This window comes from Spirosoma daeguense (assembly GCF_054776875.1).
Genome location: NZ_BAAHBF010000007.1, coordinates 360,524 through 581,332, shown reverse-complemented (window position 1 = coordinate 581,332; position 220,809 = coordinate 360,524). Strand labels below are relative to the sequence as shown.

184 protein-coding genes, 1 tRNA gene and 1 pseudogene (1 of these 186 running past the window's edge) are annotated in these 220,809 nt (G+C 46.1%); 92 read left to right on the top strand and 94 right to left on the bottom strand.

Annotated elements, in window-relative coordinates:
• Positions 1-305: 305 nt before the first annotated feature.
• From ACYVD4_RS24060 to ACYVD4_RS24050, 3 genes are all read left to right on the top strand, one after another.
• Positions 306-506 carry a hypothetical protein gene (locus ACYVD4_RS24060; RefSeq protein ID WP_460950074.1) on the top strand — a complete coding sequence of 67 codons (201 nt, stop codon included), beginning with the start codon at positions 306-308 and terminating at the stop codon, positions 504-506.
• A gap of 241 nt (positions 507-747) precedes the next feature.
• Positions 748-918, top strand: a complete 171-nt coding sequence (locus ACYVD4_RS24055) for a hypothetical protein (protein ID WP_460950072.1) — start codon at positions 748-750, stop codon at positions 916-918.
• A gap of 85 nt (positions 919-1,003) precedes the next feature.
• Positions 1,004-1,213, top strand: a complete 210-nt coding sequence (locus ACYVD4_RS24050; protein ID WP_460950070.1) for a hypothetical protein — start codon at positions 1,004-1,006, stop codon at positions 1,211-1,213.
• A 404-nt stretch (positions 1,214-1,617) separates the two neighbouring features.
• On the opposite strand, the gene ACYVD4_RS24045 is transcribed toward ACYVD4_RS24050, so the two are convergent.
• Complete coding sequence (locus ACYVD4_RS24045) at positions 1,618-2,799, bottom strand: tyrosine-type recombinase/integrase (RefSeq protein WP_460950068.1); 1,182 nt, start codon at positions 2,797-2,799, stop codon at positions 1,618-1,620.
• A 13-nt stretch (positions 2,800-2,812) separates the two neighbouring features.
• Positions 2,813-3,376: a GIY-YIG nuclease family protein gene (locus ACYVD4_RS24040; RefSeq protein ID WP_460950067.1), complete on the bottom strand. Its 564-nt coding sequence runs from the start codon at positions 3,374-3,376 to the stop codon at positions 2,813-2,815.
• Between the two features lie 67 nt (positions 3,377-3,443).
• Between ACYVD4_RS24040 and ACYVD4_RS24035 the strand changes: the two genes are divergently transcribed.
• Positions 3,444-3,692: a helix-turn-helix domain-containing protein gene (locus ACYVD4_RS24035; RefSeq protein WP_460950066.1), complete on the top strand. Its 249-nt coding sequence runs from the start codon at positions 3,444-3,446 to the stop codon at positions 3,690-3,692.
• Positions 3,693-3,755: 63 nt separating this feature from the next.
• On the opposite strand, the gene amaB is transcribed toward ACYVD4_RS24035, so the two are convergent.
• Entirely contained in the window at positions 3,756-5,291 is a 1,536-nt protein-coding gene (amaB, locus tag ACYVD4_RS24030) for an L-piperidine-6-carboxylate dehydrogenase (protein ID WP_460950065.1), read from the bottom strand.
• 127 nt (positions 5,292-5,418) lie between these two features.
• Here amaB and ACYVD4_RS24025 point away from each other — a divergent pair, with 127 nt between their 5' ends.
• From ACYVD4_RS24025 to ACYVD4_RS23990, 8 genes are all read left to right on the top strand, one after another.
• Positions 5,419-5,853: a hypothetical protein gene (locus ACYVD4_RS24025; RefSeq protein WP_460950063.1), complete on the top strand. Its 435-nt coding sequence runs from the start codon at positions 5,419-5,421 to the stop codon at positions 5,851-5,853.
• Positions 5,854-6,022: 169 nt separating this feature from the next.
• Positions 6,023-6,577, top strand: a complete 555-nt coding sequence (locus ACYVD4_RS24020) for an RNA polymerase sigma factor (protein ID WP_460950062.1) — start codon at positions 6,023-6,025, stop codon at positions 6,575-6,577.
• Entirely contained in the window at positions 6,574-7,392 is an 819-nt protein-coding gene (locus ACYVD4_RS24015) for an anti-sigma factor (protein WP_460950060.1), read from the top strand. The genes ACYVD4_RS24020 and ACYVD4_RS24015 overlap by 4 nt, the downstream gene beginning before the upstream one ends.
• A gap of 143 nt (positions 7,393-7,535) precedes the next feature.
• Positions 7,536-8,051: a peptide-methionine (R)-S-oxide reductase MsrB gene (gene msrB, locus ACYVD4_RS24010; RefSeq protein ID WP_460950058.1), complete on the top strand. Its 516-nt coding sequence runs from the start codon at positions 7,536-7,538 to the stop codon at positions 8,049-8,051.
• Between the two features lie 274 nt (positions 8,052-8,325).
• A complete protein-coding gene (locus tag ACYVD4_RS24005) occupies positions 8,326-10,914 on the top strand; it encodes a penicillin-binding protein 1A (RefSeq protein WP_460950056.1) in 2,589 nt (862 codons plus the stop codon).
• Between the two features lie 283 nt (positions 10,915-11,197).
• Positions 11,198-11,923 (top strand): outer membrane beta-barrel protein, encoded by a 726-nt coding sequence (locus ACYVD4_RS24000; protein ID WP_460950055.1) that lies wholly within the window; start codon positions 11,198-11,200, stop codon positions 11,921-11,923.
• A gap of 284 nt (positions 11,924-12,207) precedes the next feature.
• On the top strand, positions 12,208-14,691 hold the full coding sequence (locus tag ACYVD4_RS23995) for an outer membrane beta-barrel protein (protein ID WP_460950053.1): 2,484 nt from the start codon (positions 12,208-12,210) through the stop codon (positions 14,689-14,691).
• Positions 14,692-15,640: 949 nt separating this feature from the next.
• A complete protein-coding gene (locus tag ACYVD4_RS23990; RefSeq protein ID WP_460950051.1) occupies positions 15,641-16,834 on the top strand; it encodes a PQQ-dependent sugar dehydrogenase in 1,194 nt (397 codons plus the stop codon).
• Positions 16,835-17,154: 320 nt separating this feature from the next.
• Here ACYVD4_RS23990 and ACYVD4_RS23985 read toward each other — a convergent pair whose 3' ends face one another.
• Positions 17,155-17,532: a DUF3244 domain-containing protein gene (locus tag ACYVD4_RS23985; protein WP_460950050.1), complete on the bottom strand. Its 378-nt coding sequence runs from the start codon at positions 17,530-17,532 to the stop codon at positions 17,155-17,157.
• A gap of 337 nt (positions 17,533-17,869) precedes the next feature.
• Between ACYVD4_RS23985 and ACYVD4_RS23980 the strand changes: the two genes are divergently transcribed.
• From ACYVD4_RS23980 to ACYVD4_RS23945, 8 genes are all read left to right on the top strand, one after another.
• On the top strand, positions 17,870-18,598 hold the full coding sequence (locus tag ACYVD4_RS23980) for a hypothetical protein (RefSeq protein WP_460950049.1): 729 nt from the start codon (positions 17,870-17,872) through the stop codon (positions 18,596-18,598).
• A 141-nt stretch (positions 18,599-18,739) separates the two neighbouring features.
• A complete protein-coding gene (locus ACYVD4_RS23975; protein WP_460950047.1) occupies positions 18,740-19,405 on the top strand; it encodes an RNA polymerase sigma-70 factor in 666 nt (221 codons plus the stop codon).
• A 52-nt stretch (positions 19,406-19,457) separates the two neighbouring features.
• A complete protein-coding gene (locus ACYVD4_RS23970; protein ID WP_460950045.1) occupies positions 19,458-20,456 on the top strand; it encodes a FecR domain-containing protein in 999 nt (332 codons plus the stop codon).
• 23 nt (positions 20,457-20,479) lie between these two features.
• Positions 20,480-23,869 carry a SusC/RagA family TonB-linked outer membrane protein gene (locus ACYVD4_RS23965; RefSeq protein ID WP_460950044.1) on the top strand — a complete coding sequence of 1,130 codons (3,390 nt, stop codon included), beginning with the start codon at positions 20,480-20,482 and terminating at the stop codon, positions 23,867-23,869.
• A gap of 39 nt (positions 23,870-23,908) precedes the next feature.
• The gene (locus tag ACYVD4_RS23960; protein ID WP_460950042.1) at positions 23,909-25,576 is read left to right on the top strand and encodes a RagB/SusD family nutrient uptake outer membrane protein; all 1,668 of its coding nucleotides are present in this window, start codon (positions 23,909-23,911) and stop codon (positions 25,574-25,576) included.
• A 100-nt stretch (positions 25,577-25,676) separates the two neighbouring features.
• A complete protein-coding gene (locus ACYVD4_RS23955) occupies positions 25,677-27,437 on the top strand; it encodes an FAD-dependent oxidoreductase (protein ID WP_460950040.1) in 1,761 nt (586 codons plus the stop codon).
• 55 nt (positions 27,438-27,492) lie between these two features.
• Positions 27,493-29,487, top strand: coding sequence for an FAD-dependent oxidoreductase (locus tag ACYVD4_RS23950; RefSeq protein WP_460950039.1), 1,995 nt, complete (start codon positions 27,493-27,495; stop codon positions 29,485-29,487).
• 480 nt (positions 29,488-29,967) lie between these two features.
• A complete protein-coding gene (locus tag ACYVD4_RS23945) occupies positions 29,968-32,076 on the top strand; it encodes a beta strand repeat-containing protein (RefSeq protein ID WP_460950037.1) in 2,109 nt (702 codons plus the stop codon).
• Between the two features lie 72 nt (positions 32,077-32,148).
• On the opposite strand, the gene ACYVD4_RS23940 is transcribed toward ACYVD4_RS23945, so the two are convergent.
• The 13 genes from ACYVD4_RS23940 to ACYVD4_RS23880 all read right to left on the bottom strand — a co-directional run bounded on the left by ACYVD4_RS23940 (position 32,149) and on the right by ACYVD4_RS23880 (position 51,511).
• Positions 32,149-34,278, bottom strand: coding sequence for a S9 family peptidase (locus ACYVD4_RS23940; protein ID WP_460950086.1), 2,130 nt, complete (start codon positions 34,276-34,278; stop codon positions 32,149-32,151).
• Positions 34,279-34,518: 240 nt separating this feature from the next.
• Complete coding sequence (locus tag ACYVD4_RS23935) at positions 34,519-36,870, bottom strand: NHL repeat-containing protein (RefSeq protein ID WP_460950035.1); 2,352 nt, start codon at positions 36,868-36,870, stop codon at positions 34,519-34,521.
• Between the two features lie 135 nt (positions 36,871-37,005).
• Positions 37,006-37,335: a 2Fe-2S iron-sulfur cluster-binding protein gene (locus ACYVD4_RS23930; protein ID WP_460950034.1), complete on the bottom strand. Its 330-nt coding sequence runs from the start codon at positions 37,333-37,335 to the stop codon at positions 37,006-37,008.
• Between the two features lie 106 nt (positions 37,336-37,441).
• Positions 37,442-38,446, bottom strand: coding sequence for an NAD(P)/FAD-dependent oxidoreductase (locus ACYVD4_RS23925; protein WP_460950032.1), 1,005 nt, complete (start codon positions 38,444-38,446; stop codon positions 37,442-37,444).
• A gap of 208 nt (positions 38,447-38,654) precedes the next feature.
• Complete coding sequence (locus ACYVD4_RS23920) at positions 38,655-39,794, bottom strand: amidohydrolase (RefSeq protein WP_460950030.1); 1,140 nt, start codon at positions 39,792-39,794, stop codon at positions 38,655-38,657.
• A 46-nt stretch (positions 39,795-39,840) separates the two neighbouring features.
• Entirely contained in the window at positions 39,841-42,459 is a 2,619-nt protein-coding gene (gene ppsA / locus ACYVD4_RS23915; protein ID WP_460950028.1) for a phosphoenolpyruvate synthase, read from the bottom strand.
• Positions 42,460-42,482: 23 nt separating this feature from the next.
• Positions 42,483-42,938 carry a MarR family winged helix-turn-helix transcriptional regulator gene (locus ACYVD4_RS23910; protein WP_460950027.1) on the bottom strand — a complete coding sequence of 152 codons (456 nt, stop codon included), beginning with the start codon at positions 42,936-42,938 and terminating at the stop codon, positions 42,483-42,485.
• Between the two features lie 159 nt (positions 42,939-43,097).
• Positions 43,098-44,057 carry a D-2-hydroxyacid dehydrogenase gene (locus ACYVD4_RS23905; protein WP_460950026.1) on the bottom strand — a complete coding sequence of 320 codons (960 nt, stop codon included), beginning with the start codon at positions 44,055-44,057 and terminating at the stop codon, positions 43,098-43,100.
• Positions 44,058-44,090: 33 nt separating this feature from the next.
• Positions 44,091-45,860, bottom strand: a complete 1,770-nt coding sequence (locus ACYVD4_RS23900; RefSeq protein ID WP_460950024.1) for an L-lactate permease — start codon at positions 45,858-45,860, stop codon at positions 44,091-44,093.
• Between the two features lie 57 nt (positions 45,861-45,917).
• Complete coding sequence (locus ACYVD4_RS23895; protein WP_460950023.1) at positions 45,918-48,095, bottom strand: alpha-amylase family protein; 2,178 nt, start codon at positions 48,093-48,095, stop codon at positions 45,918-45,920.
• A gap of 121 nt (positions 48,096-48,216) precedes the next feature.
• Entirely contained in the window at positions 48,217-49,251 is a 1,035-nt protein-coding gene (locus ACYVD4_RS23890) for an SO2930 family diheme c-type cytochrome (protein ID WP_460950021.1), read from the bottom strand.
• A gap of 4 nt (positions 49,252-49,255) precedes the next feature.
• Positions 49,256-50,467: a parallel beta-helix domain-containing protein gene (locus ACYVD4_RS23885; RefSeq protein ID WP_460950020.1), complete on the bottom strand. Its 1,212-nt coding sequence runs from the start codon at positions 50,465-50,467 to the stop codon at positions 49,256-49,258.
• Between the two features lie 285 nt (positions 50,468-50,752).
• A complete protein-coding gene (locus ACYVD4_RS23880; protein WP_460950018.1) occupies positions 50,753-51,511 on the bottom strand; it encodes a DeoR/GlpR family DNA-binding transcription regulator in 759 nt (252 codons plus the stop codon).
• Between the two features lie 335 nt (positions 51,512-51,846).
• On the opposite strand from ACYVD4_RS23880, the gene ACYVD4_RS23875 reads away from it, so the two are divergent.
• The 9 genes from ACYVD4_RS23875 to ACYVD4_RS23835 all read left to right on the top strand — a co-directional run bounded on the left by ACYVD4_RS23875 (position 51,847) and on the right by ACYVD4_RS23835 (position 66,433).
• Complete coding sequence (locus ACYVD4_RS23875) at positions 51,847-54,960, top strand: SusC/RagA family TonB-linked outer membrane protein (protein ID WP_460950017.1); 3,114 nt, start codon at positions 51,847-51,849, stop codon at positions 54,958-54,960.
• Positions 54,961-54,980: 20 nt separating this feature from the next.
• Positions 54,981-56,543 carry a SusD/RagB family nutrient-binding outer membrane lipoprotein gene (locus tag ACYVD4_RS23870; protein WP_460950016.1) on the top strand — a complete coding sequence of 521 codons (1,563 nt, stop codon included), beginning with the start codon at positions 54,981-54,983 and terminating at the stop codon, positions 56,541-56,543.
• A 104-nt stretch (positions 56,544-56,647) separates the two neighbouring features.
• Positions 56,648-57,136, top strand: a complete 489-nt coding sequence (locus tag ACYVD4_RS23865; RefSeq protein WP_460950014.1) for a RidA family protein — start codon at positions 56,648-56,650, stop codon at positions 57,134-57,136.
• 80 nt (positions 57,137-57,216) lie between these two features.
• The gene (locus tag ACYVD4_RS23860; RefSeq protein ID WP_460950013.1) at positions 57,217-58,440 is read left to right on the top strand and encodes an aminotransferase class V-fold PLP-dependent enzyme; all 1,224 of its coding nucleotides are present in this window, start codon (positions 57,217-57,219) and stop codon (positions 58,438-58,440) included.
• Positions 58,441-58,542: 102 nt separating this feature from the next.
• Positions 58,543-59,787 (top strand): amidohydrolase/deacetylase family metallohydrolase, encoded by a 1,245-nt coding sequence (locus ACYVD4_RS23855; protein WP_460950011.1) that lies wholly within the window; start codon positions 58,543-58,545, stop codon positions 59,785-59,787.
• 95 nt (positions 59,788-59,882) lie between these two features.
• Positions 59,883-60,353, top strand: coding sequence for a RidA family protein (locus tag ACYVD4_RS23850; RefSeq protein ID WP_460950010.1), 471 nt, complete (start codon positions 59,883-59,885; stop codon positions 60,351-60,353).
• A 165-nt stretch (positions 60,354-60,518) separates the two neighbouring features.
• Positions 60,519-61,232, top strand: coding sequence for a class I SAM-dependent methyltransferase (locus tag ACYVD4_RS23845; protein ID WP_460950008.1), 714 nt, complete (start codon positions 60,519-60,521; stop codon positions 61,230-61,232).
• 572 nt (positions 61,233-61,804) lie between these two features.
• Positions 61,805-64,918: a SusC/RagA family TonB-linked outer membrane protein gene (locus ACYVD4_RS23840; protein ID WP_460950007.1), complete on the top strand. Its 3,114-nt coding sequence runs from the start codon at positions 61,805-61,807 to the stop codon at positions 64,916-64,918.
• Between the two features lie 24 nt (positions 64,919-64,942).
• Positions 64,943-66,433 (top strand): RagB/SusD family nutrient uptake outer membrane protein, encoded by a 1,491-nt coding sequence (locus ACYVD4_RS23835; protein WP_460950005.1) that lies wholly within the window; start codon positions 64,943-64,945, stop codon positions 66,431-66,433.
• Between the two features lie 58 nt (positions 66,434-66,491).
• On the opposite strand, the gene ACYVD4_RS23830 is transcribed toward ACYVD4_RS23835, so the two are convergent.
• Both ACYVD4_RS23830 and ACYVD4_RS23825 read right to left on the bottom strand, forming a co-directional pair.
• Positions 66,492-66,953 (bottom strand): hypothetical protein, encoded by a 462-nt coding sequence (locus ACYVD4_RS23830; protein WP_460950004.1) that lies wholly within the window; start codon positions 66,951-66,953, stop codon positions 66,492-66,494.
• Between the two features lie 70 nt (positions 66,954-67,023).
• A complete protein-coding gene (locus ACYVD4_RS23825) occupies positions 67,024-68,259 on the bottom strand; it encodes a DUF2264 domain-containing protein (RefSeq protein WP_460950002.1) in 1,236 nt (411 codons plus the stop codon).
• 149 nt (positions 68,260-68,408) lie between these two features.
• Here ACYVD4_RS23825 and ACYVD4_RS23820 point away from each other — a divergent pair, with 149 nt between their 5' ends.
• Positions 68,409-70,172: an ABC transporter ATP-binding protein gene (locus tag ACYVD4_RS23820; protein WP_460950000.1), complete on the top strand. Its 1,764-nt coding sequence runs from the start codon at positions 68,409-68,411 to the stop codon at positions 70,170-70,172.
• 65 nt (positions 70,173-70,237) lie between these two features.
• Positions 70,238-70,861 carry a Uma2 family endonuclease gene (locus ACYVD4_RS23815; protein WP_460949998.1) on the top strand — a complete coding sequence of 208 codons (624 nt, stop codon included), beginning with the start codon at positions 70,238-70,240 and terminating at the stop codon, positions 70,859-70,861.
• 10 nt (positions 70,862-70,871) lie between these two features.
• Here ACYVD4_RS23815 and ACYVD4_RS23810 read toward each other — a convergent pair whose 3' ends face one another.
• The 12 genes from ACYVD4_RS23810 to ACYVD4_RS23755 form a co-directional block, all read right to left on the bottom strand.
• The gene (locus ACYVD4_RS23810) at positions 70,872-71,216 is read right to left on the bottom strand and encodes a hypothetical protein (RefSeq protein ID WP_460949996.1); all 345 of its coding nucleotides are present in this window, start codon (positions 71,214-71,216) and stop codon (positions 70,872-70,874) included.
• Between the two features lie 69 nt (positions 71,217-71,285).
• On the bottom strand, positions 71,286-73,364 hold the full coding sequence (locus tag ACYVD4_RS23805; RefSeq protein WP_460949994.1) for a fibronectin type III domain-containing protein: 2,079 nt from the start codon (positions 73,362-73,364) through the stop codon (positions 71,286-71,288).
• A 1-nt stretch (position 73,365) separates the two neighbouring features.
• Positions 73,366-79,464, bottom strand: coding sequence for a hypothetical protein (locus ACYVD4_RS23800; RefSeq protein WP_460949993.1), 6,099 nt, complete (start codon positions 79,462-79,464; stop codon positions 73,366-73,368).
• Positions 79,461-81,185, bottom strand: a complete 1,725-nt coding sequence (locus ACYVD4_RS23795; RefSeq protein ID WP_460949992.1) for a hypothetical protein — start codon at positions 81,183-81,185, stop codon at positions 79,461-79,463. Before ACYVD4_RS23795 ends, ACYVD4_RS23800 begins: the two co-directional genes overlap by 4 nt.
• Positions 81,100-81,969 (bottom strand): hypothetical protein, encoded by an 870-nt coding sequence (locus ACYVD4_RS23790; protein ID WP_460949991.1) that lies wholly within the window; start codon positions 81,967-81,969, stop codon positions 81,100-81,102. The genes ACYVD4_RS23795 and ACYVD4_RS23790 overlap by 86 nt, the downstream gene beginning before the upstream one ends.
• Before the next feature lie 32 nt (positions 81,970-82,001).
• A complete protein-coding gene (locus tag ACYVD4_RS23785) occupies positions 82,002-82,370 on the bottom strand; it encodes a hypothetical protein (RefSeq protein ID WP_460949990.1) in 369 nt (122 codons plus the stop codon).
• Positions 82,371-82,403: 33 nt separating this feature from the next.
• Positions 82,404-83,645, bottom strand: a complete 1,242-nt coding sequence (locus ACYVD4_RS23780; protein WP_460949988.1) for an RICIN domain-containing protein — start codon at positions 83,643-83,645, stop codon at positions 82,404-82,406.
• A 52-nt stretch (positions 83,646-83,697) separates the two neighbouring features.
• Complete coding sequence (locus ACYVD4_RS23775; protein WP_460949986.1) at positions 83,698-85,410, bottom strand: hypothetical protein; 1,713 nt, start codon at positions 85,408-85,410, stop codon at positions 83,698-83,700.
• Between the two features lie 177 nt (positions 85,411-85,587).
• Positions 85,588-85,959, bottom strand: a complete 372-nt coding sequence (locus ACYVD4_RS23770; protein WP_460949984.1) for a hypothetical protein — start codon at positions 85,957-85,959, stop codon at positions 85,588-85,590.
• A gap of 61 nt (positions 85,960-86,020) precedes the next feature.
• Positions 86,021-88,858, bottom strand: coding sequence for a VWD domain-containing protein (locus ACYVD4_RS23765; protein ID WP_460949982.1), 2,838 nt, complete (start codon positions 88,856-88,858; stop codon positions 86,021-86,023).
• 24 nt (positions 88,859-88,882) lie between these two features.
• Entirely contained in the window at positions 88,883-90,259 is a 1,377-nt protein-coding gene (locus ACYVD4_RS23760) for a DUF5018 domain-containing protein (protein ID WP_460949981.1), read from the bottom strand.
• Between the two features lie 65 nt (positions 90,260-90,324).
• Entirely contained in the window at positions 90,325-91,605 is a 1,281-nt protein-coding gene (locus ACYVD4_RS23755) for a DUF5018 domain-containing protein (RefSeq protein ID WP_460949979.1), read from the bottom strand.
• 448 nt (positions 91,606-92,053) lie between these two features.
• On the opposite strand from ACYVD4_RS23755, the gene ACYVD4_RS23750 reads away from it, so the two are divergent.
• Complete coding sequence (locus tag ACYVD4_RS23750; RefSeq protein ID WP_460949978.1) at positions 92,054-94,030, top strand: tetratricopeptide repeat-containing sensor histidine kinase; 1,977 nt, start codon at positions 92,054-92,056, stop codon at positions 94,028-94,030.
• A 12-nt stretch (positions 94,031-94,042) separates the two neighbouring features.
• On the opposite strand, the gene ACYVD4_RS23745 is transcribed toward ACYVD4_RS23750, so the two are convergent.
• Together ACYVD4_RS23745 and ACYVD4_RS23740 are read right to left on the bottom strand one after the other, a co-directional pair.
• Positions 94,043-94,456 (bottom strand): hypothetical protein, encoded by a 414-nt coding sequence (locus ACYVD4_RS23745; RefSeq protein ID WP_460949977.1) that lies wholly within the window; start codon positions 94,454-94,456, stop codon positions 94,043-94,045.
• Between the two features lie 21 nt (positions 94,457-94,477).
• Complete coding sequence (locus ACYVD4_RS23740) at positions 94,478-95,119, bottom strand: response regulator (RefSeq protein WP_460949976.1); 642 nt, start codon at positions 95,117-95,119, stop codon at positions 94,478-94,480.
• A gap of 408 nt (positions 95,120-95,527) precedes the next feature.
• Between ACYVD4_RS23740 and ACYVD4_RS23735 the strand changes: the two genes are divergently transcribed.
• The 3 genes from ACYVD4_RS23735 to ACYVD4_RS23725 all read left to right on the top strand — a co-directional run bounded on the left by ACYVD4_RS23735 (position 95,528) and on the right by ACYVD4_RS23725 (position 100,143).
• Positions 95,528-97,030, top strand: coding sequence for a sensor histidine kinase (locus tag ACYVD4_RS23735; protein ID WP_460949975.1), 1,503 nt, complete (start codon positions 95,528-95,530; stop codon positions 97,028-97,030).
• A 271-nt stretch (positions 97,031-97,301) separates the two neighbouring features.
• Positions 97,302-99,362, top strand: a complete 2,061-nt coding sequence (locus ACYVD4_RS23730) for a histidine kinase (protein WP_460949974.1) — start codon at positions 97,302-97,304, stop codon at positions 99,360-99,362.
• Positions 99,363-99,396: 34 nt separating this feature from the next.
• Complete coding sequence (locus tag ACYVD4_RS23725; RefSeq protein ID WP_460949972.1) at positions 99,397-100,143, top strand: LytR/AlgR family response regulator transcription factor; 747 nt, start codon at positions 99,397-99,399, stop codon at positions 100,141-100,143.
• Between the two features lie 63 nt (positions 100,144-100,206).
• On the opposite strand, the gene ACYVD4_RS23720 is transcribed toward ACYVD4_RS23725, so the two are convergent.
• Positions 100,207-101,496, bottom strand: coding sequence for a hemolysin family protein (locus ACYVD4_RS23720; protein WP_460949971.1), 1,290 nt, complete (start codon positions 101,494-101,496; stop codon positions 100,207-100,209).
• Positions 101,497-101,615: 119 nt separating this feature from the next.
• On the opposite strand from ACYVD4_RS23720, the gene ACYVD4_RS23715 reads away from it, so the two are divergent.
• Entirely contained in the window at positions 101,616-102,320 is a 705-nt protein-coding gene (locus ACYVD4_RS23715; protein ID WP_460949970.1) for an NUDIX hydrolase, read from the top strand.
• Between the two features lie 8 nt (positions 102,321-102,328).
• Here ACYVD4_RS23715 and coaD read toward each other — a convergent pair whose 3' ends face one another.
• The 4 genes from coaD to ACYVD4_RS23695 all read right to left on the bottom strand — a co-directional run bounded on the left by coaD (position 102,329) and on the right by ACYVD4_RS23695 (position 104,929).
• Entirely contained in the window at positions 102,329-102,796 is a 468-nt protein-coding gene (coaD, locus tag ACYVD4_RS23710; RefSeq protein WP_460949969.1) for a pantetheine-phosphate adenylyltransferase, read from the bottom strand.
• Positions 102,797-102,870: 74 nt separating this feature from the next.
• A complete protein-coding gene (locus ACYVD4_RS23705) occupies positions 102,871-103,758 on the bottom strand; it encodes a DUF3822 family protein (RefSeq protein WP_460949967.1) in 888 nt (295 codons plus the stop codon).
• Positions 103,759-103,898: 140 nt separating this feature from the next.
• The gene (locus ACYVD4_RS23700) at positions 103,899-104,411 is read right to left on the bottom strand and encodes an NUDIX domain-containing protein (RefSeq protein WP_460949965.1); all 513 of its coding nucleotides are present in this window, start codon (positions 104,409-104,411) and stop codon (positions 103,899-103,901) included.
• Between the two features lie 80 nt (positions 104,412-104,491).
• The gene (locus tag ACYVD4_RS23695) at positions 104,492-104,929 is read right to left on the bottom strand and encodes a CBS domain-containing protein (protein ID WP_460949963.1); all 438 of its coding nucleotides are present in this window, start codon (positions 104,927-104,929) and stop codon (positions 104,492-104,494) included.
• A gap of 168 nt (positions 104,930-105,097) precedes the next feature.
• On the opposite strand from ACYVD4_RS23695, the gene ACYVD4_RS23690 reads away from it, so the two are divergent.
• Together ACYVD4_RS23690 and ACYVD4_RS23685 are read left to right on the top strand one after the other, a co-directional pair.
• Entirely contained in the window at positions 105,098-106,591 is a 1,494-nt protein-coding gene (locus ACYVD4_RS23690) for an ATP-dependent DNA helicase (protein ID WP_460949962.1), read from the top strand.
• A gap of 15 nt (positions 106,592-106,606) precedes the next feature.
• Positions 106,607-107,239, top strand: coding sequence for a DUF4126 domain-containing protein (locus ACYVD4_RS23685; protein ID WP_460949961.1), 633 nt, complete (start codon positions 106,607-106,609; stop codon positions 107,237-107,239).
• Positions 107,240-107,306: 67 nt separating this feature from the next.
• Here ACYVD4_RS23685 and htpG read toward each other — a convergent pair whose 3' ends face one another.
• On the bottom strand, positions 107,307-109,136 hold the full coding sequence (gene htpG, locus ACYVD4_RS23680; protein WP_460949960.1) for a molecular chaperone HtpG: 1,830 nt from the start codon (positions 109,134-109,136) through the stop codon (positions 107,307-107,309).
• A gap of 147 nt (positions 109,137-109,283) precedes the next feature.
• Between htpG and ACYVD4_RS23675 the strand changes: the two genes are divergently transcribed.
• Both ACYVD4_RS23675 and ACYVD4_RS23670 read left to right on the top strand, forming a co-directional pair.
• Complete coding sequence (locus tag ACYVD4_RS23675) at positions 109,284-109,649, top strand: hypothetical protein (RefSeq protein ID WP_460949958.1); 366 nt, start codon at positions 109,284-109,286, stop codon at positions 109,647-109,649.
• 33 nt (positions 109,650-109,682) lie between these two features.
• Positions 109,683-109,988: a rhodanese-like domain-containing protein gene (locus ACYVD4_RS23670; RefSeq protein WP_460949957.1), complete on the top strand. Its 306-nt coding sequence runs from the start codon at positions 109,683-109,685 to the stop codon at positions 109,986-109,988.
• 87 nt (positions 109,989-110,075) lie between these two features.
• On the opposite strand, the gene ACYVD4_RS23665 is transcribed toward ACYVD4_RS23670, so the two are convergent.
• The 6 genes from ACYVD4_RS23665 to ACYVD4_RS23640 form a co-directional block, all read right to left on the bottom strand.
• Positions 110,076-110,333: a hypothetical protein gene (locus tag ACYVD4_RS23665; protein ID WP_460949955.1), complete on the bottom strand. Its 258-nt coding sequence runs from the start codon at positions 110,331-110,333 to the stop codon at positions 110,076-110,078.
• A 115-nt stretch (positions 110,334-110,448) separates the two neighbouring features.
• A complete protein-coding gene (locus tag ACYVD4_RS23660; RefSeq protein WP_460949954.1) occupies positions 110,449-111,378 on the bottom strand; it encodes a bestrophin family protein in 930 nt (309 codons plus the stop codon).
• A 59-nt stretch (positions 111,379-111,437) separates the two neighbouring features.
• Entirely contained in the window at positions 111,438-112,217 is a 780-nt protein-coding gene (gene dapF, locus ACYVD4_RS23655) for a diaminopimelate epimerase (RefSeq protein WP_460949953.1), read from the bottom strand.
• Positions 112,218-112,379: 162 nt separating this feature from the next.
• Positions 112,380-112,751 (bottom strand): 50S ribosomal protein L19, encoded by a 372-nt coding sequence (rplS, locus tag ACYVD4_RS23650; RefSeq protein WP_460949951.1) that lies wholly within the window; start codon positions 112,749-112,751, stop codon positions 112,380-112,382.
• 188 nt (positions 112,752-112,939) lie between these two features.
• Complete coding sequence (locus tag ACYVD4_RS23645; RefSeq protein ID WP_460949950.1) at positions 112,940-113,770, bottom strand: SPFH domain-containing protein; 831 nt, start codon at positions 113,768-113,770, stop codon at positions 112,940-112,942.
• Complete coding sequence (locus ACYVD4_RS23640) at positions 113,763-113,954, bottom strand: hypothetical protein (protein ID WP_460949948.1); 192 nt, start codon at positions 113,952-113,954, stop codon at positions 113,763-113,765. Before ACYVD4_RS23640 ends, ACYVD4_RS23645 begins: the two co-directional genes overlap by 8 nt.
• Positions 113,955-114,482: 528 nt before the next feature.
• On the opposite strand from ACYVD4_RS23640, the gene ACYVD4_RS23635 reads away from it, so the two are divergent.
• Together ACYVD4_RS23635 and ACYVD4_RS23630 are read left to right on the top strand one after the other, a co-directional pair.
• Entirely contained in the window at positions 114,483-115,988 is a 1,506-nt protein-coding gene (locus tag ACYVD4_RS23635) for an NAD(P)H-hydrate dehydratase (protein ID WP_460949947.1), read from the top strand.
• A 207-nt stretch (positions 115,989-116,195) separates the two neighbouring features.
• Entirely contained in the window at positions 116,196-116,357 is a 162-nt protein-coding gene (locus tag ACYVD4_RS23630) for a hypothetical protein (RefSeq protein WP_460949945.1), read from the top strand.
• Between the two features lie 2 nt (positions 116,358-116,359).
• Here the strand turns inward: ACYVD4_RS23630 and feoB are convergent, their stop codons facing one another.
• From feoB to ACYVD4_RS23615, 3 genes are all read right to left on the bottom strand, one after another.
• Positions 116,360-118,477 (bottom strand): ferrous iron transport protein B, encoded by a 2,118-nt coding sequence (gene feoB / locus ACYVD4_RS23625; RefSeq protein ID WP_460949944.1) that lies wholly within the window; start codon positions 118,475-118,477, stop codon positions 116,360-116,362.
• A 98-nt stretch (positions 118,478-118,575) separates the two neighbouring features.
• Positions 118,576-118,806: a FeoA family protein gene (locus ACYVD4_RS23620; protein ID WP_460949942.1), complete on the bottom strand. Its 231-nt coding sequence runs from the start codon at positions 118,804-118,806 to the stop codon at positions 118,576-118,578.
• Between the two features lie 137 nt (positions 118,807-118,943).
• Complete coding sequence (locus ACYVD4_RS23615; RefSeq protein WP_460949940.1) at positions 118,944-119,714, bottom strand: sulfite exporter TauE/SafE family protein; 771 nt, start codon at positions 119,712-119,714, stop codon at positions 118,944-118,946.
• A gap of 65 nt (positions 119,715-119,779) precedes the next feature.
• On the opposite strand from ACYVD4_RS23615, the gene ACYVD4_RS23610 reads away from it, so the two are divergent.
• From ACYVD4_RS23610 to ACYVD4_RS23560, 11 genes are all read left to right on the top strand, one after another.
• Positions 119,780-120,454 carry a heme exporter protein CcmB gene (locus ACYVD4_RS23610; RefSeq protein ID WP_460949938.1) on the top strand — a complete coding sequence of 225 codons (675 nt, stop codon included), beginning with the start codon at positions 119,780-119,782 and terminating at the stop codon, positions 120,452-120,454.
• Positions 120,455-120,547: 93 nt separating this feature from the next.
• Positions 120,548-121,207, top strand: coding sequence for a cytochrome c biogenesis protein CcsA (ccsA, locus tag ACYVD4_RS23605; protein WP_460949936.1), 660 nt, complete (start codon positions 120,548-120,550; stop codon positions 121,205-121,207).
• Positions 121,208-121,275: 68 nt separating this feature from the next.
• Complete coding sequence (locus tag ACYVD4_RS23600) at positions 121,276-121,539, top strand: CcmD family protein (protein WP_460949934.1); 264 nt, start codon at positions 121,276-121,278, stop codon at positions 121,537-121,539.
• 30 nt (positions 121,540-121,569) lie between these two features.
• The gene (locus tag ACYVD4_RS23595) at positions 121,570-122,025 is read left to right on the top strand and encodes a cytochrome c maturation protein CcmE domain-containing protein (RefSeq protein WP_460949932.1); all 456 of its coding nucleotides are present in this window, start codon (positions 121,570-121,572) and stop codon (positions 122,023-122,025) included.
• On the top strand, positions 122,022-122,219 hold the full coding sequence (locus ACYVD4_RS23590; protein WP_460949931.1) for a hypothetical protein: 198 nt from the start codon (positions 122,022-122,024) through the stop codon (positions 122,217-122,219). The genes ACYVD4_RS23595 and ACYVD4_RS23590 overlap by 4 nt, the downstream gene beginning before the upstream one ends.
• 262 nt (positions 122,220-122,481) lie before the next feature.
• On the top strand, positions 122,482-125,133 hold the full coding sequence (ccsA, locus tag ACYVD4_RS23585) for a cytochrome c biogenesis protein CcsA (protein WP_460949929.1): 2,652 nt from the start codon (positions 122,482-122,484) through the stop codon (positions 125,131-125,133).
• 54 nt (positions 125,134-125,187) lie between these two features.
• Positions 125,188-125,421 carry a hypothetical protein gene (locus tag ACYVD4_RS23580; protein WP_460949927.1) on the top strand — a complete coding sequence of 78 codons (234 nt, stop codon included), beginning with the start codon at positions 125,188-125,190 and terminating at the stop codon, positions 125,419-125,421.
• Between the two features lie 84 nt (positions 125,422-125,505).
• Entirely contained in the window at positions 125,506-126,786 is a 1,281-nt protein-coding gene (locus tag ACYVD4_RS23575) for a hemolysin family protein (RefSeq protein WP_460949925.1), read from the top strand.
• Between the two features lie 13 nt (positions 126,787-126,799).
• Positions 126,800-127,939, top strand: a complete 1,140-nt coding sequence (locus ACYVD4_RS23570; RefSeq protein ID WP_460949924.1) for an aldose epimerase family protein — start codon at positions 126,800-126,802, stop codon at positions 127,937-127,939.
• Positions 127,940-127,983: 44 nt separating this feature from the next.
• Positions 127,984-128,622, top strand: coding sequence for an orotate phosphoribosyltransferase (pyrE, locus tag ACYVD4_RS23565; RefSeq protein ID WP_460949922.1), 639 nt, complete (start codon positions 127,984-127,986; stop codon positions 128,620-128,622).
• Positions 128,623-128,739: 117 nt separating this feature from the next.
• The gene (locus ACYVD4_RS23560; RefSeq protein ID WP_460949920.1) at positions 128,740-129,192 is read left to right on the top strand and encodes a (4Fe-4S)-binding protein; all 453 of its coding nucleotides are present in this window, start codon (positions 128,740-128,742) and stop codon (positions 129,190-129,192) included.
• Between the two features lie 162 nt (positions 129,193-129,354).
• Here the strand turns inward: ACYVD4_RS23560 and ACYVD4_RS23555 are convergent, their stop codons facing one another.
• The 5 genes from ACYVD4_RS23555 to ACYVD4_RS23535 form a co-directional block, all read right to left on the bottom strand.
• Positions 129,355-129,858 carry a pyridoxamine 5'-phosphate oxidase family protein gene (locus ACYVD4_RS23555; RefSeq protein WP_460949919.1) on the bottom strand — a complete coding sequence of 168 codons (504 nt, stop codon included), beginning with the start codon at positions 129,856-129,858 and terminating at the stop codon, positions 129,355-129,357.
• A gap of 89 nt (positions 129,859-129,947) precedes the next feature.
• Positions 129,948-130,364, bottom strand: a complete 417-nt coding sequence (locus ACYVD4_RS23550; RefSeq protein WP_460949918.1) for a four-helix bundle copper-binding protein — start codon at positions 130,362-130,364, stop codon at positions 129,948-129,950.
• Between the two features lie 31 nt (positions 130,365-130,395).
• Positions 130,396-130,608, bottom strand: coding sequence for a DUF2188 domain-containing protein (locus ACYVD4_RS23545; protein WP_460949917.1), 213 nt, complete (start codon positions 130,606-130,608; stop codon positions 130,396-130,398).
• A 273-nt stretch (positions 130,609-130,881) separates the two neighbouring features.
• Entirely contained in the window at positions 130,882-132,372 is a 1,491-nt protein-coding gene (locus tag ACYVD4_RS23540; RefSeq protein ID WP_460949915.1) for a two-component system sensor histidine kinase NtrB, read from the bottom strand.
• A gap of 64 nt (positions 132,373-132,436) precedes the next feature.
• Positions 132,437-132,877, bottom strand: a complete 441-nt coding sequence (locus ACYVD4_RS23535; protein ID WP_460949914.1) for a response regulator — start codon at positions 132,875-132,877, stop codon at positions 132,437-132,439.
• Between the two features lie 449 nt (positions 132,878-133,326).
• Here ACYVD4_RS23535 and ACYVD4_RS23530 point away from each other — a divergent pair, with 449 nt between their 5' ends.
• Complete coding sequence (locus ACYVD4_RS23530) at positions 133,327-133,971, top strand: porin family protein (RefSeq protein ID WP_460949912.1); 645 nt, start codon at positions 133,327-133,329, stop codon at positions 133,969-133,971.
• A gap of 114 nt (positions 133,972-134,085) precedes the next feature.
• On the opposite strand, the gene ACYVD4_RS23525 is transcribed toward ACYVD4_RS23530, so the two are convergent.
• Positions 134,086-135,552, bottom strand: a complete 1,467-nt coding sequence (locus ACYVD4_RS23525; RefSeq protein WP_460949911.1) for a sigma-54-dependent transcriptional regulator — start codon at positions 135,550-135,552, stop codon at positions 134,086-134,088.
• An 80-nt stretch (positions 135,553-135,632) separates the two neighbouring features.
• Positions 135,633-136,013 (bottom strand): response regulator transcription factor, encoded by a 381-nt coding sequence (locus tag ACYVD4_RS23520; protein ID WP_460949909.1) that lies wholly within the window; start codon positions 136,011-136,013, stop codon positions 135,633-135,635.
• Positions 136,014-136,476: 463 nt separating this feature from the next.
• Here ACYVD4_RS23520 and ACYVD4_RS23515 point away from each other — a divergent pair, with 463 nt between their 5' ends.
• The 5 genes from ACYVD4_RS23515 (at position 136,477) to ACYVD4_RS23495 (ending at position 139,787) form a co-directional block, all read left to right on the top strand.
• On the top strand, positions 136,477-136,644 hold the full coding sequence (locus ACYVD4_RS23515) for a lmo0937 family membrane protein (RefSeq protein WP_460949907.1): 168 nt from the start codon (positions 136,477-136,479) through the stop codon (positions 136,642-136,644).
• A 431-nt stretch (positions 136,645-137,075) separates the two neighbouring features.
• A complete protein-coding gene (locus tag ACYVD4_RS23510; protein ID WP_460949906.1) occupies positions 137,076-137,327 on the top strand; it encodes a YtxH domain-containing protein in 252 nt (83 codons plus the stop codon).
• 30 nt (positions 137,328-137,357) lie between these two features.
• Positions 137,358-137,720, top strand: coding sequence for a YtxH domain-containing protein (locus ACYVD4_RS23505; RefSeq protein WP_460949904.1), 363 nt, complete (start codon positions 137,358-137,360; stop codon positions 137,718-137,720).
• Positions 137,721-137,931: 211 nt separating this feature from the next.
• Positions 137,932-138,978 (top strand): sensor histidine kinase, encoded by a 1,047-nt coding sequence (locus ACYVD4_RS23500; protein ID WP_460949903.1) that lies wholly within the window; start codon positions 137,932-137,934, stop codon positions 138,976-138,978.
• Between the two features lie 20 nt (positions 138,979-138,998).
• Positions 138,999-139,787: a LytR/AlgR family response regulator transcription factor gene (locus ACYVD4_RS23495; protein WP_460949901.1), complete on the top strand. Its 789-nt coding sequence runs from the start codon at positions 138,999-139,001 to the stop codon at positions 139,785-139,787.
• 105 nt (positions 139,788-139,892) lie between these two features.
• Here ACYVD4_RS23495 and ACYVD4_RS23490 read toward each other — a convergent pair whose 3' ends face one another.
• The 3 genes from ACYVD4_RS23490 to ACYVD4_RS23480 all read right to left on the bottom strand — a co-directional run bounded on the left by ACYVD4_RS23490 (position 139,893) and on the right by ACYVD4_RS23480 (position 146,172).
• A complete protein-coding gene (locus tag ACYVD4_RS23490) occupies positions 139,893-140,435 on the bottom strand; it encodes a DUF4833 domain-containing protein (RefSeq protein ID WP_460949899.1) in 543 nt (180 codons plus the stop codon).
• A gap of 23 nt (positions 140,436-140,458) precedes the next feature.
• Entirely contained in the window at positions 140,459-143,044 is a 2,586-nt protein-coding gene (locus ACYVD4_RS23485; RefSeq protein ID WP_460949897.1) for a DUF5686 and carboxypeptidase-like regulatory domain-containing protein, read from the bottom strand.
• Positions 143,045-143,490: 446 nt separating this feature from the next.
• Positions 143,491-146,172 (bottom strand): sodium-translocating pyrophosphatase, encoded by a 2,682-nt coding sequence (locus tag ACYVD4_RS23480; RefSeq protein WP_460949895.1) that lies wholly within the window; start codon positions 146,170-146,172, stop codon positions 143,491-143,493.
• 388 nt (positions 146,173-146,560) lie between these two features.
• Here ACYVD4_RS23480 and ACYVD4_RS23475 point away from each other — a divergent pair, with 388 nt between their 5' ends.
• Positions 146,561-149,095: a PIG-L family deacetylase gene (locus ACYVD4_RS23475; protein WP_460949894.1), complete on the top strand. Its 2,535-nt coding sequence runs from the start codon at positions 146,561-146,563 to the stop codon at positions 149,093-149,095.
• Positions 149,096-149,175: 80 nt separating this feature from the next.
• Here the strand turns inward: ACYVD4_RS23475 and ACYVD4_RS23470 are convergent, their stop codons facing one another.
• Together ACYVD4_RS23470 and nudK are read right to left on the bottom strand one after the other, a co-directional pair.
• On the bottom strand, positions 149,176-149,520 hold the full coding sequence (locus tag ACYVD4_RS23470) for a DUF4406 domain-containing protein (RefSeq protein WP_460949893.1): 345 nt from the start codon (positions 149,518-149,520) through the stop codon (positions 149,176-149,178).
• Between the two features lies 1 nt (position 149,521).
• Positions 149,522-150,112, bottom strand: a complete 591-nt coding sequence (gene nudK, locus ACYVD4_RS23465) for a GDP-mannose pyrophosphatase NudK (RefSeq protein ID WP_460949891.1) — start codon at positions 150,110-150,112, stop codon at positions 149,522-149,524.
• 54 nt (positions 150,113-150,166) lie between these two features.
• Between nudK and ACYVD4_RS23460 the strand changes: the two genes are divergently transcribed.
• Complete coding sequence (locus ACYVD4_RS23460; protein ID WP_460949889.1) at positions 150,167-150,919, top strand: DeoR/GlpR family DNA-binding transcription regulator; 753 nt, start codon at positions 150,167-150,169, stop codon at positions 150,917-150,919.
• Positions 150,920-150,943: 24 nt separating this feature from the next.
• Here the strand turns inward: ACYVD4_RS23460 and ACYVD4_RS23455 are convergent, their stop codons facing one another.
• The 4 genes from ACYVD4_RS23455 to ACYVD4_RS23440 are packed head-to-tail and all read right to left on the bottom strand — an operon-like array spanning position 150,944 to position 153,956.
• The gene (locus tag ACYVD4_RS23455; RefSeq protein WP_460949887.1) at positions 150,944-152,554 is read right to left on the bottom strand and encodes a Na+/H+ antiporter; all 1,611 of its coding nucleotides are present in this window, start codon (positions 152,552-152,554) and stop codon (positions 150,944-150,946) included.
• A 45-nt stretch (positions 152,555-152,599) separates the two neighbouring features.
• A complete protein-coding gene (locus ACYVD4_RS23450) occupies positions 152,600-153,124 on the bottom strand; it encodes a class I SAM-dependent methyltransferase (protein ID WP_460949885.1) in 525 nt (174 codons plus the stop codon).
• 56 nt (positions 153,125-153,180) lie between these two features.
• Positions 153,181-153,603 (bottom strand): nuclear transport factor 2-like protein, encoded by a 423-nt coding sequence (locus tag ACYVD4_RS23445; RefSeq protein WP_460949884.1) that lies wholly within the window; start codon positions 153,601-153,603, stop codon positions 153,181-153,183.
• Positions 153,600-153,956 carry a DoxX family protein gene (locus ACYVD4_RS23440; protein ID WP_460949882.1) on the bottom strand — a complete coding sequence of 119 codons (357 nt, stop codon included), beginning with the start codon at positions 153,954-153,956 and terminating at the stop codon, positions 153,600-153,602. Before ACYVD4_RS23440 ends, ACYVD4_RS23445 begins: the two co-directional genes overlap by 4 nt.
• A 244-nt stretch (positions 153,957-154,200) precedes the next feature.
• Between ACYVD4_RS23440 and ACYVD4_RS23435 the strand changes: the two genes are divergently transcribed.
• The 9 genes and pseudogenes from ACYVD4_RS23435 (at position 154,201) to ACYVD4_RS23395 (ending at position 166,329) form a co-directional block, all read left to right on the top strand.
• A complete protein-coding gene (locus tag ACYVD4_RS23435) occupies positions 154,201-158,076 on the top strand; it encodes a hydantoinase B/oxoprolinase family protein (protein WP_460949880.1) in 3,876 nt (1,291 codons plus the stop codon).
• Between the two features lie 26 nt (positions 158,077-158,102).
• Entirely contained in the window at positions 158,103-159,056 is a 954-nt protein-coding gene (locus ACYVD4_RS23430; RefSeq protein ID WP_460949878.1) for an ADP-ribosylglycohydrolase family protein, read from the top strand.
• A complete protein-coding gene (locus ACYVD4_RS23425; protein WP_460949877.1) occupies positions 159,028-159,771 on the top strand; it encodes a class I SAM-dependent methyltransferase in 744 nt (247 codons plus the stop codon). The genes ACYVD4_RS23430 and ACYVD4_RS23425 overlap by 29 nt, the downstream gene beginning before the upstream one ends.
• 135 nt (positions 159,772-159,906) lie before the next feature.
• Positions 159,907-161,562, top strand: a complete 1,656-nt coding sequence (gene glgP, locus ACYVD4_RS23420; RefSeq protein ID WP_460949876.1) for an alpha-glucan family phosphorylase — start codon at positions 159,907-159,909, stop codon at positions 161,560-161,562.
• 65 nt (positions 161,563-161,627) lie between these two features.
• The gene (locus ACYVD4_RS23415) at positions 161,628-162,572 is read left to right on the top strand and encodes a glycoside hydrolase family 43 protein (protein WP_460949875.1); all 945 of its coding nucleotides are present in this window, start codon (positions 161,628-161,630) and stop codon (positions 162,570-162,572) included.
• A 79-nt stretch (positions 162,573-162,651) separates the two neighbouring features.
• Positions 162,652-163,382 (top strand): annotated as a pseudogene (locus tag ACYVD4_RS23410) (endonuclease III domain-containing protein).
• Positions 163,383-163,526: 144 nt separating this feature from the next.
• Positions 163,527-164,462 carry a sugar phosphate isomerase/epimerase family protein gene (locus tag ACYVD4_RS23405; protein ID WP_460949873.1) on the top strand — a complete coding sequence of 312 codons (936 nt, stop codon included), beginning with the start codon at positions 163,527-163,529 and terminating at the stop codon, positions 164,460-164,462.
• 111 nt (positions 164,463-164,573) lie between these two features.
• Complete coding sequence (locus tag ACYVD4_RS23400) at positions 164,574-165,047, top strand: Dps family protein (RefSeq protein ID WP_460949871.1); 474 nt, start codon at positions 164,574-164,576, stop codon at positions 165,045-165,047.
• A 97-nt stretch (positions 165,048-165,144) separates the two neighbouring features.
• Complete coding sequence (locus ACYVD4_RS23395; RefSeq protein WP_460949869.1) at positions 165,145-166,329, top strand: Nramp family divalent metal transporter; 1,185 nt, start codon at positions 165,145-165,147, stop codon at positions 166,327-166,329.
• 56 nt (positions 166,330-166,385) lie between these two features.
• On the opposite strand, the gene ACYVD4_RS23390 is transcribed toward ACYVD4_RS23395, so the two are convergent.
• The 4 genes from ACYVD4_RS23390 to ACYVD4_RS23375 form a co-directional block, all read right to left on the bottom strand.
• Entirely contained in the window at positions 166,386-166,826 is a 441-nt protein-coding gene (locus ACYVD4_RS23390) for an ester cyclase (protein WP_460949868.1), read from the bottom strand.
• Positions 166,827-166,830: 4 nt separating this feature from the next.
• Positions 166,831-167,442 (bottom strand): DinB family protein, encoded by a 612-nt coding sequence (locus ACYVD4_RS23385; protein ID WP_460949867.1) that lies wholly within the window; start codon positions 167,440-167,442, stop codon positions 166,831-166,833.
• Positions 167,443-167,594: 152 nt separating this feature from the next.
• Positions 167,595-168,416 (bottom strand): hypothetical protein, encoded by an 822-nt coding sequence (locus ACYVD4_RS23380; protein ID WP_460949865.1) that lies wholly within the window; start codon positions 168,414-168,416, stop codon positions 167,595-167,597.
• Between the two features lie 29 nt (positions 168,417-168,445).
• Complete coding sequence (locus tag ACYVD4_RS23375; RefSeq protein WP_460949863.1) at positions 168,446-169,261, bottom strand: DUF6597 domain-containing transcriptional factor; 816 nt, start codon at positions 169,259-169,261, stop codon at positions 168,446-168,448.
• A gap of 351 nt (positions 169,262-169,612) precedes the next feature.
• Between ACYVD4_RS23375 and ACYVD4_RS23370 the strand changes: the two genes are divergently transcribed.
• Positions 169,613-170,422 carry a hypothetical protein gene (locus ACYVD4_RS23370; protein WP_460949862.1) on the top strand — a complete coding sequence of 270 codons (810 nt, stop codon included), beginning with the start codon at positions 169,613-169,615 and terminating at the stop codon, positions 170,420-170,422.
• 33 nt (positions 170,423-170,455) lie between these two features.
• Here ACYVD4_RS23370 and ACYVD4_RS23365 read toward each other — a convergent pair whose 3' ends face one another.
• Positions 170,456-170,785 carry a tetratricopeptide repeat protein gene (locus ACYVD4_RS23365; protein ID WP_460949860.1) on the bottom strand — a complete coding sequence of 110 codons (330 nt, stop codon included), beginning with the start codon at positions 170,783-170,785 and terminating at the stop codon, positions 170,456-170,458.
• Positions 170,786-170,917: 132 nt separating this feature from the next.
• Here ACYVD4_RS23365 and ACYVD4_RS23360 point away from each other — a divergent pair, with 132 nt between their 5' ends.
• The 3 genes from ACYVD4_RS23360 (at position 170,918) to ACYVD4_RS23350 (ending at position 173,445) form a co-directional block, all read left to right on the top strand.
• Positions 170,918-171,655, top strand: coding sequence for an electron transfer flavoprotein subunit beta/FixA family protein (locus ACYVD4_RS23360; protein WP_460949858.1), 738 nt, complete (start codon positions 170,918-170,920; stop codon positions 171,653-171,655).
• A gap of 122 nt (positions 171,656-171,777) precedes the next feature.
• On the top strand, positions 171,778-172,740 hold the full coding sequence (locus ACYVD4_RS23355; RefSeq protein WP_460949856.1) for an electron transfer flavoprotein subunit alpha/FixB family protein: 963 nt from the start codon (positions 171,778-171,780) through the stop codon (positions 172,738-172,740).
• A gap of 108 nt (positions 172,741-172,848) precedes the next feature.
• A complete protein-coding gene (locus ACYVD4_RS23350; protein WP_460949854.1) occupies positions 172,849-173,445 on the top strand; it encodes a bifunctional nuclease family protein in 597 nt (198 codons plus the stop codon).
• Between the two features lie 55 nt (positions 173,446-173,500).
• Here ACYVD4_RS23350 and ACYVD4_RS23345 read toward each other — a convergent pair whose 3' ends face one another.
• From ACYVD4_RS23345 to ACYVD4_RS23335, 3 genes are all read right to left on the bottom strand, one after another.
• Positions 173,501-174,043 (bottom strand): RNA polymerase sigma factor, encoded by a 543-nt coding sequence (locus ACYVD4_RS23345; protein WP_460949852.1) that lies wholly within the window; start codon positions 174,041-174,043, stop codon positions 173,501-173,503.
• Between the two features lie 445 nt (positions 174,044-174,488).
• The gene (locus ACYVD4_RS23340) at positions 174,489-176,489 is read right to left on the bottom strand and encodes a hypothetical protein (RefSeq protein ID WP_460950084.1); all 2,001 of its coding nucleotides are present in this window, start codon (positions 176,487-176,489) and stop codon (positions 174,489-174,491) included.
• Between the two features lie 694 nt (positions 176,490-177,183).
• The gene (locus ACYVD4_RS23335) at positions 177,184-177,633 is read right to left on the bottom strand and encodes a PaaI family thioesterase (RefSeq protein WP_460949850.1); all 450 of its coding nucleotides are present in this window, start codon (positions 177,631-177,633) and stop codon (positions 177,184-177,186) included.
• 130 nt (positions 177,634-177,763) lie between these two features.
• Here ACYVD4_RS23335 and ACYVD4_RS23330 point away from each other — a divergent pair, with 130 nt between their 5' ends.
• The 4 genes from ACYVD4_RS23330 (at position 177,764) to ACYVD4_RS23315 (ending at position 180,338) form a co-directional block, all read left to right on the top strand.
• Positions 177,764-178,528 (top strand): phosphosulfolactate synthase, encoded by a 765-nt coding sequence (locus ACYVD4_RS23330; RefSeq protein ID WP_460949848.1) that lies wholly within the window; start codon positions 177,764-177,766, stop codon positions 178,526-178,528.
• 91 nt (positions 178,529-178,619) lie between these two features.
• Complete coding sequence (locus ACYVD4_RS23325; protein WP_460949846.1) at positions 178,620-179,258, top strand: DedA family protein; 639 nt, start codon at positions 178,620-178,622, stop codon at positions 179,256-179,258.
• Positions 179,259-179,270: 12 nt separating this feature from the next.
• Positions 179,271-180,014 carry a shikimate dehydrogenase family protein gene (locus ACYVD4_RS23320; protein WP_460949844.1) on the top strand — a complete coding sequence of 248 codons (744 nt, stop codon included), beginning with the start codon at positions 179,271-179,273 and terminating at the stop codon, positions 180,012-180,014.
• Positions 180,015-180,053: 39 nt separating this feature from the next.
• On the top strand, positions 180,054-180,338 hold the full coding sequence (locus ACYVD4_RS23315; RefSeq protein WP_460949842.1) for a putative quinol monooxygenase: 285 nt from the start codon (positions 180,054-180,056) through the stop codon (positions 180,336-180,338).
• A 60-nt stretch (positions 180,339-180,398) separates the two neighbouring features.
• Here the strand turns inward: ACYVD4_RS23315 and ACYVD4_RS23310 are convergent, their stop codons facing one another.
• The 5 genes from ACYVD4_RS23310 to ACYVD4_RS23290 all read right to left on the bottom strand — a co-directional run bounded on the left by ACYVD4_RS23310 (position 180,399) and on the right by ACYVD4_RS23290 (position 184,677).
• Positions 180,399-181,172, bottom strand: coding sequence for a glycoside hydrolase family 25 protein (locus tag ACYVD4_RS23310; protein ID WP_460949840.1), 774 nt, complete (start codon positions 181,170-181,172; stop codon positions 180,399-180,401).
• 116 nt (positions 181,173-181,288) lie between these two features.
• Positions 181,289-181,534: a hypothetical protein gene (locus ACYVD4_RS23305; protein WP_460949839.1), complete on the bottom strand. Its 246-nt coding sequence runs from the start codon at positions 181,532-181,534 to the stop codon at positions 181,289-181,291.
• Between the two features lie 121 nt (positions 181,535-181,655).
• Positions 181,656-182,291, bottom strand: a complete 636-nt coding sequence (locus tag ACYVD4_RS23300; RefSeq protein ID WP_460949837.1) for a peroxiredoxin — start codon at positions 182,289-182,291, stop codon at positions 181,656-181,658.
• 147 nt (positions 182,292-182,438) lie between these two features.
• Positions 182,439-183,095, bottom strand: a complete 657-nt coding sequence (locus ACYVD4_RS23295; RefSeq protein WP_460950082.1) for a response regulator transcription factor — start codon at positions 183,093-183,095, stop codon at positions 182,439-182,441.
• A 4-nt stretch (positions 183,096-183,099) separates the two neighbouring features.
• Positions 183,100-184,677, bottom strand: coding sequence for a sensor histidine kinase (locus ACYVD4_RS23290; RefSeq protein WP_460949835.1), 1,578 nt, complete (start codon positions 184,675-184,677; stop codon positions 183,100-183,102).
• Positions 184,678-184,769: 92 nt separating this feature from the next.
• Between ACYVD4_RS23290 and ACYVD4_RS23285 the strand changes: the two genes are divergently transcribed.
• Positions 184,770-185,273: a DUF3299 domain-containing protein gene (locus ACYVD4_RS23285; protein WP_460949833.1), complete on the top strand. Its 504-nt coding sequence runs from the start codon at positions 184,770-184,772 to the stop codon at positions 185,271-185,273.
• Positions 185,274-185,416: 143 nt separating this feature from the next.
• On the opposite strand, the gene ACYVD4_RS23280 is transcribed toward ACYVD4_RS23285, so the two are convergent.
• Positions 185,417-185,490: transfer RNA gene (locus tag ACYVD4_RS23280), tRNA-Ala, on the bottom strand.
• Positions 185,491-185,641: 151 nt separating this feature from the next.
• Between ACYVD4_RS23280 and ACYVD4_RS23275 the strand changes: the two genes are divergently transcribed.
• Entirely contained in the window at positions 185,642-185,896 is a 255-nt protein-coding gene (locus tag ACYVD4_RS23275) for a GIY-YIG nuclease family protein (protein WP_460949831.1), read from the top strand.
• A 76-nt stretch (positions 185,897-185,972) separates the two neighbouring features.
• On the opposite strand, the gene ACYVD4_RS23270 is transcribed toward ACYVD4_RS23275, so the two are convergent.
• The 3 genes from ACYVD4_RS23270 to ACYVD4_RS23260 all read right to left on the bottom strand — a co-directional run bounded on the left by ACYVD4_RS23270 (position 185,973) and on the right by ACYVD4_RS23260 (position 189,137).
• On the bottom strand, positions 185,973-186,596 hold the full coding sequence (locus ACYVD4_RS23270; protein ID WP_460949830.1) for a C40 family peptidase: 624 nt from the start codon (positions 186,594-186,596) through the stop codon (positions 185,973-185,975).
• A 96-nt stretch (positions 186,597-186,692) separates the two neighbouring features.
• Positions 186,693-188,834, bottom strand: coding sequence for a Tex family protein (locus tag ACYVD4_RS23265; RefSeq protein ID WP_460949829.1), 2,142 nt, complete (start codon positions 188,832-188,834; stop codon positions 186,693-186,695).
• Positions 188,835-188,945: 111 nt separating this feature from the next.
• Entirely contained in the window at positions 188,946-189,137 is a 192-nt protein-coding gene (locus tag ACYVD4_RS23260; protein ID WP_190888703.1) for a cold-shock protein, read from the bottom strand.
• A gap of 326 nt (positions 189,138-189,463) precedes the next feature.
• Between ACYVD4_RS23260 and ACYVD4_RS23255 the strand changes: the two genes are divergently transcribed.
• Positions 189,464-190,363 carry a cupin-like domain-containing protein gene (locus tag ACYVD4_RS23255; protein ID WP_460949827.1) on the top strand — a complete coding sequence of 300 codons (900 nt, stop codon included), beginning with the start codon at positions 189,464-189,466 and terminating at the stop codon, positions 190,361-190,363.
• A 301-nt stretch (positions 190,364-190,664) separates the two neighbouring features.
• Positions 190,665-191,456, top strand: coding sequence for a M23 family metallopeptidase (locus tag ACYVD4_RS23250; RefSeq protein WP_460950080.1), 792 nt, complete (start codon positions 190,665-190,667; stop codon positions 191,454-191,456).
• 94 nt (positions 191,457-191,550) lie between these two features.
• On the opposite strand, the gene ACYVD4_RS23245 is transcribed toward ACYVD4_RS23250, so the two are convergent.
• From ACYVD4_RS23245 to ACYVD4_RS23230, 4 genes are all read right to left on the bottom strand, one after another.
• On the bottom strand, positions 191,551-191,760 hold the full coding sequence (locus tag ACYVD4_RS23245; RefSeq protein WP_460949825.1) for a hypothetical protein: 210 nt from the start codon (positions 191,758-191,760) through the stop codon (positions 191,551-191,553).
• 9 nt (positions 191,761-191,769) lie between these two features.
• Positions 191,770-193,269: a CCA tRNA nucleotidyltransferase gene (locus ACYVD4_RS23240; RefSeq protein ID WP_460949824.1), complete on the bottom strand. Its 1,500-nt coding sequence runs from the start codon at positions 193,267-193,269 to the stop codon at positions 191,770-191,772.
• Positions 193,270-193,351: 82 nt separating this feature from the next.
• Positions 193,352-193,906, bottom strand: coding sequence for an L-threonylcarbamoyladenylate synthase (locus tag ACYVD4_RS23235; RefSeq protein ID WP_460949822.1), 555 nt, complete (start codon positions 193,904-193,906; stop codon positions 193,352-193,354).
• A 117-nt stretch (positions 193,907-194,023) separates the two neighbouring features.
• On the bottom strand, positions 194,024-195,031 hold the full coding sequence (locus ACYVD4_RS23230; RefSeq protein ID WP_460949820.1) for a nitrilase-related carbon-nitrogen hydrolase: 1,008 nt from the start codon (positions 195,029-195,031) through the stop codon (positions 194,024-194,026).
• Positions 195,032-195,218: 187 nt separating this feature from the next.
• Between ACYVD4_RS23230 and bshB1 the strand changes: the two genes are divergently transcribed.
• From bshB1 to ACYVD4_RS23215, 3 genes are all read left to right on the top strand, one after another.
• Entirely contained in the window at positions 195,219-195,944 is a 726-nt protein-coding gene (gene bshB1 / locus ACYVD4_RS23225) for a bacillithiol biosynthesis deacetylase BshB1 (RefSeq protein WP_460949818.1), read from the top strand.
• A gap of 170 nt (positions 195,945-196,114) precedes the next feature.
• Complete coding sequence (locus ACYVD4_RS23220; protein ID WP_460949816.1) at positions 196,115-197,212, top strand: fatty acid desaturase; 1,098 nt, start codon at positions 196,115-196,117, stop codon at positions 197,210-197,212.
• Positions 197,209-197,799, top strand: a complete 591-nt coding sequence (locus ACYVD4_RS23215; RefSeq protein WP_460949814.1) for a hypothetical protein — start codon at positions 197,209-197,211, stop codon at positions 197,797-197,799. The genes ACYVD4_RS23220 and ACYVD4_RS23215 overlap by 4 nt, the downstream gene beginning before the upstream one ends.
• A 10-nt stretch (positions 197,800-197,809) precedes the next feature.
• Here the strand turns inward: ACYVD4_RS23215 and ACYVD4_RS23210 are convergent, their stop codons facing one another.
• A complete protein-coding gene (locus ACYVD4_RS23210; RefSeq protein WP_460949812.1) occupies positions 197,810-198,877 on the bottom strand; it encodes an acyloxyacyl hydrolase in 1,068 nt (355 codons plus the stop codon).
• Positions 198,877-199,941 carry a fatty acid desaturase gene (locus tag ACYVD4_RS23205; RefSeq protein ID WP_460949810.1) on the bottom strand — a complete coding sequence of 355 codons (1,065 nt, stop codon included), beginning with the start codon at positions 199,939-199,941 and terminating at the stop codon, positions 198,877-198,879. Before ACYVD4_RS23205 ends, ACYVD4_RS23210 begins: the two co-directional genes overlap by 1 nt.
• Positions 199,942-200,194: 253 nt before the next feature.
• Between ACYVD4_RS23205 and ACYVD4_RS23200 the strand changes: the two genes are divergently transcribed.
• On the top strand, positions 200,195-200,650 hold the full coding sequence (locus ACYVD4_RS23200) for a hypothetical protein (RefSeq protein ID WP_460949808.1): 456 nt from the start codon (positions 200,195-200,197) through the stop codon (positions 200,648-200,650).
• Between the two features lie 100 nt (positions 200,651-200,750).
• On the top strand, positions 200,751-201,281 hold the full coding sequence (locus ACYVD4_RS23195; protein WP_460949806.1) for a hypothetical protein: 531 nt from the start codon (positions 200,751-200,753) through the stop codon (positions 201,279-201,281).
• A 509-nt stretch (positions 201,282-201,790) separates the two neighbouring features.
• Here the strand turns inward: ACYVD4_RS23195 and ACYVD4_RS23190 are convergent.
• Both ACYVD4_RS23190 and ACYVD4_RS23185 read right to left on the bottom strand, forming a co-directional pair.
• Positions 201,791-204,655 (bottom strand): PAS domain-containing sensor histidine kinase, encoded by a 2,865-nt coding sequence (locus tag ACYVD4_RS23190; protein ID WP_460949804.1) that lies wholly within the window; start codon positions 204,653-204,655, stop codon positions 201,791-201,793.
• A gap of 115 nt (positions 204,656-204,770) precedes the next feature.
• Complete coding sequence (locus ACYVD4_RS23185; protein WP_460949803.1) at positions 204,771-207,944, bottom strand: ligand-binding sensor domain-containing protein; 3,174 nt, start codon at positions 207,942-207,944, stop codon at positions 204,771-204,773.
• 483 nt (positions 207,945-208,427) lie between these two features.
• On the opposite strand from ACYVD4_RS23185, the gene ACYVD4_RS23180 reads away from it, so the two are divergent.
• Both ACYVD4_RS23180 and ACYVD4_RS23175 read left to right on the top strand, forming a co-directional pair.
• Positions 208,428-209,669 carry a histidine kinase gene (locus ACYVD4_RS23180; protein ID WP_460949801.1) on the top strand — a complete coding sequence of 414 codons (1,242 nt, stop codon included), beginning with the start codon at positions 208,428-208,430 and terminating at the stop codon, positions 209,667-209,669.
• Entirely contained in the window at positions 209,666-210,406 is a 741-nt protein-coding gene (locus ACYVD4_RS23175; RefSeq protein ID WP_460949800.1) for a LytR/AlgR family response regulator transcription factor, read from the top strand. The genes ACYVD4_RS23180 and ACYVD4_RS23175 overlap by 4 nt, the downstream gene beginning before the upstream one ends.
• Before the next feature lie 169 nt (positions 210,407-210,575).
• Here the strand turns inward: ACYVD4_RS23175 and ACYVD4_RS23170 are convergent, their stop codons facing one another.
• Together ACYVD4_RS23170 and ACYVD4_RS23165 are read right to left on the bottom strand one after the other, a co-directional pair.
• Entirely contained in the window at positions 210,576-213,068 is a 2,493-nt protein-coding gene (locus tag ACYVD4_RS23170) for an alpha/beta hydrolase family protein (RefSeq protein ID WP_460949798.1), read from the bottom strand.
• Positions 213,069-213,186: 118 nt separating this feature from the next.
• Positions 213,187-213,900 carry a membrane or secreted protein gene (locus ACYVD4_RS23165; RefSeq protein ID WP_460949796.1) on the bottom strand — a complete coding sequence of 238 codons (714 nt, stop codon included), beginning with the start codon at positions 213,898-213,900 and terminating at the stop codon, positions 213,187-213,189.
• Positions 213,901-214,018: 118 nt separating this feature from the next.
• On the opposite strand from ACYVD4_RS23165, the gene ACYVD4_RS23160 reads away from it, so the two are divergent.
• The 3 genes from ACYVD4_RS23160 to ACYVD4_RS23150 all read left to right on the top strand — a co-directional run bounded on the left by ACYVD4_RS23160 (position 214,019) and on the right by ACYVD4_RS23150 (position 218,321).
• Positions 214,019-214,795, top strand: a complete 777-nt coding sequence (locus tag ACYVD4_RS23160) for a hypothetical protein (protein WP_460949795.1) — start codon at positions 214,019-214,021, stop codon at positions 214,793-214,795.
• 4 nt (positions 214,796-214,799) lie between these two features.
• Positions 214,800-215,483, top strand: coding sequence for a hypothetical protein (locus ACYVD4_RS23155; protein ID WP_460949793.1), 684 nt, complete (start codon positions 214,800-214,802; stop codon positions 215,481-215,483).
• A gap of 102 nt (positions 215,484-215,585) precedes the next feature.
• Positions 215,586-218,321 (top strand): vWA domain-containing protein, encoded by a 2,736-nt coding sequence (locus ACYVD4_RS23150; RefSeq protein WP_460949791.1) that lies wholly within the window; start codon positions 215,586-215,588, stop codon positions 218,319-218,321.
• 17 nt (positions 218,322-218,338) lie between these two features.
• On the opposite strand, the gene porG is transcribed toward ACYVD4_RS23150, so the two are convergent.
• From porG to ACYVD4_RS23135, 3 genes are all read right to left on the bottom strand, one after another.
• Positions 218,339-219,010: a type IX secretion system protein PorG gene (gene porG, locus ACYVD4_RS23145; protein WP_460949789.1), complete on the bottom strand. Its 672-nt coding sequence runs from the start codon at positions 219,008-219,010 to the stop codon at positions 218,339-218,341.
• A gap of 71 nt (positions 219,011-219,081) precedes the next feature.
• Entirely contained in the window at positions 219,082-220,062 is a 981-nt protein-coding gene (locus ACYVD4_RS23140) for a DUF6089 family protein (RefSeq protein ID WP_460949787.1), read from the bottom strand.
• A gap of 294 nt (positions 220,063-220,356) precedes the next feature.
• A protein-coding gene (locus ACYVD4_RS23135) for an NAD kinase (protein ID WP_460949785.1) crosses the window boundary here: on the bottom strand, positions 220,357-220,809 show its 3' portion. The gene runs 423 nt beyond the window's last position; 453 of the gene's 876 nt are visible here — the last part of the coding sequence; the start codon falls outside the window, past its right edge; the stop codon is at positions 220,357-220,359.

The window sequence follows — 220,809 nt, the reverse complement described above, 5'->3', positions numbered from 1 at the left end:
CTCCACTGTCGCAGGGAGCCTACCAAACGAACACTGTATGGACTCTTCACCCAACGACCATGAGGGTTGATGGATGAGAACGCTACCTTACTGAACAAAATCAGATTCCAACCTTTACACCCTCATTTGGTTGGGCTGCCAACTTTCCTTCGGGACGTGCGTCCTGTCGACCGAAAGCTACCCTGCGCGAAGCGAGCAAAACGCACTTTCCGCTTTTGGACCAGCGCGAAGCCTGACGATCCGTTTTTTGTCCAGTTCTCCGACTGGGACGTTTCCCCTGTCAAACGCTACGGGCCTAACTCGCTTTGGGCTTCCTAACTGGGGCGGCTCCCCTGTCGCAGGTGACCCAAAAAGCGGCCCATCTAAGGCGGTTCTGGTGTCGACCGAAACCCGCCCAACGAGCCAAACAGCCTGCCCTGTCGAGACGTGCGCCCTGTCGACCGAGCGACGGCAAACGAGCCATTGCTTGGACTCTCCACCCAACGACCACAGGGGTTGATGGATAAGGAGACCACTTCAAACAACAACCAGAACGTCAACCTTTACACCCCTGTTTGGTTGGGCTGTCCGGCTTCCCAACCGGCGAGCGTCCTGTCGCCCGACAGGGTGACAACGCGAAGCGAGCAACAACGCACAATCCGCTTAAAGCCCAAGCGCGAAGCCTAAAACTTGGCTGTCGGGGCGGTTACCTTGTCGCACGCTACGTAGTAATCTCACGTTTTGACTCTCCTCACCAGGACGTTTCTCGTGTCGCAGGCGACCCAAAAACTACCCAACCGGGGCGCTCACCTTGTCAACCGAAATCGCCTAACGAGCCAAACAGCCCGACTTCGGGATGCGCTTACTGTCGCACGAGAGCCCACAAATGAGCACTACTTTATGGCCTCGCACCCAACGACCATGAGGGCTGATGGATGAGAAAGCTACTCAAGGCAACAAGCAGAACGCCAACCTTTACACCCTCATTTGGTTGGGCTGCAAAGTCTCCTGCGGGAAGTGCGTCTTGTCAGCGGAGACTACCCCACGCGGAGCGAACACAACGCACAATCCGATTTTTGCACACCGTCCTAACTGGGGCGTTTCTCGTGTCACACGCGACCTGCCAAACCTATCCAAGCCCAAATTACGGGGCGGTTGGCCTGTCAGCGGAGACCCCGAAATGGAAGCCCAAAGCCCGCCTGTCGAGCCGTGCGCCCTGTCGACCGAAAGCTGACCACTGCGTTATTGGCTGTTACGTCCACCCAACATATTATTGTATGTAAAAACGCTTAATATCAATATTCTAATAATGAATGATTTGATATTAAGCAGACTCCTTTAAGGCTATCTTTACATTCTTCCAGTTCAGGTATACAACGATACGAACTATTCTATAAAAATCAACGGAAATGTCTAAAAAAATTACGCGTATTAGTACCGAATTTATTATTCGGTACTGGGATATTGAGGGATTTTCAAGTTACTTTTTTGGAGAGGATAAAAAACTTTATCGGTTCGACTCCAGAGGGCAAATTAAACAAAACAAACGTATCGTAATCGGTACGACCCAAGGCTATATTTTGAAAAGAAAATTTTATAGCCTTGCCCAACTGCGCCCGTTACTTCGTCGACATAATCCTACAGATAATCCAGTGGACTTTTGAGCGTACTGATCTTGTCTGCCGTAACATGTGTATACCGCATAGTTGTTAGAATACTTTCGTGGCCTAGTAACTGCTGAATATAGCGTATATCTGTACCAACTTCGAGCAGATGTGTAGCGAAAGAATGGCGTAAACTATGTATACCGCCTTTTTTGCGAATATTAGCCGCCTGTGTAGCCTGACTATACACGAGCTGGATTGTCCGATTCTGTAAAGGTTCACCCGTTTCCATATTCTCAAATAAGTACGTCTCCGGCCTGTATTCCTGTATATATTGGTTAATCTTCGTTTCCAGCTTTCCAGACAACATAACAACCCGATCTTTTTTGCCTTTACCTCTACGTATCGTAATCAGCCGCCTTATCTGGTCAATATCTGCCAGCCGTAGGGTAGATACCTCGCTCAGACGTAACCCGGTAGCATAGACCATTTCAAATAGTGTGCGGTATTTAAGGCTGGTTGTTGCACTGAATAACGATTTTACTTCTGCCACACTATATACAGTCGGCAGTTTTTGGGATTGACGAGGGTATTCTATATCGTAATAATTTTTTTCACGCTCTAATACCTTTTCCTGATAAAACTTCCACGCATTTATATGAACGTTAATCGTTGCACTGCTTAGCCGCTTCTTTTGAATCAGAAACAATAGGTATTGCTGATACTGCTGTTTGGTAAGCTCATCAGGTGATTTGCCTGCTAGATAGTTAAGCAGCGAAACTATGGCCTGTTTGTAGTTTTTGATCGTTTTCCGACTGTAATTCAATACGTGCATCGTTTCGGTCATGGCCGCAACAATTGGATGTCCATCGAGGGCACGTAGTGGTGGCGAATTTCGAAATGAAAGCTGGCTGGTAGTCTGTACACGATTTTTTAAGGGTGGCCAGGGCGGATTTACCGCAAGATCAACCTCTGCTACGGTCGCCTTCGGTTTATATTGTCGAACAACTGCTTCGTCGAAGCGGCAGTATTCTTTACCGAATAGTTTACCAACCAGAACAATGTTGTCACGGATATTAGGCACAACCCAGCATCGACGTGAATAACTCCACCTTCGACCTCGAATTTCTCGGATAAGATCGTTACCAATTATATCGGGCGGAAAAGAGATAGTTAATAGATTTTTATCGCGCTCGTCGATTCGAATCGTAATCATAGGCACTCACATTTTATTTGGTATAGACCTGAATTTGATTTGTTCGGCTACTCACACCAATAGCCATATAGTTAGGCATGGTCTGAATCACGTATTTACCCGATACAACCAGCCCACGGAATCGCTTCACCCAAATTTCCACATCTTCAGGCTTGTAGTATTTTGTGTTGCCAAATATGCTGACAGGATACAACCGAAATGCTTCCCGAAGCCGCTCAAAAGCTGCGGGTGTAATGTTATATTTCAGACAGATTAACGACTTACTTAAACAACCCGATACGGACACAGCTTTGGGTAGCTGGGTAAACCGAGGCTTGTATCTGATAAGAGCCTCTTGCTCCAGCCGATCCAGCTCATTTGCTTCGCAGGAATGAAAACGAACTCGTTCAAAATTCAGGCCAGCCATTCTATGTTCCAGCAACCGTGCCCGAAGGTTTGTCGACTGCCCAATATAGATAATTTCATCCTGACTGTCCATCAAAAAATAGATACACGGAAGAGCTGTCACAAGCACTGTACCGTCCATAATCTGGCCTAAACTGAGGCATTTTTGGGGTATTTTTTCGCTGATTTTCATGTATTAAATATAATACAAATAATACTTATATACAACAAATAATACATGTATTTTTTATCTTTGTTTTATGGCAGGAAGACGCGAAAAAAAGAGCATTATTCAGGGGAAATGGCTCAAGGAAGCATTGGCCGCACAAGAAATGTCGGTCTATCGGTTAGCGAAGGAATTAGGGTATAGTCGGGAAAAATTCTATCGGCATATAGGTAATAGAACCTACCTCAGTAGCGAGTCGTTGGCCGAAATAGCTACCAAATTCCCCAACATGAATATGCGCTACGTACTGACAGGAGTGGGAACTCCTAAAATGGAGAAGTAAAACACGTAGCAAGGCGATTAACGTAGTATTGTCACGTCAATCGCTTTGCTACGTGTGCGCTTTTTATAATTCAAACGTAATGCCTTGAGCTAAAGGCATGGTAGATCCGTAGTTAATGGTATTCGTTTGTCGGCGCATATACGCTTTCCAGGCATCAGAACCTGATTCCCGGCCGCCACCAGTTTCTTTTTCGCCCCCAAACGCTCCGCCAATTTCGGCACCCGACGTACCAATATTCACGTTGGCAATACCGCAATCAGAGCCAACGGCAGACAGAAATTGTTCGGCCTCGCGTATATTTAATGTAAAAATAGACGACGACAACCCCTGAGGCACAGTATTTTGCTGCTCAATTCCGTTTTCTAACGTAGTGTACTTCAGTAAATATAGAATCGGAGCGAAGGTTTCGCGCTGAACTACAGCCCATTGGTTTTCGGCTTCGGCAATAGACGGGCGAACGTAGCAACCCGACTCAAAACCGGGCCCAGTGAGTACACCGGGTTCTACCACAAACTGGCCACCTTGCTCGCGAATTTCCTGCACGGTTTGCAGATAACTTTTCACTGCATCCAGATCAATTACCGGCCCTACATGAAACGATTCGTCCAATGGATTGCCAATACGTAACTGCGCATACGCTTTTTTTAATCGATGCTTAACGTCATCGTATATACGTTCCTGAACGATTATTCGGCGCGTGGTCGTACAGCGTTGGCCAGCCGTCCCGACAGCACCGAAGACAATGGCCGGAATGGCCAGATCCAGATCGGCATGTTCCGAAACAATGATGGCATTGTTGCCGCCAAGTTCCAGCAACGTTTTCCCTAAACGACCAGCAACGTTCTCGGCTACCGCTTTTCCCATACGCGTGCTGCCTGTAGCCGACACCAATGCAATACGTGGATCACGTGCGAGCCATTCTCCCGCATCGCGGCTCCCCGTAACCAGACACGATACGCCTTCTGGTACGTCGTTATTACGTAATACGTCGCCAATGATTTGCTGACAGGCCAACGCCGTTAGCGGTGTTTTTTCGGACGGTTTCCAGATACAGACATCTCCGCAAACCCAGGCAATCATGGCATTCCAGGCCCAAACCGCTACTGGAAAGTTGAAGGCCGTAATGATACCAACAACCCCTAATGGATGCCATTGCTCCAGCATCCGGTGCGATGGACGTTCGGAATGCATCGATAACCCATAAAGCTGGCGCGACTGCCCAACCGCAAAATCGCAGATATCGATAATTTCCTGCACTTCACCCAGCCCTTCCTGAAGCGATTTACCCATTTCATAACTGACCAACGTACCAAGTTCACGTTTATAACGCCGAAACTGTTCGCCCATCTGCCGCACAATTTCTCCCCGACGTGGAGCGGGCACCAGCCGCCATTCAGTAAAAGCCGTTTGTGCGGTTTCAACAACGCGGTCGTAATCGGCGCGGCTCGACCTATGAACACGGGCAATAAGTTGCCCGTCGGCGGGTGAATATGAATCAATTACATTCAGATGATCGGTTGATTCGGTATGCCAGAAATGTTGCCCTGTGCTGGTTCCTGGCTTTACGGGTTGGGTGGGCAATGGAAGAATAGACTGCATAAAAGTCGAATTTGAGTTTGTTGAGACTGCGGCAAAGCTACCGTCTTACCGCAAGCTAATGTAAACCGATTTAAAAACTTTTTCGATAAAAACAGGTTAAAACGAAGATATCAAAATACACAACGTCATGAAAATCAAGCAAACTATTAGCCTTTTAACTATCGGCATTGCGCTGGCAACAACCAGTAGCTGGGCCCAGTCGACACCAACTGGAGTCGCTACGTCGACTACTTACCCACAAGGAGCTATTGCAACCGATTCTATACCTGAAAAAGCATCGCGGAACCAGAAGAAAGTCATGCGCGAAAACCGTAGAACAATGAAGCAAAACGTCCGATCAAATCGCTCGTCTTCCAACACGTCGATACAGGACGCTGAGTATCGGGAAAGCTCAGCAAGCGACGGAACTTCGATCAATAACAGTAATACAACAAATTATAATAGCAACAACGTAACAAATGCACCTACCGGGGCCGGTAGCAATCCAAATACGCAACGGGTTATGAGTACTACGTCTAGCTCAACAACAAGCAACAGTTCGTCAACGCCACCCAAACCCTAACAAGACAATTAAAAGCGTTTGGGGATTTTAATGTTGTCAATTTTAAATTTTACGGTACTTATAATTCCCCAAATGCTTTCATTTTAAAAAAAACAAACTATTTGCCTAACGCTTTATCCGTATACGTTTTAAATTTATATATATATTTGGCTCACTTAATACCCTCTTTGTGAAACGTCAGTCTTCTCTAGTCTCCGAAAACGTCCTGATCGAAAAGCTTGCGCGACGCGATAAACAGGCCTTTCAATGGCTTTACGATCAATATTCACCAGCGCTTTACGGTGTTGTGTTACGTATTGTTCGTGAAGAAGAACAGGCTCAGGACCTCTTACAGGATATCTTCGTTAAAATCTGGAAAAGTCTCGACGCCTACGATGCCAGTAAAGGCCGTTTATTTACCTGGCTGCTCAATATTGCACGCAATACGGCCATTGATTCGCTACGTGCCCGTAAAACTCAACCTAACAATGCAATCCGAACTGACGAAGAAAGCGTACATATAGTTGATCGCCAGCATAACACGGAACAACCTAACCCAGAACACATTGGAATCAGGGAGGTTGTCGATCAACTCAGACCCGACCGTCGGCAACTTATCGATCTGGTTTACTTTGGTGGATATACCCACGAAGAAGCCGCAGAAGAATTGAAGTTACCACTTGGAACAGTGAAAACCAGGGTTCGAGCCGCATTGCAGGAGCTAAAGCAACTATTTAAGTCATGAACGTAGCGGAATATATAGAATCAGGTATTTTAGAATCTTACGTAATGGGCGCTGTGAGCGACCAAGAACGGCGTGAGGTACAGTGCCTTTCTTCTATTTATCCTGAAATAAAAATTGAACTCGATCAGCTATCGGCCGCATTCGAGCAATATGTTCTGGTTCACAGTGTGGAACCGCCAGCATCCATAAAAACAACGTTACTGAAAGAACTGGATTTTAGCGAACAGGAGGTCGACGAGCCCGTTGTCAGGCCGATGCCCGTTGAACGCCCGCCGTTTATTAATACGTATCGCACTACCTGGATTGTAGCCGCATCGGTGGGTTTGTTCCTGTTATTATTCTCGTTGTTCTTGTTATCGGAATTACGCACAAACCAGAAAACACTGGCGTCGATTCGTGAGTCAAACACAAAAATGCAAGGCGAGCTAACCACGCTACGTGATCAGCAGGCCGAAAATAATCAGATGCTGGCTCTATTACGTCAGCCCGGCACTCGAACGCTTGAGTTACGCGGCAACGAAAAAGCTCCGCAGGGAAACATGCTGGTTTTCTGGAACACACTCACGCACAAAGTGGCAGTTCAGGTTCAATCACTCCCCACCCTGCCATCCGACAAGCAGTACCAGCTTTGGTCTTTGGTAGGTGGTAAACCTATTGACGCAGGAGTTTTCGACCCAACAAATGACGCACACATCCAAAGCCTGAATCGACTGATCACTCAGGCTGATGCATTTGCGGTAACAGTCGAAAAACGGGGTGGTAGCCCCTCGCCTACCCTTTCGACTTTGCTGGCCATGACGCCTGTCAAGAGCTGAACGTCCTTCCTATATTTCTTGTTATAAATTTGTTGGCAGCCCGTTTATACACTGTACATAGTACGGTGAAAAATTGATATATATTTTCGTTTGCCGAATCTATATCAAAGGCTAAAACGTATATCTTTATAAATAGTATCGATATGAAATTCACATCGTTAATCGTCATTTTTGCCTGCGTATTATCGGGGTTTTCATTTCTGAATGCATGGCCAAGCCGTCTATCTTCTGAAGTCAGAACCAACCGTTTGGCCGACGAAAAACCTCCTCGCCGTGTGGTTAAATCCAATGCGGAATGGAAGAAAGAATTAACCCCTAACCAATATGCGGTGCTACGTGAGCATGGCACTGAACGAGCGTTTACAAGCCCGTTGAATGACAATCATGAGCATGGAGTTTTCTATTGTGCAGCTTGCCATAATCCATTGTTCTCCTCTACTACAAAGTTCAATTCGGGAACAGGCTGGCCTAGTTTTTACGCACCCATCGCCAAAAACGCCCTGAAAGAAGAATCAGATAAATCGTATGGTATGGTACGTACTGAAGTGCTCTGTAGCGTCTGCGACGGACATTTAGGACACGTATTTAATGATGGGCCAAAACCAACGGGGTTGCGTTACTGTATGAACGGCGTAGCGTTGACGTTCGAAAAGAAATAGACGAAGCAGAAAAAGCGACGGGAAGGCGAAAAGGAATTATTATTACATCCTTTTCGGCCTTCCCGTCGTCTTTTTTATCATCCTCTCCCCTGCCCATTTATATCACATCGGCCGAAAATACGTTATATTTGGTGCCCGGTCTGGCTCAGATTGAACACGTCTGTAGCAGGCCGGTCAATCAGGTGGTTTATACCCTGCGTATTGAGTCTCCGGGCCGTTTAATAGCTTTCGAAGGACCATTTTTACAACGTAGGGGTTTTCTTCTAAAAAACGCATGAGTCAATATAGGGAGCGATTCCGCGCTGTACGGCACGCTTTTGGTGCATTCCGGCAACGTATTAAAGAACGCGGATTACGCTTAGGCGATGTGAAACGTGGCGTAGGTCGCCAGATAACTCGAATTGCTGGCGAAGAGCGCGTTAATTCATGGGCCAAGGCTTATTACGATTATCGTAATCGATTTCGCACGTTTGTTCACCAATACATCGACCCTGATTCCTGGTATTATCCATACCTGAAATTTATTACAAAAGGAACGCTCTGGACTGCGTTGCTACTCGGCATTTATGTATTTGTTCTCAACTACAACTTCCTGTATTTGACAGGCTCAATGCCTAGTGTTGAGGAACTTAAAAATCCGAAGCTGAATCAATCATCGGAAATTTATTCGCAGGATGGCGTGATGATCGGTAAGTTTTATGCCGAAAACCGAACCCCGATCAAGTTCGAAAACATTCCCAAACCCCTGATTAACGCGCTGATTGCCACCGAGGATGCCCGTTTTTACGAACACGGAGGTATAGACCCCCGTGCCATTGGCCGCGCTGTGATTAGTTTCGGGCGCGAGGGCGGTGGTTCGACCATTACGCAACAGTTGGCCAAAAACCTCTTTAAGACCCGTAGAAAATCGGAAACGGGTATTCTGACTCGTATTCCATTTATCCGAAAAGTCATCTATAAGTCGAAAGAGTGGCTAATGGCGCTTAAGCTGGAACGCAATTTTTCGAAAGATGAAATCATTACGTATTACTTCAATACAGTTGATTTTGGGAGCAACGCATTCGGGCTAAAAACAGCCGCCCGAACCTTTTTCAATAAAGTACCCGACAGTCTGAACGTACAGGAAGGTGCCGTATTAGTAGGACTTCAGAAAGCAACAACGAGTTATAATCCGCTCCGAAATCCGAATCGTTCGAAAACGCGCCGGAACGTAGTGCTGGCTCAAATGGGAAAGTATAAGTTCCTGACCAAAGCTCAGACCGATTCGATCAGTGCACTACCGCTCGAAACCGATTACACGCCCGAAAACCCTTACTCAGGTCCAGCCAGTTACCTTAAAAATGCGGTTCAGGACTACGTAAAAAAATGGGGCGAGGAAAACGGTTATGACCTCTATACAGATGGACTACGTATCATCACGACGGTCGATTCTCGTATGCAGACGTATGCTGAGGAAGCAACGAGTGAGAAGATGAAGCAGTTGCAACGTACGTTCGATAATCATTGGCGTGGCCGAAATCCCTGGACCGACGAAGATGGCAACGAGCTTCCCGGCTTTATTGATTCTGTAGCCCGCCGTACCGAACGTTACAAGACGCTGAGTCGCCGATTTTTGCCGCTTTACCCCGATTCGATCATGTATTACATGAAGAATAAAAAATACAAAATGCGGGTATTTAGCTGGAGCAACAAAAAAGGGTACGACTCAACTCAAATGACTCCTTACGATTCCATTGCCTATTATAAGCATTTTTTGCAGGCGGGTATGGTGGCTATGGACCCACGTACAGGCTACATCCGGGCGTGGGTAGGCGGTCTTGATTATGATTATTTCAAATACGATCACGTAAAACAGGGAAGACGTCAGCCGGGATCTACGTTCAAACCATTTGTTTATACAACGGCGATTGATGATACGCTTATCAATCTGAGCCCCTGCGACCGTATTCAGGACAAGCCATTCCGTAAAGAATACCGTGAAAACGGAGAGGATAAGATCTGGGAACCTCGAAACTCAATAGGCTACTATACGTATCAGAACATGACGCTACGTCGGGCCATGGCTCGCTCAGTAAACTCCATTACGGCCCAGCTAACTGATCAGGTAACGCCAGAACGTGTAGCGCAATATGCCCATCGAATGGGTATTAAAAGCCAGTTACAGGCCGTTCCATCCATTGGTTTGGGCTCGTCTGATGTATCATTGTATGAGCTGGTGGGCGCTTATTGTACATTTATAAACGATGGCGAATCTACCGAACCACTAATTGTGCAACGTATCGAAGACCGCGACGGTAACGTTATCGAGTCCTTCACCAGTACGCACAAACGAGCCATTAGCCCTGAATCGGCTTTCCTGATGCGCTTTATGCTTCAGGGCGGTCTTCAGGAATCGGGTGGAACTTCGCAAAATCTGTGGTCTTATAACCTGTTCAAAAATCGGAATGAGATGGGTGGTAAAACGGGCACTACGTCAAACAACTCCGATGGCTGGTTTGTGGGCGTATCGAATCAACTGGTAGTAGGCGCATGGGTAGGTGGCGACGACCGTAGCATCCACTTCCGCTCAACCGATTTGGGCGAAGGAGCCAAAACGGCCTTGCCACTGGTGGGGCGTTTTCTGGAAAAAGTTTACGCCGACCCCAAATTTAAAAGTCTCCAGCAACCATTTCCGAAGGCCGTAGGCATTACGAAGAACTATCTGGATTGCGGTTATGACGAAGAAGAAAGCACCGAAGAATCGGATTCGACTGACACATCGGGTGAAATGACCGATTCTACGTTATTCGAGCCAATGACTATTCCCGACGCCGTTCCGTTACAAAAAGAAACAAAAGATACCACAACAAAAGCGCAACCGTAAAGCCCTTTCTTTTCATAAAAAAGGCCATCTCATAGTTGAGATGGCCTTTTTTATGAAAATTCAACCGACGTAATATCAAAGCCAATTCACTAAAAATCAATACCTTATAAAACTTCTTCTACAAGAAAACTTCGGTATTCTTAATACGTAGCAAAAGTTTTTTAGAAAAATTTTCACGCCCGTGCAACCAACGTAGCAACGTCTTACATCTTCTGGTCAAATAACGAAAGGAATACAACCACAACACAGATAAAAATTCCTAAACCTTTATTTGACTACAACCATGAAAACGTTCAATAGCCTACTGACTTCAGCCCTGATCGCTGCCTCAACCGTTACGTTCGCTCAAACTACGGTCACCATCACCACTACCAGCGACTCGACAGCCGGAAGTACTTCACACGTGATTAAACACGAAAAAAGATACAATCGTGTTACGTCAGATTTCGGTGTATACCTTGGTCTTAACAATTTTGGTGGCTCATTGCCAGCAGGTTATGATTTCAGTCCGATTGGTTCGCGTTATATAGCGCTGGCCTGGCAAAACCGGATTCCGCTGGCGGTTAATGGCTCCACTAAATTGCGACTGATAACCGGCCCCGAAGTTGCCTGGAACAATTTTATGTTCGAAGGTAACAATACGTTGACTAAGCAGAATGACCAACTTGTAGTTGAGGCCTCAACTGCCGAATTAAGTCGTTCGAAACTAGTAACCGCTCAGCTCAATCTACCTGTGATGCTGAATGTTACGTTTCGTTCGCGATTCTCCATCAGTGCAGGTGCTTACTACGGAATGCGGCTGGATAGCTACACAAAAGTGAAACCTGAAGGTGGTAAGGCGGTTCGTACACATGATCGTTACAACCTGAATGCTACACGCTGGGGTTTCATTACCGAGGTAGGATTCCGTGGCCACTCTAAACTCTTCTTCCGCTACGAGCCTGATAGCCCATTCCGAGCAGGTATGGGTCCCGATGCCAGCGTGTGGGCAGTCGGTATCAAGCTCTGATAGAATCGGGATTTTAACTGGATTGGAAGATAAATGGTATTAAATCCTTCCAATCCAGTTAAAATTCTGGTTCTGAAAATTATTATTCGTTTCGTGCAACGTTTCGGTCTGGCGTACATCTTTTGGTAGAAGTCTTCTCATAATACCAAATCCCATTACAAAATCCACTCATCCTAGCGTTCAGACCGCTTGTGTAAGAACAGGTACTTTGCAATACACACTACCTACCTTTGCAATGTACTTCAGAAACAACAAAAAGCAACCTTCTGAACAGTCAGGCAACCATGAAAACGATTTTACATCTCTCAATCATACTTATACTGTCGTTGACAACTGCTTTTGGGCAGGTTTTAACACGCGGTACTGTTAATGGCCATGTTGGCACAACCGACGGAAAACCTCTTGAATTTGCTACGTTGATGTTATTGAAAGCCAAAGACTCAACTCTGGTTAAAGGCGCCATTAGCGATGTAGACGGAAAATACAGTTTTGAAAATGTTGGCGCAGGCAATTACCTCGTTGCGGCACAACAGGTTAGCTATAAGAAAGCATACAGTACCTCGTTTGTGATCGATGAAGCTCATCCTTCAATTGAAGTGGCAGGATTGAATCTGACGGAAGAATCAAAAACGCTGACCGAAGTGAAAGTTGTGGCGCAGAAACCATTCATCGAACAGCAGGTCGACCGCACGGTGGTTAATGTTGAAAACAGTATTGTTTCGAGCGGCAACACAGCTTTGGAAGTGCTGGAAAAAGCACCCGGTGTAACCATCGACCGCCAAAACGACCAGATTATCCTGAAAGGTAAAGGTGGGGTGATTGTGTATATAGATGGTAAACAGACCTATCTATCTCAACAGGAAGTGTCGAACCTGCTGAAAAATACGCCCAGCGACAACATTGCATCGATTGAAATTATCACCAATCCGGGCTCGAAATACGATGCCGCCGGTAATTCGGGGATTATCAATATTAAGATGAAGAAGAACAAAAACTTTGGCACGAACGGTAACGTAATTATTGGCGCTGGTTATGGCTGGGTGAACAACTTAAGCGGCTCGCGCGACGACCTGCCAAAGTTCAATTCATCGCTGAACCTGAATCACCGCGAAGGCAAACTGAATCTGTTTGGTAATTACAGCTATACCAATCGCCAGAGTGCGCAGAATAACGAGCTAAACCGGGTTATTAAATATGATGGACGTACTAGCTATTTCGATCAGGCGTCGTTCCGGCCTAACGAGTTTGTCGGTCACTCATATAAAGCTGGTGCTGATTACTTTATCAATCAAAAAAGTACAATTGGTGTACTGGTAAATGGGTTTTCGAACGACTGGCGTTCTGTTGGTCTGAACAACACCATTATCAGCAATGAAAACCATCAGATGACCAGCAAGGCAGCTACGCAGACCAGTGCCCAAAACCTTTTCTCCAACATTACCACCAACCTCAACTATAAATATGAGTTTGGTAAAGGGCGGGAATGGACAGTAGATGCCGACTATGTTCGTTACAATGGCAAAGGCAGTAACGGCCTCAGCACTACCTATGTTAATGCCGAGAACGTATCAACGCGCCCAAATCAGGATGTACAGAACAACATGCCGTCGATTATTAACATCATGGCTTTCAAAACTGACTACGTTCACCCACTGAAAAACGGAGCCAAATTCGAAGCTGGTCTGAAAAGCAGCTTTGTTAACGCCGATAACAATACCATCTATGATACGTTGCAACAGGAAACCCGTCAGTGGCTTCCTGATGCGAGCCGCTCGAACCAGTTCAAATATGACGAAAACATCAATGCCGCTTATATCAACTACGCTGGTAAGCTAGGTAAAAAGACAAAGATTCAGATGGGACTGCGGGCCGAACACACCCACTCGGTTGGTACGTCGGTAACACTCAATCAAACCGTTGACCGGAATTACCTGAACATCTTCCCCACCCTATTTTTGTCGCGCCAACTCGATACGAATAACGTACTGAATCTGTCGTATAGCCGCCGAATAGACCGACCGGATTATCAGAACCTGAATCCGTTTGTGTTTTACCTCGACCCCTATACGTATCAGCAGGGTAACCCGTTCTTACGTCCTCAGTACACCAACTCACTTGAACTGACACACGTATTCAAGAACGCCTTTACAACCTCGATCAATTATAGTCGTACCACCGACTTTATCAACCGAGAAACGCCCCGCCAGATTCCGGAGAAAAATATTACGTATGTGATTGCTGAAAACCAAGGATATATGGACAATATCGGCCTAAACCTGAGCTTCCCGGTTACAGTAACAAAATGGTGGCGGATGCAGAATAACATCAATGGCTACTACCAGCACTACCAAACGTACTATTCAGGAACGCCTTATGAAGTGAAATTGGTAGCCTACAATTTGTATACATCTCAAAACTTTACGCTGAGCAAAACTGTATCGGCAGAGGTTTCTGGCTGGTATAATTCGGCGTCGCAATATGGATTCTATCGGGCTCAGCCAATGGGAGCTTTCAACGTAGGTGTTCAGCAAAAACTGATGGATGGCAAAGCCAATCTGAAACTGAACATCAGCGATCCTTTCTGGCTCAATAAATTTAGCGGTCGGGCAGTGGTTCAGGATATTGACTTTCGTGTAATGTCGAGATGGGAAAGCCGCCGTATCATGCTAACATTCACGTATCGGTTTGGGAATCAGAACGTAAAAGCAGCCCGCCAACGTAACTCTGCTACGTCGGCCGAACAAAGCCGGGCGGGTGGACAGAACTAGATAGATGTATAATCTGGGCTATGTGATACAGAAGGTCGTTTACTGATATCGCCTATTTCTCAGCACATTACACAGATAACAACGGACTTAGTTTAGGTTAAGAAAACGTGAAAGCCATTTCCAACTTGAGAAATGGCTTTTTTGTTACCTAGCAATCAGACACTTATGTATTGAATTAAAATTAACCTCTGTTATAAACAGCCAATTTTCAAACTAGGCTGGAAGGTAAAAAGGTGAAGTCCAGACAAACTATGTTTGTTTTTGATCACAGTGCAACAACATTCACTAAATCGGTGGCCAAACGGAATGGGTAAAAGTGAGGTGATTGTTTTATAGTCCTCTACTATTAATCGCTAACTTGATTCTGTAAAAAACACCAGCTCTAAGCAGAACTGGCGTTTTTGCTTATATATTAAGTATTCCCATAAAGTAATATATATACGAGAAGAAACCTCAAAAGTCACCACTTAGCATTTTTTTTCAAACTAGCGTCATTTTGGACATACCAAATGTTAATCTAACGTCCGGTTCAGTAGGTGGTCGGGCGCTGTTTTTTACAGATCAACCTTTAACTTCTAGTACCACTTATTTTGAAAGCTCTGCTTGATACGCATCAAGTTTGTAATGCTGTTGAATAGGATGTAGACCAAATATTAGACAGTACGTCATCAAAATACATATATATACAAACGCATACCTACAATGAGTCACCCAAACTGTTAAATCCTCCAGCTTTGCCCATAATGCGCCCTGAAGCTGTGCGTATCCGTACCTGTTTAGATCAATAAAACGATGAAATCCTTTTCTGAATTGAGAAATGGCTTTTTATAGGTTGACTATTAGACATTTACAATTTCCTGCTTATGTATGTACCATCTTGCTACGTATGGTTTGAGCATCAACGTAGCAGGACGATACATCAGGATTTTTTAAGGGAAATTTCGGAATAATGACCATGCTGTTACATCAGATTCAAGTCTCTTTTCATCGTAATCGAATAGCAACCCGCATAATCGTTACGTTTATTTCGCTTGGTTTGATTTCGTCAACGAATCGAAGGCCCTATGATGGGGCCGCGTGGCAGCTCGAAAATGCGTTTCCCAAACTGACTTTTAATCGTCCGGTCGAATTGACGTTTGCCTACGATGGCAGTAATCGGCTGTTCGTACTGGAGCAGGAAGGCCTTATTCGAGTATTCGATAATAAACCAAACGCCCAAACCACCAGTATTTACCTCGATCTGAAAAAGAAAGTTTCCTCTGAAGGCGAGATGGGTTTATTGGGACTGGCCTTTCACCCCGATTTTAAGCGCAATGGCTATTTTTATGTTTATTACACCAAACGAAACCCACTCGAAACGGTGGTGACTCGGTATCAGTCCAGTTTACCCGCTTTAAAGGAGGTCAACCCATCAACCGAAACAGTTCTGCTACGTTTCCCTCAACCCTACGACAACCATAACGGCGGAAAAATAGCCTTTGGGCCAGATGGTTATCTCTGCATTTCAACGGGTGACGGCGGAGCTTGGGGCGACCCACATCAAAACGGTCAGAATCGGGCTTCCTGGTTAGGAAAAATACTACGTATCGACGTCAACAAATCGGAGAAAGGTGCTTACGGCATACCAAGCGATAATCCGTTTGCGAACAGCCATGACGGATTACGGGAAGAAATTTTTGCGTATGGTCTCCGAAATCCGTGGCGCTTTAGTTTCGATCAGAAAACGGGACACATCTGGGCGGGCGATGTCGGGCAAAACACATTCGAAGAGATCGACATCATCCGAAAAGGCGGCAACTATGGCTGGCGATTAAAAGAAGCGACCAATTGTTATACCCCTAAAAAAGACTGCGATAAGCCCGATTTGATCGATCCAATTCATCAATATCCACGTACCGACGGCGTCTCAATTACAGGTGGCGTTGTTTATCATGGTTCGCGTGTTCCTGCTTTGCAGGGAAAATACCTTTACGCTGATTTTGGGAGCGGCAAGGTGTGGGCACTGACTTTCGAGGGTGACAAAAAAGTAGATAACCAATTGCTGCTGAGCGGTGCCGGTGCTATTTCAGCTTTTGGCGAAGATGCTGCCGGAGAGGTTTATCTCCTAGACCACGCAGGAACCATAAAACGTCTGCTAAATTAGTATCTCAATTTTCTTCTCCGATTCAATAAAAAAACCCGGCTGTAATAACCGGGTTTCAACTATTATAGGTTAGGCAGTTTGTAACAATATTATAGGTTAGGTAGCTCGTGATGCCTTATAAGACGGAGCAGTTTCAAAATGGTAACATACCTTGTACTATTATTTTTTACACGTAACCTACTAATAAAAAACTATCTTCTTAGTAAGAAATGGCCATTTTCTCTATAAATCCGCGTTTTGGGCGAGAAAAAAAATAATAAAAAGCGTAAAAAGCCCGGCGGAAGTCGGGCTTTCGTTCATATGCTGTCTGTCACGCTTATTTATTGCAGGGCAATACAACGGCTCACATCTTGTACCGTCTTTGTCGACAGATTTAACTGTTTACGAATGCTGCCTTCGCTGGATTTTACTTCCAGTTCATACTCGCCATCGGCCAACTGGTCAACGTTCAGTTTCATCGCATATTTGATGTCTTTCTTACTGATACGTTGCTCATACAGCACATCGCTGTTTTTGTTACGTAGCAGAACAACCACTGGTACGTCGGCTGATTTTTTCTCGACAGATACCCGGATTTCGTGATTGATTGTTACATAAGCACTCGCATCAAATGGAAGTGTCTGAGGAGTTGTTGGATTGAAAATGGTAGAAGCACTTAACAGGAAAGAGGCAGCAATTTTGCTCATTAATGGTAACATGGTAGTATCGTGTTTACTGGTTGAAAGAGTTGTTTACTGATATATTTATTGTATTCCAAAGCCTGTGCCAACTTACAAACAACTCTAAAAATCAACCACTTACACTACGTGCCAATTCTCAGTGATGTCCGTAACTGGACAAGTCTCGTTCACTTGCGGACAAAATTAGGGTGTGCCTGATGTGCTTCGAAAACAAAAATTGGCGAGACGTGGAAATGAGTTAATAAACCGGGTAAAAGACGGGGTAAATGGTAGTGTCGATATGCTTTTCTAACCTATTACGTATCTCTTCCGCCAGAGTTATCGACCGGAAATGGACTTATAATCCAACATAACAATGAAGAACGCTTTATCAGCAACCACTACGTTCTGGTTTCCCGGCCGCTGGGTGGGTGGAATTTCACTGATTATTGCTCCGATACTGCTTTTACTGGCTGAGCTACTACGTATTCCGTTCGATTTTTTCTTTCCTCAGCAACTCAAAGCGTTTCAGGAACATCCAACACAACTAACTACAGCTTATAGCCTCTTTTTGGCTGGTAACATTCTGCTCTGGCCAGCTATTGCTACGTTAGCGCATAAAATCGGACAAACCCGACCGGGCTGGGCACTCTGGGGTGCTACGTTCGTGATAATGGGTTTATTTGCGCGCACTTTTCACTATGGTATCAATCATTTAGCCTTTCAGCTAGTTAACATACAAGGGCTTCAGCAGGCTACAAAAGCGGTTGCTGATTCGTACGGAGCTTTTCACATTGTTGCTACGTTGTCGGCAGCTATTATGGTTGGGTGGGTAATTCTGGCCATTGGAGCGTATCTTTCCGGTACGTTTGGGCTTGTTCGTTCGCTGGCTTTAGCCCTAATGTCGGCGTTGATGCTCGGTGTACTGAAAGGTAGTTCGCCCGTATCAACACTGGCTACAGCCGGCCTGTGCGTAGCGCTTATACCTTTGGGCGTAAACGTATTGAATGATGGACCGAAACCAACTGCACAACGTATTGCCGGTTGGGTATTGCTCATCATTATGTTAGTTGGGCTAATGTATTTTCTGGGTCAGGCGGGTTAGGTAGGTGGTGTTACGTTGTTATTTTGAAAAAAATAATCAGGGCGTATTGACCGGAATGAGCCTTTTTGAAAAAAAAGTAAAAAACGAGTAAGGGTAAAAATGTCCAATTAAGTCTTTGATTCGTTTAGCATTTTCGAGTCAATGGCCACTTTTACAGTTTTGTCACCCAATGCCACGCCCGACCCCTGGCCCTCGCCATCCGTAAACGAGCCAAAGCCAATGTCGACGGTATACGATTCAGAACTTTTTCTACGAAAAACCTTTGAGCAGGACCCCCGCAAAGGTTTTGAGTTGCTGTTCCGGCAGTATTACACGCCCTTGTGCAGTCATGCCGTTCGGTTTGTATATTCCCGGCAATTAGCCGAAGATCTGGTGAGTGAGGTATTTTATCAGTTCTATCGCTCCGAGGCTTACCGGAAAGTTCATTCGTCTTACATCAGTTACCTGTTCACGGCCGTTCGCAACGAAGCATATACGCACCTGCGCAAAGAATTCGGCAAAACCGACTCCATCGAATCGACCACCGAGAACCATCTGGCAGGTAATCAGCCGCAGCCCGATTCGGAAGTACACTTCAACAACCTCTTTCTGGCTGTTAATGAAGCGATTGGACAGCTCCCTGCCCAATGTCGACGGGTGTTTTTACTGAGTCGATTCGAGAATAAAAAATACGACGAGATAGCCGTTGAATTGCAGATTTCGCCCCGTACGGTGGAAGTACACATTTCCCGAGCACTGAAACACCTGCGTCAGACGCTGCGTGAAGAATGGGCGTTACTGCTGCTTCTTTTCAATCTTTTTTCTTAATGCATTAAGGGAAAAAACGGCTTTCGAAGTCTCCCGTATAAATTCTACGAATATGACTCATTCGTTATCGAAACAAAACCTGTTTGCTTATCTGGCTGGTCAGGCAAACCCGCTCGAACGGCAAATGGTGGAAGAATGGCTGAAAAATCCGGCTAATACCGAAACCTTCCATGCCTGGCTCCTAGAATGGGAAATGGGAGCAATTCAGTTCCAGCCCGATCAGGAAGCGGCTTTTGCTAAATTATCGCAACGTCTGGATCAGGTCGAAGTGCCAGAAATCCGCGAAGAACCCGTTGTAAAATCGCCGTTTCGGTTCTGGGGCTTGCGTCCGTATCTGGTGGCGGCCACTGTTTTGCTCATTCTTGGCGTAGCCCTCAGTCCACTACGTAGTAAAATCCTGTATCAAACGTATCAGACAGTAGCTGGCCAGACACAAAGCCTCCGACTCGAAGATGGTACCGACGTTACGTTAAAACCCAGTTCATCGATTCAGGTGCCACGTTTCGGTTTTGCCGATGATATTCGGCAGGTTTCTCTGACTGGTGAGGCACGTTTCTCCGTAACCCACAAGCAAAATAATCAGCGATTTGTGGTTAAAACCTCCGACCAGTTTCAGATTGAGGTATTAGGTACCGAATTTACGGTTTACGCACGTAACCAAGGCACTAACGTAGTACTGGACCGGGGGAAAATTCGGGTCGATTACAAAACCGATACAAAAAAACAGCAACTCGTAATGAAGCCCGGCGAAATGGTGATGCTGACCAAACAGGGCAATATTCATTTACGTCCGCTGGCTCCCGTAAAAGCCGTTGACGCCGACAAAGGTCACCTTTTTCAGTTCCGCGATACGTCGTTGTGGGAAGCCTGCTACCTGATCAGAGAGCATTTCGGCCAGAAAGTAGAAGTTGCCGACGATTCGCTCGCTCAACGGACCATTTCTGGCAATTTCCACGCCAGAACAGCCAACGAACTTCTTGATTTACTGACGGCTACGTTCACACTCCGCGTCGATTCGACCGGAACAACTCCCATTTTAAAAGACAACTGATTACTCCCCTCTCTTTCTTAAACATGAAGAAAACCCTACTCCATTTAGGTTTGGTGACAGCTTCACTGACAGGATTTCCGCTTGTCAGCTTTGGTCAGACGTTTGCATCAGCGCAGGTTGTGCAGCGTCAGGCAAATCGAAACACACAGACTCAGCTTAAAAACGTATTGCTTGATTTACAGCGCCATTACCGGGTCGAAATTGTTTTTGAAGACCGGATTATGGCTGGTAAAAATGTCTCTGCCGATGCGCTGAATCTGAATACATCGCTGGAGAAAAACCTGAGTTATCTTCTCAGAAACACAGGTCTGCGTGTTCGAAAAATTCGGAAAGATACTTATGTCATTACCGAAGCACCCCGCGAAAAAGCAGACGTATCAGCCAATAAAACGGAAGCGACCGAATCATTTCCGGCTCCCGTTACGCCTGACGTACAAACGGTTTTGCACGTAGCAGAGTCAGCCACCAATCGTCAGCCCGACGTAGCAGATATTGGAATTAGCGGCACGGTCATCGACGAATCGGGTGCAGGTTTGCCGGGTGTAAGTGTTGTGGTTAAAGGCACAACGCGCGGCACCACCACCGACAGCAAAGGGTTTTACCAGTTGAACGTACCTAACGAGCAGGCCGTACTGGTTTTTAGTTTCGTGGGCTATCTGCCACAGGAAACAACCGTTGGCAATCGTACTACAATTGGCATTAAGCTCGAAAATGATACAAAATCGCTGTCGGAAGTAGTCGTTGTGGGTTATGGTACGCAGAAGAAAGTGAACGTAACGGGTGCTGTCTCCAGCATTTCCAGCGAAGAAATCACCCGTCGGCCAGTTGGACAAACATCGTCGGCGTTGCAGGGTATGATGCCCGGCGTTACTGTAACGCAGCGGTCGGGCCGGCCCGGTGGCGATGCGGGCTCTATCCGGATTCGGGGCGTTGGTACGCTGGGAAACTCTGATCCGCTGGTGCTTATCGACAATATAGAAGGCTCCATGAACAGCATCGACCCGAACCTCATTGAGTCGATTACGGTGCTGAAAGATGCGGCTTCTGCATCAATTTATGGTTCACGGGCGGCCAATGGCGTTATTCTGGTGACCACCAAACGGGCGAAGGCGAATCGGATTTCGATGAGTTATAGCAACTACATCGGCTGGCAAACACCTACCAATATGCCTAAAATGGCAAACGCCATCGACCATATGCTATTAACCAACGAAGCGTATGTGAACGTTGGTCGTGCGCCCTTGTATTCCAACGATTTAATAAATAAATACCGGACAGAAGGTGCCGCCAACCGCGATTTATATCCTGACACCGACTGGCAACGTGAAGTACTGACCGGCTCCGGTTTGCAGCAAAGCCACTTTTTCAGCATCAACGGCGGTAGCGAAAAAATTCGTTTTCTAACTTCAGCCGGTTATCTCGACCAGAAGGGAATCATTGAAAACTCAAGCTTTCGGCGGTATACACTCCGTAACAACACCGATATTCAGATTTCGAAAAAGTTCAGCGCCCGCGCCGATTTACAAATTGTAGCCGCTACCACGCTCGAACCGGGGCGGGGTTCGGAAGATGTGTTTCACTGGATGAACCGGATTCCTGCCAATCAGATTGGCATTAATTCGAACGGCACCTGGGGCGACGGCTGGAATGGCGATAACCCCATTGCCATGTCGCGTGATGGTGGAACCCGGAAAAACAACAGCCCATACGTAATGCTTAACGCGGCTCTGGTCTATAAGCCCATTGAGAGCTTAACTGCCGAAGTCGCTTATTCCCCAAAATACGCCCTCTCTATCGACAAAAATTTCAACAAATCAGTACAGGCTTATAAACCCGATGGTACGTTGAGTTTTTTGGCTCCGGCACGTAGCAGCCTGACCGAAACCACCAACCGCTCGATGTACAATACGCTCCGGGCAACGTTGACCTACGACAAAGTATATGGCGATCACGGTCTGAAAATTTTGGGCGGTTTCTCGCGCGAGGATTTTCGTAACGACAACGTAACGGGTTACCGGGAAGGGTTTCTGCTACCCGATTATCAGGTGTTGAACGCAGGAGCGTCAGACCTTCAGCGGTCGTCGGGCGGTGCTTCTGAGTGGGCGCTCCAGTCGGCATTCGGACGTATCAACTACGATTATAAACAGAAATATCTCTTCGAAGCCAACGCCCGGTACGATGGTTCGTCGCGGTTTTCGAAAGGACACAAATATGGATTTTTCCCATCGGTTTCGGCGGGTTGGCGTGTCTCGCAGGAATCGTTCATGCAGCCTCTTTCGGGAACAATCAATGAGTTAAAATTCAGAGCGTCGTGGGGTCAGTTGGGTAATCAGAATATTCCTGGCGGGAATTATCCGTTTATGTCATCGCTCCAGTTTGGCCCTTACGCTCTTGGCAAACAGATTGTTAACGTAGTGGCTCTTAATACGTTAGCTAACTCCGCTATATCCTGGGAAACCACCGAAATGACAGACATCGGTATTGATGCTATGTTGTTTTCACACCTATCGCTTACGGCCGACTATTACTATAAACAGACGCGGGACATTCTGCTTGATCTTGACATTCCAGCCATTATTGGGCTAGGAAAGCCGTATCAAAATGCCGGAGTTGTTGAAAATAAAGGCTGGGAACTTGGTCTTACCTATAAAGGGGCCATCCGGGATTTCCGCTACGATGTTGGCTTCAACATTTCGGACGTAAAAAACAAAGTGGTCGATTTGCGGGGTGTGAATGGCGTATCAACGCTGGCAAACCGCGAAGGCTATCCAATCCAGTCGATCTATGGATTGCAGGCGGAAGGATTATTTCAGACCGTAGACGAAGTGTCCTCTCACGCGCAGCAATTCGGCGTTATCAAACCCGGCGACATTAAATACAAAGACCAGAACGGAGACGGTATCATCAACGCTAACGATAACATCGTATTAGGCAACACGATTCCTCGATTCACCTATGGTGCTACGTTGAATGCTTACTACAAAGGTTTCAGCCTGAACGTTATTTTGCAGGGCGTAGGCAAAGCCGATGGTATGCTGTATGAGCAGGGCATTATGCCGTTCTTTCTGGGTGGCACCGTTCAGGAACAGCACAAAGATCACTGGACGCCCGAAACCCCAAACGCTACGTTCCCACGACTGGCCTTTAGCGAAGCCAATAATGAAAAGATTTCCAGTTTCTGGCTACGTAACGCAGCTTATCTCCGCCTGAAAAATATTCAGTTTGGCTACAACATTCCTACGTCGTTGACGCAACGGATCGGTATCAACAATGTTCGCGTATTTGCCAATGGTCAGAACATCCTCACGTTCGACAAATTCTGGGATGGTTACGACGTAGAATCGCCAGTTGGTACAGGACGTAGCTATCCACAGGTTAAAATGTACAGCTTTGGTATCGACGTCAATTTCTAAGCACCAGCGGCATTTATTAAATTTCTAAAGACTTCACAGATGAAAAAAATACACTACTGGTTTCTGGCAGTTGCGTTGACGCTAAGTACTACGTCCTGCGAAGATTACCTCGAACGATACCCGCTGGAAGGCCCCGCCGATCAGTCTTACTTTGCCAATGCCAGCGAGCTGGAACTGGCCGTCAATGGCACCTACAAAGGGATGAATTTCCATCCCAGCGACGGCATGCCAACGCAGCTATTACTTGATGATGGCACTGACCTCGGCTGGGATCGGAACAACAGTGCTCTACAACAAATAGGGAAAGGTAGCCACGACAGCAATAACGGTTTCTCTAAATCGGTCTGGGATAACTCCTATCGGATTATTGGCCGCTGTAACTTCATTCTCGATAACATGGGCAAGCTCGATGGCAAGATGGACGCTACGTTGCAGGCTCGTTACCGCGCCGAAACCCGCTTTGTACGCGCGTATACGTATCATTACCTGATCGAATTATTCGGCGGTGTGCCGCTGGTTACTAAAACCATTGGTCTGGAGGAGTCTCAAATGCCGAAAAGTACCAAAGCGGAATGTGTTACGTTCATTATGAGCGAACTGGATGCAGCCGCCAAGGATTTACCCGTTAGCTATTCGAGTATAAACGTAGGCCGGGCTACGAGAGGGGCCGCTTTGGCGACCAAAGCACGGACTGCGCTATATAACGAAAAATGGGCCGATGCCGCCACTGCCGCCAAAGCTGTGATGGACCTGAATTACCATAAGTTGCATACCAATTACGGTCAACTGTTTTCGTATGCAGGTCAGACATCCAGCGAGATCATTTTCGCACTTCAGTATCTGAAAACCAGCACGGTTGTACACAGCACACCACAAAATTTTCTGTCGCGCAATGCGCAGGGAGCTTCTAACAAAGTACCCGGTCAGGTGCTGATCGATGCCTATGAATGTACGGATGGGTTAACGATTGACAAGTCACCTTTGTATAATCCGAAAGATCCGTTCAAAAATCGCGATCCTCGTCTCGATTTCACGGTGGCCGTACCGGGCTCCAACTACTTCAATTTTAAGTTCGAAACCCACAAAGACAGCGTTAAAACGATCAACTACGCTACCGGTGCCCGTGTCGATAATCAGGATGCCATTCACGCCTTTGCTACGTATACCGGCTATTGCTGGCGGAAATACACCGACCTGACCGACGCACTCGACCGTAACAACTCGGAATTGAACATCAGTCTGATTCGCTACGCTGAGGTGCTGCTGATCTACGCCGAAGCCAAAATCGAAGCTAACCAGATCGACCAGTCGGTTTATGACGCAATTAATGCGGTACGTCAGCGGCCAACGGTGAATATGCCCGCCATCAAAACCGGCAAAACGCAGGCTGAAATGCGCTCAATTATTCGAAAAGAACGCAAGTATGAATTGACGAACGAGGGCTTTCGTTTAATGGATATTCGTCGCTGGAAACTGGCCGACAAGCTATTGGCAGGCAATTTTCTGGGTCGTATTCCGAAAGGTTTACTGGCCACCGCTCCGGTCATCGACGCCAACGGAACACCTGATTATAGCGCAGTACCGAACAGAGCCGACATGCGCGTGGTGGAGGTTCGGATTTTCAAAGCTGATCGGGATTATCTGTGGCCAATACCATTCATCGAAACCGTAACCAACAAAGCACTCACCCAAAACCCTGGTTATTAAGCTTCTTATGGAACGCAGATTTTTATGATTGTTATGGTTTAGACAGATCATACGATCATAAAAATCTGCGTTCTATCAATCTATATTCTCCTTAATCCTTATGCCTACAACCCGCCGTCATTTTTTGAAAGTTTCGGGCCTGAGTGGTCTGGCTATTACGACTGGTCTTTCTGAATTACACGCCAGTATGCCAATCACTCTGGCCGACAATGAATATGATTTGATTATTGTTGGTGGTACGCCCGGTGGCATAATGGCCGCCGTGTCAGCGTCGCGAATGGGTAAAAAATCGTTGCTTCTGGAACGTACTGCCCACATCGGCGGCTTACCCGCCAATGGTCTCGGAGCTACGGATATTGCTACCCGTGGCGCTACGGGCGGTCTGTTCATCGAGTTTGTAAACCGTATCAAAGCGCACTACGTAGCGAAATACGGAGCCGATTCGCAACAGGCGAAAGATTGTTCGGATGGATATCATTTCGAGCCATCAGTAGCAGCCCAAATCTTCAATGATTTCCTAAAAGAAAGCCCGAACGTTACCGTCATGACGATGCGGCAGTTTGATTTTGAAGCTGAAAACCTGACCATTCAAAATAACCGGATTCAGGGTATAAGGGTACTCAACCGGACTACGAAACAGCCAGAAACGTATCAGGGCCGTTTCTTCATCGACGCTACGTATGAAGGTGACCTGATTGCGGCTGCGGGGGTTCCGTTTTTTCTGGGTCGGGAAGGAAAATCGGAATACGGCGAAGTCGGTGCGGGTCGGGTTTACAAATATTGGGCGGGGCCAGAAGGGCCGGGTTCGACATTCGCGGGCGACAATGCCGTGCAATCGTACAACTACCGCCTTTGCGTAACCAGCGATCCGAAGATTCGGGTTAAAATTCAGAAACCAGCTAATTATAATCGGGAAGAATACGTATCATTGATCAACGACGTCAAGACCGGTCATTACACCGGCGTGGCGATGTCGAAGTTAACCGATGCGCAGAAGGCCGAATTCGAACGTAACACCAAAGCTGGTGTCCGTCCTGATGTTCCCGGTATGCCCAAAGGCATTGCGTGGCTGACCAACATGGTGAAGCTGCCCAACGGCAAGAATGACGGCAACAACCAGCACCACGCCTTTATTTCGACCGATTTACCCGAAGAGAACTGGCCATATCCAACCTCAAGCTGGGAATGGCGCGACCGCTTCGCACAACGGCTTCGGGAGTATACCGAAGGCTTGTTTTACTTCGCCCAAAACGACTCCGAACTGCCCGATTGGTTCCGCAAAGAATGTTCAGAATGGGGCTGGGCCAAAGACGAATATACCGACAACGGCCATTTTCCTCGTCAGCTATACGTTCGCGAAGGTCGCCGGATGAAGGGAAAATACATTTTCAAAGCGCAGGACGCTCAGCCCGTAAAACCCGGCGGACGCCCACCGCTTCACGCCGACAGCATCACCGCCAGCCACTACGCGCTCGATTCGCACGCCGTTCGGAAGCGGGAGCCGGGACGTATTCATTTGGATGGATTCATCAGCTATCCGTCGGCTGTTTACACCGTACCGTTTCGCGTGCTCGTCCCCGATTCACCCCTCGAAAACCTACTGGCTCCGGTTCCGGCCTCAGCTACGCACATCGGTTTCTCGACGCTACGTATGGAACCTTGCTGGATGGCTCTCGGACAGGCCGCCGGAGCAGCAGCCGCCCTTTGTGTTCAGCAAAAGCAATCGGTACATACTTTATCGGTCCCTGACTTGCAGAAATCGTTGCTCCAGCAAAAGGCCATTTTGGTTCATACCAAGGGCATGAGCACAAGCGACCCCAATTTTGAAGCGAATCAGTTAGCCGCCTTACAAGCGAAATAAGGTAAACCCCACGACGAAACAAAAACAGTATTATTAACAAGATCACATCTAACTCATGCGATACGTATCAATCATCTGTCTTACTTTTCTTTTAACCTATTCAGCCATTGCCCAGCAGCAGGTCGATATCTGCGTTTATGGCGGCACGTCGGGGGGCGTTATAGCGGCATACACAGCCCGAAAAGCTGGTAAAACCGTTTTGCTGATCGAGCCCGGCAAACATCTGGGCGGTATGACATCGGGCGGTCTTGGCCTGACCGACATTGGCAACAAATACGCCATTACTGGCATCGCCCGCGATTATTACCGACGTATCGGCAAGCACTACGGCAAGTTCGAGCAATGGATTTTCGAACCACACGTAGCGGAAAATTTATTCAACGAATACGTCAAACGCGGTCAGGTGAACGTAGTGTATTCGCACCGGTTGGCAAGCGTGAAGAAAAACGGCGGCCAAATTCAGGAAATCGTTCTCGAAAATTCCGACAATCCATCGGCGAAACGTAGCGTTCGGGCAAAGATGTTTATCGATGCTACGTATGAAGGTGATTTGATGGCGAAAGCGGGCGTATCGTATACGGTTGGGCGCGAAGACAACTCGAAATACAACGAAACGTACAGTGGCGTTCAGCTCATGCACGGACACCAGCTTCCTGATGGTATCGATCCGTACAAAACGCCCGGCAATCCTGAATCGGGACTGGTTTGGGGCGTCAGTCCAGCCAAACTCGAACCCAACGGAACGGGCGATAAAAAAGTGCAGGCCTATAATTATCGCATCTGCCTCTCGTCTGACCCGGCCAATCAGGTGCCCATTACGCGCCCGGCGGGTTACGATTCGACGAAGTTTGAACTGCTGGCTCGGTTAATTGCGGCCCAGCCTAATAAAAAAACACTAAGCGATTATTTCATCTGGAGCGGCATGCCCAACAAAAAAACCGACATCAACAACCGGAACGGTTTCTCGACCGATATGATTGGGATGAATCACGACTATGCCGACGGTAGTTACGAAAAACGGGCGCAAATTATCCGCGAACATGAGCTGTATACCAAAAGTCTGCTCTATTTCTTCGGCCACGATTCGCGGGTACCGGAAGAGCTTCGGCAGTCGATGCTGAAGTGGGGTTATCCAAAGGACGAATACACCGATAACGGCAACTGGTCGCCCCAACTTTACGTTCGCGAGGCCCGTCGGTTGGTGGGTAGTTACGTTATGACGCAGGCTAATTGTCAAGCTAAAGAAGTAGTGACCGATGGCGTTGGTATGGCCGCTTATCAAATGGATTCGCATAATATTCAGCGCATTGTCATCGAAAAAGATGGTAAGAAAATAGCCAAAAACGAAGGTAACGTGGAGATTGGCGGTTTGGGGCCCTACCCTATTGCCTATCGTGCACTAATTCCGAAGGAGAGTGAATGTCAGAATCTGCTGGTTCCGGTTTGTATGTCGGCCTCACACATCGCCTACGGTTCGATTCGGATGGAGCCCGTATTTATGGTGCTGGGCCAATCGACGGCGCTGGCGGCTGCCATGGCTATCGATGGAAAAACCAGCGTTCAGAAAATTGACGTTGTAAAACTCCAGCAGAAGCTCAGAACCGACCCATTGGGGGATGGTAGTACGGCCGAAATTCTGATCGATAACGACAACAAAGCCAACGTAGCAACTACAGGTTCATGGCGGCTGGAAACTAAAAGCAAAGGTGGTTATGGCCCGTCGTATCTCGTCAATGAAGAATCGGCTGGTGGTTCGGTGAAGTTTACGCCTGAGATTGTCAAAGCGGGTAAATATCAAATTTACAGCTACTTGCCACGTCTGGCTAAAAGTGCCACCGAACTAGGCATTACCGTTTCGAACGGAAAGACCAGCAAAACCATCCCGATCAAACCAGCCGACATGGTAGTGGTAGGCCAAACCTCCGGCGAATGGGTTTCATTGGGTGAATATGAATTATCAAAAGGAAAAACCGCATCGGTCGAAATCGTTGCCAAACAACCCGACGGCCCTGTTGTAGCGGATGCGGTTTTGTTTGTTCCTGCGTTTTAAGAAACCGAATTAACTAAATGTAAAAAGCTCCTCGTTTCTGAAGACGAGGAGCTTTTTACATTTAGTTAATTCGGTTTCTCTTTCTGACTATAACCATGTAATGTCTCAAATCCAGAAGTTATAGACGAAAAAAGCCTGACTTAGTATGAAGTCAGGCGGTGATGTTTAGGTTAAGAAAACGTGTAATCCTTATGATACAAGTCTCCGTCAGTGCTATATTATTAACACAAATCTAATCATTTTTTAAAACATCGTTACGACTTACTATAGAAGTGAACAGATGTGTATGAACAATATAGTGACCTAATAAATACCCTCCACACTGCGATCGTTTTTCAAGCAAATAGGCAGGTAGTCTTTAATATCCTGTTTATCAAATCGCTACCGATATCTAACCTGCATTTACCGTTTGCTCAAAAATTTACTATCAGTATAGCCTCCGAATCTAACTTCATGCCCACACAACTAAGGAAACAGGCCATGAAAAATTTTTATAGTTCACTCATTATCGGGACATTGGCATTGAATGTCGTTTACGGACAGGATAACTATGTCGCCACTGCCCCAGCGGCAGCTAACCCTGGCAACTCAAATGTAATTGTTGGCATTGGAGCCGGTAGTGGTGCCAATGCCAGCACGTGGTTTAGTGTATTTGTCGGACGTAATGCTGGCCAGAATACAAGATCCGATGGGAATACATTTGTTGGTTATACATCAGGGTCAAATAACACTTTGGGCCGTTACAATACAGGGCTAGGGTATGGAGCTGGTAGCCAACTTACAACCGGGATTTCCAATATTGCCATCGGTGGCTTCTCTGGTGCTGGAACTACTGCAGCTAACAATACCGTTACGGGTTACTTTGCCGGTTATGATCTGACATCAGGACACAGTAATTCACTATATGGTCATCAGGCCGGTAATAACTTAACAACTGGCCGAATAAATGTTGCCATAGGCGCCAGAGCTTTATATATGGCTACCACACAGTTATATAACGTAATGATTGGCGACAGTGCGGGCTACTCAAATGCAGCTTCTGGCAACACCTTTATCGGCAGTAAATCTGGATACACAAATACGTCCGGAAGCTCAAACGTATTTGTCGGACAACGGGCTGGTTATGATAATACGACTGGTGGCGAGAACTCTTTTTTGGGTTATAACGCCGGAACAAATAATACAACTGGCTTCGGAAACTCTGTTTTTGGCGCTTATGCCGGTTTAAATAATACGACGGGTCTCAATAATACTTTTTTAGGAGGATATTCAGGCTATAGCAATTCCACAGGTGGCTCCAATGTGTATATTGGATATAACACGGCTTATAATAACACATCGGGATCAGAAAATTCGTTTATTGGCCGTTCGGCGGGTTATACCAACACGACTGGAGGTGGTAATGCTTTTTTTGGTTATAATACTGGCTATTATAATACTACGGGAGCCAACAATACCTTTTCTGGCTATCGGGCAGGCTACAGAAATACAATCGGTGGTAATAATGTGTTTATGGGCTATCAGGCTGGCTATAACAACACTACCGCAGCCGCTAACGTATTTATTGGTAATCAGGCCGGTTATAACAACACCACAGGCGGAAGCAACCTGTTTATAGGTCAACAGGCAGGAACTAACAGCAATGGCTCCTATAACCTGTTTATGGGGAACGGCGCTGGTAATGGCAATACAACTGGAAACGGGAATGTGGCCATCGGTGATGGAGCTTTCTACAACAGTACCACCGGCACCGAAAATACAGCCATCGGTCGCTACGCGGGATACAACAATACAGGAGGCTCTCAGAATACCTTTATTGGCGTGGCTGCTACCAATCCCCCCGGCAGTGGTAACCTCACCAATTCAACGGCCATTGGATTCAATGCCTCCGTCACCGTTTCCAATGCCATGATTCTGGGCAACAACAGCGTTAATGTCGGTATTGGCAATACCGCTCCCAACAATAAACTGGAGATTACCAAGGGGGTTGCCAATCAATCGGGGTTGCGCTTTACCAATCTAAATAACTCCTCGCCAGCCACTATGCTCAACCAATATAAATTCCTGAGTGTCAATGAGCAGGGTGACGTAGTGATGGCCAGTACCAACGGAGCGGCTCGTGAAGGCGTAGGCGAAACCCTGTGGCAGCGCAAAGGTTCGTTTCTGCAAAGTACCCAGAATGACGCCGTAATCATCGGCAACAACGTAGCGCGCACTCCGTCGGGTTACAAATTGTTTGTAGAAGAAGGAATTCTGACCGAAAAAGTGAAAGTGGCCGTGAAGAACACCTCCGACTGGAGTGATTACGTCTTTGGCGATACGTATCAGTTGAAAGACTTATCGGAAGTAGAACGCTACGTAAAAGCCAATAAGCATTTGCCCGGCGTGCCTTCGGCCAAAGAGATGGTTGCTAAAGGCAATGATCTACACAAGACCGATGCTACGTTGCTGGCTAAAATCGAGGAGTTGACGCTCTATAGCATTCAGCTTGAGAAAACGAATCAGCAGCTTCAACAAAACGACAAAAAACTACAGTCCGAAGTTGATGAGCTTAAGCAGTTGGTAAAGCAATTGCTGGAGAAGAAATAATAGATTTCTGACCAACGTAAAGGGCGCAACGTATTGATACGTTGCGCCCTTTACGTTGGCTTACTGACCGAACTATTGCCGGGGCGACATGAGTTTACGCCTGAAAAAATCGCCGGTTGCTTTGCCGAGTTTCAGCGAGTTCGTGTGCTTCATCCAGTGGTGCGTATCATCAACAATAACCATCGTTTCTATCGGAACACCTTGCTTTTCCAACCGCTGAACAAGATCAGTGCTTTGACTGAACTGAACATTGCGGTCATCGTCGCCATGAATCACGAGAACGGGCGATGTCCAGTTTTTGATCGACGAAATGGGCGACGATTCATATACTACGTTCACTGCTTTCGCTAAATCTGGTATTTTTTCGGCCCGCTCCGATTGGCTCAAACTCATTCCCGACCGTTGAGCGCTCCAGTCATGAACGCCGTGAATATCGACGCCAGCCGCAAATAATTTGGAGTCTCGGGCCAGTGCAAGCGCCGTCAGATAACCGCCATACGAACCACCGTAAATACCGATTTTAGCGGCATCGACCTGCGGTTGCCCGGACAGCCAAACCGCAGCCGCTCGTACATCCTGATATTCAGACGCGCCCGACGCTCCACCATTAGCGGGTTGATGAAACTCATACCCATAGCCAATACCTAACCGATAATTGACCGACAACACCGTAAAACCAAGGCTTGCCAAATACTGATTCGTAGCATAAGCGTTGGCGTAATAGTCAGAATAATGCCAACCCAATAGCATCTGCCGGGGTGGACCACCATGTATATAAATCAGGGCTGGTTTTTTGGACGAGTTGCCCGCAGGTTCAAAAAGTTGTCCGTGAACGGTTTTTCCATCGGGTGATTTAAAGGTCACCTGTTTGGGCGTAACCAGTTGACTCTGCGGAAAATTGGCTGGAATCAGATTCTGACCAATCACTTTCGGCATACCTTTCCCAAATGACATAACGGCCGGAAGCGGTGGCCGTTGCGACGTAGCACTGATCATAGCCAGCGTAGCACCGTCGCCCGTTACAATAGGCATCCATTCCAGCCCCGCACCCGGTGTTACAACTTCCATAGCCGCTTTGTCGACAGGTACACGTACTACGTGTCGGCGGTCGATGTCGAATTTATCAGGGCCTGTATTACCACTGAAAACGAGCCAGTTTCGATCGGAACTTAACGTAATGTGTTCGGCCATAAAATTACCCGGCGTGAGCAAAATGGGAGTTCCACCCGTTGCAGGAATCGAATATAGATGCGGCCAGCCATCTTGATACGAGAGAAAGACGATACGTTCATGCGCGGCCCAATGCAGGTTTGTTCCACCATGCGTAGTTGGTAACGAACCAGCCAGAGTTTTTGGAGTCTGCCAGAGTTGCGACGCTGTCCCCGACGCTACGTCGACCGCCCAGATGGCCCACGGACGATGCTTCCGAGCTAACAAGGAATCTAGAGCACCACCCGCACCCGGCATACGGACAAATGTAATCTTCGTTCCGTCGGGCGACCAGCGGGGCGAATCATCTTTCGAGAATGAAGGAGTTAGCCACGTAACAGGCGTCTTTTCATCGGTAAATACGCCAATGAATGCGTGATCTTTCCGGTCGCAGACAAACGCCAGCTTCGACCCATCGGGCGACCAGTTGATGGAACTGTTTGTTCCCCGCGCATGAAATAGAATTTTCGCTGCTGCGGAACCATCTACTGGTGAAATCCAGACCTGTCCGGCTTTAACAAATGCAATACGGTCACCTTTGGGCGAGATGACAGGTGCATCGCCTTCGGCTATAGCTTTCGGTTCACCACCGCCAAACGGTACGCTCCAGATTTGTACTTTCGGCGGAACTGGCGTTCCCATTGTGTTCACCGGCAGTTCATCGTCCCAGTTGGAGCCGTGGTCGCCCCCGCGCACATAAACAACCCATTTGCCATCGGCTGAAACCGACAGGCTTGTAATTTCCTGACCATCGTCGTCAGTATAATCGGTCAGTTTTCGGGGCGCAAAATCGGGGCCTTCTGCTACGTATACATTCCGTTTTCCCTGTTCATTCAGTGCCCAGGCAATACGCGAACCCTGCGCCGAAGCTGTTAGCTCGTTCGGAAATGGATAGCTTTTAATGGCTTCGAAGGCTAAATTTTGTGCTTGGGCAAAAAAGCTTTGCAGCACAAACAAACTGGCAAGAAGAAGATACGTAGTGAGTTTTTTCATGTAGTGTAAAGTAAGCTGATAATACGTAGCATACTTCATGAAATAAGCGGATTATTTTATAATCTACCAGATTAACAGAATAAAATTCTAATTATTGGTATCATAGTTATAGTAACGGCAATCAAACTTAATAAAGCCTATGATAACTAAAATACCCGTAGCAAGTCCACATCGGCCTTCAACTACGGGTATTCGGAATACTAAACGATAAAAGCTCAGGAACAATAACCAAGCTATTCTCTATTGACTAAAAAGCAGATTATTAGCCATTTTAAGTTTACCATTCACACTAATAAATCCACCAGCCGAAATGGTCTGTGGTACGTTCAGAATACATTCGCCGTTCGTTGCTGGCGCTATAATAATTCGTTTTCCACTCGGTAAAAATTGGGGCGGCATAGTGCTATTCAGCCAGTTTGATGATACGTTCCAGTTGCCGTTTCCGGTGAATGTATAGGTATTTATAGTCCCGTATGTAACTTTTCGAATTCGACAATTCGATCTTTCAGCGATCAGCAGGTTACCATCCGCATCAATAGCTACTGATATAGGAGAACCTAGCTTCGCAGATGTAGCAGGTCCACCATCACCCTGATAGCCTGAATAGCCAGTGCCGGCAACGGTTGTGATAATACCATTCGGGCTTATTTTTCGGACAAGGTTATCGTCCATTTGCGCATACACTACGTTACTTCCACCAACAATGTAAACGTTACCCTGATTGTCGACGGCACAACTATAAGGCGATATTTGGGCCGACGTAGCAGGTCCGCCATCGCCATACGTTCCAATTCCATCTTCACCAGTACCCGCTATCGTTGTAATGATGCCCGTTGCCTGATTGACTTTCCTTAAACGGTATTCACAGGCTATATAAATGTTACCACTAGCATCAACAGCAACTCCTGTGGGGTACTTTATTCGGGCGGCTGTGGCAGGACCTCCATCGCCAGTAAAGCCAGATGTGCCATTACCGGCTACGGTATTGATAATACCATCGGGCGTTATTTTACGAACCCGATGATTGGCTGCATCAGCAATGTATACCGAACCTGCTGCGTCAACAGCTACCGACAATGGGGTATTAATGCGTGCGCTGATGGCTGGCCCACCATCACCAGCATAACCGCCCGAAAACGGAAACGTATCTGTACCAGCTATTGTCCTTATAATTCCATCCGTATCTATTTTTCTAATCCTATGATTGTCGACCAAATAGATAGCATTTGAATTGTCGACGGCCAAAGCTCTTGGATTAGCGAACTGCGCTTGTGTGGCCGGGCCATTGTCACCGCCGAAGCTTCCATTAGAATTTGCATTAGACGGTTTTATACCGGCAATAGTTGTGATTATGCCCGATGGACTAACTTTTCGAACCGTATAATTGCGCCAATCGGCAATTAAAATATTGTTGTTTCTGTCTACGGCTACGCCAGTTGGTTCGAAAAGCTGGGCTACTGATGCGGCATAACCATCGCCCCCATAGAATCGTGTACCATTGCCGACCACCGTTCTGATGATATTGTCAGGTGTGATTCGGCGGATATAATTGTCGAATCCACTAGCTACATAGCCTCCATCAGCGATAAGGATATTGTTATTTGCATCAACGAATAAATCACTTATAGATGAAAAGTAGGCATTTAACGCAGGAACACCGTCACCTCCGTAACTATTACCACCCATACCTGCAATTTTCGTAAGCGTTCCGTTTGCGTTTATTCGTATAATTTTTCCAAAGTCCCCAAATAAAAGGTTTCCAGAACGATCAAATGCTAACGAATTAGGTGAAAAAGGGCTCGCTTCATTGCTGACATTATAACTGGCAACTGTTGTGACAATACCAGTAGATTTGGCTACTTTTCTGATTCGATGGTTACCATTATCGGCAATGTAGACATTCCCGTCGTTGTCAACCGCTACAGCCTCTGGTTGGGCAAATTGGGCAGATGTAGCAGGCCCATCATCGCCACTGTATCCGCCATAAAACCCTCCTCCGGGTACACCAGCAATTGTTGTAATGACCTGAGTAGCTGCATCAATTTTACGAATCCGGTGAGAAAACTTATCGCACAAATACATGTTCCCGCCGTTATCCATCTTAAAATCAAATACGCCTATCAGGGCAGACGTAGCAAGCCCACCATCACCACTGTATCCGCTGGTATTACAATTTCCGGCAACGGTTGTAATGATACCGTTTACCGCAATCTTTCGAACGCAATTGCTTTGAGCAACGTAAATATTTCCCGATGGATCTGTAATTACTTTTTTGGGACTTTCGAGGTGAGCGTTCAGGGCGGGGCCTCCGTCGCCTGTATAGCCCGGCGCCTGCGTGTAGTTTCCTATCGAAAAACCTAGCCCTGCAATGGTGGTAATAACACCAGTTGGCGTCACTTTACGAATTCGATCATGCTTACCATCCGCAATAAGAATATTGCCGGCCGCATCCACCGTGCAACCTGTGGCGTTAATACTCACATTTAAGGCCGGGTTACCATCGAGATTGCCAATGCCAACAATTGTAGAGATATTTTGCGCGTAACTCAGAGAAACAAGTAACAACAGAATGGTAGTGGTAATACTCTTCATCGCGTATGGGTAGTATAAGATTATCAAAACAGGGCAGACATGGCCTAACAATGCTTGAACGCTACCACATATATACCATTCAAAACCTGATTGTAACAGTTAATTCATGCTTTTTTAATGCAGAAAACTTTCCAATCAACTAAGTACACTTGATTCTGATTTGATACGGAATACGGCCCCTTCCAACGTATCATCAACCCGAATCTGGCAAGCCAGCCGACTGTCGGATTCAGCATCGGGCAACGTATCAAGCATATCCAGTTCAATATCCTGCGCCGATGGAAGCGCATCGAATCCGTTACGAACCTGTACATGGCACGTAGCACAAAGGGCCATGCCGCCACAGGTTGCCAGAATATCATAGTCTGAGGCTTTCAGCACTTCCATTAGGCTCAGGTTGATACCTTCCGGAATTTCTATCGGTTGCTGCGTACCGTCGCGGTCTTCAATCGTGAAATGAATCATAGTTTTATAAGAGATCGGCCCCGACAGGCTCCGGCTGTCGGAGTCGCGCTAGCGGCTAGTCATGTAGCTACAAACGACAGCCGGAGCCTGTCGGGGCCTTACTAATTTAGAATGTGGGGATGCCGTTAACGGTGGTGTATTTGAAGCTTAGTTTCTGATCGGGGAATACGTAGCGGAAGGCACTTTGACACATCAGGGCGGCTTCGTGAAAACCGCAGAGAATCAGCTTTAACTTGCCCGGATACGTATTGATATCGCCGATGGCGTAAATACGCGCTACGTTCGTAGAATAATCGAACGTATTAACAGCAATGGCCGCTTTGTCGATGGTGAGTCCCCAGTCGGCAATGGGTCCAAGTTTGGGCGTCAGGCCGAAAAGTGGAATCAGATTATCGGCCTCTAAAGTGCTTACGGTTTTGTCTTTTGCCGTAATACTCACCGTCTGCAAATGGCCGTTTCCGTGAATACTGGTGATGTTCGACTGCAAAACCAGATTGATACGTCCCTGACTGGCTAAGTGAAACACTTTTTCGGCCGAGTCGGGCGCTCCCCGGAACGTATCACTACGGTGTACGAGTGTGACTTCTTTCGCTACATCGGCCAGAAAAAGTGTCCAGTCGAGGGCCGAATCGCCACCACCCGCCAGCACCACCCGACGGTTGCGCAACTGTTCGGGGTTTTTCACCATATACGCTACGCCTTTTCCTTCGAACCGTTCGAGATTTTCGATTTCCGGTTTACGCGGTTCAAAACAACCCAATCCACCAGCAATCACCACCACCTGGCAATGCACCGACGTACCGTCATTAGTGGTTACTACGTAAGAACCATCTGACTGACGGTCAAGCTGTTCGACGCGTTCGCCGAGCGTAAAACCCGGATTGAATGGCGCGATTTGCGTCATCAGATTATCGACCAGCGTCTGCGCATTTACAGCCGGATAGCCGGGAATATCATAAATCGGTTTCTGCGGATAGATTTCAGAAAGCTGCCCGCCAACCTGCGGAAGTGCATCGATCAGGTGACAGCGCATTTTCAATAAACCCGCTTCAAAAACGGCAAACAGACCCACCGGGCCCGCGCCAATAATGCAAATATCTGTTGTTACCATCGGCTAATAGGTAATGAAACATGTAGAATGAATAATGTGAAATGGCAGGTACAAAACCTGTATGCATTAGTCAGTCTATAGTCTTCATTTCTGTGTTTGATATGCCGTAAAGGTAGAAGCAGAGTAAGCGTCGTTGGCTATCAAAAATCGGAATGAGGGATAAGCAAACGGAATGGTAATTATGATAAAGATGGCTGATTACTACGTATCACAAATGGCAAATCGCGAGCAGTTCAAGGAAGAATTGGGCGGCTGGTTCAATCAACGTATCGTCGAAATCGTAATCGTCATTGTGTAAAGCCGGGGTGTTTTCGCCAGCTCCGATACCGAACATGGCACCGGGGAATTTCTGAGTAAAAAGACCGAAGTCTTCGCCAAATTTAAATGGTGCCTGTGTTTCTATATAATCGTAGCCAAGTTTGGACGTAGCCTGTTGAATTTGAGCTACCGCTTCTGGGTGGTTTTCGTTGGCATAAAATACTTCCGTAAAAGCCGTTTCAGTTTCAATATTGCTTTGTTGACAAATATCTGATAACAAAGCCATTAGATCGTTTACCAATGCATCCATACGCTGAGCCGTCCAGGTACGTAGTGTTAAGTGAACTTCGCCGTAGCCCGCCGACGTACCGTAATCTTTCTGCCCTAATACCGAATGCACCGGCGTAATCAGGACAAACTTTTCTGACTTGGTATCCGGTAGTTCAAACTGTTGGCTACGTAGCAGAAATTCAGCCATCGCATAAGCTGGATTAATGCCGTTTTCGGGTTCGGCAGCATGTGATGTTTTACCCCGGAACGTAACGATCAGACTTTGTACAGAGGCTGTAAACGACCCCGCTTTACATATAATAGCCCCTTTCGGAAAGCCGGGCAGGTTGTGTAGCGCAAAAGCTTGGTTGGGACGTAGCGTTGCGAAAACAGGATCATTCAGTACGGCTTGTGCTCCTTGTCCGGTTTCTTCAGCGGGTTGAAAAAGCAGATAAACACGTCCTTTCAAGTCTGATTTCTGTGCCAGCAGCGACGCCAGACGTACCAGAATAGTAGTATGTCCGTCGTGCCCGCATTTATGCGAAACACCGGGATTTGCCGATTTGTAAGCAAACGTATTGGTTTCCAGAATTGGCAACGCATCCATATCCGCACGTAGCAACGTAACGGGGCCTGCTACGTCATCGCCGTATTGCAGCAACAATCCCGTTTCTGCTATGTCGTCAATACGTATCGGATTGAATTGGCGAACAACGTTTTTGATACGTTCTCTGGTCTGGAATTCCTGCCCCGACCGTTCCGGGAATCGGTGCAATTCCTGCCTGAATTGTATAAAATCGGTCATCGATTCGATTGCCATACGTAGCGTGCTTTTGGGATAAACTGGTCAAAATTTCGAACCGAATCTAATCTATTACTTCTATCCATCCGTCAGTCCCATTCACCCGAATTCGTTGCCCGTCTTTGATTAGTTTGGTCGCATTCTCTACGCCGACAACAGCGGGCAAGCCATATTCACGCGCAATAACGGCACCGTGCGTCATGAGTCCGCCGACTTCAGTGACCAGCCCTTTTATCGATACAAACAAGGGGGTCCAGCTAGGGTCGGTAAAGGCGGTGACCAATATGTCTCCTTCTTCAAGATTCGCTTCCTCCATGTTCAGAATAACCCGCGCCCGTCCTTCGATAATGCCCGATGAAACAGCCAGACCAACAATGGCTTCGGCTGGGATATTGTCGCGCTTGTAGGTACCCGTAATGATTTCACCATCGGAGGTAATCACACGCGGGGGCGTCAGTTTTTCATAGAACTTGTACGCATCTTTTCGTTGACGGATGAGATCGTAATCCAGTTGATGGGTACGCACTACGTCGCGAAGCTCATTGAACGTGAGGTAGTAAATAGCCTCTTTTTCAGGAATAACACCGTTTTTCACCAGCCGCTCGGCCTCTTTCAGTAACGCCTGTTTATACACGTAGTACCGACTGATTTTGTCGTATTTGGGATATTCACGATACCCGGCGAAGTTCCGAATTAACGCGATTTTCTGGGCGGTTTCCTTCGTTTTTTGTTCACCATCCGGTAATTGTTTCAATCGCACCAATAAGTCCTGTTCTTTCGCCAACGCTTCCTGTCGGCCCTGCTCAAATTTGCGTTTGCTGGCCCCCGGCTCCGCGTTCCGAACATTACTCAGAATCAGGGGAATAAGCGTAGTCGGTTTTTCAGCCCAGCGCGTTCTCGTAATATCGATCTCGCCAACGCAGCGCATACCGTATTTAGTCAGGAAATCGTCGATTGCCTTTCGAGCTTCCGGCCCACCGTCGACTTTTACCAGATCATCTAAAAAGGTATCGCTTTGTATGTGTTGCAGGTACGTAATCACCTCCGGGAAAGGACGTATCACATCGGCAACATCCAGTAACGCCAGCCCCATTTCTGAGGTGATATTGTCGGGCACCGATTGAGCAAGTGTATCTGCCGCGTTTTTTTCGCCCAGCCATTCCATCATTTTTTCGTTGATCCACGCCGAAGCATCAATTGCTATCATTATCAATTGAAGACTCTTCGGATCAAACAAAATCTTCTTTAACTGCTGAATATCGTCCAGAATAAAATCGAGCAATTCCGTTCCTGATTTCGACCGGATTGCCTGTTTTGTCGCTTCTAACGCCCGTTCACTTTTCTGAATCAAATCAGAAACGATTGTCGGCGGAAGGTCGGCCGGATTGGTTTTATCTGCCGTTGGCAGAACATGACTACCTTTACCGGACGCTGGATTTTCTGTATCTTCTGGAAACGATTTAAGAAAATCGCCCCGCTCCACGACGGTTGTGAGCGCATCTTTTATGAGTGGATCAGATTTGCCGAGCGTAGCCATCACCTGCTGTCGACTGGCAGCTGATTCCAGCATAGCGGTAACATCGACAAACAACCGGCCACCGGCGGTACGCATGGTTGGTGGCGCAATTAGCAGCCAAAACGCCAAACCCAACGGTTTCATAGGGTCGGTCATCATTTGCTGATGGCCAACCGATACATACACATGATTTTCGGAATCATTTGCTTCCGGAATCGGGAACAACGTAGTGATAGGGCGGCTCTGCACAATATAAATCCGTTCGTCAGCCACGCACCACTCAATGTCCTGAGGAGAACCAAAATGGGCTTCTATTTCCCGGCCCGTTTGCGAGAGCGCTAGAATTTGCGCATCGGTCAAGGCTGGCTGGTTCTGCTGCTCCGGCTCAATCTCCTGTTCGTTCGTACCACCAGTTTCTAGTGCATAAACAGCCAGTTTTTTAGCTGCTATTTTCCGGTCAATAATTGCCTCGTTGCGCACTTTATATACATCGGGATTTACCAGACCGGAAACCATAGCCTCGCCCAGCCCGAAACTGGCATCGATGGATACTACGTTCCGGTCAGACGTAACCGGATCGGCGGTAAATAGAATACCTGCGGCCTGCGGAAAAACCATCTTCTGCACCACCACCGCCAGATGAACGCTCCGATGATCGAAACCATTTTGCAGTCGATAAACGATTGCCCGCTCGGTAAACAGCGATGCCCAACACTTACGAATATGCGTTATGATTGCCTCTATCCCAATGACGTTTAGATACGTATCCTGCTGACCAGCAAAAGATGCTGTTGGTAAATCCTCGGCGGTTGCGCTGGAACGTACTGCATAAGCATCCTTTTCGCCAAGACTGACGATATGACGTATCACTTCTGCCCTGATATAGTCGGGAATGGCTGTAGCCTCAATAGCGTTGCGAATCCGAGCACTAAGCTCGGTGATTTTAGTTCGATCCTGCACCTGTAGCGTTGACAACGTATCGAGTAATTCATTGACCAATGCTACGTTTCCAACGACTCGTTTAAACGCTTCCGTAGAAATACAAAAGCCGTCTGGTACGTGGATACCATTAACTCGGGTAAGTTCGCCCAGATTCGCGCCTTTTCCGCCAACGAGTCCGAGTTTTGTTTTGCCGACTTCCTGAAAATCAAGTACGTATGTGCTCATGACGTTGGTTTGTTCTAGTGCTGTTATTTGTTGTTTAGTTCATTGGTCGAATCGTTCATAATGGCGATTGCTTTCAAAAAATAGACTTCAATAGTTTTGATTTCCTCATCTGAAAATGACGCCAAGAGTTCTGCCGACTGGCTCCTGAATGCTTTATAAAGTGGTTCTAAAAGGTCCATTATCGCCGACGTGTCCGGCTCAATAATCACCTTCCGTCTATCGTCTTCGGCATATACCCGTTTCACCAGCTTTTTCTTTTCAAAGCGATCAATTAAACCCGTAACTGCTCCGGTCGTCAGTCCTGTTAAACTGGCCAGTTCACCGGCAGTCATTTGCCCTTTCTCGATTAGGAAGCCCAAGTATTTGTGGTCTGTTCCTGAAAGCCCTGCCTTTCGGGCAACAGCCTCGTGCATTTGAATAGAGGTGTAGGCATATAATTGACTTAATTTTCTTACCCTTGTTAATACATGCTGATCCATCTTTATCTTATCAACTAAATATCTTAGCAACAAAGATAAATAACAATACTAATTCGCACCAACAGTTTTTTCAACATTGGTACGAACTAGTATTAGCACAACATAGGATTTATTCGTCTGGCGGAGAGCGATTTCAGCAGAAAACTCTTGAAATACAGCTTATTGATTCACTACGTTGATTGGATGGCCATCTAGAAAAGCCGCCAGATTCGCCACGGCAATATCCATCAATCGGCTACGTGCTTCTTTGGTGGCCCACGCAATGTGTGGGGTAATCAGGCAGTTTTTGGCTGAAAAAAGCGGGTTATCTGGAGCTGGCGGTTCAACGGACAATACGTCGATAGCAGCTCCGGCAATAACTCCATTGTTGAGCGCGTCGGCTAAATCCTGATCGACAACAATAGGCCCCCGCGCTGTATTGAGCAGGAACGCCGACGGCTTCATACGAGCCAGATTTTCTTTATTGATAAGACCCTGTGTTTCGGGCATTAACGGCGCGTGAATACTCACTACGTCCGATTGTTCCAGCAGTTCGGGTACGTCGGCCCAGCGGAAGTTTTTGCGATGCGACTGATCGGTACGGTTCCGTTTCGAGCCAATAACGTTCATTCCGAACGCCGTTGCTACGTCGGCTACGTTTTCGCCGATACTGCCGAAACCGATGATGCCCATTGTTTTACCCGCCAGTTCGATCAGCGGGTAATTCCAGTAGCAGAAATCGGGAGAGCGTGTCCATTGCCCGTCCATCACCGAATCACTGTGGTGCTGAACCCGTTGAACCAATTCGAGCAGGAGCGCAAACGTAAACTGCACGACCGACGCCGTGCCATAGCCTGGTACGTTACTGACAATCACATCGTTCTGTTTTGCTACGTCGGTATTTACTACGTTGTAGCCAGTGGCCAGCACACCAACAAATTCCAGCTTGGGCAACTGGTGTAGTATGTCTTCGCCAATTGGTGTCTTGTTCGTAAAAACGATTTCGGCGTCTTGAGTGCGTTCCAGAATTTCGCTGGCGGCTGTCCGGTCATAAACGGTCAGATCGCCCAGTTTTTCCAGTCCTTCCCAGGACAAATCGCCCGGATTCAGTGTATAGCCATCTAATACGACAATCTTCATAACAAACTCGTTTCAGTTTCAGGATGTAAAAAATCAACTAACATAATCGGGCGTTTGCTTCTCTTTTCTGCCAAAAATCAATACTGAAGACGCTATCAATGCCAGCAGAATACCCAGCAAAATCAGGTACATGTACCCTTTCGATACGTCGGCAGCGGCAGTTGTTTTGGCTGAACTTAGCATTTCATAAACCGGAATCATCCACTTGAATACGTATGCTTGTGCCAACGTAATGACGCAGATAAACGCCAGCAGAATAAAGCTGTGCTTGACCGTAAACCGAAACAATTGCGATTCCTGACCAACCAGATTACCGGCCGCAGCCGCTACTGCAATCGACTGTGGCGAAATCATTTTCCCAACCACGCCCCCCGATACGTTGGCCCCTACAGTTACTACGGGATCGACGCTAATTGACTCAGCCGTAGCGTATTGCAATTTACTAAACAGCGCATTTGCTGACGTATCGGAACCGGTAATGAAAACACCGAGCCAGCCAAGAACCGGCGCAAAAAACGGAAACATCACACCCGTATTCGCCAATACGTCGGCCAGTGTGAGGGTAATGCCCGAATCGTTCATGATATAGGCAAATCCTAAAACGGCGGCTACGGTCAGAATCGGAAAGCGAAGCTGATGCAACGTAGCACCAAACACCTGCAAGCCCTGGCGATACGTTAAGCCGACAAGCGGAATGGTAACCAGAGCCGCCGTCATGATAGCAGTTCCGGCAGCAGATAAATAATTGAATTTGAAGATTTTAGGCAGCGGTGCTCCATCAGCACCCTGAATGACGTTGTGCAAGCCGGGGAATTCGAATTGAAGTAAACCGATTGAATTGAGTACATCTTTAATCGGCTGCATTCCCCAGAAAATCACCATGATCGTGAGCACCAGAAATGTGGACCACGCCCGAAACATCTGGTGAGTCGAGTAACGTATCGACGTATCAATGGTTGGGGCGGGTTCGTTGCTGAATCGCCAGATTGTTTTCGGCTTCCAGAAACGAAGAAAAATCATCAGACAGATAATAGAGCCTAAACCCGCAATGACATCAGGCAGCGAAGGCCCCAGAAAATTCGAGGAAAGATATTGAAGTAAGGCAAACGCTACGCCACAAACGAGAGCCGCCGGTAATACTTCCCGCGCTTTCTGGAAACCCGCAATAATAACCACCAGATAAAACGGCATCATAACCGACAGAATCGGCAACGTCCGGCCAACCATCTGAGAAATAGGCAATTCTGGAATGCCCGACACCTGCGAAGCCACTGTTATGGGAATACCAATGGAGCCAAAAGCCACCGGAGCGGTGTTGGCAATCAGACAAATACCTGACGCATAAAGCGGGTTAAACCCAAGCCCGACCAGCATGGCGGCCGTAATGGCAACGGGAGCGCCAAAACCCGCCGTTCCTTCCAGAAATGAGCCAAACGAAAACGCAATGAGCAATGCCTGTAACCGTCGGTCGGAGGTGATGGACGCCATAAAATGCTTCACAATTTCGAACTGACCGCTTTTTACCGAAATGTTGAAGAGAAAAACCGCCATCACCACCAGCCAGCAAATTGGGAACAACCCGTACAACGCACCATGAGCCGCCGACAGCAACGCCAGTTTGACCGGCATACCATAGATGAGAACGGCAATAATCATGGAAATAACCGTTGCCAGCAGGCTCGCCTGATACCCTTTCATTTTTCGGATAATCAGTGCCCAGAAAATAAACAGGATCGGCACCGACGCTACCAGAACAGATAAGCCGATGTTGTTGAATGGGTCAGTAACTTGTTTCCAGATCATAAGCTAAAAGGTTATTGCACAGCAGGTTTTTTGGGAGATTGCGAATTAGCAGAAAAATCAGGCTAAGTCCAGTGCCACAATTTCGTGGTCGAGTAGTTTAGGAACCGCTACGTTTATTTTGTTGCCAATCCGTTCGAATTTGGGTTTCTGACCACTCATCAGCAACGTAACACCCGTTACGTTTGCCCCCGCCGGAACCTGTACCGAAACCTGCGCATCGACCGGAATCAACTCCCGAAATGGCCCTTTCATCATCATCGGATTCGTGAGATTGACCAGATGAACCGTCATTGATTTGGCTTGCCGCCAGACGTTTACATCCACGACACCCGGCCCTGTTATATTGACGATGGGTTCTTCATTGAGTGCCCAGTTCACTACGTTGGAAAGCAGTTGCCCGTGATCCATATTAAGCAGTTGCCAGAAGGTACGATCTAAATCTCCGGGTATGTACGCAACCCGTCCTTTACCAACCTGACGCAGATACAACTCCCGCGTATCGGTCTGTGCCACACGTGGATACACATCTTCCATCGGCAAATCAGGGTAGGTCGGAATCAACGTAACGGGGCTTGGGAACGTAGCGGTTGGCTTTACGTTCACTTTATGAATGGCGTTGATGATACGTGGCGTATCGGCTAGTCCGCGTAGAATCTGCTGCGTCTGAGCGTCTTTAGTGCCCTGTTGCAGATGCAGGTAGGAGTTACGCATTGGCCCTTCTACTTTCTGGTCGAAGGAGACGCCGAATAAACTGGCAAGCCCGAAATCATTTCGCTGTTTGCCTTCTTCGTCGTAAAGGGAGGTTTCGAACGTAGCAACAAGGCTTCCGCCAGTATCGACAAACGCCTTTAGCTGTTGGCACTGCGCATCAGAAAGTGCCGCTACGTTGGGCAGAATAAGCAGCTTAAACCGTTTCAAATCGTCGGGCGTCAGCAGGCGGTCGTTCACCATATCGAACGGAATCCGATTCTCTACTAGGTTATGGTAGAACCCGTCCAAATGGTCGCCACTTTTCTGCTGCCACGGTTTGCCGCCGTAATTCCGGTCGGTTTGTTCGGAATAAACCACGCCGACACGCGCCATCGGAGCCGTGTTACGCAGGTATTTTTCGTTCTTGTGATAGCTTTCGTAGAGTTTCGCTACCGATTCCATCCAGCGTTTGTCGTAAATATCCCCGCCAAATTTCACGAAACAAGGACGCATACCATTGGCCGTTCCTTCAGCTACCCAGATTCGAATTTCGGCATCGCTCTGCACCGAATCTTTCCAGCGAAATTCCTCTTCGATACCTACGCTGAATATGCCAATCAACGGTTTTAGTCCCAACGTAGCGCGTAACTCTTTGGCTCCTTTTCCGTTCGACCAGGGCGGAATCAAACCACGACGCGCCTGTTGGTCGGCAAAGAAAAGATCGGCTTCTTTGCCCGTCATAACTTTATCCGGAAATCCATTAGGAATGAACCGAGAGATGGGCCGTTGTTTCCGGATACCGTCATCCCAGAGCGCCCATACTTCCCGCAATCGTTTCATCCGCCATTCAGCCCATTTTCGATACGTTGGATCGAGCTTGTCGGCTTTTTGGGGCATTTCCAGATTGGCAAACGCTTTAAAATTACGCTTGCAATGCTCACAGTAACAGACGTCATGACCATGCCAGCGGTTCGAAAAAATGCCCTCTGGCTGAAATTTCTCCATGATTTCCTGATTCACTTGCGGCATAAACTCGAAGCTGTATGGCCCAAGTGCGCAGGTTACCCAAAGATCAGGATTGGCCCAGTGTCGACGTTTTTGACCGTCGGCCGTTACCGCAATCCAGTCGGGGTGAGCGTCGTAAACGTTCTGGCGAACCGCGTGGGGGTCGGTACGTAGCATGATTTTCATGCCCAGCTTTTTACAGCCTTCAACCAGATAGCCCAACGTATCGGAATTACCCATAAAGTCGCTCCGGTGATGCAGCGGAATTTTGGTCGGGTAAAACGCAACGATGCCGCCCGCGCTGAGCAATGCCCCATCGGCGTGAATACGTTTGAAGTAACTGAGCCAGAAATCGGGGTCGTAATGGCCGGGATCGCGCTCTACGAACGCAAGCTGAACCCAACGCATTGGGCCATCGAGCCAATACGTATCGGCAGGTGCTACGTTGCTGAGTAAGGGGGTAGCCATCAGCGAATTGCCCGAAAAAGCATAGGCTCCGCCAATCAGACTGCTGGTTTTGATAAAGTCTCTTCGTTCCATACGTGGGTTGACTTTATCTAAAAGGCTAAAAAGTCCAATTGCTACCGCGACGATTTTAACGCATCTGAATAAACGTAGCGTTCAGGCTAAATTTCTGAGGCAAAACAGAATTGAAATCGTATTATTTCATGGCTTTAATCCACTCGCGAATGAGGTCAAGACTCTCGGTATGAACTACTTTTCGGCCTAGTTCGGGCATCATTTCTCCGGGGTCGGTCGATGTCATTCTGTATACCAGAATCGATTCGTCAGGTTTGCCGGGGACAATATCGAACGGACGACCTCCCGATCCACGTCCGGCGGCAACGGGTGTTTTTCGGATGCCCACCGCTGTTGGGTCATTCTCCGAAATGCTCAGGTTTAGGCCCGACGTCATGGCTGGCCCTTTCGGATTATGGCAATGCGCGCAGTTAATATCGAGCCAGGCACGTGCTCTGTCGTTTATCGAACCGGTTTCCGGCTTATTCCAGACGGGTGTTTTCGGGCATTTTTCCAGAGATGGTAAATCAGAAATCATGCCCCTTCGTTTCCAGTACGTTAACTGATTTTCTTGTTTCCCCGAATATGTTACGTCGCCATTGAGTTGCCGAATTGATGGGCCAATGGGCACCAGTTGTTCATTGCGGTTGTGGCATCCTTTGCACTGGTTCAGGTTCGGTATTACGTAGTTTTGTTCCCGTTGTTTGCCATCCGTATCGACGTAGCGAACCGTTTTCGTATCGCCTGCTACGTCCAGAAATGCTTCGGTTTGCTCATCGTTCCAGACGTAATCAAATGCTTTCCAGCCTTCCGATTGATGAATTAACAAGCGCGTTTCAATCAACCGACGGCCTTTGCTGGAATCGCGAAAATCGAGCGGATAGTAGAACGTTTTGATAAGCGTAGTGCCAACGGGAAAATTCAGAACTGCCGAATCGTTATATGCTACAGACTGACCTTCAGGCAATTTTACGAAGCGCAATTTTTCGGCATAGTCCGAAAACAAGGGCGTATTCAGCGCATACGGAACCACGCCCGAACCCGGCTCCTGATTCGAAATTGCACCTTTAAACAAACCATAATCAGAGAGTTTTTCGGGGATAGCCTTGGTTTGCCAACTACCCAGAATAAGCCAGAGAATAACCAGCCCTACACACCATACTAATCCGTATCGCATTCGTTTATTTTGCATTCAACACGGTTGCTTTCAAAGGTGTCAGCTGGCAATCGAATAAGGACGTAGCGAACGTAACGTTTTTGAATCCGCGACCCGCATCAAGATTGACAAACGTCTGGTTTTTGTTATTCCGAATACAAATCCGTTTGTCGGGAAGTGGTTTCCCTTCCTTGTCTAACGTAGCGGTATCGATAATGCCATCATAAACGATATGCGGAACCTCCTGACCGGGTTTCAGAATCTGCCCGAAGATTTTGTTATACTTTCCCCGCTGACTAACCGGGCCAGCACTACGTTCATACACATTATCGTGAATGGAAATGGACGTAGCAAACGGGTAATACGCTTTGTCGGTGATGGGCAATTCGGTAAGCAGATAACTGATAATTCCCGTGCTCAGGGTCTGGTTTCGGATAAACCGATTATTGAACACTTCTACACCGTTGGCCGCCAGAATCATCAAGCCAGTTCCGTCTGATACGCTCGCTACGATATTACCGGCCGGAGCGAAATTTGGCAGATTATTGTCGTGAACGTAGTTGTTAAAAACGCGGACATTTCCGCCCTGTTTTTGAACCAGATCGGGCAAATCGAACACCAGAATTCCGCCCGTGTTTTCATACGCTTCGTTATCGAATACATCGGCGTTCCGCGAATTTTCGATCTCGATACCCGCTACGTTATGATACGCTTTGCTGTTTTTAACGATAATTCCCCGCGATTGCCCCACGTAAATACCGGCATCCGACGCACCTATGGCCGTGCATCCATCAATCACTACGTTATCGCACTGCACCGGATATAGCCCATAACCGCCATTTTCGGCTTTCGGTGGCCCCGTCCACTCCACTTTTACGTTTCGGAACGTAATGCCCTTTACGTTCATGGTTTTTATGCCATCGCCTTTTGAGTCCTGAAGGGTCAGATTCTCGATAACAATCTCTTCGGCATTGGAAACCCGCAATCCTTCAGCACCATCGGTTTGCCCTTTGAAACTGAGAATCGTTTTATCGACTCCTTTTCCTCGAATAATAATCTTCTTTTTATCCTGCAACGAAAGGGTTCCGGTGAAGGTGAACGTACCCTGATCCAGCTCAATCGTACTGCCATTTTCGGCCATGATAAACTGGGTCTGATAGCGTTTTTGCACATTCGGCTGCGCCCATGCAACCTGAGAAAGCAGAAGGATCGCAAGCAGACAAAAAGAGGATTTCATGAGGTAAGGGAGCTAGAAATGAGATGCCGGATTTCCGAACTCGTAAGCAACAGAAAATCCAGCATTTATCCAACTCCAAATAAACAAACTACAACCAGCTTGTTATTTTCTTTCTAGTACAGCTAGTATAATCGATACATAACGTTACAGAAATCACTACGTAGAGAATAAGATCAGTTCGTCTCAGACAGCATCTCGCTGTCTGGTCTGCAATCAGCAGTTAAGAAGGAAAGCCATACAACGTATAACCCAGACAGCAAGATGCTGTCTGAGACACTACCGAGCTTATAGCACAATGGTTTTGCCCGTTTGGTAGGCCGACAGTTGGGGCGAGTCGGTGGGGAGTTCAGTGATGAGGTAATCCACCTGATTGAGTTCGGCAATTTTCATCTGCATGACACTATTCATCTTTTCGGAAATAGCTAAAACAGCCAATTTTTCGGCTGCCCGAATCATGGCTTTTTTGGCCTGAACAGTTTCCCAATCTGAATCGGAAAGTCCTTCCCGCGCATCAATGGCATTGGTTCCCATAATGCACAGATCGACACGCAATTCAGATAACCGCTGGTATACTTCCCCCCCGACGCTCATCTGGCTATAGCGGGAAATCTGACCGCCAATCATAATGATTTCCAGATTAGGTTTATCCAGCAATTCTACCGCCGTTAATGGATTTACGGTGATGAAGGTAGCCTTCAGATCGACCGGAATCATCTTGATAAATTCGCGGATGGTGGTGCCTCCCCCAATCAGAATCAGCATACCATCCTGAAGCAGTGCCAGGGCTTTTTCGGCTATCGTGCGTTTGTTGAGATGCGCATACGTTTCCTGAATCAGCGACGAGTGATGATATGCCTTCGACATAGCCCCGCCCCGAATCTTGATCAGCTTCCCTTCATCCGACAAATCATTGATATCGCGCCGAATGGTATCCTCCGATACGTTTAGTGTAGCGGCCAAATCGGTCAAATTTACACGCGTATGTAAATTTATTTGCTTGACTATCAATTGTTTACGTTCGTCTTTCAGAAGAGCTATTGACATGAGAATAGGAATAATAGAGCACTAGTATTCGACATAAAAGATAAAAAACACCTGAATCTTACCCATCCGATAAAACATCGACGCGAATAAAGCATCATTTGACAGGATTTACTGCAGAATTTGCATTATTTTTTTGCACATAATACACAAAACACCATAAAACCGCAGTATTTGCACATTTTACAGCAGTAATCTGCAAGAAAAACCGAATAATAATTGCTTTTATAGCAACAAAGCCATTACATTGCGCAAATATCGCAAAATACATCTGCAAAAATTGCAATATTAAACCTCCATTAGTTAACCAAACTGAGTTTAAAACACCTATAAAGCTTATGAAACGTATGTTACTTCACAGGCCATCCCGAATGGGTTTGCTTATTGTATCGCTCTGCTGGTTTAGCCTGTCGGCTCTGGCGCAGACGATATCCGGCAAAGTAACCAACGCTACGGATGGGCAAGTCCTGCCCGGCGTAACGGTTCTGGAAAAAGGAACAACAAAGGGTACCGTAACCGATAGCGACGGGAAATATACGCTCAAGCTGAACAACGCTCAGGCTACGGTTATTTTCTCCTACATCGGCTTTTCAGCACAGGAAGTTGCCGTTGGCGGTCAGTCGGTTCTTGACGTGAGCCTGAAAGAAGGCGCTACCAGCCTGAGCGAAGTGGTTGTAACGGCGCTGGGTATTTCGAAAGAGAAGAAAGCGCTGGCCTATGCTGTTTCGGAAGTAAAAGGCAGCGATTTCACACAGGCCCGCGAAAACAACCTCGCCAATGCACTGACGGGTAAAATTGCCGGTGTAAACGCAACGGGTATGGCGACTGGCCCCGGCGGTTCGAGCCGCATCATTATCCGGGGAAATGGCTCATTGAACGGCAACAACCAGCCTTTATACGTTATCAACGGGATGCCAATGGACAACAGCATTCCGGGCGGTGGTACTACGGCCGACGGTAACGGCATGAACGTTGACCGGGGCGATGGTATCGGTGGTATCAACCCCGACGATATTGAATCGATTAGTGTACTGAAAGGTGGCCCGGCTGCGGCTCTGTACGGTGCCCGTGCCTCGAACGGCGTTATTCTGATTACAACGAAAAAAGGACGTGGTCAGAAAGGGGTTGGCGTAGAAGTGAACAGCAACACGACGTTTGAAGATATCGCCGTTATTCCAAACTGGCAGTATGAATATGGTCAGGGTCTCGACGGTAAAAAACCAACGACCGTAACGGAAGCCAAAAGTACGGGTCGTCTGTCGTATGGTGCGCGCATGGATGGTCTGCCAACGATTCAGGTTGATGGTCAATTGCATCCTTATTCTCCCCAGAAAGATAACCTGAAAAACTTCTACCGCACGGGTTCCAACTACATTAACTCGGTGGCGTTTACGGGTGGCAATGAGTCGGTCAATTTCCGGTTAGGTCTGAACAATACGCAGTCGAACAGCATCGTACCGAACTCGTCCTTTACCCGACGTATCGCCAACCTGAACCTGAATGCGTTTCTGGGCAAAAAACTGAGCATCGAAACCGTTTTCCAGTACAATTACGAGCTTGGTAAAAACCGGCCCAAAGTTGGTTACGCCGACATGAATCCACACTGGGCTACGTATCTGATAGCCAACGTAGTAGATATTCGTAGTCTGGCACCGGGCTATGACCCGACAACCGGAAAAGAAATTGAATGGAACCCCGTTCCGGCAGCACCTAACCCATATCTTGTAGTAAACAAATTCAAGAACGACGACAGCAAATCTCGCTTTATTGCGCAGGGAAGCATTCGCTACGACATTCTGGACAATCTGTCACTAAAAGGAAGCGTAAGCCAGGATTATTACAGCTTCTCGTCGGAATACGTACAGCCAACCAACAACGCGTACCAGCCACTTGGTACGTATGATGGCCGCAAAGTTACCTCGTCGGAAACCAACGGTATGCTGACGTTGAATTACAACACCAACTTTTTCAAGGATTTAAGTTTCTCGGCGCTGTTAGGTGCGAACGCACAGCAGGCGGTTTACGACCAGACGCAGATTGCGGGTAGCGAATTTACCGTACCGTATTTCTACAGCTACACCAACCTCGCTACGTCGACTACTACGCCAACGTACATGAAAAGCGCCATCAATTCGGTGTTTGGTTCGGCTGATTTTGGGTACAAGAACGTAGCGTATCTGACCGTTTCGGGTCGTCAGGACTGGTTCTCGGTATTGAATCCGAAACGTAACAGCATTTTCTATCCGTCGGTGGGTGGTTCGTTCATCATCTCCGATGCGTTCCGTCTGCCAAGTGCCATCAGCTTTGCGAAACTGCGGGCGTCATGGGCACAGGTGGGTGGTGCTACGGTGAATGCGTATCAGATTTACCAGTATTATTCGATGCAGCAGGGTGGTCACAACGGTCGTCCGGTGCAGGTTCTGTCCTCGTCGCAGGTGCCGAACCCTGATCTGAAACCACTGACGTCTACTACGTCGGAAGCGGGTATCGAAGCTAAATTCCTGAACAATCGTCTGGGTTTAGATCTGACATTCTACAACCGGAAAACCACCAATGATATCGTTACGTCGAACATTGCGCTTTCGTCGGGTTATACGTCGGCACTACTGAACGTTGGCGCACTGAGCAACAAGGGTATTGAGTTGCTAGTGACGGGAACGCCGGTTAAAACCGCTGATTTCGGTTGGGATGTAAGCTATAACATGGCGTACAATAAGAGTAAAATCGAAAAATTAGCCGACGGACTTACGGGTATCGACATCGGTACAGGTGTAGGTGGTGGCCTTGTTCGGAACGTACTGGATCGCCCTTACGGAACCGTTTGGGGTTACCGCAAGAAAACCGATGCCAATGGCAATGTAGTGTTCAATACGGCCAGTGGTTACGCCGTTCGGGGTGATCTGGAAGAAATCGGTCAGGGTACTCCTCCCCTCACGATGGGTATCACCAACAACTTCCGCTACAAAAACTTCTCGCTGAACATTCTGCTCGACGGCAAATTCGGAGCTATCGTTTACTCGAACCTGTATCAGTACGCGTACCGCTTCGGCTTACCACAGGAAACCCTGCCCGGCCGCGAAACCGGTGTAACCGTAACGGGTGTAACGCCAGAAGGTAATCCGTTCACCAAAACATGGTCGAAGGAAGATGTTGATACGTATTACGACAACGACAAGAACTACACGGCGATGTTCATGTTCAACAACGATTTCGTGAAACTACGTCAGGTTGTACTGAGCTATAACCTACCGGTTAACAAGCTGTCGTTCCTGAAGTTACAATCGGCGTCTATTTCGTTCGTAGCGCGGAACCTGGCTATTCTGTACAAAGACAAAAAGAACCAGTATTTCGATCCTGAATCGGGCTATACGAGCACAAACGCGCAAGGTCTGGAAGCCTTTGGTGTACCCAGAACCCGCAGTCTTGGTGTGAGCTTAATGGTGAAATTCTAATCTGAAAAATTGCGCTGACAATGAAACGATTCCTCAAAAAAATATACTACGTAGTACCCGCCCTTCTGCTTTTGTCGTCGTGCGACAAAGGTTTTGAGGAGATGAACGTAGACCCGAACAAATACTCGGAAGTTGTTCCCGAATACCTCTTTACGCGTGCCCTGCTCGATGGTGTAAGCACCAATTTCGCTGGAGCCGCTTACCTGACCATCGGTCAGTCGATGCAGCACTTTGCTACGTATAAGGAAGTTCCTGCGGCTGGCGATAAGTACTTCAACTTCAGCTATTCGACCGGCAACTGGAACGCCTATGCGGGCACACTCGCCGGGCAAGGCGCGGTAATTTCGATTCGTCAGGTTATTGACGCGGTTTCAACGAATCCGGTCAATATAAACAAACTGTCGGCGGCCCGTATCTGGAAAGCGTATATGTTCCACCGTCTGACCGATGTGTATGGCGATATTCCGTATTTCGACGCGGGCAAGGCGCTGTCTGACAAAAACTATTCGCCTAAATACGATACGCAGCAGGCTATTTACGCCGACTTGTTGAAAGAGCTGGAAGAATCGATCAAAGCGTTCGATGCGTCGAAAGCTACGTTCGGAGCGGCCGATCTGATGTTTGGTGGCGACGTAACGAAATGGAAAAAGTTTGCTTATACGCTCATGCTACGTCTGGGTATGCGCCTGACCGAAGTTGATCCTGCCACGGCGAAAACCTGGGTTGAAAAAGCGATTGCTGGCGGTGTAATTGTGGACGATGCCGACCGCGCTGTGATTGGCTACGTCGATGGTTCGCAGGTGGCCAGCCGGAACTTTATTTCCGCTGCACTGCTGGGTACCGATTACATCACACCCGGTGGCGACAATGTAGAAGGGGGCAAATTCGCTAAAACGTTCATCGATTATCTGAAAACAACCAAAGATCCACGTCTGGGCGTTTTCTCGATTGTCTGGACAACCACCGATAACAAAACGTTCACCGCTGATACGACCGCATCGCTTCAGAGTGGTATGCCAAACGCAGCTTTCAACAGCCTGCCTGCCAACTTCAATTCGTTTTCGGAGCCAAACCCAAACACGTTGTTGAAATACAGCGCACCGCTTATCGTGTTGGGCAACGCCGAAACAAATCTGTTGCTGGCCGAAGCATCGGTACGTGGCTGGGTTAGCGGAACCACCGCAGCAACGGCTTACGCGAATGCGGTGAGAGCGGGGATGCGTCAATGGTCATTATTTGGGTCAGCCGGTACGATCTCAGACGCCAAAATAAACGCGTATCTGGCTACGAATCCGTATAACACAAGCGGCACAACAGCACAGCAGATGGCGCAGATTCAGACACAGAAATGGGTATCGCTATTTCTGGAAGATGAGTACGAAATCTTCTCGAACTGGCGTCGTACGGGCTATCCGGTTCTTACACCGACCAACTATCCGGGCAACCTGACCGGCGGTAAAATTCCAACTCGTTTTGTGATTCCTGATACGGAAGAAATCTATAACAAAACCAATTTCCTCGAAGCACGTACACGTCAGGGCGGCACGAATACGCTTTCCAGCACAGTTTGGTGGGATAAGTAAAAAACGCCTACTAATACTTTGATAGTCAGACAATAATTCCAAATCCGAACATCCTCCCCTAATACCGGGAAAGGATGTTCGGAACAGATTACCCCGGTTCGCTTATGAAAACACAACGCCGATCGATTCTAAAACGGCTTTTCGCTTCTGCAACCACCCTGTTCGGATTAGGTACCACGTCGCTACAGGCATCTGGATTGGGCAATTCTGCCAAACCAGACGCTACATCAGCAACTGAAAAAGCAGTAATGGGCGTTGTCACCTACGAGGATGTCCCGCTTTATTCAAGCGTTACGAAACAGGGAAACCTGCTCTTTATTTTCGGCATCGGTGCCCACTTCGAAGGCGACGCAAAAGCGCATACCGACCATGTGCTGAAAGAAATGGAAAAAGAACTCATCAAAGCGGGTTCGTCGATGCAAAAAGTCCTGAAAGTAAGCGTCTTTCTTCATGATCTGGACGATTACAAAGGCATGAACGAAGTCTACAAAGGTCGATTTGGGGCTAAACCGCCCGTTCGCACAACGGTGTCGCCCCGCGCCGGAATCCCCAACGGTTCGCTGGTCGAAATGGATTGTATCGCTTACGTCTAATTACTCTTACGAAAGCTTCTCAGACCGCCAGCGGTTCGGGAAGCTTTCCTTTCTTACCGCTTTATTGCAACAACTATAGTATGCTTAACCGAAGAAGTTTACTCAAGCATTTGTCTACCATGCCGTTTGTTGGCGGTTTGTTTGGTAGCGCCACCCCTCTTGCTGCCGCCGTAGCAGCGCCCACGCTGGCTCCCCGTAACCTCGTCAAAGAGCTTGGCATTCGGACATTTATCAATGCCGCCGGTACGTATACCGCCATGACGGGTTCGCTCATGGAAGAGGACGTAGTGAATACGATTCTGGCTTCGTCGAAAGAGTTTATGATGCTCGACGATGTTCAAACCAAAGTCGGCGAAAAAATTGCAGCCCTGACCCATGCCGAATCAGCCGTTGTTACAGCCGGGTGTTTTTCGGCCATGACCCTCGGATTGGCGGGTGTGCTTACGGGTATGGATCAGAAGAAAGTAGAGCAACTGCCACATCTCGAAGGCACCGACATCAAATCGGAAGTGATAATTCAGAAGGGTCACAACGTTGGCTACTCGCACGCGCTGATGAACACGGGCTGCAAAATCGTTTTCGTGGAAACAGTCGAAGAACTCGAAAAAGCGATCAATCCAAAAACGGCGATGCTCTGGTTTCTGAACATCCAGTCCGACAAAGGTAAGATCATGCACCAGCAGTGGGTGGGATTGGGCAAAAAGCACAACATTCCAACCATGATCGATATTGCCGCCGACGTACCACCAGTTGAAAATCTCTGGAAATTTAACGACATGGGCTTTGATCTGGTTTGCGTATCGGGCGGAAAAGCCATGCGTGGCCCGCAGAGCGCCGGTTTGCTCATGGGCAAAAAAGCGTATATCGACGCAGCCCGGTTAAGCATGCCGCCACGCGGTTCGACCATCGGACGCGGCATGAAAGTGAATAAAGAAGAAGTGCTGGGCATGTACGTAGCGCTGGAGAAATTCATCGCCCGCGATCAGGATAAGGATTGGAAAATGCTGGAAGCCCGCGCGGCTCACATTGCCGATACAGCACGTAGCGTGAAAGGGGTTACTGTCGAAACGTTTGCGCCTGAACTGGGGAACCACACGCCAACGCTGAAATTTAGCTGGGATGCTACTAAAGTTAAGCTCACACCCAAGGCATTGCAGGACGGATTACGGAACGGAAATCCATCCATCGAAATCGTGCTGAACGAATCGAACGGCATCAACATGACTACCTGGATGCTCAAACCGGGCGAGGAAAAAATTGTGGCCACCCGATTGAAAGAAGAATTGATGAAGGCCGCGGTTTGATGCTTTGTATGGGCCAAGCTCCAGCTTGGCCCTAGATAACATAGCCAGTTCTCTATACGGCCAAGCTGGAGCTTGGCCCATACATAACCTAAACCTGGCCTTATGAAAAAAATCATTACGTTTATAACATGTATATGTCTGAGCTTTTTATGTAATGCGCAGACGTACACGCTCCTGATCAAGGGAGGCCGTCTGATCGATACGAAGAACAACATTGATGCCGTGATGGACGTAGCGATTACCGACGGAAAAATTACGCAGGTAGCGAAATCCATCGACCCAAAACTGGCCCGTCAGGTTGTTGACGCGAAAGGTATGCTGGTAACGCCCGGCCTGATCGACATTCATGGGCACGTATTTCACGGCACTGAAGTCAATCACTACCTGAGCAACGGTCTGTATGCCTTAGCTCCAGACGGCTATACCTTCCGGGTGGGCGTAACGACCATTGTGGATGCAGGTGGCGCTGGCTGGAAATCGTTTGATATGTTCAAACAGAACGTTATTCTAACGGCCAAAACTCGTGTGCTTTCGTTCATGAACATCGTGGGCGAAGGAATGCGCGGAGGCAAGTACGAACAGGATACAACCGACATGGATTCCCGGAAAGCAGCCGAAGTTGCGCTGGCGAACAAAAACGACGTAGTGGGTTTTAAAGTAGCGCATTATCAGGGGTCAAGCTGGGCCCCCGTCGATCATGCCGTTGCCGCTGGTAAACTCGCCGATATGCCCGTCATGGTCGATTTTGGCGGCAGTCAGCCTCCACTACCGCTGGCCGATCTGTTTCTGAAACACCTGCGTCCCGGCGACATTTTCACCCATACTTACACGCTATTGCCCAACAACGTCCGCGAAACGATTGTCGATGAAGCGACGCAGACGGTTAAACCGTTTGCGCTGGAAGCCCGTAAACGAGGACTCGTATTCGATGTTGGGTATGGTGGAGCGAGCTTCAATTTCTCGCAGGCCATTCCTGCCCTGAAAAACAAATTTTATCCCACTACCATCAGTACCGATCTGCATACGGGTAGTATGAACGGCTCGATGAAAGACATCCTGAGTATTATGTCGAAGTTTGTGGCTATGGGCGAAGATGTTCCGAGTGTGATCAAAGCCACAACCTGGTCGCCCGCACAGGTGATCAAACGCGAAAATCTGGGCCATCTGTCGGTTGGTGCCATTGCCGACGTAGCGATTCTGAGTATGCGTCAGGGCGATTTTGGCTTCTACGACAAAACCGGATTTAAGCTGAAAGGGAAACAGAAATTTGAATGCGAAATGACGATCAAAGGAGGTAAAATTGTCTATGACCTCAATGGAATCGTCAGCCCAATGGGCCTGAATTAATTAACGTAGCATTACCTCAAAACCTGCTGCTCCGGCAGGTGCCTGTGATAACGCAACAAAACCAAAGTGCTAATTATTAACCGTTAACGTATCGTATGAAAACCGAACGCCGTTCCATTTTAAAACGTCTTTTTGCTTCAGTTGCCGGAGCTGTTGGTCTGGGTGCTGCCACCAAAGCCGTAGCCGAACCAACCACAGAAACCGCCGTCCAGAAAGAAGTCTTTAATGTTGTTAACCACAATGACGTACCGCTCTTCTCTGGCTCTACCAAACTGGGAAATCTGGTATTTGTTGCGGGCAAAGGCTACCACAAAGAGGGAGACATTAAGGTTCATACCGACGAAGTGTTGAAAGAACTGGAGAAGGAGCTGATTAAAGCAGGTTCGTCGATGGAAAAAGTGCTGAAAGTAAGCGTTTTCCTACATGATCTGAACGATTACAAAGCCATGAACGAGGTCTATAAAGGCCGCTTTGGCAGTAAACCTCCCGTACGTACCACAGTGGCCGTATACGGGGGAGTTCCCGGCGATTCGCTGGTTGAGATGGATTGTATTGCCTATATATAAAACGTAGAAACGGCCCGGTACGTCTGTTCATAGTACGTGCCGGGCCAACCTTATTAACTGAACGTAGTAACGCATCGCATTTTAGATTGCTGTTAAGGATAGCTATCTAAAATGCGATGTTTTATTTTGTATCGACCAACTTTTGATAGCACAACAACTCAGCAAATGATTGAACAAAAAATTCTGGATGCCTACGAAGAATTGGCAGCAGCTTACAATAGTTTGATTGACCACAAGCCACATAACGCCTACTACGACAGACCCAATACGCTTAGTCTACTCCCCGACGTAAACGGAAAATCGGTTCTTGATGCCGCCTGTGGGCCGGGTAAATATGCAGAAATCTTACTTGCTCAGGGTGCAGACGTAACGGGTTTCGATATCAGCCCACGCATGGTTGCACTTGCTCAACAACGTAACAATGGCGCTGGTACGTTCTTCATTCATGATTTAAGTAAGCCTTTCACTACGTTAAAAAACGAATCATTCGACGTAGTGCTTTGTGCACTGGCCATGCACTATGTTCAGGACTGGACATTGACTATTCAGGAGTATTGTCGCGTACTCAAACCTAAAGGCCAACTAATTATCTCCATCGAACACCCATTCTTCGAGTTCAATTACTTTAAGTCCGAAGCCTATTTCGAGGTTGAGCCGGTGAAATGTCTCTGGTCGGGATTTGGCAAACCCGTAGAGGTGAATAGTTTTCGCAGACCGCTTTCGGCCTGTATTACGCCGTTTACCGAAAACGGATTTTATATTGATAAGCTAATTGAGCCTAAGCCGGTAGAGGAATTTCAGAAATATGACCCAAAACACTTTAATGAACTAAATGAATTCCCGGCGTTTATGTGTCTGAGAGCTTGTAAACGAGATTGAGTAATTAAAGACGTATATATTTCCTATTATTTCCTGATAATACTTTGGTGGTATTGTTTCGTCAATAATACCACCAAAGTATTATCAAATTTTTTATAGTTCTCAGATTCATTTCAATATAAATTAACCATAATCTTAATTAAACACTATAAACGCAACCAGATACTTGCTACATTCAAAAGTGACATTTAATGAAATAATTACATTTTAATTATTACTTAACATATCAAACCTATTATTGAAAATTCTCTAATCTTTATCCATTTTTAATGTTATTCTTTTCAAGAAAAACCTAAAATCCTGCAAAACGGTATAATAAAATAGGTTAACTAATTCGATTCATAGCATTATCTATTGAATAAACTCGGAATTACACAAAAGGTTAAAAGAACCAGATATGATATAAGTAGCATATATACCAAATATATTTTTCCTACAGAGCACTATCTACATATTAAATTTGTCCAATTATATTTGTGGCTTATTTTTCAAAAACTTTCTTAACTATGCACAAAACTTTATTAAGTCTTCTACTATTTATTGCAACAAGTAGTTACTTGTACGCGCAAACAATGGTACGAGGAACCGTGACCTCATCGGCCGACGGTTCAATGCTGCCCGGTGTTAGTGTTCTGGTAAAAGGCACTTCGGTCGGTACTGTCACAGACAGTGAAGGTAAATTCTCCATCAACATTCCACAAAATTCGTCAACACTCATCTTGAGCTTTATTGGTTTCGTTAGTCAGGAAGTCGACATAGCCAATAAATCAACAATCAACGTAACCCTCGCCGAGGAAAGCAGATTCCTGAACGAAGTAATGGTGGTGGGTTATGGTACCGTCAACAAAGAAACGCACGTAGGTTCGTCGGCACAGATTAAAGCCATCGACATTGGGAATCGGCCTAACTCGAACGCATTAAATGCACTGATTGGCGCTGCTCCAGGCGTTCAGGTAACTCAGGCAGGTGGTGCACCTGGTTCAGCTCCTACCATTCGGGTGCGGGGGTTTGGCTCGATTTCGGCTTCAAATGATGCGCTTTACGTTGTCGATGGTGTTCCGTACAACATGAGTACGTCCACCATCAACCCGGAAGATATTGAGTCGATTAACGTATTGAAAGATGCGTCGACAACCGCGATTTACGGTTCAAGGGGTGCCAACGGGGTGGTGATGATCACGACAAAAAAAGGCAAAAACAACCGGAACAACCTGACATTCAACGCGTCTGTTGGTGCTATTTCGCGGGGTTTGCCTGAGTATGAAACCGTTTCGGCGCAGGAGTATTATCCGCTGATGTGGGAAGTACAACGGAACACGCTGCAATATGGCTCACTGAAAATTCCTCGTGATGTTGCCAGCAGCATTGCCTCCGGCCTGACCACAACTTACGACGGACGTGCTTATACAGGCGTGTATGATCTGTTGAAATACAATCCATTTAACGTACCAAACAACCAGATTGTCGGTGTAAACGGCACGCTAAACCCGAGTGCGCAATTACTGTATCCAGAAGATCTGAGCTGGGTAAATGGGGTTCAGCAAGGCGGCAAAAGCCGACAGAACTACAGCCTTTCGTATGATGGCGGTAGTGCCAAATCAGACTACTACGTATCGATTGGCTACACCAAAGATCAGGGTTACTTACTTAAGTCTGATTTTGAACGCTTTACAGGACGTATCAGCGTCAACAGCCAGCCTACAACCTGGTTTAAGACTGGTTTGAACCTGACCGGTACGTATAGCCGTGCCAATACCGATGCTGGTAGCGATGGTGGTACGTCGTTTATCAACCCGTTCTTTATTTCCCGTTTTATTGGCCCGATTTATCCGATTCACCGGCACGACCCAACTACGGGCGCTTACGTATTGGATCAAAACGGAAATCAGATCTACGACATGGGCGATACGCGTCCTTACTCGAGCGGTCGGCACACGATCTGGGAAAACGAACTGAACGACCGCAAACAAATGCGCGGAGTGATCGGCGGACGTACCTATGCTACGTTGAATCTGTTCCCCGGTTTCAAAGCGACGTCGAACGTGAGCTTCGATTTGCAGGATACTCATTACCGCACCTACGATAACCCAATCATTGGCGATGGCGCTCCGGCTGGTCGGGCAGGCAACAATCTTTACCGCACTACTACCGTTACGTTCAACCAGTTACTCGAATACGACAAATCGTTTGGCAAGCACAACCTGAACGTATTGGGTGGTCACGAGAACTATTCGTACAAGTATAACTCGCTGACGGGTTCGCGTTCGGGCGTTATTGTCGATGGTATTACGGAACTGGTCAACTTTGCGTCGGTACTGGGCGTTTCGTCGTTCGAAGATAATTATACCATCGAAAGCTTCTTCTCCAGAGCCAATTACGATTTCGACAAAAAGTATATTCTGAGTGCTACGTTACGTAGAGACGGCAACTCAAAATTCTACAAAGACGTTCGTTGGGCTAACTTCTGGTCGGTAGGGGCTGCGTATAACCTCGAAAAAGAGAAGTTTTTCCAGGTGCCCTGGATTGATCTGTTGAAAGTACGCACCTCGTATGGCGTAGTTGGAAACGAAAACCTCGGCGACGATATCGGTCTGTATCCGTATCAGGCATTGTATACGCTTGGACGTAACAACAACGCGGAGCCAGGTTTCACGCAGGCATCTATCGCCAACAATTCGCTGACTTGGGAAACGGCTAAAAACTTCGACTTCGGTGTCGATTTCAGCTTGTTCAACAGCCGGTTGTCGGGTAGCATCGAGTATTTCAACCGAAATACGGATGGTCTGATTTTCCAGGTTCCGCTGGCGCTGTCGAATGGCGGTACGTATAGTGATGGTGGCTTTAGAATTCCAAGTAACATTGGTAGTCTGTATAACCGGGGTTTCGAAATTCAACTCGGTGGCGATGTGATCAGAACATCTGATTTCAAATATTCGGTTACGCTGAACTGGACTACGTTGAAAAACCAGATCACCAAAATGCCCGAAAACCAGAAGCTGATTCAATCGGGCACCAAAGGCTACAGCGTTGGTCACTCGATTTACGACTTCTACCTACGTGAGTTCTGGGGCGTTGATTCAGAAACGGGTACGTCACTCTACCGCACCAACACCATGACGACCAACGCCAAAATTATGAATGGTGATACGTTAACGCCAATCATAGCGGAGGCCAACTATCGGTATACTGGTTTTTCGTCGATTCCGAAGTTCTATGGCTCGATCAACAATAATCTGTCATACAAAGGATTAACACTTAGTGTTATTCTAACCTATCAGGTTGGCGGTAAAGTATACGACGGCGGTTATGCGTCGCTGATGCACGGTGGCAATTACGGAACGGCTATGCACAAAGACGCTTTCAAACGTTGGCAGAAAGAGGGGGACATCACGTCTGTTCCTCGTTTCGACAACGGTAACGTAACAAACCAGACAGGGCAAAGCACCCGTTTCCTCACCGATGCGTCATTCCTGCAAATCAATAACGTTACGTTAAGTTATGCACTTCCTAAACTGGTTCTGAACAAACTAGGTGCCAAATCGGCCAGTGTATTCTTTACTGGCGAAAACCTGGCTCTATTCTCGGCGCGGGTAGGTATGAACGTAACGGGTAACTTCAACGGTACGGTCGACAATACCTACAACTTCAACCGGGTTCTTTCGGCGGGTGCACGCTTTGGTTTTTAATAAAGACGTTAACGATTTCGAACAATGAAGAATCTAATCATAAAAGGACTTCTGGGCATTGCAGTAGCGGGTTCGCTCTTTAGCTGTGAGCCAGACTATATGGAAACAACGCCAACGAACCAGGTTTCGACGGCCGATGCTTTTACTACTACCAAAAATGCCTGGGCTGCGCTGAACGGTATTCACCGGATTATGTACTCGCAGATTTTCGGTACGCAGGCGCAGGGTGGTCAATCGGGTAACATGTTGTATATGGACATAATGGGCGAAGACGTAGTGTTCCCGAATGCCTCCAATACGTGGCTGCTCCCCGAATATCGCTGGATTAACCACCGCAACCCGTCGGCCGCGTCGGCGAACTACAATTACACGTTTTACTACGTGATTATTGGGAATGCGAACATGATTATTGCCAATATCGATAATGCTGCGGGTACGGATGCCGAGAAAAAAGCGATTAAAGCCGAAGCATTAACGTATCGGGCATGGGCACATTTTCAGGTCGTTCAGTTATACGGAGCCCGATTTGTGGCGGGGACAGCCAACGATGGATTAGGTATTCCGATTGTGCTGGAAGCGAAAACGACACCAACGCCACGTAGCAAGGTATCGGAGGTATATACCCAGATCAATAAAGATATTGACGAAGCAATCAGTCTCTTCACGGGCTACACCCGTATGAACAAATCGCACTTCGACATAAACGTAGCGAAGGGCATTAAAGCACGTATTGCGCTTACGCAACAGGATTACGCTACGGCAGCAACGATGGCGAAAGAAGCGCGCGCAAGCTTCCCGCTCATGTCGAATACGCAGTATCTGGCTGGCTTCAACGATTACACCAATCCAGAATGGATGTGGTCGTCACGGATTGTAGCCGATCAGACCAACTTCTTCTATTCGTTTTTTGCGTACATGTCGAACAACTATAGCTCTACGGTGATCCGTTCTGCCCCTAAAGTGATGTTCTCGGCCCTATACAGCAAAATCAGAGCAACCGATGTTCGTAAAAGACTATGGGATTCTACCGGCACAAACACCGTCGATTTTCCGCTACCACTTTCTACATTCCAGCGGTTCAAGTACCATCCCAAAAAATTCCGAGTGGCCGATCCGTCGCTTAGTATTGGTGACGTACCGTACATGCGTGCTGCTGAGATGTATCTAATTGAAGCCGAAGCACTTGCTCGTCAGGGTAAAGATGCCGATGCCGCAACCGCCCTGTTTCCCCTCGCTGTTAACCGTGATCCGAGTTATGTAAAATCGACCAGAACCGGCGCGGCTTTAATTGATGAAATCATGACACAACGTCGGGTTGAACTCTGGGGCGAAGGCTTCCGTTTCTACGATTTAAAACGGACGAATGCTCCACTAAATCGGAACGGTGGCAATCACAATGCTTCGTATAACAATGGCGTGTTCGAAGTTCCAGCCAACGATATAAGATGGCAATTCCTGATTCCGCAGGACGAAATCAACAATACAAACGGTGTGGTTGTGCAGAATCCGCAGTAACAATACGTTCCAGAGGTTTTCTAAATGAGAAAGGCAGCCAACTGGCTGCCTTTCTCATTTAGAACTTTTGAGCTTGTTCATCGATGCGTAAAGCCCGCTGTCGACTGCCTACTATTTTACCATCCAGCGTTTTACTAAATTTCTTCACAGTTTCGTCAACAAGCATGTTATTCCCCACATGCCTTCTCTCGACAATTTCATATTCGATCACGTCATTTATACGTAGCACCTGATAAAATGAATTCCTGTAGCATCGCCACACCCTGCCTTTCCCGTCTGAATATCCCCAGATATCTTTTTTAGAAATTTTCTTGCGCTCGCCATTTTGCAACGTAAAGCGTAACGATTTATCCAGAAAAAAGTCCCTTCCTTTTATGCGGGTAATCGAATCAGAAAGACTGGTTGTGTTCAAATCGGCGCTGGAATAGAGAATCTGATTCGGCTGCAAGGCCAATCTTGTTCCTAGTTCGGGCGCACAGCCAGCCAACGCTACCAGAACCAACAAGATAAGTTTATTCATGATCGTATAGTTAGGATTACAAGCACTCGTATGAATATAACAAAAGCAAAAATGTTTGTACCTAACCTGATTACCCTTTAAGCGCATGATCAACGTTCACGTTCTGCCCCGACCATATTTTTTTGGCCGTCCAGTCAGCCGGAGGTTCGGCCCAGAAAGTGTCCGAAGCTGGCAAACCCAGTGGTAAAAACGCAACCGAACACAGATACAAACTACCCGTTGAAATATAGGTTTCGCCGATGGCTGGCTGGTGACCACACAATCCAATCTGGAGCCAGCCTTTTGCGTCGAACGTAGCGGGAGCATCCATTGTCCGGTGCATCACGGCGGTCAATGCCGAACGTACCTGCGCGGGAGATAATTCAGATGGTAAATTTTTCTGCAACGCCACCTGAGCCAGCAACTGAAACGCCCCACACCGATACGCCAACGACCGACCAAAAGCCGCAAAGGAGCCATCGGGGGCAATCAGTCGCTCCTGAATCATAGCGTAACGCTGGGCACGCGCCAGCAACGTATCGTATAAGGTTTTATCAGCTTTTTTCGCATCGACCAGTACGTTCACTACGTCGAGCAACATCGGCTGAATCACGTAGCTGTTGTAGTAATCCCAGTGAAAATCAGGCCCATCGCCATAAGCACCATCACCTTTATACCACGCCTGATGCTGACGAATGGCGTAGTCCATCCGTAGTTCATCACCCGAACCCGTGTATTTCAACAGAGCCGCTTCGACCATGGCACTAAACAATAGCCAGTTATTATAACCGGGTTTGATAACCCGACTCGCCTGCAACGCTTTTACTACGTTAGCCTGTTCATCGGGACGTAGTGCGTTCCAGAGTTTAGGCGAACGTAGCAACCCATGCGCCAGAAATGCGGCATCGACCAACGGTTGTCCGCCTTTCGTAAAATTCAGATAATCGGGCGATTGCGGATTGACACCGTTGGCAATTGCCTGATGGGCTAGATCAAAATACCGCTTGCGTAAGCGACCTTCCGCCGAATCATCAGCATCCAATTCAAGCCAGGGAGCAATGCCAGCCAGCGTTCTACCCAACGCTTCCAGATGCGATACAAGAATCCGACTGGCTTGTTGCCCCGGTGCATACTCAATCGGCATAGTCGCTTTTAACTGATTTTTTGCCAATGCGCCCAATACCGGATCGGCAATCTTTTGTATAAGCTGTACCCAATACGTTCGGTCGTCGCTGTCGGCTGACGCAATTTCTGGATATGGCAACTTCCCAACAGAAAAACCAGCGGGCAACGTAGCAGCTAATCGGGTAAATGTTCGTCGATTCATCAGCATCAAAAGCAGAAATTTACCACTAAAAGCAGCTTTTTACCTTCTTTTTACTGGTTGAAAGGCACAATAGCTAAAGCCAGCGCAGAAGCTGAAACGTTCGTTCTGAAAACGCTGTTACGTGTTTAAACTCGCCATTTTATTTTCCTGTGAGCAACGAACAATCGCCGTCTGGTCGTATTTTCGACTGGGCTATTCTCCGCCGGTTATATGCGTTTGTAAAACCCTATCAGGTTCGGTTTTACCTGCTGATCGGCATCATTCTCCTGTCGGCCTCTTTAGCCCCACTCCTTCCATTACTCATTCGCCACACGATTGACAACGTAATAGCCATCGGTGATTATCAGAAACTTACGCTGATGTTAGTTATTATGATTGGCGTTCTGGTTGTTCAGGCAATCGTTCAGTTTTTCAATACGTATCTGTCGGGCTGGTTAGGTCAGTACGTCATTCGCGATATTCGAACACAGCTCTACAACAAAATTCTGCATCTGCGCCTGAAATTCTTCGACAATACGCCCATCGGTCGGTTAGTGACCCGCGCCATTTCGGACGTAGAAACATTGGCCGACGTATTCAGTGAAGGTATGGCAGCCATTGCGGGCGATATTTTACAGCTAATTCTGATTATCGGCGTGATGTTTTACACCGACTGGCGGCTGGCGGCCATTAGCCTTTCTACCATTCCGTTGATGCTGTTCAGTACGTATGTTTTCAAGGAAAAAATCAAGAAATCGTTCAACGAAGTACGTACTGCCGTTGCTAATCTCAACTCGTTTGTGCAGGAGCATATTACGGGCATGAACATTGTCCAGATTTTTGGCAGTGAAAAAATCGAAGCCGAAAAATTCCGGGTTATCAATGGTGAACATCGGGCGGCCAACATTCGCTCGATTCTGTATTATTCAATCTATTATCCGGTTGCCGATATTATTTCGGCGGTGGCAATTGGCATGGTTGTCTGGTACGGTTCTACCCAAATCATCAACTCCGACGTTACGTTCGGCACGGTCACGGCGTTCGTTATTTTTATCAATCTGTTTTTCCGCCCCATCCGAATGCTGGCCGACCGCTTCAATACGCTTCAGATGGGTATTGTCAGCACCGACCGCATTCTGACCTTGTTAGATAGCGATGAGTTTACGCAGAACAACGGCAAACATACCCCCGCTACGCTTCAGGGCGACGTAGCGTTTAACAATGTCTGGTTTGCTTATAATAATGAAGACTGGGTGTTACGTGACATTTCGTTTCGGGTAAAAGCGGGCGAAACGGTGGCCTTTGTAGGTGCAACCGGTGCGGGCAAATCCTCGATTATAAACCTGCTGAGTCGTTTTTATGACATCAATAAAGGCGAAATCATAGTTGATGGTATTGATGTACACGACTACGAACTGGGTTACCTTCGCCGAAATATTGGCGTCGTTTTGCAGGATGTTTTTCTGTTTTCCGACACGATTGAAAACAACATTACGCTGGGCGATAAAACCATTAGCCGCGAAAAAATTATCGAAGCGGCCAAGCTGGTTGGCGTCCACGACTTTATTGAGCGTTTGCCGGGTGGTTACGAATACAACGTAATGGAACGCGGCTCAACGCTTTCGGTTGGTCAGCGGCAATTGATTTCGTTTGTTCGGGCGATGGTTCAGGACCCGAAAATCATTGTGCTGGACGAAGCTACGTCGTCGGTCGATACCGAAACCGAAGAAATGATTCAGGATGCCATCGGTAAACTGATGAAAGGCCGAACGGCCATTGTTATTGCGCACCGACTCAGCACCATTCAGAAAGCCAATAACATTATTGTGGTCGATAAGGGACTTATCGCCGAACAGGGCACGCACGAAGAACTGCTTCAGCAGGAAGGTTTCTACGCCAACCTCTATCGGATGCAGTATAAGGAAATGGCGTAACAGAATCGTTGTTCTGCCGTTTTCTATATATTTGATAAAACGTTTTACTACGTATGCCTACTCCAATGTCAACCAAAGCTACCGCAACGTCTAAACGGAAAATCCCAGATTATCTGGTTTATGAGGTTATGGACGGCAAGCCCATTTATTACCGGGGCTATCAATCGGTGCTGAACAAAACCAAAACATTGGAGGAAATTATGGGCTGTAGCTCGCTTCAGGCGGAATTGATTAGTTATCTTCTGTCCGTTATTTATGGGTTCGTTGATCGCTCAAAATATCGCGTTTATACTAATGAAATTGGTAACCACATCGATAAAAACAACAATCTTTCGAACGACATTGCCATTTTCGACAAGGCTGTACTGACTTCAGATAAAATCAACAAAAAATATCCCGACGTACCACCCAAGATCGTTATCGAAATTGATACGGAAGCTGACGTTTCAGAATTAACGAGCTTCGGATATGTCTACAAAAAGTCAAAAAAGCTTCTTGATTTTGGGGTAGAACGTATTATCTGGATAATGATCAATACCAAAACCGTTACGGTGATCGAACCTAATCCTAGTGGAGAACCGAGCAACTGGCAGGTAAGCGAATGGGATACCGATATCACGATCATGGATGGCCATACGTTTAACATCGCTCAGTATCTGGCCGACGAAGGAATTGTTGTAGACGAATAAAACTGACGGTTCAGTTACCAAACAACGTTTTCTCTTCGTCGGTACCGGTTCCAGACGATCCCTCAAAAATGACATCGTGACCTGATACATTTGGCGTATCGTTTGTCGGACCGGGGCCTGTTCCATCGAGCGCGTAGGCAATGGATTCGGCTAGTTTATCCGGCGATTTCTCAGTTTCTTTCTGTTCACTATCAGTTTGCTCAACGGGTTTTGGATACTGTTCACCAGCCTGCTGATCAATTACTTCTTCATCAGCTTCTGGGTCATTGTCCAGCCCAGATGGTACCGTATCGACGGACCGGTTGCTTGAATCGTTACCTGTCGAATCGCTGGAGTCGGGCATGAAGTTTCGCATGGTTGTTGGGTTTTGCGTTTAGTAGTAAACTCCTAACCCAACAAGTAGTTTTATACGAACGCTTAAATATCAGCGCACCACCTGCACAAACGAACTCAGTGGCGATTCTCCCCCATCGGCATATACTATTTTTAACGCATATTGATACGTCCCTTTCTGAGCAGATCCATCCTGATAACTTTGTTGCAAAACGGGAACATTATCAATAATCCGAAGCGGCTGTTCGCCAACTTTTCGGTAAATCAGCACACGCCCTGTGCCGCTTCCTGTCCAGCGGAGTTGCACAGGCTGACCAGCCGAAGCACTAACCGTTACGTTGTTAACCCCCTTCCGAACGCCAGAGTCATACGTACGCACCCGTTGCGGAAACGACCTCGGCGACTGATTTTGACTCTCATCAACGGCCACCACTACGTACTGATACTCATGCCGGGGCAAAACCGTACGGTCCACAAACTCCGATTTCATTCTATCAACTTTTGTCAATAGCTGATAGTCAGCGTCTTTCCCTGCCTCTTTTCGGTACAGAAGCTGGCTTACTATGTCATCGCTCGATGAGTTGGCCCAATGCAACGTAACGCTACTGTCGGCAGCCAGGAATTTATCGAATACAGGACTAACGGGCGGTACCCGATCCGGCTTTTTCAGTTCAAGAATTTCAGAATACGGACTAGCCCGACGCGATTTATCAAACGCGACCACGCGGTAATAAATTTTTTCGGACAAGGTACGTAGCGTGATGCTGTCGCGATACGATTCGTCGGCCAGAAAATCGGGCGTAAGTGGCGTAAAGGCATGATCTGGCGCATTGGCTACGTAGACCATATACCCCAGCAAATCGGGTTCGGCGTTACGTTTCCAATTGAGTGCTACGTGACCTGTACTGTCAATTTTGCCACTCAATCCGTCTGGTTTGGCGGGTGCTCCCCGGTCTTTCATCGCTACGTATGCAGGCATTGTTGGTGCTACGTTACCCGCCGTATCGACCGCCGTTACTACGTAGAAATTTCGGTTAAATTCGTTCGCTGTCCGGTCAATAAACGTTGTCGCATTGGGTGGCAATGGCTTATCGGTCATTGGCAGAAAAGGGCCCTCTGAACTGGCGCTTTTACTGACGTTATAACCAGCCAGATCACCCTCACGCGCGGTTTTCGTCCAGCTAAGTTGCACCGTTGAGCCTTCCGTATTTACTGCTTTCAGATTTGTAACGGGCGATGGTGGCACCAAATCATGGCCTATAACAACCAACACCGGCGAAGGAGCAGTCAGATCGCCAAACGGTGTTATACCTATCACCCGGTACTCGTATTTTCGGTAGTTCTGCGGCAATGAATCGTTGATGGTAATCTCGCTTTTCACTTCATCCGGCACATTCGAAAACACCTGCACAAAAGGGCGCGTATTTCGTCGGCGAAACGTTCGTCCGCCATCGTCCGAACGTTCATAATAATAGCCAGTAAAACGCAAATCAGCGTAAATTCTGTTCCATTTTAACCGCACTGAACGGTCGCCGTTTTCGGCTTTTATTTCGGGCAAAGTTGGTAACGGATCGCTTTTATCAGTATCGACATAAACGAGAGCGGTGTCGGACTGAATCTTTTTCTGACTTGTGGGTGCGTAAATTTTGTACAGATATTTCTGTCCTTTCTGAACGGTATGATCCGCTAGCCGAAGCCCCATGCGTTCGGCTTGCGCCGGATAATACGACGCCATCAGCATCGACAGGAAAAAGCGGTTGTCGTTATCGTACTTCACCTGTACTATGGCTCCGAGTGAGTTTCCTGCTGATCCGGCACTACGGTTTTCGAAAGCCATGGTTGCCATCACCGCCCCCATCGTATCCGTTGGTGCATTTTTCTGCCAATCAGCTACTTGCCAGGGCTTTAACGAAAACACTTTCCTCTCCCAACGCTTTGTTGTATCCGTCGAAACAGTATAGCGTTCAACCGTATAGCCTACCTGATTGGCCACTTTCCAAAGCAATTCATTAGTCGGTTGCCAGCGTAATATGACCGAATCGGGCGTAGTTTTGGCTTTTACGATAAACGTATTTTTAGGCTCATTCCCTTTTTTGTTCTGGGCCTGTAGTTGCGGGCAACTTCCTACCCACCCCAACAGTAGCATGGTAAAAACAACGGTACGGTTCATGTTATTTACAGCGGTTGATGGTGTAGCGTTTCTGAATAGACTGACTCTTTCCTCCTTCCCATACATCGCGATAGCTGAATGTGAGTGTGGGCGTAATGGGTACTGACCGACACAACGACGGACGGGCATCCCAATTCATTAAATCCGTAACGCGCCGACGCAAATCCTGCCCATATTGCTCACGGTTTTCGCCAATGAAACCTACCATTTTGCCGCCCCACGCTGCATATTTCTTTTCCAGTTCACCACGGATGTTATTATAGCTATCGCTGGGGCAACGATATAGGCCACCTCCACAGCCATTATCCCGGTCGCGATATTGCCTGTTTAACTCCTCCGCGAACGTAGTGGCACGGGTAAACAGCAGTTGCGTATTTTCTTTCATGGTCAGGATTCGGTCGTCAATTATTTCGCTCAGGCGCGTCACTACGTAGTTCAGATTTCGGCTATGGGCTTCGCCATAACCTACGCTATTACTCTGATTTACAGCAACATCATAATAGCGTTCGTACGACTGATTACCCCGTGGCGTTTCGGGCATCAATACACCGGTCTTGCGAAGCTCATCGGCAACGTAGCGCCATTTAGGCTGAACATCCCGGCTCAGCACGTTGTCGATCCAGCCACTCCCGCTTTCATTGACCCGAATCAGCGGATCAATAAACGTAGTGCGGTTACCTCCGTTAATAGGCATACCCGTATCGAAACCATTCAGGTCAAACGTATCGAATCCTTCCTGCCCCGTAAACGATAACCGAATGGTGTTATCACCTTCGACTGATGCCGTAGTTGTAGCCGCAACGGTGTTCATTTTCTGCGTCAACGTAGTAAACTGGCTGGTCGAAAAGGAAAAATCGTAGAGCACAAACGGTTGTGGCTGTAGTTCAAGTTGCTGCGTTGACGGGTTGCGCGATAAACTCAAACCACTCTGTCGATTGAGTTCGCTTAACTTGCCAGACACCTCCTGATTCACGCCATTTTTGGTACTCACCTGCGCCATTGCCTCCGCCGAATTAACGTAGAGATTGCCCAGGCTGGACTGTTTCACGGTTCGAGTACCAGCCAGTACACTCTGTTTTAGCTGCCTGACAAGTTGCACTGCATAGCTGGTTTTGTTGGCCAGCCTGGGCATATCGAACGATACCAGATTGCCTTCGATTCGGGCTTCAACGGTCAATACGTCATTCCCAGTCAGTACGTTCTGATCGGCTTTACTAGCCAGTGGCGACTGGTTTATGGAAGCCGTTTTGGTTAGGGCTGATTGGCTGTTACCGTTAGAACTCCCCACTTTTACTACACCAAGATTGGTAGCCAGTCCGACTCCTAACGTTTGAGGCTTAAACAGTACGTAATACTCAAACGAAGGATCGCTGGTAAGGCAACTTATTTGCTTGCGGAGCATGATAGCTCCTTTTCCATTCTCGTTCTGGAGGTAGTATTTCTGGTCGTTGAACGGGAACGTGTACGCTACGTCGTTCGGGTTGAGTGCGGCCCGGCACTCGCCCGTGGTGAAACGCGTCGTTATTTCGTCGCGAACCGGCTTTTTCGGACCTTTTGGGTCTGGATCAATAAATACTTTCCCATCTTCATACACCTCAATGGCAAACGTAACGGTCTGCTTTTTACGGGGCGCATCGAAGGCACTGGGTGAATTCCAGACGATGCTTTTTTCATTCGGGAAATAAAACTGATCGGCAGGTTGCTTCACACCATTCAACGTAACGGATGGCCGCAAATCGTAGCTGTGCGAGCGCCAGTTATCGTTTCGATCCTGATACGTAACGTCGAACTGGCGGGGGTAATTGAGTAGAATTTCCGGGTTGGTCATAATATCGACGTTTGAATCGCCATCTTTCGGCGTCACGTCGGCAATGATACGTTGCTCAAACGGGTTCGTTTTGATGGTGCAACGCTCCCCTACTTTCACGGGTAACGTAAACCCAAGCGACGCGCCCAGAAAGGTCCCTTCACCCGTCAGAAATCCTTGAAACCAGGTTGGATTAGGTAAACCAGCCCCCAATAAAGCGGCCGCTTTCAGTTCCACAATTTTCACATCACCCAGAAACGCATGAACTCCCACCGCTCCCAAAAATTCGAAATAAGCCTGTCCACTGGCATACCAGCCGTTATAGCCAATTTCGCCCCCAGTTTCTTCGCAAACAGCTCCCGGCAACTGACGGATGTTGACATCGAAACCAGCTCCAGCGCGTAGTTTGGCCCAGAAAATCAGGAATTCGACATCGGGAATACCCACCCGCAACGTAGCACCGAAGGCCATACCAGCCGCCTGTTCAAAGCCCGACGGCATTCCGTCTGGTCTCACCCCAAAACCCTTATAGCCCGCTTGCACGAACTTGTTCATGGTTTCGGGGCTGATGATATCATCGGGCGGGGGCGGAATGTCGGGAATATCGCTGTTGCCCACCATAAAGTAGCCCGTCGCCTTCGCCAACCCCTTTAATCCGGCAATTTCCACCGTATTGCGCTTGGCTGGCTCCCCTACTTTTACGTAGTACTTTTTGTTCTCAAAATCGGCCAGCGCATTCAATTGGCCATTCATCGACAGCAGCGGCAGCGTGCCTTTCACGGTGGCATCGAGCGTAAAGAGCTTTTGCGGGAAGTGGTATTGCGCATTAACCGTAGCATCCAGCATTCCTTTCTGGTCGCCATCGCTGATGAGATGCCCGAGACCATTCACCCGAACCAGTTCCAGACTGCCGTTCTTCATGGTTCCTTCGATGGTTGCGCGGGCATTTAACACAAACTGACTGGCTACCGAAAAGTACAGGGCGGCTTTCAGTCCATCGGTATCTTTGGCGGGCGTATACTCGTAATTACCCTCCGTTTTTGCCGTTTCTTCGAACTGATTGGGGTCAAATTTGGGGGGCGTCATATTGTGATAAAGTCCTCCACCAATGCCGTTGACCGTAACCGGCCCAATGTTGAACAGCCCTGTTTTGCTGACCCCGGCCAGATAAAAATACCAGTACGCAAAGTCTTTGCGGCCAAACATAGCCTGCCCTTTTATCGATGTACCACCGAACGTAGTGCCCAGCGTTCCGCGAAAGCCATTCCCCATTTTCTGGTCATCGCGGAAGAATTTCACCGAACCTTCCACTTTTACGGGGCCAAGCTGTCCGCCAACCTGCACATCTTCGAGTTCGGTACGGTCGTAACTGAACACGGGTCGACCAGCCTTTGTCTCCACCTTTGCCAGAATTGCTAATCCAATACCCGCTTTGGGCGAGAGCGGCATATCGGCCAGATCAAGACTGCCGTGGAAGTAAAAACCGGCTTTAGTTGCCCCTCCGTCGCTACGTGTCACGGGCGTAAAGGCATCGACCGTAATGGGCGAACCGCCCACACTATGCTGCGGGCTGGCAAACTTTCCGACAAAATCAGCGGCCTGCTGATACATGGCTTTTCCATCCTGATACGCTTTCGACTTCGATTCACCCATGCTCAGATAGGGTGCTTTCGATTGCACGACCAGATGTTCAATATCCATCAAATCAAGTTTAACATCCGCCAGCAACCCGCCGATTTCCGGCTTAAAGGTTATGTTGCCATTGATGTCGGCTTTGGCCAGTACGTCGCCACCCGCCACCGAAACCGAAATAACCGACGACTCTTTAATGGTCATTCCGGCTTTCCAGATCGGTACGTTAATATCGCCCGTGGGTTTTATGTTGAAGAGATATTCCAGTTTGCCCGTTGTGCCATTTGGGCTAATGGTGTTGGTATAGGCCAGCGCTGACTGTTCTTTCCCGTCGGTTATGGGCAACCCAATTTTACCTTCAGCACTGGCCTTTATAAACACGCCATCGAAGAACGTAACGCCGATGTTATCGAGCGAGAAATACCAGCCATCCAGACTGCCATCGCCATAATTAATCACCTTTTCGGCGCTCAAACTTCCCGATAAACCGAGGTGCCCGTCGATAACCATATTTTTGACGGGCATGGTCGTTTTTGCGCCGTTTTTGGTTTGAAACACACTGGGCGACGTAACGCTGAGGTTTTCCATAAAGAAACCGTGCCACGTTTTGCTACGTAGGTTCGTCAGTTTTCCATTGTCTACGCCATCTTTTTCCAGACTGGTCAGCATGGTTTCGAAACCGTCGGGATTAGTTTCGTTATCGTGATCGAACGTAGCGGAACTGAGTTTGAACGTAAAATCGTCGATACCGTCCAGTTTAAACTCGTTGGCGATGCTGGCTTTGGCCGCCCAATTGTCGAAGCCTTTGGTAGTTTTGGCACGTAGCGTTGCCATCACGGGGCTATTGTCTGCTACGTAGGTTGCCTTCGGAATTTTGTATTCGGCCACAATGTTGAGTTCGCTTGTGGCCGCGTTTCCGTTTTGGGCGTTGGGCGTATAATTGAAATAGGTGATATTCTGCGCATCGGTGCCGCCCTTGAGCGTAATACCCAGATATGGAATGGGCGTATCTTTCAACAGATACAACACACTGCTAACCTGACAATTAACACTCGGCAAACAAGCCCCTTTAATACCCAGCGGAATGCTTATTTTTTCAGTACCGCCAAATGCTTCGATCACGGTCATGGCATCGTATTGGGCCGACGTAGGCGTAAACACTACGTTGTCGATAGCCAGCGTAAACACATCGGAGCCATATCCGAGGGGCGTTTCGATACCGGCACCGTTCCGTTGCTGATTAAACAACGTACTGGCTTCGCTCGAAATCTTGTTTTTAATTTTGGTCCAGGTTCCGGTGAGCGGGTTGGCAATACGTAGCATATCGTTCGCCAAATCACCCATATCGGGCGTAGCCGCTACGTTCGGACGAAAGCCGATTCCTTCTGAACTTTGAACGGACTGAATCTGTCCGGCCAGCAAAATTCCGTCTTTATTGACCTGAATATTTTCGAACGATACCCGCAACGGCAAAAATGGGCCACTACGTCCGGTGGGCGTTAAGGTAGGCGAAAAAGCGACGGTTCCTTTGCCCGTATATTTATCGCCATTGGCCGACAATTCACTGATACTTAGTTGATAACCCTCTTTCGAACCGATGTAAATGGTTTTATCATTGGTCAGGCCCGACATCGGAGTTTTATCAATTGGAGCCGGAAATTTACAGGAACAATTGCCGCCAATGGTATTGACGGGCGGCTTCTCGTCTTTCTTTTTCTCGCTCCCCACTACTTTCTCCGAACTCGTTACGAGGTCGGCAGCGGTCGTTTTTACCGCGCCATAGGTAAACGTATTGACAGTACTGAATCCTTTGTTCTGAAAATTAGTCAAGCCTTCATACTGACCTTTGCCGCGTACCTGCACCCGCCAGGCGTATTGCTGTCCGATTTCCAGACGAGGGTCGCTGGCTTTCAGAAAATAAACCGGGTTGGCATTGGGTAGTACGATTTCGGCGAAGGGCGGCCCACTTTCGAATACGTTATAGGGATTTTGTCCAGCCCGGAGTTCGGCAATCTGCAATACGTATTCAATCCGATTGGGTTGCGCTCCGGCCGGAAACGTCCATTGAAACTGAACGGGTTGGTAAGCCGCTGTCGGCGTAATAAGCGTGTCTTTATCGACGGGTGCGGTCAGGTAAGGCGGTTCGATGTTCTGAATCGTAAAATAGGTGCATACCTGATCGGATAATTGCCGCTCACCATTTCCCTCAAACACCTTGACACACAGTTCATAATCACCTTCGGGCAGCGTGAAATTACTACCAAAAACGCCGTGCTGCAGATTGATCGAACTGGTGTTTCGGCTGGGATCGCTGGAGAACAGATTACCAATATCGGCGGCAGAGATTCGTTTCGATCCCCGCACCTGAATCGGCTGAATCTCAATACTGTTGTTCCGGTAATAACTGAGTGGGTCGGGTACGGTAATCTGCACGCCCGTGTTGCTTTTGAGCGTTCCGGTCAGCCGCACATCCGCATTTCCGGTTAGCACCAACGTAATACGCCGATTAAACTCCGTTACGTAATCGCTGAGCTGGTTGGAGTAGGGCGGATTGACCGCCAACGTAGCCTGAACCGGGTAATTCTGCGCCTGAAGCCCATAGCTCGTCAGCAGGAACGAGAGCAGGAAAAAAAGTCGGGAAAAGGAACGTAGTGAAGTCATGGCCGGGTAGAAGAAAAGATAAACGTATAGTCGACAGTACCTCGAAATTCGCTGAAGTTCCGCAAGGCGGTTCCGCCACTATCGGCACTGTAGTTCTGGTAAATAGTGAGTCCTAACCGGTGTTGTTTACTGGCCTGCATTCGGGCACCGGCGGCCACACTGGTAGCGGCCAGTTGCTCGCCAATGTTGTAGCTACCGCTGAGGTTGGTACTGAGTTTGTTGTTCAGAAAACCTTTCGATACCCCCCCATTCAGCCCGATATTACTGGTTGTCCCGTTGAGGTTGGTGAGTGCGAAATAGCTCACGCCCGCATCGAACGACAGGTTCTTTTTGTCGAACGAAAGCGCGTAACTGAGCAAGCCGTTCAGCCCGCTATATTCCGTATTAGCCTTTAAATCAGCATTCCCGCTTTTATCGACAAGCTGATTGGTACCAACAGACAGCAAAATGCTCTGGCTCCGTTCGTCGTTGAAAAAGCTCAGCCGGGGCATCACCGAAATGCTGTAATTGGCCTGATTCATCAACTGAGCCGCAGCCTGCCCCGGCGTCAGCAGGGTTTGCTTGATGCCGGGCGTCTGGTTAAACGTCGAGTAATTGACATTGGCCGACAAACCAAACTGAGCTGATGGATTATATGATACGGTAGCCATGGGCAAAAAACGTTGCGTTTGCCGAATCTTATCGGCAAACAGATTGTCGCGCTGGAGCCGAAGGTTCGCATTCACAATCAGTTTGTTACGTAGCAGATTGACCCGAGGAGCCAGCGAATACACTTCCAGATCGTTATTGACGTTATACATACCCATCGTGGTAAAACCGGGGTCGATACGTTGGTAGCCCAACCGAACACCAAACCCTTTCCCGCTATAGGCCAGACTGGAACTGGCGGCCAAAAGCCCCCGCGACGATACGTTCGGATCGACCGATTTGTAGAGTACAGTGGGTAACGTAGCGGGAACCTGGGAGGAGTCGATTTTAGCCGCGTTGATGTTTCCCGTGTACATGCTCAATGCTACGTCGGCCGTGAACAGCAGTTTCGAGTCTAAAAATGATTTGTTAATAAGGCCACCGATTACGGTATTTCCCGCCGGGCTCAGGTCATATTTTTCGTAATCGACGAGCGATTCAGCATGGTCGCGACCCTGCAATACGATCAGGTCGATAAAATCGTTGGACGGTTCGTCGGAGTTGGGTTTGCGTAGATTAATGCCTAGCCGTGCGGCATATCCCGTTCGGAGAAAAACGGAAGGAATTCCTTCGGCGGTCGACGTAGCGCGGTTGAATCGGCCCATGATAAATCCGGCACGTAGCAGTCCTTTCTGCACTTCCAGCCCTCCGCCCAGCAGTGTAAAGCCGTTGAGCGTATAGTCCGAAAAACGCAGGTTTCTGTAGCCTGCGTGCAGCGTAAAGCCTTTGTAGGTCGGGCTCATGCCAAACTGGTTGAACGGCTGCGAAAACGACGTCTGCCGATTGGAGTAGGCCACCGAAAACGGCAAACTGATGCCGTTGAAAAACTTGAGCGTTACGTTGCCCGCCAGCGCATAGCCGAACGGATTGGCCCGATAGAGCGGACTTTGACTCCCGCTACTGTAATAGCTCCGCAATCCAACGCTCCCCTCGACCTGCACCGGATTTTTAGCCGAAAGCTGGCCAATATCCTGCGCCTGACCATTGAAGCCACAGACCGACAGAAACACGACAAGTGCGTATAGTTTGTTCATGAGTTGGTTCGGGTTGGTTGAGCGCGATTAGACCGAAAATGCCAGCCCAGACCGATCCGAAGGATATAAGCTGAGTGGATAAACTGCGCCATTCGTATTTAGAGTTATTCAGCGGAAAAGCTGTAAAAACCTGTACGGTCGACCGAAAACGATAGCCCCCAAAACTCGTCGTCAGCGCTGGCTCGACCCAGACATTAATTTTACTACCAAGATTGTCAAACATGTCTAGCATGGAAGATTCAACAGACGTAGCAGCGGCCGAGGTATGCGGCAGCAACGTACCATAGCCAACGCCATTCAGTTTTGCCGATAGAGCGAAGCTGGCTTTCGGTTGCCGATAACCGATGGCTGGCTGGATGAACACGTTGGTGTTTTGCACTGTAAACGGGGCATCATCTAGCGATGAAATTCCTGTACTGGGATCATACGTCCCTATTTTGTAATTCTTCCAGTACACCCAGCCTCCACCTACGCCAGCATATAGCTCATAAATCAGATTGGGATCACTTGAAGCTGATCTAAAATAGCCAGCCCCAACCTCCATGCGCCGATGTCGGGTTGTGCCTGTAGCCTTCATAAACTCTGTTCCGCTGGCATACTGGATATTGGCCAGTACGCCCACGTGTTGACTCACCGCCAGAGCCCCCTGCAAATAACTACTGCTTAGTTCCAGCCTGGCATCGCCCCGCTGCCGAAACAACGGTACGTTCTGATTCGCAGGCGAGTAAGCGCCAAAACTGCACGAAAGCAGAAGAGGTGCAAATAGAAAAACTACGTATTTCATGATGTGGAATAGTTAGGTGTTCATCAGAATCTTCACCCTCCCAAACTGTATAAAAAGGCTAATAGGATAATGCTTAATGATATACCCAGGCCAGCCGCTGCCAGTCCTTTCCTTTGGCCCTTACTCCTTATAATTCGTACAACTGCTATAACTCCTAACACAAAACCTAATACGCCCAAAACGGTAAGTAGGATCGAAGACTTACTAAAGAATCCCAAACCGGGAGCCACTAGCGACCAGACAGCCGTGGCTTCCGGTTTCTGTTTTTTCGTGCTGACTCTATTGAGTGGCACAATAGAATCAGCACAAACTTCAACGCTGGAATAACTGGCTGCTGCCAGAATCGGCGCACTATTTAGGCTACTCGCAGCCAGAAATAGCAGAAATAGTAGACGCTTCATGATGATGGGAAGCTAAAAGCAACGACCAACGAGTTACTGACTGGTGTTGGTAGCCCAGATTGGTTTGTTCCGACTGTCGTAAATAACCAGATTCCCATCGTTTTGCAGCAGCATGTATTCACCCCGCCCGTCGGTATTGGAGGCCCAGATGGGTTTATCGTTATAGCCGTAGATTACCAGGTTGCCATCGTCCTGGAATTTGTATTCCTTCACGGCCTTCCCGTTGGTGTTCGATGCCCATATTGATTTCCGGCCTCCCGCCAGCCGATACAGAACCATGTTACCATCATCCTGAAACGCAAGCTGAAACCGCCCATCTTTCGAATCCATATTACTTCCACGCGCAAATGTCATGTTCCGACGGAAAGAGCGATGTACCATTCGCGGGTCGGAAGTGGCCGGAGGGGCTTCAATACGGGCAGTATTCGAGCCCTGAGTATTGGTGGCCCAGATTGGCTTTTCGGCATTGTCGTAAATAACCACATTACCGTCATTCTGTATAGACAAATATGCCCCGCGCCCGTCGGTTCCAGAAGCCCAGACAGCTTTGTCATTTATATCATATAGCACAAAATTTCCGTCGTCTTGAAATAGGCCATATTTCACCTGACGATTAGCTGTGTTCGTAGACCAGATTGCTTTTCTGTCGCCGTTCAGATAACTATATAAAAACAGATTTCCATCGTTCAACAAGGCCAGTTGATACTGCCTATTGGGAGAATAAGCTCCTTTTTGAAGAAGCATATACGTTCCTTTCCGAATGCGTTTTTCGGTTGCTGGTGGTGCTTCGACCCGTGACGTCTGGGTTTGAGCGGTGCCCGTTTTTTCCATCCACCACTTCTGATAATTACCACCATTACGGCTCATCAGATAAACCTGACTTTCGTTGGCATCGAGTTGTTTGTCGTTTATCATCGACGTAATCCAGTACGTATCAGGCTCGCCCGTGGGCTCCAGTTTCCAGGTTTGCGACGTCAGACCACCAAACGTAGCCAACACAACCTGATCGGCTTTCACCTCCAGCGCCTTTGTTGTATTGCCGTTACGTATCGAATACGTAGCACGGCCTTGCACCTGCACATCGGTCCGCTGAACGAGCCAATTCTGATACGAGGTTCTATCGCGCGGAGACAGATAAAATCCGGCCTCATTAGCCCCCAAAAGCTTCCCCGTTGCTACCGATCTGAAGGTGTAGCCGCCGGTTGGAATCTGGCTATATGTGGGTAAAAAGCTCAGTAATAGCAGTGTAAAAAGTAATGTGATTGTCTGTTTCATCGGATTTATTAAAATCGTTTCGACCAATGATAAATGCCAATAGAAATTTTACTTAAGGAGCGTATGTATACTTCTGCACATCCGAGTAATACGTACCCTGATCGGTGGTGGCATATACCCGAACGTAGTATGTTGGCTGGGCTACGGATAAATTCGGCGTAGGGACAACAACCGATATATTGTCGGAAATTGTCTTTCCGCCAAAGAGTGATCGATCTGTAAGGGTTGTTTTAGAATCACCTATTGTAGGCGTCTGATTGGTTGTACTATAGCAGGTTCCATAGGCAGTGATAGTTGTATTACCTTCCACAATGCTGCTTGACGAGGTGAACTCCAAATACGTATTTCTAACAACACCTGCTGTTTTTGTTACGTATTTATAATTATTAGTCAGATAAGGATAAATCTGAACCTTCGGCACGACCACCTCCTTCGTTTTTACGGTATTTACTTCGCTATAAGCCACGCCCACATTCGTAACGGCGTAGGCTCGAAGGTAATACGTAGTGTTGGGGGTCAGGTTGTTCAAATATAAACTACCGTTACCGCTGCCCTGTACCTTCGAATCAGCAATAGTGGGGTTTTGATTGGTGGTGCTATAGCAAACTCCGGTTTCGGAAATAGTAGCCCCGCTCGAATTGGTTACGCTGAAATACGGATTGTAGTAAGTGGCACCAATAATTCCGCTTGGGTTTGACGGTTTTGTGAGAACAGGCAACGGCATGTCCACCGTTTTAAACGTTTTTACATCGCCATACGTAGTGCCCACTGCATTACGGGCGTAGGCTCGAACGTAGTACGTAGTGCCGGGTTGCAGGCCGGTCAGATTACTGGCAAAATCTTTGGGCGTACCGGTGGCTCCTAACTCGGTTTTACTGTCATTGTCTTTGGGGTCGTTGTTTGTACTGCTCCAGAAATGGCCATACTGCGTAACGGCTTGCGTTCCGCCCGAGCTGATGGTTCCCGTAGCCCGCGCCGAGTTTATCGTAATATTATCTACACCCTGCGTAGTAATAGTCGGCGATTGTTCACTGGCCGTTTTTACGGTTTTCACCTCGCTATAACCAGTTCCGGCAGCGTTGGTTGCGTAGGCCCGAACGTAATACGTAGTACCTGCTTTCAGGCCACCGAACGTACTTTTAAAATCCTTAGGTACAACATTCGAAGCGCCCATCTCCGTCTTCGTATCGGCCGTTGTTGGTGTCTGATTCGTGGCCGACAGTACGTGTCCATACTGCGTTACGTCGCTGGTACCCAGACCGGTCAATTTTCCGGTGATGGTAAACGTAGTGGCGGTCAGGTCGGCGGCATCGTTGGTTGTTACGTCGGGGCCTTTCAGGTTATCGGTCGTGAATTTCGCCGGGTCACTATAAGCAACTCCGCCAGTGTATTCTACGTACGCCCGAACGTAGTAGGTCGTGTTGGCGGCCAGATTGGTCAGATCGGCTATAATATCGAGCGTAGCCGATGTTTTTGTGCCCACCGCAATTTTTGAATCGGCAGTAGTCGGGTTTTCTTTCAACGAATAACAAATGCCGTAAGCATTAACAAGGCTGTTTCCATCCGTACCCGCTCCCACACTTTTAAGTGGACAAGTAGCCTTAGCTGAGTTAATTTTAATTTCAGACAACACTACAGTACCCAACGTAGGGGGCTGAGTTGCCGGTTGAGGGTTGTCTTTGGGTTTAGGACAGCCCGTACAGATGAACAGGCAGACCATCGCGCACCCAAACAAGCGCATGAATGATGTAGATAGGGAAAACATAAAATCAGATGTTTATTTTCTTTTCTATAGAGTTAATCCCGTTGAAAGCAACTAACGGTTATCTATATACGTAATTTAAATTAGGTTTATTAGCTATTGCCATCGTCAATCAATCAGGTGTCCTTTTTTATCGAGACTGACAATGACAACAAGCCCTGCATTGGTTGAAATCAGTAGCTAGCCATTCGATTGTACCTGAGCCTGATACGTTTCGCGCCCACCGCCCCAGCTATTGAGAATAATAGTAATGGTGACGCTACTGAGATCAATTTCAATTCCGGTATTATCCTTATCGCCCATAAACTGATTCCGGTAGCTAAATAGCTGCTGGTAATTGCCGGAGAGTTTATTACTGGCATAACGTAACACACACTTGGCGTAAGACGTAAATCGGTTTCCGCAATTCTTAACCGTCGTAATCTCGGCTTCAATTCGACCGCCCGATATGTATTGACGGAGTTCGGGCAGAATCTGAGCATTTGCCTGATACGTAAGCACTAGTAAACACAGGCAGAACAGGTTGGATAAAAGAAGATTTGACTTTTTCATGATCATGTAGATAGAAGTTGCCTACTCTATTGCAGGTTTTCGGCGTCGCCTGTTTGATAATTTATTTTACCACAATGGGCACAAACGTACTGACCTGATTGGGCGGACTGGCAAAACCCAACTGCCCGGCCAGATTGTCGCCCGTTGCCCAAAGCGTATTATCGGTCTTGATAATGAACGTACTGGCTTCGTTTCCGCCCCCCGTTGCTACGTAGCTCACCCCGCTCATAACCTGACCAAATGTGTTTCGGTCGGTTTGGTTACCATTACCAAACTGACCGACCTTATTACCTCCTGTTGCCCAGAGCGTATTATCAGTTTTCAGAATTAGCGAGTGATGATTACCGGCAGCTACGGCACGTACATTGTCGGCCGCTTTTGTGAATTGATACACCGTTGCACCGATGCCGACCGTACCCAGTCCTAACTGCCCCACCGAATTGTTGCCACTTACCCAGAGCGTATTGTCGGTTTTAAGTACCAGACTATGTTGATTCCCAGAAGCTATGGCCTGTACATTGTCCATGAGTTTACCGGGAGTCAGAAAATATTCCGTGCTTTGGGGCATACCGAAGGTTCCCCAGAGTTTAGCTCCCATTCCCCAGAGCGTATTATCGGTTTTAAGGATCAGCGTAGTGTAGCTTCCAGCAGCTACCGCCTTCACATTATCTGTAATCCGAACGGGGCTGAATCGGCTTGCTTTTGTTCCATCGCCCAATCGCCCATCGTTTTGTCCAAACGCCCAAAGCGAGTTATCCGTTTTGATGACAAAGCTGTTATAATCACCGACTGCCAGTGCCTGTCCATCATTCATAATTTTTACGGCGGTCAGTACACTATTGCCATCCGTGGATCCGTTGCCAACCTGCCCTTCCGAATTGTAGCCAGCGGCCCAAACCGTGTTGTCGTTTTTCAGGAAAAGCATGTGGCTGGCGTCATGGCCACTTGCAATATCCTTGATATCCGACATGATCTGAATAAATCCTTTACTCGATTCGACTTCGTGATAATTCTTTCCAATGCCGAACATGCCCTTATTGCTCCAGCCAGCCGCCCAGAGTGTACCGTCTGGTTTAAGCAGGAACGTACTGGTATTCAAATACGTAATGCGCTTTACACTAATGGCTTCGGATATAACTGGCAGCGGAATACCAGCCGGGCGCGTATCGAAGGTTTGCCCCCAGAGCGATGAACTGGCCAGAGAGGCATCGCCCGTAAGTGCTACGTCCATAATACAACCACTCAAAAACGGTTCGCTGGTTACGCCAGCCGCGCGGCAAATGGCTTCTGCTTTGGATTTCTGGTCAGACGTCAACGTAACAGGTTCTTTCGGGAAATCTTTTTTGGTATACGTATCGATATTTTTGCCCGCATCGTAATAAAAGAGCGAATTGGCCTGTGTAATTCGCCAGCTATCGGCAAACGTCGGGTACATTTCCTCGAACTTAAGCGACGCCTGACCACTCAATACCTTGCCGTTACGTACCTGCACGTCGTTGTCTTTGTTGCCATCGTAATTACCCATCAGGCCAAAGACTTTATCTTTACGGCTATCGCTGAGGTACAGGCTATAATCGAGCAAGTAAGAACCATGGAATCGTACTTTCACCAGATCGCCGTTTTTATGGCGAACATTCAGTACGTCGTAGCCGCTATCTTTTGTTTTGCTGATAGCCGCCCCCCCGGCCAATGTCAAGCTGGTTAACGTAGTTAAATCTTTTGATTGGTTATTGATAAAAAGCCGGTCGGGTTTTACGGTAACGCATACTACGTCGGTGCCAGTCTGGATAGCAACAGCCGTGTTCATCGTTGCGGTTTCGGAGTTATTGACGCTCTCTTGTCGTACCTGTACTTCAAAATTATCCGAAGTTGATTTAAGGGCTATAAACTCACCATGCCCCTGAAAATCATAGCGTAACCCATCGAGCGAAGTGAGGTGCGGATCGCCAGTAGAATGAGCGGGGTCATCAGGATCGCACAATCCTTTTGGTCCCTGAATGGCATTAGAAATAGCCTGAGGAATAACTCCTGTAGCAAAATTGGCTAAGTTTCCCGCCTGACCAACTCCCTGCATAAGTCCAACCAATGATTCGGCATAGCTAGTGGCCGAACCAATCACATCATTCGCAGACATACAAGTAACCAATGGCTGACCATCTTGAAAATTTTTAAGAGCATCATATACTCCCTTACAGTTATTGTACGTGTTATATGCAGTTAGGGGAACCAAGGCAAGCCCAACTCCACCTGCCCCTATTTCGCCAGCCAGTGCTCCTGCTCCCATTACACAACCGAACACATTTGCCGCTACCGCAGCATATTCAGCCGCAGTCACACTTCTCTTTCGCGTACCACTAGCTAAACGGCCACCTCTCAACCCGTTCGCTGATAATTTCTTTAATGCGTCGACTGATAAAAAAGCATTATCGTCAATAGCAATTTTGCTTTTTTTCAGTAGCTCTTTCCCTATTGCATATTCTGTTATGGTTACTGAAAATGTCTTGCTAACTCGGTCAAAATTGGAGATTGTCAACAGGTGGCCCGTTGAGGTGCGAACGCTTTTGGGCGTATGGTCAGAATCTAATTCATAGATCAGCCAAATCTGTTTCGCAGGATTCACACACAGTATGTAGCGAATATCAACCAAATCACCGGCCGAATCTTTGTTGCCAAAAGCTGCTAATTGCCTATTCTGATCAGGATCATTTATGAGTAGTCCTAAATCCCGTTTAGTATCCGTGACCCAGGCTATCATGTTCACTTTGGGTATCTCAGTGCCCGTCACAGGAGTAACAGGCGTTACTGGTGTAGTGGTATCCTCCGGTGCTTTCTTACAACCCAGCAAAAACACCCAGAACAATAACGTCAGGAGAGTTGACAGACGAAAAATCGATTTCATAATGGGTGGACATTAAGGTGTTTATTACTGACAATTTGCGTAGGTATAGGTGTACGTAAACGTATCGTTTGGCCGGTTCGAATACGTCCAGACGTAAGACGAAATCAAGCCGTTGGCGTTGGTTTTGATGGAGGCTCTGCTTGTTATTTTTTCCGATGTACCGTTGGTGAAATACGTAGTATCGTCCTGGCCTGTCTGAACGTATTTTGATTGAGCACCCGGACCGGTGTAGGCGGCCGTACCAGCTTTATCTAAGGGCGGAAAACCTTTAAATCCTAATGGATTCACCACCGCATCCGGTGTACCAAAATAGGTAGTAACGCTCCCTTTATCCACTAAAGCCGACGGACCATAATACCGATTCGGGATCGTGCTGTATTGATAGGTTTTATCGGAGGTCAGTACACCGGCTGCGTTGGTAGCCTGATAGCCGGCCAATTGCCCGTCAGCATCGAAGGTATATTTTGCGGTGTATTTGTCGTACGTTGTCGAATAGCCAACAACCTGACCTTTATCGTTCACAACATACGGACCCAGATTATTCACGGCGTATTTGGTCAGTACACCATCCTTGAACGTGAGTGTTCGGGTAAAACCACTACCTATACCAACGTATTGAACAGTTTTCTTCGACAAGTCTAGCCCAGTTGCCGATTCGTATTCGTAAGAAGTCGTTTCCAGCGTATTAGAAGCTGGTTGTGATGGGTATTTCAAATCGTCTGTCTTCTGCACCAGTCTGGCGTTCTGGTAGGCGTAGCTCACTTTCCGGGTAAAATTGCTGACTGCCGACGACGCCCCCGATAAGACCTGATCAATCTGAGTCAGAAAACCATCGGCATCGTATGAATATGTCGTTGTCTCTATCCCGGGGTCATCGGATGACTTTATTACCCGTTTCGTCAGTCGTTTAGTAGCATCATGGTCAAACGTTATGTCCCACTGGCGTTTAGTGCCTCCGCTACCCAACATATCTTCATAACGCAGAGTGGCTAGTATACAACCCGATGATACGTTTGTGTTCGTTGCCGCCTTTATAACGGTAGCCGTATACGCCTGCGTGGTTCCATCTTCAGCCGTAACAGTGTATGTAACCGCTTTCGAAAAATCCTGCGCGACGCCCGACGCGGGTGATACAGTGGCTTTGTCCGATGCCGTAATAGTCGGCACTAATTTCGTTACGTCGGTACCCGAGGCTACGGTAGCTGAAATGGTGTTGCCACTGATGGCTCCGGTTACGGCTGGCGTGAGCGTACTAAAGGCAAAGCCCGTAATGGCTTTAGCGGAACTTTTGGTGGTTGTAGTGCCACTACCTGGCGTAGGAGCAGGATCTTTTTTGCAGGAAATAGCTAGTACCAGGATCAGACAGAACAGCGTGGACAGAAGAGAAAATGAGGGTTTCATAGCAGCTTGTTATCAGAAAAGAATGGCTACTCTATCAGGCTTTCGAGAGGGCTCGTTTTATGTTATCAATTGGCGCTCAATTGATAAAAGCCAGCCCCATTTACAGAAAAGAAGTAGATTGATTTTCCATCCGAAACGTTCAGGTAGGCCGGATTAACAACTTGAGATGGGGATTTAATAGTTGCCCATTTATCAGTATCGGTATCATAGACGAAGGTTTCAGAATACCCTTGAGCGTACAATTTTTTCCCAATTACAAATACCGCAGCAGGTACTTCTTTCGCCACTGGCGAAGGAGCTTTACTCGTCCATTTCTTACCTACATAATCAAATTCGGCAAGTTCAAAATTAGCGAGAGCTTTGCCATCTTTATCTGAAGTACCTAAGAAGAGCAATTTTCCATTAGAAGCTCTCATAAACAAGCCTTTATCGCTATTAGAGCTAAGGCGGGCGCTGCCGGGATAAGTATCTATTTTAAAGCTAGACAATACATTCTTATCCAGATCCAATACACCCCAGCCACCACTATTTGAATAGTAATAAAGCTTGCCAGCATCATATGAGTACTGGGCTACACTGTTGGCATTACCCAGCACTCCTAACGTAGTAAAGACCGCAGGCTCCCTAGTAAAATCGCACTCACTAATTGTATTTTTAGAATCACCACTAAAGCCAACGCCTACATAACTTTTTCCGGTATGAGTAAATGATAACTCAATTCGATTTCTTCTATTCAACGAAATATCATTTTTCTTCGCCCACTTGTCCGTAGCAGGATCATATTCGTATAAGCGATCTAACGTAGTACCCGAATTAGTTTTCGAGTATGCCAGTAAATAAATCTTACCATTATTGGCTATCAATGCGCCATCGTTTGCCAAATAACTTCCAATATCAGGGTTGCTAATAAGTGCTTTGGACGACATAGTAAACGTACCTGCACTTACCACCGGCGTACTGACTACCACACTGGCCGTATACGCCTGCGTCGTTCCATCTTCGGCCGTCACGGTATACGTAACCGCTTTCGAAAAATCCTGTGCTACGCCCGAAGCTGGCGATACGGTCGCTTTGTCGGATACCGTAATAGTGGGCACGAGTTTCGTTACGTCGGTGCCGGATGCAACGGTGGCCGAAATGGTTTTGGCCGTGGCGTCAATCGTGGCCGTTACGGCGGGATTCAAGCCATTGAAGGCAAAAGCGGTGATGGCTTTGGCCGAGCTTTTGGTGGTGGTACCGGGTGTTGTTCCTCCGCCAGGTGTTGGTGGCGGGTCGCTTTTGCAGGAAATAGCCCATACAACTAGTAAACAAAGAAGGGAGGATAGAAGTGAGTTTGAGCGTTTCATAAGTACCTTTTTTAATTTAGATTATACCTGTACAGCATAGAAAATGGCAGAGACAACAATAGATTCGTTACAAAGTGGGTTGTACCCTCTTTCATTTCCACCGAAAATCAGTGATCAACTCTTAAAGTTGTACTAGCTGCCCATTTCGATACTATCCACTAAGGGTGAATAGCTGACTTTTCTGGGTGAGCAACCTGTTTTTTTGGGTAACCAATAAACTTGAGTATATGCATAGCCAGAAAGTACTGACAAATTGCGCTATAAGACGAATAGCGTTTTGAGTAATGTATGACACGTCAAAGGTCGATACAGGCCTACTAAGCCAAAATCCTTGACTATAATGATTTTATATCCTCAAATTCTAGGATATTATAGTTACTACGTACCTAAAGAGTGCTAATTGGAAATAAAAAACGACGTAGTAAGTTTGTCGTATCACCACCGTACCATGAAAAAACTGCTACTGCTCTTCTGCCTACTTACTCAGATAGGTTTTGCACAAACAACCCAGATTGATAGCCTAAAAGGAGTGCTGGCAAAACTGGATAAACAACCTATCAGCCGGAATACCGATTCAGATACCTATATGTGTATTTACAAATTGATGGAGGAGTATGCTAACAGGCAAGTCGATTCGGCACTAATGTATAATGCCCGATTAGTTCAAATTTGCCAACGCCAGAACTATCAACAATCAGTGATAGATGTTTATGTTTATGCTGGTTATTTAAATAGGATAAAAGGAAGTGATTTTGAAGGAATTAGTCAACTATACAAAGCTTTAGTAATTGCTGAACGGAAGAAATTATACCCAAAAATCGCCTATATCTATTATTCACTCGGCCATTCTTATTATAATCTCAACCAGTATACGCAATCGATGAATTTTTGTAAAAAGGGACTCGCTTTGTTGAAAAAGTATCATGACCCGATTACAGAAATGGAAATTCTGAATATCTACGGAGCTAATTATCGAAGAAAGAAAGACTACCCCTTAACACTTGAACAATACCAGCGATTTTATAAAATTGCCCAACAAGTAAAAGAAACCTGGTACGAAGCCGAAGGTCTTCATGAAATAGGCTGGACGTATCAGGCCATGCATCAATTCAAAAAAGCCTACGATCATTATCAACAAGCTCTCAAACTAGCCCGAAGTACTGGAAGCTTTGATTTAGAAGCGAGTATTTTACTAAATCTGGCTGGTTTGCTTATGGCTGAAGAAAAATGGCTGCAAGCGCAGCAGTACTGCCTGCATCTCCAGAAACGGAGTTCTCGCATAAAAAATACGAGTGTCTTACTTGACGCACATAACAAGCTATATATTATTTATAAAAAACTAGGCAGGCATAGAGAATCGCTACGTACATACGAACAATATAACGTACTAAAAGACAGCCTTAATCGAGAAACAAATGAAAAACGTATTGAAGCACTCCAAGCACAATATGAAAATAGCCAAAAAGAGAGTCAATTAAAACAACAACAGGTTTTGCTCCTGTCTCAGCAAAATAAAAATCAAGAATTATCTCAGGCCCGAAATATGCTTTTCGCTGGCTTGTTGGGCATATTACTGATTTCGGGCCTTTTATTCTGGAATAACAGACGATTAAAAGGTAAAAATCAGCAAATTATCCAACAGGCTATTCTGCTGGAAAATGCCAGAAAACAATTATCTGACTGGAATCAATCTTTAGAATCACGAGTGGAAGAACGGACAAAGGAACTATCAGAAGCCAATGATGAATTAATTCGTAAAAACCACGAAATAAAGGAAGCTCTTTTTCAAGGACAAGCCATTGAACGTAAACGTGTTGCTATTGAATTACACGATAATTTAAGCAGTCTGTTGAGTGCCCTGAATATGAGCATTCAGGGAATTGATCCTAGAGGATTAACGAGTAAAGAGCAAGTAATTTATCAAAATATTCGACAAATGATGGGTAATGCTTATGCTGAAGTACGTAATATATCACATAATATTTTACCTATAGAACTTATGCAAGGTGGATTAAATAAAGCAATGGAAAGTTTAATAACCCGATTAAATGAAAATACGAAAATTCATTTTCATTTACGAACAAACTTACTCAATGATAGGCTGCCAGCCGAAATTGAATTTAATATTTACAGTATTACATTAGAATTAATCAATAATATTATTAAACATGCCAATGCTTCTAACGCTATAATACAGTTAGAACAGCGTCAGGAAGAAATAGATTTAATTGTTGTAGATAATGGTCACGGAATAAACAATAACACTTTTCATAAAGGTATAGGCATGCAAAATATCCAAAGCCGCCTTGATGCATTGGGAGGAGCGATGAAGATCGGAACTACTCTAATGGGCGGAACTTCAATAACTATTACTATTCCTTTTGAGGCAATAGTGGCATCAATCCGAAATAGTAATAGTATTTAAAATAAAATTGTTTTACGCGAATTTATACTCTATAATCTCAATAATTTTATCATCATAAATAGTTTTCGTAGAAAATTTCAAGAAATCATCACCCGGCTTTCCTCCTCCCCCTTTAGGTGCTCCTCCAACAACTATATCTGGTTGGGGATTTGGCCCAATCTCATATATTGTTTCACTATACCGACCCGTACCCTTCTTCAACATATTAATAATTTCATCAGAATAAGAAACAAATATATTAGCGCATTGTATCAGTTTATCCCCGACCTTTATCTGTACAATTTCCTGGCTAATTATATCTTCTGAATTCACTTTAAATAAATCTCCTTGAGGTGATAACTTGAAAAGGAAATTATTTTTTTCATCCAGCTCAGTAAAGCCCAAGACTTGAATATACTTTTGTGTTTTTTCGGGCAATTTCGACATAAAAATTTATGGATTTATAAGTTAAACAAGTTGATATTTAAGAGCATATTTAACCAGACCAATCGTTGATTGAACGCCTAATTTTTGCATCAAATGTTTGCGATGGGTTTCAACGGTGGTGGGGCTAATAAATAATTTTTCGGCAATCTGCGTACCTGAATATTCCTGAGCAATTAGCTTCAGGACATCCAGTTCTCGCTGAGTAATGCTTATTTTCTGCGGTTGGTCTGTAGTAGGTAACAGCTCTACGTTTTTGTCTTTCGCCAGTTGCATAAGCACCTGTTCGCTGTAAAACTTATGGCCTTTGGCAATCATGAACAGGGCTGTTTCCAGTTCACTACGTTCCGCACTTTTCAATACGTATCCATCAGCACCGGCCCGCAACGCTTCTTTGATAGCTTCTGGCTGATCGGCTACGGTCAGCAGGCAAATTTTTACATGAGGAAAACGCTCACGAAGCTGAAGCGTCAATTCAATACCACCCATAATGGGCATTTGAAGATCAGATACAATCAGATCTATAGTAGACTCTATTTCCAACGCGGTCAGCACCTGTTTTCCATTCGTATGCTTCGACATTACCTCTACACCGTCAATACTTGACAGTAACATAGCCAGACTGTCGAGCAGAATTCGGTGATCTTCGGCAACAAGAATACGCATAGTTGAAGAAATTGGGAAACTCGCTAGTAATCTGAAAAATAAATCATCTAAAACCTAATTTAGCTCTTACATAGCCAGCACAGCCAACAACAAAGCAAATCAGTACGCAAAATTCGTAGCTTTCTGTCCACCAGCCTATCCTCAGATCATAGGTTTTATCATCCTTGAATTCAAGGATATTCGTATTGACGATCTTCTCTAAAATTCGTAACAACGGGATTCAAGCCATTGGCCAAAGGTGGTAACCACTTTGGCCGAACTTTTGGTAGTTGTTCCACCAGCTTTGGTGCTATCGATCCGTTACCTACTTAAATCTACTATTCACCCAGCTAGTGCTGCATTTTGCGTACAACGTATAGTGAAAACTAGATTTAATAAGTATGTTCGGCGCACCACCATTTCAACACTATGCTAGTGGGTCATGCTACGTTCTACCCCGAACTGTTCGATACACTTCTATTAATAGAGGGTAGCTTACTTCATTTTGGGTACTATTGCCTGATTCTGGGTCTTTTCCTGTTTTTAGGCATGTCGGCTTTTGCGCAGAGTATTTATAGCCAAGATGCTACGTATCGGCAATGGGGGCTATACCTCTGGTCTAATTTTTTGTTTTTTCTTGCTGCCCTCAATTTTACATTCAAACTCAATTTAGTGATCAGTTCCAACAAGCCCTGGACTAGTGTAGGACAGTATGTGGTTCTGTTTTATTATGTGCTTTTCGTAAGCTCTTTTCTGGACATTGACCATGCCTATCCAACGCTTCAGAAAAGCATTCAAAAACTAAAGTGGTTGCTAATTGCAGGCTGTTTATATGCTATATGGGCTGTATCAAACTATAAAATTATAGCTAGCGTTGTTGACTATGCCGACGGCTACATCTTTCTTCTCTACGGACTGATTTTCAGGCTTTTTATTCAGATAATAAAATCTGGAATTCCGCAGGCAAAACTTCTGCTTATTGGCTCTATTGGGGCTTTAACGTCAGCAATTCTGGCTGCCATCCTGGATCTTTTCTCAATCACTCATCTGGGCCCGTTCTTTTTCGATCCAGTCGTTGTCTTCTCCATTGGCGTACTCTTCGAGCTGATCTGTTTTTCGTTAGCTTTAAGCCAGCGTACTCGCCTTATTCAGCTCGAAAATCAACGACTACAGCAGGATTATACCCGGCAGCTCGAACAAGATCTGGCAACTAGAATCACTACCATACAGACTCAGAATCAGCTTCTAGAAGAAGAACGCCTGCAACGACTCATTAATGATTTCAATCAGAAAATAGCCGAAACCGAAATGGCCGCACTACGGGCCCAGATGAATCCACACTTCATTTTCAATTGCCTCAACTCCATCCAGTTTTTCACGGCTCAAAACCAATCCGAAAAAGCGTCTGATTACCTCACCAAATTCTCACGTCTCATCCGGCTCGTCTTAGAAAATTCTAAATCTGAACGGGTTACGTTATCGAATGAACTCGAAACGCTACGTCTTTATATGGACATGGAAGCCATGCGCTTTCCCAATAAACTCCAGTATCACATTCAGATAACCGAAGAAATTGATACCGATGGCATTCAAATACCGCCACTTCTACTACAGCCCTATGTCGAAAATGCGATCTGGCACGGACTCATGCACAAAGAAGAAGGTGGTAGAGTAGGAATCACGGTTAAACAAACCAGACAAAATGTTGTGGAAGTAACCATTACGGATGATGGCATTGGACGGCAGAAAGCGGCTGAGTATAAGAGCAAATCGGCTACCCGGCAAAAATCGTTTGGTATGAAAATAACCGCCGACCGGATTGCGCTCATTAATCAGCTTTACCAGATTCAGACCAACGTAGTGGTCAATGATTTAGTCGACGAAAAAGGAGAATCTAATGGCACTCAGATTGTCGTCCAGATTCCTATTTAAAGAGAGGCTTAAAATGTTTTCACCTTCATAAGCAGGCTATTCACCTACTCGTTCAGGCTATTGACGGTCAGTTTATAAACACTCTGACGCAAAACGACTATCATTAAGCCAGTAACAGGCCTGATTCATAATACTCGATATAAGGATGCACCTGCCGAAAATCATACTCCTCTTTGTATTATCTGGCATCCTGTTTGAGTGTTGGGGGCAATTACCTCGTCTCCCAATTCGAAGTAGTGTTGGCCAGCGGTATCCAATGCCGCTTTTCGATATGAATCGCGCTAAAGATACCGCCTATACATCGGCTATGGCTCGGCAGGCACATAGTTTACTGCGGATCGAAAAACTCAAACCGCACTCCCCACTTCGCGACACCACAATTCTCCGTCTATACAATTATCTGGGTGCCCTCTATCGGGAAACCCGAGAACACAAAGATAGCTGCCTGTATTACGGCAAAAAGATGGTGGAATATGCCAGTTATTGCCGTAATCTTGAATTTAAGATAAAGGGCTTGTTCCAACAATCATTTTATTACCGAAACATTAAGGTAAACCTCGAAGAAGCGTTACGTATTAACCTGAATGCCTACGCTCTTATGCAACAGGCCAACCATGATCCGCAGGTTTTCTGGCGTATTTGTTACAATATCGGGGAGTTATACGCGAACGTACGCGAATACCAAAAATCGACCCAATATTACCTACAGGCCGATACGCTTATTCAATTTGGAACGGGCATGGCCAAAACCAGCACTGAAGCATACAAAGCGGCCATTTTACAGGGTATTGCTGTCAATTACACGCGACAACAGGCGTTTGGATTGGCTGAGATTTATTTTCTGCGGGCCGTTGAGAAATATAAAAATATAAACTACAAAGCAAGTCACGCCTTTCTTAACAACGACTTTTCGGGCTTTTACCAGACCCAGCTACGATACCGGGAATCCATTACGTATGGAAAGCAGGCCGAAAAATTATGGCTTGAACTGGAACAAACCGAAAACCTGAGCATGACACAAGCCAATCTGGCCTTATGTTATGCCGGATTAAATATGCCCGATTCGGCGGCCTATTATGCCCAGTATGTCCTGAATCTGCCTAAAATAGCTTTAACGGCTGTCACCAATGCACACAAAGCACTTTATCAGGTCGAAATGCAACGTAGCAACTGGCAACGTAGTCTGATCCATTACGAAAAATACATCAGCCTGCGTGACTCGCTCGATAAGGTATTTAACCAACAGGAAACCTACAAAATTCAGAGCCGTTTTGATCTGGAGCAGGTAGCCTTAAAAAATAAACAGGCCGAAGAACTCCAGCGAAGAACGTTATTGGCGCTACGTCAGCAAAATGAATTGACCAGACTACGGTCGGAATCAGAAAAACAGCGATTGCTTGAACAAGCCACCCGCGACAAACTGAAACGGCTTATCGAAATTCAGCAACTTCAGCACCAGCAAACACGGGCGCAAGTCGAACGCACCCGACAGCAGCACTTAATTAACAAACTGACTATTAACGAATTAAATCAAAACAAAACCATAGAAACCCGTACCCGCAATATGTTGGTGCTGGGTCTGGTACTGGCGTTTGTGGTGGGGTTGATTTTACTGAACTACAATCGTATTCTGTCGAACCGAAATAATGAATTAAGAGCTAAAAACGAGCTAATCGAAGTAGTAACCCACAAGGCTCAGGCTATTGAACTGGCGGCACTACGTTCGCAGATGAACCCGCATTTTATTTTCAACTGCCTCAACTCAATTCAATATTTTACGGCCCAGAATAACGCCGAAAAAGCGTCGGCCTATCTGACCAAGTTCTCGCGGCTCATCCGGCTCGTGCTCGAAAATTCTAAATCAGATCGAGTTACGCTGACCAATGAACTCGAAACGCTACGTCTCTATATCGAAATGGAAGTCATGCGGTTCCCCAATAAACTCCACTACCAAATCCAGACCGATTCGCTGATTGATACCGATAACGTCCTACTGCCCCCGCTGTTGCTCCAGCCCTATGTTGAAAATGCGATCTGGCACGGACTCATGCACAAAGAAGAAGGCGGTACCGTATGGATTGCCGTAAGCCAGAATCCGGAAAAATCACTTCAGATTACCATTACCGATAACGGTGTTGGTCGTCAAAAAGCGGCTGAGTTCAAAAGCAAATCGGCTACCCGGCGAAAATCGTTTGGTATGAAAATAACCGCCGACCGGATTGCGCTCATTAATCAGCTTTACCAGATTCAGACCAACGTAGTAATCAATGATTTAACTAACCAGAAAGGCCAGCCTGCTGGCACAAAAGTGACGCTACGTATTCCGATTTAATATATTCACACAAATTCACTTAAACCACACCATCATGATTCGCGCTGTAATAATAGACGATGAGCCCAATGCCGTAGGCTTATTGTCACTACGTCTTTCGCAGCACTGCCCGCAAATCGACGTAGTAGCTTCCTGCACCAACAGTCATAAAGGTATTCAGGCCATTATTGATCATGAACCCGACGTAGTGTTTCTGGATATTGAGATGCCGCAAATGAATGGTTTTCAGCTTCTGGAGGCCGTATCAGGGATATCTTTTGCATTGGTATTTGTAACCGCCTACGACAAGTTTGCGCTGAAAGCATTTCGGTACAGCGCCATTGATTACCTGCTCAAACCAATTGACACACAGGAATTAATCGAAGCCGTAAATCGAATCGAGAAACAACAAAAGACAACGGCGGAGCAACTCGACCACTTGAAGCACCAACTGGCAGGTAGCACAAAACTGTTGCCCGATAAAATTGCACTTCCTTATCAGAACGGCGTTACGTTCGTAGACCTGAAAGACGTTATCTATTGCGAGTCTGACGATAATTACACAAAGTTTTACGTACTGGATGGGCCGCATTATCTGGTTACCAAGTCAATGCGCGACATTCAGGATTTACTGGAAACACGCGGTTTTATGCGCGTTCACCGACAGTATTTAATCAACCTGAATCATATCAAGAAATTCGTTAAAGGCGAAGGGAGTTATCTTATCATGAACAATCAGCAATCCATTCCGGTATCGCGCGCTCAAAAAGATCGGCTGATGGAACGGTTCGGCTGGCTATAAAATCAATCAAGCCCAAGTCATACGTAATGACTTGGGCTTGATTGATTGCTACGTATTATGAGCTTATTCTTCGGTCAGTTTTTTGACCATGATTTTGTCGATACGGCTTTTGTCCATGTCCATAATTTCGAACTGGTATTTGTGCCACACAAACGTTTCGCCCGCTTTCGGAATATCTTTCAGAATGTGCAGGGCAAAACCACCCAACGTATCGAAACCCGATAATTCTCGGCGAGTTTGGGCGTTAATTGTAATCGAAAAATAAGACAAGAAGTCTTCAAAAGGCAATTGCGCATCAATCAGGAAGCTACCGTCTTCACGTACGCGAATTTCGTAATCGGAGTCAACATCGTCGTTAATATCGCCAACCAGTACGTCCAGAATATCATTGAGCGTAATAACGCCCAACACACCACCATATTCATCGACAATCACGCCAACGTATTGCCGACGCTCCCGGAATCGTTCCAGAACCTGATAAGCCCGGTTATTTTCGGGTACAAACAGGGCGTCTCGCTTAATAGCCATCAGATTCAGCAGTTCCGTATCGAGGTCTTTACCCAAAAAATCTTTTGAGTAAATCAGCCCCACTACGTCATCGACACCACCATTGCAAAGCGGGTAAACCGAATGCCTATAGTCAAGAATTTTTGCCTTGTTTTCTTCGAGGTCATCTTCCAGATCGAGGTAAACGATTTCCTGCCGGTTGGTCATCAGCGACGTAATTTTCCGGTCTCCAAGCTGAAACACGTTCTGAACAATTTCCTGCTCAATTTCTTCGATAGCGCCACCGGTCGTACCTTCCTGAATCAGGCTTTTAATTTCCTCCTCTGTTACGGCACTTTCGTTTGGTTTTATGTTCAGGAGTTTCAGCAGTAAATCGCTCGAAATGGTCAATAAGGCAATGAAAGGCGATGTCACTTTCGACAGCAGAATCATAGGGCCAGCCATAGTTTTGGCAATGCCTTCCGGATTCGAAAGACCAATACGTTTTGGTACCAATTCTCCCAACACCAGCGATAGGTACGTTAGCATGAGCAGCACCAGCACGACTGCTACAGAATTGGCATAAGGCTTTAGAAATTCAACCTGAGCCACATACGCCTGTACATCGTCGGTTAGTTTATCGCCCGAAAAAATACCCAGTAAAATACCGATCAACGTAATGCCAATCTGTACGGTTGATAAAAAGCGATTGGGCGAATTCGATAAGTCGAGAGCTATCTGCGCCCGGCGGTCGCCGTTTTTGGCTGCCGTTTCTAATTTTGACTTACGAGAAGAGACCAGCGCAATTTCGGACATCGAAAATACGCCGTTCAGAATCGTCAGGAAAAGTATAATGAGAAGTTCCACAAAGGAATAAGATTGGCCTGTTGCAAAAATATAGAAACTGAAGCGCTTTCCAACAGGTTAAGCTGTTCAATAGATGGCTGGTTTTGTTAGTTTTGCACGCTTAATCTCGCTTTGCGCTAATGATTGTCTTTATTAACGATCACCCAATCCGGCTCGTGGGCCCTAAAGTGGCTACCCAGTTAACTACATCTACGGAACATCCGACGCTCAATGACTATGATCAAATTGTAGATGCCCGCTTGGAAACCCTTCGGGAAGAGTCGCTACAGGGCCATTTGCTCATTCTAAATACAACGCCTGCCACTGTCAACAAACTGCTTTCGCTGCTTCAAAAAGCGAACGTTAGCAATTTACTGTCGGTTACGCTCGGATGTCTGGATAAAGAAGCGTGTGAAGAAGCAATCAAGAAGCCATTTAAGGTAATTAAGGCGGCTGGCGGGGTGGTTTTCAAAGGGCAAAAAATGTTACTGATGTTTCGGCGGGGTGTTTGGGATTTACCGAAAGGAAAACTCGATGATGGCGAATCGTCGAAGCGGGGCGCTGCTCGTGAAGTGGAAGAAGAAACCGGAGTTCGGGCTGCTATTGGCGACCGGATCTGCACCACTTGGCATACGTACACACTAAATGGCAGTCGGATTCTGAAACGGACAAAATGGTACCGTATGACGATGCTGGACGAAAGCCGGATGGCCCCTCAAACTGAAGAAGATATTGAGAAACTGGCCTGGTTCGACCAACGTGAAGCCAAATTGGCACTTACGAACTCGTTTAGTTCGATACGCTACGTTATTGATTCAGTCAATAAGCTAGGCAATACGTGGTAAATCTCAATTTATACCGTTGCTTCTTCTAAACGATACGGTAAAAATTCGTCGATTTGCTGGCCGTAACGGTGCAAATCGCGGATAATGCTTGAGCTTATAGGAGCCAGATGTGGAGACGTAATGAGAAAAACCGTCTCTACATCTTCGTAAACGTAGCGGTTTACCTGAGAAATACCGTTTTCGTACTCAAAATCGGTGGTGTTACGTAGTCCACGTAGTAGAAACTTGGCTCCCACGTCACGTGCTACGTGTGCCGTTAGCCCATCGTAACTGATTACACGCACTGCCGGATAGTTGCGAAATGCACCCTCGATGAGCCGAATCATTTGCTCGAGCGGAAAATAGCGCGATTTATTCGCATTACGTCCTATGCCGATCACGACTTCATCGAACACGCGTAAACCACGTAGCACAATATCTTCATGACCTTTTGTAAATGGATCGAACGAGCCGGGAAACAGGGCAATACGTTTCATAGGTAGCGAAAGCATGAAATTGAATCGGCGGGAAAGCTACGCAAATTTTTCACTCTTTCCTGCGTTCGCTTCCATTAACCCATCAAACCAAGTCCGTATAGGCTTAAGTAGCGATGGTTCGGCAAATCGCCAAATTCGGGGGCCAGCGCCAACCCCGGAGGTGTTTGCCCAAACGCTAAATTGGGTAAAAACTGGCTCAATTCTGTATAGGCTTCGGCAAAGGGGGTAATCTCTCCATAAAGCACTGCGTGAACGCCATCGGCCCGCAAACCGATTTCATCAAACACGTAGAGGATGTAATAAGCCAAATCCTGCGCATTCTTGTAGCCAAAACGATTACAATACGTTAATTGTCCGTTACGTCGTACAATAATGGTTACGAACTCATCCTCAAAGTACAAATATACATTATCGGGAGTGAGCGCGTGACGATTCAGATCGGCCGTTGCCTGAATAAGCGAACTGGTCTGATGCACAAACGTCAGCGGCTGAAGCGGATACATTTCCGAAAAATAATTGGCCAGTGGATGTTCTAGATTGAAAATTGACAGAAATCCTTCGGCCTTGTGTGCATACGCCTGCGCAAACTCGTGGGGTGGCAAAGCTCCTCCCCGCATCAGTGCCAAATAACTTCCAGCATACTCTTTACGATAAAGTGTAGACGGTACCAGCGTAAATGACGGAGAATTAACACCGATACAGATTTCCTGCCAAGGCCCTGCCGACAACACCGGATGATCCTGAAATACATCGGGCAGAACGCCAGCCAGCGGACGATCAATTAGCAGACTCGGAAAGGTATAATCTTCCAGATACAAGCCCTGCCCCCGTTTATTCTGGACCAACATCCGAAACCGATCACGCCCGACTTCTAAACACAATACTGAAGCATCGGTTCGGCGGGGGTCGAACGAGTCAGAACTTATAGTCACATTTGGCGTGAGCGTCACAGCAGTTTGCACAACTTTATCGAATAACTAACTAAAGAAATATATACGTAATGAATACTGAAGATTAGATAATCAATACTGACAATTCACGTAACAGTTTTCAAGAGTATGTTCATTCTTTATTATTCATTTAGTATTAATTCTATTGTTTATTAACGCAGATATCCTCGCAACTGAAACACATCATCGAGCGAATCGCAATAGCGAAATAGCGCATGCACTTCTTCGGGCGGATACTGCTTAATTTCATCAAAACTCATAAGCCTGACTTCCTCAATAATCTGATCATCAAGGCTCATTTCAGGATCGATACCCTGCCGTAGCGTACCACCTGTTACGTCGACTGCAAAAAACAGTTCAATGGCATGAAGCGGAGACTGCATAAACTCATTCACAAAGAGCAACTCCCCTATTTCAACCGACAAACCTGTTTCTTCCAGAAATTCCCGCGTTAAGGCATCTGGAGCTTTTTCATTAAAATCAGCCCCTCCACCGGGCGGGCACCAGAACGTATCGGTTGGCCCGATGCCCCGATGGCGCACCATCAGCAAACGGTCATTTTCCCGATACAAACCACATACCCGTAACCGAAGGCGGTTTCCATATAATTTTTCCACTTCCTGACGGGGCGAATCCACGCCGGGCGACTCAAGCACTTTCGTCACAACTTAACCAGATTTTGAGACGCGAAGGTAGGCAATTTATATGCTAAGCTCTATCAAGATGTATGCCACAACCACGCCAATTAGTACGGACTTCCAGAAATATAACTTTCGAGTGAGTCGATACGGGTTTTTTGTTCGCCGATAATGGCCGATACTACGTCATTGATAGAAATAATGCCCATCAGTTCGCCATTTTCCATAACGGGCAGGTGGCGAATGTGTTTGTCCGACATAGTACGCATACATTCATCCAGACTTTGTTCGGGCGCTATCGTAATTACGTTGGCCGTCATAACATCAGCAATGAGCGTATCATCGGAATGTCGGTCTTTCAGAATAATCTTACGGGCATAATCCCGTTCCGAAAAAATGCCGGTTAATATACCCTTGTCAACAACCAGTACGGCGCCAATGTTCTTGTCGGCCATGACTTTAAGCGCGTCCAGTACGGTTTGATCCGACGAAACAGAATACAGGGCATTAATCGTTTTACTCTGAAGAATTTGGCGAATATTCATAGGGAGAAGGATTTTTAGTAGCGTGTGAATATAAAAAAAAGGAGCAGGGATAGCAAGGGGCAGGGTTAGCAGAGGAAAAAATAGTTTATTTTCTTACTCTACCAACCCTGCCCCTTGCTATCCCTGCTACCCTTGCTCTGTGCCTCTTTTTTTCGTATCTTTAACCATATGAACGAAACGCAAACGGCCGCTCAATTGATGGCCAAACGATTCCCTTTTAAGCCTACTTCTGGTCAGGAACAGTTCTTCGAAAAAATAGGCGCGTTCATCACTCACGAAGAATTTGAGCATTACCGAGATTGTTTTCTGTTACGTGGTTACGCCGGTACGGGTAAAACAACACTGGTTGGTACGTTGATTAAAGTACTGCCCCGATTTGGGTATAAATCGATACTTCTGGCGCCTACTGGCCGGGCTGCTAAAGTGATGACCAGTTATGCCAAAAAGCCAGCCCAGACCATTCACCGCAAAATTTATCGCCAGGTTGCCGAACCGGGCTCTGGAACGCTGGCTTTTCAACGGCAGAAAAATTACCACGAAGACACATTGTTCATTGTCGACGAAGCCTCAATGATTTCGGACGAAGCTGACTTTGGCGGCAAAGGTTTACTGACTGATTTAATTGACTTTGTATTCGAAAATCCGGGAAATAAGCTCATGCTGGTGGGCGATACCGCTCAGTTGCCGCCTGTAGGGCGAGATTTGAGTCCGGCACTAGATCAGGGGTTTCTATCTAGTTCGTTCGACATGACGGTTTATGAACAGGAACTAACCGAAGTTATGCGTCAGGACGAGGAATCAGGCATTTTATATAACGCCACTAGCCTGCGAATGCTGCTCGATAGTGATACGTCGCCAATGCCTAAGCCGGTTGGATTCGACGCATTATTAAGCGACAAGCCCACAGCAATGGCTGGCGATGCGCCCGAAATCCGGCTCAATGTTCGGTCGTTTAGTGATATTTATAAGATGCCATTGACCAAACTGGAAGATGGAATTCGCTACGCTTACGATAAATATGGCCGGGAAAATACGGCTATTATCTGTCGCTCCAACAAAACGGCGGTTCAGTATAATCAGTTTGTTCGGCGCATGATTGACCAGTGCGAAGAAGAACTCGACGCGGGCGATATGCTCATGATTGCCCGAAACAACTATACTATTCTTGACGAAGAATCGGCGGCAGGTTTTCTGGCGAACGGCGAATTTGTGGAGGTGCAAAAGATTCGAAACAAAGAAGAAATGCACGGTTTCCGGTTCGCCACCGTTACGTTGCGGCTGGTCGATTACGAAGATCAGCCCGATTTCGACGCAAAAATTATGCTCGATACGTTGCATACGCCCGTACCATCGCTAACATCTGACCAGTATAAAGCGTTGTATGAGAGCGTAATGAAAGATTACTTTTACATCAAAAGCAAAAAAGAGCGGGCCGAAGCCATGCGAAAAGACCCCTATCTGAATGCGCTACAGGTGAAATTTGCGTATGCGCTCACTTGTCATAAAGCGCAGGGGGGACAGTGGAGTGCGGTGTTTGTGGATCAGGGTTTTTTACCCGATGGGCAGGTCAACGATGAATTTGTTCGATGGCTCTATACCGCATTGACTCGTGCTACCGACGAAGCGTTTTTGATGAATTTCAGTGCGCAGTTTTTTCAGTAAAAAAATTGCTTCAGTATGACAATTGAATGGTTCATGAGCGCCTGTGTTGGCGTTGGTCTGGCAGCCTGCTGCGGATTTCGGGTTTTTGTACCGTTGCTGATCGCCAGCGTTGCTACCAAATTTGGTATTGTTGGCACAATGGAAGGCTTTGAATGGCTGAGCGGCTGGCCTGCCATTATTGGCTTATCTGTTGCTACGTTATTCGAACTAGGTGCATATTATATTCCCTGGCTCGACAACCTGCTCGATACGTTAGCTACTCCCGCATCCATATTGGCTGGTACGTTGCTCAGTACGTCGTTCCTGCATGTTGAGAGCGACGTAGTGCGCTGGGGTCTTGGCCTGATGCTGGGTGGCAGCACAGCCGGTATTATTCAGGCTGGAACCAGCCTGATACGTCTGGGATCAACCACAACCACGGGTGGACTGGCGAATCCGGTTATTGCCACAACCGAGAACGTAGCGTCGTTTGGGCTGTCGTTATTTACAGTTTTCCTGCCCTTAATCGCTATTGTTCTGGTTGTTGCTGTGTTGTTATTTATTATTAGCCGACTTGCAGCAAAACGAAAAATCTGGTTTTCGCGCCCAGTCAAACAAGCGGGCGGTTCCATTACGCAAATCCCACGTAGCAACAACGGCCGACTCTAAAAAAGTTAGGGCTTTGATTCAGGAAAGTATTCCCAATCAAAGCCCTCTTTATTATTACTACGTTCTTTTACAGGGTAGCCACCGTCCGGCGAACAAAGGCTGTCAAATCGGAGCCGGTCAGCATATTCTGCGCCAGAAGAGCCAGATCATAAACCTGTTTCACCAACGATTTCTGCGCATCAGCATCTGTTTCGGCCAGAATTTTAGCCGTGAGCGGGTGGTTAGCATTTACTGCTACGTTGTAGCTTACCGGGAAATTTCCGTAGAAAGACTGTTCGCCTGATAAGGCCGACATATCCTTCATCCGACGCATAAACTCCGGCATTGTAATCGTAACGGGCAGCTCATCCGTAGGAAGAGCTTCGATACTCACATTCAGCATTTTATTATCGAGCGCCTGTTCGAACAATTCTTTCAATTTTGTCTGATCATCTTCAGAAAGAACGCTTTCGTTGTTTAAGCCTTTGTCGATGAGTTTGTCGAGTGTATCGGCATCGACGCGAACGAAATGTACTTTCTCCAGTTTTTGTTCCAGCGCGTTGATAAAGTGTGCATCAATAACGTTATCCATCTGGAGTACGTCGTATCCGCGCCGAATAGCCGACTCTAGGTAGGCATCCTGCTGCTTACGGTCGGTGGTGTAGAGCATAACCACCATCTCGTTTTTGTCGGTCTGGTTGGCCTGCACTTTTTCCCGGTACTCATCGAGCGTAGCAAAAACGCCGTCGGTATTTTTCAGCAATACGAAATTCTTGGCTTTCTCCCAGAATTTATCATCGCTCAAGATACCATATTTAATAAATAGGCCGATGTCGTCAAATTTCTCTTCGAATGCTTTGCGGTCAGCGTTGAACAAATCGTTGAGTTTATCAGCTACTTTCCGCGTGATATACCCATTGATTTTCTTTACGTTAGCATCGGCTTGCAGGAAGCTTCGCGATACGTTGAGCGGAATATCGGGCGAGTCGATTACGCCATGAAGCATCATCAGGAAGTCAGGCACTACGTCCTTCACTTCGTCTGTAATGAATACCTGACGGCTATATAACTGAATTTTTTCCCGCTGGAACCGGAGTTCGTTTTTAACCCGTGGGAAATACAGAATTCCGGTCAGGTTGAAGGGATAATCGACGTTCAGATGAATCCAGAACAGCGGTTCTTCGCTCATCGGATAGAGTTCGCGATAGAACGTTTTATAATCTTCGTCGGTCAGTCCAGAAGGCGCTTTTGTCCAGATTGGGGTTGTGTTGTTGACCACTTTCCCATCGAACTCAACCGATACAGGCAGGAACCGCGCATATTTATCCAGAATACCCTGCAAGCGACCTTTATTCAGAAATTCTTCGGAATCGGGCGCAATGTGCAGAATAATGTCGGTACCACGTTCACTACGTTCGGCCGTCGAAATCTCGAATTCCGTCGATCCATCACATACCCAACGTACTGCTTCGGCACCATCGCGGTATGATTTCGTTACGATCTCAACCGTTGACGCCACCATAAATGCCGAATAGAAACCTAGACCAAAGTGACCAATGATTTGCCCTTTGTCGTCGGTTTTATCCTTATATTTTTCCAGGAAATCGGATGCTCCCGAAAAAGCGATCTGATTGATGTATTTCTTAATTTCATCGGCGGTCATGCCGAGACCGTTATCGCTTACGGTAATGGTTTTGGCTTCTTCATCGAGCGATACCGTTACTTTCAAATCACCCAATTCGCCCCCAAACTCACCAAACGACGATAACTGACGCAGTTTCTGTGTAGCATCAACAGCGTTTGAGACTAATTCCCGGAGAAAAATTTCATGGTCGGAATAAAGGAACTTCTTAATAATCGGGAAGATGTTCTCAGTATGAATCGAAATGGTACCTTTCTCGTTCTGTACGGCTTCCATAAAGTTAAAGTATGATTAGCTTTAATATGATATGAGTATGCCCGCTTCAAATCCTGTTCCAATACGTCTATGGCTGACAGATTGACAGTTTTTTCTGATCTCCCACAACTATTTATAGTGATTCTGGGTCTATCGAAAAAAGAATTTATGAAAGCCTTTGCCCTTTTCCTAATTGCTACGTTACTCAGTTGTCAAAAACAAGAAACTGCCGGACCCGAACAAACTAAAACAGCCTTCATCTACGATAATCAGCTTTACGTAGATGGTTGTGAGGAAAATGTACGTCTCGACAATGCCGACACAACGGGGGCTAGCACTCGCTACAAACCAACGGCTGCTACGTTGCCCATTTTGCGAAAAGCGTTGGAAACCATACCGCTAAAACCAAACACCTATGAACGTGCTGTAATTGTTCAGTTTATGGAAACCGGTCGACAAGTGGAATTACTGTGTGGCTGGGGCGCTAAACCCAAAGTTGGCGAAATCGAAATTCTTTCCATCCATCCACGCTGAACACGTAGCAATAATCCGTTGTTAGACTGGTGTATGTCAGCCAAAACGTATACCGATATTTCGCTTCAGGAGCTTGAAACGCTACGTCAACAGCCCAATACGGTTGTTATTGATGTGCGGGACGAATGGGAATTTGACGAATTTAACATAGGTGGGCTGAATATTCCGCTCTCTGACATTCGCGCCCGAAAAGCCGAACTTCTCCCCTACGATACGTTGCTTGTTATTTGCACCAACGGTGTTCGCAGCCGGGTCGCGGCTAAAGATTTACTACGTCAGCCTGAGTTCCAGGAGAAGACGATCTGCCATTTGCATGGTGGCATTGTGGAGGATGTATGAAATAGGCTTATATGATGTTTGTTTTGTCGATACCTATTCCATACTTCTCATATCATACTTTCCGCAATTCAGTTGTTTTTGATCTACCTAACCAACCGCATTTCTACGGCTTATTTCCTCCTGAACGCTCTTCAGTTTTTTTGAAAATCTGGAACCGATCAATAATGAAAAAATAAGCAAACCACTGGTGAGGATAAAACTACCTTTATGTGTAGCCGACCAGATTGCAATGCCAACCAGAAAACCAATAAACACGGCGGCAATGATTCTTTGTGATTTCATTTTTTTCTCTTCAGACACTAATTCATCCAATGTCATTTTAGAGTAATCTTTATTTGAAAGCATACGGATATTTAGGTTAAGTTAAAATCTGGAATTGCAAGTTACGTTCTCGCACTCAACTTTCAACACCATACGCGAAGCGACTTTTGCGCTTGCTTATTCACCCAACCATACACCTTTACGTAACGATTGTGAAGCCGGGTTTAGCGGCTTGTTTCTCAACAGGTGGCAGATTGATTTGCAGAATATCGTGTACGTTTACCCGAATCAATTGACTTAATTGATTCAATGGCAGGTTGTTACGTTCCAATCCGAATGGTTCTTCGATTTCTTCACCAATCATTTCTAATCCAACCAGTACGTATGACGTTAGTATAACTGCCGGAATGGTCAGGTAGCCGAACGCTGTTACAATGGTAAAGGGCAACAACACTACGTATAACATAATAAACAGCTTTATGAACAGCATGTAGGAAAATGGAATCGGTGTGCTTTTTATTCGCTCACAAATACCACAAACGTCCATCAGACTGGTTAGATACTGGTTTAGATTGATGTGCTGAGATTCGGAAATATGTCCCTGACGGTAAAGAATTTCGGTTTTTACCCAAAGCTGGTTTGAGACCCCTGCTGGTTTATGGTCGAAATTACTCAGGTCGCGCCGTTCACCTTCTTCAACAATATCCAGCTCACTCGTATTATTTACACCACGCAAATGATTCTTGAGTGCAAACGGAAAATTGGCGATGGATTTAGCAAAAAAAGCGCGACTCTCCAAATCTCCCGCCGGTAAGACAGCGTTAAAAAAAATGGACAGATTCCGGCAATTGTTGACCAGAACACCCCACGCCTGCCGACCTTCATAAAAGCGATCATAGGCCGTATTTGTCCGAAAAATGAGCAGAAGGCTCAACAAAATTCCCATTGCACTCAGAAACGACGTAGGTGTATCTTTCAGGCGAAGGTCGGTATAATGCATTTCGGCGACGGTAACCAGAATTACATAAATAGCCACAACGACTAATCGTCGCATTAATCTTTTGGCAGTTGGCCCGGTATGGAAATGCCAGATCGAAGGGAGAATACCCTTATTTTTATAAAGAATCATTAGTTGGTGTTACGTGACGTAAGCCTATTGGTTCAGCGTCTTAGTAACCGTATTTCTACTCAAATAGTTATTGTTCCGACAAAAACACGTTTGGCTGGGCCAATCAGATAGATTGAATCAAATTGATTTTCAGCCACTACGTTGAACGATATACGTAAGTTGCCACCAAGGGTATTAATTAAAACCGGCGATTGTAAGCCACGTTGCTGATGAGCTACTAGAGCCACAGCCGTTACGCCCGTGCCACAGGAATACGTTTCATCTTCGACACCCCGTTCATACGTCCGAACAAACACTGTGTTATCGCCAACTATCTGCGAAAAATTCACGTTGGTACCTCCCGGTTGAAACGTCGAACTATAGCGAATGCTACGTCCTTCGCCAACGACCTCATACGATTCCAGATCATCAACAAACTGTACTACGTGGGGCGAACCCGTATTCAAAAACGTTAAGCCGCTACGCTCCTCAACGTCTGCTACGTTGGTCATTTTCAGAAAAATATCGTCTCCTTCTACACGGGCAACATGTTCACCATCGACGGCTATGAACCGGGTTTCGCTAGCAAAAATGCCGAGATCATGCGCAAACCGAACTATACACCGACCGCCATTACCACACATGCTTCCTTCGGCACCGTCGGCATTGAAATAAATCATCTGGAAATCATAGTCGGGATGGTTCCTCAGAAGAATCAACCCATCAGCACCGATACCAAACCGACGGTGGCACAATTTCTCGACCAACGCCTGATCATTCGCAGGGAATGTTTCATCCCGATCATCGATGAGCACAAAATCGTTGCCCGTACCCTGATATTTGAAGAAATTGAACGTCATAATGGGGTTGTAAGGTTGTATAGTTATGGGTTATAAAGTTATTGGGTTTTAGAGTTTCTGAATGCGCCAGCCAACTTTATAAATTTACAACAGTATCAGGGTCAAAAAAAAAGCCGCCTGTTGAGGCAGCTTTTTATATTTTTCAGGTAAGCGCAACAGGAATTAAGCTGCAACTGCTTTAGGCTTACGCTCTTTGAGACGTGCTGCCTTACCTTGGCGACCACGTAGGAAGAACAACCGTGCCCGACGCACTTTACCCATACGTACAACTTCAATTTTGTCGATGTTTGGCGACAGAACTGGGAAAATACGCTCAACGCCAACGCCATTCGATACTTTCCGTACGGTAAATGTTTCGCCACCGCTGCTTGGGTTCCGGCGTTGGATAACCGTACCTGTAAACACCTGAATACGTTCTTTATTTCCTTCGCGGATTTTAACGTGTACGTTCACCGTATCACCTGCCCGGAATGTGGGCAACTCGGTGCGACGCTGCGCGTTGTCTGCCTCCACTAATTTAATTAAATCGCTCATGACCGTATATAAATCGCCGTATGTATTTTCGAAATGAGCCGCAAAGATAACAGTTTTATCAGTAGCAACAAACGAAACTCCGCAATCTACAGGGGTTTTGTTGGAATAACTACCTACTTTACTACGTTAATAGCTTAAATTCTGCATTTCGCACCGCCCAAAGACAGTTAATACGTGTTCAAGAAAAACTATTTCAGTGGTATTTGTACCATTGTTGAGCTTCCGCCCAATTGTGTAGTGGGCAATTGACCATTCCATTTAGCAATCCATTGCTGTTGAATAAGCATGGGAGTCAATGTTTTCTGTTTCAATTCGTTGGCACGGGCCTCAGCTTCAGCTTCAATTATTTTGGCCCGGGCAATACCGCTTGCTTTGGTAATGGCAATTTCGGCGGCAGCTTTCTCGGCCGCAACTTGATTGTTGAGTCGTAACGCATTTTGCACGGCAGTATTTTTGGCGTCAATCATCGCCTGTAACGATTCGGGCGGAGTCAGATTCGACGTAATATTTTCGAAGGCAAATCCATCATCGCCCAGCGATTTACGCAGTTTTGCTTCTACCTGTTCTTCGAAGCCAGCTCGGTTGTTTACCAGCGAATCGGGGGAGAATGAGTTTGCTACGTCACGATATGAATTATAGACAATGGTACGTAGTATATTATTCTCAATATCGGGCAGTTCTTTCCGGTACTTTCGATAGACATTGGCACCCTGCCCTTTTACAAGATGGTAGTTTAATGTTGGGTCTATTTTAAAAAGCGTACCTCCTTTCGAACTAACTGTAAATGGTTCAAAATCTTTCGTTTGTGTGAATGTAGGATACTGTTCTATAAACGAAGTAAGTGGGTTATAGAAAATCCAGCCCGTAACATTTTCAATGTCGGAAGCGCCCCGGTCAGAACCGATTTTACTCACTTTTATACCCTCGTGCGATGCATCGACGGTGGTACAGGAATTAACTAGAACCAGCACTAATAGTACGAGCGCAGCCGACCAGACTGCAATTCTTGTTTTACTCATTTTTAAAAGGGTTTACGGTGAAACATCTGGTTTTAACGGATATAATCAGTACGCCACCTAACAGAAAAAACCCAACGATATTGAGCAGGGTATCTTTCTGATTCAGAAGTCCATAGCCCGCATCGAGGGCTAGAACCGCGAATACAGCCCATATAAGAATCAGGAATGCATTTTTGGCGCTCATAGAAATTTTATTTATACCAAATGACGTAGTAAAATCAGCATATTAGATGAACTACTTATTGATTGGCGTCAGAACGTTTCAGACGGTCAAAAACAAGGTTGATTTCACTACGTTTCACAGCGATACGTAGTGAAATCGCTACAATCGGAATGCGCCTGCTGATAAACCACTATTACGTTTATATTTCTCTATTTTTATCCTTTTCCCAAAATGTGATAATTATAATTGAAATGTTTCATGATATTTGAAATAAGGAATCGGATCATCATCGACTATTTCATAAAAATTGCAGATTCCAGAAGTCAATCTGCAATTAGTTTTGATGAGATTCTGGCGCCCTTCTTCCTTCCCGTTTAATATCATTATTGCTACGGGAGACGAATAACAATACCAATATGGTTACGTTTACTACCAAACTTCGTTAACCAGTACGGTTTGCGTCAATTTATCTGCTGACTTATAATTCTGCACTGGTTTCTCCATACAGAATAGTCATGGCAAACTGTAGGTGGCACCAATAAATTATCTATGAAAATACTTAGCGTCGATCAGATAAGAGCGCTCGATAAGGCTACTATTCAGAACGAACCGATTGCACCTATCAACCTGATGGAACGGGCCGCCCTCGCTTTTGTCGATTGGTTTGTCGATCATTTTCCCAGTACAAAACCAACTAAAATTTTCTGTGGACTAGGCAATAATGGTGGAGATGGGCTGGCTATTGCCCGTTTATTACTCGAACGTTCTTATTCGGTTGAAATATATGTAGTACGATATGCTCCGCGCGAATCCGAAGATTTCATGCACAATCATCGGCGGCTCAAACTCCTTACTGAGAAAGTAAAATATATCGAGCAGGCCCATGATATTCCAGCGGTACGTCATACTGAAGTAATTATCGACGCTATTCTGGGTTCAGGTTTATCGCGTCCGGTCGATGGTATTGTTCAGAATGTAATTGAAACCATTAATCGCGCTCCGGCAACAGTTGTTTCGGTCGATATTGCGAGCGGATTGCAGGTTGATCAGCCTAATGAGCCAGAAGACGTAATTATCGAGCCTGATTATACCATCACATTTCAGCTACCGAAGCTGGCATTTGTGCTTCCTCAGAATGGCCGCTACGTTGGCGAGTGGCATGTTGTCGACATTACGTTATCGAAACGATTTATCGATCATGCTCAAACGCCTTACTATTATACACAGCCCGACGAAGCCCGGTTGCTACTTCGTAAACGCGATCGCTTTGCGCACAAAGGCTCGTTTGGTCATGCGCTTTTACTGGCTGGCAGTTATGGAAAAGTTGGTGCGGCTGTTTTGGCGGCAAGGGCCTGCCTTCGCTCAGGGGTGGGTTTACTTACCGTACAGATTCCTCGTTGTGGCTATCAGGTTATACAAACGGCCGTTCCCGAAGCCATGTGTCAGCCCGATATTCATCAGGATATTTTAACAGGAATTCGGGATAGTAACGACAGTCCGTCGCCAGCCGATTATGCGGCAGTGGGCATTGGGCCTGGGATTGGGAAAGCATCTGAAACGCTGACGATGCTACGGGAAGTGCTCACAACCGTAAAAAAGCCAATCGTTATCGATGCTGATGCATTGAATTTGCTTTCTCAAAATCGTTCGCTGCTCTCAAAATTGCCCCCCAACAGTATTCTAACTCCTCATCCGAAAGAGTTTGAACGGCTAACCCGAAAATGGGAAGATGACTACGAAAAGCTGGATATTCTCCGCGAGTTTGCTCAGAAACACCGGGTTGTTGTTGTTTTAAAAGGTGCTTATTCGGCTGTTGCTACGCCATTTGGCGAAATTCATTTTAACGCAACAGGCAATCCCGGCTTAAGCACAGGCGGTACGGGCGATGTGTTGACAGGTATTCTAACAGCACTATTGGCACAGGGGTACGACCCGGTTGAAGCTGCGGTTCTGGGGGTTTTTGCTCACGGTCTGGCTGGCGATATAGCTGCCGAGCAGCGTGGGCCAATTGGCATGATTGCCTCCGATGTTATTGATGCATTACGCTGGCGATAGCACACTTGATTGAGAGTGATAGCTGGGCGATAGTTGACTATAAAAATAAGATCGCAAAGGTTGTTACGTATGCTATGAATTAACGTCATAGTCTCCAGAGTAGGTAAAATGGGGGTTTTTACGCAGCTAAAAATGGGGTTTCACCCTGTTTTGGCTAACAGCAATCGCTCAATTTTGCCCTACCATTACAGCCCAACTATCACTTTTATGAAACCCACAGTTCAGCGTGGCTGGCAATTCGACCGTCCAGTACGTAAAATACGATCCACATTCGATATGACTACCGCTATCGGTAGCCTTACAGTAGCCTTGCTGGCCTATATTATTTACCATATTTACCCACTTGTCTCGCTGGGGTTGTTCTGGTAAGGCTATTTCATTAATTGATACGTAATAAATGCCGTTACGTACGCGAGGCTCATCATATATACAAGTTGAACAGCAGGCCATTTCCAGCTTTTTGTTTCGCGTTGCGTAGCGGCCAATGTGCTCATACACATCATAGCAAATACGTAAAAAATCAGTAGCGACCAAGCCAGTGCAGGTGTATACATTGGCCCGCCTGTTTCCGGGTTACGTTCCTGTCGGAGTCGTTCCCGAATGGTTACTCCTTCTTCGTCATCACTAGTGCCAATACTATAGATTGTCGACATGGTACCGACAAATACTTCACGGGCCGCAAACGAGCTTAATAACGCAATCCCGATTTTCCAGTCATACCCCAACGGACGAATAACAGGTTCAATAAAGTGACCAAACACCCCTGCATAAGATGACTCCAGCCGCTCGGAAGCTACTTTATTTTCCAATTCATCGGCCGGCAAACTGGCATTTTGCTGGCGAACCTGATTCTCAGCCTGATCCATTGCGTCGCCGGGGCCATAACTGGCAAGTACCCACAAAACAATCGAGATAGCCAGAATCACCCGACCAGCTTCCCATACGAACGCCCTTACGCTTTCCCAGACAGTCAATGCTACGTGATTCCAGCGTGGAAGTTTAAACGTCGGCAATTCCATAATGAAGAAGCTACGTTCTTTCGATTTAAGAACAAGCTTAAGCACAAGAGCGGCTAGTAGCGCACTGATCAAGCCGAGCAGATACAACCCCATTAAGGCCAATCCCTGTAGATTGAAAATGCCCAATACTCGCTGGCTCGGTACAACCAGCGCAATCAGGATGGTGTAAATCGGCAAACGGGCCGAACAACTCATCAGGGGGGTTACCAGAATGGTGATGAGCCGGTCGCGACGGGTGCCGATGCTGCGTGTTGCCATAATAGCGGGCACAGCACAGGCAACGCCCGAAATCAACGGAACTACGCTACGTCCGTTTAACCCGAAAGGCCGCATTAATCGGTCCATAATGACCATCACGCGCGACATATACCCCGACTCCTCAAGTAATGATACGAGCAGGAATAAGAAGGCGATCTGCGGGATAAAAACAAGGATTCCACCAATACCCGCCAGAATACCGTCAGTAAGCAAGTTGGCCAATGGTCCGGCAGGTAAGCTCTCTTTCAATTGTCCGTTTATCCAGGCCACACCTGCATCAATACCATCCATGAATGGGGTAGCCCAGGCAAAAATCGCCTGAAAGATCAGCAACAGAATTAATAGGAAAATCGCATACCCCCAAACCGGATGAAGCAAAACTCGATCTAACCGCTGACTCCAAGTAGGCTGATCATTTGAGCGTTTGTTTGTAACAACCGTGTCGACAATTGAGCCAATGTGCCGATAACGGTCAATAGTTTCGCTGGCCTGATACGTTATTTCGTTGAAATTATGTTTGTCGATAAGTGCATCTAAACCAACTCGTTGCGGCTGATTGAGAAACGTAAAGCCATCGTGTTGAATGACGTATTGCAACGCCAGATAATTGTTATTGAGCCGATACTGCGTTTTGGTATCAGCAATAAGTCCGGTGGCCGTATTTGCCGGATCGAAAAAGAGTTGCTCTGCTACGTTCGGTTGTACAAGCTGATTTATTACCGCTTTTTTAAGTTGGTCTAGCCCTTCGCCCTTACGCGCATTGATGCTCACAACCGGCACCTGCAATTGCATGGCCAGCTTCACCGCATTAACGTCTTTTCCTTCGTCTTTTGCTACGTCGAGCATGTTCAGCGCCAGCACAACCGGCACCCCCAAATCTTTTACCTGCGTGAATAACAACAGGTTACGATGAAGATTCGACGCATCAATAACGACAATCGTCACATCAGGATAATCGGAATGGTCAGGATTAGCTAGAATATCGGTAACAATCTGTTCATCAAGCGATTTCGGGTAAATCGAATAAATACCGGGAAGGTCAACAACGGTAGCCGATATAGTGCTATCAATGACCCATGTACCCGACTTCTTATCGACGGTAACGCCAGGGAAATTACCTGTTTTCTGCCGTAGTCCGGTCAGTTGGTTAAACAAAGAAGATTTACCCGCATTGGGGTTACCGACAAGGCCAATAACAGGAGACGATTTCAAAACAAACTATCAAATGAAAAATGAAAAATTAACAATGAATAATGAAAGCTGAAAAGTGGAAATTAATTGATTGTCCATTTTTCATTCTTCATTATCAATTAAACCTTATCAACAAGAATCGTAGCAGCTTCATCTTTACGCATAGCCAGTACATAACCTGCAACATTCAGACAGATTGGGTCGCCTAACGGTGCTTTGGCTGTCAGGTATATTGGTGCACCGGGCAGGCAGCCCATTTCGAGAAATTTGAGCGACATGGTTTCATCGGTAAATGATCGAATGATGGCACGCTCGCCCGTTTTGAGGTCTGCTACGCTACGTTTATGCATTCTACTTATTTAGATTCAATATAATTAACACAAGATTACAACCGAAAGTTGGGGGATACAAACAAGAACCCAACAAAAGCAGTCGGCCTTTTTACAGAATTCACACCTATTTAGCTCTGCTTTTCCCACCTAATTGGCTACGTTCTTCCGAACAAATCCCACGCGAATCGCAGGATGGTGGCGGCAATAATCAACAGGAAGAACACACGGATGAAGCGATTTCCTTTCAGAATAGCGAGTCGTGCGCCAAGAAAAGCACCCGATAGATTTGTAACCGCCATAGGTAACGCAACTGTATAAATAATTAACCCTTTGCTGGCAAAGAAAAGTACACAAGCCAAATTGGTAGATGCATTTACGAGCTTGGCATGAGCGCTGGCTTTCAGAAAATCGAAACCAATCAGGGCAATGAACCCTAATACCAGAAAGCTGCCCGTTCCCGGCCCGAAAAATCCGTCGTAAAAACCAATTATGGCCCCCATACTCCACATTCGTATCCGTTGTTGCTGTTGGGTTACAATACGTTGTGGAGCCTGACCGAAATCTTTTTTGCTGATCGTGTAGATAAACACGGCTACCAGAATAACCAAAGCAAGTGGCTTCATAAAACTGTTGGGCACGTGAGTAAGCGTAAGCGCACCAAGCCAGGAAGCCCCAAATGCAATGGCCATCATCGGCCCAATAAACCGGCCTTTTACTGCTACGTGCCGACTGTATTGAAAAGCGCCCATTAAACTCCCCGACAACGATGGAATTTTGGTGGTACCAATAAGCGATGGAATAGGATATTGCGGAAGCGTAAACAAGATTGCGGGCGTCTGAATTAGCCCGCCACCGCCAATAATTGCATCGATAAAACCCGCCAGAAATGAAAAACCACAGAGTGTTAATAGCGCACTATCATACATGATTGACAAAAGTAGCGCAAACTTTCCTCGGCCTGATGTAAATTTGCAGAATTAAGCAAACGAGTATGGCAGAATCGATACGGCAAATGAGCGCGTTGATGCGGAAGGAATTCCTGCTGGAGTGGCGCCAACGCTACGCGCTCAATGGAATGCTGTTGTACATTGCTGGAGCGGTGTTTGTCTGCTATTTGAGTTTCAATACCCGGCGCGGCCAACTCTCACCCATTGTCTGGAATACGTTATTCTGGATAATTCAGCTCTTTACGGCTATCAATGCCATTGCCAAAAGTTTTGTACAGGAACGCGCCAGCCGGCAGTTGTATTATTACACGTTGGTTAGCCCGCAATTAATAATCCTCTCAAAAATCCTATACAATACGGTATTAATGCTAATACTGGCGCTTTTAGGATTTTGTGTATATGCTTTTGTGCTGGGCAACCCGGTTCAGGACGTAGCGCTTTATTTACTGACGCTTGTTCTGGGTGCAATTGGTTTTGCGGCAGCCTTAACGTTGGTATCGGGCATTGCGAGTAAAGCCGAAAATCCGGGCACGTTGATGGCGATTTTGAGTTTTCCGGCAATTTTACCTTTGCTGCTCATGCTGTTGAAAATTTCAAAAAATGCACTCGACGGCCTCGACCGTAGTACTAGCTGGAATGAAATCGGAACCGTATTAGCCATCGATGCCATTGTGATAACCGTGTCGTGGCTCCTGTTCCCGTTTTTGTGGCGAAGCTAACGTAACGCGGTCGGACTGGCGCTCCAGCATTCCGTCCGCATTTAATTGGTCACTACGTATAACTTACCGGCGGGCATTCTGTCCGCGTTACTTATGAAGAAAAACTGGTGGAAGGCATTGGCCGTACTCATTTTAAGTTATGTGATTCTGAAAGGTTTACTGGGCGTAGTGCCGCGTCAGCCAATCCTGAACGAAAGTATTCGGAACGTTTATTTTCACGTACCGCTCTGGTTCAGCATGATTACGCTCCTACTTACCTCGGCGGTTTACTCGGTTCGTTACCTACGTAGCGGCAGGTTCGATGATGATCTGGTTGCGGTTGAATTTACAAATACGGCTATTTTGTACGGTTTTCTGGGCTGTGCAACAGGCGCTTTATGGGCTAACTTTACCTGGGGAGAGCCCTGGCCGAACGACCCTAAGTTGAACAGCGTAGCGGTTGGTATGCTGATGTATATGGCCTATCTGATACTACGTGGTTCATTCGACGATGAGCAACGACGCGCCCGCATTTCGGCGATTTATAACATTTTTGCCTTTGCCGTATTTGTTCCGCTCATTTTTGTGTTGCCCCGAATGACCGATTCACTACATCCGGGCAACGGCGGAAATCCTGCGTTTGGGAAGTACGACATGGACAGTGCGATGCGAATGGTCTTCTATCCGGCTATTATCGGCTTTACGTTGCTCGGGGTCTGGATTACCGAAGTGCGGGTACGTTTGGGCCGGGTGAAAGCCGCGCTGGATGATTAAACTCATATTTTCTCCCGGAATGATTCGGGTTAATTTTACGTTACACAATCAACTCTTTTCGTATTCAAATGCGACTTACTTTTTGGGCTAAAGCTCCTCTGGCTGCTCTGCTTTTGCTTAGTCAACACGTACTGGCTCAACAACCTGTTTCCGATGGCGTTGAAATGGCCGATAAACTCCGGGCCGACGGCAAAATCTGGGTAGTGGTGGCCGTTATTGCAGCCGTATTTGCGGGTATTATTCTTTATCTGATACGTCTAGACCGGCAAGTCAGTAAAATGGAAAAAGCGGTAAAAGAATCACAACAAGGGCAACGGGCTAAGCTCTCGTAGCCCACTCATTTATTGTTTCTCTACAAACTCATGAAAATTTCTCACATTATTGGTATCATCGTTATCGCCATCGCTATTGGTATCATTGCCAGCACAGCGGGTGATGCCAGCGTGTATACGACGTTTACCAAAGCCGAACAAATGGCGAAAGATGGCGATGATAATCAGATTCACGTAGTGGGTAAACTCCAGAAAAATGCGCAGGGGCAAATTGTCGATATGTTCTACAATCCCGCCATTGATGCGAATCACTTTGAGTTTACGCTGATCGATACGGAGAATCGGATACAGAAAGTTGTTTACAACAGTCCTAAACCGCAGGATTTCGAACGCTCGGAGCAGATTGTAATCATCGGTAAGATGCAGGGTGACCATTTCCAGTGTAACAAGATTCTGCTGAAATGCCCTTCGAAATATCAGGACGGCAAGCTCGAAACAACCGAACACGAAGCCAAGCGTGGCCCGGCCAAAACAGCGAAAATATGAGTGTTCAGGAAATCGAAAAGGCAGCCAAAGAACTACCTACAAATGAGTTAGATGGTCTTGTTACCCGTTTGTTTGACTTTTTTCACGAGCGTTGGGATAAGCAAATCGAAAATGACCTTGATACAGGCAAATTTGACTTGCTTTTCGATGAGCTAGAAGAAGAATACAAACAAGGGAAGACAAAACCTTTATGACGCATCAAACTTTCGCGCGATTCTGGAAATGTTATAATGAGTTACCGCAACCAATAAGAGACCTGGCAGATAAAAATTATGAGTTGTTAAAGGTAAATCCTTTACATCCATCACTACATTTTAAATGCTTAGGAGGTAAGAGAAAATTATGGTCCGTCCGAGTAGGAGATAGTTATCGTGCACTAGCTATTGAGCCAGAGGAAAATGTATTTGCCTGGTTTTGGATAGGTCCTCATGCAGAATACGATAGAATAATTAGTCAATGATACACACAACCGTCGGGCAACTCGGCCACTTTTTCATCATTCTCTCGTTCGTGACGGCTTTGGTCGCCACGATCGGTTATTTTATGTCGTCGCTGGGTCGGCAACGTATTGCGGTCGAATCCGAACCTGTTGAGGAACCCCAACTGGCTTATGCCGGGGAAGCTAGTTTTGGAGGTAAAGTCGCTAAAAAGAAGACAAAGGCTGCCACCAACGTAGTGCTTCCTCCCGTTAAAGACGATTGGAAAACGTTGGCCCGATGGGCGTTTTATCTTCACGCCTTCGCCATTGTAGGCGTGGTAGGTTCACTGTTTTACATAATCTACAATCATTATTTCGAGTACCACTACGCCTGGAGTCACTCGTCGAGAGCACTGCCTGTCTATTATATGATTTCCTGTTTCTGGGAAGGTCAGGAAGGTTCTTTTCTACTTTGGCTTTTCTGGAATGCGATGTTGGGCGCTATTTTGATCCCTACCAGCGGCAGTAAATGGGAAGCTCCAATGATGACAGTCTTTGCACTGGTGCAGGCATTTCTGGCGTCCATGATTCTGGGGGTGGTTTTTGGCGATACGTTTAAAATTGGCTCATCGCCGTTTCTGCTGCTGAAAGAAGCCATGCCCGATGCACCGATTTTTACAGCTGATCCTAATTATGTTCCGAAAGATGGGAACGGTTTGAATCCATTGCTTCAGAATTACTGGATGGTTATTCACCCACCTACTACGTTTCTGGGCTACGCCTTAACACTGGTTCCGTTTTCATTCTGCATAGCCGGTTTGTGGCGCAACCAACCCCTCGAATGGATTCGCCCTGCACTCCCGTGGACACTTATCTGCGCTGCCATTCTTGGTATTGCCATTATGATGGGCGGTTACTGGGCTTATGAAACGCTCAACTTTGGTGGTTACTGGAACTGGGACCCTGTCGAGAACTCCGTTTATGTACCCTGGTTAGTTCTGGTTGGAGCCATTCATACGATGCTCATTGCCAAAAAGTCGTCTACGGGCCTGAAAACTACGATCATTCTGAGCATCAGTGCTTTCCTACTGATTCTGTATTCTACCTTCATGACACGTAGCGGCATTCTCGGTAATGCTTCGGTTCACTCATTTACCGACTTAGGCTTATCGGGTCAATTGTTGATTTATCTGCTAGTCTTTGTTGGTTTGGCCATATTACTAGCAACCGTAAAGTGGAAACTTATTCCAAGCGACGAAAAGGAAGCATCCGTTTATACCAAAGAGTTCTGGTTGTTTATCGGTGCTACGGTATTATGTTTAGCCGCTTTTCAGATCATTGCCACTACGTCGATTCCGGTTTATAACAAAATTCTGGAATCGTTCGGTAAAGTATCGAATCTCGCGCTGCCAACCGATCAGATGGCGCACTACGGTAAATTCCAGACCTGGTTCTTTGTCGTTATTGCGATTCTGACGGGTATCGGTCAATTTATGTGGTGGCGTAAGATTGAAAACAAGAAGTGGGATGCCCTCATTACACCCGGCATTATAACCCTGCTTATCAGCGCGGCAATCATCGCATTCGGTTCGTTGAAAAATCCGACCTATATGGTTTTATTGGTGGCTTCGGTGTTCGCACTGACAACCAACGGGACCATTCTGCTTGGTATGGCACGAGGCAAAACGCGATTCACAGGTGGGGCAATTGCTCACATCGGTATGGCATTGATGTTGATTGGTATTCTTTATTCGTCGGGTTATTCGCGTGTTATTTCTATGAATAACAGCGGGTTAATGATTTCGAAGTCGGATGATTTTACGAAAAACGATAATAAGGAAAATAAAGAAAACCTGTTGCTCTGGTTAAATCAGCCTGAGCGGATGGATAAGTTTCAGCTTACGTATCGTGGGCAGTACGTTGAAGTACGTGACGTTCCCGGTTACGTACCACGTAACGACGTATCGGTTATCGAAGGTGATTTTCATGGTATTGCCAACCGCAATATTGAGAAAGATGGCAAGCTTTATCATAAGAAAGGTGATACGTTAGCGCTATATCCAGAAAACGTTCACTATGCCGTTGAATACCGCGAGCCAGGCGGAAAAATCTTTACACTTTATCCTCGTTTGCAGGTCAACGAGCGAATGGGCGTTGTGCTTTCGCCCGATATTACTCATTCCATGCAACGGGATATTTATACATACGTAGCAACGGCACCCGACCCAATGGCCGAGCAACAATGGGAAAAAACTGAAACGCACTCGGTGGCTATTAAAGACACATTTTTCCTGAATGACTACGTAGCAATTCTGGACGATGTAATACGTACCAACGAAATAGAGGGCGTAGAAGTTGGTCCAAACGATGCAGCAGTGCGAGCACGAGTACGGGTTCTCGACAAAAACGGGGAACGTATCTTAACACCAGCCTTTATCATTAAAAACCGGATGGTAGCTCACCCAGCCGAAATAAGCGATGAATTGGGTGTACGAATTCAATTAAATGAAATCGATCCACGTACCGGCAAATTCACCTTCGCCGTCAATCGAACACAACGCGATTATGTCGTGTTGAAAGCCTACGAAAAACCACTCATCAACGTACTCTGGATTGGTACGTTGGTTGTTGTGTTAGGCTTTGGTTTGTCTATCGTTCGACGCTATCGGGAATTCAGTCTAAGTCGTTAATTACCAGACAGTATCTAGTGTAGATGCCAATTGGCTAATAACGATTCAATGCGTATGAAATTAAAACTTTCTGAAATACTGATGCTTTCGGCAGCAGCCGGCTTTCTGATTCTCTGGATAGCTGAGTATCAGCGTACAACCTTTGCTGAAAGTTACTGGCTACTGATGTTGAGTCTGGGCTTTTTGCTGGGATTTCAGTATTTTAAAAACCGACGACTCGACCGGGAAAAAGCCATCTCTCCTACTATAAAACAGATGGTAGAAGACAGGAAAAAGAAAAAGAAATAAGTGTTTCAGGTTTCAAGTTCCGTGTTTCTCATATTGTCAACTAACTTGAACCTGAAACGCGGAATTTGAAACCTGAAGACAATTTTGGAACCTTACGCCCTTTTATTTGGAGCCCTACTTGCACTCGTACTTGCTGGTTTTTTTTCGGCGGTAGAAATGGCGTATGTATCGGTAAACCGGCTCTATTTCGAACTACACAGTAAACAGGGGCCATTAGGCGAAAAACTTGTATCGAGTTTTCTAAAAAATCCCATTCTGTTCATTGGTACTACGTTAACCGCCAACACGTTGTTTCTGGTTCTTTACGTAGTATTGGGCGTAGTGGCTCTGAATCCATTGTTGACGGCTATTTTACCTGAAACCTGGGCAACTTCGGTCTTCACGTTGGTAACGCTCGAAACACTGATTCTGACGCTGATTTTTCTTCCCATTGCCGATTACCTACCCAAAAGTCTGGCCCTTATTCACCCCGACCGATTTCTGGAATTACTGGCCGTACCTATTTGGGTCATTTACAAAACTATAGCACCTATAGTCAGACTGCTGGTTGGTACAGCTCGCTTTTTTATTCGCTACGTATTGCGGAAGAAAAACCCTGAAATTCGCCCGGTTTTTGGCCTTACCGATCTGAATCAGTATCTCCAGCAACTGAATCAGAAAGCCGACATGGAAAAAGAAGTTGAAGTCGATACACAGATCTTCAACAACGCTATCGAGTTTCGGGATGTGCGCGTACGTGATTGCATGGTGCCCAGAACCGATATTAATGCAGTGGAAGTAGACGATACGGTTGATGAGCTACGGCAGGTTTTTCAGGACAGCGGCCATTCGAAAATTGTGGTTTATCGTGATACTATTGACGATGTAATTGGGTACTGTCATGCGTTGGCAATCTTCAAAAAACCGTCCACCATCGAGGAAATCATTACCCCTCTGATTACTGTACCCGAAACCATGCACGCACAGGATTTGCTACGTCGCTTTCTCTCAGAGCGCAAAAGCATGGCACTGGTTGTCGATGAGTTTGGCGGAACTGCAGGTATTGCCACGGTTGAAGATATGGTTGAACAGATTTTTGGTGAAATTCAAGACGAATACGACACCAACGAAGATTGGGTTGAACAACGTCTGGATGAAAATACCTGGTTACTTAGTGCCCGTCATCAGATCGATGAACTCAACGAATCCTACGGCTGGTCGATTCCAGAAGGAAACTACGATACGTTAGGTGGCTTGATTTTAGCGACACATGAAGACGTACCACAAGTGGGCGAAGTGATTGAGTTATCGCCTTTTACGTTCACCATTGTCTCGATGGACGGAAGCCGAATCGATACGGTAAAAGTTCATCTTTCGCGCGAATAAACCCTCCTTATATATGAAAATCAGCGCATTACTCTTAGCAGGAATTCTCTGTATGAGCCAACCAACCAGTATGTCCGCTATGTCTCCTGAATCCAAACCCGGTATCGAAAAAACACGTTTTGGTACGTTCCCTGACGGGCGCGAAGCCGAGCTTTTCACGCTTCGGAATGCTACAGGTATGATTGTCAAGATTACGAATTACGGCGGATATATAGTCTCAATCATGGCTCCCGATAAATCGGGCAAATTAGAAGACGTAGTATTGGGTATGCCTACATTCGATGATTATCTAAAAGGTACACCTAGCCTTGGCCCCATCATTGGCCGATACGGCAACCGTATTGGGAAAGCCAAATTCACGCTCGATGGCAAAGAATATACGTTAGCTCCTAATAACAACGGTAACCATATTCACGGTGGCCCGAAAGGATTTGACAAACAACTCTGGAATGCAACAACGGTTGATGGAAAAGAGCCTGCGGTTATATTAACGTATCTATCGAAAGATGGCGAAGAAGGTTATCCGGGTAATTTATCGGTGGAGGTACGCTATACGCTCCAGAAAGACAATGCACTACGTATCGATTATAAAGCCACTACCGACAAGCCAACCGTATTTAATCCGACCAATCACGCATACTTTAATCTGAACGGTCGGAAAGACGATATTCTCAATCACATCCTGACGGTGAATGCAGATAAAGTACTGGCAACGGATAACCAGCAGATTCCAACGGGCGAATTAAAATCAGTTGCCGGAACGCCATTCGATTTCCGTAAGCCGATGGCTATCAGCGAACGAATCAACGATACCACCGACACAGATATTCGCTACGGCAAGGGATATGACCATTGTTGGGTATTTACCGATAAATCGAACAAATTGAAACTGGGCGCTACTGTTTATGACCCAACCAGCGGTCGGCAAATGGACGTATTAACTACCGAACCCGCTGTTCAGGTCTACACCGCCAATAACCTCAACGGCAAGTTTGTAGGCACCGGTGGCATTGCCTATACAAAACGTTTTGGCGTTTGCCTAGAAACGCAACACTTCCCCGATTCGCCCAACAAACCGGATTTCCCAACCACAACGCTACGTCCCGGCGAAACGTTTAAGAGCACTACAGTTTATAAATTTTCGGTTAAGTAGAGCAAGTCTGCGTATTTTTGCCCTCATACTTTCTTCTATTTTCTGTGGATTCTCTGACTGTTCAACAAACGGTAGCACGTCATCTGCTCGACGTAAAAGCCGTTCGCCTTCGTCCCAGTGAGCCCTTTACCTGGAGTTCTGGCTGGAAATCACCTATTTACTGTGACAATCGCGTTACGCTGGCTTATCCAGAAGTACGTAGTTTCATCAAAAATGCACTGACCAACGCCATCCGTCAAACTTTTCCTGACGTTCAGGTGATTGCGGGTGTAGCCACGGCTGGAATTCCGCAGGGAGCTTTGGTAGCCGATGTGCTTAACCTCCCCTACTGCTACGTTCGGCCTGAGCCAAAAGCACATGGCATGGGCAAGCAAATTGAGGGTTATCTGGAAGCAGGGCAGCGCGTAGTTGTCATTGAAGATTTAATTTCGACAGGTGGCAGCTCGCTCAAAGTTGTCGACGTATTACGATCAACGGGGGCCGAAGTGTTGGGAATGGCTGCCATTTTCACATACGGTTTTCCAATTGCTGACCAGAATTTTACTGCGAAAAATGTGCCTTACGTTTGCCTGAGCAATTATGATACGTTGGTACGTGAAGCTCAGACGCTCGATTATATTCCTGCCGAAGCCATGGATTCGCTGGCCACCTGGCGCGAGAATCCAGCGGAGTGGGGTAAATAACGAACAACGATTTCTAACAATCCAGTTCGATATGTTGGTTTATTACGTATCGGACTGGATTGTTTTTTATATCCTGCTTATTTATGCAATTTTAAAAGAAACAAACAATCGACTGTTATGGCTGAGACAATGCAGGATGCAGCCTCTGAAGGCATCACGAAAACTTATACAAACGGCGAAATTACAGTTGTCTGGAAACCGGCCGTCTGCATTCATTCCAAGATTTGCTGGACGCAGTTAATCGAAGTATTCAATCCACGAAAACGTCCGTGGGTAAACATGGACGGGGCAAATTCTGAACGTATTGCCGAGCAGGTAAACCTTTGCCCATCGAAAGCATTAAGCTATTTCCGAAACGAAGAAGCGATACAACCCGAAGATGTTCAGGCCGAAAGTATTGTGGAAGCACTCCCAAATGGACCACTATTAGTATATGGAAATTTACGGGTAAAAGATTCTAGCGGCAAAGAAATGCAGAAAAACAAGGTTACTGCTTTTTGTCGTTGCGGAGCCAGTAGCAATAAACCCTACTGCGACGGCTCACATACTAAAATTGGCTTCGTTGGATGAAGGACGAATTAGCAGGAAAATAGAATGTTTTATTACGTCTGGCCGCGATTCAGGAAAATACCAAATTGATAGCACAATCTGATACTTGATAAAAAAAGAGCGTTACGTAGTCGCTGATAATCAGCGACTACGTAACGCTCTTTAACTAGATATATCAATACGTTAATTATAAATTTTTTCGTTCTCGCCCATCTTTGGCGGGGTGCCCGTTACAAGGGCGGCTGCCTGTTGAAACAGACGTACCATTCGGCTTTCGCTGGCGCTCCAGTATTCTGCCATGTTGATATGCACTTTTAGCAATGTCAGGTTTGGATCGTCTTTTCCGTTCGGGAACCATGCTTTAGCCATTGGATTCCAGAGTTCATCAATTTTCGCCCGATCATGCCATTCGCGTGCGGTACCCGATACCGATACGTAATCGGCATCACTGACTGCCGCAAAGGATATATTCACTTTATGATCATGATGATCAATCTGATCGACTTTGGGTGATGTTCGTTCGGTAAAGAACCAGATGGTACCATCGTTGTCGATTTGCTGAACAGCCATTGGCCGACTTACCAAATTTCCGTCATCATCAACCGTAGTCATCATAGCAATGCGAATATCATTAATGATATCACGCACTTTTTTTAGCTGTGGGGTCAATTTTGTTTCAGTTTCCATAACGTGAGTGTATAAAAGCTGAGCGTCGGTGGATTGCCGTTATCAGTAGATCTACTGATAACGGCAATCCACCGACGCTCAATGTATAATTAATTATAAAGCGTTTCGCGCAGGTCGATCCCATAAAACAGGGATGTTGATGTTACGGCTGGGTTGCCAGCATCTACTTGCGCTGGTAAAGCCATGTTAACGATAGCGGCACAACTAACAATAGTTTGTTGACATATTGCATAGATCTGGCGGCACGCATCCGAATCATATTGTTTCACTTCATGACTACACTTTTCACATACTTCCATACAGGCTTTCGCCAGTAGAGGTGTGTTCTCAGAACCACGTACATAAAGTATAGAAACCTGCCGACACATATCTGCACAATCGAGAGACAGAAATATGCTACGGTACCATTTTTCAATTTCTTCGGAACGTGAACAGGCTAGAGCGAATTCATCGCACAATGTAGAACAGCTTGTTAGTGAGTCGTAGATGGGTTTCTTCCAGATCATCGAATGGTAATTTTAAAGCCAGTAAATTCTATTACATATATTGGTGAGTTCCCATCGACCATTGTGGTGCCTCCATACGTTCGAAACGAGCCAGACGACGAGCCTCATCAATACTTAAGGTTATGATATGTTGCTTATCTAGTTCGCCCTGTTCCTGCAACCGATTAGCAATTTCAATCGCTTTCATGCGGGTAGTTGGATTCAAAGAGCGCATTGCCGATGGAAAATGAGTTGCTGTCCACATAGTATTCGATGTTTTGTAGTAGATACATAGCTTTTATTATGCCACATCTTCAGTCCGTATTTCCATAAGTATATTAATAGGTTTAAATATCTGATTATCAGCCAATTAATAAACATCTTATTCATCAGATTTCAGTAAATTCTCTGCAACTATTATGAGGAATTTTGTGGAATATGTAGACGGAGGTGTGTAATATTTTACCCACTTTATTTCACAAAAAAATCCCGCCCTTTATCTGGAGCGGGATTTTGTAAAAAGCACGAATACACTATGTTAATTATCGACTCGTTTGGGGAAATAAAGTCGGAAGGTTGTTCCCTCTCCTACTTGACTTTCAACTTCAATAGATCCTTTATGGCTATTAATAATATTCTGTGTTGCCGTTAAGCCTAATCCCATACCGCCCGATTTTCCGGTAAAGAATGGGTCGAAAAGCCGCTGCCGATCCACTTCGCTGATTCCACCACCATTGTCGGTTACTTCTACACAAACGCGGTTATCTTCCAAACACATCGTCCGAACCGAGACTACGCCTTTTCCCTCAACCATGGCTTCAACAGCATTGACCAGAATGTTGAGCAGTGCCGTTTTCACCTGATCGCGGTCGAGCAAAGCAGAACAATCGTCAGTTGAATAATGTACCTCAAGGCGCATACGCTTGAGTTTAATCCGGTCGCTGATAAATTGGAGAGTTTCCTTAACTATCTGATTGAAATCCTGCTTTTTCCGATCCAGCTCACGTGGTTTCGATGAATTGAGCATTTCGGTAATCAATTGCCCTATCCGATCAACATTCCGGCCCAGAATATCGGTAAACATGGTAACATACTCGCTATCGGTATCGAGTTCGTCTTTAAGCTGCTCCAGCGCAAGACTTAAATTTGTGAGCGGGTTACGGACTTCGTGGGCAATACTACGGGCAATTTTGCCTGTCATGGTCAATTTCTCAGCCATAATCAACTCCTGCTGTGCCCGTTTCTGGTCAGTAATATCCCGAACGATTCCTTGATACCATTCTGGTTTACCGACTAAATCTTCGACCGCCCAAACCGAAATCAAACAAATTCGCTTACGGCCGTTTCGATGAATAAGGGTCGTTTCGAAATCTTTGATTTGCCCATGCTCCCGAACTTTGAAACGTAATTGACGAAGGTGATTCAGGTCGGCAAATAAACGGGCTGGATTTAATTCGCGAAGATCTTCCCGGCTGTATCCTAGCAGTTGTTCTACAGATGAGTTGGCATCCTGAAACCGCAGGTTTTCACTGGCAACAAAAATCGCATCGATTGATCGCTCGAACAGAGACCGGTACTTGTTTTCTTTCTGAGCTACTTCAGCCAACACACTTGCCTGACGAAGCGCATAGCGTATGCTACGTCCAAGCAACTGGGCATCGATACGTCCTTTAACCAAATAATCGGCAGCTCCTAACTCAAGTGCCGACTGATCAACAGTAAGATCATCCTGCCCGGTCAGCAAAATCATGGGTGCCCGACATCCTCGGCGAAAAGCTTCCTGAATCAGCTCAATTCCGGTGTATTGCCCTAGTCGATAATCGACCAGGTAGACATCATAGGCATCGGTTTCGATAGCTTTGATAGCACTTTCGTAACTATCGACCCAGTTTAGCCGGATGGCACTGTTTTCTTTAGAAGAGACAAGATTCTTTGTCAGAAGATAATCATCTTCATCGTCTTCGATAAGCAGAAGCCGAATGAATTTTTGTTTCTCAATAATGTCGAGTGAATCGGCAAGGGGCGTCATAAAAAAAATAACCTGTGGTTATAAACTACAAAATAGCCCTGTGGTATGTGTTTTATTGTAACGATTAAGGCAGCTTTACGGTATCTAGCCAATATGTTTTTAATGCCCCAACCATTTCAACCAATCGATTAAAATCGAACGGTTTTGTTACGAACGAATTTACGCCTAGATGATACGTCTTCAGTACATCTTCATCGGCTGAAGAGGTAGTCATAACTACAACGGGCAATCGACGCAAATTCGGGTCATCTTTGATTTCTTTCAAGGCCTGAAAACCATTTTTACGGGGCATATTCAAATCTAGAATCAGGAGATTGGGCCATGGCGCATTCTCCTCAGTATAACGGCCTTCATGCCGCAGGTATTCCATCAATTCTTCGCCATCTTCAACAAACAGGATGTTGTGTGTGTAACCGCTTTGCCGAAGTGCTCTTTCCATAAACAAGCGGTCATCAGTATCATCGTCAGCAATTAATATGGTTAACACAGTAAGTTTACGGTGCATACAAATCGGTATAAAAAGAAAAGTTACGGTACCGAATAATTAACAAATTCTAACTAGTAGGTTAGTATTGACAATTAACTAAAAACACATTCTGCTACTAGTTAGACCAGCTTAACCAGCTTAGTTCTTCTCCAAATGTACTTAAAAATCATCTATTTTTCGGTCTGTCTCTATCTGCATATTTTCACAAAACTGACCAAGTAGATTTATAAGTTTCGTTTTAATACAATAGCGTAATGAAAAGTGTTGAAACTGGATGTTGCACTCTACAAATTGGGGAAATTCTTTCTCGTCAGTTTACCGAATACTATTTTCACCATATCCTCTAACTACGTATTATACAAGATTATACCGTTAATTTGACGCACAAGAGGGGTTTGGCACGGTTTTACACTATTTGATGCGTAAGGCAGTATACGTATTGTCTGCCATTCATTGATAAAACCGTTATGAAAAAGTCAATTAACACATTCGTTGTTGCCGCTGTTCTGACAGCAGGTGCCGTCTTTATGAATTTGTCAGATGCCAATGCTCAAGGAAAAACGCGGGTAGGTCTGAAAGGTGGTCTGAATGCAAGTTCGTTGTTCTATGATAGTCAAGGAGCTACCGATAAGAATGAACGTATCGGATTTCATGTCGGTGCTTTTGCACAAGCCCCAATCGGTGAGTTCTTTGCCATTCAGCCTGAGCTACTTTACATGACTAAAGGTTCGTCTGCTACGTATAATACGTTCGGTTTTAATGGTCGTAATACGTTCAAACTGAATTATGCTGAACTTCCTGTTCTTGCTACGTTCAAGCTGGGTCAGGCGGTTGAATTACAGGCTGGCCCTTATGCCGCTTATCTGCTAAATTCAGGCATTAACTCGAACGGTGATTTTGGAACTGGTTCAAGTGCAATTAACCGCGACAACTTTAACAAATTTGATTACGGTATTGCTGGTGGGCTGAACATTTATTTCGGAAAAGGATTTATTGGTGCCCGGTATGAGCAAGGCTTGCAACAGATTGCAAATAGTGGTGCCGCTAAAACATTATTAGGCAATGCAAAAAATGGTGTTGGCTTGCTTTCAGTAGGATTTAGCCTGAACTAATCTTTAATAATTGAATGACAGATCTTTAATAATTGAATGACAGAGTGGTTGAATGATTGAATAAAAATTTGGCCTTAGCCTATTCAATCATTCAACCACTCTGTCATTCAATTATTAAAGATGTATATCGTACGCTTTAAGCTTGTTATAAAGCGTTTTGCGGTCAATGTTAAGTACTTCGGCAGCTTTGGTTTTATTGTAACCCGTTTTTTCAAGTACTTTCAAAATAGCAATCCGTTCGGCATTTTCAGAAACCGATTTCAGATTAGCTGCCGACTGGCTAATAACCGGAATACCAGGCCGGGCCGGATCGTAATGAACCTGCACACTTGCCGAAAGTGTCTCATCAGATGTAAAATACTGCGGGGATATAATTTCCTGAGGTAATACGTCGGCTTCAATATATTCACCCTGAGAGAGTAGCACAGATCGTTTTACTACGTTCTGAAGTTCACGTAGGTTACCATGCCAGTAATACTCCTTGAGTTTCTCTTTTGCTTCGTCATCAAAGCCCAGAATATCCTTCTCCAGTTGCTGATTAGCCAGATCCAGAAAATGCTCAGCAAAAATCATAATATCGGCCTTACGTTCGCGAAGGGGCGACAGATGAAGTTCAAACTCGGCAATGCGGTGGTAGATATCCTCCCGGAATTTACCCTGCCGAACCGCTTCGCGCAAGTCTTCGTTGGTAGCCACAATAATCCGTACATCGACCGGAATATCCTGATTGCTACCAATCCGACGAATTTTACGCTCCTGTAACACACGTAGCAATTTTATCTGGTTGTCGTACGACAGATTGCCTATTTCGTCCAGAAAAATGGTACCACCATTAGCGTACTCAAAACTACCAGCCTTGTCGGCCATAGCACCCGTGAATGAGCCTTTTGTGTGCCCAAAAAGTTCGCTACCAGCCAATTCCTTACTCAGAGCACCACAGTCGATAGCCACGAATGCTTTGTCGGCTCGTTTGCTTTTGAGGTGAATAGCATTGGCAACGAATTCTTTTCCAGTACCTGTTTCGCCGGTAATGATAACCGACATATCAGTTGGCGCAATCAGATCGATATGTTTTTGAAGCTGTTCGGCAACTCGGCTTTTACCAAAAATAAATCGTTTACCTTCGGGTGCCAGCGCTGTTTTGTGGTGAGCTTTAGAAGAACTGGCTTTAGGAGTAGCCTCGGCGGGAGCAGTTTCTTTTGGCTTATTGAGCGACTGAAGCCGCCGTTCAAGTGCACCTTTAATTGTATAGAGTATCTCGTCGGGGTAAAGAGGTTTGGTTACATAGTCATAGGCTCCATGCTTTACAGTCTGCACGGCCACACGAACATCGGAATAACCAGTAATGATAATAACGGCTGTCGACGGATTCATGACTTTGATCCGACGTAGCATTTCAAGACCGTCAATATCGGGGAGTTTAAAATCGCAGATTACTAACTCGAAAGACTCTTTTCGCAACAATACAAGCGCATCTTCGCCCCGCTGTACTGATGCTGTTTTATATGCTTGTTTAGTCAGAAAACGCTCTAACAGCAGGCATATATCATTATTATCATCAACAATCAGAATTTTTTCCATGAAGTAGCTTGCTCAGACAAACTATGCTCAGCATTAATATAACGCAAGCGGAGCTGAAATAGCTGTATAAACAAAGTTACTCAAACCTGAACGGTTTGCAAAGCCATTTCAACAGAACGCCGGGTGAAGGGTTTACCGATAAAATAATCGGCTCCTTGCTCGGTTGCTCGTCGCCGTTCAGCCTGTCCATCAAAGGCACTGATCATGACAACTTTAGCCATTTCCTGTTTCTCTCTAATCGACGGCAGCAGGTCAAACCCAAGTCCGTCTGGCAGATTTAAATCAAGAAATATAGCATCAAATTGTTGCGATTGAAGCCATTGCCTGCCCTCCTCAATAAAATGAGCACAGGTTGGCTGGTACCCTAACCGACGTAGTAAACCCGACAGAAGTAGACAAATGTCGGCTTCATCGTCAACAATTAATACTCGTTTAGATACGGCTGTATTTGTAGTTGTCACGGTAACTGGTCTAAACTGCTGTCCTGCATTAGCCCTGATCATTGTTCTTAACACGGTGATAGCGTTTTCATATACGTTATCATTTCCTATATAAAATATAGTGCCGAAATCGTGTCATGACTACATATTAAGCGGTAAAAGTTGGTGAATACATCAATTACCCCCCAAAATCGATGTAACTACGTATTGCCGCCCTGCCCAAAAAGCAATTTACAATAAACCAGATTGAGCTATTTTTCTACAATGGTTCTACATGTGTAGAGATTTATCCACAATTTCAAACCCCATCTTTATCCATCACTATTCTATCGACAACAATCCTAACAATCATTTTAGGCTCATTTCCAAGCAAATAAGGCCATAGTGAAGTAATCAACCCGTATATCGCCGAAGTTGGCACAGATTTTTCTCCTTAAGTTGTCGAATGCGAGATAGTTAAATTCTGATTTACTCACGAACGAAAATGGGCAACCTTCTTTACACAATCGCCGTAGTGCTAATTATCATCTGGCTTCTCGGCTTTTTAGGTGTCTTAGGCACTGGAATCGGTAGTAGCAGTTTAATACATGTTCTATTAGTGATTGCAGTGATTGCCATACTCCTTCGCTTGATTCAGGGGCGTGGAGTTTAAAACTGTCAATACCAGATCGTTTCGATCTATGGTTATAGAAATTTCAGCGGGTCTTTTCCGCAAAAAAGTATTTTAGGTTAAGTACAAGTTACGGTGGGTACGGAATCCCTGCGCCAGATTGAGCGCGGGGATTTTTATTTGTGAGTTTTCAATAAAACAAAGCTGTTGAGTTCAGCACTTCTTGAACAAAGTTTGTGTTCAGACGTTACTTCCATATACATTCAACGTAATAAGTATGTACCAATTGAGTAAAACGTGGACGCCCTTGTAGAAAAAAATCCTCAACGGTAATGCCACCCTATCGCTGTCAATTACATAATAAATCACTAAATAACAGCCACTTACCTGAAATTTTGCGATAATGGTACAAAATTTTCTACAGGGTTGTTAATAGTGAATTGTAAAAAGTCAATCTATAAAGAAAAGAGACCATGAAATCATTACCAGGAGTTTTAGTCGGCTTAGCAGTAGGTGCTGTTATTGGTGTTCTACTCGCCCCGGAAAGTGGCAAAAAGACTCGAAAACGCATTGCGTCTGAATCAGACTCATTCTTTAAAGACCTTCAGGATCAATTACAAACCGGCTTAGACAGTATTAAGCAACAGTATAACGATTATGTTGATACAGCAACTGGCAAAGCGCAAGAGCTGGTTGGAGAGGCTAAACGGAAGGCTAAGCACTAATGCACCATCACTTAAAACCTATAAAAAACAATGAGAAGTACACGCGATTTTTTAGCAGGCATCCTAACTGGTATTGCCATCGGCATTCTAACAGCACCACGTAGCGGCAAAGAAACCCGTGAAAAATTGTCCGACGAAGCCAACAAACGTACTGGCGATCTGAAAGATCAATGGGAAAAAGGCGTTGCTCAGGTGAAGGACGGTTACGAACAGGCCAAATCGCAGGTTAATCAATACGCCGATAAAGCTAAAGACCAATACAGCCAGTATAAAGATCAGGCTCAAAACGCTTTAAGCAAAAGCAAAGATCAATATAACGACAAAGTAGATGAGTTAGCTCACAACGCTAAAGAAGGTGTTGACGATGCTAAATCGTCGGTAAAAGTGAATTAAGGAAGTACGTAGGTATTTCCCCAATTACTCAACGTTCATGAAAAAGAGATCCCCACCGGATGCGTCCGATGGGGATTATTTTTTGGTATGTATAGGCCTACTTAAACTGCGAAATAATACAGTTCAGTCTGCTTTCTACGCAAATCGACCTACTACGTCTTTCGGCAACGTAGTACTCGTGTTTATCTTTGATACACAAACCTATTGACTTGTGTCTTCACTGAAAATTGCGAACGATAGCTGGCTGCGCCTAAGTGGCATTAGCCTGCTTTGGTTAATAAATGCTCACTCATGTGGCCTTTTTATCAGACCAGTCGACCACACTACGTTCGGTTATGTTGTTGAGTTTCTATTACTTGTAACAGTTACCTGGGAAGTTCTTCGTTGGATACTGGTTCAGCTTCGCAGGTATTATCCAAATCTCTCCCAGACCCGCAACCGTATTCTTGTCAGTATTCTCCTATGTTGGATTGCATCTATCCTGATCGACTGGATAGATATGGTGATTGTAAACCAATTTACTATTCATAAACCTTATTTGCCGATCTCTTTCGCCAATACTATACCGGGCGCCTTACTTTTTAGTGTTGTTATAGTAGGTACTCAGGAATCTGTCTATTATTTCGGCCGGTTGCTCAAATCCGAAAAAGAAGCCGAAGCGTTAAAGAAAGAAAATCTGCAAACACAACTCGATAGTTTAAAACAGCAGGTTAATCCGCACTTTCTGTTCAATAGTTTGAATACCCTCTCCTACCTGATTGGCGATGACCCCGAAAAAGCCGAAGATTTTCTGAATGAACTCTGTAAAGTGTATCGCTACCTGCTACGTTCGAACGAGCATGAACTGACCGACTTAAGTACAGAGCTTCAGTTCATTCGGTCGTATTTTCACCTCCTGAAGACCCGCTACGGTGATAATCTTCAACTAACTATTGCCATAGATTCGTCGTTTGAAGCCTATCTGTTGCCATCTCTGACCCTGCAACTACTTATTGAAAATGCAGTAAAACACAACGTCATCGACAAACGGCAGCCGTTGCTAGTGGCTGTTTCGACGCATTCAGATGGGCATCTTACAGTAAAAAATAATCTCCAAAAGAAACCACAGCATTTGCCATCTACCAAAGTTGGGTTGCGCAACATTGCCACTAAATTTCAACTGCTCAATCAGGGTAACATTCTTATTCAGGAAACCAACGATACGTTTGCTGTCACAATTCCGCTCATCATGGCCGGAAATTTTAACCCTCGCTCCTGACTTCTTTAAACACTTCTCTTATGAAAATACTGATCGTTGAAGATGAAGATATGGCCGCCAAGAAATTAACGAAAACATTAGCGATTGTTGAACCAATGGCAACGGTAATGGGCGTTACAACCAGCGTCCGCGAAACCGTTGCCTGGCTTCGTGAGCATGAAATCAACGCCACTACGTTGCCCGATCTCATTCTGATGGATATTGAACTAGCTGATGGACAAAGTTTCCAGATTTTTGAGCAGACTAACGTAGCGGCCCCGGTCATTTTCACTACGTCATACGACGATTACGCTATTAAAGCCTTTAAAGTCAATAGCATCGACTATCTGCTTAAGCCTGTCCAGAAAGATGAGTTGAGAGCAGCTCTCGACAAATTTTCGAATCAATCTGTACGTTATCAGCCGATAAATACGGCCAATTCGGTAGGTAATTTAGTCAAAGAGCTACAGAAGCAACTTCAGCCAAAAGAATATCGGCATCGGTTTCTGGTTCAATACGCGTCGAAACTTATGTCGATTGATACCCAGCAAATTGCCTATTTTTTTACCGACAACCGCATGAATCAAATCCGAACCATCGACGGTAAAAAAATGATTGTCGATTACAGCCTCGACGAACTGGAAGAAATGCTCGATCCAAAGCAGTTTTTCCGTATAAGCCGCTCATTTCTAGTATCAATTACGAGTGTCGATCAGATTCAGACCTATTTTGGAAATAGGCTCGCCATAAAACTCAATCCGAATACTGACAAAGAAGTTGTTGTCAGCCGCGAAAAACTTACTCCTTTTAAAGAGTGGATGGGCAAATAAATGTTACGTTGTTCACGAAACAGCAAAGTGGCCAGAAAGCAATTTCCTGGCACACGTTGCACACAAACTTTCCGCCCTTTGCATTTCGATACGTAGTAACTCAATTCAGGGAATGATACGTTCGTAAACAGGCTGCCCCGTTTCGAGCGTTGTTCCAAACATATCGACATACGCGACGTGCGGAATCAGATGCGGTTTTGGATCGACCTGCACGAAGACCTTCCGTAAGCAGGCTTTTTGCCCATTTATCTGCATCATAGCCACAGGTTTTCCGTGGTGATACGTTATCTGAAGTGGGCGCTCCTGAAATGCGTGGAGACTTACATTATAAGTATTAGATGCCTGTTTGGCGGCTTTGTGCGTGTAGCCATAAGCCATTCGCCACTGCACCGACGATAAATCCTCACGCTGCCCCTTCTCAGCATAACGCATCCAGTACACATCTACCGGTTTCGTAGGGTCCAGTATACGGTCGGCGGTTAAACGAGCTTCGTAAATTACAGTATTCGCATCTTTGCTACGTTGCAGATAAAACAGTTGATTGGGCGATAGTGCCGGAGTCGGAAACAAATCTTTGACTGCTTGAGAAGGAATGCCTACACACATTAGTAAGCCTACAACCATTCCGATACTATGTTTTGTTCTCATAGTTATTGCTGATTACGTCTGATTTATAAGCTAAGCTGAAAAGATAATTTAATGGCAAATGGTGTTACGTGAGGAGCCTGGCGATACGTTAGCCGATGCAATGCTTCGATACGTACCGCTTTGAATATGTTTTCAAAACCATACCCAACTTCGGCATAAGGTACCTGTCCTAACGAATGAACATGAGGAATTTCCCGGCCAGTATGGTAATGACTGGCAATGAGGTTGCGATTGGTATCGCTCAATTGTCCCCACAAAACCTTGCCCGTCATAAACGAACGCCAACCCCACCGTCGAATCAAGGGCAGTCGATTGGTAATTAACCCTTCGAATTTGTGCTCTACAGCTACCGATACGTAGCGGTCACTTACAAACTCGGCGTAGTTCATCAGGTTAAACGCATTGCGATTATAGAACGGTGTTTGATTACCCAGATGGGCTTCAAGAAGCGGATACGGCAGTTTCGATGGACTATAGCCAGCTCGAACGGTGTATTGTGTACGGCCTAAAATGCCCCAACGTAGCGCATGGTCGAACTGGAGCTGCCATTTGTGATACGTTCCAATCCGGTTTCCCTGAAAAGCGGAATTTCCCAGTGTATAACGTAACGTAACAACAGGAGCCGTTTCGGTCGACCGACGACGCAGTCGCTTATTCGTGATACGCCGGGAAGGCAATCGCCCCGGAGCGTATCGGGTTTCAAGAAATACTTCATTGCTTTGAAGGTGCCGACCAAATGTGTTTGGCTGTGCCGAATCGTCGGTTTGGTCGATGGCAAACGGAAAGAGCGGATTCATAGACCGTAATCGTACGCCAACTGTCTGTGTAAAATCGGGGCCTAAATCCCGTTGAGCTGTCAATGCGGTTTCACGCTGGTAATACGCCTGACGGTATTTACCGAAACGACTTGTGAGTCGAAAAAATGAATTATCGATCAAGTCTTCCTGACGTAAACCCAGTTGCTCCAGTTCATAACTGTGTTTCAGCGATATAAGCGTTAAAGGTCGATGTTTGGGAATAAAATTAACCTCCCAGCCCGTTTTCCAGATTTTATCCCGAGTTCCATAAGCACCATAAGCCGACAGTTGCCAGTTGCGACTAAACTGATTATTTGTTTGTAAACCCAGCCGTAATCGATTGCCTTCAACCGAGTTACGCGCCCAGAGTGAATATAGCGAACCAATATCTACGCCCCGAAATAGTGGCAAATTTCCACCGTTGAGCAGAAACTGACCTACTTTGGTATAGGTTTTCACAACCGGCAGATTCCGAACCGTATCGAGCATGGCACGAGTTTGTTCAAACCGTTGCGACAAGTCCGACTGCTCACGCTGCGACGGCCAATAATCGGCAGATGCCTGTGCTCGATCTTCGGCAATTTCAATTTCTGTTACAAAAAAATCAACGTCTTTAGGTCGGTTTACGGTTGGCTGACGTACCGTTGTCAGGAAATCGACTGTAGCGCCGAATGTATGGCTTACCAACTCGCCAACCTGTGCTGTTACGTGCGTCGACTCGGGGAGCCATGCCTTTTCAGCATCGGACCCTATCTCATACGTCTGCTCAATATCAATCTGATTGATAAAGTTGATATTAGCTTCTTTGCCAACATGTGCCTCAATCTGAACCAGTGCATAGCTCAAGGTATCGATCCACATACGCCCCCGAAATACTAAATCACGTTCGTTTTTCGGGTCGAAATCAATGCCATAGCAGGTATGTTGCCCAATCTTCGACGTATCGGCCAGAAAATACGTATAAGCCGACCGGCCACCTTCGGCCAACGGCGAAACGAATTCTTTTTTAAACAGACTGACCTGATTTTTATAAAAGTTAAGTGTATTGAAACCGGCGCCCGTAAACTGTGCTACGTAGCTGTCGTCGGTAATGCCAACGCTGTTGATATTGGTCTTTAAAATCTGCTCTTTTGTACGGTGCGGATGTTGGCGGGCATACATGCGTGAAATTGTTTCGGACAGAAAAACAGGCAATTCGGCGGCTTTTTTACCACCTTGCTTCTGCTCGAGTGCCTGCAACACCGAACGTATTGGTTTACGTTGCCGGAAACGTTCGTCAAGTTGATTGATCGTAATAGCCAATTGGCTGTATGCTTCATATTCATACCCACGTAACTGACTGAAATCGTTCTGCTTACGATGATCGTGCACAGCGCGTAATAGGCGAAAAGCCGGATTCTCTCCTGCCCGAACAGTTACTTCGGTTAACATAGCTGCGGTAGCAACTAACGCTACGTTAGTGATCGACGTAGCAGCTACTTTAGCTGCCTGATAACCCATTGCCGACACCAACAACGTATCGGCGGGCAGACGTAGTGGAAGTTGGTAATTACCATCGACATCAGCCTGTGTACCAACAGATTTACCTTTCACAGCAATCGATGCAAAGGGTACGCCCTGCCCGGTGCTACGGTCTGTAATTTTGCCGGAGATAGTTATTGAACCAGTGGTCGACTGTCCTTGAACATTGGCTCTTGGCAAAAGACTTAGTAAAACTAAACCTAGGTAAATCGGGTGAAACAGGTGCGTCAGAATACCCGATATGAGCGGATGTTTGTGGGGCTTTTTGGCAGGAAGAGGAGATACATTCATCGTGTTCATGTTGCTTACGGAGCTTCATCATACGACTATGACCATTCAGAAGGCGTTTCCCCCTATGCGAAATCATTACCGAAGTAAATGTTCGTTTCTCAAAATCTAGGCGTATGAGTAGTTGTTTGGTTGTCATGCAGTTGCATTGACACTACAAACTTCTGGCTGTATGCTCACTCCACAAGTGGACTGATACCTGAACTAGCAATATCAGCCCCTCAACAGCCTGAATACCGACATGAATTGTATCGTGTCGGGTCCTCAAACCCGACACCACCGATATTCCGGCACTTAGTTACAACAACTCAATCAGGAAATTCAGGGATTTTCAGGCCGAACAATAATTTTCATTTAGATAGCTTCTCAGGAACACAACACGTAGCAAAAACAAAAGGTCGGTACTGAGCCGACCTTTTGTAAATACACTGGCGTAAAACCAGAATAGTCTATTTTTTCGTTACACGAATGGAAATACGGCGGTTCTGCGCCTTTCCTTCTTCAGTATCGTTTGAAGCAACCGGATGTTCCTGACCATACCCTTCGGCTTCGAGACGGCCTTTGTCGATACCCATTTTTTCGAGTTCAGCACGTACAGAATTAGCCCGATCCTGCGAGAGTTTGAGGTTGCTGGCGGCATTTCCTGTGTTGTCGGTATAGCCACCTAATTTGATATTTACAGCAGGATAAGCTTTCATTATTTCGGCAATATTTTTCAACTGCTCCTGCGATTGTGGCTCCAACGTAGCACTACCTGTTTGAAACAGCAGTCGGTCGAAATCGAACCAGGTTTCTTTATCAACGGGTTTATCGCCCTTGATAAAAGCCAGCAGTTTGTTCTCAACGCCAAATTCGGGAAGGTTCAGTTCAACGCCACTCGTCAATTTCTGAAGACTGAATTCACCAAGATTTGCGTTTGGCGTACTCACTTTATCGTTGTCGGCAGCCGTCGATTCTTCGAGTGGCAATTCAGTTCCAGCGGCTTCTTTACCTTCTACATTATAGCCCGGTGTTTCAGACGATTGCACAGCGATATACGGCGCAATAACCAGCGAAACAATAGACATCAGTTTAATAAGAATGTTCATCGATGGGCCCGACGTATCTTTGAATGGATCGCCGACCGTATCGCCCGTTACCGACGCTTTGTGTGGTTCCGATTTTTTGTAATACGTCTGTCCGTTAATTTCAACGCCTTTCTCGAACGATTTTTTGGCGTTGTCCCACGCACCACCGGCATTGTTCTGGAAAATACCCATCAGTACGCCCGAAACTGTTACGCCAGCCAATAAACCACCCAGCACTTCAGGCCCAAAGATGAACCCGAAAATAACTGGAACACTGAGAGCAATAGCGCCGGGAAGAATCATTTCCCGAATCGAAGCCTGGGTCGAAATAGCTACGCATTTTTCGTACTCAGGTTTAGCAGTTCCTTCCATAATACCCGGAATCTCGCGGAACTGACGGCGCACTTCTTCAACCATGCTCATAGCGGCACGGCCTACAGCGGCAATTGCCAGCGACGAGAAAATGAACGGAATCATGGCCCCTATAAACAGACCAGCCAGTACGTCGGCTTTATAAATATCGATAGACGAAATACCCGAAATACCCACGAAAGCCGCAAACAGGGCCAGTGCCGTTAAGGCAGCCGATGCAATAGCAAATCCTTTACCCGTAGCGGCTGTTGTGTTACCAACTGCATCCAGAATATCGGTACGTCCGCGAACTTCTTCGGGCAGATAACTCATTTCGGCAATCCCCCCCGCGTTATCAGCAATCGGGCCGAAAGCATCAATAGCCAACTGCATGGCCGTTGTAGCCATCATTCCAGCCGCCGAAATAGCCACGCCATATAGACCGGCAAAATGATACGATGTGTAAATACCAGCCGCCAGTACGATGATCGGCAACACCGTCGATTCCATACCTACCGACAGACCACCGATAATGTTGGTTGCAGCACCTGTAGCTGATTGCCGAATAATCGACATTACCGGACGACGGCCCATAGCGGTATAATATTCAGTGATCGACGATACCAGTGCGCCTACAACCAAACCCGTCAGTATAGCGTAGAATACATCCATACGCGTAAATTCTACACCCCGAATTTCCATCGTTATGTCAGGCAGAATAGCTCCAACCAAGAAGTAGGAAGAAATTACAGTCAGAATAATCGAACCCCAGTTACCGAGATTCAGCGCGCTTTGTACATTGCCATTATCGTCTTTGACTCGTACCAGATAGCAGGCAAGAATCGAGAAAATAAGACCCAGACCAGCAATCAAAATTGGTAGAACAATCGGAGCGTGCCCTGTGATGTTAGCAGTTTCCGGAATACGAATTTCGCGACCAAGTACCATCGTTGCCAGAATCGTTGCTACGTATGAGCCAAACAAATCGGCGCCCATTCCTGCTACGTCGCCTACGTTATCACCTACGTTATCGGCAATGGTAGCCGGGTTACGTGGGTCATCTTCCGGGATGCCCGCTTCAACTTTACCCACTAAGTCAGCACCTACGTCGGCAGCTTTAGTATAAATACCACCACCTACGCGGGCAAATAAGGCAATCGACTCGGCACCCAGCGAGAACCCTGCCAGTACTTCAAGCGCTTTTTCCATAGGCAATCCGTTCATGTCGCCCGAATCACCTACATATGCATTATAAAGTAGGATAAATAATACGCTCAGGCCCAATACAGCCAGCCCAGCCACGCCAATACCCATTACCGAACCACCTGTAAATGATACGTCCAGTGCGCGAGTCAGGCTCGTACGGGCTGCATGTGCGGTACGGACGTTGGCTTTGGTGGCAATTTTCATTCCGATATAACCAGCCAATGCCGACGTAAAAGCGCCGAAGGCAAAGGCAATACCGATAACCCAGGAAGAGTTTTCAACTTGTGAGCCAGCAAACGAAAGCAAAGCGCCTACAATGACTCCAAAGATGATAAGGACACGCCACTCGGCTTTAAGAAAGGCAATCGCACCGTCGGCAATGTATCCTGAAATTTCCTGCATTCGGGCATCACCAGCTTCCTGCCGCGACACCCAAACGAACTTGGCGAACATTACCGCCAAACCCACCAGCCCCAGAAATGGAACGATGTAGAGACTATTATTCATTGATTTCGAAAAGGTTTGAAAAAAAATAAATTATACTCCCCAAATATAGCCTTTGACAAGCCATACGCAACGTCATAGATCTTTTAGGTTGGCTTTTTTTGAGGTTTATTACGTTTTTTTTAGGAGTCAATGTGCCATTTTTGATATTTACGATAATAGCTAATACATAAAATCCTACAAGTAATATACTAGTACGTTATAAGATTTGCATCAAGACTATTTTAACGAAAATGGTTACGTTCAGCAAAGCGAACGATACGGCTGCTACTACTTGTTGCTCAACAAAATGGCATTACGCTCTCAAATTCAGCAAGAGGCAGACACCCCGTCGCGCAGTTTGTGCATAAATTGTAAATTTGTCAGTACACCTACCTAATCATTACAACCTGTGTCGTTTCCCAAATCTATTTCGGTTCTCTTTCTTGGTTTACTATTCGCAGGCGCTACGTTCGCTCAGGTGCCTTATGGCCCCATCAAACCCGTACCCTCCGGCGAAATTCTGTCGAATCTTAAAAAACTGAACGTGCTTGGTTCGGTCTTATACGTAGCAGCCCACCCCGACGATGAAAATACGCTCATGCTGGCTTATCTAGCCAAAGAACGACTCGTTCGAACAGGGTATCTGGCCCTGACCAGGGGCGATGGCGGCCAGAATCTTATCGGTGCCGAACAAGGCGAAAACATTGGTATCATTCGTACACAAGAGTTACTGGCCGCCCGGCGTGTCGATGGGCCTGATCAATTTTTTAGCCGTGCCTACGATTTTGGCTTTTCTAAATCGACCGATGAAGCGGTACGCACCTGGGGACAGGAAAAAGTACTTGCCGACGTAGTATGGGCCATTCGAAAATACCAGCCCGATGTAATTATTACTCGTTTCCCGCCCGATGCCCGCGCCGGTCACGGACATCACAGTGCGTCAGGATTTCTGGCCGAAGAAGCGTTTAAAATAGCGAACGACCCTAAGAAATTCCCGGAGCAGCTAGCCTTTGTAAAACCCTGGCAGGCAAAGCGTATACTTTGGAACGTATTCATTCCGGGAGCTTTTCTGAGCAATAAAAAACCCGACGAAGCTGGTAATTTGATTAGTATAGAAACCGGGCTGTATAATCCTTTACTCGGAAAATCTTATGGAGAGATTGCTGCCGAAAGCCGTAGCCAGCACAAAAGTCAGGGGTTTGGTGTAGCCGCCAATCGGGGTGCTCGTGTCGATTATTTATTGTTGAAGGGTGGCGATCCAGCTCAAAAAGACCTGCTCGACGGTGTCGATATTAGCTGGAAACGTATCAAAAATAGTGATGCCGTTCAGGCGCAGGTAAATCAGCTCATTACTACGTTCCGCCCCGACAATCCGGCCGCTTCGGTTGCTGCTCTGGTGCAGTTACATAAAGCCATTAGTCAACTAGATACGACCAGTCTTTACGTAAAAACCAAGCAACAGGAAGTGCAGACGCTTATTCAGCAATGCCTTGGTTTGTATTTCGAAGCCAATCCGGTTTCGTTTGCGGCAACCGCTGGCGAAACGATCCGAATCAACAGCAACGTAGTGTGCCGGACTGATGCTCCAATTCAACTCGTTGGTATTCGCTACGTTACCAGCGAATCGTCATTGAAAGATACTACGTTTCAACTGGCGCTTAAACCCAACGACGTAACGGTGCTACCAACGAGCTTGACCATTCCGAAAACGGCCAGAATCTCGCAACCTTACTGGCTCGAAAAACCAATGGAGAAAGGTCTGTTTCAAGTTGACAAACAGCAACTTATCGGTTTACCCGAAAATCCGCCTGCTATAACGGCCAGCTTTACGTTCGAGATTAACGGTCAGGCGTTTACTTTCAATCGTCCGGTTGTTTATAAAATGACCGACCCGGTCGATGGCGAAATTTATCGTCCGTTTATTATTCAACCAGCCGTAACAGCCAATCTGACGGAACGAGTCTATTCTTTTGCCGACAACTCTCCAAAAACAGGCGATATTATTCTGAAAGCGGGTCGGGCAAACGTAGCAGGAACGCTGAAAATCAACGCACCCGCAGGCTGGCGCATCGAACCGGCTTCGCAGAATTTTTCGTTAACCAATAAAGGCGATGAACAACGTTTGTCGTTCACGATTAAGCCGGAGGGACAAGCGCAGAGTGGTCCACTACGTGCCACGATGACTACCAGTGATGGCAGTACGTTTACCACAGGGCTGCGTCAGATTGCTTATCCGCACATTCCGACGCAAACGTTATTTCCACCCGCCGAGGCTAAACTCGTTAAGTTGGATATTAAAGTAACGGCTAAAAATGTAGGTTACATTGCCGGAGCTGGCGACGAAATACCAGCCGCTTTACAGCAGATGGGTTGCCGTGTTACGTTGCTTGGTCCTGCTGAATTAAGCGGAAATTTAAGTACTTACGATGCCATTGTTACCGGTGTTCGGGCCTATAATACCAATGAATATCTGTCGATTTATCAGTCAAAACTGATGGATTACGTCAAGAATGGCGGTACGCTGGTGGTTCAATACGTAACGCCGGGCAGTGGAGGATTCATTCAGAACGGACTGAAAGTAAATCAGATAGGCCCTTATCCATTTACAGTTGGCCGCGACCGCGTAACGGAAGAAGACGCTAAAGTGACGTTTTTGAACCCTCAACATCGTCTACTGACGTACCCAAATAAAATTACTGATGCCGACTTTTCGGGCTGGATTCAGGAACGTGGTCTGTATTTCGCGCAGGATTGGGACAAAAACTATACGCCCCTCTTCTCCATGAACGATCAGAACGAGGCCGCCAAAGAAGGAAGTCTGATTTATGCGCCTTACGGAAAAGGTCACTACGTATTTACCGGGCTGGTTTTCTTCCGCGAACTTCCTGCGGGTGTACCGGGTGCCTACCGTCTGTTCGCCAATTTGATTTCGGTGGGCAAGTGACCGTTGCGTTTTCTATAGCTATAGTGAAGTCGGGTTCTCAAACCCGACTTCACAGGCAAGAACCCGACATTAGTGTATGGTTAAAGTTCGTTTAACGACCAATACGTCTGTTTACCTTTTAATTCGGCCTGTTTCATCATTTCATCAGCTCCGGCCGAAGGGCCACCGATACGTAGCACAGCATCGCAATGATCGATTAAGCGAACGGCTACCGGATGAAAAATTTCGTTGAAAACAGCATCCCCGAGTTTTGTTGAACCGGCCTGCGCAATAAGTGGTAACGCGATCCACTCACCACAAATTGGCGTGTGCCCTTTACGATATACAGCTAGAGCAGCCTCCTCCATTCGGTGCATATTCTGGGCAATCAATTCTGGATCATCGTTCGTATTGGAACGATATGGACCGGCAATTAGAATTAGCATATTAGTTAATAGACGTAGCGTTAAGTTGTTGTAAGAGAAGATGTTGCAGCAACATAATTGTTTTACCATCCATTATTTCGCCACGTTCCATCATGGCAATGGCTTCGGCAAAGGGAATCTCCAGAATATCGATTTCCTCTTCTTCAACCCCGCCACCCGTGCTACGTTCGGTATCGGTTGTATACTGGGCAATGTAGAAAAATAGCTTTTCGGTCACCGAACCGGGGCTCATATAAGCTTCCATAACTTTCTCCACCGACTGAATCCGGTAACCCGTTTCTTCCTCAGTTTCGCGAATGATAGCCGTTTCCGGATCGTCGTTATCGAGCAAACCAGCGCAGGTTTCTATTAACATGCCCGACGAATTTCCATTTACAAAAGTCGGCAAACGAAACTGCCGCGTCAGAATCACATAATTGGTTTGTGGATTATGCAATAAAATTGTGGCACCATTTCCCCGATCATAGGCTTCGCGTTGCTGAGTCGACCATTGGCCATTTTTTCCGAGATACTTGAATGTAAATCGTTTCAGAATATACCAGTTGTCAGAAAGTAATTTCTCTTCGGTTATTTGTACGCGTTCGTTAGTCATTTGTTTATTTTTGTTAAATATTGTTTATTTTTGTTCAAAACAAATCAATTCAGCATGAATTTCCAAAATCGAAAGCGACTTATTGTGCAAACGGTAGAAGAACGAGGCTCAATAGACGTTCGGGAGCTGGCCAATTTGTTGCAAGCGTCGGAAATGACCGTTCGGCGAGATTTGGTTCAACTGGCGTCGATGGGGCTTATTTACCGCACGCGTGGCGGAGCCATGAAAGTCAGTTTAGCGGCTGATTCTCACAAGTTTGCCAATAAAACTGCCGTTAATGCCGAGCGCAAGGATCACATCTGTCAGTTGGCTGCTCAGGAGATTCAGGAAGGCGATATTATTTTTATGGACTGTGGCAGCACAGTATTCCGACTCTGTCAGTTCATCCGCAACAAACGGATTACGGTGGTTACCAATTCATTGCCGGTAATGGCCGAATTGATATCATCGGACGTTTCAATTAATCTGGTTGGTGGAGAAGTCGATAAGGAGCGGCAGGCCATTCATGGGCTGATAGCCGAAGAACACATGGCTCGTTATCGGGCCAATCGGGCGTTTATTGGTATTGATGGAATTTCGCTGGAGAATGGCCTGAGTGCCAATAGCGAAAAAGAAGCCAGTACGGCCATAACAATGGCTCGCCAGAGTGATAAAGTGTACTTACTCTGTGATTCGTCGAAACTCGAAACAACTAAATACCTTCACTTTGCTCCTCTCACTATGTTCGACGTATTAATTACCGATCAGGAAGCAAAGCCCGACGTAGTGACTTCCTATCGACAGGCTGGTGTTACGTTGATAAATTGATAACGTAACACCAGCCGGGCTTACTCAGTGACCGAGGCCGCTGATACGTACTTCATTCGTATCTAGCAGTAATTCAGCCTTTCTGATTTCCTCGTCGCTGAATAGTTTTTCCTTACGTATCTTAAAAAGCTCTTTACGTTGTAGGGCGTAAATATCGATCAGTACGTGGTTGAATAGCGTGATTTCGCCCTTCTCTATTTCATTACATTCCAGCGATGCCAGCCGTTGGTTCATCAATTGAGTCTGATGCTTTAGGTCTTTCTGGAAAAGATCAATCAGCTCATTATCAGACGATTCAAATTTATATTTTTCATTTATACGCTGCAGTGCTACGTTATTTAGTCGCAACTGAATCCCTAGTCGCTGTTCATCTTCGGGAATAATCAGGTCGATTTCCTTCATTTTGATAAGCTTGATGATAAACGGCAACGTCAGCCCCTGTACTACCAACGTAATGAAGATGACAACGAACGTAATGAATATGATCAGACTACGTAATGGAAAAGCGGGACCATTTTCAGACACTAATTCAGGAATTGACAAGGCCGTTGCCAGCGATACTACGCCACGCATACCAGCCCATCCCGTAAGCAGTGGTCCCTTCCATCCAGGCGATGACTCTTTACGAACAGATGCGCTCAATAATCGGGGAACATGGGTTGCCGGGAATACCCACAAAAAGCGCAACCCAATAATAATACCACTGATAATTAAGCCATATTTAATCCCATCGCCAATTGAGTAATCGCCCAGACCATCAATAATTGCGGGCAGGGTTAATCCAATCAGAATGAACACTAATGTATTCATCACAAAAATCATTGTCGTCCAGACGCCCAGCATATTCATTCGAGTGCTGCCCGTCTGAAACACTTCGTGCGAACGATAGGAAATGAACAATCCACCACTGACAACGGCCATCACACCCGAAAAATGAAATTGCTCGGCCGCCAGAAACAAAATATAGGGTGTCATAACCGTTAAAGCCGCGTCGATAGGCGGTGTGGTGGGCAGAAACCGATGAATAACATACATGACGTGTGCACCCGCCAACCCAACCACAACCCCCATTCCGGCTACTAAAAAGAATTGTCCGGTGGCTTCATGCATCGAAAACGAACCAGTCATTACGGCTGCTAGTGCAAACCGAAACACGATCAATGATGAGGCATCGTTTACCAAGCTTTCGCCCTCCAGAATGGTCATTAGACGTTTCGGAACAGGTAACCCTTTCATCACCGTAGCCGCAGCAACCGCATCCGGGGGCGACACAATGCCACCCAACAAAAAACCCAGTGCCAGCGTAAATCCCGGAATCAACACTACGCTGGAGTAAGCCACCACTGTCGACGTAAAGAACACCAGTCCAAAAGCCAGTAAAGCAATCGGACGTTTCCATTTCCAGAAATCATTCCAGGATGTGTACCAGGCAGCTTCGTATAAAAGAGGAGGGAGAAAAATCAGAAAGATAATATCCGGATCGAGGTGTAGCCGGGGAATACCGGGAATAAAGCTAATGCCCAGACCTGCCAGAACCAGAAATATGGGGTATGCAATTTTTATCCGCTGTGCCAGCATTACCAGCAGAAAAACGGAAAACAGTAAGCCAAGAATCAGTAAAAGTGTATGATGCATATAAACGCAATGGTATCAATAAACGCGAATAAACAGGATTGATAATTAAGTCTTTAACAAGGCTGCATACATATTTCCCTGCCGGTATGCCGATGGTCGTTCACCCAACTTTATGCTGTTAGTAAATCCTACTGCAGAAAACAATTGACCTAACTGACTGAACGTAATCGGATAAGGTACCCATTGATTCGAATGTGTTGTTTCATATTCAACAATCAATATGCTGGCTTCTTCAGAGACGTATTTTTCTAACTGGCTCAGAAAACGTGGTTTATCAGCAACGTAGTGTAATGCATTGGCCATCAGAACGCCATCCAGTTTAGGGAATTCAGGCAGATTCTTTTCAAAATCCGCCTGAATAAACTCAATCTTAACCGAATGTCCGACAGGAGCTTTCAGCTCATATTGCATCTGCTGGTCAACGGCATAAATTACACTTTCGTCGGGCAAAAACGAAGCCAGTGCCCGCGTAAATAATCCACTTCCACACCCCAGATCAGCCCAGACTTGTGGAACATCACCAGATATAGCTTCGGGCCCAATCAAATCGATTGCATCTTGTAACTGCATAAGAAAATCAGATTTTACGTAATACGTTTCTGCCCTTGAAACGCTACGTCAAGCTATTAGTTCGCCTGACCAATATCGAGTCGGTCGACTTTCCCGTCGGTGTTGAGGTGAAATTTAAAGTACGTTTTAAAATCACCCCAGCTTTCTGTATGAAATTTTCCGTAAATCAATTTCCCGTCATCTTCCACTTTGTCGATACTGGTAAATCGTTCGTGGCCGCAGGCTTCCTTCACAAATCGGCGAAAGTCGCGCGCGCTCCCATCGTCATATAGCTTCGCATCAGGCGTAAAAAACGATAGCCACTTCGTAGCGTCACCTGCTTGCCAGGCATCAAAAGCTGCTTTAACGGTGGAGTTGTTTAGTTTGCTGGTATCCATAGTAGTAGTGGTTTTTGTTACGTTATTCTTCGTTCTCGCTTGTCCATAAGCAACAACGTTCATCGAGCTCGCCATCAGCAGAATCAGTACTACGTTATTCATTTAAAACCATCTTTAAACGGATGCTGTAAATAAATGATAATCAGGTTCAACAACAGAAAAGGCAGTTCAACACCAACACCTTTGATGTCTTTATCGAGCAAATGGAAACAAATAATCAGCAGAATGGTAGCCGCCATCAAAAAGTTTCCACATACAAACGTTTTCGGAAAAATAATCAGTAACGCGCTGAGCAACGTAACAGCACCTAATACCGCTACGCCCGTTTTACTGAACTCCCATTTGCCGAACATTTCCAGCATCTCGGCTTTGCCCCATAGCATAGCCCAGCCCTGTTTGAAGCCCATATAAACGGCTACTAACATCAAAATCGAATTGATAATTTTAAGAATCATACGTAGTGAAAAAGGAGAAAATCTAGCAAAATTATTGTGTCTCTATGCGACTTTAACATACAAAACAATGCACTCAATAAATTGGCGCATCTGTCCTATTTTGTTTCAGAACCATTCTATTTTTCAGTAGACGAGTCATGAAATTGACTGTTGAAAATTTATTAATCATTCACAAAACTTCAGCCCGGAAACCAGGAATAGTTACCTTCATTGGCGATTTTTGCGCTAAATGACCGAATAGCCTATGTGGAAAATATGGATTGATACGGGCGGTACGTTTACCGACGGCCTTGCACTGGATACTGAAGGTAATTTACACAGAACGAAAGTACTCAGTAGTAGTCAGCTACGTGCCCAACTTGTTGATGGCAAATTGAACGCTCCCTGGCTTACGGCACCTATTTTTGATGGGTATCAACTCCGCATTATCGAGACCAATGAAGTTTTTACAATTTCTTCGCTCAAGTTAGACGGCACGCTGGAAATTAGTAACCCATTAGCTGGCCATAAATCATACACTGTCGAGCTTTTTACGGGTGAAGAAGCACCCATTCTGGCCACTCGTTTATTAACCCAAACGCCACTAAATCAGCCTTTCCCGAAACTTGAAATGCGGCTCGGAACCACCAAAGGTACCAATGCCCTACTCGAGCGAAAAGGCGGACGCGTTACATTGTTGGTAACAAAAGGATTCAAGGATTTGCTGACGATCGGGACACAGCAACGCCCGAATCTTTTTCAACTCGCCATTCCTCCTGCCGATATCCTTTACGATTCAGTACTGGAAGTAGACGAACGTATCGCTGCTGATGGTCAACCACTTACTACGTTATCTGGCGACACCATTGCTACGTTACTGGAAAATCTTCGGCAAGTCAAACCCGATGCCGTAGCCATTTCGCTAATGAACGCGTATCGAAATCCGATTCATGAACAAAAATTACGGTATGCCCTTACAGAAGCGGGTTTTCACTACGTAACAATTTCGTCCGATGTATCGACGGCTCCGCAATACGTAGCGCGCACGCAAACGGCGGTTGTCAATGCGTATCTAAACCCCGTCATGCGGTCTTATCTCAACAACGTTCAGCAACAATTAGGTGGTACATCGGAGGGGCAAACGGTACGTATCATGAGCAGTGCTGGCGGACTGGTTCGCGCCGATTTGTTTCAGCCGAAAGATAGTTTGCTGAGCGGCCCGGCTGGTGGCGTAATTGGTGCGGCTACGATAGCCAACAGCCAGCCAATTCTGACGCTCGATATGGGCGGCACCAGTACCGATGTAGCCCGTATTCAGCAGCAACCCGATTACCGATTCACGACAAAAATTGACTCATTCGATTTACAGCTTCCATCGTTGGCAATTGAAACCGTAGCGGCAGGTGGTGGGTCAATTTGCTGGTTTGAAGAACACGGTGCGGTACTCGCTGGTGCTACGTCGGGGCAGTTGCGCGTTGGCCCACATAGTGCCGGAGCCAATCCGGGGCCAGCCTGTTATGGTGTGGGAGGGCATGGTCAGCCGTTGCTGTTGACAATTACCGATGTAAATCTGCTATTAGGCAAACTGCATCCGAAACAGTTTGGCATCCCGGTTTTTCCTGAACGGGCGCAGGCTGAACTAGAAAGTATTATTGAAAAAATTACCACCCAAACTGGCAATCGTCCCGATGCGTCAGTCTTACTACGTGGTTTCGAACGTATTGCAAACGAGACGATGGCGGGTGCGATTCGAAAGATTTCAGTAGCGCAGGGATTCGATCCTAAAGATTATGCACTACTTGTTTTCGGTGGTGCAGGTGGCCTTCACGGATGCGCCATTGCCCGATTATTGGGTATGGAACAGATGCTGTTGCCCTTCGACGGCGGTTTGCTAAGTGCATACGGCATTGGTCAGGCCCAGATTGAACGAATGGCGGCTCAATCAGTGCTACGTCCGCTCGAAGATGTTGAGCACGAATTGCCGTCGTTAATTGACAAACTGATTCAGCAAGCCAAGCAAAACTTGCAGCAGGATATAGACAATGCTACGTCTATCAGCACAAAATCGGTATCAGTTTTTTTACGTTTAGCTGGTCAGGAAGCTACTGTCGACGTTCCGTTCAATAACCAGCTCAAAGCCGATTTTCAGAAAAAATACGAGCATTTATATGGCCATTATCCAGCCAATCGCGCTATTGAAGTTGAAAGTATTCGGGCAACGGTGAGCACAATAGATCAGCCGCGTATTACAACTGATGCGCCCGTTTCGCACCGGCACGTAGCACCAGCGTTTGAAACCGCTACGTATCCGGCTTATGACTGGATTCAGTTGCAGGAAGGCGATACATTTCGAGGACCGGCGTTGTTGTTGAATACTACGTCATCAGCATTTATCGAATCTGGTTGGCGGGCGATTGTACAGTCCAATAAGAACGTAATAGTAGATTATGTGCTGGATGAAGATGAAAATACCCCACCCCAAGCCCTGCCCCTAAAAACAGGCGCAGGGCTTGCCTCTGGAAGCTTTTTAAGCCCCTCCCCTGTTTTTAGGGGCAGGGGTTGGGGCGGGGTCGAAAACGAAGTAATTCAGCTTGAATTATTCACACAGCGTTTTCGGGCAATAGCCGAAGAAATGGGCGCTCAGTTGCAGCGAACGGCGTTTTCGGTTAACGTAAAAGAGCGGCTTGATTTCTCCTGCGCACTACTGAATCACAGAGCCGAACTCGTAGCCAATGCGCCCCATATTCCGGTGCATTTGGGCAGTTTGGGCATTTGCGCCCGATTGGTGCTTGAAAAACTACCGCTCGAACCGGGCGATGTTATCATCACAAATCACCCAAAATTTGGCGGTTCCCACCTCCCCGACGTTACGTTACTCAGTGGTGTTTTTACGGACGATAATCAGCTTATTGGCTACGTCATTAATCGGGCTCACCACGCCGAAATTGGGAGTAAAGTACCCGGTTCGATGCCGCCCGATGCTACGTCGCTGGCAGAAGAAGGCGTGGTGCTGGAGCCGCAATATGTAGTGAAAGCAGGCAAATTTTTGTGGGATAACAGTAGCGACAACGTAACAGATGGCATTGCTTCCCGTTTTACGGATTGCCGCTACCCTACCCGCGCGCTGGAAGAAAATCGGGCCGATATTGAAGCGGCTCTGGCATCGCTACGTGCCGGAGAAACTGCCCTGCAAAATCTGGTACGTCAATACGGCCTGTCGACTACGCATGAGTACATGGAACGACTACATCAATCGGCAACGAATGCAATTACAGGCGTTCTTGAACCGCTTGATGGACAGTCGTATCAGGCTGAAGAATCGCTCGACGATGGGCATTTCATTCGTGTAAAATTGACCATAAACAATGGACGTGCTACGTTCGATTTTACAGGCACATCAGATGTTCACCCAAACAATTTGAACGCGAATATTTCCATTTTATACAGTGCCGTACTGTATGTATTGCGATTGTGGTGCGGAAAAGATATTCCGCTCAATGAAGGTCTAATGGCTCCTGTTACGTTCGTTCTGCCCGATTCATCATTCCTCAATCCAATTTTCCCAGACGATTATAGTCAATGTCCGGCTGTGGTTGGTGGCAACACCGAAGTAAGCCAGCGGCTGGTCGATACGTTGTTGAAAGCGTTGGGGTTAGCCGCCTGTAGTCAGGGAACGATGAACAATTTTTTGTTCGGCAATTCGACCTTTGGCTATTACGAAACCATTGGTGGTGGCACAGGCGCTACGTTAGAGTCCGATGGACGCTCAGCAGTGCACCAGCACATGACCAACACCAAACTCACCGACCCCGAAGAGTTAGAACGGCGTTATCCGGTACGTTTACATCAGTTCGGTATACGTAGCAACTCGGGCGGTTCGGGAACGTGGCGCGGTGGCGATGGTATTACTCGCGAAATTGAGTTTCTGGAACCTGTTCAGGCTACGTTGCTAAGCCAGCATCGGGTTGTTGCGCCTTATGGCCTAGGCGGTGGCGAAGCGGGTAAAACAGGCCAGCAAACACTGATTTTTCCCGACGGTCGCGAAGATGTTTTACCCGGCATTTTCACACGAGCTATGCAACCCGGCGAACGGATACGTATCGAAACGCCGGGTGGTGGTGGCGTTGGTAGTTTACCTTAATTTTTACGACAAAAATTTCTGAACAAATGTTCGAACAAATAAAAGCTGCTTTCCTTGGCGCGGCCATCGGCGACGCGCTGGGTGTTCCGGTTGAATTTTCTTCCCGAGAAGCGTTAACCCGTAATCCGGTTAAGGAAATGACTGGATATGGCACCTGGAATCAACCTCCCGGTACCTTTTCGGATGATAGTTCCATGCTGTTCTGCACCGCAGAAAGCCTGTGTAATGGCTTCGATATACGTGATATCGCTAATCAGTTCATTAAGTGGTATGAGCAGGGTTTTTGGGGTGCCCATAACGAAGTATTTGACATTGGCGGAGCTACCCGACAAGCGATTATCCGGGTAAAAAATGGCACAAGTCCTGAAGTATCTGGCGGTATGACCGAACATGATAATGGCAACGGCTCGCTGATGCGAATTCTCCCGCTGGTATTCTTTCTAGCAGACGAACCATCGATTGAGCAACGATTTAAAGCCGTTAAGCTGGTTTCTGGCATTACGCATCATCATTTCCGGTCGGTTATGGCTTGTTTTATCTACACCGAATTTGGTAGGGTGCTATTGCAGAATACTGATAAATTTGTTGCTTATCGAAACATGCAGGAGACTGTTAATCAATACATTTCGAACAGTTCATTCGCAGCAAAAGAGATTCAGCTTTTTGACCGTATTCTTCAACACGATATAGTTCATTTTGAGGAAGATACGATTCAAAGCTCTGGCTATGTACTTCATACGCTGGAGAGTAGTATCTGGTGTTTTTTAACGACCAATTCGTACTCCGAAGCGGTGTTGAAAGCCGTTAATTTAGGTGGTGATACCGACACCACAGCCTGTGTGACAGGCGGTTTAGCAGGTCTCTACTACGGTCTGCAATCAATTCCCGGCCAGTGGATACAAGGATTAGCTCGCCAGAACGATATTGTCGCCTTAGCCGAACGCTTTGCCAATGCCATTCCAGAAAGCCAAATCTCCTGACTCGATTTATGACCCTGCGTTTGTACAGGATTTATTCAATGAAATGAGTCTGACGTATGAGCGAATGAATACCATTACGTCGTTTGGCTTCTCCAATCGATGGCGTCGGCAGTGCGTTCACGAACTCGATATCCAGCCGGGTAACGTAGTGGTCGACTTAATGACCGGTATGGGCGAAACCTGGAACTATATATGCCAACGAATTGGTCCGAAAGGAACGCTGATAGGTGTTGATTTTAGCGACGGAATGCTCCGTTACGCAAACCAGAAACGCCAGCGGAATCGATTTGCTACGTATACCATCGCGATTGAGAAACAGAACGTTCTGGCAGGAACGTTACCCGCTCAGTCGGCCGACCATGTTGTTGTATCATTTGGACTTAAAACGTTTAACGCGGAGCAAATCAACTTATTAGCCAAAGAGATTTATCGGATTTTAAAACCCGGCGGGCAATTTTCCTGTATCGAAGTATCACTACCTAATCCAATTCTGCTACGTATCGCTTATCTGTTTTACCTCCGTCGTGTTATTCCCATTCTAGGTACCCTATTTCTAGGCAACCCAGAAACATACCAAATGCTGGGAATTTATTGTACTATGTTCAAAAATGCAGCAAATGTTCAGTCACTTTTTCAGGAAGCCGGCCTGAAATGTCATTCGACTACTTATTTTTTCGGATGTGCCTCGGGTCTCGTGGGTCATAGACCCCTATAAAGCTGGCTTTTACGTCCCTTCGCTGACTAAAACGTAACGCTAACCAACATATAACGAAACCTACAATTCTTTGTATTAAACTGAATAGGTATATACGTGAGTTAATTACTTTATGTGTTACTACGTATAAGACCTATGATCTCTCAACTGCCTTCCGAATTTCGGCCACCTTACGCTATCGACAGCCGTTTTAAAAAATCAGTAGCCTATTTTTCGATGGAAATTGCCGTCGATCAGGCACTGAAAACGTATTCGGGAGGGTTGGGGTTTCTGGCTGGTTCGCACATGAAAAGCGCCTACGAGCTGCGCCAGAATCTGATCGGTATCGGTATGCTCTGGAAATATGGCTACTACGATCAGACACGAAAAACTGACAACTCGATGGATGTGCAGTTTCGTGAAAAAATCTATTCGTTTCTAGAGGATACGGGCATCGAATTTTCAATCAATATATTTCACCAATCCATACGGGTACGGGCCTATTATCTTAATCCTGAGACATTTCAGACGGCGCCTTTATTTTTCCTAACCACCGATGTCGATGGTAATGATAGCTTGGCTCGGTCTATTTCATACCGCCTTTATGACAACGATGTTCGGTTGAAAATTGCGCAGTGTATGGTATTGGGCATTGGTGGAGCCAAGCTAATCGATGCACTGGGTGCTCCCCCCGACGTATATCACCTCAACGAGGCTCATGCGCTCTCGGCCGCTTTTTACCTGTACCAAAAACTAGGTTCTGTTGACGCCGTACGTCAGAAAATGGTGTTTACAACCCATACGCCAGAAGAAGCAGGCAATGAAAAACACGACATAAACCTGCTCAATGAGATGGGTTTCTTCGGCGATTTGACACTCGACAAAGTTCGTGAAATAACTAATGTTCAGGATATTACCTTCAATCATTCGCTGGTAGCGCTACGTCTGAGTCGGATGGCGAATGGTGTATCCCGGTTGCATGGCGAAGTAGCGCAGCACATGTGGGAACGTTATGAGGGTATCTGCCCGATCAGCCACGTAACGAATGCCCAAAATCAACGGTACTGGACCGATCCTGTTATTGAAACTGCCCGTCTGTCGGCCGATCCGCAGGCTGTTGCAGCGCGTAAGATCGAATTAAAAAAACCGTTGTTTCAACTGGTGGCCGATCAGGTCGGGAAGCTGTTCAACCCAAACGTACTGACACTGGTCTGGGCACGTCGGTTTGCTACGTATAAACGTCCGGCCCTGCTTATCGAAGATATGGAGCGTTTTAACCGCCTTCTTACCCAGACCGATTTCCCGGTTCAGATCATCTGGGCAGGCAAACCGTATCCTCTCGATATGGGAGCTACCGACGTATTTAATCAGTTATATTACCTCAGCCATTTATACCCCAATATGGCCGTGCTGACTGGCTACGAATTAGGCTTGTCGAAATTATTGAAAGACGGGGCCGACGGCTGGCTAAATACGCCCATCGTAAACCGGGAAGCATCGGGCACCAGTGGCATGACAGCCGCTATGAACGGAGCTGTAAACGTATCGACCAATGATGGCTGGATACGCGAATTTGCCAAGCCCGGCGAGAATTGCTTTCTGGTTCCTACCGCCGATTCGATGTTACCCGCTCATATCCGCGATGAACAGGACCGTGATAACCTTTTCGACCTGATTGAAAAGGAGATTATGCCAACGTATTATAATCGACCCAGTGACTGGCAAGCCTTAGTGCTACGTAGTATGAACGATGTAAATAACTATTTTGGGTCCAATCGGATGGCAACGGAGTATTACGAACGTATTTACTAACATAGCGTTTCCGCCAACAACAAGATTTCGTAACGTAGCGACTATCAATCACATTCGTACTAACTATGTCCTTTTCAAAAATTACGTCATGCCTTCTTCTCTGTTTACTGTTGTCAGGTTCGGCACTGGCGCAGAAATATCCGCCGATTTATCTGTTTTCGTATTTTAAGGGTAATGGCGAAGATGGTCTGCATCTGTCTTATAGCACGGATGGCTATCAGTATCAGACGCTGAAAAATGACAATTCCTTTCTAAAACCTGCTGTGGGTCAGGATAAATTGATGCGTGATCCTTGCATTATTCGGGGGCATGATGGCCGTTTTCATATGGTCTGGACGGTTAGCTGGAAAGAGAAAAGTATTGGTTATGCATCCTCTGCCGATTTGATTCACTGGTCGGAGCAGCAGAACCTACCTGTAATGGCGCATGAAGCTGGCGCGCGTAATTGCTGGGCCCCCGAAATCACCTACGATGCTACGTCAAAGCAATACATGATTTACTGGTCGACCACCATTACGGGGAAATTTCAGGAAACACAGGATACTACAGAAAATGCTTACAATCACCGGCTTTATTACACCACTACGTCCGATTTCAAAACTTATTCACCAACCAAGCTACTGTATGACCCCGGTTTCAACGTGATTGATGCGACGATCCAGAAGAATGGTAATCAATACATTATGTTTATAAAAGACGAAACCCGTACTCCACCAAAGAAAAACATTCGACTTGCGTTCAGCAACTCGCTAACCGGCCCATACAACAAAGCAGGTTCGCCGATAACCGGACCTTACTGGGCAGAAGGGCCAACGGTAACCAAACTTATCAATCGCTGGATTGTCTATTTCGACAAATATAAAGACCATGCCTACGGTGCAGTGGTGTCAGACGATTTGAAAACCTGGATCGACGTGTCAGAAAAAATCAGTTTCCCTAAAGGCACACGTCACGGAACCGTATTGACGATCACGCAGGATGAACTGAATAAACTAAAGAAGGCAGATTGACAACGCTTGCTCTACAAACATTTCCGGTAAACAGCGGTTCAACAGACACAAATTTTGCCTATGAAAGGTCTGTTGACGTATGCAAACCCAGTCTAGCTTAACTGCCAAAACATTGGTAGCACATGAACGCCTGAATGAAGCGTATGGTATTCAGGCAATTTATGGATACAGCGATCCGATGCACGAATTGATCGGCACTATTCTGTCGCATCGGACCACGCACGCGAATGAGGTAACGGCCTATAAAACCATGCGCGAACGATTTCCGACCTGGGAGGAGGTTCGCGATGCTCCTCTTTCTGAATTGATCGACGCTATCCAAACGGCGAATTACCCTGAAGTGAAAGCGCCTTATATTCAGCAGTTATTAGCCCATCTTTTTCAGGAACGCGGTCAGGCAAACATCGACTTTCTGGGCGACATTTCTACCGAAGAAGCGATGCACTGGCTCACGTCGTTGCCCGGCATCGGCTTAAAGACGGCTACGATTGTACTCCTGTTTATGTTTCACAAACCCGTTCTGCCGTCGATACGCACGTGCACCGGGTTACGCAACGGCTTGGGCTGATCGGCCCGAAGGTAAGTGCCGAGAAAGCCCACTCCCTGCTACTGTCGAATTTGCCGCAGGATGCAGTAGTCTTGTTTAACTTTCACAAGCATTTCTACTGGCATGGTCAACGGGTATGCACATGGCATCAACCTAAATGTTCGGCTTGCGTGCTACTTGATATTTGTGATTTCTACCAATCCGGCAAAACGGCCCAGCTTAGTAGCACACCCATTCGTAAACCGAAATCAGCCATTTCCTAAGTATTTTGAGGGTGGTACGTAGTTACTACGCACTGATCTTGGTTTTAAATCAACGTCATCAATACGTTTCGTTACACCTTTTCTCTATGGAAAGTAGGCACGTAGTCGTTACGTCTTTTACGAGAATACTGACAAATACGTATCATGGCTTTACTCAGGCGCCAGTTTCTCCATTCGCTGACAGCTCTTGCCGGCACTGCTTTTTTACCCGATAGCGCGATTAGCAATGCCCTTTCCCTCGCCAAATCTTGGCCAATTTCCTGTAATTCATACACCTGGCACACGTTTTATGGTCGTCAGAAAAAGACATGGATGAGCGACATCGATGCGTCATTGGCCGAATTCGCCCAAACGGGAATAACGGCTTATGAACCAAGCGTTACGTCGCCCGAAGAAGTTACCCGGCTGGCACCGTTGCTGAAGAAATATAAACTGACGATGCCATCGATTTACGTAAACAGTACGTTGCATCGGGCCGATGAATCACAAAAATCGATTGATTCGGTGCTGGCCATTGCTGAAGCGTCTCGGTCGACGGGCACCACTATTTTCGTTACTAATCCGAGTCCGCTCAAATGGGGAAGCAACGATGATAAAACCGATGCAGAATTAACGGAACAAGCTAAAAATCTCGATCGGCTGGGTGCCGAATTACGAAAACGCGGTGTTACGTTAGCTTACCACACTCACGCCCCCGAACATCGGCAGGCTGCCCGCGAATTTCACCATATGCTACTGGCTTCCGACCCAAAGAACGTAGCACTTTGTCTGGATGCACACTGGGTTTATCGCGGGTCTGGAAATTCACAGGTTGCGCTTTTCGACGTAGTAAAACTGTATGGAAAACGTATCGTCGAGATTCATATTCGTCAATCTCGGAATGGTATCTGGCAAGAAACGTTTGGTGATGGCGATATTGATTACCGGCAGCTGGCTTCTGACTTGAAAACATTAAACGTAAAACCGCTGCTGGTATTGGAGCAATGTCTGGAAAAAGGATCGCCCGATATGATGAATGTGGTTGATGCGCAGAAACAGAATCTGGCTTATACACGTACCGTTTTTGCGGGCTTAGTTTAGACTGTCACTACATTACCGACTTACGAGAACAAACTGCGCTGGGTTTAGTTAATGAACCGTCGATTCAGCAGTCGAATCGATGATTTTACCAACTTAAACTCACGTTATATCATGCAACCCAACATTGGTCTTGAAAGTGATGTATTGAAACAGGACAATGTGCTCCTGAACGATTTCCTTTCCGATTTGCACGTACTTTACATTAAAACCCGAAAATATCACTGGAACGTAGCGGGCCCCAACTTCATGGAGTACCATAAATTCTTTGAGAGCCAGTACAAAGCCCTCGAAGCCGAAATTGATGAAGTAGCTGAACGCATCCGGCAACTGGGTGGTACGCCTTTGGCAACTATGGCTGAATTTATTCATAATACCAGTCTGAAAGAAGATAACGGCAAGCCAAAAAACACAGCCGACATGTTCAAAAATCTCCTGAACGACCATGAACAGGTGGTACGCGAACTTCGGGAGGACGTTGATAAGTGCGCTGACGAGCTTAACGATGCCGGTACTGCCGATTTTCTGACTAAATCATTGGAAGATCACGAAGCCATGGCCTGGATGCTTCGGAAATACCTTTCTTAGTAAGTGATAAGTGATGAACGATAAGTGATGAGTGTGAAAATAATTCACTATAATCGCCACTCATCGTTCATCACTCATCGCTTATCGTTCAAAAAAGGTGCCTAAATCTCTCTCGATTCGTTCTGGCTTGGGCAGTGTGCTGTTCTGGTCGGTTATCTCGGCGGCTTTCATCGGGCCGGGCTCTGTTACTGCCTGTGCCATTGCAGGTTCATCTTACGGTCTTCAGTTGCTTTGGGCGCTCACCTTTGCTACGTTAGGAACTGTCTGGCTTCAGGAAGCGGCTGCACGTATTACCATTGCCACCGGGCGCGATTTAGGTCAGGTTATTGCGCTGACCTATACGAGTCCAAAAGGCCGTGTTATAACGTGGTCGCTATTTCTCGCCATTTTTCTAGGCTGTGCTGCTTATCAGGCCGGGAATATTCTAGGTGCGGTTTCTGGTCTGGCCTTACTAACGGGTCTACCCATTCCAACACTAACCGTTGTGGTTGGTGCCGTTTGCATCATTTTTCTTTGGATTGGCTCAACGCAAAATCTGGCTAACTTTCTGGGTCTGATTGTTTTTGCGATGGGCGGGGCATTTGTCTACGTAGCGTTTGGTACGCCCGTAACAACTGTTGACCTAACCAAAGCGCTGGTTGTTCCGCATACTCCTTCTGGTTCGCTTCTTCTCATTAACGGGCTCATTGGTACAACCATCGTTCCGTATAATCTCTTTTTTGGATCGAGTATTGTTCCAGGCCAATCGCTGGGCGAGATGAGGCTGGGTATTTGGGTAGCGGTTATATTGGGGGGTATTATTTCGGTGGCTCTTTTGCTGGCAGGACTGCTGATTCCCAACGATTTCTCGTATGTGCATATGGCGCAGGTACTTACCGACCGGCTTGGTAGCTGGGCCGGTTCGCTGTTTGCGTTTGGGCTGTTTGCGGCTGGTTTTGCCTCTTCCCTAACGGCTCCACTGGCGGCATCGATTACGGCTAAAAGCCTACTGGGTGTTCAGCCAAACAGTGCTACGTATCGTGGTATCTGGCTCTTTGTGATGGGAACAGGGTTAACGTTTGGTCTGCTAAATGTTACGCCAATTCCGGTAATCGTAGCTGTTCAGGCCATTAATGGCATCCTATTACCTTTTGTTACAATTTTTCTGTTCATAGCAGTAAACAATCGGGACCTGTTGGGCAAAACATACAGTAACTCATTGATGCAGAACGTAGCAATGGGCTCCGTAGTACTGCTAACAGCCGTGCTAGGTCTATGGAATGTCTGGCTGGCGTTTCAATAAAAGCGTCCATCACTACGTTGCAATGGACGCCATTTTAACCAATATTGTCTGATCAGTTAGCTACCAAGCTGCTTACAAAAATTACCGTGATCCCAATTGATACTTAGATCGGTGATGCGGTCATTTTCGTCAAATCGAAAAACAAATATGTGGTCACTGTTGAATTGTAGGCCTTTGTTGGCTATACCCATAAAATCCTGCGCTTGGGTTCCGATAATGGTGACGTGAGCCGTTACGGTGTCGCCTTCGGCGGTCAGACTATCGACTGTATTATCGACATTAGGAAAACAATCCATAATCAATTGCCACACACTCCGGCCAAATTCCCAAAATGAACCTTTACCGCCGTCGCCCATCGGCAGAAAATGCACCGTAGCATCGGGGGTTGCCAGTTGAATCATGCGGGCCGTATCCAAATCCTGATAGGCGGAGAAGAAAGCCAGACAAGCGCCTTTGCGTGTCTGCTCGGTCAGATCGGTTTTATTTAGTGTTTCCATCTGGTTATTTGGGATAATTGGGATGTTTCTTGATTTTATGAATTTGCCGCAGATGCCGATCGACATGCCCCCACTGGTAGATGTAAACCTGGTGCATGTTCCGGGGCGAATTGGTGGCTGTCAACTCAAAACAGGCTCGCATATCAGCATCTGTTTTTTCGGCGAAAGCAATGTTCTGATCTCGTAGTCTGGTAAAAAACGTGAGGTTATTCTTTCCCTGAATAAAGCCAGTTGGCCGCGAAAAATCGGGAGAGATATGTGGCTTCTCTTCCATAATAAATGTGTGATAATAACTATCGGGCTGGCTTGTTTTAATCAGTTCGGGTTGAGGTTTATTCCGGCTCCCCATACTAATCTCACGCGCCCAGATAATTTCCCAAAGAGCCAGATGCTCAACTACTTCGGCAATGCTCCAACGATCGGGCGATTCGTGGAAATGCCACTGCTCATCGGTCAGTTTTTCGGTTTCCTGAATGAGCGCATCCCGTGTACGTTTGAGATTGTCGACCGTATATTTTCGATCTTCCTCAGTCCAGAGCTTTTGACAATACGTCCAACTACCTGTGGAACAGAGCAGTATAATCAGGAGTGAATAGAAACGAGTTTGCTTTATCATCGTATTTGTTTAGTTTGATTACGATGACAAAACTACCGGCCACGTATGACCATCAATTGTAAAAATGCGACATTCTATAAATTCGGATGCAGCCATCCTTGCTGCTACGTTAGTTATCTTCCGACAACTGGCTTACTCAGCAAAGCACTACGTTATTTTGTTTTGTAGTAAAGAATTTTTTTACCCGTTTTCAGGTCGGTAATGAGCACTTTACCATTTTCGACGTAGTATTTGGAGGATGGTACGTCCTGCATCTGACCATTAACTTTTAGGCGCACATAAAATAGATTGCCTTTGGTAAACCATCGGGCTCCGGCAGCCGCCAATTGGGCATATAATTGCGAATTACCGCCCCCCGACGACGTAACAGAAACGCCCGATCCGCTGGCATAACCTGAAGAGCCGCCATCACCCAGAGTTCCATCAGCATACAGAACCATTGTCGAGGACGTACTACCGTAAAAGCCACCATCAGTAACGCCACCACCATAATTATTGTCGGTACGCCAGGCACCAATCAGATTTGGGTCGCGGTAAAGGCCGTCGCTATTTGTTGGTGGAGTTGAAGCCGTCGTTGGCTTTCCTGCCGACGTAGCGCCACTACGTATTAAAGTACCCGACAACAAAGCCGTTCCATTCTGACCAACGGCAAAAAGAAGCTGATTTTGCTGCAAAGCCGTTTCGAATTCAAAAACAGAACCATCTACCGGATACGTAGCGGTTCCTTTCCCCTGTAGCCCATTCGCTACGCCTTTCAATACGTAGAGATCTTGCTTACTACCTACCTGAACCCGCAACTCGCCACTCAACTGCTGTCCCGAAATACGTAGCACAATAGTACCGGGCAAACTGGCTGATGCATTTGCGGGAGAAACAAGTGCGCCCGTCCATGAGCCTGTTAGCCCCTGCGCCATAAGCTGATAACTGATTAATAGCAGTACTATTGAAAGAAACCATTGAGTAGTAGATTGCATACAGTAAATCCGTTCGGAACGGGGCAAAATCAGGATAAATAGTTCGTTAATTCGAAATTATCTTTTATATAGAGTGTGGGGCGTTTCCCCGTAAAATGAGTAAAATCGCGGATAAAATGTGATTGATCATAATAGCCCGACCGATAGATCAGATCCTGCCAATCAGCAATTTTCCAGCGTTTATTGGCCAGTTCAGCACACAGAAAACTAACCCGTCGAATACGTGCGTAGTATTTAGGACTTACGCCAACTTTATGCAGAAACTGACGTTCAAACTGGCGTCGACATACGTACAGCTCGTCCATCATTCCGCTAATGTTGATCTGCCCTTTTTGATCGACAATTAAGTTGGCCGCATAATCAGTACGATCAAACGCCTGCCCAACTTTCAGCAACTGTCGGTTCAGAAACAGTTCCAGCAGGTGAACTCGATCGACAGGGGATGCGGCTTCCTGAATTTGTTCGTATAAATTCGAGATCGATTTTCCAATTATATCGGTCAGACTAACCCGTTCGTCCGAAAATTCATACATAGGTAGGCCAAATAAAGACGCTATTCCAGCCGGTTTAAAAACAATTCCGACCATGCCTATACGTCCTGCTAATTCGAGTTTATATTGCTGCGTTGCCTGCCCTGTCAGAAAGGCTGAAGGAGCTATTAATAAGTCGTGCTTACCATTAGCTACCCGATAAATATCACCATAATTGAACACCATAGAGGCAAACCCTGTTGGGGGTGACTCAATCAATAGCGGGCTGGTGAGTGGGTCAGCTTTCTCCCAGACGTAGTAACATTCTACGTAAGGAGCTAAATGAGTGGCAGGATAAAACTTCCGATAATACATCTTTCTTAAACAAGGGGGTGTGTATCAACGAATTTGATGATTTTATCGATTAATCGTACTAACTTTTTATTGAAAGGTCGAAGATGCTGAGTTCATGAAGGCTCCAGTAAGTCAGTTCATGTATCGATCGATTCAGTATTTACGAATTGCCACTTATACTGAAATCGTACAAAATTACCTTTACAGGTCTCTTAACGGAAGTACCTACGTATCGTATCAAAGAATTTTGACCGTCTAGTAAACCAAATCGACCATTCATGAAAAAACGCGCTATTGCAGACACAACGAAACCGGCTTCTGCATTAACTTTACTGTTGTTGATTGGGGTTGAGCGGTTAAAGCAACTTGGTTATGAAGCACTTTACTTATTATATACATACGTTTGTAGCAGGTCTGTTAGTAATTGGTGTTACATCCTGTTCCCCAACGGCTACTATCAGCAGCTACCAGCTTGAACCCGTTTCGGGCGATGTAGCCATTATCGATGGTCGTCAGGTTACGAAAGCCGAACAAAATGGCATTGCCGTAGTAGCTTCTTTTGAGCGCGAAGATCTGGAATACGTAACACTCGATGTGGAAATTAAAAACCATACTGACCACGCTATCGAGATAAATCCAGCCGATTTTCGCTACGTAGCACTCGGAGCGGCAAAAGATACGCTTCCAGACCCTCGAAATGGTACGTTGTCGCTCACACGCGTTGCCGCCGACCCAACATACGAAGCCGGACGTATCACCCTGAAACGCCAGCAGGAGCAAAAACGCTTAAAACGAGCTAAAGTTATCAATACTGTTCTGATGGTAGCTGCCATCGCCAGCGACGTATCGTCGTCCTCAAACAGTCGTTCTTACCGCGAATATGCCAGTAACCGCGTAGCGCATAGTTTTGCTTATCAAGGTCTTGCTATCAAACGCGCTATTGATCACGGCACTTTTGCCGACCGTATGCAACGATACGATTATGAGGAATATCGTTGGCGCGAACTAGCACTAAAAGCCAATACATTAGCCCCCGGAGAATCGATTCGTGGTTTTGTTTATCTTACCAAATCTCCCGATGCTCGTTATCTGGCTATTTCTTATACACTACCTGAGCAGGCAACCGTACCACTGTTGTTCAAACAGGATTTAGTTACTCAGAAAAAAGGGCGCAAACGTTAATTTACTACGTAGCACCCACTTAGGCAGAACGTATCACCAATCATCGTCATCATCTTCAAACGCTTGTCTGGCACGTTTCAACTCCAGAAGCGTTTTCTGGTTATTTTGCTTTTGCGCTAAATCAATGCCCTTCTCGTAAATGGCAGCGGCCTTATCTCGATCCTCAAGCTCGGCGAACAAGGCTGCTGCGTGGTAATACGTAGGTAGGTAATTGGGGTGCTCAGTAAGCAATTGTTCAAAATAAAGCCTTGCCTGTTCAGGTTGATTAGTCAAAAATTCCATTGCCAACGCATAAACATTGAATGGCTCATTGGGTTCTTCTTCTATAAAGCGCAGTAATAACTGAATCCTTTCGTTATTCATATCGTTCAATAAAAATAGTATGCAAGCATACTATTTTTTCTAATTGATTTGTATTTTTGAAGCGTAAAATAGTCATCCTTTCATAAAATAAAGACTGACTAGCGACCAACACTCACAAAACCTCAAATAAGCATGAAAATTTTAGTGTGTGTAACGAGTGTACCCGACACGACTACCAAAATTGCCTTTACCGACAACAACACAAAGCTAAACAAGACTGGTGTTACGTTCATTACAGGCCCTTATGACGATTACGCGCTGGCTCGGGCGGTAGAATTAAAAGAGAAAACCGGAGCTACTATAACCGTTCTGAACGTAGGCGAAGCCGACTCTGAACCAGTTATTCGTAAATGTCTGGCCATCGGTGCCGATGATGCCATTCGAGTCAATGCAGAGCCAACAGACGCTTATTTCGTAGCCGAGCAAATTGCCGCTATTGCGAAACAAAATAATTACGACCTGATTCTGATGGGTCGCGAATCGATTGATTTTAATGGCGGTCAGGTTCACGGTATTGTAGGCGAAATGCTCAACATACCATCTATTTCTCCGGTTATGTTGCTCGACCTCGACGGTGATACAGCTAAAATTACCCGCGAGATTGAAGGCGGCAAAGAAAGTCTGGAGGCAAAATTACCGCTTGTGTTGGGTTGCCAGGAGCCTATTGCCGAATGGAAAATTCCGAACATGCGCGGAATCATGACGGCCCGAACGAAGCCGCTGAACGTAGTAGAACCCACAGGTACTGATAAGCTTACTACAATAGCTAGTTATGAATTACCTGCTCCACGCGGGGCTGTAAAAATGATTCCTGCCGACGAAGCGGAGAAACTTATCCAACTCCTGCATACCGAAGCCAAAGTAATATAAAGTTGTATAGTTATAGAGTTGAAAGGTTGTATAGTTTTTGTGATAGTCAAACAACTCTATAACCTGATAACGGTACGATTCTACAACCCTACAACTCTCCAACATTATAAAACATCAAACTCATGTCTGTCCTCATATTTGCTGAATTAGACGAAGGAAAAATTAAGAAATCATCACAGGAAGCCGTTTTTTATGGAGCCAAAGTTGCCCAAATGTTGGGTACATCGGCAACTGCTGTGGTTATTGGTAGCGCCGACGAAAACGAGCTTGCTTCGGTCGGAAACTTTGGCGCCACTAAAGTGCTTCACGCCAGTGATGGTAAACTCAACGAGGCAAATGGCATGGCCTATGCAACTGTTGTTGCCGCAGCTGCTCAACAGGAAAATAGCAAGGTAATTGTACTAGCGAAATCATCATTAGGTGATGCCATGACAGCTCGTCTTGCAGGTAAATTGAAAGCAGGGCTGGCAGCTAACGTAGTGGAATTACCTGATTTGTCGAATGGATTTCGCGTTAAGAGCAGCATTTATACTGGCAAAGCGTTCGCCCATAACGAGCTGAATGCGGACATTAAAATTCTTGCCATCAAGAAAAATACGCTTACCCCTGAGTCAACAGAGACAAAAGCTTCTGTCGAAAGCTTCTCACCAACCTTAAACGATAGCGATTTCGGCATTTCCGTTAAGAATACAGAGGTTTCCTCAGGCGATATACTCCTTCCAGAAGCAGATCTGGTGGTATCGGCCGGACGTGGCCTGAAAGGTCCTGAGCATTGGGGTATTGTTGAAGATTTGGCCAAAGCACTTCATGCCGCAACAGCCTGTTCCAAACCAGTCTCAGATCTCGATTGGCGCCCTCACTCTGAACACGTTGGTCAGACAGGTTTGAAAATTAGTCCCAATCTGTACATTGCCTGCGGCATTTCGGGCGCTATTCAACATCTGGCGGGCGTAAACTCATCGAAAGTAATTGTTGTTATCAATAAGGACGCTGATGCACCATTTTTCAAGTCAGCAGACTATGGTATTGTTGGCGATGTATTTGATGTATTACCACGCCTGACAGCAGCCGTGAAAGCATTATAGTTGTCAGTAATCTGCTGAACAGTTTTTCGGATAAGTATCTTTAATTATATGTTTTTTCTTAGAGCTACTATCTAATAACTGACGACTAAAATTTGCTAAATTTACGCCGTGGATAAAATTAAGCTGGAAATATTAGGCCTCTCTCCCAGTCAGTCGCAATCGGGATCATTTGCACTGGTATTAGGTGAAGAATATGGAAATCGTCGGTTGCCAATCATTATTGGTATGTTTGAAGCGCAGGCGATTGCAATAGAAATAGAAAAGATTGTGCCTAATCGGCCAATGACTCATGACCTGTTTAAGCAGTTTGCGGAACATTTTAAATTTACGGTGCGTGAGATCATGATTTCCGATTTACGGGAAGGAATCTTCTTCGCTAAAATCGTATGTTTCGATGGTGTTCGGGAAAGTGTAATAGATGCCCGCCCATCTGATGCCATCGCTATTGGTATACGTTTCAACGTACCAATTTATACGAATGAGTCTATTTTGTCCGAAGCGGGCATCACAGCTAATGGAAATGACGAGGAAGAAGATCAGGAGGAACTAGTTCGTTCATCGAATCGGCCCACAGCGCGTTCATTTGGCGATCAGCTAAAAAATGCCTCTTCAGAGGAGCTTCAACGTATGCTCGAGGAAGCGTTAAGCAATGAAGAATATGAGCGAGCAGCCAAAATCCGCGACGAAATGAGTAAACGGAACTGAACAATAGTCAAGTATAAACAATAAGTGCGACCTAACTCAGGTCGCACTTATTGTTTTAAATATACTCGCTATATAAAGCACGAGCTTGATCTCGGGCTCTTTTCAATCGCATTTTCATTGCACTAATACCTATTTGGTATTCTTTGGCCATATCCGCGATTTCCTTGCCCGATACGTATCGTTCCTGAAGTAACCGTCGATTTACGGCTGACAATTGGCTAAAGACTTCTTCAGCAGCCTGCCAACGCTCATCGAGTGAAATACTGTCATCTGGTACGTCGGCAAAAACTTCTCGTACATCATCAACGGGCTGATAGTTCCGTTTTGCCCTTTGTCTTACACTAATACAGTGATTGTGAGTAACTGTAAATAACCAGGTAGAAAAACGGGCTTGATGGCGAAATGCCGATAACCGTGAAAATACCTTACTGAAAACTTCCTGCATTTGATCCTGCGCGTCTTCAGAGTCACCCATTAATCGTAAGCAGGATTGGTAAACTTTACGGTTATAACGTTGGTAGAGTTCGTTAAAGCTAGCAGTTTCTCTGTCTTCAACGAATTGAGTAACTAACTCCTCATCAGTGAATGTATGTTTCATATAATAATAACGCATAGCACAGCTTTCAGGCTTTGCCAGACAGTTACAGTTTATAATAATCATACAGACCACCACGTGAGGCATGTAAGACAATAGCAGAGGCCATATAAAAAACCTGATACCACTGTCTTACGGGTGACTGCTTTATGACCAGATTAAGACGATTTACTTGCTTTAGGTAACAGTAATCAGCTAAACTTATTTATTAAGTTTATATAATCAGAAAACTATTTCATTATTCGAAATATTCTTTACTGTTCATTATTAATAACCCAAATATTGTATGCTTGTTTTATATTTCTACACACATTTTCAATGAATTCCCACAATAACCTAGCTCTTATTTTGTTTAAATTACCAAAGCCCCTAACCAACTAGTAGTGTCATAAATAACAAAAGCCGCCTAGAATTTTCTAGGCGGCTTTTGTTATTTATGACACTAATTTTATTCGACACCGAAGATAGCATCGCGACGGCCGCTATTACCAGCACGACGACGTGTTGCTTTTTTCGCTGGCGCTGGCGGAGCTAGTAACTTAGCCTTTTGAGCGTCTGTTAGTGGCTTCAGGTCAGTGATAGAATAACTATCGTCACTGATTGTGGTATTGAAGCTACCAACCGTTTGTTCAGGCTGACCATTACAAGGCAGCTTCGTAACGGTGAACACAGCGCGGAAGTACTGTACTTGCGGACGTACCCGACGGCCTTTGAAACGGATAGCGTTGCCGCTTTCGATTTTCGTTTTCTCAGCTTGAAGTTGTTGCGCAAGACCACCTGGTAGTTCACGTAGGTTCAGGATAACTGTGTTTGTATCGAACTCTACAGCAGCATCAGCCAAGCGACGGTTCAAGCCACGGTAGCGTAGGCGAGTAACTGTATCTCCAACCGACGTAATAGTACCATTACAGTAACATACATTAGCAATTTCGCGGGTGTATGGTGTACGGTAGTAAACCTCCAGACGCTCGAGTTTATGACGATATTCACAATCAGCTACAACGGTTTGTCTTGGACGGATGCTAGCAAAGCTTGTGGTCGCAACTTCACTCATACAGGTACCACACTTAGCTGTTTGCTTGTTGTGAACTGTTACATAGTAGAAGCCTGGATTCAACTGTCCGCCTGAGAAATAAGACGTTGGGAATGTTAACGTAGTATCGGTCGTATTTTCTAACTGAGCAATAACCTGATCGGTTGCACCAGCTACTACAGAATCCGGACGGTAGTATAAACGAGCGGTAAAGGTTTCATTCTTCGGACTCGGAGTTGTACTACGCCAGCTAATAACTGGGGCAGCAGCGGCAGTATTTACTGGGGCAGATTGTTGTGCATTTGTGCTATCAACAAAAGACAGTGACGCACCTTTTAACGAAGCACCATTGAAACGAACGTTCAACTCAGGCACTTGTTCGCAAGTTGGGCATGAAACCGGAGCTTTAGGAATAAGTTTCTTCTGAACAAATCCTTTACGAACTGCGATACCAGCACTGAAACCCCCGTGTTTCCTTTTGAATTCGTAAATCACAGATGGATTTTCGAATCCATTAACAATCAAATAGTTCAGTTGTGTAATAAAACCCTGTCCCTGAACACCGATGTTCCAGTTATTACGTCCAATTGGAAAGAAAACCCCTAACGAACCAATTGCCCCTAAGTGATAAAGGTTAGAACTAGGATTTACTGTCCGAATAAGAGCACCTCCAGCCACAAGTGGACCACTTGGAATGACGTTGCCTTGTGATGGAACAAAAGCAGCGATCGTTGCAGCTTCAGTACGGAAGAGACCTCCACGTGCAGTTGCTTCGATAAACGCAGTAGCATCTGGGTTTTTACGGCTACGGAATAGCGTAAACGTCAACGCAGGACCTACTGTTAGGAACATATCCTCTGAAGGCCGTTGGTTGATCGTTACCTGGTTTTGGTTGATACCCCGTGCCGAAGCCAGACCATACAGATAATCCCGGTAGATACTACGTGTTACGTAGTTCTGATAACCCAAAGCTGCTCCAAGAGCAAAACGCAGACGTCGGGTAGCTGGTGTCAGGAAATAATCAACATTAGCTGTTATGTTGAAACCAGCTCCATTGTAGAGGGTGTTATCACGTTTGTTTGGACCAAACGTATTTTCCCACGTACCGCAGTAAGCAAAGTTAGGACCTGCAAACAACCCAATGCGCCAAGGCGACAAACGACGAACCAGAATAAACGTCTGGAATGTTGTGTCACAATCATCGAGCTCTGCTACGTCACTAGCCTGCGCTTTAAAATCGTCTCGGCGTAGTGTGTCAGTATAAATACCTTTACCTAACCGATAAATATTTTCACGCGTGTAACTCCCACTGGAAGTTGTAGTTGTTGTAGCGGGTTGAACCCGGACCGTATCAGCCTGTTGAGCAAGGCTTACAGAAGGTATTGCAAAACTTAGCAACACGAGTCCAGCCAGCATCCTCATGGGGTGTTGTTGGATAAATGTTCGCATATTTATTGAGTTAATTTGACGCAATGTTTGTAACTAAATTTCTATTGTACCAAATACGGACGTATAAACTTAGGCAACGGTCACTCCATTTATCGACAGAGTTTCTCAAAGTAAGTCAGTCATAACCGCATTAAAGAAGGTATCCTAATCCTTCATTTATTATATGACTAACTTCCCCGGTAAATGTTTGCAGGTTACTCACAAAATATTTTGTGACTCTATACCAACAAACAAAATTTAACCTAAATAATACTCTTAAAACCTAGTTAACCGGATAAGAACTCTTGACAAATCGTCCATTATCCCAATTTTTTTACAATGTTAAGACTGAATCGCAAAAGTCAATTCATCCTATCAATATTTTTTCAATAACTATTTCAAAACAGCCTAGTTCTCAGCTACTCCAATCGAAGTGAACTGTTTAATCATAAACTATACTGTTACAATATCATAGGTCAATATGGTTTCTTCAGTGAGAACTAACCGATTTTTAATTATTGCCAATAATAATCATAATCGATTTATAAAAAAATATTTTACTTATTTACTCAGAGACCGTTATCACTTTCATTTTATATTATTAATCCATCCTTGTATATTACCATTAATAACCCAAGCAGTTACTGTAACAATTAATGCATATTCGCTATTTGTCTTACCATCAAAAATCGAGCTTTACAGATGTCTGAATCAGATTTGTAGCACATTTTGCGATGATCTTACCATCCGCTGACTCAATCCGCCCTTCGCAGTGAATAATGTTCTTCCCTTCCCGAATCAACTCGGCGGTTGCAGTAACAACACTATCAATCCGTGCGGCATGTAGATAATCGACAGATAAATTGACCGATGTATATGCGTAAGGGCGGCCTAGCGAAAAGACCATTGTACCCACTAAATCGTCTAAAATGGCAGCAGAAGCCCCTCCATGTAATATTCCCGCAGGATTTGTCAGTTCTTCGCGAACTAAAAATTCAATCACTAATCGTCCATAATCAACAGCAAGTATTGTTCCATTAAGCCAACGACCAAACGGTGAAATACTTTTGCTTAGACTTTGGCCTATCTGGGATCGAAAGAATTCAAGGCGTGAAGTATTATTATCGTCCATATACAGCAAAAATAGCATTAAACTAAGTTATACAGCCGTATGTCGCTTTTATTTATGGACTTTCTTGGGAGATTTTCAAGACTTATACTACTTTTGGGCGATTTTTATTAGGCCTACTTTATCGCTCCCTATGAATTATACACTTACGCAGATACCCGACCGAACCGCAAAACCTCGCCACAGCGGCCTGACAATGGTAATGGACAAAGGGCTGAGTCTGCGAGAAGTAGAAGATTTTTTGTCAACTTCTACTGATTACACTGATATTGTAAAACTAGGTTGGGCAACCTCATTTGTTACACCAAAGCTAAATGATAAATTAGCTATTTACCGCGAAGCTGGTATTCCTGTTTATTTCGGCGGTACGTTGTTTGAGGCTTTTGTCGTTCGCAATCAATTCGATGAATACCGCAAGTTGCTCGATCGATATGGTATGGCTTATGCTGAAGTATCTGATGGTTCAATCGATATGCATCAGGACGAGAAATGTGAGTACATTCGTCAGCTTGCCACTCAGGTAACTGTCTTATCGGAAGTGGGTTCGAAAGACGAAGCGAAAATTATTCCGCCTTATAAATGGATTCAGTTGATGAAAGCTGAATTGCAGGCCGGCGCGTGGAAAGTCATTGGCGAAGCTCGTGAAGGCGGTACAGTCGGTCTTTTCCGGTCTAGTGGCGAAGTACGGCAGGGGCTGGTTGAGGAAATTCTGACTCAAGTGCCGTTCGAAAGCATTCTTTGGGAGGCTCCACAGAAAGAACAACAGGTTTGGTTTGTAAAGCTTCTTGGAGCAAATGTTAACCTCGGCAATATTGCCCCCCATGAAGTTATCCCTCTGGAAACCATTCGATTAGGCCTTAGAGGTGACACATTTATGCATTTTTTAAATCAGCAGTGAATAGTACGTAGCAAGCTTTAGACATCACTAACGTGTCATCAACGTAGTATGCTTATTCCTTGTTTTTACTAACCTTGCTTTTTCATTCTTTATGGAACTTATCAAATCGCTGCTCGATTTTTTACTGCATCTCGACCGATACCTCGATATATGGGCGAATGAATACGGAATATTGCTCTACGCCATTTTATTCCTGATTGTTTTCACAGAAACGGGTCTTATTGTTATGCCACTTTTGCCCGGAGATTCTCTTCTTTTTGCGGCAGGAGCTTTGGCAGCACGCCCTACTAATGAACTAAGCGTTTGGGTTATCATTCCCCTGCTAATCGTGGCAGCTCTATTAGGCGACAACGTCAATTATTTTGTTGGGAAGTTTTTGGGTAATAAAATAAAGATGAGGGAGCGAATACTCTTTTTTAAACGGGAGTACATTGCCGAAACAGAAAAATTCTACGCCAAGTATGGTGGACGTACCGTTATCATCGCCCGCTTCATCCCAATTGTCCGAACTATTGCTCCTTTTGTAGCAGGTGCAGGTAGTATGACCTATAGTACGTATATCAAATTCTGTATAATGGGAGCCATCCTCTGGGTTGTAAGTATCTCTCTGTTAGGCTATTTCTTCGGAAATTTCCCGATTGTCCAAAAAAACTTTGAGTTGGTTGTCTTTGGGATTGTTGGATTATCAGTAATGCCTATTATTATTGAATTTATTCGGAAACGGTCTTAAATTATCACTCTTATGAACCGCTACGGTCTTATCGGCTATCCACTCACTCACTCGTTTTCTCAGCGATATTTTACAGATAAATTCGAGCGGGAGAATATTGCGGATAGCCGATATGACTTATTTGAATTACCCGATATTACTGCTCTTCCCGATTTATTAGACTTGCCAAATCTGCGTGGGCTTAATGTAACAATCCCACATAAGCAAGCTGTTCTGCCTTATCTGGATCGGTTAGACGTATCGGCCCAGAAAATAGGTGCAGTAAACGTAATTAAGCTGGAATCGGATGGTTCCCGAACCGGTTATAATTCTGATTATTATGGATTTCACCAGTCGTTAACCAACTGGCTCGAATCACTAAAACGTCCTTTGTTGGACTTACAGGCTTTAGTACTTGGCACAGGAGGAGCCTCAAAAGCGGTTACTGTAGCACTTGCTGATTTAGGCATCCCATATCGATTTGTGTCACGCTCCAAAACACCAGATCAATTTACGTATGAAGAATTAACCAACGTAGTACATGAGTACGAACTAATTATCAATGGATCACCGGTTGGAACCTATCCAGGTATTGATGAAGCGCCTGCTCTTCCGTACGAAAAACTTACCGAACGGCACCTTCTATACGACCTGGTTTATAACCCTTCTGTAACAAAATTTATGCAATTAGGTCGGGACCGTGGCGCAGCTTCTTACAATGGACTTCGAATGCTTGAATTACAGGCCGAAAAAGCTTGGGAAATCTGGCAGCAATAAAAATCTTTTAGTTATCATTCGTTTTAGATCTCCTTTTAGATGCCACTTCTCGTTTTCGCCACCATTACATCTCGCCCAGGAGAAGAACAAAACTTAAAAACTGCACTGCTTGATTTAGTACAGGAAGTACGTACTGAAGCAGCTTGCCAACTCTACGAGTTATACGAAAGCACGGAGCATCCCCAGCAATTTATCATGCACGAAATTTGGGATGATGAAGCTGGGCTACGGGCGCATTCTCAAATGCCGCACATGAAGGTTTTTGGCGAAAAAGCGAAGGACTGGCTGGCCCGCCCAGCAGAACTAACCAAGGTGATGCTCTAAATTCATTTATTTGCCTAGCAATACGTAACGCTTTTACGCTTCTAAAGCTCAATGGGAAGCTTACAAACAAATCTCCGAAATTCGCTCCTCGTCCATCAAAAACACGTTGAAATCAACCTGCCCACGAATACCCTGTACCCACCCATTCTGATTATGCTGCCATAAATACAACTGTTCAGGATTGTAGCTCTCTAAATGTTTAGTCGAGTAATCGGCAATCCAGAGCGGATAATTGTCCAGATTTCCTTTAATATATCGGCGGTAAAGGCTTCCATTGGTGTAGATAATTGGTCGAGCCTGATAGTGATCTTCAACAGTTTCCAACCATAGTCGTAAACCATTGATAATTGTATCATCCGACTGTCCGTTAATAACTTCAAAATCAACTACGGGCGCAAAATCACCGGGTTCAAGCGTTACATTCCGAATAAAATTCTGAGCTTGCTTCAACGGATCTCGTGTTGGATGATAAAAGTGATAAGCTCCACAACGTAACGGCGTTTTTTTCGCTTCACGCCAGTTTTTCCGAAATTGCTTATCGGATAACGTAGCACCTTCTGTGGCTTTTATAAATACGAACTGAAGCCGCACGCCGTTAGCTTCCATTTGCTTTACTTTTCCCCAATTTATTTGGGCATTATGCCGCGATACGTCGATGCCATGAGTCGTGAAGCGCATGGGCAGGCGAATACCAAAAGCCTCTACAAATTGCCATTTGAGTTCGTTTGGGCGACGAGCACGAACCACCCAGAAGCCAATCAAAAAAAGAAGTACTGCCGCGATCAATAAACCATATCGTCGGGAGATGATTTTGACCAAAACGCGGAATTTCATGCAAAAATCAAATTGTCGGCCAAAAGTAAACTATTCCGTCCAAACGTAATACGTCTGTAAACGAAAAAGCCCTCCGCAAAGCGTAGGGCTTAAGAGTGTTGGGCTCCTGTTTTATGTTAGTCGTGTCCTTCAAGTTTGACCAGCTTATTATAGATGCCGAGTAACAGGAAAGGAGCTGCCCATTGCCCAACAAACAAACTTCGATTTCGATGCCCAGCGGCTTGTAATGCCAGTGAAACAGCCATGGATCCTAACGAGGCCCAAAGAAAAATATCAGAAGGCAGTTTAGCCGTTTGTTCTTCAATAGCTGTTGCAACGGGACCTTCTTTGTGTTCAGGGTTTTCGTTTTCGTGCTTTGCCATAACGCAGAGTTCTTTAGTTAATAACAAGCTCGTAACGGCCTGATTAATAAAATGGTTTATAACAATGAGAGTACGGACTCGCCTTTGAGCAGACCCGTACTCTCATTGTTAACTACTAATCTTACTTATTTGGCTGGGGTGTTGTGCGAAGGTATGGCTTCACGAACGTAACACCTTTAGGAAATTTAGCCTCAAGCTGGTCGTTAGAAACCGCAGGTGTAACAATTACATCTTCACCTTCCTGCCAGTCGGCCGGTGTAGCTACCTGATAGTTAGCCGTTAGTTGCAACGAATCAATTACACGTAGCAGTTCATTGAAGTTACGTCCGGTTGAAGCCGGATAGGTTAGCGTCAATTTAATTTTTTTGTCGGGACCAATCACAAATACCGAACGTACCGTAGCTTTTTCGCTGGCATTAGGGTGAATCATATCGTAAAGTTCAGCAACTTTCCGGTCGGGATCTGCAATAATCGGGAAGTTCACTTCAGAACCTGTTACGTCTTTAATATCGGGAGTCCAGCGATTATGTGAATCCAAATCATCGACCGATACCGCGATAACCTTTACGTTACGTTTACCAAATTCATCTTTCAACAGTGCCGTTCTGCCAAGCTCGGTGGTGCAAACGGGTGTAAAATCGGCGGGGTGTGAGAAAAACATACCCCACGAATTACCAAGCCATTCATGAAAGTGGATGTGTCCCTGAGTTGTATCAGCCTCAAAATCAGGCGCGATATCTCCTAAGCGAAGTGACATAATGAAAGTGGTTTGTTAGTTAATAAATCCTATCTAGTAAATATAGTATTCAGAAAATGGAAAACCGGCTCTACGCCGGTTTCTTTCTCAAACCTAAAAAATAAGTCGAGAGTTCGCAATTTTTTCGATTTTACGTACCGCAAGCACTTAGATTAACTTATCCTCTACAGCCATACGTACTAACTCAGCGGCATTACGTACTTGAAGCCTACGCATCATATTAGCGCGATGATTATCGACCGTACGCACACTAAGCTGAAGTTTTTCAGCAATTTCACGACTACTCATGCCATCGACCAGAAACTGTAGAATTTCTTTTTCCTTATTCGACAATTTCGACTGGCGTTCGGTACGTCCATGACGGTCGCCTTTTTTAAGTTGCTGCATGTAGCCGCTCAAAATAATTGATGCAACAGGGGAGCTATAATATTTTTCGCCAGATGCAATTGTGCGAATAGCTTTGATCATTTCGTCAGACGACGAATCTTTCAGTATATACCCGTGCGCCCCCGCTTCAACCGATCGCAGAATGTAATCTTCGTTGTTATGCATCGACAGCATAAGCACACGAACATTTTTATATAATCGACTGACAATCTGTGTCGTTTGAATACCTGACATCCCCGGCAGCGAAATATCCATCAGAATCAGGTCGGGCAGTGGTTCGCTTTTCTGTTGGTTTGCTTTCAGTTTGTCGAGTGCTTCTTCTCCATCGTTAGCTTCCTCCACAATATCAAGTCCGTCGGCCTGTTCCAGTAAAAGTCGTATGCCATCGCGAACAATCGAGTGGTCGTCCACCAGCATTAATTTAATAGGTGTCATGATGTTGAAGATGCGTTTGGTAAGGAATAGTAACCTGAATTTTGGTACCCTTTCCTAAGGTAGAGTGAATTTTAAATTTACCATTAAGCAGCTTTGTGCGCTCCTGTATATTATGTAAACCCTGCGAAGGCGGCCGTAGTTCTCCTGCCGGAACAATATCGGAGTTTGTATCCTGTAATGGTTTCATTAATTCATTATCTTGTTTTTTTCGGGCAATTCGAAAACCTTTTCCATCGTCGCTTACCAGCAATTGCAAAGTTTTCCCCTTCTCCATCAACTCAATCTGAATAGTTGAGGGATTGGCATGCCTAACCGCATTGCTAACGGCTTCCTGTGTTACACGGTAGAGCATAATCTCTACATTCTTATCGAGTCTTGGCAAATCGGGAGTCAGGTTTGTGTCGAACGTAACGCTGATTTTTTCATTTCGATCATGCTCTGCCAGCATTTTTATGGCAGGAACAATGCCGAAATCACTCAAAACGGTTGGCATCAGATCGTTTGAGATGGCGCGAGTTTCCTGAATTGTCTGTGTTACGAGACTTTTAAGCGTTTTCAGATTCTTCGCATGGGGAATTTCAGTATTCGACTCGGCTCCCGCTGCCCTAATAATACTCGCTTCCAGACCTTCCAGTTGCAATTTAATGGCCGTAAGCATCTGCCCTAGCCCATCATGCAATTCGCGCGACATTCGCTTCCGTTCTTCTTCCTGTCCAGCAATAAGGTAGGAAGTTCCAAGCTTCTGTTCATCAATCTGTTGCTGATATTGAAGCTTTGTTGCTTCAAACAGCTTTTGTCGCGTTTCTTTCAACACGCGGTTAGCATTCAGCAATTTCTTATTTACAGCTGCCGTTTGACTTTCGGCTTCTACAACCTGAGCAAATGTTTGCTTAAGTTTCTGCGTAGCTGGTCGGAAAACCAGCCAGCCAAAGCCGATCAGCACAATGACCGTAAATACATACAGATAAACTTCAATAGACTGCAATTGTGTCAGCTTAGCCCGCATTTCGCCCGTATACTCCCGCACTATCCCGTCGATTTTCTCCAGAAATGGCTTTTCATTGGCCAACATTAACCGTAAACTTGCCTGAACATCAGGATGCCTGATTTCGTCGAAACTTTTCAGGCGCATAAGTCGATCGGCACTTTTCCGAAATGCATCGAAGTGCGGGCGAATATCTTCATAAAGCTGCTTTACTTTAGGCGAGTTGGCGATCTGTACGTTATATTCGTAGACACGGCCTTCACGACTCTGCATATGGTACCGTTCGAAAACCGGAAAAAGTGATTTCAGTTCAGCTACGTTCTCAGCAAAACTAGCCTGCTCACTAGCGTCAGTTATCTGGAGAGCCTGTTTAACAATCTGCTGACTCTGATGTCGTTGTAGTGCTGCATATCGAATTACCCATAGTTCGTCCTGCACCGCCCGAAGTCGCCATTGTGTGAGTATCTGCCCTACCGTCAGCAATATAACTAAGGTAAGCAGCAAGGTCATGTACAGTCGCGTAAACCGAACGGGAATTACCGAGCCTTCATTTGTGTTATAAGGTGGTGAGTCAGACACGGGCAACGTAATCAGGACAAATAAATGAGTTAGTAAAAGTAATCTTTTTTGTAGTTTTACCTTTATTTCCCAGCGCTAAAGTCTTCAGCAACATGAATCGTATCTTAATCGCCTTCTCGCTAGTATTAGTCATTGCTACAACAGCTTTTCGGCCGATATCCCCGACCATAAATTCAGTAGTGCCAGTTTCATCGAGACGGGTGATGGCCGCCGAGCCAGTAAAATTATCCTGGGAAACGTTACGAGATGTTACGTTCAAGAAAAAATGGTATGCTGAAGAATCAGTCTATATGCTTTATCCTACGTTCGGCACAAATATTCAAAAGCTGAATGGGAAAGCGGTAGAGCTAACTGGATACGTTCTCCCTGTTGATCTCGAATCAAATATCTACGTATTGTCGGCATTCCCGTATAGTGCCTGTTTTTTCTGTGGTGGTGCTGGCCCAGAATCGGTTGTTTCGCTGAAGTTCAAAAAATCGGACAAGAAGTTTAAGACGGATGAACGCCGTACGTTCCGAGGCACCCTTAAATTAAACGCAGATAACATCTACGAACTCAACTATATTCTGGCCGACGCTGAAATGGTTGCTCAGTAATGGTCTATATTGATAAACATACAGGAGAACGTAGTGATACGTTCTCCTGTATGTTTATAGGGCCATCAATATTGAAATTCTATAATAGAAAAGGCCGATTCTGACTCAGAATCGGCCTTTTCTATTTATTTTGTACAAACGTGTGGAGAATATCGGATTCGAACCGATGGCCTCTACAATGCCATTGTAGCGCTCTAGCCAACTGAGCTAATCCCCCGTTTTGTGGGTGCAAATATGAGTAAAAAATTATCGTGGCACAAACGGCATATTATTTTTTTTAGATATACCGAATATAGTTTTCCATTTACTCACTTAAAGTTTGTTATATGCTCATGATTATGTAGCTTTGGTAATAGTCTCGTAACAGCATGCATACTGTTTATATTATTTATAGCCCAACCACCGACCAGTATTTTATTGGTCAGACCAAAGATTTGAAAATAACGCTGTGGCAACATAACGCCAAAACGAACCCAGCTACTGCCGATGGTAAACCGTGGGAAGTTAAGTTCACTCAGCAATTTGCGACACGTAATGAAGCACTAAGCCTCGAAATGAAGTTAAAGAAAAAGGATCGTAGTCATTGGGAAGAATTGATTAACTCTTCCCAGTCTGTAGCCTGATAAACACTATTTTTATAAAAACGAGAAAACCGCTATCTGATAGCGGTTTTCTCGTTTAAAGCCAACATTCTCTTTATCAGAATGGACGTAGCGCTTTCACAAAACGTCCTTTAAAATAATCAGCATATAGATTATCTTCCCGAACGCCCCTAGAAGACGATGCGTGAATAAATCGGATGTTCTGTACTCCATTTACTTCTGTTACAATGCCTGTGTGCGATACAAATCCAGCTTTCCCTTTATCAGGAACAAAAAAGATAAGATCTCCAGGCAGTATTTCGTTAACCTCCACTTCCCGTCCTACTTCCGATTGTTGCCAGGAAACACGAGGCATACGTAGTCCTACGGTGTTAAAGACAGCATAAACAAGACCCGAACAATCAATACCATCAGTCGTATTGCCGCCCGAACGATACGGCGTACCGGTATATGTACGGGCAATTTTTACCACTTCTGGAACATAACGATCTCCATACGTACGTGAATCCACAACTTTACCACCAGATTTGGCTGGTACCGACGGAGGTCGGGAAGGTGTTTTGCCCGTTGGACCACGGTGAGCAACAGGGCGGGATGAAGACGAACGGCGGCTAACCGATGGCCCATTAGAGCGTAGAACTTCACAGCCTGTAAGGAGAGAGAGTAGGCAGGCACTCAACAGTACGGGGCGAATTATGTCCCGAGACCAGCGTTGTGGCATACACGTTTGGATTAGGGTAACAAGCAGACCAGCTTTGCACCATTCCGTCATACAGTCCCAACTTTACATGGCTATATGACAGAATGGTGCAACCTATTAAATTTTCATCGATAATGCAATCCGTTTACGGGCTTTATCGACTTCCAGCACCTTAACTTTTACTTTCTGGTACACGCTGACAACCGTTTTAGGGTCAGATACAAACCGATTCGCCATCTGCGATACGTGAACGAGCCCATCCTGCTTTACGCCAATATCGACAAATGCACCAAAAGCGGTGATGTTTGTTACAACGCCGGGAAGTATCATGCCTTCGTGTAAATCTTCAACGGTTCGAACGCGACTATCGTATTCAAATACAGAAAGCTGTTCACGAGGATCACGGCCAGGGCGGGCTAATTCAGCCATGATATCACGTAGTGTGGGCAAACCAACCGTATCCGTTATGTAGCGTTCAGGACGAATCTGCTCGCGTAATTCCGGGCGACGTATCAAATCAGCAACCGTACTTTTCAGATCGGTGGCGATACGTTCAACGAGTCCATACCGCTCGGGATGAACCGCGCTGTTATCTAACGGATTGGCGGCTTCATCGATTCGTAGAAACGCGGCACATTGCTCAAAAACTTTCGGCCCAAGCCGGGGTACTTTTTTCAATTGATTCCGCGATGTGAAAGCGCCATTTTCGGCCCGATACGTAACGATGTTACTAGCCAGTTGTGGCCCCAATCCCGATACGTAACGTAGCAAGTGTGCACTGGCCGTATTGAGCGATACACCAACCTGATTCACACAGCTTTCGACTACGGTATCCAGACTATTTTTCAGCTCGGCCTGATTCACATCATGTTGATATTGCCCTACACCAATCGATTTTGGATCGATTTTAACTAGCTCAGCCAGTGGGTCCATTAACCGACGACCAATACTGACAGCACCACGTACCGTTACGTCATGATTCGGAAATTCTTCCCGTGCTACGTCCGATGCCGAATAAATAGAAGCACCTTGCTCACTGACCATGAAAACAGGTTTATTCAGTTGAAGTTGCTGTACAAATTCTTCTGTCTCGCGCCCGGCTGTGCCGTTTCCGATAGCAATAGCATCGATTTTATGCTGTGCTACTAATTTCTGAACAACTTGTATTGCCTGCTGACGTTGCGCTTCGGAGTGTGACAGATAAAGTACCGTATCGGCCAGTAAGTTTCCTTGTGCATCTAAACAAACGGTTTTACAGCCCGTCCGATACCCGGGGTCGATAGCTAAAACTCGCTGCTGACCAAGCGGAGGGCTTAGCAACAATTGTCGCAGATTGGCCGCAAAAATCTGTATAGCTTCCAGATCAGCCTTGCCTTTCGAACTATTCGAGAATTCCGTTTCTATGGACGGCTTAAGTAATCGTTTGTAGCTGTCGCGAATGGCCAGCGTCATCTGGTCACGACAGTCGGGCGTTGCTGATCTGTCGGCCACAAATTGTCGTTCGAGTCGTTCCAGAGCGGCTTCTTCGTCAGGCCCAATACTAACCGATAAAAAACCTTCAGCCTCTCCCCTACGCAGCGCCAGCAACCGATGCGAAGGAACCCGACGTAGTGGTTCGGCGAAGTCGAAATAGTCCGAAAACTTGGTTCCTTCAGTTTCTTTGCCTTTTTTAACGACTGAACGAATAATGGCCTCTCTATCGAACAGGTTACGCATACGCTGACGAGCATCGGCATCTTCACTGATACGTTCGGCCAGAATATCCCGCGCGCCCTGTAAGGCATTGATTATATCAGGAACAGCATCAGACACATATCGTTGGGCAACTCGTTCAATATCACGTTCACGTTGCAACTGGATTACGTTAGCGAGTGGTTCAAGACCACGTTCAATAGCAATGGAAGCCCGCGTTTTCCGTTTCTGACGATACGGCAAATACAAATCCTCCAGATCGGTGAGCGAGTCAACCGCTTCAATTTTCCGGCGCAGGTCAGGAGTTAACTTTCCTTGTTCGTCAATGTTTTTCAGAATTGCTTCCCGTCGTTTATCTAGTTCGATCAGCTTCTGATACGTATCGCGGATTTGCCCGATCTGGAGTTCATCGAGTGGGCTCCCGCCAGACGAGGCAGTTGCTTCTTTGCGATAACGGGCAATAAATGGAACAGTTGCACCACCGTTGAGCAATTCGAGGGTGGCACTCACCGATTTGAGATTCAGATTTAGCCACGTGGCAATACGTTGGTCAATAGATTGGGGCATGCATTAAAAAGGAATAGAATAAGCCTGCAAAAATGGCTTCACAAACCGACAGGGCAAAAAAAAACATGCCTTCTGGCATGTTTTTACAACGGTTGTCTATATATCTTACAGTTAAGCTATTTCGACGTTCACGGCATTTAAGCCTTTCTTACCGCGTTCAACTTCAAATTTTACTTTGTCGTTTTCACGGATTTGGTCGATGAGACCAGTAGCGTGTACAAAAATATCTTCGCCACCTTCATCTGGTTTAATGAAGCCAAACCCTTTGGTTTCATTAAAGAATTTTACAGTTCCTGTTTGCATTGTTTGGTTTAAATTTCGGCGAATAACGCCACAATAAAATTGTTTTCCAAATGCTTGACCGATTTTATACCGCTTATTTTATCATATTTTTTTAGTAAAATCTATAAACAACTTTTGCTGACATTCCACACTATCCTTTATATGCGCTGATTTACAATTTCTTTACCGACAAACAAGTGACGGAATTAGTAAAGATAGGTCAAAAACAGTGTGATGTAGTTTTACAGATTGATTATTTCACTACTACTAGTATCCCTAACGCCATCTTTAGTAAATCACAGTGGCGATTCATAGAACCAGCTAACAACTCAACCAACCTCATAGATATGGCAGCTACCACTGTTCTATCACCCTCTCGAACCATTACTCAAATCGATAAGCGTTCCAATATTTCCCGAAAGGAGCTTATCGCTGAATACATCGAACCGGCTATTCCAGTCGTATTGACCGATGCTACACGCGACTGGAAGGCGATGGGTAAATTAACGCCCGAGTTCTTCAAAAAGAATTATGGGCATATCTCAAAAGAGATAAAGGGCGTTACGTATACCTTGCCAGAATACGTCGACCTGATGCTGGCTTCTACCCCAGAGAAGCCGGCCCCTTATCCGTTTAATATTGATATGCGGCAATACGTACCGGAATTATTGGGCGATATTCAGCCCGAAATTCTGTACGGCAAGTCCGACCGGGTCAATCATCCGCTTTTGCCGAAGTTCATGTTGAACGCAACGCATGTGTATGAGCTGTTTTTCGGTGGTAACGGTGGTTTTTTTCCATTTCTACACGTAGATGCGTTGTTTCTGCATACACAGATCACGCAGCTATATGGCTCAAAGGAATTTTTCCTGTATCCGCCCGATCAGGCCATATATATGTATCCGCGCGAAGACAATGATAAGATTTCGCAAATCGACGCATTCAATCCAGACTTCGAAAAATTTCCGCTTTTCGAGAAAGCGAAACCACTACGTATTACGGTAGAAGAAGGCGAAACTATTCTGTTCCCAACACGTTGGTGGCATACAACCAAAATTCACGAGCCATGTATTTCGGTAGGCCGTGTTCAACTTAATGCTGCTAACTGGGGCGATTTTACGGATGATATTTATAAATTATGGAGCCGTCTTCATCCGGGCCATCCAAAACTGGCAGTTCCAGCACTCATCTATAATAAACTAGTTGGGCAAGTCATGAATATTCAGGAGAAATTTGCCGCCCAATAAGGTATTTACAATACTCCCCCACCAGTTAACGCCAAAGCAGGTTTGTAGCAGGCCGTTTTTACGATGGTCAGTTATAAACCTGCTTCTGGTTTTAGAAAAACGTTTTTCGACAGGATTAACGTGATTTTCAGGATTTCTTGCGTTGACTATTAGCAAAATAAATCCTGAAAATCACGTTAATCCTGTCGAAAAAAGAGCCTACCGTCCACTCGTTTTGGCCTGATTTGCTGTCGGTTTCGCTACTTTCCGTATTTTTGGCGGCTTAATAAAAAGAGTAGTGAAGATTGATCTAACTTCGTTCATGCGGTTTGCAGGTTTGGTAGGGGCATTGTTGATCGGCGGGCTGAATGTAGCTTCGTCGCAAGTAGTCATCAGTAACACCGACGAGCCTTCTCTCTATACGTACTGTCAGAATTTCCAGACCCTATATACGCAGATTCGCGAGCAAAGCATTTCGCCCGATTCAGCCCGTAAGCAGTTTAGCAATATTATGCACAGTCTGCAAAATCGGTTTCGGAGCATGGAAAGCCATACACAGGATTCGCTCCAGCGCGATAGTCTACAACGTAGTGGTTTATATTTTTCCTTCCCAATACGTGGTTATACAAGCTCTGCCATCGGCGGTACACGTGGGGAAGGTTTTCGGGGTAATGGTTTCGACCTGTTCGATTATAACGTAAGAGGTAGCCACCCGGCGCAGGACATTTTTATCAGCGACCGTAATCAGGATAACATCGACGATAAAACTGGAGAACCTGCCGATATTCTGGCCATGAGTAGTGGGCTGGTGTTAGCCATAGAAACAGCCTGGAAACCCGGTTCTGAATACCGGGGAGGAAATTGGATTTGGGTGTATGACCCAATCATGCATGGACTTTTTTACTATGCCCACAACAGTCAGGTCAACGTAACGCCGGGGCAGTGGGTAGAAGCGGGTCAAAAACTGGCCGAAATGGGACGTACTGGTTTCAACGCATACAAAAGCCGTTCGCCAACCCATCTGCACCTGATGTATCTGCAAATCCAGCCCGACGGCCTCCCCCAACCGATCAATCCTTACAAATGGCTGCTTACCGCCAAACTAGCGAAGTAATGTATGATATATGAACGATGATGTAAGAAGTATGATATAGGGTAGCATTTCGGCTAACATCATCATTCATACTTCTTACATCATATATTCTTTTCTACGATTCCCGTACCAGATTCACGCCGGTAACGAGAAAAATCATTCCAACAATAAACGGGGCTGCCGATTCTGCTTTCGATACGTGCATCCCCAAAACCGCTTTGCCTTCCGACAGAAAAGCTACTAAAGCGAATAAAACCACCACTACACCCAGAATAGTAAGCGCAGCACCGAAAAATCGGCGAAAATTTGTATTGTTATTATCCATGTGATACTGTCACGAAATATGTATAGCTGATTGATCCGTACCTAAATTCTGTTTGCGTTGAGGGGCCAGCCCGCGTTTACGACCTTCTTCCAGCAAAAACGGATAGGCGGCTTCGAGTGTATTCGGTACGAGCCCATCCAGAATGGCTTCCCGCAATACGGTTTTAATTTCTCCTACTTCTTTAGAAGGCGGCAACCCAAAGATTTCCATAATAAGTTCGCCCGTAATAACGGGCTGAAAATTACGAAGTTTGTCCCGCTCTTCCAGGTCGTGTAACTTCCGTTCGACCTTGTCGAAATTACGAAGATGCTTCTGCACTTTCTCGTAGTTTTTCGACGTAATATCGGCCCGACATAACGCCATTAGCCCTTCTAAATCATCGCCAGCATCGACCAGCAAACGACGTAACGCCGAATCGGTTATCTGCTCTTTCGTCAAAGCAATGGGGCGCAGGTGCAAACGTACCAGTTTCTGAACGTAGCGCATATGCTCATGCAGGGGCAGTTTCATGGTACGGAAAATACCGGGAACCCAACGCGCTCCTAAATCTTCGTGTCCGTGAAATGTCCAGCCAACTTTCTGATCGAAACGCTTGGTAGCGGGTTTGGCGATATCGTGCAGCAAAGCCGCCCAACGTAGCCAAAGCTCGTTTTCGCCCCCATTTTTCGCCTTGTCTGCCCGGTTCGCTACGTTATCGAGCACCTGAAGCGTATGGTAAAAATTATCTTTATGCCCTTTGCCTTCAATCGTTTCAACCCCTCTTAAGGCTATGAGTTCAGGGAAAATTCGATCCAGCAAACCCGCGTGATACAACAGTTTGAATCCATACGAAGGCGTGGGCGATAACACAATCTTATTCAATTCGTCGGTAACTCGCTCACGCGACACGATGCCAATACGTTCGTTCATGCGGATAATGGCATCGAACGTATCGGGGTCAATATCGAAACCCAGTTGCGACGCAAAACGGATGGCCCGCATCATACGTAATGGATCATCGGAGAACGTAATGTCGGGGTTAAGCGGTGTACGAATCAGCTTGCGTTTAATATCTTTCAGCCCACCAAAGGGATCAATCAGTTCGCCAAACTCCGCTCCGCTAACCCGATTCAGGCTGATTCCCATTGCGTTGATGCTGAAGTCGCGCCGGTTCTGATCATCTTCGAGCGTACCATCTTCAACAATTGGCTTTCGCGAATCGGCCCGGTACGATTCTTTTCGGGCACCCACAAATTCAACTTCCCACTCCTGATTTCCCTGCATGGCTCGTAGCATGGCGGTTCCAAAATTCGGAAAAACCGCTACGTTCGTGCCCAACGCTTTACCAACCGCTTCGGCCAGTTGAATACCGCTTCCGATGCAAACAATGTCAATGTCTTTAGAAGGTCGCCCCATCACTAGATCACGCACGAAACCGCCGATCACGTAGGCCTGCACGCCAAGAGCATCGGCCTGTTGGGCAACGATTTCAAAAATCGGATTCTTATGGAGCGTTTCACTAAAATTCATACGTCAGTTCTTAGTCGACAATTACTGGTTATCAGCCGATAGCATACCATGTACTATTGACAAAATCCCAGCGACTGCTGACTTATTTTCTGATAAAATTAATTTCTCCGTTTACTTTCAGTCGCATAATCCGGGGGCGTTTGGGCATACCTGGCAACGTACCAATCCGTTCGACAATCAGACTTTCTGCCGCCGGTGGCAACGATAACGACTCAAATGGAATGGTGAGCAATCCACGGCCAAAGCTTCCAATTAACCGCTGGATATCATCGTTCAATGTCCGACGTACCGACAATTCCTGCGCAACGGATTGATCAGTCGATTGGTCGGTTTGCCATACAGCTGCCGATACGTTCTTACCCTGATCATAAACAACCGTCAGCGGATTTTCGGCAAATTCAACGAGGTCGAACGCTACGTCCGGAATTTTTGCTACGTATAAACCAAGCTGATCCGCTTTCTGAATCACTACGGTAGGCCGTAGCGTAGCGGGCATAGCAGGCAGCAGCGTTAAGAGCTGGGCTACAGCCGCATCATGAATAGGATCGGCGGCAACCGACCAGCCAGTTTCGTCGGCCAGACCAATAAGCTTTCCCTGCCGAAGCTGATAAGCGATATCCCGAATAGTTGATGTCATACCAACCACAAAAATACGGGAAGTTTACCGAAAGACGATTAACGACATCGGAAAGGCGAGCGATAACGTAGCATTCCTGCCTGTTCGAAGCGCTACGTTACGTTATTGAAGGAGATTTTAGCTGTATAATCGCTTGATTACCTCCTGCTGAGTCCGAACAAAGTGTGGGCGCTCGGCAGGCTGGCCCAGCAACGTATCGGGCGGGTAATGGCTGTGTTTGGCATAACTATCGGCATACAGCTCGAAACGCTGACGAGCCAGCAAATTACCAACCGCAGGACGCTGACGGAATTCGCGCAGAGCCGCCAGATCAATATCGGCATTGGCTACTACACTTTCACCATACCCCGCTTCGGCAAGCACCAGTCCTTTTGGATCAACAATTTTAGAACCGCCATCGGTCGTATTTATAGGCAATGCGCTACCCGACATGCCACCCGAATTGGCCGATACTACGTAAGCCATATTCTCAATAGCACGTGCCTGTTTGGCGATATTCTTAGGCGTGGTCAGCGGACTACCCATTTCAGAGGTCGAATGCAGTAACACTTCCGCTCCCCGCATCGCTAGACACCGGGCTACTTCGGGATATAAAATTTCTTCGGACGCCAGACAGGCCAGACTGCCAATGTTTGTTTTGGCAACCGGAAATAACGAGTCGTAGCCATATGCGTCCAGATATAAATCCCAGACATCGTGGGGCGTGGGCATGTACATGGCATTCAATCGACGATAACGTAATAGTACGTCGCCGTTAGGCCCCATGATAAAGCTTGTCTGAAAATAGAGTTCAGGGAAAAATGGGTCCTGCTCATAAGCGTTTCCGGCGAAATAAATCTGCTGCCGCTGCACCATGGCACTGAGGGCTTCGTATAAACGCCCATCAATTTCAAGTGCGGCTTTTTCGCGCCACTGTTCTACAGTTTCGCTAACGGGCGGGCCAGTCAGAAAATGTTCTGGCGTAACGACTAATAAAGTTTCTTTTCCTAAAAATCCGATGGATGCGGCAATTTGCCCTTCAATACGTTCGACGGTTTTGAGCATCTGTGTTTCCGCTTCATCGCGGGTAGTACAGTCATTCACAGTCTGACAGGTAAGCTGAAGGGCAAGCGCTTTATACGACATGGGTTAATTAGTTCGGATTATGGTTATGACGCCAAAATAATAGGTTTGGGCGAAAAAATCGCTACAACCCGTTTTTTAGGGCCATTTGAAACAAATCGACAGGCTAGATGGGTTACTCTATTAATTGAAAAAGTATTTCCTGTGATTGCCTGCTCTGTGGGCATTTATCCTCTACATATATATCATTATGACCGTTGATGTACTCGCTATTGCAGCCCATCCCGACGATATTGAAATGACCTCTGCCGGCACTGTTCTCTCGCTGGTTGCCCAGGGAAAAACTGTAGCTGGTGTCGATCTGACGCGCGGTGAACTCGGCACTCGTGGCACACCCGAAATCCGGGCGCAGGAAGCCGCCGAAGGTGCACGAATTATGCAGTTGGTTGCCCGCGAAAATATGGGATTCCGCGATGGTTTTTTTCGGAACGATGAGGAGCATCAGATGGCACTTATCCCGATTATTCGTCATTATCGCCCCCAGATTGTGCTCACCAATACGCCTGACGACCGCCACCCCGACCACGGCCGGGCTGCCGAGCTGGTTGTTCAGGCTTGTTTTTATGCCGGTTTGCGACAAATCAAGACCGTTGGCAAAGATGGTCAGCCGCAGGAAGCGCATCGGCCCATTTACATTTACCACTTCATTCAGGACCGTTCGCTGAAACCCGATTTCGTGGTCGACGTAACGCCTTACTGGAATCAGAAATTAGACGCGATCAAAGCCTATAAAAGTCAGTTTTTCAGTACCGACAGCGACAATTCGGAGCCACAAAGCTACATATCGGGCGAACCGTTTATGAAGTTTCTGGAAGCCCGCACCCGCGAACATGGACACATGATTGGCGCCGAATTTGGCGAAGGGTTCATTAGCAAACGCATGTTGGGCGTTAACGATTTATTCGCGCTACGTTAATACGTTTCGTATCGGCAAAGAATGCATAAATTACATTCTTTGCCGATACGAAACGTTTACAAAACCCTGCTCCTAGTCAAATAATCCAACAGATTATACAATTTCACGTATTGAATTAAGCCATATTGTCTCTTAAGTAGTTATGAGTAGAGACAACCATTCAATACGTTATGAAGAAATATGGCAGGTATCTGATTCCGGCTTTTCTTACACTAGTATTTATTGGCTTAACCAGTTATTCGCACATTGGCTATTTCTTCGTTGTTCTGCTTTTCGCCAACCTGCTGGGCAATCCCATCTTGGGCGAATTCACGAACGAAGAGATACGTAGTGAACTGATTTACTTTCAGGAGAATCAGACGGTTCGTATTCTGAAAATCGGTAGTGCTTTCTTCTTTCTGGTTTTTCTTGGTTGGTCGCTCTACTACGTCGATCAAACGTTACTCACTCCGCTTACAGTTGTTGGCTTCTCTCTCAGTGTAGGCTTGCTGACTGGCTGTTTTCTGGTAACACTGGCGCACGATTTACTGCACGGACGTAGTGCTTTGGAGCATGGTCTGGCGAATGCGCTGTTTGTTGCGGCTGGTATTCCTTACTTCACTAACGACCATATTCTGGGGCATCATCGGCTAATGGGGTTACCTGAAGACGCAACTACGGCCAAATACAACGACAGTTTTTATACGTATTTCAGCAAAGCGTTTCGGTTTCGCATCTGGCATAGTTATTTCACTACGTATGCCCTTCCCGAAAAAACACAGCGGAAGATAAACCGAGAAAATCTGTTGCTGGTAGTTGCCTTGATTATGGTTTATATCGGCATTGGGCTTGTTGCCACGAATCCGCTACGTAGCATGGCGTTTTTTGCGTTACAAGGATTTATGGCTTACGTACTCTACGAAATCATCAACTATATTCAGCACTACGGTCTGAAACGTCAGCGACAATTTGATGGTCGGTATGAGGCTATTACACTTCAGCATTCCTGGAATTGTTATTACAAATATTCCAACTATCTGCTTTTTATGCTCCCGCTTCACTCGGTTCATCATGTTCCGCACCGCTACCTGCACCAGCCCGGTCAGAATCTGATGGGCCCTCGTTTGCCGTTTGTGTATTTCATGATGGTTGCGATGGCATTAGTGCCGCCCGTCTGGTTTCGGGTGATGAATCCGCTCGTACGGCAATACCGGAAACAGCCCAAACCCGTTGGCGAACTTGTTTCTGTGGGTTTTAGTATGGTCGTTTTTACACTGGTTTTTGTATGAAACGGAAACACGGTATTCTAATTCTGCTTGGGCTTGCTTTGTTTCTGGGAAGACCGGCAGTCTCGAACGCACAGGGCAATGTAGGGCTTCGGTTTGTGTTTGGCACACTCCACCCGAAAGGGAATAAAATGGCGTTTCTGATGCCATTAAGGTTAGACGACAACGCTACGTTTGTGCTCAACTGGGGCTTCATTGGCTCTTACCAATATTATTTCCACAAAAGACGCTGGTCGGTAAAAGCAGCACAGGGAATGTATTCCGACTGCGCTAAATTATTTGCAGGTCATACGCATTTGGGTCTGCGATTCAATGTGTTACGTTCGGAACGCCATTTTCTGGAAGTGGGTTTTGGCCCAACGTTCGTATACCGGGAAACCTGGTATCGCTTCCCAGACTATCATCAGGAAACGGGTCTGCTCAAAAATACCGACCGATGGCAATGGAATTTTGTCTGGTATGGTGGCGAAATCGAATATGATTATAAAATCAGCCCTAAACTTGACCTGACCGTCAACGCGATTCCGGGTTATCCTGATTTTATTACGTTTGGTGCTGGCGTTCGATACTGGCCAAACAGACGACCATAAGCTTATTCTGCTAAAACACATAGCCCGCGTTTAGTTCGATAAAAGCGGCTCGCAAGCCGTGTGCTTTCAGCGACGTGCCAATGCTGAGTTTTTCGGGCATATCGTTACGTAATTGAAACGGATACCAGGCAAGTCCAACTTTTTCATAAATCCGGCTACCAGCTACGGGGGTAATCAGGTACGTACCAAGCTGATAGCAAATTGCCAGATGACCAAACAATACTTCTTCGCCAATTTTTAACCCAAGTTGAACGCCTTTTTCAGGATCACGCATAAGTTCAAGACCACCACTTGCTCTAAAGCGAACATCATGCTCGAAAAGTACTCCACCTTCAGCCTGCGGAGAAACAATCAGCCGACTGGAATCAGCCGCCCGAAAAACGCCAAAGGCAGTACCTGCATACATCCGCCAGTTATTCCGTCGACGTAGCATCGGCTCCCGATCAATGACAAGCTGCTGTCCCGGAACGTAGCGTAACCCCAAATAGGTTGAAATTGTGTTCAGGCCGCTGTTCGGCTGGCGCAGATTTCCGTTCGATGCATGACTCATTTCTAGACCCACTTTTAGGTCAAGTCTGGACGTAGCGTGCAGAATTAACCCAAGATTGAGCAACGAAACGGCATTCAGGCGCGTGCTAATTAGCCGATTTTCAGGGTTATGTTCGGCGTTGTAACGACGGGTAAAATAGGCCAGTCCGGTTCCGTGCTTTAGTTGTAACGTAGCGAACGGAGTATGCCAAACCGTGAAGGCCAGAAACGGCACTACTGCCAGATCGTTGCCATACACTACGTTGTTTCCAATATCTCGCCAACGTAGCGAAAGGCCCATTTCCGGAAAGTTATGCGCTCGTTGCCACGGTTTTGCACCGCTTGTTTGTCGGCTAATTGTCAGTTCGGCTCCCCTGATTGCTGCTACGTCGATATTCGATTCTTTCTGCCGAGACATCAGGCTTCCCACGTGCCCGTAAATTTCATACATAAAGCCTTTTTGCGCATAGCCTTTCATCAGATAGCCAGACAACAAAAATAGCCCGAGCGAACAGGTCACGAATCGAGCCGAGTAACGTAGTAGAGCCATCAGGACGTAGTGGTCTGTAATTCCTGACGAAGACGTAGCGCAGGGGCATTCATAAGCGCAAACCAACGAGCTGGCCGGTATGCCGACAACATCATTTTGGCAAATGGCAACGGCATTTTTGGTCCGGCAAAATGCGTTATTGACGTCAGATTAGGCTCGTGTACGTGATGAATGGAATGCACGGGCATCATAAAATACAGGTACGTATCGAGTCGGTAAAAACTATTCCAGGCGTGTTGCAATTGCACGGCTTCAAACTGGTTTCCAGCTCTGATACGTTGAAGACCATAATGCTGGATATACGTAATCGACTCGTAAATGAGCACCACAAAAATAAATTGGGCCAGCACCCAACCGCCTACGGCCAGTCCCGCTACCGCAGCAACAGCCAGATAAACCAGACAACCAGCCAGTCGTAACGTAGTGGCCCGTACAATTCGAGCACTCGTTGATTTCGGGAACACCGATGCTACGTCGAAAACCATTCGAAATCGGTGGCTGATCGAGCGTTTAAAATAGCGATAGATCGACTCGCCCAGAAGCGGTGTGGCCGGATCTTTCGGCGTGCCAACGTAGCGATGATGAATATAAATATGGTCAGCTTCGAGATAGAAAAACCCATTCTGAATCAACAGTATAGTAGCTAATCCACGGGCTAAACGCGACGTAGCGTGCATGAGATCATGCGCAAGCGAGATGGCAAAATTGCTGTTCAGAATAATCATCCCGTACACAAAAAAAAGCCAGTGCCACCACGCCAGCACCTGCGTACTCAGGAAATAAAAAGCCCAGCTATTCAGTCCGACGAAGAAAAAACCATATCCGGTTTTCACTCGTGCCATTAACGTACTGTGATGGAAAAAGCGATACTCGTCAACCAGTTGTTTTATACCAAATTCACCCAGTGGACGGATTAACGTACCCATCAGCCAGATCAATACGGAAGCTACCCACACCCAGTTTCCATAAGCAGTACTGATGAATAAGCAACCAAAAAGCAGAGGCAACCCGTAGGGAATCGCTCTCTTGATGATGGCTCGACGAGTTACATGCGGCAACCCCATATCAAAATTGAGTTGATGCTTACTTTCCTTACTTACAAATGCTTCAGTAGACACACTCAGTAGCAACCAATAGAACCCCTCTTTGTTAACTTGTACGAGATTATACAACAGATTCAGCTAGATGGATGTCGATAAAGAAAGATATAAAATACTAGAAGGGTTGCCTGCTTATGGAGCAATGTATATTCCAGTTAATTAAGTAGATAAACCTTATATAAGTCCATATAGTGAAGGCTTTGTCATCCGTTTTTTTATGTCTGACAATACCTCCTGGGTTGCTAATTTTAACCTCGGCTGGACTTCTTATAACGCCGTATTCGATTTTCCATCAACGGATATAACTATTGTTATTGCTGGCGGTAGTGGGTACGTAATGAATCGAAATCAGACCCAACCACTAGCGACTTTTGGGTCCTCTATAAAGATTGCTATCTTAACCGATCAAGATGAAGTAATTGCCACTAACGATACTAATCTAGTTGTTGTAAATTCAAAAGGCCAAATCTGGACATCTGAACGAATATCATGGGATGGCATAGCCGATTTACGATTAGAGGGTCATACAATATTTGGGTTAGCCTATGATCCAACGAATGAAAATGACGACTGGGTTGATTTTAGTCTGGACTTAACCACAAAGCAACTTATCGGTGGTAGTTATCACAGGGTTTACACAAACGCACTTATACAACAGAGGAATGGTAGTTAGAAAGTTATTAATCTACTTGTGTTTGATCAGTTGGAGCTGCACTCCGAAAGCCATACCAGAGCCTATTATCCAGCAAGCAACTAAGCCGTTACCCTATTATTTGCCACCCGAATTCGATATAACGATTCAAGAAGGACAAAACTGGTTAGCTAAATATGAATATAAGCGAGAAGGCACTTATGTAATTGAAGAGCAACTTGATTGGAATTTGGTGGAAGATCTAGGCAATTTCCTAGAGTTGCCCACTAAAGGAGCGTATCAAGGGCCCACAATAAGTGCTCTCTTTAACGCCGATGAGCTAGTTAAATTAGATATAGCGCGAACAAAGTGGCGTTTTGTTATAGCGAAATATAATAACAACTTCTTCTTGCACATTCGAAGCTATGTCCCTTTTAAGGGTGGTTCCATCCCTCATACCACTTATGAAAACTTAGAAGCCGATTTAAAGCAGGACAAGCTTGCTTACCTAAGTTTGAGTTTCGATGGGAATGGTCGTTTTATCAGTGGGGTCGAATGTAACAATAAAAGATGGGGGAATGGTATTATTGATGCTAGTACTAAGAAGTTGCCTTCTACAGAATTAGACGAAATCAAACGAGAAATATATGAGGATTCTTTGAAGGCCCGATAGTGCAGAATACACTAGCTTTTAGCCTAATTCACATAACATATTCGTAGTTAGTTATAAAACCTCTCCGGGAGAAGTACAAACCAAACGCACATCATCAGTTTGCATTTTTACAATAAAGTATAGTTTGGCCAACATATTTTGTAGCTAACAAATTCAAAAGCAACAGAATACGTAACACTGAAAAACGCTACGTATCCAACTGAAAACAATACGTTCTGGAAATCAGAAAGCGTATCGCTTAAAAATTACAGCTGTATAAAAATTCATTGATCCGTGACCAGCGACAAACGGCCCAGGTAACTACCAGCCAGACAAACCCAGGCATTAACAGATATGGATATTGAGTGGCTGCTTTCAGCAATTTCATGATGGCTTCTAAACGTTAGGAGTATATCACAAAAGTACAGGAGCCGTATGCACCGAAACAGGTACAATTGGTAACAGGTCGATTTGACTAAATAGCCGGAGCGTTCAACTCGTTACGTGGTTAAGCTTGTTTTCTTACATGCTTATCTTCCGTCACGTTCGCCATTCAGGGCTGGGAAATAAATCACGAACGTAGCACCTTCGCCGGGTTTACTATAAGCCGTTATGGCTCCTCCATGATTGGCCGTCACTTTCTCACAAATAGCCAGGCCGATACCCGTTCCGGCAAATTCACTACGGTTGTGCAATCGCTGAAATACCTGAAAAATACGGTCGACATACTTTTCATCGAAACCAATTCCGTTATCTGCTACGTCGATGCGGTTGTAAAAAGCTGATGGCCGAGCAGGTCGAACATTGGCGGGCAATTCCGACATTTTTAGTTGTTGCGAACGTACCGTAATGACTGGCTTCACATCATTGCGGCAAAACTTCAGTGCATTACTAAGTAAATTCTGAAAAAGCTGCCCCAATTGAGAACGATCGCCTACTACGTCGGGTAGTACGTCGATGCGCACGTCAGCCTGCGTTTCCTGAAGCGAAATCTCCAGATCAGTCAATACCGAGTTGATAACGTCGTTCAACGATATATGTCGGGTAACATTTTGCCGGGTCGAAATACGCGAGAACGTAAGCAGATCACGGATGAGCGTCGACATACGACCGGCGGCCTTTTGCATCCGGCTCAGGTGTTCAACGCCTTCGCCCAACTGTTCGCCGTAAAGATTTTTCAGAATATCGCCGAATGACTGAATTTTTCGCAACGGTTCCTGCAAATCATGGCTGGCGATGTAGGCAAACTGTTCCAGATTCTGGTTCGAGCGTTGTAAATCCTGAATAGAAAGTCCTAACTCGTCGTTTATTTTCGCTAACTCGTCGTTCGTTGCCGCTAATTCTTCATTGGTTGCGGCCAATTCTTCGGTACGTTCCTGCACCTGCGATTCGAGTTCCAGTTGGCGTTGTCGCTGATCGGTAACGTCCTGTGCGGTTCCGGTCAGATATTCCGGCATACCTTCGCCATCGTAAAATACCAGCGCCTGTGCATGGATAATACGTACCTGACCCGTTTGGCGGTTTATAATTGGATGTTCGTTTTCATATACACCCGATGCCCCCGGCTGTATCACAGCCGTTATAGCATCGGCTACCGATTGGCGGTAGTCGTTGGGGAGTGGATTATAGGCCTCATCCATACTTTTGGTATTTTCGGAGAACCCCAGCCATTCCATAAACCGCGCCGAATAACTAAACTGGCCAGTTTCGATGTGCATACTCCACGTAGCCAGTTCCGCAGATTCAACAGCCGCCCGTAAGGAGGCTTCTGCCTCTTCAGCCCGTTGTCGGGCTTTTACGGCATCTGTTACGTCGATAGCAATGTCTAATATGGCATATACCTCGCCTTCTTCGTTTAGAATGGGCGTATACGTAATGTTGTAAAAGTTGTGTGTCATTACGCCATGCTGCACAATATCGACCTGTGCACCAAAGCTCTGATACATCTTTCCAGATGTATAAACATCGTCCAGAATTTGCAGAAAAGGCTGATTGTCTAGCTCAGGCATCACATCACGTAACGGCCGCCCAACAATATCGGGGCCTTTCCCGACAATATCGATAAACGCCTTATTAGGTAACTCAACGATTAGATCTCGCCCAACAAACAAACCCATGGCCGCCGGAGCGGTTGCAATTATGGAACGTAGGCGTGCCTCGCTCGCATCTATTTTCTGACGGGCCAGCACCTGCTCCGTTACGTCGACAGCCATGTCCATAATAGCATATACGTCGCCGTTTGCGTTACGTAGTGGCTTATAGGTAAAGTCGAAATAATAGGTTGACAGTATTCCATTTACCTCCAGATCGGCCGGCATCTGGCTCATGGTACACGTTTCGCCAGTGGCATAAACTTGTTCCAGAAGAATTGGGAATGCCTGTCCTTTTAGTTCGGGAATAGCATCAACCAACGGTTTTCCAATAACCGACCAGCCTTTACCCCAATATCCGATCATGACCTCATTGGCTACTTCAATGACCATCTCGGGGCCAACAAAAAGGCAGGTAGCTACAGGAGCTTCTGCAATGAGACTACGGAATCGGGCTTCGCTGGTTTCTACCGCCAGTCGCTGTTTCACCTTCTGGGTTACGTCGATATAAACTGCTGTAACGCCCGCAATTTTACCCTCTACACCGTAATAAGGTTCGTAAATAAAATCGACATAAGCCGTTTCGACATGTCCGTTACGTTCCAGATTAACAATACGCTCTTTTGCTTCGAACCGTTCGCCGGTTGTGTAGACCCCTTTCATCAACTCGTCGAAGCCCTGTCCATTAGCTTCGGGAACAGCCTCAAAAAAAGGCATATTCATTAATTGCTGGCGTTTCCGCCCCCAGAACTCTAGTGCCCGCTCGTTGGCCAACGTAGTAACAAATTGAGGCCCATTGAAAAGCGTCATGGCAACGGGTGCCTGCTCCACAATTGTCCGAAATCGTTCTTCACTTTCAATCAGAGCCTGCTGAGATGCATCCTCGGCCGATTGCCAAGTTGTGGTATCAACTGACTGCGCAATACCCGCAAAACGATAGACTATATTTTGCTCATTAAAAAAGGCTCTTCCCTGACAATGCAACCACCGTACTTCGCCATCTTCGGCACCAATTGTTCGGAACCAGCAATCATAATGTCCGCCCGATTCAGGGCTTATTGCCCGTTGAACCGCTTCGTGTACACGCGGGCGATCGTCGGGATGTATGTATCGCAGGACCTGATCATAGGCTACTACCTCATCTTTCGCAAAGCCATAAAGCTCCCGACAACGTTCGTCCCAATGAACCAGTTGGTCAATCAGATTTAAATCCCAGGTACCAATGCCACTGGCCTGAAGAACAAATTTCAGGCTTTCATGCTCAGTGGCACCGTTCTGATTAAAGAGCTTCTGGTCGCCAGTCATAGTGGATAGTTATAAATAAAGATAAAGCGTATGGGTACTTCCTTTCAGACTGTAAGTTACTTCATCAACAGCCTAGCGTATGAAACTGTTTAAGCTGGATTAGCCACTAAATGGCTCAGGAGTTCACAAATGGTAGTTGAATCACAACGCGCGTGCCCGTTGCCTGCTGCTGGTCGTTATACTTGTCGAGTATCTGAACACCAGCAGTCCGACCACTACGTTGGCCAATCAGTTGTAGCCGATCTTCGGTTACCCGTAATCCAACGCTACGGTGTTTGGAATCAGGCTTTTTGAACGTCTGCGCCTGCATTCGTCCAATACCATCGTCGTCGATAATGCACTCCAGATGTGTCGGTTTAGACACTATACATACCTGAATACATCCTTTCGATTGCTTATGAGCCATTCCGTGTAAAATGGCATTTTCGATATACGGCTGAATAATCATGGGAGGAATGGCCGTTTTTTCTAGCGAAAGCGACGAATCAGTTGTTATCGAAAAATCGAACAGATTATCGAAACGTAGCTGTTCCAGTTCCATATATAATGTAAGCTGTTCTAGCTCATTATCGAGGGTTACCCATTCGAGTCGCGAGTTATCGAGAATGAGCCGCATCAGTCGGGCAAATTTCACTAAATACTTATCAGCATTATCGCTATCGTTCTGAAGAATAAATAACCGTATGGCATTCAAAGAATTATAAAGAAAATGCGGATTCATCTGCGAACGTAACGCCTTCATCTCTGAGGCAGCGATCCGTTCGCGCATTTCGCTTTTTTCGCGCTGTACGGCTGCCCGCTGCTTTTCGCGCCATCTAGCCACGAAACCTGTTAGCGTCAATAACGATACCAGCGTACTGATCCGAAACCACCACGTTTGCCAGAATGGAGCCAGAATAGTTATCGGTAACCGATAACCCGACCGATTCCATGCTCCATCGTTGTTGGCGGCAATAACGTGTAATACGTAGTTGCCGGGGGGAATGTTGGTATAACTAGCGAAAGCCCGGTTCCCTTCCCGTTGCCAGTCGGTATCAAACTCTTCGAGTCGATAGGCGTAGCGATTATCGTTTGGATTGTCGAAACTCAGCGCAGCCATCTCAAATGTAAACGTATTCTGATTGGGCTCTAACTCCAATGTAGGCGGTGCGGCAAACGGGTTTTTCAGCATTTCCTGACCATTCACCCGAAACGATGTCAGATAAACAGGTGGTACGTAGCGGTTTTGCCGAATGCGCTCTGGATACGTATAGACAAGACTTCGCATACCCCCGAAATACAAGCGTCCGGTAGCATCACGAACAACTGAACCAGATTCAAACTCCGAGGCTGAAAATCCGTCGGCCTCATTAAAAACGGTAAACTTTGGCCGACGCACATCCGTATACGCCAGCCCCTGACTGGTGCTAATCCAAAGCGTATCACCTAGAATAAAAACGGCCGACAGGTCGTTATGCGGCAATCCATGCTGGGTTGTAAAAACCTGAAATTTACCGGTTTTCTGATTCAGGCAGGCCAGTCCATTATCCGTACTAACCCACATTCGCCCGAAACGATCGTCGGCAAATCCGGTTACCCCTTCATCGGGTAAGGTTTGTACATCATCGCTATGTTCGTATTTGGCCAACAGGCGTAAATCGGGGCTTATTTTAAAAATCGGCCCCAGCCCACCTACCCATAAATTCCGATGGCGATCCAGAAAAAGGGTATTATAGTTTTTGCCCGGCAGTTTGGCAATTTGTGGGTTGTTAAACTGATGGCTGAATCGCCCTGTCTTAGGGTCATAGATGGTCAGCTTTTCGTTTGTACCAATAAAAATCCGCCCATCAGACGCCTTGAGTAATCCGAAAACCTGCGTACCGGCAATGGCTTTATCAGACGTAGCTAGCGGAGTTTTTCCGCCCTCGTCGGTTGGTGCTATGCTTGGGATATGCTGCACATGATCCGTAGCAGGATCGAGCCAATCGAGCCCACCGTTAGAACCTACCCATACTCGCCGAGGTTGATCAGCCAGTATGGAATACGTCATATTATCGATCAGGCTGGCGGAGTTTCCTGGCTTCTGATTATAAATTCGATACGCTTTTGTTTGCGGATTTATGTGAACGACACCGTCGCGGGTAGCAACCCAAATAGAATTATTGGTGGCATCGAGAGAGAGCCCAGCCGCATCGAAACCCTGTGTATTAGCAGGTTGATAATCGATTTCATCAAAGACGGAATGCAACTTATCGACGGTTGGATTGAACCAGCAAACACCCGAATCATCGGTCATCACCCAGACCACACCCGACCGATCTTCGAAAAGGGCAATAACTGAGTTCGAGATTAAACTGCGCGGATTATTTTCGTTATTAACATACTGATCAAATCGCTTTGCTGACGCATCGAAATGATAAAGTCCTGCCCGGTTGACGCCAACCCACAAATCGCCGGAACGGGTAAACAATACCGACGATATAGACTGATTGACAGACAGTTCCGACACAGATTTAAACTCTCCAGTGCCTGGATTTAAGTAGGTCAGATGTCCTTCTTTCGTTCCGACCAGAATCTGACCACTACGCGGATTTTTTGCCAGCGCCGTTACGTAGTTATCGGGCAATGACGTAGTAACAGCAGGGTCATTTCGAAACGTCCGAATCTGTTTCGTCAGCAAATTATAGGCAAACAGGCCATCCTGCGTACCAATCCAGAGCGTATTGCCATCGATCAGCATTCGGCGTACAGATTTCACTTCCGATTCTGACTGTTCACCGGCTGGCATGGTCAGAAGTGCAACACGGCCTGTGTTAGGCTCAAAGCTCACAACTCCTCCTTTGGTAGCCAACCAAAGCCGACCATCGCGACTTTCAACAATTGACCGAACGAAGTTACAACCCGGCCCAACGTCGGCAAATGAATACCGCTGAAACGATTGTGTAGCCGGTTCATAGCGATTCAATCCTTCCTGTGCACCAACCCAGATTGTTCCGTTGCGTGCTGTAAAAATGGTACGTACCACCCGATGCGATAACGATTTCGGGTTTCCAATTTCACGCGTGAAATTAAGGCAACGGATTCCGTCGAACCGGGTTAGTCCTCGTACGGTAGCAATCCAGATAAAGCCGGGAGTATCCTGAGTGGCAAACGTTGTATAGTTGGCGGGCAACCCGTGTTTCAACGACAGCCGCTGAAACGACATGGCAGGTGCCTGCCCTTTTAGCAATGACGGTGAAATGCTAAAAATACCTAGCACTAGTAAACCACCCCAACGGCATAACCATTTGGCAAAAACAGGCCTATTCACGTATTGGCTAGTATCGCATCGCTGCGTCATCCTGAAGGAGCATCTCGGAAGGTAAGATAATAAAGCGTTGTGGCAAATTCGTTACGTTATCACGAAAAACATTCTGGTTCATATCTATCTGGTAACAACATCTACCCAAACAGCTTTATCCGTTCAAATATAGGCTACCTAATCAGCTCTGCGTGTTACGAATGAATAAATGGTGGCAAATAGAAGATAACAAGTGGCAAAAAGAGGATAATTGGTGGTTTATCTACCAGATATAACTCCAATCTGGCAGTTATTCATCGGATGAACCAGTTATTTGCTCAAACCTACTCACTATTAGTTTTCGCTATCTGCGTTGCTGAAATAAGCGTTCTTTTGCTTACTCATTACACAAAGCGCATTGGTATTCGTAGGCTATTCTAGTCGATACAAAATTCTATGATCGACAACCCTACGTAACAAGCAATCAACAGCAACTAAATCAGTATATTATCTGTGGGAAATGCGAATAGCAACGTATCACGGCCTGCTTACCAGCAATCATTGAAAGAAGAGCTGGAAGTAGAACGGATTATTAATTTCTTCGCAATGTCACTGCTGGAGCAAACGACCGTAGAAGAAGTGCTGTGGGACGTAGTGAAAAACTGCATTGGCCGCCTGAATTTTGTCGATTGCGTTATTTATAAGCTCGATACGTCTCGTAATGTATTAATTCAACTGGCAGCCCACGGCCCAAAAGGCCCGGCAATTGGCATTATTCACCAACCTATCGAAATTCCGTTGGGGCAGGGGATTGTGGGCGACGTGGCTCGCACTGGGCAACCCGAACGTATCGGCAACACATCGCTCGACAAACGCTACATTGTGGATGACGCTATTCGGTATTCCGAAATAACGGTTCCGATCCTGCTGAACGGACGGGTTTGGGGAGTGATTGACGCTGAACATCCAAAACGTAATTTTTTTCGTGCTCATCATCTTGTTATCCTGAAAAAAATTACCGCCCTATGTGCGCAGAAAATTGGCCGTATCGAAACCGAACTTGCGTACCAACGCGTTCAGCAGCAATTATCTGATAATGAACACCGTATAACCGAAACCAAGTTACTGGCGCTACGTTTGCAGATGAACCCACATTTTGTGTTCAACAGTTTGAACGCCATCAACAAGTTTGTACTGGAAAATGAATCTGAACAGGCGTCTTTGTACCTGACAAAATTCTCACGGCTGATGCGTCAGATCATGGCCAATACTGCCAGTGAATGGGTGTCGCTACGTAACGAACTGAGAGCGTTACAGATTTATGTTGAGCTTGAACTGCTACGTTGCGACAATCGGTTTGCCTTTACACTGACCGTCAGCCAATCGTTGCCGGTTGATATGGTTTTTATACCGCCAATGGTCACCTATCCGTATATTGAGAATGCCATTCGGCACGGCCTGTTGCAACCGAACGTTGACAAACCAACGCTTCACATGAATTGCGATGTGCAGGACGGGTATCTACGCATTCAGATTAGCGACAATGGCATTGGGCGTGCAGCATCGACAAAATCACAGGTAAGCGGGCTTACGGCGCATAAATCGTATGGGCACACCCTCACGCAGGAACGACTACAGCTTGTCAATCAACTATATGATGCCGATGCAGGTATCCACGTAACAGATTTAACGACCGATATGGGCACCCCTGCCGGAACCGACGTAACCTTCACCATGAAACTACGACAATCATGACTGCTTTATTAATTGACGATGAAAAACACTGCCGCGACGTACTGACTTTACTACTGAAACGCTATTGCCCAAACGTTCAGATTCTGGCCGGATGTGCCAACGGTTCAGAAGGATTAACGGCTATTGAATCGATGCGGCCCGACCTGATTTTTTTAGATATCGAGATGCCAGGTATGAGCGGATTCGAAATGCTGGAAGCGTGTCGCTATCATGGCTTTCGGGTCATTTTCACCACCGCATTCAATGAATATGCGATTAAAGCCATTCGTCATAACGCACTGGATTACATCCTGAAACCTGTTGATAAAGACGAGTTGATTCGGGCAGTGGCCAAAGCCGAGCAGGAGCAAACAACACAGACACCTAGCAACATTGATCAGTTTTTAGGCTATCTGCAACACCAACGTATCGGCGACCGTATTGCGCTACCGACAATGGAGGGTTTACAGATTATTCATAGCGAAGAAATTTACTACTGCGAGTCGGACGGCGGATACACGCGGTTTGCACTCAAAAACGGGCAGATCGTGCTAATTTCCAAAACTCTGAAAGAAGTAGAAGACGTACTGGAAACCAAAGGATTCTGCCGGGTGCATCACAGCTATCTCATCAATCTGCGCTACGTTCAACGGTATATCCGGGGCGATGGCGGTGAAGTTGTGATGGCTAATAACAAAGCCTTACCGGTATCGCGCAACAAAAAACAGGAATTTCTGAGCCTACTGGAAAAGATATAAAAGGGTTTTACCACCCCCAACCCCCTCCTAAAACAGGAGGGGGCTTTCTCAATGACCATCACTAATCGTTGATTCAAGTCCAGAATAAGTGAACAAGTGAGTCTCGGCATGTCCCCTCCTGTTTTAGGAGGGGACATGCCGAGACTCACTTGGGGGTGGTGAAATCAAATTATTTCTCCGATTTACCACCGCCAACTTTCCCAGCGTTACCGGGTTGGGCGGCTGTGGTTGGATTTTTTACATACTTATCGAGCCAGCCATTCATTTCCCACAGCATATGCAGCAGCGATTCTTTAGAATCGTAGTGATGACTTTCGTAAGGCAAAAATACCAGTCGGGTTGTGGCACCGAAACCTTTCAAGGCATTATAATATCGCTCCGACTGAATCGGGAACGTACCAGTATTGTTGTCGGCTTCACCATGAATCAACAGCAGCGGACTTTTCATTTTGTCGGCATTCATAAACGGCGACATTTTGCTGTAAACCTCCGGAGCCTGCCAGTAGCTACGTTGCTCATTCTGAAAGCCAAAAGGCGTTAGCGTCCGGTTGTAAGCACCACTACGCGCAATACCTGCTTTAAACAAACGACTATGTGTAAGAAGGTTCGCCGTCATAAATGCGCCGTACGAGTGACCACCAACACCAATTTTTGTTGAATCGACAACGCCCAAACGGACACCTTCGTTAATGGCAGCTTTTGCGCTGGCTACCAGTTGTTCTACATAGGTATCGTTTGGTTCTTTATCGCCTTCGCCCACAATCGGAATACTGGCATTATCGAGAATAGCGTAGCCCATCGTAACAAATGCGGCTGCACCCCAATAGCTAATCCGGTTGAACTGATACGGCGACCCAGATACCTGTCCGGCGGCATCCTTGCTCTTGAACTCAGCCGGATACGCCCACAGGAAGGTTGGCAGCGGCCCCTGCTCTTTCTTATAACCCACGGGCAGATACAACGTAGCGGTCAGATCAACACCATCATTACGTTTATACCGAAGTTGCTGTTTCTGAATGCCTTTCAGTTGCGGATATGGATGCTCGAAAAACGTTACCTGCATCGGCGCAATACGTGCCTTCAGATTACGTACAAAATAGTTCGGATTCTCGTCGGGTGCTTCGCGGGTTGTCAGAATAACCTGTTTAACAGCATCCAGCACAGCAACAGGCCGTTCGAAATAAGGGGATGACGACCGCCAGAGTTCGCGCGTTTGTTTGGTTTTCAGATTCAGCAGACTAACAAATGGGCGGTCTCCTTCGGGTGATGAGCCTTGTACGTTCAGCATCAGAATTTCGCCCGAAGGCAAGATATTCAACACATCGCGACCGTACTGATTCTGCTTCATATCGGGCTGTCCGGGATTTGAATACCGATCTTCATACGAACGGTCGAATAGAACCGACGTTTGCCACGTAGCAGGGTCAACCAGTTTCGTAATGGATTTGCGGCTCTGCCACCAACGTTCAGATGCTAACGCGGTTGATGCCGTTCCCCAATCGAATCCACCGAAACGAAACTGTGACGCATAGATTTCTTTGGGCTGACCCGAAAAAGGTGCTTCGATCAGGTACACTTTATCCCGAATATCAGCTTTCACTTTCGGATCGCCATTGTCCTGCGCCACGGTATAATAAACCGAAGCGGCTACGTCTGTCCGCCACGAATAATCACGCGGGCCAGTCGGAACACCATCGCGACTGTAGGCTACACTTTCCTGCAAGGGACTGTCATTCAAACTTTTCACCAACGTACCGCCCGTAGCGTAAATATCGGTTTTGAGCGGAAACCGATTTACCGGAACCAGATACGAAAACGGCGTATGTACCGTTTCGACCAGTACGTATTGCCCATCAGGTGAAGGATCGGCCGAACGAATAATTCCCGGCTGGCCAATGTTTGTCGTGGTGCCATCTAATCCAACCCGAACCACCTGCGATGTAGTGTAATAAGCAAATTGCTTTTCGTCGGATGGATTTTTAAGCAGATCCTGATAGGTTGGTGCCTGTCCGCGTTTGCCACCAATATTTTCCTGCGTTGTTGGCCCCGACGGTATGCGACTAACCTCCGGAGCAGCTCCACGACCTGCGGGAACTGTTCTTGCCACCAAGCCTTTATTGTCCGACAACCACCGATACGGCACGCCCAACGTAGCGTTCAACGCCAGTGAACCAACTTTCTGAGCCGTAGCGGTTGCTACGTCGATAACATACAGATCGATGCGACTATCGGTTGAATTGGCGAAGGCAATTTTCGCATCATTAGGCGACCATTGCACGTAGCTAATCTTTGGCGAAGCAGGTAATCCAGCGATGGCTTTTTCCGCTTTATCGGTCAGTTTCCGAAGTTTCAATCCCGTTACGTAGCGCGCACGGCTTGGACCTGTGTTGGCCGGATTTAACCGCAAACCCGCCAGCTTCAGTTCAGGTTGCGACAGTTCGTCGATTCCGGGAACCGCAGCCTGTTCGAGCAGAAGCATCATATCACCCTTAGCCGACATGCTGACATTGGGCGTCAGCGGAACCGTAACCAGATCGGCCAATGCCTTGGGCGGAGTCTGATACGATGTGGCATCCTGCGCATATCCGCTAAACGAAAATGTAAGCCCGGCTAACAGCAAAAGCCACCGCCCCGGACGATTTTTAGGTAAGTTAGAAAGCATAAAAAGTAGTTTTCAGTTGTATTGAGGTGTAATCAATAAATCAGAACAAAATTAGGCTTTTCATCACACACTCAACCTATTTTATGACTTTCTCCCAACAATACCTTATAATATTCCTCTATTTTTCCCGGCTCCAGACTTCGTTAACTTTCCCACCCGTCGAACTTTCTCCCGAATGATTCCACTGATCGCCACTTACTTTCGCATCGAATGTGAGCGATTTTCCAACCCGGCTGTTATCTCGCGAGAAGAAATCAATTGTTTCGGTGTATTTGCCATCTTTTAGTGTATACGTACCTCCGCCTGTTCCTGAAAACTGTTTTGTCTGCGGGTTAATGGCTATCCATTGAAAACGGCTTCCAGTCAGCATTTTCAGCGTTTTTCGTGGGCCGCGCTGCATTGTTGTTATCTGTCCGGCATCGTTGGCCCGGCCAGTAATTCGCCACAAGCCTGTAAGCTCGGTAGGCGTTTCTGTTATTTTCTCAAACGTCGGATTACCCTGCATATCCCGCATCAGTACATGTTTACCCTGATCGAACGTCAGATATGACTCTGTTTGGCCAACTTTACTACTATCCTGCGAATCGAACTCGACCTGTATGTGGATATTCTCGCCATCTAGCTTATAAACGCCCCCGCGTGTACCTATAAAACGATCCTTTTCATACGTAGTCAAAACCAGATAATTATCTTCCAGCGTCATCAATACGGTTGCCCCAGATGCGTTTGTGTACCGCCAGGCACCATCGAATTTACCCGGCTCAGCCGAACGAAATGCCAACAGTACGCTCAACAGAACTACGACTCCCAACAAAGTTTGTTTCTGATTCATAACAGGTTTAGTTTATTTCATAACTGATTGTATACGTAAACCTACACATTATTCTATCAACTCTACCGATTGTTGATTCTCGATAGTTTTTGCGTAAGGTAGCCATCAATTTCGCCTTATGAAAACGCTCACATCGATAAACTGGGTGATGGTTGGCCTTTACGGATTGCTGATCATTTTCTTACTTGGAACGAACTTCAGCCCAAACAACGATGCCGCCGGACGGGGTATGTTAGGGGGTATTATCGTTATCCTGCTCATTTTTGTTGGTGTTCTTACGTTCCTGAATTTCAGAGACTCTCAGGCAACCAAAATCACGGCTATCGTGCTTGGTGGAATTCCAATGCTGTTTATCTCCTATTATCTGTTCCTCGAATTTCAGCGCGAAAAACCGGAGGAAACTCAATCCATAACACCCATAAAGCGAACAGATAAGGAACTGGCCCAACAGACCGTTCTTGATTTCCTGAACTGGTATCAGACGAATTTTTCGCTGATCAACCAGATCAAACTGGTCGATCAGGAGCCGGGGCAGGTTTATGCGGTCAATGCTCAGCAGGCAGAACGCTATCTTATTTATCTGAAAAGCAGCGAACTGCTTACCAACTATTATATTAATGAATGGCGAACGTATTTCAAGGAACGTCAGGAAGGGTTCCGTCTTTCTCAACAACAGGAAGGCCCGCCAACTGGTTTTGAATACGATCTTGTGGTTCTATCTCAAGAGCCATCCCTACAACTTTCTGCACTAAAAAGCCTAAAAATCAAATCAATATCTGTAGATAAAAATCAGGCAATTGTTTCATTGCAGTTGCTCGACGATTATGAGTTTCGGCTAGAAAAGCAGCATGGACGCTGGCTGATTAATGAGATTCTGAACCTTAGTGTTGAATAAACTTATGGAACGATACGTAACGATACTGGTTGCGGGAATTTGTGCCGCTCCACTTGGTTTTTTCCTGGCTGGATGGTCGTTTCTGAGCGACAATCGGGGAAACTCCGATCAAACTATCGCCAATGGATATGCTGGAATTTTGTTGGGAATTGTAGGCGCCATTGTGAGTTTTGCCGTCACTCTTTATCTAACCAATAATCTGATTGCGAAAGGTTACCTGCGTCAAATTCAATTGGTTGATGTGCTGATGATTATAGGCTGGGGAGTTGCTTTGTTTATCGTTTTCGACAATCAACCCCGTCTTTTAAACTACGTCGATCATAATCCTATTCTGGAAGTTGACGTACGGGTAAAAAAGTCGCAGCTCAAGGATAGCATCGATAAGGCGGTTGAAGTCATGTTTTCCGAAACCTCGCTAACGTATTATCGAACCGAACAGATACGTAACGAAGACAACTCCGTTATTCTTCCCTGGTTTGGCTATCTGTATCGGGTAAAAGACTGGCAGGTTCGGGTTTATCTACATAATCAGCCCGCCGATTTCCAGATGAACTTACCCCGTCGCCCAACCGAATCAACGGAATGGTCGGGCTGGATAGAACCTATGCCGAATCCAGCCGAAAAAGCTCCTGATGGGCTTACGATACGTTATCGATTCCGGCTTGTACCGTATACTCAAGACCCGTAAACGTAGTGCCTGATGGTCGTTACATTTGTATCGATTCGTTTCACTACGTAGCAACTGGCTTTTAATGAATCGATTACGAGCCTATTTTTCTATCAGTCAACCATGCAGACCTTCCTTTGTCTTTTTCTGGTGTTTTCGGCATTTTTCGCGGCAGGAAAGTCGTTGAGCGAAACACCTCAACAAGCCCTCAATCACTACGTTGCTTTTCTGAATCAATCGGTCGATGAAGTGGCGAATCGGCTTCCCCCTGTTCAGTCGTACTACGAAACAATACATAGCCATTCTTCTTTTACGCGTCAACTATCGCCTTCAGGCACTCTGGAAGAATATTACTATAAAAAAGCGTTAGCGAGTCAGGCCCTGACCGAAGCTGAAAAACAACGCCTGAACGCGGGTACGCAAAACCTTTGGAAGCTGCTAAACAAAATAGACCAGACGGTAAAATCGCTCGAAATCTATGATCGACTGAAAGATTACAAACAGGATAATTATAAAAAGGCGAACGTACTGATTGCCGATCTGGCAAAACAACTCGACCAGTTCAGCCGGGAGAAAGCAGAGTTTTACAAGCAAATTCAGCGGGTTTATCGACGGTATCAACCCTACCGTGCCAACGATGCGTATCTATTTTCAGAAAAGGAGATGGAGGACGTATTGGAAAGTCAGCAGCAATTGCTCGATACGTTACGCTATTATGTCAACGAAAACAACGCATCGAACTGGCCGATTGAACTGGTTCAAAAAAGTATTCTGTCCGACGAAAAGCTACTGGCAGAATTAGGGCAGGCGAAGGGGCACATCGACTATCCGGCGTCGGATATGATTGGCTCGTTTAAGACGGGATTGCGGTCGATACAGGTACTGAAAAAACAGGCGGTCGACAACTATAATTTTTCGGCCCGACAATCGTCCCGGCACAGCAACGAGTTTTACAAATCCTACCTCAATCACTACAATGGCGATTTACTGAGCTGGTATCAGCAGTTTGTCAAATACAGTACATCAACCCGGCAGTTGCTGGATTACCCTAAGTTTTCGCCTGTTTTTGCCATCGATGCCCCAGAGGCAACGACCGTAACTAGTCAACGAACGACGCCATTTCAGGATGTTTCCCCCGTAGCGTTCACGGTTCAGCCAGCTACAGCCCCTGCCAGCACGCCGTTGTTTCAGATATTGAACGCGTATATCGATTTTATTAACGAATCGCTACGTCAGATGCATCAATTGCAGTTGGTGGTACGTAATTACCAGTTGTCGGCCAATACGTTCCGAACACGTAGCAGCCGCCGGGCACCCCTCGTCTATTCGCACGAAGCATTTAAAGTGCCCCTTTCCGAACATCAGTTGCTGACGATGAACAGCGCTCAGATTCCTCAGCCATATCGGGCGTCAGTAATCAGCCAAGCCAATGTGTTACTGGCGATGCTGAAAGAAATGGATGCGCTCAGCATCGAACTGATCAAGTATACTGGACAGCAGCAATATGCGCAGGATAATTTTCAACGTTCCGACGAAATTCTGGATCGCTACGTATATCTTTTCGATACGTTCGACCAGAAAAAAGAACGGCTATATACCGACATTCGACGTATTTTCGAAAGTTACCCGACAGCTAAACCATCCGATTCGTGGAACGTAGCGGGTAAATCGTTGCTACGTGCTGTAGATTTAAATAAGGCAATGCTGTTTGGTGTGAAAGCTTATCTGAAGAAACAAACAGATCAGCTCCCCCCGCCAGATTCAGTACAGATGGAAGGGAGAACGTTATTGCTCAATGAGTTCAAAAATCTGAAAGGATTGCAGCGATATGGACGTAGCAACGGCTTGTGCCCCTACTCGCCTTACGAAGATATTGCCGAAAGCTCGATGAAGTGGGCCGAAAAACTCCCTCGTGTATCAACCCGTTCGCTGGAAAGTTCGTATGAATCGTTCTACTATTTCTTCAACAACGAGATCGCTTATCAATACAACAAATTCAGCGAACTGGCTAAAACGAACCTGCTGAAAACCGTAAATCAGCCCAACCTTTTCGCCTTTATTCGGTCGAGAAACGTAGCAAATGCGCCCGTTACGCCCGAACCGTTCAACAAAGACGAAGGTCAGGTAGCTGTCAGAACGTCGTCTGTTACGCCCGTCAAAACTCCAGACAACGTAGCAAAACCAAACGCTACGTCACCGACAACAAATGGCAAACCAATTGTGCAGCACGATACGGTTTATATCAACCAATCGACTGTTGATACGGTATACATCGACCGAAGTAGCCCAACTGTTGTACCCAATTCGCTAAACGGATTTGCTACCAACAATATGGTACTCCTGCTCGACGTATCTGGCTCGATGGATTCGCCAAATAAGTTGCCTTTATTGAAAAAATCAATCAAGTCGTTGTTGCGTTTACTACGTCCAGAAGATCAGCTATCGATTGTGATTTACTCAGGAAAGGCACGTGTTGCCCTCAAACCAACGTCAGGAAGCAATACAAACGAGATTGTTCGTGTTATCGACGAGCTGGAGTCGGAAGGCGATACCGATGGGAATGAAGGAATTCGGCTGGCGTATAAAGTAGCTAATAAAAACTACATCCGGGCGGGTAATAACCGTATCATTCTGGCAACGGATGGTGAATTTCCAATTAGCGAAGAAACATTTGGGCTGGTTTCTGAAAACAATGCTCAGGACGTTTACATGACTGTTTTTACCTTCGGAAGGAACGAACTGAAGAGTGCGAATCTGAAAAAATTAGCACAATCAGGAAAAGGGACCTACACGCATATAACGCCCGAAAATGCCGACCTCAAACTAATACTCGAAGCACAAGCCAAACGTGCTAAGTAAGGGGAGTAATTAATGCATTAAGGGCAAAAAATCTTGTAGAACGTATAGCTTACAGTAATGGCGGTATACGTGTAGCTATCTCGCAAGCCCGGATTCCCCTGTGCATTTTTGGCTTTTGTAACGCCAAATGTTCGTTCGCCAATGCCATCTAGATAATCATTGTTAGTAAAGCGGGTTCCGAATTCAAGGCCAACGCTCCAGGGGCGCTTAATCTCGTATTTGACGCCAATACCCAGCGGAAACATTAACATGCCGCCGATTTTCGCCACATCGTTTTTAAACTGAGCCAGCCCAATACCACCAAATACGTACGGAGTCCAGTTTTTCGCTTTTGGCAACGGCTTATAATTCAGAAAATTATACTGCATGTCTATCGTAACCTCGTTTAGATTTGTACGAAACGAATAATCACGTAGTTTCTGTACAGGATCGCTGCTAAAACGGTCTTGCGCCTGAAAAGAGCCAAGAGCACCACTGGCCCGCATCGAAAACGAACGAGTAAAATTATAGCGAAAAAACAAACTCCCTGCCGGGCGAATAAAGCGGGGATTCAACTCCGGCGATACGTCGCCTTTGTACAGCATACCGCCTAAACCACCACCAATTTCGATGTGCTGGGCCTGTGCCTGTAAGCTGATAAAAAGCCCGGCTACGATCAGTCGGGCTATAAAGACATGGTATCGATGCATTAGCTATTGTTGATGGTAGCAGTTCAGGAGTTAATAGAAAAGTTTTCGGCTCGCTTACCAACTCCCGAAATTTACCGAATAGGAGGGCATTTAATTTTGCTTGGAATAACGTACTGAATCGACAAATTCGTGAGTAAATACCCATCGGGCAGAATTCCTCTTTCGCCACGCGTTGTTGTCGTAAAGGGCGATGGATCTGCCTGAAAAAGTTGTTGTGCTACGTCGTAACGATATTTATTCTCGCGGGCCGCATCCCGATCAAAGCGCCGGTCGGCCAGCATCGATCCTAGTCCCTGCAATGCATCAGGTTGGGCATAATCGCCACCTACATCGTCCAGATAGTCGGTGAATGTATACCGATAACCGATTTCAAGGCCAATATTAAAATTCTCATTGATCATGTATCGAAATCCAATACCAACCGGGATAGCCACTGTTACCAATGAATAGGGTTTCTCATAACCCGGCTGCCCCTGACCTTCGGTGTGCAGTGGCTGTAGTTTCACCCAGTTACGGGCTTCGTAACCTTGATTCTGGCCGTTTGTTTCCGTCTGAATTCGAGCCTCCGGGCTATGAGCCAGTAAGGCAACGCCACCAAACAAATAGGGAGTAATTTTGGCCCGATGCTCGGGAGTACGCCCATCAGCAATGATATTATAAATTCCGGTTAGCGCGAATTCCTTTAAATCATTACGAAAGTGCAGGTTGCGTGCAAAAGGAATAGCATATTTAGTAGGATCACTTTTGCTAAATGTATAATCATCCCCCGAAATACGAGCCCAGGTAAACATAGCACGCGCGGCAAAATGTGGCGTAAACTGCCGGGTATATCCCAATCCTACATTCCAGCGCGGCAGCGTAAAGAGCGACTTAAATGGCTGGCGATATCCTGCCAAATCACCAAAATACGTTGATGAGCCAGCCCCGAACGTAACTGATGAGTACGGCAAAAAATGCGTGTTCGTTCGCCTTTGTGCAATACTCTCCGTACCCTGGCCCATCAGCAGACAAACTGCTGCGGCACTTGCCATCAACCGGTTATATATTTTCATACTCATTAATTAGGTGAACCAACCGCGACTGGTCTGTCAGGCCAGCCAATTCCGAAACGGTTAGCTCACTGTTTTTATTGGCACTTCGTGTTAAAATTTATGCAGGAAACGCGATTTTGGCCGAAATAAAGCATAACGGTACTGGGCTGTTCCGAGTATAATACGCTTAACTCTAACGTAGGAAGAGGAAGGAATACGTAGCATAAACACTACGTAACAGATACCCGAAACCAACACAATTTCTGTACCAACTCAATACGTTAGGCTAACAATCAGAGGAATAGTTTCACCGTTTTAATTCCGGATATCCCAGCCCCAGTTCAGTTTACTACGTAGCGTATTCAGGAAATTATCGTCGCTGAGCTTGAGCAACCGGGCTTTAAATGTTTCCTTTTGCAAGCTGATACGTACTGCTGTATCGACCGTAAACGAACGGGAATCAAGAGCCGCCAGAAAATTGCCACTCCGGCTTTCAACTTCAAACGCCAGTTGACAACTGTCCATAACAAGCATAGGCCGTACATTTAGATTGTGCGGACTGATTGGCGTAATGATAAAGCTATCGGTATGAGGGAGTAACACAGGACCGCCACAACTCAGCGAATAGCCTGTGGAGCCTGAAGGTGTAGAGATAATAAGCCCATCGGCCCAGTATGAATTCAAGAACTCACCATCAAGATACGTATGTACGGTTATCATCGATGATGTCAGCGTTTTTGTAATCGTAAAATCGTTGAGACCAAATGG

Excerpts from the sequence above, each read along its gene's own strand:
- coaD (WP_460949969.1), bottom strand. The coding sequence starts at position 102,796 with ATGAAACGTATTGCCCTGTTTCCCGGCTCGTTCGATCCATTTACAAAA.
- ACYVD4_RS23170 (WP_460949798.1), bottom strand. The coding sequence starts at position 213,068 with ATGCTTTCTAACTTACCTAAAAATCGTCCGGGGCGGTGGCTTTTGCTG.
- ACYVD4_RS23400 (WP_460949871.1), top strand. The coding sequence starts at position 164,574 with ATGCAACCCAACATTGGTCTTGAAAGTGATGTATTGAAACAGGACAAT.
- nudK (WP_460949891.1), bottom strand. The coding sequence starts at position 150,112 with ATGACTAACGAACGCGTACAAATAACCGAAGAGAAATTACTTTCTGAC.
- ACYVD4_RS23785 (WP_460949990.1), bottom strand. The coding sequence starts at position 82,370 with ATGAAGCGTCTACTATTTCTGCTATTTCTGGCTGCGAGTAGCCTAAAT.
- ACYVD4_RS23245 (WP_460949825.1), bottom strand. The coding sequence starts at position 191,760 with ATGGATAATAACAATACAAATTTTCGCCGATTTTTCGGTGCTGCGCTT.
- ACYVD4_RS23300 (WP_460949837.1), bottom strand. The coding sequence starts at position 182,291 with ATGTCACTTCGCTTAGGAGATATCGCGCCTGATTTTGAGGCTGATACA.
- ACYVD4_RS23485 (WP_460949897.1), bottom strand. The coding sequence starts at position 143,044 with ATGAATGTATCTCCTCTTCCTGCCAAAAAGCCCCACAAACATCCGCTC.
- ACYVD4_RS23160 (WP_460949795.1), top strand. The coding sequence starts at position 214,019 with ATGAAAACGCTCACATCGATAAACTGGGTGATGGTTGGCCTTTACGGA.
- ACYVD4_RS23840 (WP_460950007.1), top strand. The coding sequence starts at position 61,805 with ATGGTACGAGGAACCGTGACCTCATCGGCCGACGGTTCAATGCTGCCC.
- ACYVD4_RS23205 (WP_460949810.1), bottom strand. The coding sequence starts at position 199,941 with ATGGGGTTGCCGCATGTAACTCGTCGAGCCATCATCAAGAGAGCGATT.
- ppsA (WP_460950028.1), bottom strand. The coding sequence starts at position 42,459 with ATGAGCACATACGTACTTGATTTTCAGGAAGTCGGCAAAACAAAACTC.
- ACYVD4_RS23960 (WP_460950042.1), top strand. The coding sequence starts at position 23,909 with ATGAAAAAAATACACTACTGGTTTCTGGCAGTTGCGTTGACGCTAAGT.
- ACYVD4_RS24005 (WP_460950056.1), top strand. The coding sequence starts at position 8,326 with ATGAGTCAATATAGGGAGCGATTCCGCGCTGTACGGCACGCTTTTGGT.
- ACYVD4_RS23640 (WP_460949948.1), bottom strand. The coding sequence starts at position 113,954 with ATGAGCGCCAAAAATGCATTCCTGATTCTTATATGGGCTGTATTCGCG.
- ACYVD4_RS23945 (WP_460950037.1), top strand. The coding sequence starts at position 29,968 with ATGAAAAATTTTTATAGTTCACTCATTATCGGGACATTGGCATTGAAT.
- ACYVD4_RS23305 (WP_460949839.1), bottom strand. The coding sequence starts at position 181,534 with ATGGCAAAGCACGAAAACGAAAACCCTGAACACAAAGAAGGTCCCGTT.
- ACYVD4_RS23780 (WP_460949988.1), bottom strand. The coding sequence starts at position 83,645 with ATGAAACAGACAATCACATTACTTTTTACACTGCTATTACTGAGCTTT.
- ACYVD4_RS23235 (WP_460949822.1), bottom strand. The coding sequence starts at position 193,906 with ATGACATCAACTATTCGGGATATCGCTTATCAGCTTCGGCAGGGAAAG.
- ACYVD4_RS23725 (WP_460949972.1), top strand. The coding sequence starts at position 99,397 with ATGATTCGCGCTGTAATAATAGACGATGAGCCCAATGCCGTAGGCTTA.
- ACYVD4_RS23530 (WP_460949912.1), top strand. The coding sequence starts at position 133,327 with ATGAAAAAGTCAATTAACACATTCGTTGTTGCCGCTGTTCTGACAGCA.
- ACYVD4_RS23335 (WP_460949850.1), bottom strand. The coding sequence starts at position 177,633 with ATGGACGATAATAATACTTCACGCCTTGAATTCTTTCGATCCCAGATA.
- dapF (WP_460949953.1), bottom strand. The coding sequence starts at position 112,217 with ATGACGTTCAATTTCTTCAAATATCAGGGTACGGGCAACGATTTTGTG.
- ACYVD4_RS23310 (WP_460949840.1), bottom strand. The coding sequence starts at position 181,172 with ATGAAATTCCGCGTTTTGGTCAAAATCATCTCCCGACGATATGGTTTA.
- ACYVD4_RS23955 (WP_460950040.1), top strand. The coding sequence starts at position 25,677 with ATGCCTACAACCCGCCGTCATTTTTTGAAAGTTTCGGGCCTGAGTGGT.
- ACYVD4_RS23695 (WP_460949963.1), bottom strand. The coding sequence starts at position 104,929 with ATGAATATTCGCCAAATTCTTCAGAGTAAAACGATTAATGCCCTGTAT.
- ACYVD4_RS23495 (WP_460949901.1), top strand. The coding sequence starts at position 138,999 with ATGAAAATACTGATCGTTGAAGATGAAGATATGGCCGCCAAGAAATTA.
- ACYVD4_RS23610 (WP_460949938.1), top strand. The coding sequence starts at position 119,780 with ATGGCAGAATCGATACGGCAAATGAGCGCGTTGATGCGGAAGGAATTC.
- ACYVD4_RS23940 (WP_460950086.1), bottom strand. The coding sequence starts at position 34,278 with ATGAAAAAACTCACTACGTATCTTCTTCTTGCCAGTTTGTTTGTGCTG.
- ACYVD4_RS23445 (WP_460949884.1), bottom strand. The coding sequence starts at position 153,603 with ATGAATAACGTAGTACTGATTCTGCTGATGGCGAGCTCGATGAACGTT.
- bshB1 (WP_460949818.1), top strand. The coding sequence starts at position 195,219 with ATGACCGTTGATGTACTCGCTATTGCAGCCCATCCCGACGATATTGAA.
- ACYVD4_RS23460 (WP_460949889.1), top strand. The coding sequence starts at position 150,167 with ATGAATTTCCAAAATCGAAAGCGACTTATTGTGCAAACGGTAGAAGAA.
- ccsA (WP_460949936.1), top strand. The coding sequence starts at position 120,548 with ATGAAGAAAAACTGGTGGAAGGCATTGGCCGTACTCATTTTAAGTTAT.
- ACYVD4_RS23200 (WP_460949808.1), top strand. The coding sequence starts at position 200,195 with ATGTCTGACAATACCTCCTGGGTTGCTAATTTTAACCTCGGCTGGACT.
- ACYVD4_RS23525 (WP_460949911.1), bottom strand. The coding sequence starts at position 135,552 with ATGGAAAAAATTCTGATTGTTGATGATAATAATGATATATGCCTGCTG.
- ACYVD4_RS24035 (WP_460950066.1), top strand. The coding sequence starts at position 3,444 with ATGGCAGGAAGACGCGAAAAAAAGAGCATTATTCAGGGGAAATGGCTC.
- ACYVD4_RS23230 (WP_460949820.1), bottom strand. The coding sequence starts at position 195,031 with ATGTCGTATAAAGCGCTTGCCCTTCAGCTTACCTGTCAGACTGTGAAT.
- ACYVD4_RS23645 (WP_460949950.1), bottom strand. The coding sequence starts at position 113,770 with ATGAGTAAAACAAGAATTGCAGTCTGGTCGGCTGCGCTCGTACTATTA.
- ACYVD4_RS24000 (WP_460950055.1), top strand. The coding sequence starts at position 11,198 with ATGAAAACGTTCAATAGCCTACTGACTTCAGCCCTGATCGCTGCCTCA.
- ACYVD4_RS24040 (WP_460950067.1), bottom strand. The coding sequence starts at position 3,376 with ATGAAAATCAGCGAAAAAATACCCCAAAAATGCCTCAGTTTAGGCCAG.
- ACYVD4_RS23590 (WP_460949931.1), top strand. The coding sequence starts at position 122,022 with ATGAGTGTTCAGGAAATCGAAAAGGCAGCCAAAGAACTACCTACAAAT.
- ACYVD4_RS23155 (WP_460949793.1), top strand. The coding sequence starts at position 214,800 with ATGGAACGATACGTAACGATACTGGTTGCGGGAATTTGTGCCGCTCCA.
- ACYVD4_RS23210 (WP_460949812.1), bottom strand. The coding sequence starts at position 198,877 with ATGGCTCTACTACGTTACTCGGCTCGATTCGTGACCTGTTCGCTCGGG.
- ACYVD4_RS23620 (WP_460949942.1), bottom strand. The coding sequence starts at position 118,806 with ATGCATAAACGTAGCGTAGCAGACCTCAAAACGGGCGAGCGTGCCATC.
- ACYVD4_RS23905 (WP_460950026.1), bottom strand. The coding sequence starts at position 44,057 with ATGAAGATTGTCGTATTAGATGGCTATACACTGAATCCGGGCGATTTG.
- ACYVD4_RS23830 (WP_460950004.1), bottom strand. The coding sequence starts at position 66,953 with ATGAATAAACTTATCTTGTTGGTTCTGGTAGCGTTGGCTGGCTGTGCG.
- ACYVD4_RS23850 (WP_460950010.1), top strand. The coding sequence starts at position 59,883 with ATGAAAACCGAACGCCGTTCCATTTTAAAACGTCTTTTTGCTTCAGTT.
- ACYVD4_RS23860 (WP_460950013.1), top strand. The coding sequence starts at position 57,217 with ATGCTTAACCGAAGAAGTTTACTCAAGCATTTGTCTACCATGCCGTTT.
- ACYVD4_RS23740 (WP_460949976.1), bottom strand. The coding sequence starts at position 95,119 with ATGCGTATTCTTGTTGCCGAAGATCACCGAATTCTGCTCGACAGTCTG.
- ACYVD4_RS23920 (WP_460950030.1), bottom strand. The coding sequence starts at position 39,794 with ATGGCAATCGAATCGATGACCGATTTTATACAATTCAGGCAGGAATTG.
- ACYVD4_RS23935 (WP_460950035.1), bottom strand. The coding sequence starts at position 36,870 with ATGAAGAGTATTACCACTACCATTCTGTTGTTACTTGTTTCTCTGAGT.
- ACYVD4_RS23765 (WP_460949982.1), bottom strand. The coding sequence starts at position 88,858 with ATGAAATCGATTTTTCGTCTGTCAACTCTCCTGACGTTATTGTTCTGG.
- porG (WP_460949789.1), bottom strand. The coding sequence starts at position 219,010 with ATGCATCGATACCATGTCTTTATAGCCCGACTGATCGTAGCCGGGCTT.
- ACYVD4_RS23750 (WP_460949978.1), top strand. The coding sequence starts at position 92,054 with ATGAAAAAACTGCTACTGCTCTTCTGCCTACTTACTCAGATAGGTTTT.
- ACYVD4_RS24025 (WP_460950063.1), top strand. The coding sequence starts at position 5,419 with ATGAAAATCAAGCAAACTATTAGCCTTTTAACTATCGGCATTGCGCTG.
- ACYVD4_RS23865 (WP_460950014.1), top strand. The coding sequence starts at position 56,648 with ATGAAAACACAACGCCGATCGATTCTAAAACGGCTTTTCGCTTCTGCA.
- ACYVD4_RS23805 (WP_460949994.1), bottom strand. The coding sequence starts at position 73,364 with ATGAACCGTACCGTTGTTTTTACCATGCTACTGTTGGGGTGGGTAGGA.
- ACYVD4_RS23510 (WP_460949906.1), top strand. The coding sequence starts at position 137,076 with ATGAAATCATTACCAGGAGTTTTAGTCGGCTTAGCAGTAGGTGCTGTT.
- ACYVD4_RS23730 (WP_460949974.1), top strand. The coding sequence starts at position 97,302 with ATGAATCGCGCTAAAGATACCGCCTATACATCGGCTATGGCTCGGCAG.
- ACYVD4_RS23895 (WP_460950023.1), bottom strand. The coding sequence starts at position 48,095 with ATGGAACGAAGAGACTTTATCAAAACCAGCAGTCTGATTGGCGGAGCC.
- ACYVD4_RS23690 (WP_460949962.1), top strand. The coding sequence starts at position 105,098 with ATGAACGAAACGCAAACGGCCGCTCAATTGATGGCCAAACGATTCCCT.
- ACYVD4_RS23665 (WP_460949955.1), bottom strand. The coding sequence starts at position 110,333 with ATGCTTTCAAATAAAGATTACTCTAAAATGACATTGGATGAATTAGTG.
- ACYVD4_RS23365 (WP_460949860.1), bottom strand. The coding sequence starts at position 170,785 with ATGAATAACGAAAGGATTCAGTTATTACTGCGCTTTATAGAAGAAGAA.
- ACYVD4_RS23535 (WP_460949914.1), bottom strand. The coding sequence starts at position 132,877 with ATGCACCGTAAACTTACTGTGTTAACCATATTAATTGCTGACGATGAT.
- ACYVD4_RS23430 (WP_460949878.1), top strand. The coding sequence starts at position 158,103 with ATGTTCGAACAAATAAAAGCTGCTTTCCTTGGCGCGGCCATCGGCGAC.
- ACYVD4_RS23480 (WP_460949895.1), bottom strand. The coding sequence starts at position 146,172 with ATGAATAATAGTCTCTACATCGTTCCATTTCTGGGGCTGGTGGGTTTG.
- ACYVD4_RS23970 (WP_460950045.1), top strand. The coding sequence starts at position 19,458 with ATGACTCATTCGTTATCGAAACAAAACCTGTTTGCTTATCTGGCTGGT.
- ACYVD4_RS23800 (WP_460949993.1), bottom strand. The coding sequence starts at position 79,464 with ATGACTTCACTACGTTCCTTTTCCCGACTTTTTTTCCTGCTCTCGTTC.
- ACYVD4_RS23580 (WP_460949927.1), top strand. The coding sequence starts at position 125,188 with ATGAAATTAAAACTTTCTGAAATACTGATGCTTTCGGCAGCAGCCGGC.
- ACYVD4_RS23165 (WP_460949796.1), bottom strand. The coding sequence starts at position 213,900 with ATGAATCAGAAACAAACTTTGTTGGGAGTCGTAGTTCTGTTGAGCGTA.
- ACYVD4_RS23385 (WP_460949867.1), bottom strand. The coding sequence starts at position 167,442 with ATGATAAAGCAAACTCGTTTCTATTCACTCCTGATTATACTGCTCTGT.
- ACYVD4_RS23795 (WP_460949992.1), bottom strand. The coding sequence starts at position 81,185 with ATGAACAAACTATACGCACTTGTCGTGTTTCTGTCGGTCTGTGGCTTC.
- ACYVD4_RS23220 (WP_460949816.1), top strand. The coding sequence starts at position 196,115 with ATGAAGAAATATGGCAGGTATCTGATTCCGGCTTTTCTTACACTAGTA.
- ACYVD4_RS23450 (WP_460949885.1), bottom strand. The coding sequence starts at position 153,124 with ATGCAGTTACAAGATGCAATCGATTTGATTGGGCCCGAAGCTATATCT.
- ACYVD4_RS23735 (WP_460949975.1), top strand. The coding sequence starts at position 95,528 with ATGCTAGTGGGTCATGCTACGTTCTACCCCGAACTGTTCGATACACTT.
- ACYVD4_RS23715 (WP_460949970.1), top strand. The coding sequence starts at position 101,616 with ATGATTGTCTTTATTAACGATCACCCAATCCGGCTCGTGGGCCCTAAA.
- ACYVD4_RS23515 (WP_460949907.1), top strand. The coding sequence starts at position 136,477 with ATGGGCAACCTTCTTTACACAATCGCCGTAGTGCTAATTATCATCTGG.
- ACYVD4_RS23545 (WP_460949917.1), bottom strand. The coding sequence starts at position 130,608 with ATGTGGACAGCAACTCATTTTCCATCGGCAATGCGCTCTTTGAATCCA.
- ACYVD4_RS23880 (WP_460950018.1), bottom strand. The coding sequence starts at position 51,511 with ATGTCAATAGCTCTTCTGAAAGACGAACGTAAACAATTGATAGTCAAG.
- ACYVD4_RS23455 (WP_460949887.1), bottom strand. The coding sequence starts at position 152,554 with ATGCATCATACACTTTTACTGATTCTTGGCTTACTGTTTTCCGTTTTT.
- ACYVD4_RS23150 (WP_460949791.1), top strand. The coding sequence starts at position 215,586 with ATGCAGACCTTCCTTTGTCTTTTTCTGGTGTTTTCGGCATTTTTCGCG.
- ACYVD4_RS23330 (WP_460949848.1), top strand. The coding sequence starts at position 177,764 with ATGAATTATACACTTACGCAGATACCCGACCGAACCGCAAAACCTCGC.
- ACYVD4_RS23370 (WP_460949862.1), top strand. The coding sequence starts at position 169,613 with ATGAAGCACTTTACTTATTATATACATACGTTTGTAGCAGGTCTGTTA.
- ACYVD4_RS23340 (WP_460950084.1), bottom strand. The coding sequence starts at position 176,489 with ATGCTGGCTGGACTCGTGTTGCTAAGTTTTGCAATACCTTCTGTAAGC.
- rplS (WP_460949951.1), bottom strand. The coding sequence starts at position 112,751 with ATGAGCGATTTAATTAAATTAGTGGAGGCAGACAACGCGCAGCGTCGC.
- ACYVD4_RS23175 (WP_460949800.1), top strand. The coding sequence starts at position 209,666 with ATGACTGCTTTATTAATTGACGATGAAAAACACTGCCGCGACGTACTG.
- ACYVD4_RS23660 (WP_460949954.1), bottom strand. The coding sequence starts at position 111,378 with ATGATTCTTTATAAAAATAAGGGTATTCTCCCTTCGATCTGGCATTTC.
- ACYVD4_RS23875 (WP_460950017.1), top strand. The coding sequence starts at position 51,847 with ATGAAACGTATGTTACTTCACAGGCCATCCCGAATGGGTTTGCTTATT.
- ACYVD4_RS23435 (WP_460949880.1), top strand. The coding sequence starts at position 154,201 with ATGTGGAAAATATGGATTGATACGGGCGGTACGTTTACCGACGGCCTT.
- ACYVD4_RS23950 (WP_460950039.1), top strand. The coding sequence starts at position 27,493 with ATGCGATACGTATCAATCATCTGTCTTACTTTTCTTTTAACCTATTCA.
- ACYVD4_RS23295 (WP_460950082.1), bottom strand. The coding sequence starts at position 183,095 with ATGCTGGTGGACGACCACTCGATTGTTCGCGATGGCATACGACTTTTA.
- ACYVD4_RS23870 (WP_460950016.1), top strand. The coding sequence starts at position 54,981 with ATGAAACGATTCCTCAAAAAAATATACTACGTAGTACCCGCCCTTCTG.
- ACYVD4_RS23755 (WP_460949979.1), bottom strand. The coding sequence starts at position 91,605 with ATGAAACGCTCAAACTCACTTCTATCCTCCCTTCTTTGTTTACTAGTT.
- ACYVD4_RS23825 (WP_460950002.1), bottom strand. The coding sequence starts at position 68,259 with ATGAATCGACGAACATTTACCCGATTAGCTGCTACGTTGCCCGCTGGT.
- ACYVD4_RS23855 (WP_460950011.1), top strand. The coding sequence starts at position 58,543 with ATGAAAAAAATCATTACGTTTATAACATGTATATGTCTGAGCTTTTTA.
- ACYVD4_RS23315 (WP_460949842.1), top strand. The coding sequence starts at position 180,054 with ATGCCACTTCTCGTTTTCGCCACCATTACATCTCGCCCAGGAGAAGAA.
- ACYVD4_RS23685 (WP_460949961.1), top strand. The coding sequence starts at position 106,607 with ATGACAATTGAATGGTTCATGAGCGCCTGTGTTGGCGTTGGTCTGGCA.
- ACYVD4_RS23630 (WP_460949945.1), top strand. The coding sequence starts at position 116,196 with ATGAAACCCACAGTTCAGCGTGGCTGGCAATTCGACCGTCCAGTACGT.
- glgP (WP_460949876.1), top strand. The coding sequence starts at position 159,907 with ATGATCTCTCAACTGCCTTCCGAATTTCGGCCACCTTACGCTATCGAC.
- ACYVD4_RS23285 (WP_460949833.1), top strand. The coding sequence starts at position 184,770 with ATGAATCGTATCTTAATCGCCTTCTCGCTAGTATTAGTCATTGCTACA.
- ACYVD4_RS23975 (WP_460950047.1), top strand. The coding sequence starts at position 18,740 with ATGGCCACTTTTACAGTTTTGTCACCCAATGCCACGCCCGACCCCTGG.
- ACYVD4_RS23930 (WP_460950034.1), bottom strand. The coding sequence starts at position 37,335 with ATGATTCATTTCACGATTGAAGACCGCGACGGTACGCAGCAACCGATA.
- msrB (WP_460950058.1), top strand. The coding sequence starts at position 7,536 with ATGAAATTCACATCGTTAATCGTCATTTTTGCCTGCGTATTATCGGGG.
- ACYVD4_RS23745 (WP_460949977.1), bottom strand. The coding sequence starts at position 94,456 with ATGTCGAAATTGCCCGAAAAAACACAAAAGTATATTCAAGTCTTGGGC.
- ACYVD4_RS23470 (WP_460949893.1), bottom strand. The coding sequence starts at position 149,520 with ATGCTAATTCTAATTGCCGGTCCATATCGTTCCAATACGAACGATGAT.
- ACYVD4_RS23635 (WP_460949947.1), top strand. The coding sequence starts at position 114,483 with ATGAAAATACTTAGCGTCGATCAGATAAGAGCGCTCGATAAGGCTACT.
- ACYVD4_RS23990 (WP_460950051.1), top strand. The coding sequence starts at position 15,641 with ATGACCATGCTGTTACATCAGATTCAAGTCTCTTTTCATCGTAATCGA.
- ACYVD4_RS23885 (WP_460950020.1), bottom strand. The coding sequence starts at position 50,467 with ATGAAATCCTCTTTTTGTCTGCTTGCGATCCTTCTGCTTTCTCAGGTT.
- ACYVD4_RS23770 (WP_460949984.1), bottom strand. The coding sequence starts at position 85,959 with ATGAAAAAGTCAAATCTTCTTTTATCCAACCTGTTCTGCCTGTGTTTA.
- ACYVD4_RS23345 (WP_460949852.1), bottom strand. The coding sequence starts at position 174,043 with ATGAAACATACATTCACTGATGAGGAGTTAGTTACTCAATTCGTTGAA.
- ACYVD4_RS23380 (WP_460949865.1), bottom strand. The coding sequence starts at position 168,416 with ATGCAATCTACTACTCAATGGTTTCTTTCAATAGTACTGCTATTAATC.
- ACYVD4_RS23910 (WP_460950027.1), bottom strand. The coding sequence starts at position 42,938 with ATGGATCAGCATGTATTAACAAGGGTAAGAAAATTAAGTCAATTATAT.
- ACYVD4_RS23675 (WP_460949958.1), top strand. The coding sequence starts at position 109,284 with ATGAAAGCCTTTGCCCTTTTCCTAATTGCTACGTTACTCAGTTGTCAA.
- ACYVD4_RS23255 (WP_460949827.1), top strand. The coding sequence starts at position 189,464 with ATGGCAGCTACCACTGTTCTATCACCCTCTCGAACCATTACTCAAATC.
- ACYVD4_RS23775 (WP_460949986.1), bottom strand. The coding sequence starts at position 85,410 with ATGTTTTCCCTATCTACATCATTCATGCGCTTGTTTGGGTGCGCGATG.
- ACYVD4_RS23270 (WP_460949830.1), bottom strand. The coding sequence starts at position 186,596 with ATGCCACAACGCTGGTCTCGGGACATAATTCGCCCCGTACTGTTGAGT.
- ACYVD4_RS23190 (WP_460949804.1), bottom strand. The coding sequence starts at position 204,655 with ATGACTGGCGACCAGAAGCTCTTTAATCAGAACGGTGCCACTGAGCAT.
- ACYVD4_RS23985 (WP_460950050.1), bottom strand. The coding sequence starts at position 17,532 with ATGTTACCATTAATGAGCAAAATTGCTGCCTCTTTCCTGTTAAGTGCT.
- ACYVD4_RS23215 (WP_460949814.1), top strand. The coding sequence starts at position 197,209 with ATGAAACGGAAACACGGTATTCTAATTCTGCTTGGGCTTGCTTTGTTT.
- ACYVD4_RS23240 (WP_460949824.1), bottom strand. The coding sequence starts at position 193,269 with ATGAATTTTAGTGAAACGCTCCATAAGAATCCGATTTTTGAAATCGTT.
- ACYVD4_RS23670 (WP_460949957.1), top strand. The coding sequence starts at position 109,683 with ATGTCAGCCAAAACGTATACCGATATTTCGCTTCAGGAGCTTGAAACG.
- htpG (WP_460949960.1), bottom strand. The coding sequence starts at position 109,136 with ATGGAAGCCGTACAGAACGAGAAAGGTACCATTTCGATTCATACTGAG.
- ACYVD4_RS23375 (WP_460949863.1), bottom strand. The coding sequence starts at position 169,261 with ATGTATTATCGGAAGTTTTATCCTGCCACTCATTTAGCTCCTTACGTA.
- ACYVD4_RS24045 (WP_460950068.1), bottom strand. The coding sequence starts at position 2,799 with ATGATTACGATTCGAATCGACGAGCGCGATAAAAATCTATTAACTATC.
- ACYVD4_RS23550 (WP_460949918.1), bottom strand. The coding sequence starts at position 130,364 with ATGATCTGGAAGAAACCCATCTACGACTCACTAACAAGCTGTTCTACA.
- ccsA (WP_460949929.1), top strand. The coding sequence starts at position 122,482 with ATGATACACACAACCGTCGGGCAACTCGGCCACTTTTTCATCATTCTC.
- ACYVD4_RS23490 (WP_460949899.1), bottom strand. The coding sequence starts at position 140,435 with ATGAGAACAAAACATAGTATCGGAATGGTTGTAGGCTTACTAATGTGT.
- ACYVD4_RS23275 (WP_460949831.1), top strand. The coding sequence starts at position 185,642 with ATGCATACTGTTTATATTATTTATAGCCCAACCACCGACCAGTATTTT.
- ACYVD4_RS23405 (WP_460949873.1), top strand. The coding sequence starts at position 163,527 with ATGGCTTTACTCAGGCGCCAGTTTCTCCATTCGCTGACAGCTCTTGCC.
- ACYVD4_RS23980 (WP_460950049.1), top strand. The coding sequence starts at position 17,870 with ATGAAGAACGCTTTATCAGCAACCACTACGTTCTGGTTTCCCGGCCGC.
- ACYVD4_RS23615 (WP_460949940.1), bottom strand. The coding sequence starts at position 119,714 with ATGTATGATAGTGCGCTATTAACACTCTGTGGTTTTTCATTTCTGGCG.
- ACYVD4_RS23425 (WP_460949877.1), top strand. The coding sequence starts at position 159,028 with ATGCCATTCCAGAAAGCCAAATCTCCTGACTCGATTTATGACCCTGCG.
- ACYVD4_RS23505 (WP_460949904.1), top strand. The coding sequence starts at position 137,358 with ATGAGAAGTACACGCGATTTTTTAGCAGGCATCCTAACTGGTATTGCC.
- amaB (WP_460950065.1), bottom strand. The coding sequence starts at position 5,291 with ATGCAGTCTATTCTTCCATTGCCCACCCAACCCGTAAAGCCAGGAACC.
- ACYVD4_RS23595 (WP_460949932.1), top strand. The coding sequence starts at position 121,570 with ATGAAAATTTCTCACATTATTGGTATCATCGTTATCGCCATCGCTATT.
- ACYVD4_RS23760 (WP_460949981.1), bottom strand. The coding sequence starts at position 90,259 with ATGAAACCCTCATTTTCTCTTCTGTCCACGCTGTTCTGTCTGATCCTG.
- ACYVD4_RS23925 (WP_460950032.1), bottom strand. The coding sequence starts at position 38,446 with ATGGTAACAACAGATATTTGCATTATTGGCGCGGGCCCGGTGGGTCTG.
- ACYVD4_RS23555 (WP_460949919.1), bottom strand. The coding sequence starts at position 129,858 with ATGGAAACTGAAACAAAATTGACCCCACAGCTAAAAAAAGTGCGTGAT.
- ACYVD4_RS23900 (WP_460950024.1), bottom strand. The coding sequence starts at position 45,860 with ATGATCTGGAAACAAGTTACTGACCCATTCAACAACATCGGCTTATCT.
- ACYVD4_RS23415 (WP_460949875.1), top strand. The coding sequence starts at position 161,628 with ATGTCCTTTTCAAAAATTACGTCATGCCTTCTTCTCTGTTTACTGTTG.
- ACYVD4_RS23540 (WP_460949915.1), bottom strand. The coding sequence starts at position 132,372 with ATGACGCCCCTTGCCGATTCACTCGACATTATTGAGAAACAAAAATTC.
- ACYVD4_RS23360 (WP_460949858.1), top strand. The coding sequence starts at position 170,918 with ATGAAAATTTTAGTGTGTGTAACGAGTGTACCCGACACGACTACCAAA.
- ACYVD4_RS23965 (WP_460950044.1), top strand. The coding sequence starts at position 20,480 with ATGAAGAAAACCCTACTCCATTTAGGTTTGGTGACAGCTTCACTGACA.
- ACYVD4_RS23140 (WP_460949787.1), bottom strand. The coding sequence starts at position 220,062 with ATGAAAATATATAACCGGTTGATGGCAAGTGCCGCAGCAGTTTGTCTG.
- ACYVD4_RS23810 (WP_460949996.1), bottom strand. The coding sequence starts at position 71,216 with ATGCGAAACTTCATGCCCGACTCCAGCGATTCGACAGGTAACGATTCA.
- ACYVD4_RS23890 (WP_460950021.1), bottom strand. The coding sequence starts at position 49,251 with ATGCGATACGGATTAGTATGGTGTGTAGGGCTGGTTATTCTCTGGCTT.
- ACYVD4_RS23845 (WP_460950008.1), top strand. The coding sequence starts at position 60,519 with ATGATTGAACAAAAAATTCTGGATGCCTACGAAGAATTGGCAGCAGCT.
- ACYVD4_RS23790 (WP_460949991.1), bottom strand. The coding sequence starts at position 81,969 with ATGAAATACGTAGTTTTTCTATTTGCACCTCTTCTGCTTTCGTGCAGT.
- ACYVD4_RS23995 (WP_460950053.1), top strand. The coding sequence starts at position 12,208 with ATGAAAACGATTTTACATCTCTCAATCATACTTATACTGTCGTTGACA.
- ACYVD4_RS23325 (WP_460949846.1), top strand. The coding sequence starts at position 178,620 with ATGGAACTTATCAAATCGCTGCTCGATTTTTTACTGCATCTCGACCGA.
- ACYVD4_RS23835 (WP_460950005.1), top strand. The coding sequence starts at position 64,943 with ATGAAGAATCTAATCATAAAAGGACTTCTGGGCATTGCAGTAGCGGGT.
- ACYVD4_RS23440 (WP_460949882.1), bottom strand. The coding sequence starts at position 153,956 with ATGATTCTTAAAATTATCAATTCGATTTTGATGTTAGTAGCCGTTTAT.
- ACYVD4_RS23320 (WP_460949844.1), top strand. The coding sequence starts at position 179,271 with ATGAACCGCTACGGTCTTATCGGCTATCCACTCACTCACTCGTTTTCT.
- ACYVD4_RS23570 (WP_460949924.1), top strand. The coding sequence starts at position 126,800 with ATGAAAATCAGCGCATTACTCTTAGCAGGAATTCTCTGTATGAGCCAA.
- ACYVD4_RS23560 (WP_460949920.1), top strand. The coding sequence starts at position 128,740 with ATGGCTGAGACAATGCAGGATGCAGCCTCTGAAGGCATCACGAAAACT.
- ACYVD4_RS23265 (WP_460949829.1), bottom strand. The coding sequence starts at position 188,834 with ATGCCCCAATCTATTGACCAACGTATTGCCACGTGGCTAAATCTGAAT.
- ACYVD4_RS23815 (WP_460949998.1), top strand. The coding sequence starts at position 70,238 with ATGTCAACCAAAGCTACCGCAACGTCTAAACGGAAAATCCCAGATTAT.
- ACYVD4_RS23390 (WP_460949868.1), bottom strand. The coding sequence starts at position 166,826 with ATGGAAACACTAAATAAAACCGATCTGACCGAGCAGACACGCAAAGGC.
- ACYVD4_RS24015 (WP_460950060.1), top strand. The coding sequence starts at position 6,574 with ATGAACGTAGCGGAATATATAGAATCAGGTATTTTAGAATCTTACGTA.
- ACYVD4_RS23355 (WP_460949856.1), top strand. The coding sequence starts at position 171,778 with ATGTCTGTCCTCATATTTGCTGAATTAGACGAAGGAAAAATTAAGAAA.
- ACYVD4_RS23250 (WP_460950080.1), top strand. The coding sequence starts at position 190,665 with ATGCGGTTTGCAGGTTTGGTAGGGGCATTGTTGATCGGCGGGCTGAAT.
- ACYVD4_RS23600 (WP_460949934.1), top strand. The coding sequence starts at position 121,276 with ATGCGACTTACTTTTTGGGCTAAAGCTCCTCTGGCTGCTCTGCTTTTG.
- ACYVD4_RS23260 (WP_190888703.1), bottom strand. The coding sequence starts at position 189,137 with ATGCAAACAGGAACTGTAAAATTCTTTAATGAAACCAAAGGGTTTGGC.